This is a genomic window from Microbacterium sp. Y832 (assembly GCF_057669765.1).
This window is the reverse complement of the sequence record NZ_JBYHFM010000003.1, coordinates 113,839-343,335: the sequence shown is the minus strand read 5'-3', so window position 1 is coordinate 343,335 and position 229,497 is coordinate 113,839. Positions and strand designations below refer to the sequence as shown.

General features: G+C 68.9%; 206 protein-coding genes and 6 tRNA genes (2 of these 212 cut by a window edge). 126 read left to right on the top strand and 86 right to left on the bottom strand.

Translation table 11 applies throughout. From position 1 onward, the window contains the following. On the bottom strand, positions 1 to 958 hold the 5' portion of the coding sequence (locus tag AC25YV_RS07310; RefSeq protein ID WP_488123175.1) for a leucyl aminopeptidase. It extends 515 nt beyond the left edge of the window; 958 of the gene's 1,473 nt are visible here — the first part of the coding sequence; its start codon is at positions 956 to 958; its stop codon lies beyond the left edge, outside the window. 83 nt (positions 959 to 1,041) lie between these two features. Here AC25YV_RS07310 and AC25YV_RS07305 point away from each other — a divergent pair, with 83 nt between their 5' ends. The 4 genes from AC25YV_RS07305 to AC25YV_RS07290 all read left to right on the top strand — a co-directional run bounded on the left by AC25YV_RS07305 (position 1,042) and on the right by AC25YV_RS07290 (position 5,604). Then, the gene (locus tag AC25YV_RS07305; RefSeq protein WP_488123174.1) at positions 1,042 to 1,959 is read left to right on the top strand and encodes a proteasome assembly chaperone family protein; all 918 of its coding nucleotides are present in this window, start codon (positions 1,042 to 1,044) and stop codon (positions 1,957 to 1,959) included. Between the two features lie 230 nt (positions 1,960 to 2,189). Further along, positions 2,190 to 3,548, top strand: a complete 1,359-nt coding sequence (locus tag AC25YV_RS07300) for an RNA polymerase sigma factor (RefSeq protein WP_488123173.1) — start codon at positions 2,190 to 2,192, stop codon at positions 3,546 to 3,548. After that, complete coding sequence (locus AC25YV_RS07295; RefSeq protein ID WP_488123172.1) at positions 3,545 to 4,852, top strand: MurT ligase domain-containing protein; 1,308 nt, start codon at positions 3,545 to 3,547, stop codon at positions 4,850 to 4,852. The genes AC25YV_RS07300 and AC25YV_RS07295 overlap by 4 nt, the downstream gene beginning before the upstream one ends. After that, the gene (locus AC25YV_RS07290) at positions 4,849 to 5,604 is read left to right on the top strand and encodes a type 1 glutamine amidotransferase (RefSeq protein WP_488123171.1); all 756 of its coding nucleotides are present in this window, start codon (positions 4,849 to 4,851) and stop codon (positions 5,602 to 5,604) included. The genes AC25YV_RS07295 and AC25YV_RS07290 overlap by 4 nt, the downstream gene beginning before the upstream one ends. Positions 5,605 to 5,616: 12 nt before the next feature. On the opposite strand, the gene AC25YV_RS07285 is transcribed toward AC25YV_RS07290, so the two are convergent. Next, positions 5,617 to 5,841 carry a DUF7455 domain-containing protein gene (locus AC25YV_RS07285; protein ID WP_488123170.1) on the bottom strand — a complete coding sequence of 75 codons (225 nt, stop codon included), beginning with the start codon at positions 5,839 to 5,841 and terminating at the stop codon, positions 5,617 to 5,619. A 168-nt stretch (positions 5,842 to 6,009) separates the two neighbouring features. On the opposite strand from AC25YV_RS07285, the gene AC25YV_RS07280 reads away from it, so the two are divergent. Then, on the top strand, positions 6,010 to 8,103 hold the full coding sequence (locus tag AC25YV_RS07280) for a DNA gyrase/topoisomerase IV subunit B (protein ID WP_488123169.1): 2,094 nt from the start codon (positions 6,010 to 6,012) through the stop codon (positions 8,101 to 8,103). Positions 8,104 to 8,167: 64 nt separating this feature from the next. On the opposite strand, the gene AC25YV_RS07275 is transcribed toward AC25YV_RS07280, so the two are convergent. After that, complete coding sequence (locus tag AC25YV_RS07275) at positions 8,168 to 10,627, bottom strand: DNA gyrase/topoisomerase IV subunit A (RefSeq protein ID WP_488123168.1); 2,460 nt, start codon at positions 10,625 to 10,627, stop codon at positions 8,168 to 8,170. A gap of 69 nt (positions 10,628 to 10,696) precedes the next feature. Here AC25YV_RS07275 and AC25YV_RS07270 point away from each other — a divergent pair, with 69 nt between their 5' ends. Next, positions 10,697 to 11,815, top strand: a complete 1,119-nt coding sequence (locus AC25YV_RS07270; RefSeq protein WP_488123167.1) for an alkaline phosphatase family protein — start codon at positions 10,697 to 10,699, stop codon at positions 11,813 to 11,815. Between the two features lie 3 nt (positions 11,816 to 11,818). Here AC25YV_RS07270 and sepH read toward each other — a convergent pair whose 3' ends face one another. Further along, positions 11,819 to 12,865 (bottom strand): septation protein SepH, encoded by a 1,047-nt coding sequence (gene sepH / locus AC25YV_RS07265; RefSeq protein WP_488123166.1) that lies wholly within the window; start codon positions 12,863 to 12,865, stop codon positions 11,819 to 11,821. Between the two features lie 210 nt (positions 12,866 to 13,075). Between sepH and AC25YV_RS07260 the strand changes: the two genes are divergently transcribed. Beyond that, the gene (locus AC25YV_RS07260) at positions 13,076 to 13,369 is read left to right on the top strand and encodes a DUF4193 domain-containing protein (protein ID WP_488123165.1); all 294 of its coding nucleotides are present in this window, start codon (positions 13,076 to 13,078) and stop codon (positions 13,367 to 13,369) included. A 31-nt stretch (positions 13,370 to 13,400) separates the two neighbouring features. Here AC25YV_RS07260 and AC25YV_RS07255 read toward each other — a convergent pair whose 3' ends face one another. Then, positions 13,401 to 13,886 (bottom strand): DUF3093 domain-containing protein, encoded by a 486-nt coding sequence (locus AC25YV_RS07255; protein ID WP_488123164.1) that lies wholly within the window; start codon positions 13,884 to 13,886, stop codon positions 13,401 to 13,403. An 18-nt stretch (positions 13,887 to 13,904) separates the two neighbouring features. On the opposite strand from AC25YV_RS07255, the gene dut reads away from it, so the two are divergent. The 5 genes from dut (at position 13,905) to dxs (ending at position 20,763) form a co-directional block, all read left to right on the top strand. Further along, positions 13,905 to 14,354 carry a dUTP diphosphatase gene (gene dut / locus AC25YV_RS07250; protein ID WP_488123163.1) on the top strand — a complete coding sequence of 150 codons (450 nt, stop codon included), beginning with the start codon at positions 13,905 to 13,907 and terminating at the stop codon, positions 14,352 to 14,354. Then, positions 14,351 to 14,944: a DUF3710 domain-containing protein gene (locus AC25YV_RS07245; RefSeq protein ID WP_488123162.1), complete on the top strand. Its 594-nt coding sequence runs from the start codon at positions 14,351 to 14,353 to the stop codon at positions 14,942 to 14,944. Before dut ends, AC25YV_RS07245 begins: the two co-directional genes overlap by 4 nt. Beyond that, positions 14,941 to 15,720, top strand: coding sequence for a DUF3159 domain-containing protein (locus AC25YV_RS07240; RefSeq protein WP_488123161.1), 780 nt, complete (start codon positions 14,941 to 14,943; stop codon positions 15,718 to 15,720). The genes AC25YV_RS07245 and AC25YV_RS07240 overlap by 4 nt, the downstream gene beginning before the upstream one ends. A 135-nt stretch (positions 15,721 to 15,855) precedes the next feature. Continuing rightward, positions 15,856 to 18,690, top strand: coding sequence for an aconitate hydratase AcnA (acnA, locus tag AC25YV_RS07235; RefSeq protein WP_488123160.1), 2,835 nt, complete (start codon positions 15,856 to 15,858; stop codon positions 18,688 to 18,690). A 123-nt stretch (positions 18,691 to 18,813) separates the two neighbouring features. Then, positions 18,814 to 20,763, top strand: a complete 1,950-nt coding sequence (dxs, locus tag AC25YV_RS07230) for a 1-deoxy-D-xylulose-5-phosphate synthase (RefSeq protein ID WP_488123159.1) — start codon at positions 18,814 to 18,816, stop codon at positions 20,761 to 20,763. 54 nt (positions 20,764 to 20,817) lie between these two features. Here the strand turns inward: dxs and AC25YV_RS07225 are convergent, their stop codons facing one another. The 4 genes from AC25YV_RS07225 to AC25YV_RS07210 form a co-directional block, all read right to left on the bottom strand. Next, positions 20,818 to 22,962, bottom strand: a complete 2,145-nt coding sequence (locus AC25YV_RS07225; protein ID WP_488123158.1) for a 3-hydroxyacyl-CoA dehydrogenase NAD-binding domain-containing protein — start codon at positions 22,960 to 22,962, stop codon at positions 20,818 to 20,820. A gap of 12 nt (positions 22,963 to 22,974) precedes the next feature. Further along, a complete protein-coding gene (locus AC25YV_RS07220; RefSeq protein ID WP_488123157.1) occupies positions 22,975 to 24,180 on the bottom strand; it encodes a thiolase family protein in 1,206 nt (401 codons plus the stop codon). A 77-nt stretch (positions 24,181 to 24,257) separates the two neighbouring features. Further along, on the bottom strand, positions 24,258 to 25,457 hold the full coding sequence (locus AC25YV_RS07215) for a ribonuclease D (protein ID WP_488123156.1): 1,200 nt from the start codon (positions 25,455 to 25,457) through the stop codon (positions 24,258 to 24,260). Continuing rightward, entirely contained in the window at positions 25,450 to 26,040 is a 591-nt protein-coding gene (locus tag AC25YV_RS07210) for a DUF3000 domain-containing protein (protein ID WP_488123155.1), read from the bottom strand. Before AC25YV_RS07210 ends, AC25YV_RS07215 begins: the two co-directional genes overlap by 8 nt. A gap of 25 nt (positions 26,041 to 26,065) precedes the next feature. Between AC25YV_RS07210 and AC25YV_RS07205 the strand changes: the two genes are divergently transcribed. Then, positions 26,066 to 27,277 (top strand): alpha/beta hydrolase family protein, encoded by a 1,212-nt coding sequence (locus AC25YV_RS07205; RefSeq protein ID WP_488123154.1) that lies wholly within the window; start codon positions 26,066 to 26,068, stop codon positions 27,275 to 27,277. Between the two features lie 7 nt (positions 27,278 to 27,284). On the opposite strand, the gene AC25YV_RS07200 is transcribed toward AC25YV_RS07205, so the two are convergent. Further along, positions 27,285 to 27,728: a SufE family protein gene (locus AC25YV_RS07200; protein WP_488123153.1), complete on the bottom strand. Its 444-nt coding sequence runs from the start codon at positions 27,726 to 27,728 to the stop codon at positions 27,285 to 27,287. Further along, a complete protein-coding gene (locus AC25YV_RS07195; protein WP_488123152.1) occupies positions 27,725 to 28,630 on the bottom strand; it encodes a sulfurtransferase in 906 nt (301 codons plus the stop codon). The genes AC25YV_RS07200 and AC25YV_RS07195 overlap by 4 nt, the downstream gene beginning before the upstream one ends. 117 nt (positions 28,631 to 28,747) lie before the next feature. On the opposite strand from AC25YV_RS07195, the gene zapE reads away from it, so the two are divergent. From zapE to AC25YV_RS07180, 3 genes are all read left to right on the top strand, one after another. After that, complete coding sequence (gene zapE / locus AC25YV_RS07190) at positions 28,748 to 29,776, top strand: cell division protein ZapE (protein WP_488123151.1); 1,029 nt, start codon at positions 28,748 to 28,750, stop codon at positions 29,774 to 29,776. A 163-nt stretch (positions 29,777 to 29,939) separates the two neighbouring features. Further along, entirely contained in the window at positions 29,940 to 31,181 is a 1,242-nt protein-coding gene (locus AC25YV_RS07185; protein ID WP_488123431.1) for an ammonium transporter, read from the top strand. Positions 31,182 to 31,207: 26 nt separating this feature from the next. Next, complete coding sequence (locus AC25YV_RS07180; protein ID WP_488123150.1) at positions 31,208 to 31,753, top strand: type II toxin-antitoxin system PemK/MazF family toxin; 546 nt, start codon at positions 31,208 to 31,210, stop codon at positions 31,751 to 31,753. Positions 31,754 to 31,810: 57 nt separating this feature from the next. Here AC25YV_RS07180 and AC25YV_RS07175 read toward each other — a convergent pair whose 3' ends face one another. Both AC25YV_RS07175 and AC25YV_RS07170 read right to left on the bottom strand, forming a co-directional pair. Beyond that, on the bottom strand, positions 31,811 to 32,077 hold the full coding sequence (locus tag AC25YV_RS07175) for a PLDc N-terminal domain-containing protein (protein ID WP_488123149.1): 267 nt from the start codon (positions 32,075 to 32,077) through the stop codon (positions 31,811 to 31,813). A 318-nt stretch (positions 32,078 to 32,395) separates the two neighbouring features. Further along, a tRNA-Val gene (locus tag AC25YV_RS07170) sits at positions 32,396 to 32,471 on the bottom strand. 149 nt (positions 32,472 to 32,620) lie between these two features. On the opposite strand from AC25YV_RS07170, the gene AC25YV_RS07165 reads away from it, so the two are divergent. From AC25YV_RS07165 to AC25YV_RS07155, 3 genes are all read left to right on the top strand, one after another. Then, a tRNA-Gly gene (locus AC25YV_RS07165) sits at positions 32,621 to 32,693 on the top strand. 52 nt (positions 32,694 to 32,745) lie between these two features. After that, a tRNA-Cys gene (locus AC25YV_RS07160) sits at positions 32,746 to 32,816 on the top strand. A 28-nt stretch (positions 32,817 to 32,844) separates the two neighbouring features. Then, positions 32,845 to 32,916, top strand: a tRNA-Val gene (locus AC25YV_RS07155). A 299-nt stretch (positions 32,917 to 33,215) separates the two neighbouring features. Here the strand turns inward: AC25YV_RS07155 and AC25YV_RS07150 are convergent. Next, entirely contained in the window at positions 33,216 to 33,392 is a 177-nt protein-coding gene (locus AC25YV_RS07150) for a hypothetical protein (RefSeq protein ID WP_488123148.1), read from the bottom strand. A gap of 454 nt (positions 33,393 to 33,846) precedes the next feature. Here AC25YV_RS07150 and AC25YV_RS07145 point away from each other — a divergent pair, with 454 nt between their 5' ends. The 3 genes from AC25YV_RS07145 to AC25YV_RS07135 all read left to right on the top strand — a co-directional run bounded on the left by AC25YV_RS07145 (position 33,847) and on the right by AC25YV_RS07135 (position 36,965). Then, positions 33,847 to 34,299 carry a hypothetical protein gene (locus tag AC25YV_RS07145; RefSeq protein WP_488123147.1) on the top strand — a complete coding sequence of 151 codons (453 nt, stop codon included), beginning with the start codon at positions 33,847 to 33,849 and terminating at the stop codon, positions 34,297 to 34,299. An 84-nt stretch (positions 34,300 to 34,383) separates the two neighbouring features. Further along, entirely contained in the window at positions 34,384 to 36,399 is a 2,016-nt protein-coding gene (gene thrS / locus AC25YV_RS07140) for a threonine--tRNA ligase (protein ID WP_488123146.1), read from the top strand. Continuing rightward, complete coding sequence (locus AC25YV_RS07135; RefSeq protein ID WP_488123145.1) at positions 36,396 to 36,965, top strand: HIT family protein; 570 nt, start codon at positions 36,396 to 36,398, stop codon at positions 36,963 to 36,965. The genes thrS and AC25YV_RS07135 overlap by 4 nt, the downstream gene beginning before the upstream one ends. Before the next feature lie 79 nt (positions 36,966 to 37,044). Here the strand turns inward: AC25YV_RS07135 and pdxY are convergent, their stop codons facing one another. Next, positions 37,045 to 37,896, bottom strand: coding sequence for a pyridoxal kinase PdxY (pdxY, locus tag AC25YV_RS07130; protein WP_488123144.1), 852 nt, complete (start codon positions 37,894 to 37,896; stop codon positions 37,045 to 37,047). Between the two features lie 7 nt (positions 37,897 to 37,903). Then, positions 37,904 to 39,247: an aminotransferase class I/II-fold pyridoxal phosphate-dependent enzyme gene (locus tag AC25YV_RS07125; protein ID WP_488123143.1), complete on the bottom strand. Its 1,344-nt coding sequence runs from the start codon at positions 39,245 to 39,247 to the stop codon at positions 37,904 to 37,906. A gap of 97 nt (positions 39,248 to 39,344) precedes the next feature. Here AC25YV_RS07125 and pdxS point away from each other — a divergent pair, with 97 nt between their 5' ends. After that, the gene (pdxS, locus tag AC25YV_RS07120) at positions 39,345 to 40,235 is read left to right on the top strand and encodes a pyridoxal 5'-phosphate synthase lyase subunit PdxS (RefSeq protein ID WP_488123142.1); all 891 of its coding nucleotides are present in this window, start codon (positions 39,345 to 39,347) and stop codon (positions 40,233 to 40,235) included. Between the two features lie 10 nt (positions 40,236 to 40,245). Further along, a complete protein-coding gene (pdxT, locus tag AC25YV_RS07115; protein WP_488123141.1) occupies positions 40,246 to 40,827 on the top strand; it encodes a pyridoxal 5'-phosphate synthase glutaminase subunit PdxT in 582 nt (193 codons plus the stop codon). 3 nt (positions 40,828 to 40,830) lie between these two features. Here the strand turns inward: pdxT and AC25YV_RS07110 are convergent, their stop codons facing one another. Continuing rightward, the gene (locus AC25YV_RS07110) at positions 40,831 to 42,213 is read right to left on the bottom strand and encodes a pyridoxal phosphate-dependent decarboxylase family protein (RefSeq protein WP_488123140.1); all 1,383 of its coding nucleotides are present in this window, start codon (positions 42,211 to 42,213) and stop codon (positions 40,831 to 40,833) included. Between the two features lie 57 nt (positions 42,214 to 42,270). On the opposite strand from AC25YV_RS07110, the gene AC25YV_RS07105 reads away from it, so the two are divergent. From AC25YV_RS07105 to AC25YV_RS07070, 8 genes are all read left to right on the top strand, one after another. Next, positions 42,271 to 43,029 (top strand): YebC/PmpR family DNA-binding transcriptional regulator, encoded by a 759-nt coding sequence (locus AC25YV_RS07105; RefSeq protein WP_488123139.1) that lies wholly within the window; start codon positions 42,271 to 42,273, stop codon positions 43,027 to 43,029. A 67-nt stretch (positions 43,030 to 43,096) separates the two neighbouring features. Continuing rightward, a complete protein-coding gene (ruvC, locus tag AC25YV_RS07100) occupies positions 43,097 to 43,672 on the top strand; it encodes a crossover junction endodeoxyribonuclease RuvC (RefSeq protein WP_488123138.1) in 576 nt (191 codons plus the stop codon). 45 nt (positions 43,673 to 43,717) lie between these two features. Beyond that, positions 43,718 to 44,341, top strand: a complete 624-nt coding sequence (gene ruvA / locus AC25YV_RS07095) for a Holliday junction branch migration protein RuvA (RefSeq protein WP_488123137.1) — start codon at positions 43,718 to 43,720, stop codon at positions 44,339 to 44,341. Continuing rightward, entirely contained in the window at positions 44,334 to 45,362 is a 1,029-nt protein-coding gene (gene ruvB / locus AC25YV_RS07090) for a Holliday junction branch migration DNA helicase RuvB (RefSeq protein WP_488123136.1), read from the top strand. The genes ruvA and ruvB overlap by 8 nt, the downstream gene beginning before the upstream one ends. An 80-nt stretch (positions 45,363 to 45,442) precedes the next feature. Beyond that, complete coding sequence (locus AC25YV_RS07085; protein ID WP_488123135.1) at positions 45,443 to 45,898, top strand: preprotein translocase subunit YajC; 456 nt, start codon at positions 45,443 to 45,445, stop codon at positions 45,896 to 45,898. Positions 45,899 to 45,939: 41 nt separating this feature from the next. Continuing rightward, positions 45,940 to 47,691, top strand: a complete 1,752-nt coding sequence (gene secD, locus AC25YV_RS07080) for a protein translocase subunit SecD (protein WP_488123134.1) — start codon at positions 45,940 to 45,942, stop codon at positions 47,689 to 47,691. Next, a complete protein-coding gene (gene secF / locus AC25YV_RS07075; protein WP_488123133.1) occupies positions 47,691 to 48,680 on the top strand; it encodes a protein translocase subunit SecF in 990 nt (329 codons plus the stop codon). Before secD ends, secF begins: the two co-directional genes overlap by 1 nt. Positions 48,681 to 48,737: 57 nt before the next feature. Continuing rightward, positions 48,738 to 50,987, top strand: coding sequence for a RelA/SpoT family protein (locus AC25YV_RS07070; protein ID WP_488123132.1), 2,250 nt, complete (start codon positions 48,738 to 48,740; stop codon positions 50,985 to 50,987). Here AC25YV_RS07070 and AC25YV_RS07065 read toward each other — a convergent pair. The 3 genes from AC25YV_RS07065 to AC25YV_RS07055 all read right to left on the bottom strand — a co-directional run bounded on the left by AC25YV_RS07065 (position 50,966) and on the right by AC25YV_RS07055 (position 53,674). After that, a complete protein-coding gene (locus tag AC25YV_RS07065) occupies positions 50,966 to 51,517 on the bottom strand; it encodes a type IV toxin-antitoxin system AbiEi family antitoxin (RefSeq protein ID WP_488123131.1) in 552 nt (183 codons plus the stop codon). The genes AC25YV_RS07070 and AC25YV_RS07065 overlap by 22 nt on opposite strands. A gap of 91 nt (positions 51,518 to 51,608) precedes the next feature. After that, positions 51,609 to 52,790, bottom strand: a complete 1,182-nt coding sequence (locus AC25YV_RS07060) for a DUF349 domain-containing protein (RefSeq protein ID WP_488123430.1) — start codon at positions 52,788 to 52,790, stop codon at positions 51,609 to 51,611. Between the two features lie 545 nt (positions 52,791 to 53,335). Continuing rightward, a complete protein-coding gene (locus AC25YV_RS07055; RefSeq protein ID WP_488123130.1) occupies positions 53,336 to 53,674 on the bottom strand; it encodes a dioxygenase in 339 nt (112 codons plus the stop codon). Positions 53,675 to 53,800: 126 nt separating this feature from the next. Here AC25YV_RS07055 and AC25YV_RS07050 point away from each other — a divergent pair, with 126 nt between their 5' ends. The 11 genes from AC25YV_RS07050 (at position 53,801) to AC25YV_RS07000 (ending at position 65,746) form a co-directional block, all read left to right on the top strand. Then, on the top strand, positions 53,801 to 55,132 hold the full coding sequence (locus AC25YV_RS07050) for a replication-associated recombination protein A (RefSeq protein ID WP_488123429.1): 1,332 nt from the start codon (positions 53,801 to 53,803) through the stop codon (positions 55,130 to 55,132). A 191-nt stretch (positions 55,133 to 55,323) separates the two neighbouring features. After that, positions 55,324 to 55,953 carry a 30S ribosomal protein S4 gene (gene rpsD / locus AC25YV_RS07045; RefSeq protein ID WP_488123129.1) on the top strand — a complete coding sequence of 210 codons (630 nt, stop codon included), beginning with the start codon at positions 55,324 to 55,326 and terminating at the stop codon, positions 55,951 to 55,953. A gap of 112 nt (positions 55,954 to 56,065) precedes the next feature. Continuing rightward, on the top strand, positions 56,066 to 56,296 hold the full coding sequence (locus AC25YV_RS07040) for an ATPase (protein ID WP_488123128.1): 231 nt from the start codon (positions 56,066 to 56,068) through the stop codon (positions 56,294 to 56,296). Positions 56,297 to 56,357: 61 nt separating this feature from the next. Further along, complete coding sequence (alaS, locus tag AC25YV_RS07035; RefSeq protein ID WP_488123127.1) at positions 56,358 to 59,018, top strand: alanine--tRNA ligase; 2,661 nt, start codon at positions 56,358 to 56,360, stop codon at positions 59,016 to 59,018. Further along, positions 59,012 to 59,479 (top strand): Holliday junction resolvase RuvX, encoded by a 468-nt coding sequence (gene ruvX / locus AC25YV_RS07030; RefSeq protein WP_488123428.1) that lies wholly within the window; start codon positions 59,012 to 59,014, stop codon positions 59,477 to 59,479. The genes alaS and ruvX overlap by 7 nt, the downstream gene beginning before the upstream one ends. Then, positions 59,480 to 61,159, top strand: a complete 1,680-nt coding sequence (gene mltG / locus AC25YV_RS07025; protein WP_488123126.1) for an endolytic transglycosylase MltG — start codon at positions 59,480 to 59,482, stop codon at positions 61,157 to 61,159. Beyond that, positions 61,129 to 61,992, top strand: a complete 864-nt coding sequence (locus AC25YV_RS07020) for a shikimate dehydrogenase (protein WP_488123125.1) — start codon at positions 61,129 to 61,131, stop codon at positions 61,990 to 61,992. Before mltG ends, AC25YV_RS07020 begins: the two co-directional genes overlap by 31 nt. A 4-nt stretch (positions 61,993 to 61,996) precedes the next feature. Continuing rightward, the gene (gene aroC / locus AC25YV_RS07015) at positions 61,997 to 63,226 is read left to right on the top strand and encodes a chorismate synthase (protein WP_488123124.1); all 1,230 of its coding nucleotides are present in this window, start codon (positions 61,997 to 61,999) and stop codon (positions 63,224 to 63,226) included. Next, positions 63,210 to 63,734 (top strand): shikimate kinase, encoded by a 525-nt coding sequence (locus tag AC25YV_RS07010; RefSeq protein WP_488123123.1) that lies wholly within the window; start codon positions 63,210 to 63,212, stop codon positions 63,732 to 63,734. The genes aroC and AC25YV_RS07010 overlap by 17 nt, the downstream gene beginning before the upstream one ends. After that, positions 63,731 to 64,807, top strand: coding sequence for a 3-dehydroquinate synthase (gene aroB / locus AC25YV_RS07005; protein ID WP_488123122.1), 1,077 nt, complete (start codon positions 63,731 to 63,733; stop codon positions 64,805 to 64,807). The genes AC25YV_RS07010 and aroB overlap by 4 nt, the downstream gene beginning before the upstream one ends. A 39-nt stretch (positions 64,808 to 64,846) precedes the next feature. After that, entirely contained in the window at positions 64,847 to 65,746 is a 900-nt protein-coding gene (locus AC25YV_RS07000) for a VOC family protein (protein ID WP_488123121.1), read from the top strand. A 9-nt stretch (positions 65,747 to 65,755) separates the two neighbouring features. Here the strand turns inward: AC25YV_RS07000 and AC25YV_RS06995 are convergent, their stop codons facing one another. Next, positions 65,756 to 66,388 carry an AAA family ATPase gene (locus AC25YV_RS06995; RefSeq protein WP_488123120.1) on the bottom strand — a complete coding sequence of 211 codons (633 nt, stop codon included), beginning with the start codon at positions 66,386 to 66,388 and terminating at the stop codon, positions 65,756 to 65,758. A gap of 172 nt (positions 66,389 to 66,560) precedes the next feature. Here AC25YV_RS06995 and aroQ point away from each other — a divergent pair, with 172 nt between their 5' ends. The 38 genes from aroQ to pyk all read left to right on the top strand — a co-directional run bounded on the left by aroQ (position 66,561) and on the right by pyk (position 110,539). After that, entirely contained in the window at positions 66,561 to 67,001 is a 441-nt protein-coding gene (gene aroQ, locus AC25YV_RS06990) for a type II 3-dehydroquinate dehydratase (protein WP_488123119.1), read from the top strand. A gap of 126 nt (positions 67,002 to 67,127) precedes the next feature. Next, a complete protein-coding gene (efp, locus tag AC25YV_RS06985) occupies positions 67,128 to 67,688 on the top strand; it encodes an elongation factor P (protein ID WP_488123118.1) in 561 nt (186 codons plus the stop codon). A 3-nt stretch (positions 67,689 to 67,691) separates the two neighbouring features. After that, on the top strand, positions 67,692 to 68,102 hold the full coding sequence (gene nusB, locus AC25YV_RS06980) for a transcription antitermination factor NusB (RefSeq protein ID WP_488123117.1): 411 nt from the start codon (positions 67,692 to 67,694) through the stop codon (positions 68,100 to 68,102). A 10-nt stretch (positions 68,103 to 68,112) separates the two neighbouring features. After that, positions 68,113 to 71,352 (top strand): DEAD/DEAH box helicase, encoded by a 3,240-nt coding sequence (locus tag AC25YV_RS06975; protein ID WP_488123116.1) that lies wholly within the window; start codon positions 68,113 to 68,115, stop codon positions 71,350 to 71,352. Positions 71,353 to 71,400: 48 nt separating this feature from the next. Next, the gene (locus tag AC25YV_RS06970) at positions 71,401 to 72,960 is read left to right on the top strand and encodes a Rieske 2Fe-2S domain-containing protein (protein ID WP_488123115.1); all 1,560 of its coding nucleotides are present in this window, start codon (positions 71,401 to 71,403) and stop codon (positions 72,958 to 72,960) included. Between the two features lie 114 nt (positions 72,961 to 73,074). After that, positions 73,075 to 73,620, top strand: a complete 546-nt coding sequence (gene pyrR / locus AC25YV_RS06965; protein ID WP_488123114.1) for a bifunctional pyr operon transcriptional regulator/uracil phosphoribosyltransferase PyrR — start codon at positions 73,075 to 73,077, stop codon at positions 73,618 to 73,620. Beyond that, on the top strand, positions 73,617 to 74,582 hold the full coding sequence (locus AC25YV_RS06960) for an aspartate carbamoyltransferase catalytic subunit (RefSeq protein ID WP_488123113.1): 966 nt from the start codon (positions 73,617 to 73,619) through the stop codon (positions 74,580 to 74,582). The genes pyrR and AC25YV_RS06960 overlap by 4 nt, the downstream gene beginning before the upstream one ends. Further along, positions 74,579 to 75,889: a dihydroorotase gene (locus AC25YV_RS06955; protein ID WP_488123112.1), complete on the top strand. Its 1,311-nt coding sequence runs from the start codon at positions 74,579 to 74,581 to the stop codon at positions 75,887 to 75,889. The genes AC25YV_RS06960 and AC25YV_RS06955 overlap by 4 nt, the downstream gene beginning before the upstream one ends. After that, positions 75,886 to 76,395: a PH-like domain-containing protein gene (locus AC25YV_RS06950; RefSeq protein ID WP_488123111.1), complete on the top strand. Its 510-nt coding sequence runs from the start codon at positions 75,886 to 75,888 to the stop codon at positions 76,393 to 76,395. Before AC25YV_RS06955 ends, AC25YV_RS06950 begins: the two co-directional genes overlap by 4 nt. Then, positions 76,392 to 77,567 (top strand): glutamine-hydrolyzing carbamoyl-phosphate synthase small subunit, encoded by a 1,176-nt coding sequence (carA, locus tag AC25YV_RS06945; RefSeq protein WP_488123110.1) that lies wholly within the window; start codon positions 76,392 to 76,394, stop codon positions 77,565 to 77,567. The genes AC25YV_RS06950 and carA overlap by 4 nt, the downstream gene beginning before the upstream one ends. Further along, positions 77,560 to 80,847 (top strand): carbamoyl-phosphate synthase large subunit, encoded by a 3,288-nt coding sequence (gene carB, locus AC25YV_RS06940; RefSeq protein ID WP_488123109.1) that lies wholly within the window; start codon positions 77,560 to 77,562, stop codon positions 80,845 to 80,847. Before carA ends, carB begins: the two co-directional genes overlap by 8 nt. Further along, complete coding sequence (pyrF, locus tag AC25YV_RS06935) at positions 80,844 to 81,704, top strand: orotidine-5'-phosphate decarboxylase (RefSeq protein WP_488123108.1); 861 nt, start codon at positions 80,844 to 80,846, stop codon at positions 81,702 to 81,704. Before carB ends, pyrF begins: the two co-directional genes overlap by 4 nt. Then, positions 81,697 to 82,596 (top strand): guanylate kinase, encoded by a 900-nt coding sequence (gene gmk, locus AC25YV_RS06930; protein WP_488123107.1) that lies wholly within the window; start codon positions 81,697 to 81,699, stop codon positions 82,594 to 82,596. Before pyrF ends, gmk begins: the two co-directional genes overlap by 8 nt. Before the next feature lie 110 nt (positions 82,597 to 82,706). Then, positions 82,707 to 83,531 carry an ABC transporter ATP-binding protein gene (locus AC25YV_RS06925; protein WP_488123106.1) on the top strand — a complete coding sequence of 275 codons (825 nt, stop codon included), beginning with the start codon at positions 82,707 to 82,709 and terminating at the stop codon, positions 83,529 to 83,531. Next, positions 83,528 to 84,562, top strand: a complete 1,035-nt coding sequence (locus AC25YV_RS06920) for an aliphatic sulfonate ABC transporter substrate-binding protein (RefSeq protein WP_488123105.1) — start codon at positions 83,528 to 83,530, stop codon at positions 84,560 to 84,562. The genes AC25YV_RS06925 and AC25YV_RS06920 overlap by 4 nt, the downstream gene beginning before the upstream one ends. Beyond that, complete coding sequence (locus AC25YV_RS06915) at positions 84,559 to 85,377, top strand: ABC transporter permease (RefSeq protein ID WP_488123104.1); 819 nt, start codon at positions 84,559 to 84,561, stop codon at positions 85,375 to 85,377. The genes AC25YV_RS06920 and AC25YV_RS06915 overlap by 4 nt, the downstream gene beginning before the upstream one ends. A gap of 1 nt (position 85,378) precedes the next feature. Next, a complete protein-coding gene (gene acs / locus AC25YV_RS06910; protein ID WP_488123103.1) occupies positions 85,379 to 87,418 on the top strand; it encodes an acetate--CoA ligase in 2,040 nt (679 codons plus the stop codon). Beyond that, a complete protein-coding gene (locus AC25YV_RS06905; RefSeq protein WP_488123102.1) occupies positions 87,415 to 88,752 on the top strand; it encodes an O-acetylhomoserine aminocarboxypropyltransferase/cysteine synthase family protein in 1,338 nt (445 codons plus the stop codon). The genes acs and AC25YV_RS06905 overlap by 4 nt, the downstream gene beginning before the upstream one ends. Next, a complete protein-coding gene (locus AC25YV_RS06900) occupies positions 88,749 to 89,336 on the top strand; it encodes a CoA-binding protein (RefSeq protein ID WP_488123101.1) in 588 nt (195 codons plus the stop codon). The genes AC25YV_RS06905 and AC25YV_RS06900 overlap by 4 nt, the downstream gene beginning before the upstream one ends. 96 nt (positions 89,337 to 89,432) lie before the next feature. After that, positions 89,433 to 89,690 carry a DNA-directed RNA polymerase subunit omega gene (rpoZ, locus tag AC25YV_RS06895; protein ID WP_376125986.1) on the top strand — a complete coding sequence of 86 codons (258 nt, stop codon included), beginning with the start codon at positions 89,433 to 89,435 and terminating at the stop codon, positions 89,688 to 89,690. Between the two features lie 102 nt (positions 89,691 to 89,792). After that, positions 89,793 to 90,986: a methionine adenosyltransferase gene (gene metK, locus AC25YV_RS06890; protein WP_488123100.1), complete on the top strand. Its 1,194-nt coding sequence runs from the start codon at positions 89,793 to 89,795 to the stop codon at positions 90,984 to 90,986. Beyond that, positions 90,958 to 92,949, top strand: coding sequence for a primosomal protein N' family DNA-binding protein (locus tag AC25YV_RS06885; protein WP_488123099.1), 1,992 nt, complete (start codon positions 90,958 to 90,960; stop codon positions 92,947 to 92,949). Before metK ends, AC25YV_RS06885 begins: the two co-directional genes overlap by 29 nt. A gap of 7 nt (positions 92,950 to 92,956) precedes the next feature. Further along, entirely contained in the window at positions 92,957 to 93,880 is a 924-nt protein-coding gene (fmt, locus tag AC25YV_RS06880; protein WP_488123098.1) for a methionyl-tRNA formyltransferase, read from the top strand. Continuing rightward, a complete protein-coding gene (locus tag AC25YV_RS06875) occupies positions 93,877 to 95,247 on the top strand; it encodes an RsmB/NOP family class I SAM-dependent RNA methyltransferase (RefSeq protein ID WP_488123097.1) in 1,371 nt (456 codons plus the stop codon). The genes fmt and AC25YV_RS06875 overlap by 4 nt, the downstream gene beginning before the upstream one ends. 13 nt (positions 95,248 to 95,260) lie before the next feature. Then, a complete protein-coding gene (gene rpe, locus AC25YV_RS06870) occupies positions 95,261 to 95,932 on the top strand; it encodes a ribulose-phosphate 3-epimerase (RefSeq protein ID WP_488123096.1) in 672 nt (223 codons plus the stop codon). Positions 95,933 to 95,948: 16 nt separating this feature from the next. After that, positions 95,949 to 96,212, top strand: a complete 264-nt coding sequence (locus tag AC25YV_RS06865) for a phosphoribosyl-ATP diphosphatase (RefSeq protein WP_488123095.1) — start codon at positions 95,949 to 95,951, stop codon at positions 96,210 to 96,212. Between the two features lie 45 nt (positions 96,213 to 96,257). Beyond that, complete coding sequence (gene hisG, locus AC25YV_RS06860; protein WP_488123094.1) at positions 96,258 to 97,100, top strand: ATP phosphoribosyltransferase; 843 nt, start codon at positions 96,258 to 96,260, stop codon at positions 97,098 to 97,100. Then, positions 97,100 to 97,888, top strand: coding sequence for an imidazole glycerol phosphate synthase subunit HisF (gene hisF, locus AC25YV_RS06855; protein ID WP_488123093.1), 789 nt, complete (start codon positions 97,100 to 97,102; stop codon positions 97,886 to 97,888). Before hisG ends, hisF begins: the two co-directional genes overlap by 1 nt. Continuing rightward, on the top strand, positions 97,885 to 98,250 hold the full coding sequence (gene hisI, locus AC25YV_RS06850) for a phosphoribosyl-AMP cyclohydrolase (RefSeq protein ID WP_488123092.1): 366 nt from the start codon (positions 97,885 to 97,887) through the stop codon (positions 98,248 to 98,250). The genes hisF and hisI overlap by 4 nt, the downstream gene beginning before the upstream one ends. Then, on the top strand, positions 98,247 to 98,849 hold the full coding sequence (locus tag AC25YV_RS06845) for a Trp biosynthesis-associated membrane protein (protein ID WP_488123091.1): 603 nt from the start codon (positions 98,247 to 98,249) through the stop codon (positions 98,847 to 98,849). The genes hisI and AC25YV_RS06845 overlap by 4 nt, the downstream gene beginning before the upstream one ends. Positions 98,850 to 98,892: 43 nt before the next feature. Next, positions 98,893 to 99,123, top strand: a complete 231-nt coding sequence (locus AC25YV_RS06840) for a DUF6704 family protein (protein ID WP_488123090.1) — start codon at positions 98,893 to 98,895, stop codon at positions 99,121 to 99,123. Between the two features lies 1 nt (position 99,124). Next, positions 99,125 to 99,901: an indole-3-glycerol phosphate synthase TrpC gene (gene trpC, locus AC25YV_RS06835; protein WP_488123089.1), complete on the top strand. Its 777-nt coding sequence runs from the start codon at positions 99,125 to 99,127 to the stop codon at positions 99,899 to 99,901. After that, a complete protein-coding gene (trpB, locus tag AC25YV_RS06830; protein ID WP_488123088.1) occupies positions 99,898 to 101,154 on the top strand; it encodes a tryptophan synthase subunit beta in 1,257 nt (418 codons plus the stop codon). The genes trpC and trpB overlap by 4 nt, the downstream gene beginning before the upstream one ends. Then, positions 101,151 to 101,957, top strand: a complete 807-nt coding sequence (gene trpA, locus AC25YV_RS06825) for a tryptophan synthase subunit alpha (RefSeq protein ID WP_488123087.1) — start codon at positions 101,151 to 101,153, stop codon at positions 101,955 to 101,957. Before trpB ends, trpA begins: the two co-directional genes overlap by 4 nt. A gap of 10 nt (positions 101,958 to 101,967) precedes the next feature. Next, entirely contained in the window at positions 101,968 to 102,954 is a 987-nt protein-coding gene (gene lgt, locus AC25YV_RS06820) for a prolipoprotein diacylglyceryl transferase (RefSeq protein WP_488123086.1), read from the top strand. 66 nt (positions 102,955 to 103,020) lie between these two features. Beyond that, positions 103,021 to 107,592 (top strand): glutamate synthase large subunit, encoded by a 4,572-nt coding sequence (gltB, locus tag AC25YV_RS06815; protein WP_488123085.1) that lies wholly within the window; start codon positions 103,021 to 103,023, stop codon positions 107,590 to 107,592. Beyond that, positions 107,585 to 109,051, top strand: a complete 1,467-nt coding sequence (locus AC25YV_RS06810; protein ID WP_488123084.1) for a glutamate synthase subunit beta — start codon at positions 107,585 to 107,587, stop codon at positions 109,049 to 109,051. Before gltB ends, AC25YV_RS06810 begins: the two co-directional genes overlap by 8 nt. A gap of 45 nt (positions 109,052 to 109,096) precedes the next feature. After that, the gene (pyk, locus tag AC25YV_RS06805) at positions 109,097 to 110,539 is read left to right on the top strand and encodes a pyruvate kinase (protein WP_488123083.1); all 1,443 of its coding nucleotides are present in this window, start codon (positions 109,097 to 109,099) and stop codon (positions 110,537 to 110,539) included. A 71-nt stretch (positions 110,540 to 110,610) separates the two neighbouring features. On the opposite strand, the gene AC25YV_RS06800 is transcribed toward pyk, so the two are convergent. The 3 genes from AC25YV_RS06800 to AC25YV_RS06790 all read right to left on the bottom strand — a co-directional run bounded on the left by AC25YV_RS06800 (position 110,611) and on the right by AC25YV_RS06790 (position 115,309). Beyond that, positions 110,611 to 112,785, bottom strand: coding sequence for a YhgE/Pip domain-containing protein (locus AC25YV_RS06800; protein ID WP_488123082.1), 2,175 nt, complete (start codon positions 112,783 to 112,785; stop codon positions 110,611 to 110,613). Continuing rightward, positions 112,782 to 114,953, bottom strand: a complete 2,172-nt coding sequence (locus tag AC25YV_RS06795; RefSeq protein WP_488123081.1) for a YhgE/Pip domain-containing protein — start codon at positions 114,951 to 114,953, stop codon at positions 112,782 to 112,784. The genes AC25YV_RS06800 and AC25YV_RS06795 overlap by 4 nt, the downstream gene beginning before the upstream one ends. Before the next feature lie 273 nt (positions 114,954 to 115,226). Further along, positions 115,227 to 115,309: transfer RNA gene (locus AC25YV_RS06790), tRNA-Leu, on the bottom strand. Positions 115,310 to 115,364: 55 nt separating this feature from the next. Between AC25YV_RS06790 and AC25YV_RS06785 the strand changes: the two genes are divergently transcribed. Next, positions 115,365 to 115,985: an ANTAR domain-containing response regulator gene (locus AC25YV_RS06785; protein ID WP_488123080.1), complete on the top strand. Its 621-nt coding sequence runs from the start codon at positions 115,365 to 115,367 to the stop codon at positions 115,983 to 115,985. Between the two features lie 29 nt (positions 115,986 to 116,014). Here the strand turns inward: AC25YV_RS06785 and AC25YV_RS06780 are convergent, their stop codons facing one another. Then, entirely contained in the window at positions 116,015 to 116,452 is a 438-nt protein-coding gene (locus AC25YV_RS06780; protein WP_488123079.1) for a hotdog fold thioesterase, read from the bottom strand. A 47-nt stretch (positions 116,453 to 116,499) separates the two neighbouring features. Between AC25YV_RS06780 and polA the strand changes: the two genes are divergently transcribed. The 6 genes from polA to AC25YV_RS06750 all read left to right on the top strand — a co-directional run bounded on the left by polA (position 116,500) and on the right by AC25YV_RS06750 (position 124,514). Beyond that, entirely contained in the window at positions 116,500 to 119,133 is a 2,634-nt protein-coding gene (polA, locus tag AC25YV_RS06775) for a DNA polymerase I (RefSeq protein WP_488123078.1), read from the top strand. 60 nt (positions 119,134 to 119,193) lie between these two features. Beyond that, positions 119,194 to 120,864: a DUF885 domain-containing protein gene (locus tag AC25YV_RS06770; RefSeq protein ID WP_488123077.1), complete on the top strand. Its 1,671-nt coding sequence runs from the start codon at positions 119,194 to 119,196 to the stop codon at positions 120,862 to 120,864. A 91-nt stretch (positions 120,865 to 120,955) separates the two neighbouring features. Next, the gene (locus AC25YV_RS06765; protein ID WP_488123076.1) at positions 120,956 to 121,987 is read left to right on the top strand and encodes an LLM class flavin-dependent oxidoreductase; all 1,032 of its coding nucleotides are present in this window, start codon (positions 120,956 to 120,958) and stop codon (positions 121,985 to 121,987) included. A 29-nt stretch (positions 121,988 to 122,016) separates the two neighbouring features. After that, entirely contained in the window at positions 122,017 to 123,351 is a 1,335-nt protein-coding gene (locus AC25YV_RS06760) for an MFS transporter (RefSeq protein WP_488123075.1), read from the top strand. 19 nt (positions 123,352 to 123,370) lie between these two features. Then, complete coding sequence (locus AC25YV_RS06755) at positions 123,371 to 124,132, top strand: SGNH/GDSL hydrolase family protein (protein WP_488123074.1); 762 nt, start codon at positions 123,371 to 123,373, stop codon at positions 124,130 to 124,132. A gap of 124 nt (positions 124,133 to 124,256) precedes the next feature. Next, positions 124,257 to 124,514 (top strand): DUF6458 family protein, encoded by a 258-nt coding sequence (locus tag AC25YV_RS06750; RefSeq protein WP_488123073.1) that lies wholly within the window; start codon positions 124,257 to 124,259, stop codon positions 124,512 to 124,514. A 9-nt stretch (positions 124,515 to 124,523) separates the two neighbouring features. Here the strand turns inward: AC25YV_RS06750 and AC25YV_RS06745 are convergent, their stop codons facing one another. The 4 genes from AC25YV_RS06745 to AC25YV_RS06730 all read right to left on the bottom strand — a co-directional run bounded on the left by AC25YV_RS06745 (position 124,524) and on the right by AC25YV_RS06730 (position 130,487). Continuing rightward, on the bottom strand, positions 124,524 to 125,270 hold the full coding sequence (locus AC25YV_RS06745; protein WP_488123072.1) for a hypothetical protein: 747 nt from the start codon (positions 125,268 to 125,270) through the stop codon (positions 124,524 to 124,526). A 40-nt stretch (positions 125,271 to 125,310) separates the two neighbouring features. Beyond that, positions 125,311 to 126,510, bottom strand: a complete 1,200-nt coding sequence (locus AC25YV_RS06740) for an MFS transporter (RefSeq protein WP_488123071.1) — start codon at positions 126,508 to 126,510, stop codon at positions 125,311 to 125,313. Positions 126,511 to 126,615: 105 nt separating this feature from the next. After that, positions 126,616 to 127,053, bottom strand: coding sequence for an alternative ribosome rescue aminoacyl-tRNA hydrolase ArfB (gene arfB / locus AC25YV_RS06735; RefSeq protein WP_488123070.1), 438 nt, complete (start codon positions 127,051 to 127,053; stop codon positions 126,616 to 126,618). 110 nt (positions 127,054 to 127,163) lie between these two features. Beyond that, a complete protein-coding gene (locus tag AC25YV_RS06730) occupies positions 127,164 to 130,487 on the bottom strand; it encodes a glycosyl hydrolase (protein ID WP_488123069.1) in 3,324 nt (1,107 codons plus the stop codon). Positions 130,488 to 130,790: 303 nt separating this feature from the next. Between AC25YV_RS06730 and AC25YV_RS06725 the strand changes: the two genes are divergently transcribed. The 3 genes from AC25YV_RS06725 (at position 130,791) to AC25YV_RS06715 (ending at position 133,051) form a co-directional block, all read left to right on the top strand. Further along, on the top strand, positions 130,791 to 131,336 hold the full coding sequence (locus AC25YV_RS06725) for a dihydrofolate reductase family protein (protein ID WP_488123068.1): 546 nt from the start codon (positions 130,791 to 130,793) through the stop codon (positions 131,334 to 131,336). A gap of 124 nt (positions 131,337 to 131,460) precedes the next feature. Then, entirely contained in the window at positions 131,461 to 132,381 is a 921-nt protein-coding gene (locus AC25YV_RS06720) for an AEC family transporter (RefSeq protein WP_488123067.1), read from the top strand. A gap of 112 nt (positions 132,382 to 132,493) precedes the next feature. Further along, a complete protein-coding gene (locus AC25YV_RS06715; protein WP_488123066.1) occupies positions 132,494 to 133,051 on the top strand; it encodes an HdeD family acid-resistance protein in 558 nt (185 codons plus the stop codon). 52 nt (positions 133,052 to 133,103) lie between these two features. Here AC25YV_RS06715 and AC25YV_RS06710 read toward each other — a convergent pair whose 3' ends face one another. After that, entirely contained in the window at positions 133,104 to 135,083 is a 1,980-nt protein-coding gene (locus tag AC25YV_RS06710) for a S9 family peptidase (protein WP_488123065.1), read from the bottom strand. 2 nt (positions 135,084 to 135,085) lie between these two features. Then, positions 135,086 to 135,850 (bottom strand): SDR family oxidoreductase, encoded by a 765-nt coding sequence (locus AC25YV_RS06705; protein ID WP_488123064.1) that lies wholly within the window; start codon positions 135,848 to 135,850, stop codon positions 135,086 to 135,088. A gap of 119 nt (positions 135,851 to 135,969) precedes the next feature. Between AC25YV_RS06705 and AC25YV_RS06700 the strand changes: the two genes are divergently transcribed. From AC25YV_RS06700 to AC25YV_RS06685, 4 genes are all read left to right on the top strand, one after another. Next, positions 135,970 to 136,464: an NfeD family protein gene (locus AC25YV_RS06700; RefSeq protein ID WP_488123063.1), complete on the top strand. Its 495-nt coding sequence runs from the start codon at positions 135,970 to 135,972 to the stop codon at positions 136,462 to 136,464. After that, on the top strand, positions 136,457 to 137,527 hold the full coding sequence (locus AC25YV_RS06695) for an SPFH domain-containing protein (RefSeq protein WP_488123062.1): 1,071 nt from the start codon (positions 136,457 to 136,459) through the stop codon (positions 137,525 to 137,527). Before AC25YV_RS06700 ends, AC25YV_RS06695 begins: the two co-directional genes overlap by 8 nt. Before the next feature lies 1 nt (position 137,528). Continuing rightward, positions 137,529 to 138,311 (top strand): glycerophosphodiester phosphodiesterase family protein, encoded by a 783-nt coding sequence (locus AC25YV_RS06690; RefSeq protein WP_488123061.1) that lies wholly within the window; start codon positions 137,529 to 137,531, stop codon positions 138,309 to 138,311. 115 nt (positions 138,312 to 138,426) lie between these two features. After that, on the top strand, positions 138,427 to 138,798 hold the full coding sequence (locus tag AC25YV_RS06685) for an RNA polymerase-binding protein RbpA (RefSeq protein WP_488123060.1): 372 nt from the start codon (positions 138,427 to 138,429) through the stop codon (positions 138,796 to 138,798). Positions 138,799 to 138,803: 5 nt separating this feature from the next. On the opposite strand, the gene lnt is transcribed toward AC25YV_RS06685, so the two are convergent. From lnt to AC25YV_RS06640, 9 genes are all read right to left on the bottom strand, one after another. Further along, complete coding sequence (gene lnt, locus AC25YV_RS06680; RefSeq protein WP_488123059.1) at positions 138,804 to 140,384, bottom strand: apolipoprotein N-acyltransferase; 1,581 nt, start codon at positions 140,382 to 140,384, stop codon at positions 138,804 to 138,806. Then, complete coding sequence (locus tag AC25YV_RS06675) at positions 140,381 to 142,816, bottom strand: DEAD/DEAH box helicase (RefSeq protein WP_488123058.1); 2,436 nt, start codon at positions 142,814 to 142,816, stop codon at positions 140,381 to 140,383. The genes lnt and AC25YV_RS06675 overlap by 4 nt, the downstream gene beginning before the upstream one ends. After that, positions 142,813 to 143,574 carry a twin-arginine translocase subunit TatC gene (gene tatC, locus AC25YV_RS06670; RefSeq protein ID WP_488123427.1) on the bottom strand — a complete coding sequence of 254 codons (762 nt, stop codon included), beginning with the start codon at positions 143,572 to 143,574 and terminating at the stop codon, positions 142,813 to 142,815. The genes AC25YV_RS06675 and tatC overlap by 4 nt, the downstream gene beginning before the upstream one ends. A 66-nt stretch (positions 143,575 to 143,640) precedes the next feature. Further along, positions 143,641 to 143,904, bottom strand: a complete 264-nt coding sequence (gene tatA / locus AC25YV_RS06665; protein WP_488123057.1) for a Sec-independent protein translocase subunit TatA — start codon at positions 143,902 to 143,904, stop codon at positions 143,641 to 143,643. 86 nt (positions 143,905 to 143,990) lie between these two features. Continuing rightward, positions 143,991 to 144,953, bottom strand: coding sequence for a helix-turn-helix transcriptional regulator (locus AC25YV_RS06660; RefSeq protein ID WP_488123056.1), 963 nt, complete (start codon positions 144,951 to 144,953; stop codon positions 143,991 to 143,993). Further along, the gene (locus tag AC25YV_RS06655) at positions 144,950 to 145,945 is read right to left on the bottom strand and encodes a helix-turn-helix transcriptional regulator (RefSeq protein WP_488123055.1); all 996 of its coding nucleotides are present in this window, start codon (positions 145,943 to 145,945) and stop codon (positions 144,950 to 144,952) included. Before AC25YV_RS06655 ends, AC25YV_RS06660 begins: the two co-directional genes overlap by 4 nt. A gap of 42 nt (positions 145,946 to 145,987) precedes the next feature. Further along, positions 145,988 to 146,941, bottom strand: coding sequence for an FKBP-type peptidyl-prolyl cis-trans isomerase (locus tag AC25YV_RS06650; RefSeq protein ID WP_488123054.1), 954 nt, complete (start codon positions 146,939 to 146,941; stop codon positions 145,988 to 145,990). A 9-nt stretch (positions 146,942 to 146,950) separates the two neighbouring features. Beyond that, positions 146,951 to 147,961 carry a tRNA (adenine-N1)-methyltransferase gene (locus AC25YV_RS06645; RefSeq protein WP_488123053.1) on the bottom strand — a complete coding sequence of 337 codons (1,011 nt, stop codon included), beginning with the start codon at positions 147,959 to 147,961 and terminating at the stop codon, positions 146,951 to 146,953. Further along, positions 147,958 to 148,641 (bottom strand): HAD family hydrolase, encoded by a 684-nt coding sequence (locus AC25YV_RS06640; RefSeq protein ID WP_488123052.1) that lies wholly within the window; start codon positions 148,639 to 148,641, stop codon positions 147,958 to 147,960. Before AC25YV_RS06640 ends, AC25YV_RS06645 begins: the two co-directional genes overlap by 4 nt. A 93-nt stretch (positions 148,642 to 148,734) precedes the next feature. On the opposite strand from AC25YV_RS06640, the gene AC25YV_RS06635 reads away from it, so the two are divergent. Next, on the top strand, positions 148,735 to 149,598 hold the full coding sequence (locus AC25YV_RS06635) for a PAC2 family protein (protein ID WP_488123051.1): 864 nt from the start codon (positions 148,735 to 148,737) through the stop codon (positions 149,596 to 149,598). On the opposite strand, the gene AC25YV_RS06630 is transcribed toward AC25YV_RS06635, so the two are convergent. Then, positions 149,599 to 150,429, bottom strand: coding sequence for an undecaprenyl-diphosphate phosphatase (locus AC25YV_RS06630; protein ID WP_488123050.1), 831 nt, complete (start codon positions 150,427 to 150,429; stop codon positions 149,599 to 149,601). It lies immediately after the preceding gene. 9 nt (positions 150,430 to 150,438) lie between these two features. Next, the gene (locus AC25YV_RS06625) at positions 150,439 to 151,740 is read right to left on the bottom strand and encodes a M20/M25/M40 family metallo-hydrolase (protein ID WP_488123049.1); all 1,302 of its coding nucleotides are present in this window, start codon (positions 151,738 to 151,740) and stop codon (positions 150,439 to 150,441) included. 88 nt (positions 151,741 to 151,828) lie between these two features. Here AC25YV_RS06625 and AC25YV_RS06620 point away from each other — a divergent pair. Continuing rightward, a tRNA-Leu gene (locus AC25YV_RS06620) sits at positions 151,829 to 151,913 on the top strand. A gap of 66 nt (positions 151,914 to 151,979) precedes the next feature. Here the strand turns inward: AC25YV_RS06620 and AC25YV_RS06615 are convergent. Continuing rightward, on the bottom strand, positions 151,980 to 153,059 hold the full coding sequence (locus AC25YV_RS06615) for a VIT1/CCC1 transporter family protein (protein ID WP_488123048.1): 1,080 nt from the start codon (positions 153,057 to 153,059) through the stop codon (positions 151,980 to 151,982). A 107-nt stretch (positions 153,060 to 153,166) separates the two neighbouring features. Continuing rightward, positions 153,167 to 155,020, bottom strand: coding sequence for a DEAD/DEAH box helicase (locus AC25YV_RS06610; protein WP_488123047.1), 1,854 nt, complete (start codon positions 155,018 to 155,020; stop codon positions 153,167 to 153,169). Positions 155,021 to 155,144: 124 nt separating this feature from the next. Between AC25YV_RS06610 and AC25YV_RS06605 the strand changes: the two genes are divergently transcribed. Next, a complete protein-coding gene (locus AC25YV_RS06605; RefSeq protein WP_488123046.1) occupies positions 155,145 to 156,002 on the top strand; it encodes an SGNH/GDSL hydrolase family protein in 858 nt (285 codons plus the stop codon). Here AC25YV_RS06605 and AC25YV_RS06600 read toward each other — a convergent pair. Beyond that, entirely contained in the window at positions 155,999 to 156,799 is an 801-nt protein-coding gene (locus tag AC25YV_RS06600; RefSeq protein ID WP_488123045.1) for a TrmH family RNA methyltransferase, read from the bottom strand. The genes AC25YV_RS06605 and AC25YV_RS06600 overlap by 4 nt on opposite strands. 83 nt (positions 156,800 to 156,882) lie before the next feature. On the opposite strand from AC25YV_RS06600, the gene AC25YV_RS06595 reads away from it, so the two are divergent. Beyond that, positions 156,883 to 157,707 (top strand): Sir2 family NAD-dependent protein deacetylase, encoded by an 825-nt coding sequence (locus AC25YV_RS06595; protein WP_488123044.1) that lies wholly within the window; start codon positions 156,883 to 156,885, stop codon positions 157,705 to 157,707. A gap of 19 nt (positions 157,708 to 157,726) precedes the next feature. Further along, a complete protein-coding gene (locus AC25YV_RS06590; protein WP_488123043.1) occupies positions 157,727 to 158,332 on the top strand; it encodes a histidine phosphatase family protein in 606 nt (201 codons plus the stop codon). Positions 158,333 to 158,354: 22 nt separating this feature from the next. Here the strand turns inward: AC25YV_RS06590 and AC25YV_RS06585 are convergent, their stop codons facing one another. From AC25YV_RS06585 to AC25YV_RS06565, 5 genes are read right to left on the bottom strand one after another with little or no spacing between them, the layout of a single operon-like run. Continuing rightward, positions 158,355 to 159,164 (bottom strand): HpcH/HpaI aldolase/citrate lyase family protein, encoded by an 810-nt coding sequence (locus AC25YV_RS06585; RefSeq protein ID WP_488123042.1) that lies wholly within the window; start codon positions 159,162 to 159,164, stop codon positions 158,355 to 158,357. After that, a complete protein-coding gene (locus AC25YV_RS06580; protein ID WP_488123041.1) occupies positions 159,161 to 159,637 on the bottom strand; it encodes a MaoC family dehydratase in 477 nt (158 codons plus the stop codon). The genes AC25YV_RS06585 and AC25YV_RS06580 overlap by 4 nt, the downstream gene beginning before the upstream one ends. 4 nt (positions 159,638 to 159,641) lie before the next feature. Continuing rightward, the gene (locus tag AC25YV_RS06575) at positions 159,642 to 160,793 is read right to left on the bottom strand and encodes an acyl-CoA dehydrogenase family protein (RefSeq protein WP_488123040.1); all 1,152 of its coding nucleotides are present in this window, start codon (positions 160,791 to 160,793) and stop codon (positions 159,642 to 159,644) included. A gap of 2 nt (positions 160,794 to 160,795) precedes the next feature. Next, positions 160,796 to 162,856 carry an acetyl/propionyl/methylcrotonyl-CoA carboxylase subunit alpha gene (locus AC25YV_RS06570; protein WP_488123426.1) on the bottom strand — a complete coding sequence of 687 codons (2,061 nt, stop codon included), beginning with the start codon at positions 162,854 to 162,856 and terminating at the stop codon, positions 160,796 to 160,798. Positions 162,857 to 162,861: 5 nt separating this feature from the next. Further along, positions 162,862 to 164,466: a carboxyl transferase domain-containing protein gene (locus AC25YV_RS06565; protein WP_488123039.1), complete on the bottom strand. Its 1,605-nt coding sequence runs from the start codon at positions 164,464 to 164,466 to the stop codon at positions 162,862 to 162,864. 105 nt (positions 164,467 to 164,571) lie between these two features. On the opposite strand from AC25YV_RS06565, the gene AC25YV_RS06560 reads away from it, so the two are divergent. Further along, a complete protein-coding gene (locus AC25YV_RS06560) occupies positions 164,572 to 165,168 on the top strand; it encodes an SACE_7040 family transcriptional regulator (protein WP_488123038.1) in 597 nt (198 codons plus the stop codon). A 54-nt stretch (positions 165,169 to 165,222) separates the two neighbouring features. On the opposite strand, the gene AC25YV_RS06555 is transcribed toward AC25YV_RS06560, so the two are convergent. Genes AC25YV_RS06555 through pdhA form a run of 3 tightly spaced genes read right to left on the bottom strand, consistent with a single transcriptional unit; the run spans position 165,223 to position 168,727 of the window. Further along, positions 165,223 to 166,593: a dihydrolipoamide acetyltransferase family protein gene (locus AC25YV_RS06555; protein ID WP_488123037.1), complete on the bottom strand. Its 1,371-nt coding sequence runs from the start codon at positions 166,591 to 166,593 to the stop codon at positions 165,223 to 165,225. Further along, the gene (locus tag AC25YV_RS06550) at positions 166,590 to 167,600 is read right to left on the bottom strand and encodes an alpha-ketoacid dehydrogenase subunit beta (protein ID WP_488123036.1); all 1,011 of its coding nucleotides are present in this window, start codon (positions 167,598 to 167,600) and stop codon (positions 166,590 to 166,592) included. The genes AC25YV_RS06555 and AC25YV_RS06550 overlap by 4 nt, the downstream gene beginning before the upstream one ends. After that, positions 167,597 to 168,727 (bottom strand): pyruvate dehydrogenase (acetyl-transferring) E1 component subunit alpha, encoded by a 1,131-nt coding sequence (gene pdhA, locus AC25YV_RS06545; protein ID WP_488123035.1) that lies wholly within the window; start codon positions 168,725 to 168,727, stop codon positions 167,597 to 167,599. The genes AC25YV_RS06550 and pdhA overlap by 4 nt, the downstream gene beginning before the upstream one ends. Positions 168,728 to 168,889: 162 nt before the next feature. On the opposite strand from pdhA, the gene AC25YV_RS06540 reads away from it, so the two are divergent. Continuing rightward, positions 168,890 to 169,363 (top strand): Lrp/AsnC family transcriptional regulator, encoded by a 474-nt coding sequence (locus tag AC25YV_RS06540; RefSeq protein ID WP_488123034.1) that lies wholly within the window; start codon positions 168,890 to 168,892, stop codon positions 169,361 to 169,363. Here the strand turns inward: AC25YV_RS06540 and AC25YV_RS06535 are convergent. Next, a complete protein-coding gene (locus AC25YV_RS06535) occupies positions 169,318 to 170,340 on the bottom strand; it encodes an EamA family transporter (protein WP_488123033.1) in 1,023 nt (340 codons plus the stop codon). The genes AC25YV_RS06540 and AC25YV_RS06535 overlap by 46 nt on opposite strands. Positions 170,341 to 170,412: 72 nt before the next feature. Between AC25YV_RS06535 and AC25YV_RS06530 the strand changes: the two genes are divergently transcribed. Then, entirely contained in the window at positions 170,413 to 170,967 is a 555-nt protein-coding gene (locus AC25YV_RS06530; protein WP_488123425.1) for a CGNR zinc finger domain-containing protein, read from the top strand. On the opposite strand, the gene AC25YV_RS06525 is transcribed toward AC25YV_RS06530, so the two are convergent. Next, positions 170,927 to 171,826 carry an alpha/beta fold hydrolase gene (locus AC25YV_RS06525; protein ID WP_488123032.1) on the bottom strand — a complete coding sequence of 300 codons (900 nt, stop codon included), beginning with the start codon at positions 171,824 to 171,826 and terminating at the stop codon, positions 170,927 to 170,929. The genes AC25YV_RS06530 and AC25YV_RS06525 overlap by 41 nt on opposite strands. Positions 171,827 to 171,918: 92 nt before the next feature. Here AC25YV_RS06525 and AC25YV_RS06520 point away from each other — a divergent pair, with 92 nt between their 5' ends. After that, positions 171,919 to 172,647: an exonuclease domain-containing protein gene (locus AC25YV_RS06520; protein WP_488123031.1), complete on the top strand. Its 729-nt coding sequence runs from the start codon at positions 171,919 to 171,921 to the stop codon at positions 172,645 to 172,647. A 49-nt stretch (positions 172,648 to 172,696) separates the two neighbouring features. Here the strand turns inward: AC25YV_RS06520 and AC25YV_RS06515 are convergent, their stop codons facing one another. The 3 genes from AC25YV_RS06515 to glgA form a co-directional block, all read right to left on the bottom strand. Further along, positions 172,697 to 172,945, bottom strand: coding sequence for a type B 50S ribosomal protein L31 (locus tag AC25YV_RS06515; RefSeq protein WP_488123030.1), 249 nt, complete (start codon positions 172,943 to 172,945; stop codon positions 172,697 to 172,699). 82 nt (positions 172,946 to 173,027) lie between these two features. Next, the gene (locus AC25YV_RS06510; RefSeq protein ID WP_488123029.1) at positions 173,028 to 173,819 is read right to left on the bottom strand and encodes an ABC transporter ATP-binding protein; all 792 of its coding nucleotides are present in this window, start codon (positions 173,817 to 173,819) and stop codon (positions 173,028 to 173,030) included. Positions 173,820 to 173,829: 10 nt separating this feature from the next. Further along, positions 173,830 to 175,023: a glycogen synthase gene (glgA, locus tag AC25YV_RS06505; protein WP_488123028.1), complete on the bottom strand. Its 1,194-nt coding sequence runs from the start codon at positions 175,021 to 175,023 to the stop codon at positions 173,830 to 173,832. A 78-nt stretch (positions 175,024 to 175,101) separates the two neighbouring features. On the opposite strand from glgA, the gene AC25YV_RS06500 reads away from it, so the two are divergent. Together AC25YV_RS06500 and serB are read left to right on the top strand one after the other, a co-directional pair. After that, entirely contained in the window at positions 175,102 to 176,346 is a 1,245-nt protein-coding gene (locus AC25YV_RS06500; protein ID WP_488123027.1) for a glucose-1-phosphate adenylyltransferase, read from the top strand. Positions 176,347 to 176,386: 40 nt separating this feature from the next. After that, the gene (gene serB, locus AC25YV_RS06495; protein ID WP_488123026.1) at positions 176,387 to 177,028 is read left to right on the top strand and encodes a phosphoserine phosphatase SerB; all 642 of its coding nucleotides are present in this window, start codon (positions 176,387 to 176,389) and stop codon (positions 177,026 to 177,028) included. A 31-nt stretch (positions 177,029 to 177,059) separates the two neighbouring features. Here the strand turns inward: serB and AC25YV_RS06490 are convergent, their stop codons facing one another. Then, complete coding sequence (locus AC25YV_RS06490; RefSeq protein ID WP_488123025.1) at positions 177,060 to 177,770, bottom strand: beta-ketoacyl-ACP reductase; 711 nt, start codon at positions 177,768 to 177,770, stop codon at positions 177,060 to 177,062. 106 nt (positions 177,771 to 177,876) lie between these two features. Between AC25YV_RS06490 and AC25YV_RS06485 the strand changes: the two genes are divergently transcribed. Genes AC25YV_RS06485 through AC25YV_RS06470 form a run of 4 tightly spaced genes read left to right on the top strand, consistent with a single transcriptional unit; the run spans position 177,877 to position 179,887 of the window. Continuing rightward, positions 177,877 to 178,416 carry a DUF4190 domain-containing protein gene (locus AC25YV_RS06485; RefSeq protein WP_488123024.1) on the top strand — a complete coding sequence of 180 codons (540 nt, stop codon included), beginning with the start codon at positions 177,877 to 177,879 and terminating at the stop codon, positions 178,414 to 178,416. A gap of 33 nt (positions 178,417 to 178,449) precedes the next feature. Next, entirely contained in the window at positions 178,450 to 178,830 is a 381-nt protein-coding gene (locus AC25YV_RS06480; RefSeq protein ID WP_488123023.1) for a DUF3099 domain-containing protein, read from the top strand. Then, complete coding sequence (locus AC25YV_RS06475; protein ID WP_488123022.1) at positions 178,827 to 179,033, top strand: hypothetical protein; 207 nt, start codon at positions 178,827 to 178,829, stop codon at positions 179,031 to 179,033. Before AC25YV_RS06480 ends, AC25YV_RS06475 begins: the two co-directional genes overlap by 4 nt. Continuing rightward, positions 179,030 to 179,887 carry an SURF1 family cytochrome oxidase biogenesis protein gene (locus AC25YV_RS06470; protein WP_488123021.1) on the top strand — a complete coding sequence of 286 codons (858 nt, stop codon included), beginning with the start codon at positions 179,030 to 179,032 and terminating at the stop codon, positions 179,885 to 179,887. The genes AC25YV_RS06475 and AC25YV_RS06470 overlap by 4 nt, the downstream gene beginning before the upstream one ends. A 30-nt stretch (positions 179,888 to 179,917) precedes the next feature. Here AC25YV_RS06470 and AC25YV_RS06465 read toward each other — a convergent pair whose 3' ends face one another. Further along, positions 179,918 to 181,516 carry an ABC-F family ATP-binding cassette domain-containing protein gene (locus tag AC25YV_RS06465; RefSeq protein WP_488123020.1) on the bottom strand — a complete coding sequence of 533 codons (1,599 nt, stop codon included), beginning with the start codon at positions 181,514 to 181,516 and terminating at the stop codon, positions 179,918 to 179,920. A gap of 140 nt (positions 181,517 to 181,656) precedes the next feature. On the opposite strand from AC25YV_RS06465, the gene AC25YV_RS06460 reads away from it, so the two are divergent. Genes AC25YV_RS06460 through AC25YV_RS06440 form a run of 5 tightly spaced genes read left to right on the top strand, consistent with a single transcriptional unit; the run spans position 181,657 to position 186,494 of the window. After that, positions 181,657 to 182,685 (top strand): iron-siderophore ABC transporter substrate-binding protein, encoded by a 1,029-nt coding sequence (locus AC25YV_RS06460; RefSeq protein ID WP_488123019.1) that lies wholly within the window; start codon positions 181,657 to 181,659, stop codon positions 182,683 to 182,685. Positions 182,686 to 182,690: 5 nt separating this feature from the next. Then, positions 182,691 to 183,737 (top strand): FecCD family ABC transporter permease, encoded by a 1,047-nt coding sequence (locus tag AC25YV_RS06455; protein ID WP_488123018.1) that lies wholly within the window; start codon positions 182,691 to 182,693, stop codon positions 183,735 to 183,737. Continuing rightward, positions 183,734 to 184,759: a FecCD family ABC transporter permease gene (locus tag AC25YV_RS06450; protein WP_488123017.1), complete on the top strand. Its 1,026-nt coding sequence runs from the start codon at positions 183,734 to 183,736 to the stop codon at positions 184,757 to 184,759. The genes AC25YV_RS06455 and AC25YV_RS06450 overlap by 4 nt, the downstream gene beginning before the upstream one ends. After that, a complete protein-coding gene (locus AC25YV_RS06445) occupies positions 184,756 to 185,598 on the top strand; it encodes an ABC transporter ATP-binding protein (protein ID WP_488123016.1) in 843 nt (280 codons plus the stop codon). Before AC25YV_RS06450 ends, AC25YV_RS06445 begins: the two co-directional genes overlap by 4 nt. Then, on the top strand, positions 185,583 to 186,494 hold the full coding sequence (locus AC25YV_RS06440; RefSeq protein ID WP_488123015.1) for a siderophore-interacting protein: 912 nt from the start codon (positions 185,583 to 185,585) through the stop codon (positions 186,492 to 186,494). Before AC25YV_RS06445 ends, AC25YV_RS06440 begins: the two co-directional genes overlap by 16 nt. Here AC25YV_RS06440 and AC25YV_RS06435 read toward each other — a convergent pair. From AC25YV_RS06435 to sufB, 7 genes are read right to left on the bottom strand one after another with little or no spacing between them, the layout of a single operon-like run. After that, complete coding sequence (locus AC25YV_RS06435; RefSeq protein WP_488123014.1) at positions 186,464 to 187,825, bottom strand: MFS transporter; 1,362 nt, start codon at positions 187,823 to 187,825, stop codon at positions 186,464 to 186,466. The genes AC25YV_RS06440 and AC25YV_RS06435 overlap by 31 nt on opposite strands. Positions 187,826 to 187,851: 26 nt before the next feature. Next, positions 187,852 to 189,012 (bottom strand): MalY/PatB family protein, encoded by a 1,161-nt coding sequence (locus AC25YV_RS06430; protein WP_488123013.1) that lies wholly within the window; start codon positions 189,010 to 189,012, stop codon positions 187,852 to 187,854. Between the two features lie 19 nt (positions 189,013 to 189,031). Next, on the bottom strand, positions 189,032 to 189,361 hold the full coding sequence (locus AC25YV_RS06425) for a metal-sulfur cluster assembly factor (RefSeq protein WP_488123012.1): 330 nt from the start codon (positions 189,359 to 189,361) through the stop codon (positions 189,032 to 189,034). A gap of 9 nt (positions 189,362 to 189,370) precedes the next feature. Beyond that, positions 189,371 to 190,162: a Fe-S cluster assembly ATPase SufC gene (gene sufC / locus AC25YV_RS06420; RefSeq protein ID WP_488123011.1), complete on the bottom strand. Its 792-nt coding sequence runs from the start codon at positions 190,160 to 190,162 to the stop codon at positions 189,371 to 189,373. After that, entirely contained in the window at positions 190,163 to 190,489 is a 327-nt protein-coding gene (locus tag AC25YV_RS06415; protein ID WP_488123010.1) for a non-heme iron oxygenase ferredoxin subunit, read from the bottom strand. It lies immediately after the preceding gene. Continuing rightward, positions 190,486 to 191,676, bottom strand: a complete 1,191-nt coding sequence (sufD, locus tag AC25YV_RS06410; protein WP_488123009.1) for a Fe-S cluster assembly protein SufD — start codon at positions 191,674 to 191,676, stop codon at positions 190,486 to 190,488. Before sufD ends, AC25YV_RS06415 begins: the two co-directional genes overlap by 4 nt. Next, a complete protein-coding gene (gene sufB, locus AC25YV_RS06405) occupies positions 191,677 to 193,095 on the bottom strand; it encodes a Fe-S cluster assembly protein SufB (protein ID WP_488123008.1) in 1,419 nt (472 codons plus the stop codon). A gap of 247 nt (positions 193,096 to 193,342) precedes the next feature. Between sufB and AC25YV_RS06400 the strand changes: the two genes are divergently transcribed. Beyond that, entirely contained in the window at positions 193,343 to 194,314 is a 972-nt protein-coding gene (locus tag AC25YV_RS06400) for a COX15/CtaA family protein (protein ID WP_488123007.1), read from the top strand. Between the two features lie 289 nt (positions 194,315 to 194,603). Here the strand turns inward: AC25YV_RS06400 and AC25YV_RS06395 are convergent, their stop codons facing one another. Continuing rightward, positions 194,604 to 195,530: a heme o synthase gene (locus AC25YV_RS06395; RefSeq protein ID WP_488123006.1), complete on the bottom strand. Its 927-nt coding sequence runs from the start codon at positions 195,528 to 195,530 to the stop codon at positions 194,604 to 194,606. A 228-nt stretch (positions 195,531 to 195,758) separates the two neighbouring features. Between AC25YV_RS06395 and tkt the strand changes: the two genes are divergently transcribed. The 6 genes from tkt to pgl are packed head-to-tail and all read left to right on the top strand — an operon-like array spanning position 195,759 to position 203,860. After that, entirely contained in the window at positions 195,759 to 197,840 is a 2,082-nt protein-coding gene (tkt, locus tag AC25YV_RS06390) for a transketolase (protein WP_488123005.1), read from the top strand. Continuing rightward, positions 197,837 to 198,955: a transaldolase gene (gene tal / locus AC25YV_RS06385; RefSeq protein ID WP_488123004.1), complete on the top strand. Its 1,119-nt coding sequence runs from the start codon at positions 197,837 to 197,839 to the stop codon at positions 198,953 to 198,955. Before tkt ends, tal begins: the two co-directional genes overlap by 4 nt. Next, positions 198,952 to 200,574 carry a glucose-6-phosphate isomerase gene (locus AC25YV_RS06380; RefSeq protein ID WP_488123003.1) on the top strand — a complete coding sequence of 541 codons (1,623 nt, stop codon included), beginning with the start codon at positions 198,952 to 198,954 and terminating at the stop codon, positions 200,572 to 200,574. Before tal ends, AC25YV_RS06380 begins: the two co-directional genes overlap by 4 nt. 13 nt (positions 200,575 to 200,587) lie before the next feature. Beyond that, positions 200,588 to 202,138, top strand: coding sequence for a glucose-6-phosphate dehydrogenase (gene zwf, locus AC25YV_RS06375; RefSeq protein ID WP_488123002.1), 1,551 nt, complete (start codon positions 200,588 to 200,590; stop codon positions 202,136 to 202,138). Further along, positions 202,135 to 203,088 (top strand): glucose-6-phosphate dehydrogenase assembly protein OpcA, encoded by a 954-nt coding sequence (locus tag AC25YV_RS06370; protein WP_488123001.1) that lies wholly within the window; start codon positions 202,135 to 202,137, stop codon positions 203,086 to 203,088. Before zwf ends, AC25YV_RS06370 begins: the two co-directional genes overlap by 4 nt. Then, positions 203,081 to 203,860, top strand: a complete 780-nt coding sequence (pgl, locus tag AC25YV_RS06365) for a 6-phosphogluconolactonase (RefSeq protein ID WP_488123000.1) — start codon at positions 203,081 to 203,083, stop codon at positions 203,858 to 203,860. The genes AC25YV_RS06370 and pgl overlap by 8 nt, the downstream gene beginning before the upstream one ends. Here the strand turns inward: pgl and AC25YV_RS06360 are convergent. The 13 genes from AC25YV_RS06360 to coaE form a co-directional block, all read right to left on the bottom strand. Continuing rightward, positions 203,854 to 204,207, bottom strand: coding sequence for an RNA polymerase-binding protein RbpA (locus tag AC25YV_RS06360; protein WP_488122999.1), 354 nt, complete (start codon positions 204,205 to 204,207; stop codon positions 203,854 to 203,856). The genes pgl and AC25YV_RS06360 overlap by 7 nt on opposite strands. Then, positions 204,207 to 204,458, bottom strand: coding sequence for a preprotein translocase subunit SecG (secG, locus tag AC25YV_RS06355; RefSeq protein WP_488122998.1), 252 nt, complete (start codon positions 204,456 to 204,458; stop codon positions 204,207 to 204,209). Before secG ends, AC25YV_RS06360 begins: the two co-directional genes overlap by 1 nt. Positions 204,459 to 204,583: 125 nt before the next feature. Then, positions 204,584 to 205,375: a triose-phosphate isomerase gene (gene tpiA, locus AC25YV_RS06350; RefSeq protein WP_488122997.1), complete on the bottom strand. Its 792-nt coding sequence runs from the start codon at positions 205,373 to 205,375 to the stop codon at positions 204,584 to 204,586. Then, the gene (locus tag AC25YV_RS06345) at positions 205,366 to 206,580 is read right to left on the bottom strand and encodes a phosphoglycerate kinase (protein WP_488122996.1); all 1,215 of its coding nucleotides are present in this window, start codon (positions 206,578 to 206,580) and stop codon (positions 205,366 to 205,368) included. Before AC25YV_RS06345 ends, tpiA begins: the two co-directional genes overlap by 10 nt. Before the next feature lie 9 nt (positions 206,581 to 206,589). Continuing rightward, positions 206,590 to 207,594, bottom strand: coding sequence for a type I glyceraldehyde-3-phosphate dehydrogenase (gene gap / locus AC25YV_RS06340; RefSeq protein ID WP_488122995.1), 1,005 nt, complete (start codon positions 207,592 to 207,594; stop codon positions 206,590 to 206,592). A 211-nt stretch (positions 207,595 to 207,805) separates the two neighbouring features. Next, the gene (locus tag AC25YV_RS06335) at positions 207,806 to 208,426 is read right to left on the bottom strand and encodes a superoxide dismutase (protein WP_488122994.1); all 621 of its coding nucleotides are present in this window, start codon (positions 208,424 to 208,426) and stop codon (positions 207,806 to 207,808) included. 129 nt (positions 208,427 to 208,555) lie between these two features. Then, on the bottom strand, positions 208,556 to 209,533 hold the full coding sequence (whiA, locus tag AC25YV_RS06330) for a DNA-binding protein WhiA (RefSeq protein ID WP_488122993.1): 978 nt from the start codon (positions 209,531 to 209,533) through the stop codon (positions 208,556 to 208,558). A gap of 69 nt (positions 209,534 to 209,602) precedes the next feature. After that, the gene (gene rapZ, locus AC25YV_RS06325; protein WP_488122992.1) at positions 209,603 to 210,484 is read right to left on the bottom strand and encodes an RNase adapter RapZ; all 882 of its coding nucleotides are present in this window, start codon (positions 210,482 to 210,484) and stop codon (positions 209,603 to 209,605) included. A gap of 24 nt (positions 210,485 to 210,508) precedes the next feature. Then, positions 210,509 to 212,440: an excinuclease ABC subunit UvrC gene (uvrC, locus tag AC25YV_RS06320; protein ID WP_488122991.1), complete on the bottom strand. Its 1,932-nt coding sequence runs from the start codon at positions 212,438 to 212,440 to the stop codon at positions 210,509 to 210,511. A gap of 3 nt (positions 212,441 to 212,443) precedes the next feature. Further along, entirely contained in the window at positions 212,444 to 215,299 is a 2,856-nt protein-coding gene (uvrA, locus tag AC25YV_RS06315; RefSeq protein ID WP_488123424.1) for an excinuclease ABC subunit UvrA, read from the bottom strand. Positions 215,300 to 215,537: 238 nt separating this feature from the next. Further along, on the bottom strand, positions 215,538 to 217,796 hold the full coding sequence (locus tag AC25YV_RS06310; protein WP_488122990.1) for a 5'-nucleotidase C-terminal domain-containing protein: 2,259 nt from the start codon (positions 217,794 to 217,796) through the stop codon (positions 215,538 to 215,540). A gap of 188 nt (positions 217,797 to 217,984) precedes the next feature. Further along, a complete protein-coding gene (uvrB, locus tag AC25YV_RS06305) occupies positions 217,985 to 220,081 on the bottom strand; it encodes an excinuclease ABC subunit UvrB (protein ID WP_488122989.1) in 2,097 nt (698 codons plus the stop codon). Between the two features lie 53 nt (positions 220,082 to 220,134). Further along, positions 220,135 to 220,755 carry a dephospho-CoA kinase gene (gene coaE, locus AC25YV_RS06300; protein WP_488122988.1) on the bottom strand — a complete coding sequence of 207 codons (621 nt, stop codon included), beginning with the start codon at positions 220,753 to 220,755 and terminating at the stop codon, positions 220,135 to 220,137. Positions 220,756 to 221,150: 395 nt separating this feature from the next. On the opposite strand from coaE, the gene AC25YV_RS06295 reads away from it, so the two are divergent. The 3 genes from AC25YV_RS06295 (at position 221,151) to AC25YV_RS06285 (ending at position 222,531) form a co-directional block, all read left to right on the top strand. Beyond that, positions 221,151 to 221,468, top strand: a complete 318-nt coding sequence (locus AC25YV_RS06295) for a S24/S26 family peptidase (RefSeq protein WP_488122987.1) — start codon at positions 221,151 to 221,153, stop codon at positions 221,466 to 221,468. After that, positions 221,465 to 221,656, top strand: a complete 192-nt coding sequence (locus AC25YV_RS06290; protein WP_488122986.1) for a hypothetical protein — start codon at positions 221,465 to 221,467, stop codon at positions 221,654 to 221,656. Before AC25YV_RS06295 ends, AC25YV_RS06290 begins: the two co-directional genes overlap by 4 nt. Positions 221,657 to 221,766: 110 nt before the next feature. Beyond that, positions 221,767 to 222,531 carry a response regulator transcription factor gene (locus AC25YV_RS06285; RefSeq protein WP_488122985.1) on the top strand — a complete coding sequence of 255 codons (765 nt, stop codon included), beginning with the start codon at positions 221,767 to 221,769 and terminating at the stop codon, positions 222,529 to 222,531. On the opposite strand, the gene AC25YV_RS06280 is transcribed toward AC25YV_RS06285, so the two are convergent. The 5 genes from AC25YV_RS06280 to AC25YV_RS06260 form a co-directional block, all read right to left on the bottom strand. Beyond that, on the bottom strand, positions 222,521 to 223,684 hold the full coding sequence (locus AC25YV_RS06280) for a hypothetical protein (RefSeq protein WP_488122984.1): 1,164 nt from the start codon (positions 223,682 to 223,684) through the stop codon (positions 222,521 to 222,523). The genes AC25YV_RS06285 and AC25YV_RS06280 overlap by 11 nt on opposite strands. Then, positions 223,681 to 225,351, bottom strand: a complete 1,671-nt coding sequence (locus AC25YV_RS06275) for a sensor histidine kinase (RefSeq protein WP_488122983.1) — start codon at positions 225,349 to 225,351, stop codon at positions 223,681 to 223,683. Before AC25YV_RS06275 ends, AC25YV_RS06280 begins: the two co-directional genes overlap by 4 nt. Positions 225,352 to 225,509: 158 nt before the next feature. Beyond that, complete coding sequence (gene rpsA, locus AC25YV_RS06270; RefSeq protein WP_488122982.1) at positions 225,510 to 226,961, bottom strand: 30S ribosomal protein S1; 1,452 nt, start codon at positions 226,959 to 226,961, stop codon at positions 225,510 to 225,512. A 189-nt stretch (positions 226,962 to 227,150) separates the two neighbouring features. Next, positions 227,151 to 227,513, bottom strand: coding sequence for a TraR/DksA family transcriptional regulator (locus tag AC25YV_RS06265; RefSeq protein WP_488122981.1), 363 nt, complete (start codon positions 227,511 to 227,513; stop codon positions 227,151 to 227,153). Next, complete coding sequence (locus tag AC25YV_RS06260) at positions 227,510 to 228,559, bottom strand: zinc-dependent alcohol dehydrogenase family protein (RefSeq protein WP_488122980.1); 1,050 nt, start codon at positions 228,557 to 228,559, stop codon at positions 227,510 to 227,512. The genes AC25YV_RS06265 and AC25YV_RS06260 overlap by 4 nt, the downstream gene beginning before the upstream one ends. Positions 228,560 to 228,614: 55 nt before the next feature. On the opposite strand from AC25YV_RS06260, the gene AC25YV_RS06255 reads away from it, so the two are divergent. Beyond that, positions 228,615 to 229,497: the 5' portion of an FUSC family protein gene (locus AC25YV_RS06255; protein WP_488122979.1), read on the top strand. Its footprint extends 155 nt past the window's final position; 883 of the gene's 1,038 nt are visible here — the first part of the coding sequence; it begins with the start codon at positions 228,615 to 228,617; its stop codon lies beyond the right edge, outside the window.

Genomic DNA, 229,497 nt, shown 5'->3' with positions numbered 1-229,497 from the left:
TCCCGTCGAGCATGCGCAGCACGTCGCCCGGGCGCGTCGCGCGACCCGAGGGCATGTTCTCGGCGACGCACAGCCAGGCGCTGACGCGCACGGGAAGGCCCATCGTCGCCACGGCGCGCAGCACGGCGAGCACCGTCGCGGCGCCGCACATGTCGTACTTCATCCCCACCATCGAGGCCGCCGGCTTGAGCGAGAGCCCTCCGGTGTCGAAGGTGATTCCCTTGCCCACGAGCGCCACGTGACGCGAAGCGCCTTCGGGCGCGTAGTCGAGTCGCACGAGGCGGGGCGGGCGGTCAGATCCCTGGCCCACACCGAGGATGCCGCCGTAGCCGCCCTCGGCCAGGCGGGTCTCGTCGAAGACGTCGACCGAGACGCCGAGACCTTCGACCGACTCGAGCGCGCGATTGGCGAAGTCGGCGGGGCCCAGCCACTCAGCCGGGATCGACACGAGGTCTTTCACGAGTGCCGCAGCGTCGGCGACGGCCAGGATGTCGGCGATCGCGCCGGGTTCGGCGTCGACCTCACCGTGCACGACGACACGCGCCGCGCGGGCCTTGGGAGCTTCGGTCTTGTATGAGTCGAAGCGGTAGCCGCCCAGCACGGCTCCCTCTGCCACCGCCGTCCACAGCTGCCCATCGGCCAGCGGCGCACCGACGGCGACGGTCTCGAAGCCGACGAGTGTGCGGATGCCGGTGCCCACGGCGTCACGCAGCGCGGCGGCATCCGGATCAGCACCGGTGCCGACGACGGCCAGCGGCAGGCTCGTGCTCTCGGGAGCGGAGACCCGGGCATACGAGCCGGGCGCGCCGGTGAAGCCGATCGACGTCAGCGCCTGAGCCAGCCCCGGCCAGCCGGCGAGGACCTCATCGTCTTCGACGGGCGGGAGCGCTAGGAGGAGAGCGTCGGCGTCGGCCTCTCGGATCGGATCGGTGCGGTACTCGAGGTCGGGAAACGACATGTCCTCCATCCTAGGGAGGCGGCGTTCGCTGTGAGCGGGATCGACGCGGCCCGCGCGCGCGACACGGCTCGTAGCATGGACCCATGCCTTTGCACGGTCAGCTCTTCGAGCGCTCGGTATCGGCGCCGCCCGTTCCGGCGAGCTTGCCGCTCGTCATCGCGCTGACCGGCTTCACCGACGCAGGAGGCGCCGTCGGACAACTCGTCGAGCATTTCCGCACCGAGCTGCAGCCGATCCCCTTGGTCGTGTTCCGCAACGATGCGCTGCTCGATTACCGCGCGCGTCGCCCGATCATCTCGTTCGATCAGGACCACCTCACCGACTACCGGCCGGCTCGGCTCGAGCTCTCGCTCACGCACGATGCGCTGGGCCAGCCTTTCCTGCTGCTGTCGGGCTACGAGCCCGACTTCTCGTGGGAGGCCTTCGCGACGGCCGTCGTCACGCTCGCTCACGAGTACTCCGTGGCATCCGTCACCTGGGTGCACGCGATCCCCATGCCCGTGCCCCACACACGCCCGATCGGCACGACCGTGAGCGGAACCCGCACGGACCTCACCGAGGCGCATTCGGTGTGGAAGCCGGACACGCAGGTGCCTGCGACGGCCGGACACCTTCTCGAGTACCGCTTCGCCGAGGCCGGCGCTCGGGTTGCCGGCTTCGTGCTGCTCGTGCCGCACTACCTGGGGGACACCGAGTACCCCGCCGCGGCCTTGGCCGCCCTCGACAGCCTGACCGTCGCGACCGGGCTCGTCTTCGCCGGCGAGGATCTGCGCGATGAGAACCGCGACTACCTCGCCCGAGTGCAGGAGCAGGTGACCGCGAGCGACGAACTGTCCCGCATGCTCCAGGCGCTCGAGGAGCGCTATGACTCCTACATGGCCGGATCGACGCTCGCCGCCCCCATGGTGCACACGGGCGATCTGCCCAGCGCCGACGAGCTCGCCGCCGAACTGGAGCGATTCCTCGCGAACAGACCGAGCGACGACGACACACGCGGCTGACGCGGGAATGCTTCAGGGCCTTGCGAGGTTGACCCCAGAGCACCGTGTCGCACGCCCCTACCACGGCTGACGAATGTCGTGGAGCGAGTATGCGATACTGGATGCATTGACCCGTTGTCAACCGTTCCGCAGGTGCACCCTGTCGGCTCGCGGACTTGACAAGGGTCTTACTAGTGTCCGAAATCTACCGGCGCCGGCCCCCTCGGGGTCTCACCGGTGAAAGGCAGAACGTGACTCCAGGCACGAACACGAAGGCCCGCTCGACCGCCGCCAAGGCAGCCGAGCCGGTTGAGACAAGCGCTGCCGAGCAGGAGGCCGACGCCCCGAAGGCTGCTGCCAAGCGCCCCGCGGCGAAGAAGCCGGCAGCGACGACACCTGCCGCCAAGGCCGCGCCGAAGAAGGCTGCACCGAGGAAGGCTGCACCGAAGAAGGCCGCGCCGAAGAAGGCGACCAAGGCCGACGACGAGATGGACGAAGAGACCGAGGTCGACGTCGAGGCCGACGCCAAGCTCGCCGCCGGCAAGGGCAAGGCGTCCGACGAGAGCGATGACGTCGAAGACGACGAAGACGAGACGAAGGCTCCGGCCTTCGCCGATCCCCTCCCCACGGGAGCTATCGTCATCTCCTCGTCCGACGACGAGGACGTCCCGGTCTACTCGACGCAGATCACTGGCGCGACCGCCGACCCCGTCAAGGACTACCTGAAGCAGATCGGCAAGGTGCCGCTGCTGAACGCGGCCGAAGAGGTCGAGCTCGCGATGCGCATCGAGGCGGGTCTGTTTGCCGAAGAGAAGCTGTCGCACATGTCGGCTGCTGAGAAGTCGGCGCAGCTGGGCCTTGACCTCCAGTGGGTCGCACGCGACGGTCAGCGCGCCAAGAGCCACCTGCTCGGCGCCAACCTGCGTCTCGTCGTCTCGCTCGCCAAGCGCTACACCGGTCGGGGCATGCAGTTCCTCGATCTGATCCAGGAGGGCAACCTGGGCCTCATCCGTGCCGTCGAGAAGTTCGACTACACGAAGGGCTTCAAGTTCTCGACCTACGCAACGTGGTGGATCCGCCAGGCGATCACCCGCGCGATGGCCGACCAGGCTCGCACCATCCGCATCCCCGTGCACATGGTCGAGGTCATCAACAAGCTCGCCCGTGTGCAGAGGCAGATGTTGCAGGACCTGGGCCGAGAGCCCACGCCCGAAGAGCTCAGCCGTGAGCTCGACATGACGCCTGAGAAGGTCGTCGAGGTGCAGAAGTACGGCCGCGAGCCGATCTCGCTGCACACCCCCCTCGGCGAAGACGGCGACAGCGAGTTCGGCGACCTGATCGAGGACACCGAGGCGGTCGTCCCGGCCGACGCGGTCGGCTTCACGATGCTGCAGCGTCAGCTCGAGTCGCTCCTGGACTCGCTCTCCGAGCGCGAAGCGGGCGTCATCCGCATGCGCTTCGGACTCGGTGACGGCCAGCCCAAGACCCTCGACCAGATCGGTGACACGTTCGGCGTGACGCGCGAGCGCATCCGTCAGATCGAGTCGAAGACGATGGCGAAGCTGCGTCACCCGAGCCGTTCGCAGTCGCTGCGGGACTATCTCGAGTGAGCCCGCGCCAGGGCAGCGGCCTCCGGTACGTTCCGGCGATCGTCGCCGGCAAGCTCGCGCGGTTCGCGACGCGCTTGCGCGGCGGCGGTTCGGCGTTCCCCGGATACATCGCGAACCGGCTCGCGCCGACACTCCTGAACACGCTGGGCGGGCAGTTCCCGTACGGCGTGGTGTTCGTGCTCGGATCGAATGGCAAGACGACCACGACCCACATGATCAGCGAGATCCTGCGGGCGCACGGTCTGACGGTCTTCACCAACCCGACGGGCGCGAACCTGCCGCAGGGCGTGACGAGTGCGCTGCTGGCCGACGCGACGCTCACCGGCAAGGTGCGCGCCGACGTCGCCGTGCTCGAAGTCGACGAGGGCTTCGCGTCCGAGCTGGCCGACATCCTGGGTCCCCGGGTCATCCTGGCGCTGAACGTACAGGTCGATCAGCTGTATCGCTTCTACGAGACGGAGCGGGTCGCCGACATGATGCTCGATGCCGCGACGCGCGCATCCGTGCGCGTCGTCGTGAACGGGGACGACCCGTACCTGAGCAAGATCGATGAGTCGTCGCTGCGCGCACCCGCATCGTTCTTCGGGGCGTCCGCCGACATCGTCGCAGCGTCGGCCCACGGTCTGGCGAACGCCGTCGACACGCGCAGCGGCATCGCCGGCGTCCACAAGCGCGATAGCGAGTCCGAGGTCGTCTCGATCTCGGGCCGCGACGTCGAGATCGACCTGGCGGGCACGCGTCTGAGCATCACCCTTCCGGCGCGCGGACTGCACTACGCCGTCGACGCCGCCGCCGCCCTGAGCGTCGCCGTGCACGTGCTCGGTGACCGCTTCACCCCGAATGCCGCGTCAGCGGGCTTCGCCCGGATGGCACCGGCGTACGGGCGAGGCGAACTGGTTCCGCTGCGGCGCGACCCGAACGGCGAGCAGGTCGAGTTCGTCATGTTCAAGAACGGGCCCAGTCTGCAGCTCAACGTCGATGCGCTCGACGGCGCGCCCGAACGCGTCCTGATGGCCATCGACGAGGGAACGCCCGACATCTCGTGGCTGTACGACGTCGACCTGTCGGCCTTCGACCACGTCGATGTCGTCACGGGCGAGAAGGCGCACCAGATCGCGACGCGGCTGGCCTATGCCGGCATCCCGATCGGCGTCGTCGAGCCCGATATGGAGAAAGCCGTCGAGCTCATGCGCGCGTTCCCCGAGACAGCAGCCCGCCGCCAGGTGTGGTTCGTCAACTACGAGCTGATGATGAGCGGTCGCCGCGTGCTCGGCTACGGCGACCAGGAGGTGGCCCGCCGATGACGACGCTTCACATTGTGCAGCTCTATCCCGATCTGCTCGGAGTGACGGGAGACCGCGGCAACGTCGACGTGCTCGCGGCACGAGCGCGTTTCGCCGGCCTCACGCCCGTCGTCTCGCAGCTCGGAATCGGCGATCCCGAGCCCGAGCGCGCGGACATCATCGTGATCGGCAACGGCCCGCTCTCCGCGATGCGGACGGTGCACGCCGACCTGACGGCTCGTCGCGAGTGGCTCGCGCGTCAGCACTCCGATGGTGCCGCGCTGCTCGCCGTCGGCGGCGGCGCCGAACTGCTGAGCGCGGGCGTGGATATGCTCGACGGATCCGTCGTCGAGGGCCTGGGCCTGGTGCCTGCGCGTGTCGCCCGAACGCGCACGCGTCGCGTCGGCTACATCGTGGCCGACACCGCGGACGGCCGGCTCGTCGGCTTCGAAGACCACGCGTCCGAGTGGACGCCGCTTTCCTCCGCACCGGCTGACGTGCGCTACGGCACGGTGGTCTCCGGCCGCGGCAGCGTGGTCGACGGCGGAGAGACGCTTCGTGTCGAGGGGCTGTACGCGACGAACGTGCAGGGCCCCGTCCTGCCGCTGAACCCGCAGTTCGCTGACGCGCTCCTACGCCGCGGCGCGACGCACGCCGGCGCTGAGTACGTCGTCCGCGAAGAACACCAGACGGTGGATCGTCACGCGGAGCTCGCCCGCGCTGAGATCGAACGGCACGCGCGCAACGCGCACTTCACCGCGATCAAGCTCTGACCTGACGCCGCCTCAGCGGGCCTCGGCGAGACGAGCGGTCTCGTCGTGCCAGGACGACGCGACGGCGCGCAGCTTCTCTTCGTACTTGCGTCCGTGGTGCGCGCAGAAGAGCATCTCGGTGCCGTTCACATCGGCTGCGATGTAGGCCTGCGCACCGCAGGAGTCGCAACGGTCCGCCGCGGTGAGGCGGTGCTCGAGAACGGCCGCGTTCTCGGTAGGTGTCGTAAGCGTGGTCATCTCAGTTCCTCCTCGGGTGGTCAGAACGGCCAGCTGGTCTCAGAAATACAACCATGCGCGGCCCGTCAGCATGCCCGGAACCGGTCCCCGTTCGCTGTCCGCGTACGGGGAGCGGGCAGACGTGTGTCACGGACAGCGGTGTCAGGGGGCGCGGATACCCTTGAGGATGTGACCGCAGAGTACTCCGCCCACCACCTCCAGGTGCTCGAAGGCCTCGAAGCGGTCCGCAAACGCCCCGGCATGTATATCGGCTCGACCGACTCCCGCGGGCTCATGCACTGCCTTTGGGAGATCATCGACAACTCGGTCGACGAGGCGCTCGGCGGGCACGGCTCGCTCATCGAGATCGTGCTGCACAGCGACGGCAGCGTCGAGGTGCGCGACCGCGCACGCGGCATCCCGGTCGACATCGAACCACGCACGGGCCTCTCGGGTGTCGAGGTCGTCTTCACGAAGCTGCACGCCGGTGGAAAGTTCGGCGGCGGTTCGTATGCCGCCTCGGGTGGCCTGCACGGTGTCGGCGCGTCGGTCGTGAACGCCCTGTCCGAACGGCTCGACGTCGAAGTCGACCGTGGCGGCAAGACCTGGGCCATGTCGTTCCACCGCGGCGAGCCCGGTATCTTCGCGGGCCCCGAGCCGTCGTCGGTGTTCACGCCCTTCCAGAAGAGCTCCGAGCTGCGGATGGTGGGCCGCGCGCCCAAGGGCACGACCGGCACACGCATCCGCTACTGGGCGGACGGCCAGATCTTCACGAAGGATGCCGCCTTCAACCTCGTCGAGCTCGAGCAGCGCGCCCGACAGACCGCGTTCCTCGTGCCCGGGCTCGAGATCGTCATCCGCGATGAGCGCGCGTCGACGGTGTCCGCATCCGCAGACGGCGCACCCGTCGTCACGTCGTACCGCTATGACGGCGGCATCTCGGAGTTCGCGGAGTTCCTCGCGCCTGACGCGCCCATCACCGACATCTGGCGGCTGACCGGCGACGGCGAGTTCACCGAGACCGTGCCGGTGCTGCAGAAGACCGGGGCGATGGTGCCGACCGAGGTGCAGCGCACGTGTCACGTCGACATCGCGCTGCGGTGGGGCACAGGCTACGAAACGCTGCAGCGCTCGTTCGTCAACATCATCGCGACGCCCAAGGGCGGAACGCACCAGGCCGGCTTCGAAGCGGGCCTGGTCAAGGTGCTGCGATCCCAGATCGAGCAGAACGCCCGGCGCCTCAAGGTCGGCAACGACAAGATCGAGAAGGATGACATCCTCGCCGGCCTCACGGCCGTTCTGACGGTCCGCCTGGCCGAGCCGCAGTTCGAGGGGCAGACGAAGGAGATCCTCGGCACGCCAGCCGTGCGGCAGATCGTGGCGAACGTCGTCACCAAGCAGCTCTCCGCGATCTTCGCCTCGACCAAGCGCGACGACAAGGCCCAGAGCGGCCAGCTGCTCGAGAAGGTCGTCTCCGAGATGAAGGCTCGCCTCTCGGCGCGCGCCCACAAAGAGACACAGCGCCGCAAGAACGCCCTGGAGTCGTCGTCACTTCCGGTGAAGCTCGCCGATTGCCGCACGAATGATGTCACGGCATCCGAGCTGTTCATCGTCGAGGGCGACTCGGCGCTGGGCACCGCCAAGCTCGCCCGAAACAGCGAGTACCAGGCGCTGCTGCCGATTCGCGGCAAGATCCTCAACGTCCAGAAGGCCTCCGTCTCGGACATGTTGGGCAACGCCGAATGCGCCGCCATCATCCAGGTGATCGGGGCCGGGTCCGGCCGCTCGTTCGACATCGATGCGGCCCGGTACGGCAAGGTGATCCTCATGAGCGACGCCGACGTCGACGGCGCGCACATCCGCACGCTGCTGCTCACCCTCTTCTTCCGCTATATGCGTCCGCTCATCGACGACGGCCGCGTCTATGCCGCCGTTCCGCCGCTGCACCGCGTCGTCGTCATCAATCCGGGCTCCAAGCCGAACGAGACGATCTACACCTACTCCGAGCAAGAGCTGCATGCGCTCCTGACGAAGCTGACGAAGTCGGGCAAACGCTGGCAGGAGCCGGTGCAGCGATACAAGGGGCTCGGCGAGATGGATGCCGACCAGCTTGCGACGACCACGATGGACCGTGCAGGTCGCACGCTTCGTCGCGTGCGCATGCAAGACGCCGAGGCCGCGTCTCGGGTGTTCGAGCTGCTGATGGGCAACGACGTCGCCCCGCGCAAGGAGTTCATCATCGACTCGAGCGACAGCCTCGCCCGCGAGCGCATCGACGCCTGACGGCCCTCCTCGCGAGCGGGCCCCGCGGCTCCGTGCCTGCTTCGCGCAGCGACGAGGGCGGGTGTCAGCGGAGGGGGGAGCCGACCGCGCCGACGACGCCGTCCAGCGGGATGCCCGAGGCGTCGCGCTTCGCACCCGTGGGTGGCAGCGGACGCACGCCGCCGTCCGGGCCGACCGCGCGCGGTTCGGGACCTGCCCACGCGAGGGTGAGCGCATCTTCGCCCTTGAGGAATCGCTGTGCACGCACACCGCCGGTGCCGCGGCCCTTCGCGGGGTACTCGTCGAACGACGAGACCTTTCCCGTGCCCGACTCGGCTCCGAACAAGGCGTCGTTGCTGCCCGCGATCGTCACGACACACACATCGGATGCCCCCGGCTCGACGACGCCGAAGAACAGCACGCTCGCGCCGGACGAGACCCGGATGCCGGACATGCCGCCGGCACCGCGACCCTGTGGCCGCACGGACGAAGCGTCGAAACGCAGCAGCTGCGCGTCCGTCGTGACGAAGACGAGTTCGGCGTCGTCCGGCGCCGGTGCTGCACCGACGACGCGGTCGCCGGGCTTGAGCGCGATGATCTCGATGTCGGGCTTGTTGGCGATCTCGCTCGCCGCGACGCGCTTGACGACACCCTGGGCGGTGCCGAGCGCGACGGTGGGGGAGTCCACGAGCGGCACGATCGCCACGACGTGCTCGCCCGATGCAAGTCCGAGGTATTGGTCGGCCTTCGTGCCGGCGGCGAGCTGCACCGAGTTGCCCGGTACAGAGGGCAGGTCGACGGGCGAGAATCGCACGAGGCGTCCCGTGCTCGTGACGGCCCCGACGTCGCCGCGGGTCGTCGTGTCGACGGCGGAGCGGATGGCATCGTGCTTCGAACGGCGCCCCGGCGGCACGATCCCGCCCGCGGACGCATCGGCTGACAGCTCGGCGCGCACCATACGGCCCGTGGCCGAGAGGAACACACGGCACGGTGCATCCGCGATCTGCAGATCGGCGGCGGCCGCGGCCGATCGCGACCGGGGTGCGACGGGTCCGCCGTTGAGCAGCAGCGTGCGGCGCGGAGTCCCGAAGGTCTCCGCCGCAGCGTCGAGCTCAAGGGCCACCTGAGCGCGCAGCAGCATCTCGCTGCCGAGGAGCTCTTCGAGCGCGGCGATCTCGGTCTTGAGCGCGTCGCGCTCGCTCTCGAGCTCGACGCGCGAGAACTTCGTCAGGCGACGCAGACGCAGCTCGAGGATGTACTCGGCCTGCAGCTGCGACAGGTCGAAGACCTCTTGCAGCCGCGTGCGGGCCTGCTCGCTGTCGTCTGAGGCCCGGATGACCTGGATGACCTCGTCGATGTCGAGGATCGCGATGAGCAGCCCCTCGACAAGGTGGAGCCGTTCGTTGCGACGGGCGAGACGATACCGGCTGCGCCGCGTGACGACCTCGATGCGGTGATCGAGATAGACCCGCAGCATCTCCTTCAGCCCGAGCGTCTGCGGCTGACCCTTCACGAGCGCGACGTTGTTCATGCTGAACGAGTCCTCGAGCGGCGTCAGCCGATAGAGGTGCTGCAGCACGGCGTCAGGGTCGAAGCCCGTCTTGATACTGATGACCAGACGCAGGCCGTTGTGCCGGTCGGTCAGGTCGGTGACGTCGGCGATGCCCTGCAGCTTCTTGGCCTGCACGGCATCCTTGATCTTCTCGATCACGCGCTCCGGCCCGACGAGGTAGGGCAGCTCGGTCACGATGAGACCCGTGCGACGCGGACCGAGCGACTCGACCGAGACCTTGGCGCGCGTGCGGAAGCTGCCACGGCCCTTGGCGTAGGCGTCCTTGATGCCGTCGAGTCCGACGATGATCCCGCCGCCGGGCAGATCGGGGCCCGGGACGAACTCCATGAGCTCTTCGACCGTCGCGTCGGGGTGATCGAGCAGGTGGATCGCTGCGCTCACGACCTCGATGAGGTTGTGAGGGGCCATGTTCGTCGCCATGCCGACGGCGATGCCTGTCGTGCCGTTGACGAGCAGGTTCGGGAATGCGGCAGGCAGCACTTCAGGCTGCTGGAACTGGCCGTCGTAGTTGGGGATGAAGTCGACGACGTCTTCGTCGAGATTCTCGGTGAGGGCCAGCGCCGCAGGGGCGAGGCGCGCTTCGGTGTAGCGGGCTGCTGCAGGGCCGTCATCGAGCGAACCGAAGTTGCCGTGTCCGTCGACCAGCGGCACGCGCAACGAGAACGACTGGGCGAGGCGGACGAGGGCGTCGTAGATGGGCGCGTCACCGTGCGGGTGCAGCTTTCCCATGACCTCGCCGACGACCCGCGCACTCTTGACGTGGCCGCGGTCGGGGCGCAGGCCCATGTCGGCCATCTGGTAGAGGATGCGGCGCTGCACCGGCTTCAGACCGTCGCGCGCGTCGGGAAGAGCCCGCGAGTAGATCACCGAGTAGGCGTACTCGAGGAACGAGTTCTGCATCTCTGCCGAGACATCGACGTCTTCGATGCGTCCGTGATCGGCGGGAATGGCTGCGGGGCGGGATGCGGGCATGGTGCGGGTGCGACCTCGGGTTACGGCGGTCCGGAGAGGGCCTTCTGCGCGTGTGCGAGACTGACCCGGATGTCACTCAGCCTACCTGCGGACCCGCCGCGCGCCCGGAGCCTCACCGGTGTCGCGCCACAGCTTTTCGCCTCGCTCGAGGGCCGATCCGAATGGTTCGCCGCGGCCACGAGCGCGATCGTCTTCGTCATCGACGGTCTCGGCGCGTCATCGCTGGCCGCACGGGCCGGTCACGCGCGCTTCCTCGCTCAAGCCGGCACGAAGAAGGACGTCGTGCGCACCGTGTTCCCCTCGACGACGGCTGCGGCGCTCACGAGCCTCCTCACGGGCGCACCCGTCGGCGCCCACGGCATCGTCGGCTACCGTGCGCGAGTGCCGGGCACGGACGATGTCGTCAACCAGCTGCGCGGCTGGGACACCGACGGACTTCCGCAGAGCTGGCAGCGCGCCGAGCGGCTCGTCGCCCGTCACGCCGATCGGCCACGGTTCGTCGTGTCCAAGACCGAGTACGCCGGCACGGGATTCACCGAGGCCACGATGGGCGAGGCGGAGTTCGTCGGCGAGAACGATCTCACGGCGCGCGTCGAACGGGCCGCCGACCTCGCGGCGCGGCATCCCGGCTCATTCATCTACCTCTACGCGAACGATCTCGACGCCATCGGCCACCGGCGCGGCTGGCAGTCCGACGAATGGGTCAGCGCCCTGGAACGCGTCGATGCCGCTGCCCGCACGCTCACGGCCGCGGCGGACCCGCGCACGGGCATCGTCGTGACGGCCGATCACGGCATGGTCGACGTGCCGCGGCACCGCCAGATCCTGTTGGGCGACGGCGACGCCCATGTCGAGGGCGTCCGGCTCATCGGAGGGGAACCGCGGATGCTGCACCTTTACGCCGAGGACGGCGAAGCCGATCACGTGCTCGAGACGTGGCGACAGACCGAGGGTGGCCGATCGTGGGTGCTCTCGCGCGCCGAGGCGGCCGCGGCAGGACTGTTCGGCGACGTGGATCCCGCGGTGTCTGCGCGCATCGGCGATGTCCTCGTCGCTGCACGATCGGGCATCGCGTACTACGACGATCGTGTGGACGATAGGGCGTCGCAGAACATGGTCGGCCAGCACGGCTCGCTGACCAATGAAGAGCGCATCGTGCCCTTGCTCAAGCTCGGCGCGTACGCCTGACCCTCAGTCGTCGCCGCGGGCTCCGAAGACGATCTCGTCCCACGAGGGCATCGACGTGCGCCGCTTGCGACGGCTGCCGGCCTCGCCCGCGACGGCCTGTGCCGATTCGGAGCGGTCCTCGGAGCGGGGTTCGTCATCGGGCGTCTCGTCGTAGCCGGGCTCGAGAGCATCGAACAGCGCGACGGGGGCCTGCCCACGCGGCTCGTCGACCTCGGACTCGGACGGGGCTTCGGGAAGCGGCTCGCGCTGCCCGCGGCGGCGACGCAGCGCCTCGAGCAGATCGGCCGTCTCAGCGGATGTGACCGTCGTCTCGGTCGCACGCTTGATCGCGGCCTGCTGCACCGCCGGGGTCGCCGGCGCAGGCAGGTCGGGGGTCTCGATGTCGGCGTCGGGCAGGCGACGCGGACCGAAGGCGCCGCTGTCGAAGCGCGACTCGTCCTTCGGCGCGACGGAGTCGAGCGCCCGCAGCCGGGGGATGAGGCCCTCGGGCAGCGACCCCTGGCGGGACAGCTGGATGGCATCGGAGTTCAGGGGAGACAGCGTGCTGCGGCGAGGGTCGAATCCCCACCGCGCGTCGTGGTCGACCTCGCTCGCCGTGAACTCGAGTTTGACGATCCAGCCGGTCTGCTCTTTCCAGCTCGTCCAGCGCTCGGCAGTCGCGCCGATGGCGGCGAGCTTGGCGCGAACGGCAGCCCCGAACGTGGGGTTCGTGTCGCCGTCGAAGTCGCTGCCGAGCAGCACCGGCACAGCCAGAGCCTGGCCGACGACGTGCTCGCGCTCGGCGAGAACGGGTCCTTCGAAGCGCTGGACGTCTTCGACGCGCGCGCCGAGGAGCGTCGCGACCTCTTGCGCAGACAGTCCTGCCCGGATCTGAGCCTGGATGTCACGCGGACTCGGGCGGTCAGCACGCTGATCCGGCTCGCGATCACGCCGTGTCTTGCGCAGTTCGGCTCGCAGCGCCTCGTCCAGAGGCAGCGCGAACCGTTCGCCCGAGTGGGTCGCCAGCACCAGCGTGTCGTCTTCGGTTGCGATGACTTTGAGCTGTTCCATGCGAAACGCCCTCCGATCGAGATCTCTGCCGCCCATCGTGTCACGCGACATCGGATTGGCCGGGAATATCGCGCGCGCGCCGTGAGTTTCACGGTGACGCATGAGCGCAGGACATATGGCATTTGCGAAATGGCCACACGTCATGCAAACTATCGCCGCCCGATGAGGTCGAGGCGCCCCCCACATACCCGGAAGTCGAGAAGTTCACGCATGGCCACCGATTACGACGCCCCCCGCAAGACTGAGGACGACAGCGAATCGATCGAGGCTCTCAAGGAGCGCGTTCCCGACAAGCTCTCGGGCTCGGTCGACGTCGACGATGCCGACAACCCCACGGGTTTCGAACTGCCCGGCGCGGACCTGTCCGACCTCGAGCTCGACGTCGTCGTGCTGCCGCCGCAGGAAGACGAGTTCACGTGCATGAGCTGCTTCCTCGTGAAGCACCGCTCACAGGTCGACCACGAGTCGTCCGACGGGCTCATCTGCCTGGAGTGCGCAGCCTGAGCAGCACCCCCTGATATCGCGAAGGCGAGCGCTACGAAGCGCTCGCCTTCGCGATTTCACGGCGAAGCGCCGCCTGCAGGCGGTCGGGAGTGCGGGTAGAGATGACCCAGTTCGGCGTGGGGTCGTCGACGTCGAGGATCGGCACGATGACGACACCGTCGATGCCGCCTCGGATGACGTGCCAAGCGCGCGGGTCCAGCCCCGAACCGCGGGCGTGCCGTGCCACTTCGCCGGTGTGCGCGATCGGTTCCCCTGTGAAGCGGACCTCGATCCGCGCCCGGCCGGCGCGCAGCATCCCGTCTCGGACCTCGACGACGGGCGACGCCAGCACCAGGGATCCCACCAGCACCACCGCGACGGCGATGCCGATCGCCAGCGCGAGCGTCGTGTCGATCGGCGTGAAGATGAGCGCGGCCATCGGCCCGCACAGCGCCGCGGCGACGAGAACCCACAAGGAGGGACTGAGTCTTTCGCGGTAGACGACCTCGGTGATCGCTCCGCCTTTCGTGGATGCCATCTGCATTACCCTCGATGAGTGACCGAAACCGTGGACGTCCCCATTATCGCGCCCGAACTCCCGGTGTACGCGCACCCGGGGGACGCCGGCGCAGATCTCGTCTCGAGCGAGAGCGTGCGGCTCGAGCCCGGACAGCGGGCCCTCGTCGGCACGGGCGTGCGCATCGCACTGCCGGACGGCTATGCGGCATTCGTCGTGCCGCGGTCGGGGCTCGCGGCCAAGCACGGCATCACGGTCGTCAACGCACCCGGTACGGTCGATGCGGGATACCGCGGCGAGATCAAGGTTGCGCTGCTGAACACCGACACCGACAATGCCTACGACATCGCCGTCGGGGATCGCATCGCTCAACTGATCCTGATGCCGGTTCCGCGGGCACGGTTCCTCCCGGTCGATGTACTGCCTGACAGCCCGCGCGGCGATGGCGGGTTCGGATCGACCGGCTACCAGAACGGAGTCACATCATGACTGACGCCACCCCCTCGAACACGGGCAAAGTCGCCCCCCAGGATCGAGCCACCTCCGGCCCGTTCGACGAGTCCGAGGCGAACCCGGTCCGCCCGTACATCGATCTCGGCGGCATCAAGATCCTGCCCCGCGAAGGCCTCAATCTGCGCCTCGAGGTCGAAGAGCAGACCAAGCGCATCGTCGCGGTCGGGCTCGACTACGCCGATTCCACCCTGCAGGTGCAGCCGTTCGCCGCTCCGCGGTCGGCGGGACTGTGGGAGGAGACGCGTGAGCAGATCCGGGAGCAGGTGCGCCAGCAGGGTGGGCGCGTCGAGGAGCGCGAGGGCCCGCTCGGCCCCGAACTGCTCGCCGAGGTCCCTGTCGCGACGGCCGAGGGTCAGCAGGGCAAGCGCCTCGCGCGCTTTGTCGGCGTCGACGGGCCGCGCTGGTTCCTGCGCGGCGTCATCGGCGGTGCCGCGACCTCCGACGTCGAGGCCGCCGGCAAGGTCGAAGACCTCTTCCGCTCCATCGTCGTGGTGCGCGGCGGCACGCCCATGCCGCCCCGTGACCTGATCCCGCTGCGGATGCCGGCAACCCCGGGCACCACGTGAGCGACCGCCCCGACCTGACGCCGCCCGAGCGCGACGCTCCGGCGGAGGACGCCTCACCCTCGGCGTCCGAGATTTTCGGAGCGGCGCTGGGTAGCGCTGCGCGCCGGGCAGGGCTCGACCCTTCCGAGTCCAAGACCACGGGCCACGTCGTGTGGGGAGCCATCGGCGGCTGGCGAGGGGTCCTCGAATCCGTCCTTCCCGGACTCGTCTTCGTCGCCGTCTACACGATCACGATCGACCCCGCCACGGGCGAGGGCGACCTGTGGCTGTCGCTCGGCCTGTCGGTCGGGATCGCCGCGGTCTTCACGATCGCTCGCCTCATCGCGCGCCAACCCGTGACAGCCGCCGTGGGAGGTCTCGTCGCCGCGGGCGTGGCCGCCGCGTTCGCTGCGTTCACGGGCGAGGCCAGCAACAACTTCATCCCCGGGTTCATCACGAACATCGTGTACGGCTCGGCACTGCTCGCCTCGGCCCTCATCGGCTGGTCGCTCATCGGTCTCGCTGTCGGTTTCCTGATGGGGGAGGGCACCGCCTGGCGAAGCGACAAACGCAAGCGGCGCGTGTTCTTCTGGCTCACGATCGCGTGGGCGGGCCTGTTCGCCGCGCGCCTCATCGTGCAGGTTCCGCTCTACCTGGCCGACAACGTCACGGCGCTGGGAACCCTGAAACTCGTCATGGGCATTCCGCTGTTCGCACCCCTCGTGGCCGTCACCTGGCTCGTCGTGCGGGCCGTCTACCCCCGCGGCGCGTCAACCCCGGATGATCCCGCCGAGTGATACATTTATCTCGACATCGAGATAAATTCTTCCTCTCCGCGTTAGGTGAACCTCACTAGCCACAGGGCTGACGCGGGGGAAAGATGGGAGCAGCGCGCTCTGTGCCGCGCTCCGCCGCCGACGAAGGAGACCCACGTGTCCACGGTTGACAGCTTCGGTGCGAAAAGCACCCTGACAGTCGGCAGCACCGACTACGAGATCTTCCGCCTCGACACCGTCCCCGGTTACGAGAAGCTCCCGTTCAGCCTCAAGGTGCTGCTCGAGAACCTCCTGCGCACCGAAGACGGTGCGAACGTGACCAAGGCTCAGATCGAGGCGCTCGGCTCCTGGAACCCGAACGCCGAGCCCGACACCGAGATCCAGTTCACGCCGGCACGCGTCGTCATGCAGGACTTCACCGGAGTGCCCTGCATCGTCGACCTCGCCACGATGCGCGAAGCCGTGGCGGGTCTGGGCGGCGACGCCGACAAGATCAACCCGCTCTCGCCGGCCGAGCTCGTCATCGACCACTCCGTCATCGCCGACCTGTTCGGCTCGGAGAACGCCCTCGAGCGCAACGTCGAGATCGAGTACGAGCGCAACGGGGAGCGTTACCAGTTCCTGCGCTGGGGCCAGACGGCGTTCGACGACTTCAAGGTCGTCCCCCCGGGCACCGGCATCGTGCACCAGGTCAACATCGAACACCTTGCCAAGGTCATCTACGACCGTGAGGTCGGCGGCGTGCTGCGCGCCTACCCGGACACGTGCGTCGGCACGGACTCGCATACCACGATGGTCAACGGCCTCGGCGTGCTCGGCTGGGGCGTCGGCGGCATCGAGGCCGAGGCCGCGATGCTCGGACAGCCGGTGTCGATGCTCATCCCGCGCGTCGTCGGCTTCAAGCTGACCGGCGACATCCCCGCCGGCGTCACCGCGACCGATGTCGTGCTCACGATCACCGAGATGCTGCGCCAGCACGGCGTCGTCGGCAAGTTCGTGGAGTTCTACGGCGCCGGTGTGGCGTCCGTCCCGCTGGCGAACCGCGCCACGATCGGCAACATGAGCCCCGAGTTCGGTTCGACCGCGGCGATGTTCCCCATCGACGACGTGACGCTGGACTACTTGCGCCTCACGGGCCGCAGCGAAGAGTCCGTCGCGCTCGTCGAGGCGTACTCGAAGCTGCAGGGCCTGTGGCACGACCCCTCGGTCGAGCCGGTCTTCAGCGAGTACATCGAGCTCGACCTGTCGACGGTCGTGCCCTCGATCGCCGGACCGAAGCGCCCGCAGGACCGCATCCTGCTCTCCGAAGCCAAGACGCAGTTCGAGAAGGACATCGTCAACTACGCCGTACCGCACGTATCGGACGACATCGTCGACCTCGAGTCGAAGCACTCATTCCCCGCGTCCGACCCGGGTGCTGTGCCCGGCGAAGAAGAGGTCGACACGCGCGACGTGCACATCTCGAGCGGCGGGCCCGCCGCGGCATCCAAGCCCGTCAAGGTCACGACGCCTGACGGGCTGAACTACACGCTCGACCACGGCGCGGTCACCCTCGCCGCGATCACGTCGTGCACCAACACGTCGAACCCGTCCGTCATGCTCGCGGCCGGTCTTCTGGCGCGCAACGCGCTGCAGAAGGGTCTCAAGCAGAAGCCGTGGGTCAAGACGACGCTCGGCCCCGGCTCGAAGGTCGTCACCGACTACTACGAGAAGTCCGGTCTCGACAAGGCGCTCGAGGGTCTCGGCTTCTTCACGGTCGGCTACGGCTGCACGATCTGCATCGGCAACTCGGGCCCGCTCATCGACGAGGTCTCGCACGCCGTCAACGAGCACGACCTCGCCGTGACGGCCGTGCTGTCGGGTAACCGCAACTTCGAGGGCAGGATCAGCCCCGACGTGAAGATGAACTACCTCGCGTCGCCGCCGCTCGTCGTCGCCTACGCCCTCGCCGGTTCGATGCACTTCGACTTCGAGACCGACCCGCTCGGGCAGGACCACGACGGCAACGACGTGTTCCTGAAGGACATCTGGCCCTCGCCCGAAGAGGTGCAGGCCACGATCAACTCGTCGATCTCGCGCGAGCAGTTCATCAAGCAGTACGCCACGGTGTTCGAAGGCGATGAGCGCTGGAAGAGCCTGCCGACTCCGGATGACTCGGTCTTCCAGTGGGATGAGAACTCGACGTACGTGCGCAAGGCGCCGTACTTCGACGGCATGACGATGGAGCTCACGCCCGTCAAGGACATCACGGGCGCCCGCGTCATGGCGACGCTCGGCGACTCCGTCACGACCGACCACATCAGCCCCGCGGGCAACATCAAGATCGGCACGCCGGCCGCGAAGTACCTCGAAGAACACGGTGTCCGCCAGAAGGACTTCAACTCCTTCGGCTCGCGTCGCGGCAACCACGAGGTCATGATCCGCGGCACGTTCGCCAACATCCGCCTGAAGAACCTGCTCGTGAGTGCGGTCAACGACGGCGCTGTCGTCGAGGGCGGCTACACGCGCGACTTCACGCAGGAGGGCGGCCCGCAGTCGTTCATCTACGACGCGTGCATGAACTACCAGGAGCAGGGCACTCCGCTCGTCGTCTTCGGCGGCAAGGAGTACGGCTCCGGCTCGTCGCGTGACTGGGCGGCCAAGGGAACGAGCCTGCTCGGCGTCAAGGCCGTCATCACCGAGAGCTTCGAGCGCATCCACCGCTCGAACCTCATCGGCATGGGCGTCGTCCCGCTGCAGTTCCCCGCCGGCCAGAGCTGGGAGTCGCTGGGCCTTGACGGCACCGAGATCGTCTCGATCACGGGCCTCGAGCAGCTGAACGAGGGCATCACGCCCAAGACGGTCAAGGTCACGGCCACGCCGAGCGAGTTCTCACCCGAGGGCAAGCAGACCGTCGAGTTCGACGCCGTCGTGCGCATCGACACGCCGGGTGAGGCGGACTACTACCGCAACGGCGGCATCCTGCAGTACGTGCTTCGTTCGCTCGTCTGATTCGGAACAACAGAAGGTCCCGGGCGGGAAGGCTCCGGGACCTTCTGCTGTTCCGCATGAGGGACACGTAGAATCTAGGGATGCCGCGAGCGGCGGCATCCGCTCACGAAGGGCATACACGGCATGGGTCTTCTTCAGTCGATCCGCGGGCCACGCGATCTCGACGCCCTTTCGACGGAGCAGTTGGAAGAGCTCGCCGGCGAAGTCCGCGCATTCCTGATTGAGAACGTCGCCCGAACGGGCGGGCACCTCGGTCCCAACCTCGGTGTCGTCGAGCTCACGATCGCGCTGCACCGCGTCTTCGATTCCCCGAACGATCCCGTCATCTTCGACACGGGGCATCAGTCCTACGTGCACAAGCTGCTCACGGGCCGCCAGGACTTCTCTCAGCTGCGCACGCGTGGCGGACTCGCGGGCTACCCGCAGCGGTCCGAGAGCTCTCATGACGTCGTGGAGTCCTCGCACGCTTCCAGTTCGCTGAGCTGGGCCGACGGCCTCTCGCGCGCGCTCACACGCACGGGGCATGACGACCGGCATGTCGTCGCCGTCGTCGGCGACGGCGCCCTCACCGGCGGCATGACGTGGGAAGCCCTCAACAACATCTCGGATGACAACGACCGCAATCTCGTCATCATCGTCAACGACAACGGCCGCTCCTACGCGCCGACGATCGGCGGAATGGCGCGGTACCTCAACCGCGTGCGCACCGCCGAGACCTATCGGCAGCTGCACGAGGGCTCGGCGACGCTCTTCCGCAAGCTCGGACCCGCCGCGCGCGCGCTCTACCGCGGTGTGCGCGGCGGAACTCACGGGTTCCTCTCGCGCTTCACGAACAACACCGAGCTGTACTCGAACCTCGACATCAAGTACCTCGGTCCTGTCGACGGGCACGACCTCGAGACGCTCATCGAGACCCTCGAGCTGGCGAAGTCCTACGGCGCACCCGTCATCGTGCACGCGATCACCGAGAAGGGTCGCGGGTACCAGCCCGCGCGCGACGACGAAGCCGACCAGTTCCACGCCGTGGGCCGCATCGACCCCGTCTCGGGGCGACCGGTCGGGTCCGCGTCGAGTCTCGGCTGGACCGACGTGTTCGCCGACGAGCTCGTTGCGCTCGGCGAAGAGCACGACGAACTGATCGGGATCACGGCGGCGATGCTGCGCCCGACCGGCCTGCTGCCCTTCGCGCAGCGCTTTCCCGACCGCGTGTACGACGTCGGCATCGCCGAGCAGCATGCCGTCGCCTCGGCGGCAGGTCTCGCCTATGGCGGGCTGCACCCGGTCGTCGCGATCTACGCGACGTTCGTGAACCGCGCCTTCGACCAGGTGCTGATGGATGTCGCACTGCACAAGGCGGGGGTGACGTTCGTGCTCGACCGGGCCGGCGTGACGGGCCCCGACGGGCCGAGCCACCACGGCATCTGGGATCTGGCGATGCTGCAGATCGTGCCGAACGTCCGCATCGCCGCTCCGCGCGACGAAGCCCGCCTGCGCGAAGAGTTGCGCGAAGCCGTCGCCGTCGACGACGCCCCCACCGTCATCCGCTACCCCAAGGGCTCGGTGAGCCCTGAACTGCCCGCCCTCGAGCGACTGCCCGACGGTGTCGACGTTCTCGCCCGCGACGGCGCACAGGACGTGCTCATCGTCGGCATCGGCCCCATGGCTCACCTCGCTGTCGATGTCGCCGAGCGCCTTCGCGCGCAGGGGATCGGCGCGACCGTCGTCGACCCGCGGTGGGTCGTGCCGGTGCAGCCGTCGATCATCGAGCTGGCGGCATCCCACCGCCTCGTCATCACGATCGAAGACGGCATCCGCGTCGGCGGGATCGGCACGCGCGTGCGCCAGGTGCTGCGCGAAGCGGGCGTCGATACGGCGGTCGATGAGCTGGGGCTTCCCGCAGAGTTCATCGACCACGCCTCACGCGAGCAGATCTTCGAGGATGCCGGGCTGACGCCCGCCAAGATCGCGCACGACATCGTGGCTCAGGTGCTCGGCACCCGTATCCCCGTCGCTCGTCCGGCGACGTCCGAGATCCCGACGCTCACCGACTGGCAGCGTTCGCACCGCGCCTGATGCGCATACGGCAGCGGCCCCGAGCCGAAGCCCGGGGCCGCCGTTGACGTGCTGTCAGGCGCTCACGCCGCGGATGGGCGGGTGGTGGAACGTGTCACCGAAGACGCGCTCCGACGCCCCCTCGCGATCGAGGTACGGCGACGCGCCGCCGTCGATGAACGGCCAGCCGGCCCCGAGGATGAGGCACAGGTCGATGTCCTCGACCTCGGGCACCACACCCTCGTCGAGCATGATCTTCATCTCCTGTGCGAGGCCGTCCTGCACACGGCGCAGGATCGTGAGGGCCGACGCGGGCGACGACCCGACGTGGCCCTTGATCGTCTTCTCTGCGGCCTTGGTGAACCCTGTGACGCGACCGCCCTTGTCTTTTTCGACGACGGCGGGGAGCTCTGCCAGTGCGTGGAAGTTCTCGTTCGCGTAGAACCGGTCGGGGAACGCACGCACCATCGTGTCCTGCACGTGCGCGGCGACCTTCCATCCCACGAGATCGATCAGCTGGAAGGGGCCCATCGGCAGTCCGAGCGGGCCGAAGGCCTTCTCGACGTCGGCGACGGGCGTGCCTTCGTAGACGGCCCGCGCGGCTTCGCCCATGACCTTCGCCAAGAGCCGGTTGACGACGAACCCGGGCGCGTCGGCGGTGAGCACGGCGTTCTTGCCGAGCCCACGTGCCACGACGAACGCGGTCGAGAGAGCGGCATCCGAGGTCTGAGGCGTCTTGACGATCTCGATGAGCGGCATGACGGCGACCGGGTTGAAGAAGTGGAAGCCGACGAGACGCTCGGGGTGCGTGAGCTTGGCGCCGATCTCTTGGACCGACAGCGACGACGTGTTCGTTGCGAGGATGGCGTCTTCGGCGACGATGCCCTCGAGCTCGCCGAAGACGGCCTGCTTGACGCCGACCTCTTCGAAGACGGCCTCGATGACGAAGTCGCAGTCGGCGTACTGGCTCTTGTCGACGGTGCCCGTGACGAGGGCGCGCAGCCGGTTGGCGGCGTCGCCGTCGAGACGGCCCTTGGTCTCGAGCTTCGCAATCTCGTCGTGGATGTACGCGATTCCCTTGTCGACGCGCGCCTGGTCGAGGTCGGTGATGAGCACCGGCACCTGCAGCTTGCGCACGAACAGCAGCGCGAATTGCGATGCCATGAGCCCGGCGCCGACGATGCCGACCTTGGTCACGGGTTTGGCGAGCGCCTTGTCCGGAGCGCCGACGGGGCGCTTGGCGCGCTTCTGCACGAGGTCGAAGGCGTACATGGATGCCGCGAACTGATCGCCCGTCACGAGCTCTGCCAGTGCGTCGTCCTCACGCGCGAATCCCTCGGCCTTCGTGCCGCTCCTGGCCTTGTCGAGCAGGTCCAGCGCGACGTAGGGGGAGCGGGGGACGGTGCCGATCTTGGACTCGAGCATGCCGCGCGCCATCTTGATCGCGATCGGCCACTTCGTCAGTCGCTCGATCTTGCCCGGCTCGTTCTTGCGGTCGACCTTGATGGTGCCCGAGAGCACGCCGTCGGCCCACCGCAGCGAGTCCTCGAGGTAGTTGCCCGCGGGGAAGATCGCGTCCATGATGCCCAGGTCGAAGGCCTGCGTCGGCTTGAGCATGCGGTTCTGCTTGAGCGGGTTCGAGATGACGACCTCGAGGGCGTTCTCGATGCCGATGAGATTGGGCAGCAGGTACGCGCCGCCCCACCCCGGGATGATGCCGAGGAAGACCTCGGGCAGCGCGATCGCCGCCGCCGAGGAATCCACCGTGCGGTATGTCGCGTTCAGGGCGATCTCGAGGCCGCCGCCGAGGGCGAGCCCATTGACGAACGCGAACGAGGGGACGCCGAGCTCGGCGAGGGAGCCGAACACCTTGTGCCCGAGCTGCGCGATGAGCTTCGCGTTCTCTTTCGATCCGAGCTTCGAGATGTCGGACAGGTCGGCGCCGGCGGCGAGGATGTACTGCTTGCCCGTGATGCCCACGGCCTGGATCTCGCCCGCGGTCGCCCGCGCCTTCAGCGAGGCCAGCGTCTCACCGAGTTCGGTCAGCGTCGCCGGGCCCAGGGTGTTCGGCCGTGTGTGGTCGCGCCCGTTGTCGAGCGTGATGAGCGCGAGCGTCTTGCCCGAGGGCAGGAGCACGTCCCGCACGCGGGAGTGTGTGATCACTTCGTCGCCGGCGAGGGCCTGGATGGGAGAGAAGTCGATGTCGTCGTAGTTCGTCATTCGTCCGTACCCTTACTTTCGCTTCTTGCCGTCGTAGTGGGGGTTCTCCCAGATGACCGAACCGCCCTGTCCGAGGCCGACGCACATCGCGGTGAGGCCGTAGCGCACGTCAGGACGCTCGGCGAACTGCGCCGCGAGCTGGATCATGAGGCGCACACCGGATGCGGCAAGCGGGTGGCCGAACGCGATCGCGCCGCCCCACGGGTTGACGCGGGGATCGTCGTCGGCGATGCCGAAGTGGTCGAGCAGTGAGATGACCTGGACGGCGAACGCCTCGTTCAACTCGAACAGGCCGATGTCGCCGATCGTGAGGCCGGCCTTCTTGAGCGCCTTCTCGGTCGAGGGAATCGGCCCGATGCCCATGATCTCGGGCTGCACGCCGGCGAAGGCGAAGGACACGAGCCGCATCTTGGGGGAGAGACCGAGCTCCTTGACGGCCCGCCCTCCGGCCAGCAGCGACATCGTCGCGCCGTCGGTGAGCGGCGACGACGTTCCCGCCGTCACGCGCCCGTGGGGGCGGAACGGCGTCTTGAGGGCCGCGAGGTCGTCCATCGTGGTCTGCGGGCGACGGCCTTCGTCTTCGGTCGCGAGCGCCCAGGCGCCGTCTGCGTCTTTGACGGCCACCGAGACGAGATCCGGCTGGATCTTGCCGGCGTCGTAGGCGGCTTGCACCTTGTGCTGGCTGAGCATGCCGAAGCGGTCAGAGCGCTCCTTCGTCAGCTGCGGGAACCGGTCGAAGATGCGCTCGGCGGTGACGCCCATGTTGAGCGCGCCCGGGTCGACCATCTTCTCGGCCACGAACCGCGGGTTCGGGTCGGCGTTCGTGCCGATCGGGTGATGCCCCATGTGCTCGACACCGCCCGCGAGAGCGATGTCATACATGCCGACGCCGATCGAGCCCGCCATCGTCGTGACACTCGTCATAGCGCCCGCGCACATGCGATCGATCGCGAATCCGGGGACGGTCTGCGGCAGTCCCGCGAGGATCGCGACCGACCGGCCGAGCGTGAGCCCCTGGTCTCCGGTCTGCGATGTCGCGGCGATGGCGACGTCATCGACGCGGTCCGCGGGAACGCTCGGGTTGCGTTCCATGAGTCCGATCGTCGCCTTTACGGCGAGGTCATCGGAACGAGTGTTCCAGTACATGCCCTTCTCGCCGGCGCGCCCGAAGGGGGTGCGCATTCCGTCGACGAAGAAGACGTCTGAGATCTCGGCCACTGAAGCCTCCAAGAGAGTGTCGGATGAGTTCAGCCTACGAACCGGCCCGCTCCCGCGGGCAAACGGGTGGGGAGAATCTACGAAGCCGCGTCCGAGCCTGACGAGCCCGGTTGCACGGAACCCACAAAAGCATCCGCGATCCGCTGTGCAGTTTCCTCAATCTGCCAGCGGCGGGCGCCGAGCGCCTCGAGCGCTGTCGCGATGGATGCCGCATTCCACTCCTGCGGCGGGGACCACGCTATCCGGCGCAGCGTATCCGGCGTCAGCAGATTCTCCATCGGCATGTTCAGCTCTTCGGCGCGCGCTTCGAGAATCGGGCGCACCGCCTTGAGCCGTGCATCCGCTTCGGGGTTGCGATCGGACCACGCGCGCGGCGGCGGCAGCGAGTCGCCGCCACGAGCGCGCTCGAGCGGCAAGTCTGTCGTCGTGCGCCCCTCTTCGATCGCAGCCCACCAGCGATCGAGCTGCGAGCGGCTCGCGCGACCGGTGAACTCCTTGACGCGGGCGAGCGCCTGCTTGCTGTCGGGCTCGGCGAGGACAGCGGCCACGAGCGCTCGATCGGGCACGAGACGGCCCGGAGAGACATCCTCGTCGCGGGCGAACTCCTCACGTGCGGTCCACAGGGCGCGCGCGACGGCGAGGTTGCGGCGCCCGCGCACGGTGTGGAGGCCGCTCAGGCGACGCCACCGTTCTTCGCGCGGCGGCTTCGGCGTGCGCTCGAGCGTCGCCTGGAACTCCTCGGCGGCGATCTCGGTCTTGTTCTGTGCGACGAGCTCGTCGACGAGCACGTCGCGCACATCCACGAGGTGCTCGACATCGAGGGCGGCGTACTCGAGCCAGGATTGGGGGAGCGGCCGTGTCGACCAGTCGGCGGCGGAGTGCGCTTTCGCGAGCGTGATCCCGAGCGTGTCCTCGACGAGAGCGCCGAGCCCCACCCGTTCGTGACCGAGCAGGCGGGCAGCCAGCTCGGTGTCGAACAGTCGCGCGGGCTCGAGCCCGGCCTCACGCAGAGACGGCAGGTCCTGACTCGCGGCGTGCAGAATCCACTCCTCGCCGCCGATGACCTCCTGCAGGGGTGTGAGGTCGCCGATCGCCGGCGGGTCGAAGAGGAACACGCCCGCGTCACGGCGGAACACCTGTACGAGGTAGGCGCGTTGCGAGTAGCGGAACCCTGAGGCGCGTTCCACATCGACGGCGACCGGGCCTGTCCCTGCGGCGAGGGTGTCGAGGGCGCGGGACAGACCGGCGGCCTCCTCGATGACGACATACTCAGTCACGTGTTGACCGGCGATTTGCGAGCATCGCGATTCCTTCCGATCCGGGCGGCAGCCCGGCGAGCATGCAGGTGAGTTCGGCCCATGCCTCGATGTGCGGACCGAGGGGGCCTTCCGGCGACCACGAGGCGCGCAGCTCGATCTGTGCGCCCTCTCCCTCGGCCGCGAGCGAGCCGAAGCCCTTCGAGAGGGTCGTGGTGGCCGTGCCGGATTCCGAGTGGAAGCCGGCATGCCGCGACGCGAGCGCGTCGGTGAGCCATGCCCACGCGACGTCGGCGAGCATCGGATCGACCCCGATGTCGCGTTCGAGCGGGGCCTGCGCGAAGCAGACGATCCGCCACGGGCCGTTCCACGGCGCGGGCTCGTCGGGGTCGTGCAGCAGGATGAAGCGCCCCGTGCCGAAGGGCGAATCCTCGGCGCCGGGCTCGGGTCGCACATCGCCGGCGAGGGCGATGGCGTCGGGAGCGAGACCTGTCGGCGCGGGAATCTCGCGCACCGACAAGTCATCCCGGAATCGGGTGTCGCGCACCTCGTCGGCCGCGTGGGCGAACGACGAGGTGGACGCGGGAGGACGCTGGTCTGCCACGCGGACAGACTAGAGTGAGGCCTCGATGCGCGCTCACAGGCGCGCCGCTAACCGCGGCGCATCCCCTCGGTACCTCCCCGGCGTCCGCGTCGGACTGCTGTTCGTGTCGACGGCCGCAGCGGGAGCCATGGCCATGCTGGTGGCCGCGGCAGCCCGCGTCGCGCGCCTCGTCGTCACCCCCGCAGCCCGCGTGACCGACACGCGGATCCTGGCCCTCGACACGGCTGCTCAGACCGTCACGCTCGAGCGAACGGCCGACACGGTGCTGCCCGGTCGCTACGGACTCTTCCCGGCCGACCCGTCGGGGTACGTGAAGCTCGGCTCGGTGCTGTCCGAGGATGACACGAGCGTGACCCGAAAACTGCTCACCCACGTCGGCTCCGACACCACGGTGCCCGCCGACGCGGCTTTCAGCGGCTGGTACTACGAGCGCCCCGAAGAGCTGCACCTGCCGTTCACGCCGGAACTCATCGGCTCGACGGTCGGACCCTGCCCGGCATGGCTGTTCCCCAGCGGAGGCGGCGACGTGTGGGTCGTGCAGATCCACGGTCGCGGCACGACCCGGTCGGAGTGCCTACGCGCGGTCCCCGTCTTCCACGCTCTCGGCATCACGAGCCTCGTGGTGTCGTACCGCAACGACGGCGAAGCGCCCCGCAGCCGCAGCGGCACCTACACGCTCGGCGCGACCGAGTGGAGCGACATCGACGACGCGATCGGCTTCGCGCGGGGTCGCGGCGCGAAGCGCGTCATCCTGATGGGGTGGTCGATGGGCGGCGCGGTCGCGCTGCAGGCAGAGCTCAGTTCGGCCCATCGCGACATCATCGCGGGACTGATCCTCGAGTCGCCGGTCATCGACTGGCGCGTCGTCCTGAACTATCAGGCGGAGCTTCAGCGCATTCCGCCCGCCGTGGCGGGCCTCGCGCTGCAAGCTCTGCGACACGGGTGGGCGACGCCCGCCACGCGCAGGGGGTCGGCGATCCCGTTCGACCGGCTGGATGTCATCGCGCGCGCCGCCGAGCTGCGGCATCCGATCCTCATCCTGCATTCCGACGACGATGGCTTCGTGCCCTCGGATGCCTCGCACGATCTGCTCGTCGCGCGGCCCGACCTCGTCGAGCTCGAGGTTTTCGAGGTCGCGCGGCACACGAAGCTGTGGAACTACGACCAGGAGCGGTGGAGCACGCGCATCCGGACGTGGCTCGCAGCGCAGGGCCTCTCGGTCGAGAGCGACGGCTGACGGCGGCTCAGCCGGCCGCGCGCTTGGCGCGCACCTGGCGCTTCGAGCGCAGCAGCATGCCCGTCATGCCGGCGATGCGCAGCGGTGAGACGGCGCGGGTCAGGCCGATGCTCTGCGGGTAGTCCTCGGGGATCGCGAGCACCTCGTCGGCGCTCAGGCCCGTGATGCCCTGCGCCAGGATGCTGGCGAAGCCGCGCGTCGTGGGAGCTTCGGGCGGCGCGGTCGCATGCATCGCGACGATGTCGTCGTCATCGACGTCGACGACGATGTACACGGGGGACTGGCACTCCGCGACGCGCTCCTGGAGCTCGGGATGCCCTTCGTACTTCTCGGGCACGGGCGGCAGCTCGTACGAGAACTCCAGCAGCAGCTGCAGGCGGTCGGATTCGGGCAGCTCGAGGAACTCGTCGCGGATCTCGGCGAGGGTGGCAGGCAGCATCTGATCGCTCATCGCGGGGCGGGAGCCTCACCCGGCTCGGAGCCGGTCACGATCGGCACGCGGACGGCGCTGCCCCATTCGGTCCACGAGCCGTCGTAGTTGCGCACGTCGTCGAAGCCGAGCAGATGCTTGAGCACGAACCACGTGTGGCTCGAGCGCTCGCCGATGCGGCAGTACGCCACGATGGGCTCACCGTCGGTGAGGCCAGCCTCGTCACGGTAGATCGCGTCGAGTTCCGCGCGCGGGCGGAAGCCACCGTCCTCGGCGACGGCGCGACCCCACGGCACGCTCTGCGCGGACGGGATGTGACCGGCGCGCAGAGCACCCTCTTCGGGGTACGCGGGCGCCGTCGTGCGCGTGCCGTCGTACTCCTCGGGGGAGCGCACGTCGATCAGCGGGTGGCCGAAGTGGGCGAGGACGTCGTCCTTATACGCACGAAGCGCTGTGTCGTCGCGTTCGACGACGGGGTAGTCGGTGGTCGCGCGGGCCGGAGCCTCGGTCGTCAGCGGGCGCCCTTCGGCGATCCATCGATCGCGCCCGCCGTCGAGCAGCCGCACGTCCTCGTGACCGAAGAGCGAGAACACCCACAGCGCGTAGGCGGCCCACCAGTTGTTCTTGTCGCCGTAAATGACGACCGTGTCCTCGCGCGAGATGCCCTTGCGGCTGAGCAGATCGGCGAAGCCCGCTCCGTCGATGTAGTCGCGCACGACCGGATCATTGAGCTCGGTGTGCCAGTCGATCTTGACGGCGCCGGGGATGTGACCCGTCTCGTAGAGCAGCACGTCTTCGTCGGACTCGACGACGACGAGCCCCGGAAGACCCAGTCGCTCCTCGAGCCAGTCGCCGCTCACCAGCCGCCCGGGCGCGGCGTACTCGGCGAACTTGGGCGATGACGTGTCGAACTCGACGGCCACGGAGCTCCTCGGGGTCGGGAATCGCGGAAGGGACGGCGTAGGGTTGAACCGCCCTTCGACCCTATAGATTCCCGGGCGGGGGAGTGCATCCGCCCGTCACACCTCACGAGGATCCGCATGACCACGCCCGCCACCGGGATCGTCCGCCTCACCGAACGATCTCCGCAGCTGAGCGGCGCCGAGATGGTCGCAGCGCTCGTGCCGCCGCCGCAGTTCGCCGACGCGACGTTCGACACGTACCGCACGGACGCCGCCTATCCCTCGCAGCAAGAGGCCAAGGACCGCCTGATGTCGTTCTCGGGCATGGGCGCGCCCGGCGCGAAGGGCGGCTTGTTCCGCCGCGCGAAGCGCCCACCGGCGCTCAAGCCGGGCGTCTACCTCGATGGCGGCTTCGGTGTCGGAAAAACCCACCTGCTGGCATCCGTCTATCACGCCCTTCCGGCCCGCCGGAAGTACTTCGGCTCGTTCATCGAGTACACGGCGCTCGTCGGCGCGATCGGCTACCAGAACACCGTCGAGCTGTTCCGAGGCGCCGATCTGCTCTGCATCGACGAGTTCGAACTCGACGATCCGGGCGACACGATGGTGATGACGCGGCTGTTGGGCGAGCTCGTCTCGTCGGGCACGCGCCTCGCGGCGACGTCGAACACTCCGCCCAATGCGCTCGGTGAGGGCCGCTTCGCGGCGCAGGACTTCCTGCGCGAGATCCACGCGATGGCCGCGAGCTTCGACACGCTGCGCATCGACGGCGTCGACTTCCGCCAGCGTGCCCTCGACGGACACGCCGCCGTGATGAGCGATGCACAGTACGAGGCGGCGATCGCCGACGCCGCGACGCAGGGTGTCGCCGCGGACGACAGCTTCGAAGAGCTCGTCTCGCACCTGGCTCGGGTGCATCCGTCGCGGTACATCCGCCTCATCGACGGCGTCTCGACGATCGGGCTGCGCGATGTCGCGCCTTTCACCGATCAGTCTTCGGCGCTGCGCTTCGTCGCCTTCATCGACCGCGTCTACGACGCGCAGCTTCCGATCCGGGCGACGGGGGTCTCCCTCGACCTCGTCTTCCCCGACGAGATGCTCGCGGGCGGGTACCGCAAGAAGTACCTGCGCGCCATCTCGCGCCTCGTCGCCTCGACGCTCGCCTGACGCGAAACGTGATGTTCACACGCGCGCGGTCGCTGTAACCGACGCGAAACGCGCGACGCACGTCGCCGGAAACGCGCACTGGTCACACTGACGTCAGTGCGAGGCGATCCCGACGTCGCGATCGCCTCGCCTCTTCGTCACCCGACTGATGCGAGGTAACACCATGGATGCACCCGGCAACATCGCGTGGGCCGTCACTGCGACCGCCTTCGTCCTTCTCATGACGCCGGGAGTGGCGTTCTTCTATGGAGGACTCGTCAAAGCCAAGAGCGTCGTCAGCATGATGATGATGAGCTTCGGTGCCATCGGTCTCGTGGGCGTCCTGTGGATCCTGTTCGGGTTCAACATGAGTGCCGTCGACTCGCCCACGGCCTTCGCCGGCAACCCGTTCAGCGATTTCGCGCTGAACGGACTCGCGTCGGGGGAGGACGCCAACGTGGGCCTCCTGGGGGTCGCGTACAGCGGAACGTTCGCGATCATCACGGTCGCGCTCATCTCGGGCGCGATCGCCGACCGGGCCAAGTTCGGCTCGTGGATGATCTTCGCGGGCCTGTTCGCGACGCTCGTGTACTTTCCCGTCGCGGCGTGGGTGTGGGGCGGCGGCTGGGTGCACGAGCTCGGCACGACCCTCTTCGGCGCAGACAGCGGCGTCGCCGTCATCGACTACGCCGGTGGCACCGCCGTGCACATCAACGCGGGCGCCGCGGCTCTTGCCCTCGCCCTCGTGCTCGGCAAGCGCATCGGGTTCCAGAAGGGCATCCTCAAGCCCCACAACGTCCCACTCACGCTGCTGGGTGCCGCGCTGCTGTGGTTCGGCTGGTTCGGCTTCAACGCCGGTGCCGAATGGCTCTCAGAAGACATGGGCGGCGTCGGACTCATCGCGATCAACACCCTCGGTGCGACAGCCGCGTCGGTCATCGGCTGGATCGTCGTCGAGAAGCTCAAAGACGGCAAGCCCACCTCGGTCGGAGCCGCATCGGGCGCCGTGGCAGGACTCGTCGCGATCACCCCGGCCTGCGCGAACCTCACACCCGGTTGGGCCTTGCTGCTCGGTGCGATCACCGGCGTCGCCTGCGCCTTCGCTATCGAGCTGAAGTTCCGCGTCGGCTTCGACGACTCGCTCGACGTCGTGGGCATCCACCTTGCCGGCGGTCTGATCGGCACCGTGTTCCTGGGCTTCTTCGCCACCGAGACGGGTCTGCTCGTCGGCGGTGGGTTCGAGCAGCTGATCGTCCAGGTCATCGCCGTCATCGGCGTGCTGCTGTACTCGCTCGTCGTGGCCTTCATCCTGGGCTTCGCGATCGAGAAGACGATCGGTTTCCGCGTGAAGGACGAAGACGAACTCGCCGGTGTGGACACCGTCGTGCACGGCGAGGAGGGCTACCTGCTCGAAGCACGGGTGTGACGAACCCGCAGAAGTAGGGTGGGCGGATGGCTCCGCGCTCCGGCATCCTCGGCACCCTGTCTCGACTTCTGCGCACGATCACCTCGACGAAGACCCCGTCGCGCGTCGCTGCGTCGGGGTCTTCGGCGTCGGGGGGCGCGGAATCGCGTGGCCCCGCAGGTTCGACCGCGACGATCGAGGTCGTGCCCCCTCCGGCGTCGAAGCTGCGCATCACGTACGCCCCTGCGATGGACGGTGATCCCGACGCCGGCGAGATCGTCTGGACCTGGGTGCCGTACGCCGAGAACGACGGTCGCGGCAAGGACCGGCCCGTGCTCGTCATCGGTCGCCAGAACGCCGATCGGGTCTATGCCGTGCGCCTCACGAGCAAAGGGCGCGACGGCGACCGCGACTATCTTCCGATCGGCTCGGGCCCGTGGGATTCGCAGGGCCGCCCGTCGTGGATCGACATCGACCAGCTGTACAGCGTGCATGCGTCGGGCCTGCGCCGCGAGGCATCCGCACTCGATCTCAATCGTTTCGCCGTCGTCGCGCGAGCGCTGCAGCAGCGCTACGGCTGGAGTGTCGGCTGACTGACCATAGGCGGCGTTCAGAGGGCCACAGGGGCGACTGAAGGTGACTGCGCCAGGTCAGCTGGCTATCCGCTGACCGTCCCGGGACTCGTCGTCGGCCCGCGACAGCGCGCGACGGCCCACGGTGATCCAGCTGAGCGAGCCCAGCACGGGGACGAACAGGATCACGACTGTCCAGACGACCGCCTGCGTCGCCGTGAGGCGAGAGGCAGCGCGCGCCAAGAGCACCAACCCGACGATCGTGAAGACGGTCACCGCGATCGCGATGACCGACCACGCGACGTCATACGAAGCGGGTAACAGCGGGTTGTGCTCGGAGCCCATGTACCGAACCTATCGGCACGTGACCGTCAGCGACCAAGAGGATTCGCAGTTGTGGCGGCCCCGGTCACGCGGCGTCCGTCGAGACGTCCGTCACGCCGCGGCCGGCGATCGCCCACGGGATTCACGAGGGGTGACCAGCAGAGTGCTGCCGCACTGGACTGCCGAGTGCGGTCTTTCGTTCTGCTCACCGCTCCAGCCTCGCACGGTGACCGTGGACGGACCTCAGTCGGGCGCTCGATGCCGCGCCGGGCGGGTTGCCGACCGGTGCGGGACCGAAAACCGAAGACCCCCGGAAGATCGAAATCTCCGGGGGTCTGATGGTGGGCGATACCAGACTCGAACTGATGACCTCTTCCGTGTGAAGGAAGCGCGCTACCAACTGCGCCAATCGCCCATGGCCCATTCAGGGCCGAGACTCGATGCTACCGGATACCGGGGGGTGTGAGCGAACGGGCCGGGCGCGACACGCTCGGGGTGTCACCGGTTTGGCGAGTCAGAATTCATGGGCTAAAGTTGCTCAAGTGCCCGGGGCAAACCGGGAACGCGGATGTAGCGCAGTTGGTAGCGCACAACCTTGCCAAGGTTGGGGTCGCGAGTTCGAGTCTCGTCATCCGCTCGAGTGCAGAGGTTCCCTTCGGGGAACCACGGCACGTGGGGTCAAACCACACGGTGGCGTGGCCGAGCGGCTAGGCACCGGCCTGCAAAGCCGTTTACACGGGTTCGAATCCCGTCGCCACCTCGCCTGCATAACTTAATAGCCCTTACGGGCGCGATTGGCGCAGCGGTAGCGCGCTTCCCTGACACGGAAGAGGTCACTGGTTCGATCCCAGTATCGCGCACAGACAAGAACCCCCGGCTTACCGGGGGTTTTCTGGTTTCCAGGTCCGATCCAACTCTCTGCGTGGGATTCACGTGGGGCATCGGTTGAGATGAGCGCGCGCGAGACGGCGCAGCAACCGATCAAGGAGACCGCAGTCGGCGCCGACGAACCTCGTCTCCGCGGGAGGACGACCCCGCCGGTGAGCCTGTGCCTCAGATGCTCTCAGGGCCTCCGTGGTGGGCGCGAAGCGACAGCATCGTCACCCGAATGGCCAACACCGAATTGTGGGGGTCACTTCAAGAGCCTCACCCGGATGACTCAACCAATATGCCGTGGCGACCGCCCTCGTTCGTCGTCAATGCGACGCGAGTAGGAGAGCATCCCATGAGTGACCGCTAGGCGGATCACGAGGTAAAGCAGCAGCAAGCCGATGATCAGCCCGAGCAGTGACGCCGCGATGTTGGCGACTGTCAGTAGCGCGAAGGTATCCGTCATGCCTGCGACCGTACCAACTTCGCCCGGCGCGTCACGGATGGACGCCACGCGAACACGGTCCGCGGATGTCCCGGCTCCCACGCAACCATCACAACCCGTCGTTCCGTGGGGGCGACCGCATGTCAGCGAGACACAACGAGATCGACATCATGACCATCATCGTCGCCGGGCAAGAGGCGGCTTCGGCAAGCTCGTCGGCGACAGTGTCAAGCACCCAGCATTGGGCGATCACGCCCCAGGAAACAGCGGAGAACGTCGGTCTCTGTGATCGGCTAGTCGCGGAGCATGAACGTTGACGACATCGCCATCAGCCCCACCGGTGCCGTGCGCAGACACCGACCGCCGCCTGTCGCATCAAGGCTGAGCCGTTAGGCTCGCACAGCGGCTGCGCCAAAAGCCGCCGTCATGACACCGAGTCCGTCGACCCCAAGCGACGGCACAGGGGGTAGGGATTTTGCGGACCATCACCAAGCCGTCCGTCGTCGCGGTTGCGGCGGCATTCGGGCTCGTCGCACTCACGGGGTGCTCGGGTGTCGCGGGCGGCCCTGGGGGGCCAGACGACCAATCCGTCGCCGACGCGTGTTCGCAGGCAGCGACATCGGTCGAGTCCGCACAGTCCGGGCTGTCGGACATCACGACCGAGGTCACGGCGGGCAACTTCTCGGTCGTCGCCGAGCAACTCCTCGACCTGCACGTGAACCTCGGTGAGACCGCGGAATCTCTCGGCAACGCCGACGTGCGCCGCACCCTCAACGCGTTGGCGAACAAGGTGGGCGACTTCGCCCGCATCTTCGAGGACGCACCCGACGGAGACCCGACGGCGATCGCCGACCGGGTCACCGAACTGCAGAGTGTGTCGAAGGAGGTCGCCATCGCCGGCCAGGCGATGAGCGAGCTCTGCAACTGAGCTCCGGGGGCTGAGCTGCCGGCTGCGCGGAATCCACCCGCCCGGGCCGGTAGCCTTTACGCACGCCCTCTTCTGGAGTTACTAGTGACTGACGCTGCCGCACCGTCCGACGTGGTTTACCCCGCCGATGGTTTCGCCCTGTTCCCCGATCGTTCCGTCGTCGCTCTGCGCGTCAACGGCGAGCTGAAAGACCTCGCCACCGTGGTGGACGAGACCGACGAGGTCGAGCCCGTCACGATCGAGAGCCCCGACGGACTCGCGATCCTGCGCCACTCGACGGCACACGTGCTCGCGCAGGCCGTGCAGCGTCTGCACCCGCAGGCGAACCTCGGCATCGGACCGCCCATCACCGACGGGTTCTATTACGACTTCGGCGTCGATGAGCCGTTCACCCCCGAAGACGTCAAGGCCATCAGCAAAGAGATGCAGCGCATCGTGCGCGAGGGGCAGCGGTTCACCCGCCGTGTCGTCACCGACGACGAGGCTCGGGCCGAGCTCGCCGACGAGCCGTTCAAGCTCGAACTGATCGGCCTGAAGAGCAGCTCTTCGACAACCGGAGCCGTCGAGGGCGCCTCGGTCGAGGTCGGGGCGGGCGAGCTCACGATCTATGACAATGTCAACCGCGACGGCGAGGTCGTCTGGAAGGACCTCTGCCGCGGACCGCACCTGCCGAGCACCCGCATGATCGGCAACGGCTGGGACCTCACCCGCATCGCCGCGGCCTATTGGCGCGGCAGCGAGAAGAACCCGCAGCTGCAGCGCATCTACGGCACCGCCTGGCCCACCAAAGACGAACTGCGCGCCTACCAGCACCGTCTGGAAGAGGCCGCCAAGCGCGATCACCGTCGCCTCGGCCGGGAGCTCGACCTCTTCTCTTTCCCGGATGAGATCGGGTCGGGTCTGTCGGTATGGCACCCGCGCGGCGGCATCGTGCGCGGCGAGATGGAGCAGCACGCGCGTCGCCGCCACATCGAGGGCGGGTACACCTACGTGTACACCCCGCACATCTCGAAGCAGGACCTCTTCCTGCAGTCCAACCACCTCGTCACGTACAAGGAGGGCATGTTCCCGCCCATCCACCTCGACGAAGAGCGGGATGCCGCGGGCGAGATCACCAAAGCGGGCATCGACTACTACCTGAAGCCGATGAACTGCCCCATGCACATCCTGATCTTCAAGGAGCGTGCGCGCAGCTACCGTGACCTGCCGATGCGGCTCGCCGAGAACGGCACGGTCTACCGCAACGAGCTCTCCGGCGCCCTGCACGGGCTCACGCGGGTGCGCGGCTTCACGCAGGACGATTCGCACCTGTTCGTCACGCCCGAGCAACTCGAAGCCGAGACGACCCGCGTGCTCGAGTTCGTCATCACGATGCTGCGCGACTTCGGCCTCGAGGACTTCGAGCTCGAGCTGTCGATGCGCGACGACCAGAAAGAGAAGTGGATCGGGTCGGACGAGTTCTGGGAGTACTCCACCTCGGCGCTTCGCAACGTCGCGCACTCGAGCGGGCTCAAGGTCACCGAAGTGCCGGGCGAAGCGGCGTTCTACGGCCCCAAGATCGATCTGAAGACGAAGGATGCCATCGGCCGCACGTGGCAGCTGTCCACCGTGCAGGTCGATGTGAACCTGCCCGAGCGCTTCGAGCTCGAGTACACCGACCGTGACGGGCAGAAGAAGCGCCCGATCATGATCCACCGCGCTCTGTTCGGCTCGATCGAGCGGTTCTTCGCGATTCTGCTCGAGCACTACGCCGGCGCGTTCCCCGTGTGGCTCGCTCCTGTGCAGGTCGTCGGCATCCCGGTCGCCGAGGACTTCGCCGACTATCTCGAGGATGTCGTCTCGTCTCTCACGGCAGCCGGCGTGCGCGCCGAGATCGACCGCAGCGACGATCGCATGCAGAAGAAGATCCGCAACCACACCACGGCGAAGGTTCCGATCATGCTGATCGTGGGGGAGCAGGACCGTTCCGCGGGCACCGTGTCGTTCCGATTCCGCGACGGCACGCAGCAGAACGGCGTGCCCATTGATGAAGCGGTGCAGCGGATCCGCGCCGCCGTCGACTCGCACGCCCTGGTCAACACGGCGGACGACCTGGCGTGAACGACGCGTCGGCAGGCTCGGAGACCGAGGGCGAGGACCGACTCGTCGACGCGGCGACGCTGCCCGGCACGCCCGACGAGTTCCAGCGACTGTGGACGCCGCACCGCATGGCGTACATCAACGCCGGACCCGAGCCGCTGCGCGACGTGTGTCCCTTCTGCGCCGCACCCGACAAGAGCGACGAAGACGGCCTCATCGTCGCGCGCGGCCGCACGGCGTACGTGCTGCTGAACCTGTTCCCGTACAACTCCGGCCACCTGCTCGTGTGCCCCTATCGCCACGTCTCGACGTACGACGAGGCGACGCCCGAAGAGGTCGCCGAGATCGGCGCGCTCACCCAGCGCGGGATGCGGGTGCTGCGCTCGGTGTCGCGCTGCGACGGCTTCAACCTCGGCATGAACCAGGGTCAGGTCGCCGGGGCCGGCGTCGAAGGCCACCTGCATCAGCACATCGTGCCGCGCTGGCGCTCCGATGCGAACTTCTTCCCGATCATCGCCAGGACCAAGGCTCTTCCGCAGCTGCTCGGCGACGTGCGCCGTACGGTCGCCGACGCGTGGGACGCCTGAGTCACCGCGACACGCACGACGCCGCCATCCACTGAGAAGACGGGCGCCCAGCGCGGGCGGGACCGCGCAGAGCTTCTGCTCAGCGCACCTGACGCGCCGTGAACTGCATGCGCGGGTGAGCGTAGAACTCCTGGGCTTCGACGAGCCGCAGCTCGCGGTCCTGCGCCTGGAGCGTGAGCGAGAGCAGGTCGAAGACACTGGATGCCGTGCGCTCGAGGGCGACCGCGGCATTCTTCTCGCGCAGGTAGTGGGCGGTGAACAGCGCCGCCGTGACATCGCCCGACCCGTTCGCCTTCATGGGCAGCAACGGGGTCTGCACGACCCAGGCGCCGGAGTCGTCGGCCACGAGCATCTCGATCGTGCCGTCTTCGCGGTCGGGGCGTTCGACGCTCGTCACGAGAACCGTCGAAGGGCCCATGGCGCGCGCCGCGTCAACCGCGTCGAGGGTCGAATCGATCGTGTCGGGGTGGGAGTCGGTGAGGAACCCGAGCTCGAACTGGTTGGGCGTGATGATGTCGGCGACCGGCACGACCCGCTCGCGCAGCAGCACGGGGATGGCCGGTGCCACGAAGCATCCGGACTTCGCGTTGCCCATGACGGGGTCGCACGCGTACACGGCGTTCGGATTGGCCGCCTTCACGCGCGCGACGGCGTCGATGATCACATCGGCGATGCCCTCACTGCCCTGGTAGCCCGACAGCACGGCGTCGATGCTCGAGAACACGCCGCGCTCTTCGATGCCGGTGATGACATCGCGAACGTCGTCGGGAGAGATCAGCGGCCCGCGCCACGCGCCGTAGCCCGTGTGGTTCGAGAAGTTGACGGTGTACACCGGCAGGACATCGACGCCGATGCGCTGCAGCGGGAACACCGCGGCCGAATTGCCGACGTGACCGTGGGCGACGGCGGACTGGATCGAGAGCACCTTCACGGGACGATCATGCCACCTCTCGTGCGGCCGACCGCACGCGTGCCGCGTCGATCGATGCCACCACATCGCGCGCCAGCGCGTCGGCGGACTGCTCGTCGAGGTCGTGCACCGTCAGTCGCAGTCGCCGCGATGGGCCGGTCGCCGCGAGCGCGAACTCGTCGCCCGCCCGGGCGAGCCAGCCGCGTCGCATCAGCTGCTCGACGACGGCGCGGGCCGGAACAGGCAGCTCGACCCACAGATTGAGTCCGTCGCCCGGTTCCGTCACAACGCCGTGTCGGGCCAGTCTCCGCGCGAAGTCGATGTTGCGTTTGGCGTAGTGCGCGCCGGCGCGTTCGATCGCCTGAGCGACCTCACCGTCACTGAGGAGCGCGTGCGTCAGCCGCTGCAGCAAGTGGCTCACCCATGTCGTGCCCGGGGTGAGCCGCATCGCGAGGCGCTCGGCGGTCTCGGCGTCGGACGCCGTCACCGCCAGGCACATGTCGGGACCGAGAAACTTCGAGACCGATCGAATGAGCGCCCAACGCCGATGCTCCGGTGCGATGAGCGAGTGATACGGAGCGCGCGACAGCATCGAGAAGTGGTCGTCTTCGATCACGAGCACATACGGATGCTGCGCCAGAACGTCGCGCAGCTGGGCCGCACGCTGCGCCGACAGGCTCGCCCCGGTGGGGTTCTGGGCCCGCGGCGTGCACACGATCGCACGCACGCCCTCGTCGAGGGCTGCGCGGAGTCCGTCGACCGTCATGCCCTCGTCGTCGACGGGAATCGGCACGGGGCGATAGCCGCCCAGGCGCACGGTGTGGATGCTCGCCAGGAAGCACGGGTCTTCCAGGCCCACGGCATCGTCGCGCGTGAGCGCCTGCGCGAGCAGCCGTTCGACGGCGTCGGCCGCGCCGCTCGTGATCGTGACGTGGATCTCTTCGCGGCCCGCGAGGCCATCGCTCATCCACGCGCGCGCCCACGCCTCGAGGCCCGGATCGACGACGGGCTCTCCGTACAGCACAGGGCGGCCGGTGACCCGGGCGAGCGCGCGGGAGACATCGGGGATGAGGTCGGGATCGGGGTTCCCGGTGGCGACATCGCGCAGCACGCTGTCGACCGCGAAGCCCTCCTGCGCGACGACGGAGCGGTCAGCGACGCGGGTGCCGGCACGGCCGCGCGCCTCGAGGACTCCGGACTGCGTGAGCTGGCGGTAAGCCGAGACGGCCGTGTTGCGGTTGACGCCGAGACGTTCGGCGAGCGCGCGCACCGGCGGAAGCGGATCGCCCGCGCGAAGCTCGCCCCGCTCGACGAGACCGCGCACGCTGTCGGCGATCTCGGCTGCCGTGGCGCCGCTGATAGCGAGGTCCATCCCGCCCCTTCCGACCACTCGATCCTACGTGGGGGACATGCTAGCTTTTGGCCTAGGTCAATCAATCGATTGGCTGCACTTACCCCAGGGGGACCAGATGTCGACTGCCGCCACCGGAACCGACCGCGTCAAGCGCGGACTCGCCGACATGTTGAAGGGCGGCGTCATCATGGACGTCGTCAACGTCGAGCAGGCGCGGATCGCCGAAGACGCCGGCGCCGTCGCCGTCATGGCGCTCGAGCGCGTGCCCGCCGACATCCGTGCGCAGGGTGGCGTGTCGCGCATGAGCGATCCGGACATGATCGACGGCATCAAGGCCGCCGTCTCGATCCCGGTCATGGCCAAGGCGCGCATCGGGCACTTCGTCGAGGCGCAGGTGCTTCAGGAGCTCGGCGTCGACTACATCGACGAGTCCGAAGTGCTCTCGCCCGCCGACTACGTGAACCACATCGACAAGTGGCCCTTCGCCGTGCCGTTCGTGTGCGGCGCGACGAACCTCGGCGAGGCCCTCCGCCGCATCAACGAGGGTGCTGCCATGATCCGTTCGAAGGGCGAAGCCGGAACGGGCGACGTCTCCGAGGCGACGAAGCACATCCGCACCATCTCGGGCGAGATCAATGTGCTGCGCTCGATGACCAAGGACGAGCTGTACGTCGCGGCGAAGGAGCTGCAGGCGCCGTACGACCTCGTCGCCGAGATCGCCGAGACCGGCCGGCTGCCCGTCGTGCTGTTCGTCGCCGGTGGTGTCGCGACCCCCGCGGATGCCGCCATGATGATGCAGCTCGGCGCCGACGGTGTGTTCGTCGGCTCGGGCATCTTCAAGTCGGGCAACCCGGCCGAGCGCGCCGCCGCGATCGTGAGGGCGACGACGTTCTTCGACGACCCGAAGGTCATCGCCGACGTGTCGCGGGGCCTCGGCGAAGCCATGGTCGGCATCAACGTCAGCGACCTTCCGGCTCCGCATCGCCTCGCGGAGCGGGGCTGGTGACGGAGGACGCATGAAGGTCGGGGTGCTCGCGCTGCAGGGAGATGTGCGCGAGCACGTCGGCGTGCTGGAGGGGCTCGGCGCCGAGGTCGTCCGCGTGCGCCGGCGCGACGAACTCGCCGGGGTGCGCGGGCTCGTGATCCCCGGCGGCGAGTCCAGCGTCATGGACAAGCTCGCCCGCGCGTTCGGCCTGCGCGAACCCCTCCGCGAAGCGATCGCGGGCGGCATGCCCGTGTACGGCACGTGCGCGGGCCTGATCATGCTCGCCGACCGCATCACGGGTGCGATCGACGGTCAGCAGTCCCTCGGCGGGCTCGATATCACCGTGGCCCGCAACGCCTTCGGCAGTCAGATCGACTCGTTCGAGACCGCACTCGCCGTCGACGGGTTCACGGGCCCGCCCGTGCACGCGACGTTCATCCGGGCACCGCTCGTGATCGATGTCGGCGAGAACGTGCGCGCGCTCGCATCATTGCCCGACGGGGGAGTCGTCGCCGTCGAGCAGGGCGCGTTGCTCGGCACATCGTTCCACCCGGAGGTGAACGGCGACTCCCGCTTCCACGAGCGCTTCCTCGGACACGTGCGAGCGGCGTGACGCTCACGCCGCGGTCGGCACCGTCTCGATGAGGCGCTCGATCGCCGCGAGCGTCCTGTCGATGTCGTCGTCGGTCGTCGCCCACGACGACATCGAGCAGCGCAGCGTCGCGCGGTCGTCCCACTCGGCACCGGTGAGCGCCGCCGTCCCGTCGGCGAGGATCGCGGCACCCAACCGGCGCGTCGCCTCGTCGTGCTCGAGGTGGAACATCACTTGGGTGTACGCCACCTCGTTGACGACGGTGACCCGCGGCATCCGTCGCAGACCCGTCTCGAGGCGCACCGCGTTGCGGTGCAGCCGATCGACGAGGTCGGCGACGCCGCGGCGACCGAGACTGCGCAGCGCCGCCCACGCCGGCACGCCGCGCGCGCGGCGCGACAGCTCGGGATTCACGTCCCACGGGTCAAGGCTCGTGTACATCAGGTAGTCGCCGCCCGTGCGGAACAGCGCGATCGCATCGGCGGGGTCGCGGATGATCGCCATGCCGCAGTCGTACGGCACGTTGAGCGTCTTGTGTGCGTCGCTCGTCCACGAGTCGGCGCCTTCGACGCCATCGGTGAGTGAGCGCAGGGAGGGCGAGGCAGCCGCCCACAGGCCGAACGCGCCATCGATGTGCACCCACGCGTCATGCGCTCGGGCGAGCGGAACGAGCTGCGCGAAGGGGTCGAACGCCCCCGTGTGCACTTCACCCGCCTGCAGGCACACGATCGTCGGGATGCCGCGCGCATCCTGCAGCGCCGTGGACAGCCCGTCGGGCAGCATCCGCCCCTCACGGTCGGCGGGCACCACGACGAGCTCATCGGCTCCGATGCCGCAGAAGCGTGCAGCGCGGTCGACGGAGCCGTGCCGCTGTTCGCCCACGATGAGCCGGACCTCTGGCGCGCCGCGCAGCCCTTGACGCGTGAGATCCCACCCGGCCCGGCGCAAAACGGCGTGCTGAGCGGTGGCGAGGCAGACGAAGTTCGACACTTGCGCGCCTGTGACGAATCCGACGGCCGCATCGACGGGCAGCCTGAACAGCTCGCACATCCAACGCCCCGCGATGCGCTCGAGCGCGACGGTCGCGGTCGTCATCGTGCTCGAGCCGGCGTTCTGGTCCCACGCCGAGACGAGCCAGTCGGTCGCCAAGGCGGCGGGGAGGGTTCCGCCGATCACGAAGCCGAAGAATCGGCCCCCCGGAATCGCGACGAGTCCGGGGTCGGCCCGCTCGGCGAGGTCGGTCACGAGTTCGGCGGCATCCTGACCCTCATCCGTCAGCGCGCCGCCGAAGACGGCGAGCATGTCGTCGAGACTCGCGCGCGGCCACACGGGCCGCTCATCGAGCGAGTCGAGGAATCGGGATGCCGCTTCATGAGCCGCCTCGAGGGCGCGCGCCCGGTCGTCCATGCCTCGAGTGTCCTCCCGCTTCGAGTCGCGGGCAACGGGACCCGTAGAATCATCTGCATGTCCGGCCACTCCAAGTGGGCGACGACCAAACACAAGAAGGCCGTCATCGACGCCCGTCGTGCCAAGTCGTTCGCCAAGCTCATCAAGAACATCGAGGTCGCCGCCAAGCTCGGCGGCGCTGACCTCGCAGGCAACCCGACGCTGTACGACGCGGTACAGAAGGCGAAGAAGACCTCTGTCCCCAACGACAACATCGACCGCGCCATCAAGCGCGGTGCGGGTATCGGCGGCGAGTCCATCGAGTACCTGTCGATCATGTACGAGGGCTACGGGCCCAACGGCGTGGCGCTCATGATCGAGTGTCTGACCGACAACAAGAACCGCGCCGCCGCCGAGGTGCGCACGGCGCTGAGCCGCAACGGCGGCAACCTGGCCGATCCCGGCAGCGTCGCGTACAACTTCACGCGCAAGGGCGTCATCGTCGTGTCCGGTGAAGGCGTGTCCGAAGACGACGTCATGCTCGCCGTGCTCGACGCGGGGGCCGAAGAGGTCGAACCGCACCCGCAGGGGTTCCAGGTCGTCACCGAGCCGACCGACCTCGTGACGGTCCGCACGGCGCTTCAGGACGCCGGTATCGACTACGAGTCGGCCGACATCGAGTTCGTTCCCAACCTCAAGGTCGAGATCGACGCCGACACGGCACGCAAGGTGTTCCGAGTGATCGACGCACTCGAAGACAGCGACGACGTGCAGAACGTCTTCAGCAACTTCGACCTGAGCCCCGAGGTGCAGGCCGAGCTCGAATCCGACGACTGATCCGACGGATGCCACCACCCGGGCGCGCCTCGGTGGTGCGGGTCGCGCGCTCGCTTAGCGTGGAGCGGTGACCTCTTCCTCTGCGCGTGGCGTACTGCGAGTCCTCGGGATCGATCCCGGTCTCACGCGGTGCGGTATCGGCGTCGTCGACGTCGCGCGCGACCGCTCGGCCACGCTCGTGCACGTCGGAGTCGTGCGCTCAGCGCCCACAGACCCGATCGAGACGAGGCTCGCGGCGATCGCCGCCGGCATCCGCGCCGTCGTCGATCGGCATTCCCCGGCTGTCATCGCGGTGGAGCGCGTGTTCGCGCAGCAGAACCTGCACACCGTCATGGGAACGGCTCAGGCGAGCGGCATCGCCCTGCTGGTCGCGGGGGAGCGCGGACTGCCCGCCGCGACACACACTCCGAGCGAAGTGAAGGCCGCCATCACCGGCTACGGCAGCGCCGACAAGCGTCAGGTGCAGACGATGGTGGCCCGCATCCTCCGGCTCGACGAGCTGCCCAAGCCCGCCGACGCCGCCGACGCCCTCGCGCTCGCCCTCTGCCACGCGTGGCGCGGTGGACCTGTCTCGGGCACGTCGGCGCCGCTCACCCCCGCGCAGCGCGCGTGGGCAGACGCCGAGCGTGTCAGCCGCCGATAGCGTGTCGGTCGAACATAGATCCGAATCCGCACATAGGCTCGGCTCATGATCTCCTCGCTCCGCGGCACCGCTGTGCACGTCGACACCGATGCCGTCGTGGTCGAGGTCGGGGGAGTCGGCTTCGCAGTCGCCGTGACACCTCAGATCGCGCGCAGCACGGCGGTCGGTGCCGAGATCATGCTGCACACGACGCTCATCGTGCGCGAAGACGCCCTGTCGCTCTTCGGCTTCGAGACGCGCGAAGACCTCGCCGTCTTCGGACTGCTGCTGGGCGTGACGGGCGTCGGCCCGAAGTCCGCGCTCGGCGTGCTGTCGACGCTGACCGTCGGGCAGATCGCGGATGCGGTCGCCGTCGAGGACGACGCGCCGTTCCGACGGGTGTCGGGCATCGGCCCCAAGACCGCCAAGCTCATGGTCGTGCAACTGGCCGGCAAGATCGATGCCCTCGCGGCCACACGCCCGTCGACGGGCGCCGTCGCCGATGCGGGCATCCCCACGCAGGTCGTCCAGGCCCTCGTCGGCCTGGGATGGTCGGAGCGCGTCGCGACCGAGTCGGTCGCGACCGTCGCCGAATCAGCGAGTGACACCGACCGCGCGTCGGTGCCGATTCTGCTGAGGCTCACGCTCGCGGCCCTGGGCCCGGCACGGAAGGAGCCCGTCGGTGGATGATCTGAGAGACACCGATGAGCCCGTAGACGAGGGCGAGCTCGCGATCGAGGGCGCCCTTCGCCCGGCGTCCCTTGCGGAGTTCGTCGGCCAGCAGAAGGTGCGCGGTCAGCTTCAGCTGCTGCTCGACGCGGCGCGCATGCAGCAGCGACCCGCTGACCACATCCTGCTGTCGGGTCCGCCCGGGCTGGGCAAGACGACGCTCGCCATGATCGTCGCCCACGAGAGCGCACGGCCCCTGCGTCTGTCGAGCGGACCGGCGATCCAGCACGCGGGCGATCTCGCGGCGCTCCTGTCGAGCCTGACTCCCGGCGAAGTCCTCTTCATCGACGAGATCCACCGCATGGCGCGTTCGGCCGAAGAGATGCTGTACCTCGCGATGGAGGACTTCCGCATCGACATCATGGTGGGCAAGGGCGCCGGCGCCACCAGCATCCCTCTCGATCTCGCACCCTTCACGCTCGTCGGCGCGACGACGCGATCGGGTCTCCTTCCCAACCCCCTGCGCGACCGATTCGGCTTCACGGCGCACCTGGAGTTCTACGAACCCCACGAACTGGAGCGGGTACTCGAGCGCTCGGCGCCGATGCTCGGCATCCAGCTGCCCGCGACCCCGCGCGCCGAGATCGCCCGCCGCTCGCGCGGAACACCGCGTATCGCCAACCGTCTGCTGCGCCGTGTGCGGGACTACACGGTGGTCCACGGCGACGGCGCCGCCGCGGATGCCGCGACCGTCGACGCTGCGCTCGACCTCTACGACGTCGACGCTCTGGGGCTGGATCGCCTCGACCGCGCGGTCCTCGACGCGCTCGTAGGCCGGTTCGGAGGCGGGCCCGTGGGCCTCAGCACCCTGGCTGTCGCCGTCGGCGAAGAGCCGGACACCATCGAGTCCGTCGTCGAGCCGTATCTCGTCCGGATCGGCTTCATGGGACGCACTCCGCGCGGCCGCGTCGCGACGCCCGCCGCCTATAACCACCTCGGCACGCCACGCGACTCCGCGGTCCTCGGCTTCAATGACCTATAATCACTGAAGGCTTCTCGCCTACATCCCCTGCAAGGCATCGGCGCCGTGGCGCACGCCTGACCCGAAAGGCACCCCGCCCCATGGAATTCGGTCTCTTCTTCCAGCAGTACGGCCTCATCGTGCTGCTCATCCTGCTGCTCGTCTTCATGTTCTGGAGCTCGCGCCGCCGCATGCAGAAGCAGAAGTCGGAGCAGGAAGAAAAGGCCCGCCAGACCGTTCCCGGCGCCGAGGTGCTGCTGCAAGGCGGCCTGTACGGAACCGTCGTCGAATACGACGGCGAGAACCTCGACCAGCCGGCGATCGTGTCGATCGCTCCCGGCGTCGACATCAAGGTGCACAGCCAGGCGATCCTTCGCGTCGTGAACCCGACCGAGGGATTCGTCACGGAAGACGACTTCATCGAAGCTGAGGAGTCCGAGGCCGAGTACGAGGCGGCCGTCGCCGATGGAGACATCTCCTCGATCAGCGACGACCGCGCCCGCAGGGCCAGCGACGAGTCGCAGCCGGGCAACGAAGACAAAAAGCCCGAGGCCTGACCGGCCCTTCGCGGCCATCCCCCCGAGAGAAGCGAATAACCGTGGCGACATCCACCCCTGTCCGGCACGCCTGGCGCGCGCTCATCGCGCTCGTCGTGACGACAGCCGTCCTATTCGGCATCAATGCACTGGGCGTTTACGTCTTCACTGACGAAGACGGCAAGGGTCAGAGCTCCTGGAGCCCCGACCTGGCGCTCGACCTTCAGGGGGGAACGCAGATCGTCCTGCAGGCACAGACGCCTGACGGCTCCGCGCCCACCGAAGAGCAGATGAACCAGGCGGTCACGATCATCCGCCAGCGCGTCGACGCTTCCGGCGTCGGCGAGGCCGAGGTCGGCACACAAGCCGGCAACCAGATCGTCGTCCAGATCCCGGGCGAGGCCGATGACGAGACACGTGCACGCATCGAGGCGTCCGCGCAGCTCCAGCTGCGCGCCGTGCTCGTAGCGGGCGCCCCCGCGAACACGTTCGTCGGAGAAGACGGCGAATCGACGCCGTACCCGACCCCGGACCCGACGCTCGGAGCGACGCCCACGGTCGAGCCGACCAACGGCAGCGACACGAACTGGATCACGCCCAAGCTCGAGGCCGAGTTCATGGCCTACGACTGCGCGAACCCGACGAACGACCCGGCCAACGCCCCCAAGGACGAGCCGCTCATCACGTGCGACCCGTCCGGGTCTGCGAAGTACCTCCTCGGTCCGGTCGAGCTCGACGGCTCGTCGATCTCGGATGCGACGTTCGGCCTGCAGCAGACCGACGGCCGCTGGGCGGTCAACCTCGTCTTCAACCGCGAGGGCACCAAGACCTTCGGCGAGATCAGCCAGCGCCTCTACGGTGCGCAGCCGCCGCAGGACCAGTTCGCGTTCGTGCTCGACGGCTACATCCTGTCGGCGCCGTCGATGAACGGCGTCATCATGGACGGCAAGCCCAGCATCACGGGCAGCTTCACGCAGGAAACGGCCAAGACGCTCGCCGACCAGCTCAAGTACGGCGCGCTGCCGCTCAGCTTCGAGGTCGTCAGCTCGAACACGATCTCGGCGACGCTCGGTTCGCAGCAGCTCGAGATCGGGCTCATCACGGGTCTCATCGGCCTCATCCTGGTGGCGCTGTACTCGCTCATCGTCTACCGGGCGCTCGGCACCGTGATCATCGCCTCCCTGCTCGTCATGGGTGTCCTGACCTACGTGATGCTCTGCATCCTGGCGTGGCGCATGGGCTTCCGCCTGTCGCTGGCCGGCGTCGCGGGTGTGATCGTGTCGATCGGCTTCACGGCGGACTCGTTCATCATCTACTTCGAGCGAATACGAGATGAGCTGCGAGACGGGAAGTCGATCACGGGCGCAGTCGAGGACGGCTGGTCGCGCGCGAAGCGCACGATCTACATCTCGAAGTCGATCAACATCCTCGCCGCTGTCGTGCTGTACATCCTCGCCGACGCGACCGTGAAGGGCTTCGCGTTCACGCTGGGCCTCACGACCATCATCGACGTCTTCATCTTCATCCTCTTCACACACCCCGTCATGCAGCTGCTGGCGAGGACGAAGTTCTTCGGCGAAGGTCACCCGCTGTCGGGCATGGACCCCGCGGCTCTCGGTGCGGTCTACCGCGGACGCGCGCAATTCCGTGCCCCGGTCTCCGCGACGAGCAAGACACCTGCGGGCAGGCGGGCGGTCAAATCCCGGTCCGAAGCCGTGCGCCGCCAAACCATCGCAGAACGCCGACAAGCCGCCGAACTCGCTTCCCGCGACGCCTCGAAACCCGGCCCGAACGTCAAGGAAGCAGGCGACTGATGCGCAGCATGAGCGAGCTCGGCAACGACCTCTACACCGGCAAGACATCCTTCCCGTTCGTCGGGCGGCGCAAGCTGTGGTTCATCATCGCGGCTGTGCTCGTGATCGGATCGGTCCTCGTGCCGTTCATCCGGCCCGTGCAGTTCTCGATCGAGTTCACGGGTGGATCGCAGTTCACCGTGTCGGGGCTGTCCAGTCCTGAGCAGTCGCTGGCAACCGATGCCGTGCACACGGTGGTGCCCGGCGCAACGACCAAGGTCACGACGATCGGCGACACCGCCGTGCGCGTGCAGACCGACCAGATGACCGAGGCGGAGACCCGCGCCGTCACCGTTGCTCTGGCCGACGAGTTCGACGTTCCCGAGAGTGAAGTGACGGCGTCCTTCATCGGCCCCACCTGGGGTGCCGATGTGACCCGTCAGTCGCTGTGGGGACTCGCGATCTTCCTCGCCCTGACCTTCATCATCCTCGCGCTGTACTTCCGTACGTGGAAGATGTCGGTCGCCGCGATCATCGGCGTCCTCGATGTGCTCGTCGTCACGGTCGGCATCTACGCGGCCTTCGGCTTCGAGATCTCGCCCGCCGCCGTCATCGGCTTCCTGACGATCCTCTCCTATGCGCTGTACGACACCGCCGTGGTGTTCGACAAGATCAAGGAGAATACGAACGAAGACGGGGAAGTGTCCGGCCGAACATTCGGCGAATCGGTCAACCTCGCGGTGAACCAGACCTTGGTGCGCTCGATCAACACGACCGTCGTCGCGATTCTGCCGACCGGCGCGATCCTGTTCATCGGCTCGCTCTGGCTCGGCGCGCAGACCCTCACGGATATCTCGCTGTCGATCTTCGTCGGAACCATCGTCGCGGCTTACTCGACGATCTTCGTCGCCTCGCCTCTCTACTCGCTGATGCGCGAGAAAGAGCCGGCGATCGCGGCACGCGACGAGCGTGTTCTGGCGGCGCGTGAACTGGCGGGCGTCCCCGCCTGACCCTTTCGCCCGTTCCGCGGGCTTAAGATGGCAGGTCGGGGGAGGGAGGTCGATCGCATGGCGGAGACGCTCCCTCCTGCCCACCCGTCGTCGCTGCGCCGACTCGTCCCGCGCATCTTCTCGCGGGCCGCCCGACGCGACGACGTCGAGAAGCTTCTGCGCACGGTGCGGACGAACCACCCCAAGGGTGACCTCTCGATCATCGAGCGGGCCTACGGGGTCGCTGCCGACGCGCACCGCGACCAGAAGCGCCAGAGCGGTGAGCCGTACATCACCCACCCGCTCGCCGTCGCGCAGATCCTGGCCGACATGGGCCTCGGCCCGAAGGCGATCGCGGCCGCACTGCTGCACGACACCGTCGAGGACACCGGCTACGCGCTGGACACCCTCGCGGCCGAGTTCGGCGACGAGGTCGCGATGCTCGTGGACGGCGTCACGAAGCTCGACAAGGTCAAGTACGGCGACAGCGCGCAGGCCGAGACCGTACGCAAGATGATCGTCGCGATGTCCAAGGACATCCGCGTCCTGCTCATCAAGCTGGCCGACCGACTTCACAACGCCCGGACGTGGGGGTTCGTGCCGACCCATAAGGCTGCCAAGAAGGCGACGGAGACGCTCGAGATCTACGCGCCGCTCGCGCACCGCCTCGGCATCCAGACGATCAAATCCGAGCTCGAGGACCTGTCTTTCGCCGTCCTGCACCCGAAGATCTACGCCGAGATCGACTCTCTCGTGCGCCAGCGCACCCCGCAGCGCGAACAGTACGTGCAGAACGTGATCGACGCCGTCGACGCAGATCTGCGAGATCTGCGCATCCGCGGCCGCGTCATGGGCCGCCCCAAGCAGCTGTACTCGGTGTACCAGAAGATGATCGTCCGCGGTCGCGAGTTCGACGACATCTACGACCTCATCGGCATCCGGATCCTCGTCGGCAGTGTGCGCGACTGCTACGCCGTGCTCGGTTCCATCCACGCACGGTGGACGCCGCTGCCTGGCCGGTTCAAGGACTACATCGCCACGCCGAAGTTCAACCTCTACCAATCGCTGCACACGACGGTCATCGGCCCCGGCGGGCGCACGGTCGAGATCCAGATCCGCACGAACGAGATGCACCAGCAAGCCGAGTTCGGCGTCGCCGCGCACTGGAAGTACAAGGAGCGGATGAACGGCGGCAAGGCTGATGCCAAGTCGCTCGACACCGACATGGCTTGGCTCGCGCACATCTCGGACTGGCAGGCCGAGACCGCCGACCCCGGTGAGATCCTCGATTCGCTGCGGTTCGAGATCGGCGCGAAAGAGGTGTACGTCTTCACCCCCAAGGGTCGGGTGATCGGACTCCCCGCCGGCGCGACTCCCGTCGACTTTGCCTACGCCGTGCACACCGAGATCGGTCACCGCACGATGGGCGCCAAGGTGAACGGGCGGCTCGTTCCCCTCGAGACGACGCTGAAGAGCGGCGACGTCGTCGAGGCGTTCACGTCGAAGAACCCCGACGCGGGCCCCAGTCAGGACTGGCTCGGCTTCGTCACGAGCACGCGGGCGCGCAGCAAGATCCGCGGATGGTTCACGAAGGAGCGGCGCGAGGAAGCGATCGAGCAGGGCAAGGAATCCATTGCGCGCGCGATGCGCCGGCAGAACCTGCCGTTGCAGCGCCTGATGAGCCAGGATTCGTTCACCGAGGTTGCGCAGCAGCTGCGCTACGAAGACGTCTCGGCGCTGTACGCCGCCGTCGGCGAAGGCCACGTCTCGACGCAGTCGGTGATCGAGAAGGTCACGGCGCTCATCAACGTCAACGACACCGCGACTGGCCCCATCGATCTGCCGCAGCTCGGGCGCGCCCGCGCGCCGCGCGGCGGCGACTCCGGCATCCTCGTTCGCGGCGCACCCGACATCCTCGTCAAGCTCGCCAAGTGCTGCACGCCGGTGCCCGGCGACGAGATCATGGGATTCGTGACGCGGGGAAGCGGCGTCTCCGTGCACCGCGCCGACTGCACCAACGTCGCCTCGCTCACACAGGACGCCGAGCGCCTCATCGATGTCGAGTGGGCCCCGACGTCGAAGAGCGTCTTCCTCGTGCAGATCCAGGTCGAGGCCCTCGACCGCGCGGGCCTGCTCAGCGATGTCACCCGTGTTCTCAGCGAGCATCACGTCAACATCCTGTCGGCGACCGTCACCACCTCGAACAACCGCCTCGCGATCAGCAGGTTCGTCTTCGAGATGGGGGACATCGTCCACCTCGACCGGGTCCTCAATGCGGTGCGCCGCGTGGATGCGGTCTATGACGTCTACCGCGTCACGTCGTCCTGACCGAGCGCGCGCAGGCGCTCTCGCCCGACCTTCTTGTGCGGCACCCCCGCGTGCTGCGCGAGCCACGTGTCCGCCTCGTGGACGGCTTCAGGCCTGTCGCCGGCGAGTGCCCGGGCAGCCGCTGCGTGGGCGTCGTCATCGACGCGTACGAGGTCGGCGAGCGTGCGCCCCGGCGTCGTGACCCAGACGCCGCCGATCAGCTGCAGATCTTCTGCCGCTACGGCGGGGTCGCGATAGAGGAGTCGCACGTCGATGACGGCGTGCAGCCGTCGACGGGTCGCGCGCTGGACCGTGTGCCGGGCGGGTGGCGCGGTGATCACGCCGTGCACCCAGGCGGCCGTGAGGTGGGTCGCCGCGAGCGTCTCACCGAGGATGCCGCGCAGGGATCCCGCCCGCAGGGCCGCAGTCTCGACGGCATCCGCCGGGATGAACGCGTCACCGAGTTCGACGACGTGCCCATCGAGCCTCGCGGCAGACAGCTCGGCCTCGGACAGCCGGCCGCCGGGGAAGTACAGAAACGGCGAGCTCATGACGGAAGTGTGTCTGACCCAGACGCCGGTCCTGACGCAGATCGGCCCGGTTGTGGACAACCGGGCCGATCTGGAGGTGCGGGAGGTTCGCTCAGCCGCCGAGTGCCTTGAGCCAGCCGCGACGCGCTTCGAGCGCTTCGGTCGCCTTCGCGATCGCACGCTTGTCGCCCGACACGTTCGCGGCGTCGAGCTCCTGCTCGAGCTTCTCGATCGCGTCCGTGAGCTGACGCGTCATGTCGTTCGCGCGCGCCTTGGTCTCGGGGTTGTTGCGCTTCCAGTCGGCCTCTTCGCGCGTGCGCAGGGCCTGCTCGATCTTGCGCAGGTCGTCATCGAGGCCACGCTCAGTGTCGCGGGGGAACACGCGCCCGATGTCGTCCCACCGCCGCTGGATGCTCGTGAGCGCCGCGCGGGCCTTCGCGATGTCGGGCTCATCGGCGATCGTCTTGGCTTCGACGAGCAGTTCGCGCTTCGCCTCGATCTTCTCGCGCGATGCTTCGATGTCGGCGGCTTCGCGCTCGCCTCGCGCCGAGTAGAGCGCGTCTCCGGCGGCCTTGAAGCGTGCCCACAGGGCGTCGTCGGCCTTCTTGCCCGCACGGCCGGCAGTCTTCCACTGGTCGAGCAGCTCGCGATACGCCGCGATGCCGTCCTCACCCTTGGGCGCCAGGGCCTCGGCGCGCTCGATGAGCTTCGTCTTGCGCTCGCGCACCTCTTTGTGGGAGTCGTCGAGCTGCGCATAGAACTCGCGGCGGTGCTTGTCGACCGTCGAACGCGCGTCGCGGAAACGCTTCCACAGCTGCTGCGCGGTCGACTTCGGCAGACGCGGGGCGTTCTGCTGCTGCGACTGCCACTGCTCGAACAGATCGGCCATGTCAGCCGATGCCTGCTTCCACTGCACCGTCTTGGGGTCGCGGGCCGCGAGCGTCTCGGCCTGCTCGACCAGGGTCGTGCGGGCGCGTACGGCCTCATCGACAGCCTGACGTGCAGCGGCGGCTTCCGTCGCGGATGCCTCCGAGAGAGCCTCGGTGAGCGCGCCGAGGCGTGCTGCGAGACCGGCGAGGTCGCCGACGGCCGCGGCGTCTGTGGTGCGGGCGAGCAGAGCGCGGGCGGCCGAACGCAGGTCGGAGGCCGAAGCCCCGCCCCGGCGGTGGCGTGCTTCGAGCAGCGACACCTCGCCCGCGAGATCTGTGTACTTGCGCTCGAAGTATGCGAGAGCTTCGGCGGGGGTGCCGTCGGGGTACTGACCGACGATGCGCCATCCCGCGGCTTCTCGCACCGAGACCGTGCCGTCGTCGTCGACGCGCCCCCAGGGCTCGCCGCCCGCAGCGGACGCCTCTGCGTCTGCAAGGGGCTTGGCGGGCGCCGCAGCGGCCGGCGGCGCCGGCACAGCGCGCGGGCGCGGCGTGGGGATGGGCGACGGGGCGGGTGTCGCGGCCTCACCGGCGGGCTCCGCAGGTGCCTCGGCGTCAGCGGCGGGTGCCGCCTCGGCTTCCGGCTCCGCAGGTGCCTCGGTGTCAGCGGCGGGTGCCGCCTCGGCTTCCGACTCCGCAGCGGGCTCGGCGTCAGCGGCGGGTGCCGCCTCGGCTTCCGGCTCCGCAGCGGGCTCGGCGTCAGCGGGCGGTGCCGCCTCGACGTCGGAGGTCGGAGTCGCCTCGGCGCCGGGGACCGGCGTCGTGTCGTCTTCGGGGGACAGGGGAGTGGGCTCTGCGTCGGCAGTCACGGGTTGCACCTCATCGCGGCCTCGCCGCCTGTGGGGGATGGACGCGTCAAGCCTAGTACGCGAGCTTCATCGCACGACGTCTCGACAGCGGTGTTCTCGGGTCAGGGTGTGGAGGTCGGCTCGGGCTCGGGAAGCTCCGTGTCGACGGGCTCGGGAACGGGGGTCTCGGATCCGACCGGGTCGGGCAGCGTCGGCAGCGCCGGCGGCGTCGTGATCGACGTCGGCTCGGGCTCAGGCACCGGCACACCCGGCCCGACGGTGAAGTAGAGAGTCTGTACGACGACGATCGCGACGATGGCGAGTCCGCCGCCGATGCCGGCGATCAGATTGTCGCGTGTGCGGCGACGGGTCTGACTCTCATGAAACGCCTGACGCGCCTGGTACACCCGCGACCGTTCGCGCGTTTCACGCGCACCACGGTCCTTTCCCACGCTGGACACGGGACCTCCTTTTCCGGGTGAGCCCCGGGCCGGGACGATCCTATTCAGAACGCAGGCCCACGGCAAAAGACGTGTGCGACGAACAGGCCCCATGTCGGTCGACGCGATTAGCCTGGACAGGTGACTGTGCCCCCTCCGACCGCGCTCTTTCAGGGTCAGACGCCCCTCGCGGTGAGGATGCGACCGACCTCGCTCGATGAGGTCGCCGGTCAAGGACATCTCCTCGCGCCCGGCTCGCCCCTGGTCACCCTCGCCGATTCCGAGGCGTCGACGCGCGCTGCGACGTCGGTGATCCTGTGGGGCCCGCCCGGCACCGGAAAGACGACGCTCGCGCAGGCGATCGCCCGGTCGTCGGGGCGGCGCTTCGTCGAACTCTCCGCGGTCACCGCCGGCGTGAAAGACGTGCGTGAGGTCATGCAGGACGCACTGACGCAGCGCGATCTTTACGGCAACTCGACGATCCTGTTCCTCGACGAGATCCACCGCTTCACGAAGGCCCAGCAGGACGCACTGCTGCCGGGCGTCGAGAACGGCTGGGTCGTGCTGATCGCCGCGACGACCGAGAATCCCTCCTTCTCGGTGATCTCGCCGCTGCTGTCGCGCTCGCTCCTGCTGACGCTGCGCCCTCTCACCGACGATGATCTGCGGATGCTGCTGACCCGGGCAACGACCGACCCTCGGGGCCTCCACGGTGCGGTCACACTGCCCGATGAAGCCCGCGACGCGATCGTGCGCCTCGCGTCGGGCGACGCCCGCCGGGCTCTCACGACGCTCGAGGCCGCGGCATCCCTCGCGATCGAGACGAACAGCGACGCCGACGCTCCGACCATCACACCCGACCACATCTCGCAGGCCGTCGATCGCGCCCTGCTGCGCTACGACCGGCAGGGTGACGAGCACTACGACGTCATCAGCGCGTTCATCAAGTCGATCCGCGGCTCCGACGTCGACGCGTCGCTGCACTATCTCGCGCGCATGATCGAAGCGGGCGAAGACCCGCGCTTCATCGCACGCCGCCTCATCATCTCGGCGGCAGAAGACATCGGGCTGGCCGACCCGCACGCGCTGCCGCTCGCGGTCGCCGCCGCCGACGCCGTTCAGTTCATCGGCATGCCCGAGGGGCGCATCCCGCTGGCCGAGGCGACGGCGTATCTCGCGACGACGGCGAAATCCAACGCCGCGTACAGCGCCATCGACAAGGCGATCGCCGATGTCCGCGCGGGCGGATTCGGACGTGTACCGGCCCATCTGCGCGACGCGCACTATCCCGGCGCGAAGCGTCTCGGGCACGGCAAGGGGTATCGATACCCGCACGCCGCCGAGATCGGCATCGTGGCGCAGCAGTATCTGCCCGACGAGCTCCGCGGGCGCCGTTACTACGAGCCGAAGGCGCTCGGCGCCGAGCGCGATCTGCAGGCGCGTCTCGAGAAGATCCGCCGGATCCTCGACGGGGAGTGACTCCGGAATGAGCGGCGCAACCGCCGCGTCGCCGGGCTGGTAGACTTGACCGGCTTGAAACCGAGTTTTCGGGCATCCCCACCCTCTTGACCGACCTTCCGGTGTGCCCCGACGTGCACATCGCCAGGGCGAGGAGCGGGAGATACGTCCGTGAGCCGTGAAAGACACGGCCACGTCTTCGGAAGGCAATCATGGCTTCGAAAGCCCAGGACCGCCGCAAGGTCCGCCTCTCGCGCGCTCTCGGCATCGCGCTGACCCCCAAGGCCGCCAAGTACCTCGAGAAGCGTCCGTACGCTCCGGGAGAGCACGGCCGCACCAAGCGCAAGCAGGACAGCGACTACGCCGTTCGTCTTCGCGAGAAGCAGCGTCTGCGCGAGCAGTACAACATCCGCGAAGCGCAGCTGCGCATCCAGTTCGAAGAGGCCCGCCGCAAGGACGGCCTGACGGGTGAGAACCTCGTCGAGCAGCTCGAGATGCGTCTGGACGCGCTCGTCGTGCGTGCTGGCTTCGCCCGCACCATGGCACAGGCTCGCCAGCTCGTCGTGCACCGCCACATTCTCGTCGACGGCCAGCTCGTCGACCGCCCGTCGTTCCGCGTGAAGCCGGGTCAGCTCATCCACGTCAAGCCGAAGAGCGAGGCGCTCGAGCCGTTCCAGGTCGCCGCCGCCGGTGGACACGCCGAGGTCCTTCCTCCCGTGCCGCCGTACCTCCAGGTCGACCTCGACAAGCTGCAGGCCCGTCTCGAGCGTCGCCCCAAGCGCGCCGAGGTGCCCGTCGTCTGTGACGTCCAGCTCGTCGTCGAGTACTACGCCGCGCGCTGACGTCACGTCGTCAGTACCGCACGAAGGGCGCCGGGGAATCCCGGCGCCCTTCGTCGTTTCCGCCTACGATGGACCCAGCCGCGACTCGCGGCGTTCGCGAGAGAATGGTCACATGAAGAACCTGCTGTGGTTTCTGCTCGGCATCGTGAGCGGCTTCATCGCCGCGCACCTCGTCAACAAAGACCCGCGTGGCCAAGAACTGCTCGCCGAGGTCGATACGCGCATCACCGAATTCACCGATCGCATGGGCGATGCCTACCGCGATCAGGAATCGCGGATAGCGGAACTCGTCTCCGACACCGCATCGGCTGTCGCAGACTCCGCTCGTTCGACCTCCGACTGACCACCCACCACGAACCGTCGACGGTGACCCGGCCGCCGACGTTTCCGAGGAGCCATCACGCATGAAGACCGCCGAGATCGCCCAGCGCTTCCTCGACTACTTCGAGAAGCAGGACCACGTCATCGTGCCGTCCGCCTCTCTCGTCACCGACGACCCCGCTCTGCTGTTCACCGTCGCAGGCATGGTGCCGTTCATCCCGTACCTGTCCGGTGATGTTCCGGCCCCGTACAAGCGCGCCGCCGATGTGCAGAAGTGCCTGCGCACCCTCGACATCGAAGAAGTCGGACACACACCGCGCCACGGCACGTTCTTCCAGATGCTCGGCAACTGGTCGTTCGGTGACTACTTCAAAGAAGACGCGATCCGCTTCGCCTGGGGTCTGCTCACGACGCCTGAAGAAGACGGCGGGCTCGGCTTCGATCCGAAGGACCTCTGGGTCACGGTCTACGAAGACGACGACGAGGCACACGAGCTGTGGCGGCGCCTGAGCGACCTGCCCGACGAGCGCATCCAGCGCCTGGGCAAGGACACGAACTACTGGTCGACGGGTCTGCCAGGACCGGCGGGTCCGTGCTCGGAGATCTTCTTCGACCGTGGTCCCGAGTACGGCATCGACGGCGGTCCCGCGACCGACGACGACCGTTACGTCGAGATCTGGAACCTCGTGTTCATGCAGTACGAGATCGCCAACGTGCAGTCCAAGTACGACTTCGACATCGTCGGCGAGCTGCCGAACAAGAACATCGACACCGGCATGGGGCTCGAGCGCGTCGCCTTCATCAAGCAGGGCGTCGACAACATGTACGAGACCGACCAGGTGCGTCCCGTCCTCGACAAGGCCGTCGAGCTGTCGGGCCGCGAGTACGGCGCCGTCCACGAGGACGACGTGCGTTTCCGCGTCGTCGCCGACCACGTGCGCTCGTCGCTCATGCTGCTCTCGGACGGTGTGACGCCGTCCAACGACGGTCGCGGTTACATCCTCCGCCGCCTCATGCGCCGTGCCATCCGTTCGATGCGCCTGCTGGGGGTCGACGGGCCGACGTTCCGCGAACTGTTCGCGGCGTCGCGCGACGCCATGAAGACGACGTACCCCGTCGTCGAGACCGACTATGCGCGCATCGAACAGTACGCACTGGCCGAAGAGGCCACGTTCCTGCGCACGCTCGCAGCGGGCGAGGCGATCCTCGATGATTCCCTCGTCGCGACGAAGGATGCCGGGGGCACGACGATCGCCGGTGCCGAGGCGTTCCTGCTGCACGACACGTACGGCTTCCCGATCGACCTGACGCTCGAGGTCGCGCAAGAGGCCGGCCTCACGGTCGACCGCGACGCGTTCGACGCGCTCATGCTCGAACAGCGCACACGCGCCAAGGCCGACGCGCGTTCGCGCAAGCGCCAGCTCGCGGATACGAGCGTGTACCGCGATCTGCGCGCGCAGGGCGAGACCGTCTTCACGGGATTCACCGATCTCGAGACCGAATCGACCGTGCTCGGCATCCTCGTCGACGGCGTCTCGGTCAACAGCGCTCCGAGCGGGCAGATCGCCGAGGTCATCCTGGCCGAGACGGCGCTCTACGCCGAGTCGGGCGGTCAGGTCGCCGACAAGGGCATCATCGTCGGGCCCGGCTACGAACTCGAGGTGCTCGACGTGCAGCGCCCCGTCGCGGGTCTGATCAGCCACACCGTGCAGGTCACGACCGGTGAGGTCGGCGTCGGCCAGCCGGCGACGACCGTCGTCGACGCGGCGAACCGCCGCGCCGCGCAGCAGGCGCACTCGGCGACGCACCTCATCCATGCCGCGCTGCGCGACACGCTCGGCTCGTCGGCGACGCAGTCGGGCTCGCTCAACCGCGCCGGCTACATGCGGTTCGACTTCTCGTGGGGCCAGGCGCTGTCCGAGGCGACGAAGAGCGAGATCGAAGAGATCGCCAACAACGCCGTGCGCGACAACCTCGAGGTCACGACGCGGGTGCTCCCGCTCGACGAGGCGAAGGCGCTCGGCGCGCAGGCACTGTTCGGTGAGAAGTACGGCGATGTCGTGCGCATGGTCGACATCGGCGGCCCCTGGTCGCGCGAACTCTGCGGCGGCACGCACGTCGGGCGCAGCGCCGAGATCGGCCTCATCAACCTTGTGGGGGAGTCCTCGGTCGGCGCGTCCAACCGTCGGGTCGAAGCCCTCGTGGGCCTCGACGCGTTCCGGTCGCTGGCCGCCGAGCGCGCGCTCGTGTCGCAGCTGACGACATCGCTCAAGACTCCGCGTGAGCAGCTCCCTGCGCGTATCGCCGAGCTCACGGCGAGCCTCAAGGCCGCCGAGAAGAAGATTGCGGCGTACGAGGCCAAGGCCCTCGCCGAACGTGCTCCCGCGCTGGCGAACGACGCGGTCCGCGTCGGTCCGTACCGAGTCGTCGCGAGCGCAGTCGGAACGGCGGCATCCGGTGACGACCTGCGCACGCTCGCCCTGCAGGTGCGCGACCGGCTCGGCTCAGAACCCGCCGTCGTCGCCCTCGGCGCGACGGTGGGCGACCGCCCTGTCGTCATCGTCGCGACGAACGACGCCGCGCGCACGGCGGGCGGCAAGGCGGGCGTGCTCGCCAAGCTCGCCGCCGGTGTGCTCGGCGGCGGCGGTGGCGGGCGTGACGACGTCGCTCAGGGTGGCGGCGCGGATGCCGCGGCTCTGCCGGCCGCCCTGTCGGCGATCACGACGGCGCTCGAGGCCTGGTGAGCTTCCGTCGCGGCGTGCGACTGGGTGTCGACGTCGGCCGGGCACGGATCGGCGTCGCTCGATGCGATCCCGACGGGCTGCTCGCGACGCCCGTCGAAACCGTGCCGCGCGATGACGTCTCGGTGGCGCGCATCGCGGCGCTCGCGCAGGAGTACGACGTGCTCGAGGTGCTCGTGGGGCTGCCGCTCAACATGCGCGGCGAGGACACGCCCTCGACGACCGACGCGAGGGAGTTCGCGGCGGCCGTATCGGCGGCATCCGATCGGCCCGTGCGCCTCATCGACGAGCGTCTCTCGACCGTGTCAGCTCACGCCGCTCTGCGCGATTCCGGGCGTTCTCAGCGTTCTTCTCGTAGCATTGTGGATCAGGTCGCGGCGGTCGTCCTTCTGCAACAGGCTCTCGACGTTGAGAAGAGCACGGGTCGCCCGGCTGGTACCCCCGTCGCCCAGGAGCCCGCCTGAATGCCCGATCCCACACCCGCTGATCCCTTCGCGGACCTCTTCGGCCAGCTGCCGGACCCGAGTTCGCGCGAGATCCGCGACGACCCCGCCCCGCGCCCCGCGCCGACGGGGCCTGCCGTGTCCGGATCGGATGCACCGCCCCTGAGCCGCCGAGAGGCGCGCGAGGCAGCCCTCCGCGCCGCCGCGGCGAAGAACGCCGAGAACACGCGCGACGCCGTCCCTCCGGCACCTTCGCAGCCCACAGCCGAGCGCGCACCCGAACCCGCTCCCGAGGCGCCCCCGCGCTCAGCCACCCCGCCGGCACCCGAGCGCACGTCCGGGTCGACTGCCGAGTACGCGCCGCCGCGCTCGGCTGCACCGCCGACTGCCGCGCGCGACGCGAGCGAGCGGCCGAGCAGTCCCGCCCCGGCTCTGGCGGTCAGCGACGCCGTCGGCCCCGCTTACGCGCGATCCGGCGCCGGACTGACATCCGTCCTCGACGACACAGAAGCGCCCGCGCCCGCGCCACGACCGACATCGCCCGGACTCGAGGACCTCTTCTCGGGCAAGAGCACGACCGACGAGATCGGCACGCACCCCCACCCGCGCGAAAAGCGCCGGCGCCGCACCGCCGGCTGGATCGCGTTCGGCGTCATCGTCGCCATCCTCGGTGGCATCGCGGGGGGCGGCTGGTACGTCTGGTCGACCTATGAAGACCGCATCCGCGCGTTCATGGCGTGGGAGGAGCCGAAGGACTATGAAGCAGGGCTCGCGAACGGCGAGGCACTGCTGACGATCGTCTCCGGCGACACGGGCTACTCGATCTCGCCCAAGCTGCATGACGCCGGCATCACGAAGACGCCGAACGCCTTCTACGACTACCTGATCGCCGAGGGGATCGACCCGCCCTTCCAGCCGGGCGTCTTCAAGCTGCAGAAGCAGATGACCTCGGCCGCGGCGCTCGCGGCCATTCTCGAGCCCGGCAACAAGCTCGAGAACATGGCGCAGCTGCGCGAAGGTCTCACGGTCGACCAGTCGCTGCCGATCCTCGCCGATGTCATCGGGATCCCGCTCGAGGAATTCCAGGCCGCCGTGGCCAACCCCGCCGATTACGGCGTCAGCGCGTCGACCCTCGAAGGATGGCTCTTCCCCGCGACGTACCAGTTCAACCCCGGGGTGACGGCACCGGAAGTGATCGCGACGCTCGTGAACCGCACGGTCGAGTCCCTGGATGCGGCTGCTGTGCCCGTCGAGGACCGTCAGCGGATCCTCACCATCGCCTCGATCATCCAGCGCGAAGCCCGATACGAGGCCGATATGCAGAGGGTCTCGACGGTCATCACGAACCGGATGGACCCGAACAATCAGGAGACCTTCGGGCTCTTGCAGATGGACTCGACGGCGCAGTACGGCTACGGCGAGATGCACGCCGGCTCGGCGAGCACGTCTGAACAGGCCCAGTACGACGACAACCCCTGGAACACGTACGTCCACGCGGGTCTTCCCGTCGGACCGATCGCCAATCCGGGTGACGTCGCGATCAAGGCCGCGATGAATCCCGCCGAGGGTCCCTGGCTGTACTTCGTCACGGTCAACCTGAACACCGGCGAGACGGTCTTCACCGAGACGTACAACGAGCATCTGCGATACGTCGATCAGATGGTCGCGTGGTGCCGCGACAATCCGGACTCGGGGTGCTGACCACCTCGAACCGGCTCGCGGTGTGGGGGGATCCGATCGACCACAGCCGATCGCCGCGCCTGCACGCCGCCGCCTACGCCGCCCTCGGGCTCGACTGGCGCTATGAAAGGCGCCGCGTCACGGAGGCGGAGTTCGCGACGGCGCTCACCGAGCTCGACGAATCGTGGCGCGGGCTCTCGGTGACCTACCCCCTCAAGGGAGCTGCGTACGCGGCATCCGTCGTGCGTGACGCCCGGGCCGAGGCGACACGTGCCGTCAACACGCTGCTGCTGACCGACGACGGCCTGCACGGGTACAACACCGATATCGGCGGCCTCGTCGCCTCGCTGCGCGAAGAGGGCGTCACCTCCGCCGCCCACGGCCGCATCGTCGGCGCAGGTGCCACGGCGACGTCGGCCCTCGTCGCCCTCGCCGAACTCGGCGCCTCATCAGCCGAGATCGTCGCCCGGCGACCCGAAGCGATCGCTCCGCTCGCCGCCCTCGGTGAGACGCTCGGTGTCACGGTGGGCGCGGCGTCGTTCGACGCGCCGTCATTCGCCCCGGTCGATGTGACCATCGCCGCCCTGCCGGGCGACGCCCCCGTGCCGGATGCCGCGGCCCGACCCCTCGCCGCGAGCGGCGGCGTGCTGCTCGACGTCGTCTACGGGCAGTGGCCGACGATCCTCGGGGCAGCGTGGCAGCAGGCCGGCCACCGCGCGACATCGGGGCTCGGGATGCTGCTTCACCAGGCTCTCCTGCAGGTGCGGATCTTCGTCGCGGGCGACCCCGAGATCCCCCTCGCAGCCGAGTCCGACGTGCTGTCCGCGATGCGCCGGGCGGTCATGGGAGACTAGAGCAATGCTCCGCGTGCTCACGGCCGGCGAATCCCACGGTCCCGAACTCGTTGCCATCATGGAGGGACTTCCCTCCGGCATCCCCGTCTCCCGCGCCGCGATCCAGGCCGATCTGGCCCGCCGCAAGCTCGGCTATGGACGCGGCTCGCGCATGAAGTTCGAAGAAGACGAACTCTCGATCTCGTCGGGGGTCGTGCACGGGCTCACTCTGGGGAGCCCGATCGCCCTTCGCATCGGCAACACCGAGTGGCCCAAGTGGAGCGAGGTCATGAGTGCCGAGCCGGTCGAGCTGACCGACCGTTCACGCGGACGCGGCGCGACCCTGACCCGCCCCCGGCCCGGTCACGCCGACCTCGTCGGCATGCAGAAGTACGGATTCGACGAGGCCCGCCCCATCCTCGAGCGCGCGAGCGCACGTGAGACGGCGGCACGCGTCGCGCTCGGCGCCCTCGCCCGGGCGTTCCTGTCCGAGCTCGGCATCGCACTCGTGTCGCACACCCTGTCGATCGGTCCCGTGCAGTCGCCCGCGGATGCACCGCTTCCGACCCCCGCCGATGTCGAGGCACTCGATGCCGACCCGCTGCGGTGCTTCGACGCGGCGACGAGCGCCGCGATGGTCGCCGAGGTCGATGCCGCTCGCAAGGACGGCGACACCCTCGGGGGGATCGTCGAGGTGCTCGCGTACGGGCTTCCGCCCGGGCTCGGCTCGCACGTGCATTGGGACCGCCGCCTCGACGCGAAGCTCGCCGAAGCGCTCATGTCGATCCAGGCGATCAAGGGTGTCGAGGTCGGCGACGGCTTCGAGACGACTCGGCGCCGCGGCTCTGCCGCGCACGATGAGCTCTTCGTGACCGATGACGGCATCGCACGGTCGTCGGACAAGGCCGGTGGCACCGAGGGTGGCATGTCGACGGGCACGGTCCTGCGCGTGCGGGCCGGGATGAAGCCCATCGCGACCGTGCCGCGTGCGCTGCGCACCGTCGACATCGCCTCGGGCGAGGCGGCGTCCGCGCACCACCAGCGCTCGGATGTGTGCGCCGTGCCGGCCGCGGGAGTCGTCGCCGAAGCGATGACGGCGATCGTGCTCGCCGGTGCCGTGCTCGAGAAGTTCGGCGGGGACAGCGTCGCCGAGACCAAGCGCAATCTCGAGGGCTACCTGGCGGCGCTTCCCACCACGCTGCGCACGACCGACACGAGCGACCCCGGTCTCGCTCAGCATGACGTCGCGCTCTGACGCGATCGTCTTGATCGGCCCTATGGGCGCCGGCAAGACGAGCATCGGACGCAAGGTCGCCAAGGCTACGGGTCGCGCATTCTTCGACAGCGACATCGCGGTCGCGCGCGACCACGGTCCGATCGAGCAGATCTTCGCCGAGCACGGCGAGTCGCATTTCCGCGCTCTCGAGCGCGACGCCGTGCGCGCAGGGCTCGAAGCCGGCGGCATCGTCTCGCTCGGCGGGGGAGCGGTGCTCGATCCCGCGACGCGGGAGGCCCTCGCGGAGCACCGCGTCGTGCTGCTCACGGTCGAGCCGCACGTCGTGCCAGCCCGCGTGAAGGACTCGGTGCGTCCCCTCCTGCAGGACGGCGACGCACTGGAGCGGTGGAGCGCGATCTATCGCGAGCGTCGCCCCCTGTACGACCAACTCGCGGATGTCACCTTCGACACGTCGCACGGCCCGCTTCAGCAGGTCGTCGATGCCGTCGTCGAGTGGGTGCACCGCACCGACGAGGAGACGCCATGACCGACACGACCCGCATCACCGTCACGGGCCAGAGCGACTACGCGATCACTGTGGGCCGCGGCATCCTGCCGTCCCTCGCCGAACAGCTGCCCGACGCCGCACGCAAGGTGCTCATCGTGCACCCGCCGACGCTTGCGGTGCAGGCCGAGGCGCTGCGGGATTCGCTCCTCGGTGACCGCGAGGTGCTGCTCGCCGAGATCCCCGACGCCGAGGCCGGCAAGCGCATCGAGGTCGCAGCGTTCTGCTGGCAGGTCATGGGCAAGGCCGATTTCAGCCGCACCGACGTCGTCGTGGGCTTCGGAGGGGGCGCCGTCACGGATCTCGCCGGCTTCGTCGCCGCAACGTGGCTGCGCGGCATCGAGGTCGTGCAGGTGCCCACCACCGTGCTGGGCATGGTCGACGCCGCCGTGGGCGGCAAGACCGGCGTCAACACCGCCGAGGGCAAGAACCTCGTGGGAGCATTCTGGCCACCCGCATCCGTCGTCTGCGACCTCGACCTGCTCGATTCGCTGTCGCGCAATGAGACCGTCGCGGGATACGCCGAGGTCGTCAAGGCCGGCTTCATCTGGGCGCCCGAGATCCTCGATCTCATCGAGGCAGACCCCGAGAAGGCCGTCGACCCGCACAGCGACGCGTTCCGCCGCACGATCGAACTCGCGATCGACATGAAGGCGCGCGTCGTGAGCGAGGACTTCCGCGAAGAGGGACTGCGCGAGATCCTCAACTACGGCCACACCCTTGGCCACGCGATCGAGCACGCGGAGCGCTACCGGTGGCGCCACGGCGCCGCGATCTCGGTCGGCATGGTCTTCGCCGCCGAGTTGTCCCGTCTGGCGGGGCGGCTCTCCGACGACGCGGCGCAGCGGCACCGCAGCATCCTGGATCTTCTGGGCCTTCCGACGACATACCGCGCGGGGGCGTGGCCGCAGCTGAAGGCGTCGATGCAGCGCGACAAGAAGAGCCGGGGCGGCATGCTGCGCTTCATCGTGCTCGATGAGATCGCCCGCCCCACCGTCCTGCGGGCCCCGGACGAATCGCTGCTGTTCGCGGCGTACCAAGAGGTCGCAGGCTGACCTCTTGCGCGACGCTTCGCGCAGGCGAAGAGTGGCGGGATGCAGAAGATCGTCCCCAACATCTGGTGTGATCGAACCGCGACGGAGGCTGCTGCGTTCTACACGCGGATCTTCCCGAAGGCGACGAGCGAAGTGACGTTGCGCTACCCGACGGAGGGTCTCCCGAAGTTCCAGAAGGACTTCGCGGGCGACGTGCTCACGATCGATGTCGTCATCGACGGGTACCGGCTGGCGCTCATCAACGGCGACGCGACTTTCCGCCCGAATGCATCGGTGTCGTTCATGGTCAACGTCGATCCGCTGCTCTTCGACGGCGACGAAGCGGCCGCGCGCGGCGCGCTGGATGCCCTGTGGCTCGACCTCGGCACCGGCGGACGTGTGCTCATGGAGCTGGGGGAGTATTCGTTCAGCGCGCGCTACGGGTGGGTCGAAGACCGCTATGGCGTCTCGTGGCAGCTGCTGCTGACGGATCCCGCGGGCGAGCCGCGGCCGTTTCTCATCCCCTCGCTGCTGTTCGGCGGAGCGGCCCAGAACCGCGCCTCCGAAGCCGTCGAGACCTACATCTCGCTGTTCGACGGGCGGCTCGGCATGGTCGCGCCGTATCCGCACGAGACGGGCCCAGCTGCCGCGGGTGCTGTGATGTTCAGCGAGTTCCAGCTCGCCGGCCAGTGGTTCGCGGCCATGGATTCGGCCGTGCCGCAGGACTCGTCGTTCACGCCGGGTCTCTCGCTCGAGGTGCGCTGCCGCGACCAGGCCGAGATCGACCGGCTGTGGGACGCCCTGAGCGCCGTGCCCGAGGCCGAAGCGTGCGGGTGGCTCGTCGACCGGTTCGGTCTCAGCTGGCAGATCACGCCCGCTGACATGGGGGAGCGGGTGCAGGAACCCGGTGTCTATCAGCGACTGCTCGAAATGAAGAAGATCGTCATCGCCGACCTGTGACCGACGCGGCTACGCCAGCAGATGCCGGAGGTAGCGTTCGGGGGAGTCGAGATAAGACTTCCAGTGCCCCACGAGGGCGAGGTCCTCCCAGGCCGTGGGACGCATGCCCCAGGGGCCGATCTCGAGGATGCGGGCACCCGGAAGGGCGGCGAGCACGGGTGAGTGCGTCGCGCAGAGCACCTGACCGCCCTCGTCGGCGATGCGGCGCAGCGTTGCGATGAGCGTGAGCGTCGACGTGAAGGACAGCGCGGCCTCGGGCTCGTCGAGGCAGTAGAACGCCGGCGAATCGAAGCGGGTGTCGAGCAGGGCGAGGAACGACTCGCCGTGACTCATCTCGTGAAAGGCCGGGTCCGGCCCGCCCGGGTTGTCTTCGAGGTACGAGTAGAACGAGTGCATCGTTTCGGCGCGCAGGAAGAACCCCCAGCGGCTGGCACCGACCCCGCGCTGCAGGCGCAGCCAATCCGACAGCGGCGACTCGCTCGATCGGGTCGTGTGGCGGGCGTTCGTCGAGCCGCCCTCGGGAGACATGCCGTACGCCAGCGCGATGCCCTCGAGGATCGTCGACTTGCCCGAGCCGTTCTCGCCGACGAGGAAGGTGATTCCCGGATCGAGCCGCAAGCCGTCTTCGAGCAACTGTCTCACCGCAGGGATGCCACCGGGCCAGGTGGCAGGAGCCGAGACGTCTTCCCGGGCGCTGACCGCGACGACAGGGGGTTGCTTTCGGAGCACGGCACCAGTCTTCCAGGGTGCGCGCCGTGCCGAGTTCGCGGCACGATGGGCCAACCGTGCGGGCGCGGATCGGTAGGGTGATCGCGTGACCGAACGCCGACTGCTGCTCGTCAACGGGCCGAATCTCAACTTGCTCGGCACCCGCGAACCCGACGTGTACGGCGCGAGCACGCTCTCCGATGTCGAGGCGATCACGACCGAAGCCGCGGCCGCACGGGGCTTCGACGTGCGGGCTGTGCAGAGCAACCACGAAGGCGTCCTGATCGACGCGATCCACGACGCCCGCCACGACTGCGCCGGCATCGTCATCAACCCCGGCGGCCTGACGCACACTTCGATCGTGCTGCGCGACGCGCTGGCCGGCGTCGGTCTTCCCGTCGCAGAGGTCCACATCTCGAACGTGCTCGAACGCGAGCCCTTCCGACACCGCTCGTACGTCGCCGATGTCGCGGCCGTGCACGTGGTGGGTGAGGGTGTTCCCGGCTACGCGAAAGCCGTCGGCATGCTCGTCGATCTCATCACCTGACCGACCGCGCGGCGGCACGCCACCGCGCGCCCGACCCGACGACGCCGTCGAATCGGAGAACTGGTGCTTCGTGCCATCCCGTAGACTCGAGCGTCGGCTTCCCACACGATCGGACTGAATCACCTCATGGCATCGACCGCAGACATCAAGAACGGCGTCGTCCTGAACATCGACGGCCAGCTCTGGAGCGTCGTCGAGTTCCAGCACGTCAAGCCCGGCAAGGGCGGCGCGTTCGTGCGGACGAAGATGAAGAACGTCGTCACCGGCAAGACGATCGACAAGACGTACAACGCCGGCACCAAGATCGACATCGAGAACGTCGATCGTCGCGACTTCACCTACCTGTACAACGACGGTGAAGGCTTCGTCTTCATGGATGTCGCTGACTACGACCAGCTGACCGTTCCCGCTGCGACCGTCGGCGACGCCAAGAACTTCCTGCTCGAGAACCAGCAGGTCACGATCGCGCTCAACAACGGCAACCCGCTCTACGTCGATCTGCCGGCATCCGTTGTGCTCGAAGTCACCTACACCGAGCCGGGCCTGCAGGGCGACCGCTCGTCGGCGGGCACGAAGCCCGCGACCGTCGAGACCGGTTACGAAGTGCAGGTGCCGCTGTTCCTCGAAACGGGCACGAAGATCAAGGTCGACACGCGCACCGGCGAATACCTCGGTCGCGAGAAGTAAGGCGTGAGCGCTCGTTCCAAGGCGCGCAAGCGCGCGCTCGACATCCTTTTCCAGGCCGACGTCCGCGGTGACGAACTGCAGACCGTCCTCGCCGCAGAAGCGAAGCGCGCGGCAAGCGAACCGGCCCGCGAAACGTCATGGCTGTACGCCCGCGAGATCATCGACGGCGTCATCGACAACCGGGACGCCATCGACGAGCAGATCACGACGTTCGCGAAGGACTGGAGCCTCGCACGCATGCCCGCCGTCGACCGCGCCGTGCTGCGCATCGCCGTGTGGGAGATCCTCTACAACGACGAGGTCCCGCCCGCCGTCGCGATCGATGAGGCGGTCGAACTCGCGAAGGAGTTCTCGACCGACGAGGCGGGGTCGTTCGTGAACGGGGTTCTGGGCCGGATCGCCCGCGCCTCCTGAGCGTCATCGCGTGACCCCTCCGTCGATCGACGCGGTCCACATCCGGCGTCTCGCCGGGCCTGGCGCGTACGAACGAGGGGTCGCCTACTTCGCCGACGGGGCCGTGCAGCGGGTCACGTGGGACCCCGTCGCGTCCCTCATCGAATCCGTCGTCGCCGGGACCGGCTCGCAGGTCTATCGCTGCCGCATCCGGATCGACGTGCACCGCCCGCTCGCGCCGATCATCGCGACGACCTGCACGTGCCCCATGCAGATCGACTGCAAGCACACCGTCGCCACGATCCTCGCGAGCAACCGGTCGGCTGAGGCGGCGACCCGCGCAGAGTCGTCGTGGCGTGCGGTCCTCGCTCCGTCTGCAGAACCCACTCGCACCTCGACACGGCTCGCGCTCGGCATCGAACTGCGCCAGCGGATGCGGCGGGGATCATCGGCGTGGGCGCCTGCGCGCGTCGAGACGGCGACGCCGCGGAGCCTCCACCAGCAGGCCCCCGACGTTCTCGTCGGGCTGCGTCCGCTCGAGCAGAGCCCACGCACGAAGTCATGGATCAAGGGCGCCGTGTCGTGGGACGCCTTGCGTCGCCCCATCACGACCCACGAACCCGCGCAGGCCCGGTGGTTCGCCGAGCTGCACAGCATCGGCCGCGACGTGCGCTCGTTCGGCGCCTTCTCGGACGTCTCGGAGTGGCTCACCCTCGACGACATCGCGTCCAGCCTGCTGTGGGCCCATCTCGCCGCCGCAGCCGAGCACGACATCCCGCTCGTGGCGACCAAGCCCGGCCAGAGCGTCGACGTCGCTCGGGCGGCCTCCGTCGTCGTGCGTGCGGAGCGGGTGGCCGGCGCGCTCGATATCCGGCCGCGCGTCACGATCGACGACGTAGAAGCGGATGCCGCGGCGCTGCGTCCCGTGGGGCGCTCGGGCATCTACCGGTTCACGGTGCACCGCGACCGCATCGCGCTGACCCTCGCGGAGCTTCCCCTGCCTGATCCCGTGCCGGCGCTTCTGGCCGCGAGATCGGCCGTGTCGGTGCCGGCGGACGAGACCGACGAATTCGTCAGCGAGCACCTCGGGCGCATCGCACGGCGCGTCACCGTCGACGCCCCCGGCATCGCGATCCCGGCGGCGGCCCGGCCGACCCTCGTCGTGGCCGTGCGCTTCTCGCCGTCGGACCGCCTCGACTACACCCTGTCGTGGCAGTACGGCCGCGGTGCGGCTCTGGCATGGGACGCCGATGCGAGCCAGGAACGCGACCCGGCGGCCGAGAGCAGCATTCGCGTCCGTGTCGAGCAGGTCTGGGCCGATGCGTCACCGGTCGACTTCTCGCCCGCCGGTTCGCTGACGGGGATCGATGCGGCGGAGTTCTCCTCGAGGGTCCTGCCGCTCCTCGAGGCCACCGACGAGGTGGACGTCGTGCTCTCCGGCGAACGCCCGCGCTATCGGGAGCTTTCCGGGGATCCGCGCATCGAGATCACGACCGTCGAGACGACCGACACCGACTGGTTCGATCTCGGCATCGTCGTGAAGATCGACGGGCGTCACATCCCGTTCGGCACCCTGTTCAGCGCGATGTCGCGGGGGCGCAAGAAGCTTCTGCTGAGTGACGGCGCCTACTTCTCGCTGACGCATCCGGCGCTTCACCGCCTGCGCGACCTGATCGACGAAGCCGGAGAACTCGATGAATGGCAGACGGCGCCGCGCATCAGCCGGTACCAGACGGATCTCTGGGCCGATTTCGAAGACGTCGCCGACGAGGCGGTGCCCGCCACGGCCTGGCGCGCCGCCGCCGAGGGACTGCGCGATGCCGACGGCGTTGCGCCCACGCCCCTTCCTCGCGGGTTGACCGCCGATCTGCGGCCCTATCAGCGCACCGGCTTCGATTGGCTCGCCTTCCTGTGGCAGCACCGACTCGGCGGCATCCTCGCCGACGACATGGGTCTCGGCAAGACGCTGCAGATGCTCGCGCTCCTCGCGCACGTGCGGGAATCCGGCGAGACACGCCCGTTCCTCGTCGTGGCACCGACATCGGTGCTGTCGACGTGGCGCGATGAAGCCGCACGGTTCACCCCCGACCTGCGGGTACACGTCGTCGGCGCGCGGGGGAGCGAGGTGGCCGATGTCGCCTCCTCAGCCGACGTCATCGTGACGTCGTACACCCTGCTGCGACTGGACGCGGAGGCGTTCACCGCCATCGATTGGGCGGGTCTCGTGCTCGACGAGGCGCAGTTCGTCAAGAACAGCCAGACCAAGACGCACCGTGTCGCGAAGGAGCTGCGCGCCGACGTCACCTTCGCGATCACGGGCACGCCGCTCGAGAACAGCCTCACCGAACTGTGGGCGCTCCTCTCTCTCGCGGCGCCGGGGCTGTTCGCCTCGGCACGACGGTTCCGCGACGAGTACATCGCGCCCATCGAGAGGGGCAAGATCCCGAGCACGCAAGAGGGCGGCGAGTACCGTGCCCGCCGCCTCGCGCGCCTGCGCCGACGGATCCGCCCGCTCGTGCTGCGCCGCACGAAGGAGCTCGTGGCGCCCGAACTGCCGCCCAAGCAGGAGCAGGAGCTGCGGATCGAGCTCAACGCAGCGCATCGCGCGCTGTACGACACGGTGCTGCAGCGCGAACGTCAGAAGGTGCTCGGACTGCTCGACGACTTCGATCGCAACCGGTTCATCGTGTTCCGCTCGCTGACGCTGCTGCGCATGCTGAGCCTGGCCCCCGGGCTCGTCGATCCGGCGCACGCGCACATCGTGCCGAGCAAGCTCACCGCCCTGTTCGAACGGCTCGACGAGGCGGTGGCCGAGGGCCATCGCATCCTGGTGTTCAGCCAGTTCACGTCGTTCCTGCGTCTGGTCGCACAGCGGCTCGAAGAGCGCGGCGTCGCGTTCGCCTACCTCGACGGGTCGACGCGCGATCGCGACGCGGCCGTCGCGCACTTCCGGCAGGGCGGCGCGCCGGTGTTCCTGATCAGCCTCAAGGCGGGCGGATTCGGGCTGACCCTCACCGAGGCCGACGATGTGTTCCTGCTCGACCCGTGGTGGAACCCCGCCGCCGAGACGCAGGCCGTCGACCGTGCGCACCGCATCGGCCAGGACCGCAGCGTCATGGTCTACCGCCTCATCTCCAACGGCACGATCGAAGAGAAGGTCATGGCGCTGCAACAGCGCAAGGCGCGCCTGTTCCGCTCGGTCATGGACGATGACGGCCTGTTCGGCCAGACACTCGGCGCGGACGACATCCGCGCGCTCTTCGCGGAGTGAGGCGGCGGGCCTCGCCTAGACTCAGAGGCTCATACGGGAGGGATTTCCATGCGCATCACGGGGCTCGGACACGCCGGAATGTTCATCGAGACGGCGGGCGGAACCATCCTCTGCGACCCGGTCATCGGCCCCAGCTTCTTCGGATCGTGGTTCCCCTTTCCCGATAACCGGGGCCTCGACTGGGAGAAGTTCGGCAAAGCCGACTTCCTCTACATCTCGCACCGGCACCGCGACCATTTCGACCCGGCGCTGCTCGAGCGCTACGTGCCGAAGGACATCGCCGTCCTCCTGCCGGAGTACCCGACCGACGACCTCGAAGTCGACCTCATCAAGCTCGGCTACGAGAACATCGTCTACACGCAGGCCGGCGTGCCTCTGCACTACGGCGACCTGACGCTCATGGTGACCCCCCTGCGTGCCCCGAGCGACGGGCCCATCGGCGACTCCTCGCTCTCGGTCGACGACGGCACGGCGTCGATCCTGAACCAGAACGACTCGCACCCCCTCGACCTCGAGACGCTGCTGACCTTCTCGAAGCCCGACGCGTACTTCACGCAGGTGTCCGGCGCGATCTGGTGGCCCATGGTCTACGACCTGCCGCAGGACGCCAAGCAGAACTTCGCGAAGCTCAAGCGCGACGCACAGAACAAACGGGCCATGTACTACATCGAGAAGGTCGACGCGGCGCATGTCTTCCCTATGGCCGGACCGCCGATGTTCTTGCGCGAAGAGCTGTTCCGCTACAACGGCTACGGCACCGAGGACGACTCGATCTTCACGGATCAGCGTCAGTTCCTCGCGCACATGCGCGAGCTGCGACCCGAGCAGAAGGGCTACGAGTTCGTCCCGGGCACGCAGGTCGATCTGAACCACGGCGAGATCTCCGTGACGCAGACGCTGTACACCGACGCCGAGATCGACCGCATGTTCGACGACAAGTGGGCCTACCTCGCCGAGCAGCGCGACAGTCGGCAGGACGAGGTCGCAGCCGAAGAGGCGACCCGTGCCGCCGTGCTGCCCCCCGCCGAGATGCTCGCCGCGATCAAGGAGTGGTGGGAGCCGCTCCTGCGCCGCGCCCGTACGATCCGGAACGGCGTGGGCGGGGCCGTGCGCTTTCGGATCGGCGAGCTCGACATGGTCGTGGACTTCCCTAAGGCCAAGGTGCGCGAGTACGCCGGCGAGGACTGCGTCTACTGGTACACGATTCCCGCAGACCTCGTCTCGACGAACATCGCCGACCACGAGATCGACTGGTCGAACTCGATCTTCCTCTCGATGCAGTTCGAGGTCGGACGCAGCGGCAAGTTCAACGAGTTCCTGACGACCTTCCTCAAGTGCCTGTCGCGCGATCGCATCGAGTACGTCGAGAACTGGTACGCCGAGCAGAGCGACCAGACCGAGGATGCGCAGCTGGGCGACTGGGTCGTGCAGCGCCGCTGCCCGCACCTGCGTGCCGACCTCACCAAGACGGGCAAGATCGAGGACGGCGTGCTCACGTGCTCGCTGCACGATTGGAAGTGGGATCTCGCCAGCGGAAAGTGCCTGACGACGCAGGGTCACCCGATCCGCGCCCGCGAGGCAGAGGAGGCGCCCGCGCCCGGGCGTTGACTCACCGCGCGGGGGTGAAGCGGGCGAGCACGCGAGCCCCCACGACCCCCTAGACTGTCGGAAGAAACAAGCAACCTTTAACCCCGTCCTGTGAGGCGGAGAAGGGAGCGGCGGATGAGCACGCGCACCGAGCTGCCCCGCGTCGTCCTGCACAGCGCCGATATCGCCCGTGCACTGACTCGGATCTCCCACGAGATCCTCGAGTCCAACAAGGGCCCCCAGGATCTCGTGATCCTCGGAATCCCCACCCGTGGCGTCACCCTGGCCAGCCGCATCGGCGGTCTGCTGTCGGAGTTCAGCGGCACATCGATTCCGACCGGCGCGCTCGATGTCACGATGTACCGCGACGACCTGCACCGCAATCCCACCCGCACGCCCCAGCCGACGCAGATCCCGGCCGGAGGCATCGACGGCAAGGTCGTCGTGCTCGTGGACGACGTGCTCTTCTCGGGTCGCAGCATCCGCGCCGCCCTCGATGCACTGCAGCACATCGGTCGTCCCTCGGTCGTGCGCCTCGCCGCCCTCATCGACCGCGGTCACCGCGAACTGCCCATCCGGCCCGACTTCGTCGGCAAGAATCTGCCGAGCGCGCGCGACGAGCGCGTCAATGTGCGCCTGGCGGAGACCGACGGCACCGACGAGGTGACGATCGAATCATGAGGCACCTGCTCGACACCAAGAACCTGTCTCGCGAGGACGCGCTGCAGATCCTCGACGTCGCCGAGGACATGGCCGACACCCAGCGCCGCGAAGTGAAGAAGCTGCCGACGCTGCGCGGCAAGACCGTCGTCAACCTCTTCTTCGAGGACTCCACCCGCACCCGCATCTCGTTCGAGGCTGCAGCCAAGCGGCTGTCGGCCGACGTCATCAACTTCGCCGCCAAGGGGTCGAGCGTGTCGAAGGGGGAGTCGCTGCAGGACACGGCGCAGACCCTGCAGGCCCTGGGCGCCGACGCCGTCGTCATCCGCCACGGAGCCTCGGGCGCTCCGCGCACCCTCGCGACGAGCGGCTGGATCACGGCCGGTGTCGTCAACGCCGGCGACGGCACGCACGAGCACCCGACGCAGGCCCTCCTCGACGCCTTCACGATCCGCAAGCGCCGCTTCGGCGACGACAGCCGCGGTCACGACCTCGAGGGCCTGTCGGTCACGATCGTCGGCGACGTGCTGCACTCGCGCGTCGCGCGGTCCAACGTGTGGCTGCTGGACACCCTCGGCGCCGATGTGACGCTCGTCGCGCCCCCCACCCTCGTTCCGCAGGATGCGTCGCAGTGGCCTGCGAGGATCCTTTACGACATCGATGAAGCCATCGCTGCGGGTCCGGACGCGCTCATGATGCTGCGCATCCAGCTCGAGCGTATGAACGCCGCCTATTTTCCCACTGAACGGGAGTATTCACGCCGATGGGGCCTGGACGCACGGCGCCTGGCCGCGCTTCCGGCCGGTAGCATTGTCCTGCACCCCGGACCCATGAACCGAGGGCTGGAGATCTCCGCCGAAGCCGCCGATTCGCCGCGCTCGACGGTGCTCGAGCAGGTCACCAACGGCGTCTCAGTCCGAATGGCCGCGCTCTACCTGCTGCTGGCGGGCGAGCGACCCGAACGAGAGCAGAGCACGCGATGACTGAGACGTTCCTCATCCGAGGCGCCCGCCTCGAGGGCGGCCCCGCCGCAGACATCCTCGTCGAGGACGGCGTCCTCACGCAGGTCGGCTCGAGCCTGTCCCGTGCCGGAGCGACCGTCGTGGACGCCGACGGGCTCATCGCCCTGCCTGGCCTGGTCGACCTGCACACGCACCTGCGCGAGCCCGGCTACGAGGCATCCGAGACGATTCTCACGGGATCGCGCGCGGCCGCGGCCGGAGGCTTCACGGCGGTCTTCGCGATGCCCAACACCTCACCCGTCGCGGACACCGCCGGCGTCGTCGAGCAAGAACTTGCCCTCGGCGAAGCGGCCGGATTCGTCACGGTGCAGCCGATCGGCGCCGTCACGGTCGGGCAGAAGGGCGAGCGTCTCGCCGAACTCGGCGCGATGGCCGACTCCCGGGCGCGTGTGCGCGTCTTCAGCGACGACGGCTTCTGCGTGTGGGATCCGCTGATCATGCGGCGTGCCCTCGAGTACGTCAAGGCATTCGACGGCGTCATCGCACAGCACGCCCAGGACCCGCGCCTCACCGAGGGCGCCCAGATGAACGAGGGCGCCGTCTCGGCCGAGCTCGGTCTGGCCGGCTGGCCGGCCGTGGCCGAGGAGTCGATCATCGCGCGTGATGTGCTCCTGGCCGAACACGTCGGCTCCCGCCTGCACGTGTGCCACCTGTCCACGGCCGGATCGGTCGACATCATCCGCTGGGCCAAGAAGCGCGGCGTCGATGTGACAGCCGAAGTCACACCGCACCACCTGCTGCTCACCGATGAACTCGTGCGCGACTACGACGCCCGGTTCAAGGTGAACCCGCCGCTGCGCCGTGAAGAAGACGTCCGCGCCGTGCGCGAGGGCCTCGCCGACGGCACGATCGACATCGTCGCCACCGACCATGCACCGCACCCGGCCGAAGCGAAGGCGTGCGAGTGGCAGGCCGCCGCGAACGGCATGGTCGGGCTCGAGAGCGCGCTGCGCGTCGTGCAGCACACGATGATCGACACGGGGATGCTGGTCTGGAGCGACGTGGCCCGCATCATGTCGCGCGAACCGGCGCGGATCGGCCGGCTGGCGGGCCATGGCACACCGCTCGCGCCCGGCTACGCGGCATCGCTCACGCTGATCGATCCCGCGCCCGTCCGCACCTTCTCGAAGGACGACCTGCACGGACGCAGCGTCAACTCGCCCTACCTCGGGCGCGACCTCCCCGGCGAGGTGCGCTGGACGCTGTACCGCGGCACGCCGACGGTCGTCGACGGGGTCGTGCTGGACCGGCCGGGGGAGCGCGCATGACCCGCGAAGGAGCCGTCGCCGTCATGATCGGCGTCGCGGTCCTCATCCTCGCGCTCGCGGCCTTCGCGTGGTGGCGACGAACGCGCCGCGACTCGGGACTGTCCGCGCCTGTGAGCGAAGCCCCCGCCGGCGCCGAGACGATGAGCGAGTTCCCCTCGCTGTACGTCGCGACGACGAAACACGGCGAGCCGCTGGAGCGCCTGGCGATCCGCGGGCTCGCGTTCCGCTCGCGCGCCGATGTCACGGTGACCAGCGCCGGCATCGCGCTCGATCTGACCGGCAAGCCCCGCGTGTTCGTGGGCGCCGACCGCATCGATCGCGTCACGCAGGCCACGGTGACGATCGACCGCGTCGTCGAGCGCGACGGGCTCGTCCGCCTCACGTGGCGCCTCGACGACGGCACCGTCGTCGACTCCTACCTCCGACCTCAGGACGCATCGGCCAGAGCCCTCGCCGATGCGATCTCGAGCATCCTCACCCCGACCCAGACGGGAAGCGACGCATGACCTTCTTCTCCACCGACCCCGCGGTGCTCGTCCTCGAAGACGGCACCCGCTACACCGGGCGCGCCTACGGCGCGCGCGGCACGACCCTCGGCGAAGTCGTCTTCGCCACCGGCATGACCGGATACCAGGAAACCCTCACCGATCCGTCGTACGCGGGTCAGATCGTGATGCAGACCGCGCCCCACATCGGCAACACCGGCGTCAACGCCGAAGACGTCGAGTCGCACCGCATCTGGGTCTCCGGCTACATCGTGCGCGACCCCTCTCGCGTCGTGTCGAACTGGCGGGCCGACGGCTCGCTCGACGACGCGCTCGTGCGCGAGGGCGTCGTCGGAATCAGCGGCATCGACACACGTGCCGTGACCCGGCACATCCGCTCGGCGGGCAGCATGCGAGGAGGGATCTTCTCGGGCGAAGCCTCCGGCATCGACCCCGACGAGCAGCTGCGCCTCGTCAACGAAGCACCGCCGATGGCGGGCCAGAACCTCTCGGCCGCCGTGTCGGTCGACGCCGCGCGCGTGACCCCGGCGACAGGGGAGCGGATCGGCAATCTCGCCGTGCTCGACCTGGGCGTGAAGCAGGCGACGATCGACAACCTGGCCGCCCGCGGCTTCGACGTGCACGTCCTGCCGCAGAGCGTCACGATCGACGAGATCCGCGCGATCCGCCCCGTCGCGGTGTTCTACTCCAACGGGCCGGGCGACCCCGCGGCATCCGACCATCACGTGTCGCTCCTGCGCGCCGTGCTCGATGACCGCCTGCCGTTCTTCGGGATCTGCTTCGGCAATCAGCTACTCGGCCGCGCACTCGGGCTCGGCACCTACAAGCTGCCCTTCGGCCACCGCGGCATCAACCAGCCGGTGCTGGACAAGCAGACCGGGCGCGTCGAGATCACGGCGCACAACCACGGTTTCGCCGTCGAGGCACCCCTCGAGGGCGAGTTCGACAGCCCGAACGGCTACGGCCGGGTCGAGGTGAGCCACGTCGGCCTCAACGACCGGGTCGTCGAAGGACTGCGCGCGCTCGACATCCCCGCCTTCTCGGTGCAGTACCACCCCGAAGCGACCGCGGGTCCGCACGATGCCAACTACCTCTTCGATCGGTTCCGTGACCTCGTGGTCACGACCCTTCAGTCGGACGCAGGTCAGGGACTTAAGGAGAACAATGCCTAAGCGCGACGACATCAAGAGCGTCCTCGTCATCGGCTCCGGGCCGATCGTCATCGGCCAGGCGTGCGAATTCGACTACTCGGGCACCCAGGCGTGCCGCGTCCTGCGTGAGGAGGGCGTGCGCGTCATCCTCGTCAACTCGAACCCGGCCACGATCATGACCGATCCGGACTTCGCCGACGCGACGTACATCGAGCCCATCACGTGGCAGGTCATCGAGACGATCATCGCCAAGGAGCGCCCCGACGCGATTCTGCCGACCCTCGGCGGCCAGACGGCGCTCAACGCCGCGATCGAGCTGCACAACCACGGCATCCTCGAGAAGTACGACATCGAGCTCATCGGAGCGAACTTCGAGGCGATCAACAAGGGCGAGGACCGCCAGATCTTCAAGGAGCTCGTGCTCGAAGCCGGCGCCGACGTCGCGGCCTCGGTCATCTGCCACTCGATGGACGACCTGCTCGCCGGCGCCGAGAAGCTCGGGTACCCGCTCGTCGTGCGCCCGTCGTTCACGATGGGCGGCCTCGGTTCGGGCTTCGCGTATGACGAAGAGGACCTCCGCCGCATCGGCGGCGCGGGCCTGCACGACTCGCCCACCAACGAGGTGCTGCTCGAGGAATCGATCCTCGGGTGGAAGGAGTACGAGCTCGAGCTCATGCGCGACACGTCCGACAACACGGTCGTCGTCTGCTCGATCGAGAACGTCGACCCCGTCGGCGTGCACACGGGTGACTCGATCACCGTCGCCCCGGCGCTCACTCTGACCGACCGCGAGTACCAGAAGCTGCGCGACATCGGCATCGACATCATCCGCGCCGTGGGCGTGGACACCGGCGGCTGCAACATCCAGTTCGCGATCGACCCTGCGACGGGGCGCATCATCGTCATCGAGATGAACCCGCGCGTCTCGCGCTCGTCGGCGCTGGCTTCCAAGGCCACGGGCTTCCCGATCGCGAAGATCGCGGCGAAGCTAGCGATCGGCTACCGGCTCGATGAGATCCCCAACGACATCACCAAGGTGACGCCGTCGAGCTTCGAGCCGACCCTGGACTACGTCGTCGTGAAGGTGCCGCGGTTCAACTTCGAGAAGTTCCCCGCCGCCGACACGACCCTCACGACGACCATGAAGTCCGTCGGCGAGGCCATGGCGATCGGACGCAACTACGCGACGGCACTGCAGAAGGCGCTGCGCTCGCTCGAGAAGCGCGGCTCGAGCTTCCACTGGGGGCCCGAAGACCGCTCCGTCGACGAGCTGCTCGAGATCTCGAAGACGCCGACCGATGGCCGCATCGTCGTACTGCAGCAGGCGCTGCGCAAGGGTGCGACGGTCGAGCAGGCCTTCGAGGCGACGAAGATCGACCCGTGGTTCCTCGACCAGATGGTGCTCATCAACGAGGTCGCCGACTTCGTGCGGCACGCACCCGAACTGGATGCCGCGACCCTGCGTCTGGCGAAGGAGCACGGTTTCAGCGATGCACAGCTCGCGCAGCTGCGCGGTGTGTCCGAGGCCGAGATCCGCGGCATCCGTCACGCGCTGGGCGTGCGCCCCGTGTACAAGACGGTCGACACGTGCGCGGGGGAGTTCCCGGCACTCACGCCCTACCACTACTCCAGCTACGACGCCGAGACCGAGGTCACACCGTCGGAGCGGCAGAAGGTGGTCATCATCGGGTCGGGCCCGAACCGCATCGGTCAGGGCGTCGAGTTCGACTACTCGTGCGTGCACGCGTCGTTCGCCCTGTCGGACGCCGGCTATGAGACCGTCATGGTCAATTGCAACCCCGAGACCGTGTCCACGGACTACGACACGTCGGACCGGCTCTACTTCGAGCCGCTGACGCTCGAAGACGTGCTCGAGGTGCTGCACGCCGAGTCGCAGTCGGGTGAGATCCTCGGCGTCATCTGCCAGCTCGGCGGACAGACGCCGCTGGGACTGGCCCACGGCATCGAGGACGCCGGCTACACGATCCTCGGCACGAGCCCCGCCGCGATCGACCTCGCCGAAGAACGCGAGCTGTTCTCACGTCTGCTGGACGAGGCGGGCCTGGTCGCACCGCGCAGCGGCACGGCGATCGACCCCGAGGGTGCCGTGCGCATCGCCGAAGAGATCGGCTACCCCGTGCTCGTGCGCCCGAGCTTCGTGCTCGGCGGCCGCGGCATGGAGATCGTCTACGACACCCCCGCGCTGCGCGAGTACTTCGTGCGCACGGCGGGGGAAGTGATCGTCGAAGAGGGCAAGCCCCTGCTCGTGGACCGCTTCCTCGACGACGCGATCGAGATCGACGTCGACGCGCTCTTCGACGGCACCGAGCTGTACATCGGCGGCGTCATGGAGCACCTCGAAGAGGCCGGGATCCACTCGGGCGACTCGTCGTGCACGCTGCCGCCGATTTCGCTCGGCCGCACCGATGTCGACCGCGTGCGCACGGCGACCCTCGCCATCGCGCAGGGCGTGGGCGTGCGGGGACTGCTCAACGTGCAGTTCGCGATCTCGGCGGGCGTGCTCTACGTCATCGAGGCCAACCCGCGGGCGAGTCGCACCGTGCCCTTCGTCTCGAAGGCACTCGGCATTCCGATGGCCAAGGCCGCAGCTCGCATCATGGTGGGCTCATCGATCGCCGAGCTCAAGGCCGAGGGCCTGCTGCCCGAGGCCGACGGCTCGCGCATTCCGCTGGATGCGCCCGTGTCGGTCAAGGAAGCCGTGCTGCCGTTCAAGCGGTTCCGCACGAAGGACGGCAAGATGGTCGACTCGGTACTCGGCCCGGAGATGCGCTCGACGGGCGAGGTCATGGGCATCGACCGTGACTTCCCGACGGCGTTCGCGAAGTCGCAGGCGGCGGCCTACGGCGGCATGCCGCTGGAGGGGACCGTCTTCATCTCGGTTGCCGACAGCGACAAGCGCGCCGTCATCCTGCCGGCGCACCGTCTGCAGGAGCTCGGTTACACGCTCGTGGCCACCGAGGGCACCGCCGAGATCCTCGCCCGCAACGGCATCGCCGTGAAGGTCGTCGCGAAGTACAGCGAGACCCAGGAGGGCGGAGAGACGAACATCGTCGACCTCATCAACCAGGGCGAGATCGACATCGTCGTGAACACGCCCTCGGGCGGCACGGCGCGCGCCGACGGCTACGAGATCCGCGCCGCGGCTGTGGCGGGCGACAAGGCTCTCTTCACGACGATGGCCGTGCTCGGGGCCGCCGTGAGCGGCATGTCGACGCTGCGCAAGGGCTTCGACGTGAAGAGCCTGCAGGAGTACGCCGCCGAGCGGGCAGCGCACGCGTGACACCGTTCGGCGTGCGGCTTCGCGCCGCGATCGACGCGCACGGACCGCTGTGCGTCGGCATCGACCCTCACGAGCACCTGCTCGCGGAGTGGGGGATGGATGCCGGCGCGCGCGGCCTGCGCGACTTCGGCCTGCGTGTCGTCGAGGCCGCGGCCGGCCGTGTCGGCGTCGTGAAGCCCCAGGTCGCGTTCTTCGAGCGGTGGGGGTCGGCGGGGTTCGCGGCCCTCGAGGACGTCCTCGAGGCGGCACGCGCGGCGGGCCTGCTCGTCATCGCCGACGCCAAGCGCGGCGACATCGGCTCGACGATGGCCGGCTACGCCGCCGCCTGGCTCGCACCGGGTTCCCCGCTCGAAGCGGATGCCCTCACCGTGAGCCCGTACCTCGGCCCCGAGTCGCTGCGCGAGACACTCGCGACCGCGGTGCGCGGCGGCAAGGGCGTCTTCGTCCTCGCCGCGACGAGCAATCCCGAGGCGGCGGCCCTGCAGACCGCCCTGACGGTCGATGTCGCATCGGCCGACGACCAGACCGTCGCAGCCCGCGTCGCGCGCGACATCGCGTGGGTCAACGGCTCCGCAGCGTTCTCCGGAGACCTGGGACCGGCAGGTCTCGTCATCGGGGCGACCGTCGATCGGTTCGAGTTCGGACTCACCGACGACGTGCTCGCGGGATGCCCGATCCTCGCTCCGGGCTTCGGCGCCCAAGGCGCCGAGCCCGCGCAGTTGACGTCGCTCTTCGGGGCGGTCGCTGCGAACGTCGTCGCGTCCGAGAGCCGCAGCATCCTCTCGGCGGGTCCCGACGCCCTGGCGGTGCGCATCGCCGAGCGCGCGGCGTTGTACCGTAGTGGTTCCGATGGCTGACTCACGCACTCCTCCCGACGTCGATCGCATCGCGGCATCCCGCCGTGCGGTCGCGGCGCGCCGCGAACGCGCCGCCCTCAAACACGACGTCACGACGCGCGTCATCACGCCGCAGGAGCTGCTGCGCCGCGCGCTCGCGCAGCCTGATGCCCCAGCGGGCGCGATGCGCGTGACCGAGTTCCTCACCTGCATCCCCGCGATCGGCGAAGGAAAGCGCGACCGCATCCTCGCCGAGCTCGGCATCTCGCCTGTCAAGCGTCTCGGCGGACTCGGCGCGCGCCAGCGCGCGGCGCTGCGGAGCTTCCTCGACGAGCGACGCCCCGAGCCCGAGCCCCGCAGCGGCCGCAGCCGCCTGCTCGTGCTCGCAGGCCCCACGGCGGTCGGCAAGGGCACTGTCGCCGCGCACATCAAGGAGCGCCACCCCGAGATCATGCTGTCGGTGTCGGCGACGACACGCGCGCCGCGACCCGGTGAGGTCGACGGTGAGCACTACTACTTCGTCGACGACGCCGAGTTCGATCGCATGATCGCGGCCGGAGAGCTGCTCGAGTACGCGACGGTGCACAACCGGTACCGCTACGGCACGCCGCGCGCGCCGATCGACGAGGCGCTGGCTGCGGGGCGCACGGTGCTGCTCGAGATCGACCTGCAGGGCGCGCGCCAGGTGCGCGCCGCTGAACCCGCTGCGACGCTCGTCTTCCTGCTGCCGCCGAGCTGGAACGAGCTCGTCGACCGGCTCGTCGGGCGCGGCACGGAGGGCGCCGAAGAGCGCGCCCGCCGTCTCAAGACGGCGAAGGTCGAGCTGGCCTCGCAGGACGAGTTCGACTACCGCGTCGTGAACGACGACGTCGCTCGTGCGGCGGACGAAGTGGTCGCGCTCGCGCAGGCCTGACGCGTTCGCGAACGGACGGCGGCGCAGGATCGCATCGTCCGGATGCCGCTCTCGTTGCAGAACATTACGCGCGGCTTCGTTCTGGGGGGCACCTCCGAAACCATCAGTGCATGTCCAGCACCCTGCTCGCGCCTCGTCAGACGGCCACCGTCGCGGTGGACCGCGCTCCGGCTGTCCGCCTTGCGGGCGTCGGGCGCACCTTCGCCGGGCGTGGAACGCCGCGCACCGTCCTGCGCGACATCGACATCGACCTCAGAGACGGCGAGATCCTCGCGATCGTCGGTCCGTCCGGCTGCGGGAAGTCGACGCTGCTGCGCCTCATCGGCGGGCTCGACGCACCCACCGCGGGCGTCGTCGAGGTGGCCGGCACGACGGCCGTCGCCTTCCAGGAGCCGCGACTTCTACCCTGGCGCACGCTCGCCCAGAACGTCTCACTGGGACTCGACCGCCGCACCGACACGCGCGCCGGTCGTGACCGCGTCGCCGAACTGCTGACGCTCGTCGGCCTCGATCAGGCTGCGCACCTGCGCCCCCGTGAGGTGTCAGGCGGCATGGCGCAGCGTGCATCCCTCGCCCGCGCCCTCGCGCGCGGTCCCGAGGTGCTCCTGCTCGATGAGCCGTTCGGCGCGCTCGATGCCCTGACGCGGCTGCGCATGCAGGACCTGCTGAATGACGTGCACGCCGCGGTGCCGACCACGGTCGTGCTCGTGACGCACGACGTCGAAGAGGCGCTCTACCTCGCCGACCGGGTGCTGCTGCTGCGTGCCATCGAGCCGGGCCCCGACAGCGGCGAGGCGTCGATCGTTCGCACCATCACGGTTCCCGGGCTCCGCCCGCGCGACCGCTCCGACCGCACTCTCGCCGACCTGCGCGCCGAGCTGCTGGAGGGGCTCGGCGTCGACACGCACCACACCCTCACTCAGGAGACACCATGAACCGTCCGCTTCGCCGCATCCTTCCCGTCCTCGCCCTCGCCGGCGTGGTCATGCTCGGCGCGACGGGATGCGTCGCGGGCGAGAACGCCGCCGCGGCACCGGCCACCGCGGGGGAGGGCGGGTGGTCGACCGACACGCTGACGCTCGACTTCGCGACGTACAACCCGCTGAGCCTCGTCGTCAAGGAGCAGGGGCTCCTCGAAGAGACGCTCGGCGACTCCGTCACGGTCGAGTGGGTGCAGTCCGCCGGCTCGAACAAGGCCAACGAGCTGCTGCGCGCCGGGTCGATCGACGTCGGCTCGACAGCCGGCTCAGCCGCGCTGCTCGCCCGGGCGAACGGCTCACCGATCCAGGTCATCGACATCTTCTCGCAGCCGGAGTGGTCGGCGATCGTCGTTCCCGACGGCAGCGACATCACCTCGGTCGCCGATCTGAAGGGACGGTCCGTCGCGGCGACGATCGGCACCGATCCGTACTTCTTCCTGCTGCAGGCGCTCCAGGCCGCGGGCCTCGGCATCGCCGACGTCGAAGTGCAGAACCTGCAGCACGCCGACGGATGGGCCGCGCTCGAGGCGGGATCGGTCGCCGCGTGGTCGGGGCTCGACCCGATCATGGCCTCCGCAGAAGTCGATGCCGGCGCGCAGCTGATCTACCGCAACGTCGACTTCAACACGTACGGATTCCTCAACGCGACCGAGGAGTTCATCACCGATCACCCCGACGTCGCCCAGGTCGTCGTGGACGCGTACGAACAGGCCCGGGCGTGGGCGCTGGCCCACCCCGACGAGACGGCGGCGTTGCTGGCCGAGGTCGCTGGCATCGACCTCGCCGTCGCCGAGACCGTCGTCCAGGAGCGGTCGAACCTCGACGTGAGCGGCATCCCCGGTGATGCCCAGCTCGCGGTGCTCGAGAAGATCGCCCCCGTCCTGGTCGACTCCGACGCCGTGCAGGGCGGCGAGCAGGCCGTCACCGACGCGCTGGCGACGATCATCAACGCGACGTTCGCCGAAGAGGCGGTGAACCGGCGATGAGCGCCCTGGCTGAGGCGGTCACCGCCGCGCCCACGGCCGCACCTGCGGGCCGCTCGTTCTGGGACCGCCGCGTCGTGCGCGTCGCGGGCGGCTTCGTCGTGCCGCTCGCGCTGCTCGCGCTCTGGCAGGCGGTCACCGTGACGGGCGTGCTGCCACCGCACCGGCTGCCGGCACCCGCCACGGTCTTCCAGGCCGCCGTCGAGATGCTCGACAGCGGCGTGCTCTGGCTGCACATCGCCATCTCCGTGCAGCGCGTGCTGCTCGGCTTCGCGATCGGCGCTCTCGCCGGCCTCGTCGCGGCGGCGTTCGTCGGTCTCACCCGCGCGGGCGACGTGCTGCTGAGCCCGACCCTCGCTGCCCTCCGCGCCATCCCTTCCCTCGCCCTCGTGCCGCTGCTGCTGCTGTGGATGGGGATCGGCGAAGACTCCAAGGTCGCCCTCATCGCGATCGGCGCGTTCTTCCCCGTCTTCACGACCGTCGGCTCGGCGCTGCGCCACGTCGACCCCCACCTGATCGAGATGGGCCGCTCGTTCGGACTGCGCGGGTGGCACCTGCTGCGCGTCGTGCAGCTGCCCGCCGTCGTTCCTTCGATCGTCTCGGGACTGCGTCTTGCCATGGCGCAGGCGTGGCTCTTCCTCGTGGCTGCCGAACTGATCGCCGCCTCGATGGGGCTGGGGTTCCTGCTGACCGAATCTCAGAGCACGGGCCGCGTCGACCGCATCCTGCTCGCGATCGTGCTGCTCGCGCTGCTGGGCGCGGTGACGAACGGCATCCTCAGCATCGTGCAGAAGCACCTGCTCAAGAAGTGGGCCTGAGGTGACGACCGAGACGCGGCTCGTCGAACGACGAACCTATCCGCCCGGTGACGCGTTCCGCGCTCAGGCCAACCTCGGCGACGAGGCCTACGCGCGCGCCGCCGCCGATCCCACGGCCTTCTGGGAGGAGGCCGCGCACCGATTGACGTGGGATGCGCCCTGGCATACGCCCCTCGAGTGGGAGCCACCCGTCACGCGTGCCGACGGCACCCTCTCGGTCCCCGCTGCCCGATGGTTCACCGGCGGGCGGCTCAACGTCGCGTACAACTGCGTCGACCGTCATGTCGAGGCCGGTCGCGGCGAGCGCGTCGCGCTGCACTTCGAAGGCGAACCGGGCGACCGTATGAGCGTCACGTACGCAGATCTGAAGCGGCGAGTCGCGCGCGTAGCCCACGCGCTTCTGGGTCTGGGCATCGAGCCCGGAGACCGGGTCGTGGTGTATCTGCCGGTTTTGATCGAAACCGTCGTGGTCGCCCTCGCGTGCGCGCGCATCGGCGCCGTGCACTCGCTCGTCTTCGGCGGCTTCTCTGCCGAGGCCGTGCGATTCCGCCTGCAGGACACCCGGGCGGCGCTCCTGGTCACATCCGACGGCCAGTTCCGTCGGGGGTCAGCCGTCGAGGTGAAGTCGGCCGCCGATACGGCCGTCGATGGTCTGGACCACGTCCGGCACGTCCTCACGGTGCGGCGCACGGGGCAGGACGTCCCGTGGACCGCCGGCCGCGACGTGTGGTGGCACGACGTCGTCGACACCGCGAGCGACGTGCACGATGCAGTCTCGTTCGAGGCGGAGCATCCGCTCTTCATCATCTACACCTCCGGCACGACAGGGCGCCCCAAAGGCCTCGTCCACACGTCGGGCGGATACCTCGCGCATGCCAGCTGGGCCCACTGGGCGCACTTCGACGCGAAACCCGACGACGTGCACTGGTGCACCGCCGATCTCGCGTGGGTCACGGCGCACACGTACGAGCTGTACGGTCCGCTGTCGAACGGCCTGACGCAGGTGATCTACGAGGGCACACCGGATGCACCGCACCGCGAGAGGCATCTCGAGATCATCGAGCGCTACGGGGTCACGGTCTACTACACCGCGCCCACGCTCATCCGCACCTTCATGTCGTGGTTCGGCGATGACCTGCCGGCGGAATACGACCTGACGTCGCTGCGCCTGCTCGGCACGGTCGGCGAAGCGATCAACCCCGAAGCGTGGGTATGGTTCCGGCGCACCTTCGGCCGTGACGACGTGCCCGTCGTCGATACGTGGTGGCAGTCCGAGACGGGTGCCGCGATGATCGCGCCGCTGCCGGGGGCGACAATGCTCAAGCCGGGTTCGGCAACCGTTCCGCTGCCGGGAATCGACGCGGCCGTCGTCGACGACGCCGGCGACCCGGTGACGCCCGGCAGGTCGGGCACGCTCGTCGTGCGACGACCGTGGCCCGGCATGGCCCGCACCGTGTGGGGAGATCCCGAGCGCTACCGCGATGCGTACTGGGCGCGCTTCGCGGGGCACGGTGCGCACGGCGGCTACTACGTCGCCGGTGACGGTGCGACCGTCGACGGCGACGGGCACGTGTGGATCCTCGGTCGCCTCGACGACGTCGTGAACGTCTCGGGGCATCGCCTCTCGACGATCGAGATCGAGTCTGCTCTCGTCTCGCAGCAGGGCGTCGGCGAAGCCGGCGCGACAGCCGTCGACGACCCGGTGACCGGCCACGCGGTCGCGGCGTTCGTCGTCGCCTCGGACAGGGCCGACCTAGAGCCGGCGCGGCTGCGCGACGGCGTCGCGCGGCAGATCGGTCCGATCGCGAAGCCGCGGCACCTCTACGTCGTGCCCGAACTGCCCAAGACCCGCTCGGGAAAGATCCTTCGGCGCCTGCTCGCACAGCTGTGGCAGGCTGAGCGGGATCGTCGAGCGGGGCACATTCCCGCGCCCCTCGGCGACACCACCTCGCTGCAGAACCCCTGGAGCGTCGCCCAGATCGCCGACGTGCTCGCCTCTGCGTCACCATCGCCCCGCCCCGCACACCGAGAGAAGACATGACCGACGACCACCGCTTCGGATTCCGCACCCGTGCCCTGCATGCCGGCGGAACCCCCGACGCCTCGACGGGCGCCCGCGCCGTGCCGATCTACCAGACCACGTCGTTCGTGTTCGACGATGCGACGGATGCCGCGAACCTGTTCGCGCTGCAGAAGTACGGCAACATCTACTCCCGCATCGGAAACCCGACCGTCGCGGCGCTCGAAGAGCGTCTGGCATCGCTCGAAGGCGGGATCGGCGCCGTGGCGACGGCGTCGGGCATGAGCGCCGAGTTCATCACGTTCGCCGCGCTCGTGGGCGCGGGCGACCACGTCGTCGCCTCGGCACAGCTGTACGGCGGCACCGTGACGCAGCTCGACGTGACCCTTCGGCGCTTCGGTGTCGAGACGACCTTCGTCGCGTCGGACGACCCTGCGGATTTCGCCGCCGCCATCCGCCCCGAGACGAAGGTGCTCTACGTCGAGATGATCGGCAACCCGTCGGGCGAGATCGCCGACATCGCGGGCCTTGCCGAGGTCGCCCACGCGGCATCCATTCCGCTCGTCGTCGACGCGACGCTCGCGACGCCGTATCTGTCCCGCCCCCTCGAGCACGGCGCGGACATCGTCATCCACTCGGTGACGAAGTTCCTCGGCGGTCACGGCACGACCCTCGGCGGTGTCGTGATCGAGAAGGGCACGTTCGACTGGGGGAACGGCAAGTTCCCGCAGATGACCGAGCCCGTGCCGTCGTACGGCGGCATCCGCTGGTGGGACAACTTCGGCGAGTACGGCTTCCTCACGAAGCTGCGCACCGAACAGCTGCGCGACATCGGTCCCGCACTCAGCCCGCAGTCGGCCTTCCTGCTGCTGCAGGGCGTCGAGACGCTGCCGCAGCGCATGGACGCGCACCTCGCGAACGCCCGCGTCGTGGCGGAGTGGCTGGATTCCGATCCCCGCGTCTCGTACGTCACCTGGGCCGGACTTGCGGGTCACCCGCACCACGACCGCGCGCGCAGGTACCTGCCGTTGGGGCCTGGCGCGGTGTTCGCGTTCGGGGTGACACCGTCGGGCGAGTTCGCGTCGGGCGACGAGCGCCTCGACGCGGCACGGAGCACGGGGGAGGCCGTCATCGATGCGCTCCAGCTCGCGTCGCACCTGGCGAACATCGGCGACGCGCGCACGCTCGTCATCCATCCCGCATCGACGACGCATCAGCAGCTGACCCCCGATCAGCTCGCCGCAGCCGGCGTTCCCGTCGACCTCATCCGCATCTCGGTCGGTCTCGAAGACGCCGAGGACATCCTCTGGGATCTCGATCAGGCCCTCACCCGAGCGACAGGACTGCCGCGATGACCGCGCGACTCGATCAGCCCGATGCGTGCGCTCTGCCCGCGCCCGCCGCGGTGCCGGCTGCCTGTGCGCTGCCCGCCGCCGCCCCGGCCGCGCACGTCGCACGCACGTGGCACGAGCCGTCTGCGGCGCAGCGCCACGACCTGCTGCGCCACGCTCGCTCCATCGCGATCGTCGGAGCATCGGAGAACCGTGCGCGGGCGAGCTACTTCGTCGCTTCGTACCTGCTGGGCGGGTCCGACCTCGACGTGTACTTCGTCAATCCGCGCGCGACCGAGATCCTCGGCCGGCCCGTCTACGCCTCACTCGCCGATCTGCCGGTCGCCCCCGACATCGTCGATGTCTTCCGTAAGCACGACGATCTGCCCGAGGTCGCACGCGAAGCGGTCGCCGTCGGCGCGAAGACGCTGTGGCTGCAGCTGGGCTCATGGCACGAAGAGGCTGCCGCGATCGCCGAGGCGGGCGGGCTCCGCGTCGTGATGGACCGCTGCGTCAAGATCGAGCACGCCCGCTTCCACGGCGGACTGCGCCTGGCGGGCTTCGATACGGGCGTCATCTCATCAAAACGCCAGGTGACGGCGCGCTGACCCGCATGTCGGATAGAATGGTCGGATGCATGCGCGCTCGGCGCGCTGCCCCAGACATCCACCGCTGACATCCACCCGCTTCGAAAGGATTCCGCCATGGCCGGAACGAAGAACCAGGGGATCATCGATCCCCCCATCGATTCGCTGCTCGGGAAGGTCGACTCGAAGTACCAGCTCGTGATCTACGCATCCAAGCGCGCGCGCCAGATCAACGACTACTACTCCGACCTGCACGAGGGCAACCTCTTCGACAACGTCGGCCCGCTCGTCGACTCGAACGTCGAGGACAAGCCGCTCACGATCGCGCTGCACGAGATCCACGAAGACAAGCTGCGCCTGCGCCACGAGGAGTAAGACACACCTCCGCCGTCTGTGTGACGGCCCGATGCCCCCGATGATGCGATGTCCGCACCCGGGGGCATACTGGTGTCCGCCCCCGCCCCGATCTGGAGGATCATGACCGAGTTGCGCCTGTTCACGTCCGAGTCCGTGACCGAGGGCCACCCCGACAAGATCTGCGACCAGATCTCCGACAGCATCCTCGATGCGATCCTCACCGATGATCCGAACGGGCGCGTGGCCGTCGAGACGCTCGTCACAACGGGGCTCGTGCACGTCGCGGGCGAGGTGTCGACGTCGGCGTACGTCGAGATCCCGGCGATCGTGCGCGACGTGGTCAACCGCATCGGCTACACCTCGAGCGAGACGGGCTTCGACGGCGAATCGTGCGGCGTGAGCGTGTCGATCGGCGCGCAGTCCTCCGACATCGCGGCCGGCGTCGACAAGGCGTTCGAACGGCGCGAGGGCGGCTCCGACGACCCGCACGACCTGCAGGGCGCGGGTGACCAGGGCATCATGTTCGGCTACGCGACGAACGAAACCCCCCAGTACATGCCCATGGCGGCGTGGACGGCACACCGTATGGCCGAGCGCCTCGCCGAAGTGCGACGCTCGGGCGCGCTGCCGTTCCTGCGCCCCGACGGAAAGACGCAGGTGACCCTCGGCTACGAGGGGAGCACGCCGCGCACCGTTCAGTCGGTCGTGGTGTCGACGCAGCACAACCCCGACATCTCGCAGAAGGCGCTGCGCGCCGCCGTGCGGGCCGAGGTCATCGACCCCGTGCTCGAGGCGACGGGGCTCGACATCTCCGACGTGAAGTTCTACATCAATCCCGCGGGCCCGTTCGTGATCGGCGGACCCAAGGGCGATGCCGGGCTCACGGGCCGCAAGATCATCATCGACACGTACGGCGGGGCATCGCGCCACGGTGGCGGTGCGTTCAGCGGCAAAGACCCGTCGAAGGTCGATCGCTCGGCCGCCTACGCCATGCGCTGGGTCGCCAAGAACGCCGTCGCGGCAGGGCTCGCCGACCGCCTCGAGGTGCAGATCGCCTACGCGATCGGCAAAGCCAAGCCGGTCGGGCTCTACGTCGAGTCGTTCGGCACGGGTCGGGTCTCAGACGAAGCGATGACGCGGGCGATCCTCGAGGTCTTCGACCTGCGTCCGCGAGCGATCGTCGAGCAGCTCGACCTGCTGCGCCCGATCTACGCGCAGACGGCCGCGTACGGGCATTTCGGGCGCGAGCTGCCCGACTTCACCTGGGAGCGCACCGACCGCGTCGATGACCTCCGGCGCGCCGCCGGACTCTGACGTGACGCGCCGCGTCGCGCGGGTGCTGCTGGATTCGCCGCTGCCGCAGCTGGACCGGCTCTTCGACTACGAGATCCCGAGGGACCTCATCGACGACGCCGTCGCCGGTGCGCGCGTGCGGGTGCCCCTGCGCACGGCGGGCCGCGTCATCGACGGCTATCTCGTCGAGGTGGCCGAATCCGACGACCCCGAGCGCCCGCTGTCCGAACTCGACGCCGTCGTGTCGACCGTGCCGGTGCTGCCCCCGCGGCTCTACGCCCTCGCCCGACGTGCCGCCGATCGCGCGGCGGGCTCGGCCGGTGACATCCTGCGCCTGGCGATCCCCAAGCGCATGGTGCGGGCCGAGAAGGCCTGGCTCGCCGCCGCCCGCCCCGTCGCCGCCGAGGTCACCGCCGACGCACTCCCGGCGCTTGACGTGTACCCCGGGCTCGCTGACGCGCTCGACGCGGGCGAGCGCGTCGCCCTCACCGCCCCGCCCCACCCTGCCCGGCTCTCGGACGGCACGACCGTGGGGTCGTGGGCCGTGCTGCTGGCATCCGCTGCCGCGCACACGCTCGCGGCGGGTCGCAGCGCCGTGCTCGTCGTGCCTGATCACCGCGATCAGGATCAGCTCGCCGCCGCCCTCACCGACCTGGTCGCGCCCGACGCCATCGTCGCCGTCGACGCGCGGCAGTCCTCGCCCGCGCGATACGCCGCGTTCCTTCGCACCCTGACCGACGTGCCCTGCATCGTGCTGGGCAACCGGTCGGCGGTGTACGCGCCCGTGCACGAGATCGGCCTCATCGCCATCTGGGACGACGGCGATCCGCTGCTCGGCGAGCCGCTGAGCCCCGGCGTCCATGCCCGCGATGCCGCTCTGATCCGGCAGGAGCTCGACAGTCCCGCTCTCGTGTTCGCGGGACACACGCGCACGACCGACGTCGAACGCCTCGTCTCGCTCGACTGGGTGCGCGAGGTCGCTCCCGCCCGCAAGAGCAGCCCGCGCGTCGTGCTGAGCGCCACGCGCGAGGGCGAGTCGCAGGGCGCCCGCGTGCCCTCATCGGCGTTCGCCGCGGCGCGCGAAGCCCTCGTCGACGGCCCCGTGCTCGTCCAGGTGGCCCGCCCCGGCTACGCCCCCGTGCTCGTCTGTGCCGGATGCCGCCACGCCGCGCGATGCGCGCACTGCGGCGGACCCCTGCATGCCAAGTCGCACGGCGCCGTTCCCGTGTGCGGCTGGTGCGGGCGCCGGGCGCAGGCGTGGACATGCCCCGACTGCGCCGGAACGACCGTGCGTATGGCCTCGTCGGGCAGTGAGCGCACGGCCGACGAACTGGGCCGCGCTTTCCCCGGCGTGCGCATCATCGTCGCCGACGGCGACCACCCCGTTATGCGCGTCGACGCACGCCCCGCCCTCGTCGTCGCGACGCGCGGCGCCGAGCCGATCGCCGACGGCGGGTACCGCGCCGTCATCCTGCTCGACGGCGACCGCATGCTGCAGGCCGAAGCCCTGCGGATCGGCGAGTCGTGTCTGCGCTGGTGGTCCAACGCGGCAGCTCTCGCCCAGCCGAAGGCGCCCGTGCACCTCGTGGGCGTCGCCGGAGCCGTCGCCCGCGCCCTCGCGACATGGTCGCAGCCCGCCTACGCGCGCGGCGAGCTCGCCGACCGGGCCGCCCTGCGGATGCCGCCCACCGTGCGCGTCGCCGCGCTCGAGGGCCCGCGCACGGCCGTCGAGACGGCCATCACTTCGGTGCGCGCAGCCGTGCCGACACTCGACGATTCGTCGGTGCTCGGCCCCGTGCCGCGCGAGGAAGGCGTCCGCGCCCTCGTGCGCTTCGACTACGGCAGTGGCGCAGCGGTCACCGAAGCACTGCGCGCCGCCGTCGTCGCCAATGCGCTGAGCGCGCGCAAGGCCGCCAAAGGCCGCAATCCCGCCGCCCGCAATACACTCAGAGTTCGGGTCGACGTGCCCGATCTCGATCTGTGAGGAGACCATGCGCCTCGTCTTCGCGGGCACGCCCGCGCCCGCCGTACCGTCCCTGCGCGCACTCGCCGCCTCGCACCACGACATCGCGCTCGTGGTGAGCCGCACCGACGCACCGCTCGGGCGCAAGCGCACGCTGACGCCGTCGCCCGTGACCGCAGCCGCCCGCGACCTCAGCCTCGACGTGCTGCGCACCGACCGGCTCGACGACGCGGCCACCGCGCAGATCGCAGCGCTCGAGCCCGATCTCGGAGTCATCGTCGCCTACGGCGGACTCGTCCGCGAGCCTCTGCTGTCGACACCCCGCTACGGCTGGATCAACCTGCACTTCTCGCTCCTGCCGCGCTGGCGCGGGGCGGCACCCGTGCAGCGCGCACTCATCGCGGGCGATGACCGAACCGGAGCGAGCGTGTTCCAGCTCGTCGCGGCTCTCGATGCGGGCGACGTCTTCGCCGAGCGTTCGCACCCCATCCGCCCCGATGCGACGGCCGGATCGCTCCTCGACGAACTCGCGCACGACGGCGCCGACCTGCTGCGAGAGCTCGTCGACGCGATCGAGACCGGAACCGCCGTCGCGACGCCGCAGACCGGAAACCCCTCGTACGCTCCCAAGCTCACCGACGACGACGGCAGGATCCGCTGGGACGAGACGCGCGACGCCGTCATGAACCGCATCCGCGGCGTGACCCCTGAGCCCGGCGCGCACACGACGATCGGCGGAGCGCGCCTGAAGATCCTCGCCGCCGCCCCCGCGCCCGACGACGCGCCTGACCTCGCCCCCGGCGTCTTCGGCGCACACGGCAAGGACGTCGTCGTGGGTACGGGTTCACGGCCCGTCCTCCTCGAGACGATCCAGCCCGCCGGCAAGGGCGCGATGCGCGCGGCCGACTGGTGGCGGGGTCTGCGCGGCGTCCAGCCGGTGGTCGCCTCATGAGCCGCGTGCAGCCGGCCCGCCGCGTCGCCTTCGAGACGATCCGCGCCGTGCACGAGTCCGACGCGTACGCCAATCTGCTGCTGCCCGCCTCGATCGCCCGCGCGGGCCTGTCGACCGCCGACGCGGGGCTGGCCACCGAACTGACCTACGGCACGCTGCGCCGCGAGGGCACCTACGACGCGATCATCGCCCTCGCCGCCGACCGGCCCGTGCACGAGATCGACACCGCCGTGCTCGACGCGCTGCGGCTCGGCGTGCACCAGCTGCTGTCGACCCGCGTCGCATCGCACGCGGCCGTCAACGAGTCGGTCGAGCTTGCACGCGATGCGGCAGGACGCGGTGCCGCCGGATTCGCGAATGCCGTCCTGCGCCGCGTCTCGCGGGAGACCCCCGGTGACTGGATGATGCGCGTCGCCGACACGGCCCGCTCCGACGACGAGCGCCTGGGCCTGCTGTTCGCGCACCCCGTCTGGGTCGTGCGGGCTCTGCGCCGCGCCCTGGCTGCGGAAGGACGCGCCGGCGAGCTCGAGGCGCTCCTCACCGCCGACAACGTCTCGCCGCGGGTCACCATGGCGGCCCTACCGGGGCTCGCCGAGGTTCCCGATGACGCGCGCCGCACGCCGTACTCGCCGTACGGCTTCCGCCTGTCCGGCGGCGACCCCGAAGGCATCATCCGCGCCGCCGAGGGGCGCATCCGCGTGCAAGACGAAGGGTCGCAGCTCGCGGCCCTCGCGCTGACCCACGCGTCGCCGATCGAGCCGGGGGAGCGGTGGCTGGATCTGTGCGCCGGGCCCGGCGGCAAGACCGCGCTGCTGGCTGCCGAGGCTCTCACCCACGGAGCACGCCTCGAGGCGAACGAGATCGCCCCGGCGCGCGCGGGTCTGGTCCGCCAGGCCGTCGCGGGGATTCCCCTGGACGTGCCGGTCTCTGAGCAGGACGGACGGATCCGCGCGGCCGAAGCCCGCGACACGTACGACCGCATCCTCGTCGACGCGCCGTGCACAGGGTTGGGCGCGCTGCGCCGGCGCCCCGAGGCGCGCTGGCGCAAGGCGCCCTCCGATGTGCCCGATCTGTCGGAGCTGCAGCGCGAGCTCCTCTCCGCCTCGATCGGCGCCCTGAGGCCCGGCGGGATCGTCGCCTATGTGACGTGCTCGCCCCACCTCGCCGAAACGGCCGGCGTCGTCGCCGAAGTCCGCCGTGAATGGGGTGACGCGGTCGAGGAGCTCTCGGCCCGCGATGCCGTGACGGCGGCGTCCGTCGGCGATCCCGACCTGCTGCCGCAGGCCGACGGCAGTCTGCGCGCGCAGCTGTGGCCGCACCGGCACAACACCGACGCCATGTCGATCTCGCTGCTTCGCCGGCTCTGACCATAATGGAGCGGTGCCCGACATCCGCGTGAACCCCAGCATCCTCGCCGCCGACTTCGTCAACATGCAAGCCGAGCTCGCGCGCATCCACGCGGCCGACTTCGTGCACGTCGACGTCATGGACAACCACTTCGTGCCGAACCTCACGTTCGGCCCCCAGATGGTCGAGCGCATCCAGGCGACGAGTCCCGTCCCGCTGGACGTGCACCTCATGATCAGCGACCCCGATCGTTGGGCGCCGGAGTACGCCGAGCTGGGTGCGGCATCCGTCACGTTCCATCTCGAAGCGGCGGCAGAGCCGGTCGCGCTCGCCAGGCGCCTGCGCGACATCGGCGCACGGGCAGGCGTCGCCGTCAAGCCGGCGACACCCGTCGAGGGCCTCTTCGACCTGCTCGACGAGTTCGACCAGATCCTCGTCATGACCGTCGAGCCGGGCTTCGGCGGTCAGTCGTTCATGCCCGAGATGATGCCCAAGCTGCGCCGCCTCGCCGACGAAGCACGCCGCCGCGGATCCAGCGTGTGGCTGCAGGTCGACGGCGGAATCGGCGACGCGACCATCGCGCAGGCCGCCGAAGCGGGGGCGGACACCTTCGTCGCAGGATCCGCCGTGTTCGGCGCATCGGATCCGGATGCCGCCATTGCGAAGCTGCGCGCGGCCGCCGCGGCGGCGACCCACCGCCACTGACAGGTACCCTGGCATGGTGAAGACGTTCGACGCCCTGTTCGCTGAGCTCCAGGCGAAGGCCGCCGAGCGCCCCGAAGGATCGGGGACGGTCGCGCAGCTCGATGCCGGCGTACACGCGATCGGCAAGAAGATCGTCGAAGAGGCGGCCGAAGTGTGGATGGCTGCCGAGTACGAGTCGCACGACGCCGCGGCCGAAGAGATCTCACAGCTGATCTATCACCTGCAGGTGCTCATGCTCGCGAAGGGACTGACGCTCGAGGACGTCTACCGACATCTGTGAGCGTGCCTCCACCCGTCATCTGCGACATGAGAAAGCTCATCTGAAATGCTGCGAATCGCCGTGCCGAACAAGGGCTCGCTCGCCGAGACCGCGACCGAGATGCTCGCCGAGGCCGGTTACACCGGTCGCCGCGACCCGAAAGACCTGCACGTCATCGACCCGACCAATGAAGTCGAGTTCTTCTACCTGCGCCCCAAGGACATCGCGACCTACGTCGGCTCCGGAGCCCTCGACGTCGGCGTGACGGGCCGCGACCTGCTGCTCGATGCGCGCATGCCGGGTGCGGTCGAAGTCGAGGCTCTCGGCTTCGGCGGTTCGACGTTCCGCTTCGCGGGTCCGCCCGGACGCTTCGCGAGCGTGCACGACCTCGAGGGCGCACGCGTCGCGACGGCCTATCCCGGTCTCGTCGATGCCTTCCTCGATGACCACGGCATCGCCGTCGACCTCGTGCCGCTCGACGGCGCCGTCGAATCCGCCGTCGCGCTGGGCGTGGCCGACGCCATCGCCGATGTCGTCTCGACGGGCACGACGCTGCGTCAGGCGGGCCTGGAGATCTTCGGGCCCGTCATCCTCGAGTCCGAAGCCGTGCTCATCACCTCGCCCGCCGAGGCACCCGGCACCCAGACCCTCCTGCGGCGTCTGCGCGGCGTCATGGTCGCCCGCCGCTTCGTCATGGTCGACTACGACCTGCCGGCCCACCTCGTCGATGAGGCCGTCGCGGTCGCCGGTGGCGTCGAGTCACCGACGATCTCACCCCTGCGCGACCCCGGGTGGGTCGCCGTGCGCGTCATGGTCGCGCGTCAGGGCGTCAACCAGGTGATGGATGCCCTGTATGCGATCGGCGCCCGTGCGATCCTCGTGACGGCGATCCACAACGCGAGGCTGTGATGAGCGTCGTCTGCCGCGTCATCCCCTGTCTCGACGTGGCCGCGGGTCGCGTCGTGAAGGGCGTCAACTTCCAGAACCTGCGCGACATGGGCGACCCCGTCGAACTCGCACGCGAGTACTACCGCCAGGGTGCCGATGAGCTGACGTTCCTCGACGTCACCGCGACCATCGACGAGCGCGCGACGACCTACGACGTCGTGCGCCGCACGGCCGAAGAGGTCTTCATTCCGCTCACGGTCGGCGGGGGAGTGCGTCAGGTCGACGACGTCGCGCGGCTTCTGGCCGTGGGCGCCGACAAGATCGGCGTCAACTCCGCCGCGATCGCACGCCCGGGCCTCATCGACGAGATCGCGGATCGCTTCGGCGCGCAGGTGCTCGTGCTGTCGCTCGACGTCGCGCGCGCGACCGGCGAGCTGGCCGACCTCGTGCCCTCGGGCTTCGTCGTGACGACGCACGGTGGGCGCACGGCGACGACGCTCGACGCCCTCGAGTGGGCGCGCGAAGCGATCGAGCGCGGCGCGGGCGAGCTGCTGGTCAACTCGATCGACGCCGACGGCACACGTGAGGGGTTCGACCTCGAACTGGTCCGGCTCATGCGCGAGGTCTCGAGCGTGCCCGTCATCGCCTCGGGCGGTGCGGGCCGGGCGGCCGACTTCGCGCCAGCGATCGCCGCAGGCGCCGACGCCGTGCTGGCGGCATCCGTCTTCCACTCCGGCCAGCTCACCGTCGGCGACGTCAAGGCGGCGATGGTGGCCGAGGGCATCCCGGTGCGCGAGGTCGCCTCATGACGCACGAACGCGATCCCCGGCTCGACCGTGTCACCTTCACCGATGACGGCCTCGTCGCCGCCATCGTGCAGCAGTGGGACACGCGCGAAGTGCTCATGCTCGGCTGGATGGATGAGGAGGCGCTGCGGCGGACGCTCACCGAGGGGCGTGTCACGTTCTGGTCGCGCTCGCGGCGCGAGTACTGGCGCAAGGGCGACACGTCGGGCAACATCCAACTCGTGAAGGGCGCGCGCCTGGACTGCGACGGCGACGCGATCCTGCTCACCGTCGAACAGGTGGGCCCCGCCTGCCACACGGGCACGCGAACGTGCTTCGATGCCGACGACCTCGCCCCGCTCGTCGCGGACGGCCCCGCGGAATGATCAGCCGCGCGCGCCTCGTCGCCATCCTCTCGACGCTCCTGCCCGGAGCGATCGGAGTCATCGCCTCCACGCAGACCTGGCTCACCGTCGTGCTCGCCGACGGCGCGCATCACACGCTGCCCGTCCCGGGCGCCTCGGCGATCCCCGTTCTCGCCCCGCTCAGTCTCGCCGTTCTCGCGCTCGGCGCCGCCCTGTCGGTCGTCGGCCGGGTGCTGCGGTACATGTTCGGAGCACTGACGGTCGTGCTCGCCGGCATCCTCTTGGTGCTGACCACAGCCGTCGTGACGGGCCCGCAGACCTCCCACGTCGCCTCGACCGTGACCGAAGCGACCGGCATCACGGGCGAGAAGGCCGTGGCCGGCCTCGTCGAGACGGTCGAGGTCTCTGTGTGGCCCGCCGTGACGCTCGTCTGCTGGGTCGTGCTGCTCATCGCCGGGGTCTTCACGATCGCCACGGCGCACCGCTGGAAAGGCGCGGGGCGCCGCTACACGACGGGCGACACTCCCGGGCGTGCGACGGCGACGAGCGCGGGATCGCGCCCGCACGACGCGATCGACGACTGGGACGGCCTTTCTCGTGGCGAGGATCCGACGACCTGACCGATAGACTGACGTCGACCCGCGCCTATTTCGGAGGAGATCCATGAGCACCAACATCGGCGACCCCGGCCACGGACACTCGCCCGCCGCCTGGACGGCCGTCGTGATCATGCTCGTCGCGGTCACTCTCGGCGTCGTTTTCTTCGTCCTCGACATGCCCGCCCTCGTGTGGGCCTCCGCGGCGCTCCTGGTCGTCGGGCTCATCGTCGGATGGGTCATGGCCAAGGTCGGCTACGGCGTCAACGGCCCGAAGTACTCGCCGAAGGCCCACTGAGGTGCTGGCCGATCTCACGGCCGGCGCGGTTCAGGATGCAGAGGCTCGCGCTGCTGCGCGACCCCTCGCGGTCGTCGAGCGAGACGCCCTCATCCAGCCGCCCGCTCGTGACGCCCTCGCCGCGCTCGCGCCGGCCGACCGCGTCAAGATCATCGCCGAGGTCAAGCGCGCCAGCCCCTCGCGTGGTGACCTCGCGGCGATCCCCGACCCCGCCCTGCAGGCTCTGCGCTACCAGGAGGGCGGTGCATCCGCCATCTCGGTCCTGACCGAGGGACGTCGCTTCAAAGGCAGCCTCGCCGACCTCGAGGCCGTCAAGTCCGCCGTGCAGGTGCCCGTGCTGCGCAAGGACTTCATCGCGACCGAGTACCAGGTGCTCGAAGCGCGCGCGTCGGGTGCCGACCTCGTGCTGCTCATCGTCGCGGCTCTCGCCCAGCCCGTTCTGACGCGCCTGCATGCCCTCGTGCTCGAACTCGGCATGACCCCGCTCGTCGAAACGCACAGCGCGGGCGAGGTCGACACAGCGGCTGAGCTCGGCGCACGTCTCATCGGCGTCAATGCGCGAGACCTGTCGAACTTCGGACTCGACCGCGACCTGTTCGGCCGCCTCGTCGACCGGATCCCGGCCGACGCGATCAAGATCGCCGAGTCCGCCGTCCTCTCACCCGACGACGTCACCCACTACCGGTCCGCGGGCGCCGACGCCGTGCTCGTCGGCGAAGCGCTCGTGACGAATGACCCCGTCTCGACGCTTCAGGCGTTCCTCGAGGCGGGCTCATGAGTCTGCGGGCGGCAGCCGGCCCCTTCTTCGGCGATTTCGGCGGCCGTTACATGCCCGAGTCGCTCATCGCGGCGATCGACGAGCTGACAGCCGAGTACGACGCCGCGAAGGCCGATCCCGCGTTCCACGCCGAGTTCGTGCGCCTGCTCCACACGTACGCCGGCCGTCCTTCGATCATCACCGAGGTGCCTCGGTTCGCCGAGCACGCCGGGGGAGCGCGCATCTTCCTCAAGCGCGAGGACCTCAACCACACCGGCTCGCACAAGATCAACAACGTCCTCGGCCAGGCGCTTCTGACGAAGCGTCTCGGCAAGACCCGCGTCATCGCCGAGACCGGCGCGGGACAGCACGGCGTCGCCACGGCGACCGCCGCCGCGCTGTTCGGCTTCGACTGCACGATCTACATGGGCGAGGTCGACACCGAGCGCCAGGCGCTCAACGTCGCTCGCATGCGGCTGCTCGGCGCCGAGGTGATCCCCGTCACGACGGGTTCGCGCACGCTGAAAGACGCCATCAACGACGCCTACCGCGACTGGGTCGCCACGGTCGAGAACACGAACTACGTCTTCGGCACGGCCGCAGGCCCGCACCCGTTCCCCGCCATGGTGCGCGACTTCCAGAAGGTCATCTCCGAAGAGGCGCGCCAGCAGCTCCTCGATGAGACGGGCCGACTGCCCGACGCCGTCCTCGCGTGCGTCGGCGGGGGCTCCAACGCGATCGGCATGTTCGACGCGTTCCTCGATGACGAGGGTGTCCGCCTGTACGGCGTCGAGGCGGCCGGAGACGGTGTCGACACCGACCGGCACGCGGCATCCATCGAACGAGGCCGTCCCGGCGTGCTGCACGGCGCGAAGACGTACGTGCTGCAGGACGAAGACGGCCAGACCATCGAGTCCCACTCCATCTCCGCGGGACTGGACTACCCGGGCGTCGGCCCCGAGCACGCGTGGCTGGCCGACATCGGGCGGGCCACGTACATCCCCGCGACCGACGACGAGGCGATGCAGGCGCTGCGTCTCCTGTCGCGCACCGAGGGCATCATTCCGGCGATCGAATCCGCGCACGCCCTCGCGGGGGCCCTGCGCATCGGACGCGAGCTCGGTCCGGATGCGATCCTCGCCGTCAACCTGTCCGGCCGCGGCGACAAAGACATGGACACCGCCGCCCGCTACTTCGAGCTGTACGACGAGGAATCGCCCGTGGACGCACCCGCCGCCGCCGAATCGGCCAAGGGCGACGGGGTCGAGCTGTGACGGCGTCGCGGGTCGCCGCCGCGATCGACAAGGCTCACGCTGAAGGCCGCGGAGCGTTCATCGGCTACCTGCCGCTCGGGTTCCCCGATCTGCAGGCGAGCATAGAAGCCGCTGTCACCCTCGCCGAGAACGGTGCCGACATCATCGAGCTCGGCCCTCCGTACTCCGATCCCGTCATGGACGGCACCGTCATCCAGGAAGCCACCCAGACGGCCCTGGCGGCGGGATTCCGTCTGCGCGACACGTTCACGGCGATCCGCGAGATCACGGCACGTGTCGATGTCCCCGTCCTCGTCATGACGTACTGGAACCCGGTCGTGCAGTACGGCGTCGACCGCTACGCCGATGATCTCGTCGCCGCAGGCGGGGCAGGTCTCATCACGCCGGACATCACGCCCGAAGCCGCGACCGAGTGGATCGCTGCGAGCGAGCGCACGGGCCTCGACCGCGTCTTCCTCGCCGCACCCACATCCACCGACGAGCGTCTCGACCTCATCGTCAAGAACTCGACGGGCTTCATCTACACCGTCTCGACGATGGGCATCACGGGGGAGCGGGCTGAGCTGGACGCCGCTGCTCGCACGCTCGTCGAGCGCCTGCAGGCCAGGGGAGCCGGTCACGCGTGCGTCGGAATCGGCATCTCGACAGCCGATCAGGTAGCCGGTGTCGTCGAGTACGCGGCCGGCGCGATCGTCGGAACGGCCCTCGTACGCGCCCTGCGCGACAGTGGACTCGAAGGCCTCGCGACCGAGACACGCGCACTCACCGCCGGTACGGTCACGACCGTCGGTCGCGACAACTAAACTCGCAATCATGCTTTCCTCCGCCGCGGGCGTCGTCACCAGCATCCCGAGTCCCGACATCAGCTCGTTCTCGATCGGTCCGCTGACGATCCACATCTACGCGCTGTGCATCATCACGGGCATCATCGTCGCGATGTTCATGACGAACTACCGGCTCACCAAGCGGGGCGCCGAGCCGTGGGTCGTGATCGACATCAGCCTGCTGGCTGTGCCGCTCGCGATCATCGTGGCGCGGTTCTATCACGTCTTCACGCACGCGAACTTCTACTTCGCCGAGGGACGCGAGTGGTGGAACCCGTTCGTCAAGGACGCCATCTGGAACGTGTGGGACGGTGGCATCGCCATCTACGGCGCGCTCATCGGCGGTGCCATCGGAGCCTGGCTCGGCTGCCGCTGGACCGGCATCCGCTTCTGGACGTTCGCCGATGCGCTCGCGCCCGGCCTCCTGCTCGCGCAGGCGATCGGCCGGTTCGGCAACTGGTTCAACCAGGAGCTCTTCGGCACCCCGACCGACCTGCCCTGGGGTCTCGAGATCGATTATCCGAACGCCGCGTGGCCGATCGGACTGCCCGAAGGCACGCTGTTCCACCCCACCTTCCTCTACGAAGTGATCTGGAACCTGCTCGGCGTCGTCGTGCTGCTGTGGCTCGGCCGTCGCCTGCGTCTGCAGTGGGGCCGGCTGTTCGCGGTCTACCTCATCTGGTACAGCGCCGGCCGCATCGTGTGGGAGTCGATGCGCATCGACCCGAGCGATGTCATCTTCGGCCTGCGCACCAACGTGTGGGCGGCCATCGCGGGCGTCATCATCGGTGTCGTCATCCTCATCGTGCAGGCTCGACGCCACACCGCCGATGAGCCCTCGCCCTACCGGCCGGGGCGGGAGTGGAAGCCTGACGGGGCTGTAGAATCTCAGTCACCCGACTACGTCGACGTCAGCGAACCGCCGACCGACACCGTCGAAGAGGACACCGCCACAAGCACAGTCGCCACGAAGTAGCGTCACGCGCACTTCGTCCAACGGGCCGACGACGTCCCCCATCTCCACTCAGTGAGGACGGTTCCCATGGGCGTGAGCCCGCTTTCTGGCGACCTCAGCGGGTTTCCCCCCGCTCAGGGCATGTACAACCCCGCGTTCGAGAAAGATGCGTGCGGTCTCGCGATGGTTGCGACGCTGCGCGGCACTCCCGGTCACGACATCGTCGACCACGCTCTGACGGCGCTGCGCAACCTCGAGCACCGCGGCGCGATCGGCTCGGATGCCGGCACGGGTGACGGAGCGGGGATCCTGACGCAGATCCCCGACGCGTTCCTGCGCGCCGTCGTCGACTTCGAGCTGCCGTCTGTCGGCGAATACGCCGTCGGCATGTCCTTCCTGCCGCGCGATGACGCCCAGCGCACCGCCGTGAAAGAAGGCATCGCCCGCATCGCCGCCGACGAGGGCCTCGTCGTACTCGGCTGGCGCCTCGTGCCCACGCGCGAAGAGCACCTGGGCAAGCTCGCTCTGGCGGCGCGCCCCGACTTCGAGCAGCTGTTCCTGTCCCGCCCCGCCATCGGCGGCGCTCCGGCGATGTCCGGTGTTGCTCTGGACCGTGTGGTCTACCGTCTTCGCAAGCGCGCCCAACATGAGTTGGGCGCGTATTTTGTTTCCCTCTCGTGTCGCACACTCGGCTACAAGGGCATGGTCACGACGCTTCAGCTCGAGCCGTTCTTCCCTGATCTTTCCGACGAGCGATTCGCCAGTGAGCTGGCGGTCGTGCACTCGCGCTACTCGACCAACACCTTTCCGTCCTGGCCGCTCGCACAGCCCCTGCGCATGCTCGCGCACAACGGCGAGATCAACACGGTGCGTGGCAACCGCAACTGGATGCGCGCGCGCCAGTCGCAGCTGGAATCCGAGCTGCTGGGCGACATGGCACCGCTGCTTCCGATCTGCACGCCCGGCGCGAGCGACTCGGCCTCGTTCGACGAAGTGCTCGAGCTCCTCACGCTGTCCGGCCGGAGTCTGCCGCACGCGGTCATGATGATGATGCCCGAGGCCTACGAGAAGCAGGCCGATCTCGACCCCGAACTGCGCGCGTTCTACGACTACCACGCGCTGCAGATGGAACCGTGGGACGGCCCCGCCGCCCTCATCTTCACCGACGGCACCCTCGTCGGTGCGACCCTCGACCGAAACGGGCTGCGCCCCGGCCGCTGGACCGAGACGACCGACGGCCTCGTGGTCATCGGCAGCGAGACGGGCGTGCTCGAGTTCGAGCCCGAGCGCATCAAGCGCCGCGGGCGCCTGCGCCCCGGGCGCATGTTCATCGTGGACACGGCCGAGGGCCGCATCGTCGAAGACGACGAGATCAAGACGCGTCTTGCCCACCTCGAGCCGTGGGGGCTGTGGCTGCGTCAGCGTCTGCAACTCGAAGAGCTCCCCGACCGCGAGCACATCGTGCACCCGATCGCCTCGATCACGCGTCGACAGCGCACCTTCGGCTACACCGAAGAAGAAGTCCGGATGCTGCTGACCCCCATGGGGCAGACCGGTGCCGAGCCGCTCGGCGCGATGGGAAGCGATACGCCCGTCGCCGTGCTCAGCGAACGCCCGCGCCTGCTGTTCGACTACTTCACGCAGCAGTTCGCGCAGGTCACCAATCCGCCGCTGGACTCGATCCGCGAAGAGATCGTGACGAGTCTGCGCGCCGGCATCGGGCCCGAGCGCAACCTGCTCTCGTGGGGTCCGGATCACGCGCGGCAGATCACGCTGGATTTCCCGGTGCTCGACAACGACGAACTCGCGAAGATCCAGAACATCCACCGCACGATGCCGGGTCGCCGCGCCGTGACGCTGCGGGGTCTCTATCACTTCGATGCCGGCCAGGGCGTGCTCGAGGCGCGCCTGCGTGAGCTGTGCGCCGAAGCGGACACCGCGATCGCGGAGGGCGCCGAGTTCCTCATTCTGTCCGACCGCGACTCGAACAAGGACCTCGTGCCCATCCCGTCGCTGCTCCTGCTCTCGGCGGTGCACCACCATCTGATCCGCAACGAGACGCGCATGAAGGTCGGGATCGTCGTCGAGGCGGGTGACGTGCGCGAAGTGCACCACGTCGCGACGCTGCTGGGCTACGGCGCATCCGCGGTCAATCCGTACCTCGCGATGGAGACCGTCGAGCACCTCGTCCGCACGGGCTTCATCACGGGAATCTCGGCCGAGCAGGCTGTGCGAAACGTCATCCGGGCGCTGGGCAAGGGCGTGCTGAAGATCATGTCCAAGATGGGCATCTCGACCGTCGCATCGTATTCGGGGGCACAGGCCTTCGAGGCCGTGGGCCTGGGGCAAGAACTCATCGACGCGTACTTCACGGGCACCGAGAGCAAGCTCGGCGGCATCGGGATCGATGAGATCGCAGCTGAGAACCAGGCGCGCCACGACTTCGCCTACCCCGAAGACGCCGCGGCCCGCGCGCACGAGCGACTGTGGACCGGCGGTGAGTACCAGTGGCGCCGCGACGGTTCGCCGCACCTGTTCAACCCCGACACGATCTTCCGGCTGCAGCACTCGACGCGCACACGCCGGTACGACATCTTCCGCGAGTACACGAAGCTCGTCGACGACCAGGCGCACGAGCTGAAGACGCTGCGGGGACTGTTCCGTCTCAAGACGGGGGAACGCCCGCCCGTGCCGCTCGACGAGGTCGAGTCGGTGGCATCCATCGTCGCCCGGTTCTCGACGGGGGCGATGAGCTACGGCTCGATCTCGCAAGAGGCCCACGAAACGCTCGCGATCGCCATGAACAGCATCGGCGCGAAGTCGAACACGGGCGAAGGCGGCGAAGACGTGGACCGACTTCTGGACCCGACACGCCGCAGCGCCATCAAGCAGGTCGCTTCGGGTCGTTTCGGCGTCACGAGCCTCTACCTGAGCGAGGCCGACGACATCCAGATCAAGCTCGCTCAGGGCGCGAAGCCCGGCGAAGGCGGACAGCTTCCGCCGACCAAGGTCTACCCGTGGGTCGCGCGCACGCGCCACGCGACGGCAGGCGTGGGACTCATCTCGCCGCCCCCACACCACGACATCTACTCGATCGAAGACCTCAAGCAGCTCATCTTCGACCTCAAGCGAGCCAACCCCTCGGCGCGCGTGCACGTCAAGCTCGTGAGCCAGTCCGGAATCGGGGCGGTCGCTGCGGGCACCGCGAAGGCCCTCGCCGACGTCATCCTCGTCTCGGGGCACGACGGCGGCACGGGTGCGAGCCCCCTCAACTCCCTCAAGCACGCCGGCACGCCATGGGAGCTGGGTCTGGCTGAGACCCAGCAGACGCTCATGCTCAACGACATGCGCGACCGCGTCGTCGTGCAGGTCGACGGCCAGCTCAAGACGGGCCGCGATGTCATCATCGGCGCCCTGCTCGGGGCCGAGGAGTTCGGTTTCGCCACGGCGCCGCTGGTCGTCTCGGGATGCGTCATGATGCGCGTCTGCCATCTCGACACGTGCCCCGTGGGCATCGCGACGCAGAACCCGACGCTGCGCGCGCGTTTCACGGGCAAGCCGGAGTTCGTCGTGAACTTCATGGAGTTCATCGCCGAAGAGGTGCGCGAGCTGCTCGCCCAGCTCGGCTTCCGCTCGCTCGACGAGATCGTCGGCCGCACCGATCTGCTCGACGTCGACGACGCCGTGCGGCACTGGAAGACCGACGGCCTGGATCTCGCGCCGATCCTGGCCGGGCCGAGGTTCGCCGATGACCAGCCGCGCCGGCACGCACGCGATCAGGAGCACGGACTCGAGGAGCACTTCGACGTGCCGCTCATCGAACGCGCTCAAGAAGTCATCGCCGAGGGCGGACACATCGCGCTCGACCTGCCCATCCGCAACACCGAGCGCGCCGTCGGAACGCTGCTGGGTCACCACGTGACCCGCGCGCACGGCGAGCACGGGCTGCGCACGGGATCGATCGAGATCAACCTCACCGGGTCGGCCGGACAGTCCTTGGGCGCCTTCCTTCCGGCGGGCATCACGCTGCGCCTCGAGGGGGATTCCAACGACTACGTCGGCAAGGGCCTGTCCGGAGGTCAGATCATCGTGCGCCCGCCCCGGGCGGCGGCGTTCGACGCGGCGCACAACGTCATCGCCGGCAACGTCATCGGCTACGGGGCGACCCAGGGAACGATGTTCCTCGCCGGTGTCGTGGGGGAGCGGTTCTTCGTGCGCAACTCCGGCGCGACCGCCGTCGTCGAGGGCGTCGGCGACCACGCGCTCGAGTACATGACGGGCGGCCTCGCCGTCATCCTCGGCACGACAGGGCGAAACCTCGGGGCGGGCATGTCCGGAGGCACGGCGTACGTCCACCGGCTCGACCCGGCGCTGGTCAACCGCGAAGCGCTCGCCAACGGCGAGCTCGAGCTCGGGCAGCTCGGATCGGGCGACGCGGCCATGCTGCGCGATCTGCTCGAGCAGCATGTCGCCCACACCGGATCGGCGCGCGCGGCATCGCTGCTCGCGGACTTCGAGACCGAGGTGACGAACTTCGTACGGGTGCTGCCGCGCGACTACGCCGCCGTGATGCACACAAGACAAGCCGCCGTCGCCGAGGGACTCGATCCCGACGGAGACGTCGTGTGGAACCGCATCCTGGAGGTGACGGGTGGCTGACCCGAAGGGCTTTCTGAAGACCACCGAGCGTGAGCTGCCGGCGCGGCGCCCCGTTCCCGTGCGGATCATGGACTGGAAAGAGGTCTATGAACCCGGTGACAGCGCCGTGCTGCGCCGCCAGGCGGGCCGCTGCATGGACTGCGGCGTGCCGTTCTGCCACCGCGGTTGTCCGCTCGGCAACCTCATCCCGGAGTGGAACGACCTCACGTGGCGCGGCGAGGGTCGGGCGGCGAGCGAACGTCTGCACGCCACCAACAACTTCCCCGAGTTCACAGGACGGCTGTGCCCGGCCCCGTGCGAGAGCTCGTGCGTGCTGGGCATCACCCAGCCCGCCGTGACGATCAAGCAGATCGAGGTGTCCATCGCCGATGAGGCGTTCGGAAAGGGATGGATCGAGCCGGAGCCGCCCGGGCGCCTCACGGGTCGGACGGTCGCCGTCGTCGGATCGGGACCGGCCGGCCTCGCGGCCGCGCAGCAGCTGACCCGCGCGGGCCACACGGTGGCCGTCTTCGAGCGCGACGACCGGATCGGCGGACTGCTGCGCTACGGCATCCCCGACTTCAAGATGGAGAAGAAGCACCTCGAGACACGCCTGCGCCAGATGCAGGACGAAGGCACACGATTCCGTGCCGGCATCGAGATCGGTGCCGACCTGTCGTGGGACGACCTGCGCGCGCGGTACGACGCGATCGTCGTTGCGACAGGCGCGCCGGTTGCGCGCGAGCTGCCCCTGCCGGGGCGCGACCTCGACGGCGTGCACACCGCGATGGAGTACCTCGTGGAGTCCAACCGCGTCGGAGCCGGCGACATCGTGCCGAACCAGATCACGGCTGCGGGCAAGCACGTCGTCGTGATCGGCGGCGGTGACACGGGAGCGGACTGCATCGGGACGGCGCACCGCCAGGGGGCGCTCAGCGTCACGAACCTGGCGATCGGCCGGCGCCCGCCGGGGGAGCGGCCCGAGCATCAGCCGTGGCCCACCGCCCCCACCCTGTTCGAGGTGCAGTCGGCGCACGAGGAAGGCGGTGAGCGCTCGTATCTGGCGTCGACCGTCGAGTTCCTCGGGAACGGCGCGGGAGAGGTTCGCGCGCTGCGCGTGGCCGAGACGGAGTTCGTCGACGGACGGCGTGTCCCCAAGCCCGGTACCGAGCGCGAGATCCCCGCAGACCTCGTGCTCATCGCGATGGGCTTCACGGGCCCTGACCGCGAGCTGCTCGAGAACCAGCTCGGGGCGCGCTTCACCGAGCGCGGCATCCCCTCGCGTGATGCCGACTACCAGACGACGACGCCCGGTGTGTTCGTCGCAGGAGACGCCGGTCGCGGACAGTCACTCATCGTGTGGGCGATCGCAGAAGGGCGCTCGGTGGCGGCAGCCGTCGACGCATTCCTGATGGGCAGTACGCAGCTGCCCGCGCCCGTGCGACCCGACGATGTCGCCATCGGCCTGCCGTCCGCGTAGGCTGGCGAAGGCTTCCCCACTCGCACACCATCGGAAGAAGCACGGATGAGACGCGCAAAAATCGTCGCCACTCTGGGTCCCGCAACGTCGTCGTATGAGATGGTCCGAGCGATCATCGATGCCGGTGTCGACGTCGCTCGCCTGAACCTGAGCCACGGCGACTACTCGGTCCACGAGACCAACTTCGCCAATGTGCGCAAGGCCGCCGAAGACGCGCGGCGCGCCGTCGCGATCCTCGTCGACCTGCAAGGACCGAAGATCCGACTCGGCAAGTTCGCGGACGGCCCGCACGAGCTCGCCGTCGGTGACATCTTCAAGATCACGACCGAGGACATCGTCGGCACGAAGGAGATCGTCTCGACGACGTTCAAGGGTCTGCCCCACGATGTCAAGCCGGGCGATTTCCTGCTGATCGACGACGGCAAGGTGCGCGTCCAGGTGGTCGAGAGCGACGGCACGGTCGTCACCACCAAGGTCATCGTCGCCGGGCCCGTCTCGAACAACAAGGGCATCAACCTGCCCGGTGTCGCCGTCAACGTTCCGGCGCTCTCCGAGAAGGACGAAGCGGATCTGCGCTGGGGCCTGCAAGCCGGTGCCGACTTCATCGCGCTGTCGTTCGTCCGTTCGGCGAAGGACGTGCAGCGCGTGCACGTCATCATGGCCGAGGAAGGGCGACACGTCCCGGTCATCGCGAAGATCGAGAAGCCGCAGGCGGTCGAGAACCTCGAGGAGATCATCGACGCCTTCGACGGCATCATGGTGGCCCGCGGCGACCTCGGCGTCGAGCTTCCGCTCGAGGCCGTGCCGATCGTGCAGAAGCGCGCCGTCGAGCTCTGCCGCCGCATGGCCAAGCCCGTCATCGTCGCGACGCAGATGCTCGAGTCCATGATCGAGAACCCCGTCCCCACGCGCGCCGAGACGAGTGACGTCGCCAATGCCGTGCTGGATGGCGCCGACGCGGTCATGCTGTCGGGCGAGACGAGCGTGGGGCACTACCCCGTCGTCGTCGTCGAGACGATGGCCCGCATCATCGCATCCACGGAAGAGCACGGCCTGGAGCGCATCCAGCCCTTCACGACGAAGCCCCGCACGCAGGGCGGGGCGATCACGCTCGCCGCGCTCGAGGTCGCCGACTTCGTCGAGGCGAAGTACCTCTGCATCTTTACCGAGTCCGGCGACACGGCACGTCGCATGTCACGCTTGCGCCCGGCCATCCCGATGCTCGGGTTCACGCCGGAACCGGACATCCGCCGCCGCATGGCGATCACGTGGGGCGTGCAGTCCACCCTCGTGGAGCACGTGCCGCACACCGACCGGATGTTCATCCAGGTAGACGACTACCTGCTGTCCAACGATCTCGCCGCCGTCGGTGACAAGGTGGTCGTCATCTCGGGATCGCCTCCTGGGATCGTCGGCTCGACCAACGACATCCGCGTCCACAAGGTGGGTGATGCCGTGCACGGCAAGGCCCCCATCTATCGCGAGTAGCGCGCGAGCGAACGGCGAAGGCGGTCACCCCTCGGGGTGGCCGCCTTCGCCGTTCGGTGCGGGTGTGCGCGCTACATGAGTTTCGTGGACTGCAGCATGCCTTCCATCTTCTCGTTCATGCCGATGAGCGGCCTGCGCAGCACGAGACCCAGCAGGAGCATCGGGATCACGAACGCGAGCAGCCAGCCCAGAGAGATCCACAGGTCGGCCCGATAGATCCCCGCGAGCGCCGCACGGAAGGCATCGATGGCGTGCGTGGCGGGAAGGAACGGACTGATGTTCTGGAACCACTCGGGCAGCAGTGCCAGGGGATAGGCTCCGCCGGCGCCCGCCACCTGGATGACGAGCAGGAACACGGCCAAGGCCTTGCCGGCCTCGCTGAACGAGACGACGAGCGTGTACATGATGAACGTGAAGACGAGGGAGCTCGTCCATCCGACGAGCATGAACAGGAACGGATGCACCGGGTCAAGACCGACGAGGAGGATGTTGCCGAGGAACACCAGCGTGCTCTGTGCCAGGCCCATGAGCGCGAAGATCGCGTAGCGCCCGAGGAACTGCTGGTGGAGCTTGAGCGGGGGGCCGCCCGGCGACGCACGCGTGGGCGGGTCCACCCGCAGCGTCACAGAGAGAAGCAGAGCACCCACCCAGAGCGACAGAACGGTGTACAGGGGAGCCATCCCCGCACCGAAGCTCACGACGGGATAGACCGCGATCCGCTCCACTCCGATGGGCTGCGCGAGTGCCCTGGCGAGCACGGACGGGTTCGAACCGATGATCCTGCCGATCATGCTCAGATCGCCGGAGTCGATGGCACGGGACAGCGACGCCTGCAGCTTCTCGACCGAGTCGGCTGCCGTGGAGAGCGCCTCTGCGAGCGCACCGTTGTCTCGCGCGGCCGCGTCGAGCAGGGAAGCTGCACCCCCGGCCACGTTCGTCACGGCGGCCACATCACCCGCGATGGCGCCCAGTCCAGCACCCACGGCGGTGAGATCCGCCCCCAGTTGGTCCAGAGTGGGCTTCAGGTCGTTCGCGTACACGCTGTTGGCATTGGCGAGCGAAGCCTGCGCCGCCGCGATGCGGGTGTCGAGTTCGTCGCGGAACTGCTGAAGGTCGGCGTTGCCCGCGGCGAGCCCGACCGAGGCCTCTTGCATGCGGTCTTCGAGAGCCTGCTCCTGTGCGATCGCGGCGTCGAGGCTGTCGAGGATCACCTCGAAGGCGGGCACATCCTCTTCGGGCAGGTTCGGCAGGACGTCATTGACGAGCCTGTCGCGCAACTCCTGCTGTTTGCTGATGAGATCGGCGAGCTGATCGGACATCTCGCCGATCATCCCGATGATCACATCGGTGTCCGCGTCCACGCTCGAGAAGATCCGCTCGACCTGGGTTCCGAAACGGCCCAGTTGCTCGCTGCTCGCGGTCACCGCCGCCGCCAGCGCCTGCGTCGCCTGCGCGATCGCTCCGCCGGCATCCTGCGAGGCTCCGAGCCCTTCCTGCACCTTGCCGGTAGCGGCAGAGAACTCGGACTCGACCGTGCTCAGCAGGCTCGAGGCGCCGTCGACGAGCGGCACGCTCGACTCGAGCAGGGCGGTGAACATATCAGCCGTCCCCGCCGCTGCACGCAGTTGCACCGCGACCTGACCGACGTGGGCCTCGATGCGGGCGAACGCAGCCTGCGCCTCGGAATCACCCAATGATGTCGTGAGCGAGGAGACCAGGCTGAGGGCGATGTTGCTGAGCTCCTGAGTGAACTCGGCGTTGATCTTCGCGGACAGGTCATCGGCGCCCTCACTCGTGATGAGCGGCGCCAGCGGGTTGGATTTGTCGTTGGTGTAGTAGTCGATCTGCGTGCGCTGGGAACCCGCCGTGTAGAACGTCAGCATGCGTTTGCTGAAGTCCTTCGGCAGCACCATCGCGGCATAGTATTCGCCCGATGTGGTGCCCGCGATGGCATCCTCCTTCGTCGTGATGACCCAGTCGAGCTGGTCATTCGCTCGCAGCGCAGACTCGACGATGCTGCCGATGTTGAGGTGAATCGGGATGAGCGGGCTCGTGTATCCCTCGTCGACGCTGGCGACGGCGACCTTGAGGTTCTTGGTGTTGTCGAACGGCTCCCAGCTGCCGATGACGTTGAACCAGGTGAATGCCGAGGGGATCACGATGAGGCCGCACAGCACGATGATCGACATCACATTGCGGGTGGCGCGGCGCAGGTCGGCGCGGAAGAGCTCCCAGATTCCGCTCATTTCTGCGCCTCCACTTCAGCGAGTTCTCGTCGTATCTCCGCTTCGGGCATGTCGCCCACCTCCGTCGAGAGACGCAGGCTGTAGCGCATGTACTCGAGCGTGATGAGCAAGGCGAAGATGACCACGAGCCACAGAATCCACAGCCCCACGAACTCGGTCTTGTTGTCGGGGAAGGCCATCGCGAGCCCGGCGAGCACGAACACCCCGAACAGTCCGACCGCGACGATCGCGGTGCGCATCTTGCGGTAGGACCGAGCGAAGGGGAGCGCGCGCTTGGCGAGCCGCTCCTTGTAGCTTGCGCGGTCCGCGAGTGCCCGCAGCAGGTGGTTGAGGCGGTAGCCGGCGCCCGACGGGGCGCCGTCCTCAGAGACGAACAGCTCCGTCGCGCGGACCTGCTGCGTGAAGAGCCTCGTGAGGTTGGAGACGCGGGGCCGCAGGACGAGGCCGAGGAAGAACGCGAAGGCGACGAACAGGGCGAGTGTCCCCATGTAGCGCCAGTACGCGAAGCCCGCGAAGCCGCTGATCACTTCACGCATCGCGTCGATGCCGTAGGTGAACGGGAAGAACGGGTACAGCGACTGGAAGAACTGCGGCATGAGTTCGATCGGATAGATGCCGGATGCTCCGGGGATCTGCATGATCACGAGGATCACCACGAGGCCCTTGCCGACGTAGCCGAACGTCACCGAGAGCGCGTAGATGATGCTGAGATAGCTCAGCCCGATCAGGATCGGAGTGACCACGAACACGAACGGGTTGACGTGCTGCACGCCGATGATGAGGTTGCCGATGCTGAGGGTGATGGCCTGCGCCACGGCGATCGAAGCGAAGAGCATCCATCGGCCGAGGTAACCCTGCCGTTCCGTCAGGCTCGGCACTCCTTCGCGGTCGACCTCGAGCTTGAGGATGACCACGAGCACGAACGCGCCGATCCACAGTGAGAGGTTGATGAACAGGGCTGCCATCAGCGACCCGTAGGTCTTGGTCGGGAAGATGGTGTGCTGCGTCACGACCACCGGCGCCGACATGAACTCCGCGATCTGCTCGGGGTTCAGCGAGGTGAGGCTCTGCAGCTCCTGCAAGGCGGCCGCCCCGCCGATGGTGCGCAGGTCTGTGACGGCGATGCCCATGTCGCCTTCGAGCAGGGCGAGGTCGGCGTCGAGGCTCGCGAGAGCCGTCGAGGTCTGAGCGAGCTGACCGTCGAGCCCTGACAGCAGACCGGAAGCCTCTCCGAGGAGCGTGCGCTGCGCCGCGACACCGGCCGAGAGGGAGTTGCTCGCGGCCGTCACCTTGCCGATCGCCGCGATGGCCGCAGCCGCACCCTGGGCGACCTCGGCAGACCCGATGACGTGGCCGGTCGTGGCTTCGCCGGCGAAGCGGAGCAAGTCGGATTGCGCCTTGTCGGAGAGGGCGCGAACTTCGCTGAGGGACCCCTCGATACCGCCGAGCGCGCGATCGATGTCAGAGAGGGTGACGACTCCGCTCTGCAGTCCTTCGCGGGTGGACTGCAGGCCTGCCTGCAGCTCGCTCACGTGGTCACGGGTCTGCCCCACGATCCGTGCAGCCGCTTCGAGGTCGGCGATGATCTTGGCCTCGGCATCGAGCAGGTCCTGTTCGGCCGCACCGCTGTCGGTCTTGATCGCGGTCGCGACGGCGCTGGCCACCTGTTTCGTGAATGCGTCCGTCATCTGCGTCTGGACGGTCGTGGCACCGGTGTCGGTGATCTCGGGTGCGACCCCGTTCAACTTCTCGTTGACGTAGTAGAGCAGCTTGGGCTGGGTGAAGTCGCCCGTCGTGAGGCTGAGCAGATCTGCCGTGAACGTCGCCGGGACGACGAAGGCGGCATAGCTCTCACCGCTCTTGATCGAGTCCATGGCCTCGTCTTCAGAGAGGAAGTGCCAGCCGAGATCATCGTTGTCCTTGAGCTGCGCCACCAGCTGATCGCCGACATTCAGGTCGCCGGTGAGCGGGCTCGAGCCGCCCTCGTCGAGATTGACGACGGCGATACTGAGGTTCTTGGTGTTGTCGAACGGGTCCCAGAACGCAGAGATGTTGAACCACGCGTAGAGGCTCGGCGTGATGAGCGCTCCACCGATGATGACCCACGCCAGCGGGACGCGCCCGAAACGCTTGAGGTCGCGAGTAAAAACACGCCAGACGTTGCGCATACTTCAGTTGCCTCTCGCGAATACCGGTCTCTTCCACACTCGGTCGGAAGTCCTGAGCATGGATGAACGATGCCCGTTCGTCCCGCTCCGCGCTCACCATACCCACTGGGTCGATTCCGCCGGGCGCGTGTCAGCGGTCTGAATACCGGGCGCGATGCGTCTTCCGCGCCAGCACTGGGATCGCGGCCGGGCTAACCCGGGGTGAAGGGCAGGGTGAAATTGCTCAGAGGCCGTCGGAAGCCGGCTGTCGGAGACCTGAGTCGGAGGAGGAAGTACCGGTGGTGGGACTCGAACCCACATGTCCTTTCGGACAACCGATTTTGAGTCGGTCGCGTCTGCCATTCCGCCACACCGGCGCACGCGTGATCGCTCGGCGCGCTGCCGCGAACGACGATACCGTAGGATTCAAGGGTGACAGAGCTCGACCAGCCCGCTGAGGCGTCCGCATCCGCACCCCGTCGTGTCGTCGTGGCGGAGGATGAATCGCTCATTCGCCTCGACATCGTCGAGATCCTCCGCGACAACGGATTCGATGTGGTCGGAGAGGCCGGCGACGGTGAGACGGCTGTTCAGCTCGCCACTGAGCTGCGCCCCGATCTCGTCATCATGGATGTGAAGATGCCGGTTCTGGACGGCATCTCTGCCGCCGAGAAGCTCAGCAAGAACCACATCGCCCCCGTCGTTCTGCTCACGGCGTTCAGCCAGAAAGAGCTCGTCGAGCGCGCGAGCGAAGCGGGCGCACTCGCGTACGTCGTGAAGCCCTTCACGCCGCACGACCTCTTGCCGGCGATCGAGATCGCGCTGGCGCGCTACGAGCAGATCATCACGCTCGAGGCCGAGGTCGCCGACATGGTCGAGCGCTTCGAGACCCGCAAGCTCGTCGACCGGGCGAAGGGCCTGCTCAACGAGAAGATGGGCCTGTCCGAGCCCGAGGCGTTCCGCTGGATTCAGAAGGCCTCGATGGACCGTCGCCTCACGATGCAGGACGTCGCGAAGGCGATCATCGAGCAGCTGGCGCCCAAGAAGGACTGACGCGGCAGACCCGCGCGGCCCCGCGGCTCTCAGTCCTGCGGGAGCTTCTTGATCATGTTGGTGATGCGCACGGTCGAGCACCGCCGACCTTGATCATCGGTCACGACGATCTCGTGCACGGTCATCGACCGGCCGAGGTGGATCGGCGTGCACACGCCCGTGACGACCCCGCTCGTCGCCGAGCGGGTGTGGGTCGCGTTGACATCGATCCCCACGGCGAGTCGGCCGGGGCCAGCGTGAAGATTCGCCGCCATCGAGCCGAGCGATTCGCCGAGGACGACGTACGCGCCACCGTGCATGAGCCCGACGGGCTGCGTGTTGCCTTCGACCGGCATCGTCGCGACGCAGCGCTGCACCGAGAACTCGGTGAACTCGACGCCCATCTTCTCGGCGAGCGCGCCCATGCCGTATTCAGTGAGCCACTCGTGGGCGTCGACGGGCGCGGGGGAGGAGACGGGGTCGGGCATGGGTCTCGCTTTCGAACGCTGTCCCACCTCGCGTCTACGCTGGGAGGGTGACGGATTCCGCAAAGCCTACCCTTCTCATCGTCGACGGCCATTCCCTCGCGTACCGCGCGTTCTTCGCCCTCCCGGTCGACAACTTCACGACGAAGGACGGCCAGCACACCAACGGGATCTACGGGTTCCTGGCGATGCTGGTCAATCTCATCAAGGCAGAGAAGCCGACGCACCTCGCGGTCGCATTCGACACCTCGCGCCAGTCGTTCCGCACACGCGAGTATGCCGAGTACAAGGCGAACCGGTCCGAGAGTCCGGCCGAGTTCAAAGGCCAGATCCCCCTGCTGCAGGACTGCCTCGCGGCGATGCGCATCCCCGTGCTCTCCAAAGAGGACTTCGAGGCCGACGACATCCTCGCCACGCTCGCGACTCAGGGCGCCGAAGCGGGTTTCTCGGTGCTCGTGTGCTCGGGTGACCGCGACACGATCCAGCTCGTCACCGACGACGTCACGCTGCTCTATCCCAACGTGCAGGGAGTCTCGCAGCTCAAGCGCTACGACCGCGAGGCCGTCATCGAGCGCTACGGCGTGCCCCCCGAGCAGTACCCCGACGTCGCCGCCCTCGTGGGGGAGACGAGCGACAACCTGCCCGGCGTGCCCAAGGTGGGCGAGAAGACCGCCGTCAAGTGGCTCACGCAGTTCGGCTCGCTCGATGCGCTGCTCGATGGCGCCGACACGATCAAGGGCGTCGTCGGGGGCAACCTGCGCGACAACATCGACACCGTGCGCCGCAACCGCGCGCTCAACCGGCTGCTGCGCGACGTCGAGCTTCCCGTCGGCCCCGCCGACCTCGAGGTGCAGCCGATCGACGCCCAGGCCGTGCGCGACATCTTCGCGAGACTCGAGTTCCGCACGCTCCTGCCGCGCGTCTTCGAGGCAGCGGGTGAGCAGGCAACGGCATCCGCGACGACCCCGGCACCCGAGATGCCGTCCGTGCGCGAACTGCCCGCGGCAGAACTCGCGACATGGCTGGCCGACACCGAGGGCGCTGTCGGTGTGACCGTGACGACCGAGGGCGGGCTGCCGCAGCGCATCGGGCTCGCGCGGGCCGACGACGTCGTCGAGGCGTCATGGTCTCCCGACGTCGCCGCCGCGATCGCACGCTGGCTCGCCGATGACGACACCGCCGTCTACGCCGATGCGAAGCCGCAGATCAAGGCACTGCGCCGCGCGGGTCTTTCCGTTCGCAATCTCGCGTTCGATGTCATCCTCGCCGGGTGGCTCCTGCGCCCGAGCTTTCCGGACAAGAAGCTCGCCGACCTCGTCGACCGATACCTCGGCGAGAAGCTGCCCGAGGCCGACCCCACGCAGCTCGTGCCCGAGACCGAGGGGGCCACGCCCGGGCAACTGTCGTGGTTCATCCTGCGGGTCGCCGAGGCGCTGCGCGCCGAGCTTCCTGCGCCGGTCAGCCGCGTGCTCGACGAGATCGAGCTGCCGACTCTGCTGACCCTCGCCGACATGGAGCTCGCCGGCGTCGCGGTGTCGCATGACAAACTGTCGTCGTTCTCAGCCGAACTGGGCGCCCGCGCCGAGGCGATCGCGCAAGAGGCCTACACCACGATCGGCCGCGAAGTGAACCTCGGTTCCCCCAAGCAGCTGCAAGAGGTGCTCTTCGAAGACCTGCAGCTGCCCAAGACGCGCAAGACGAAGACGGGCTATTCGACGGATGCCGCAGTGCTCGCCGATCTGCAGGAGAGCAACCCCCACCCCTTCCTCGGTCAGCTCCTGCAGCACCGTGAGGCGACGAAGCTGCGTCAGATCATCGAATCGCTCGACGCCGCGATCGAAGACGACGGGCGGATCCGCACGACGTATCTGCAGACCGGCAGCCAGACAGGGCGTCTGTCGAGCACCGACCCGAATCTGCAGAACATCCCGATCCGCAACGAAGAGAGCCGCCGCATCCGCTCGGCCTTCGAGGTCGGCACCGGGTACGACACCCTGCTGACGGCGGACTACTCGCAGATCGAGATGCGCATCATGGCGCACCTGTCCGAAGACCCCGGGCTCATCGAGGCCTTCAACTCGGGCGAAGACCTGCACCGCTTCGTCGGCGCACGCGTCTTCTCGGTCGACCCCTCAGACGTGACGCCCCAGATGCGCACGAAGGTCAAGGCCATGTCGTACGGCCTCGTCTACGGCCTGTCGGCCTTCGGCCTGTCGAAGCAGCTGCGGATCGATCAGTCTGAAGCTAAGCAGCTCATGATGGAGTACTTCGCCCGCTTCGGCGCCGTGCGCGATTATCTGCGCTCATCGGTCGAGCAGGCGCGCATCGACGGCTACACCGAGACGATCTTCGGGCGACGCCGGCCGTTCCCCGATCTGGCGAGCCCCAACCGCGTGCTGCGCGAGAACGCCGAACGTGCCGCCCTCAACGCACCCATCCAGGGCAGCGCCGCCGACATCATGAAGGTCGCTCTGTTCCGGATCCACGACGAATTCCGCACCGAAGGGCTGAAGTCGCGCGTGCTGCTGCAGATCCACGACGAACTCGTCGTCGAGGTTGCACCGGGGGAGTGGGATGCGGCCGAACGCGTCGTGCGCGCGCGCATGGGCGACGCGGCACAGCTCTCCGTGCCCCTCGACGTGCAGATCGGGCGCGGCGCGGACTGGAACGAGGCCGGGCACTGAGGTGCACCGCCCACTCACCGGCACTGTCGAAGCACCAGGCGACTGCTTAGGCTCGAAGGCATGACCGATGCACGCACTCCCACCCCGATCGACGCGATCGCCGACGCGTGGGTCGACACCTACGCCGAGCTCGACCCTGCCGTCGCGACCTACATCGGCCGGTTCGAGCACAACGGTCGGCTCGCCGACTTCTCACCCGCCGGCCACGAAGCCCGCGCCGATGCGACGCGGGCGACCCTCGCCGAGCTGCGCCGGGCAGAGCCGGTCGACGAGATCGACGCCGTCACGAAAGAAGACCTCGCGCGCGAGCTCGAACTCGACCTCGCCCTGCACGAGGCGCGCCAGCATCTGCGCGACGTCAACGTCATCGCATCGCCCGTGCAGGACATCCGCTCGACGTTCGACCTCATGCCGACCGCGAAGACCGAGGACTGGGCGACCATCGCGACACGGCTCGGCGCCGTGCCCGCCGCGATCGACGGGTACATCGAGACGCTCCGCACGGGAATCGCCGAGGGGGTGGTGCCCGCGCGTCGTCAGGTCGTCGAGTGCGTGACCCAGATCGCCCGCTATACGGCCGACAACGGGTTCTTCGCCGAGTTCGCCAGTGAGGCGGCGCCGGCAGAGGGGCAGCTTCCCGCGTCGCTCGCCCGCGAGATCGCCGACGGGGCCGGCGCCGCGCGCGTCGCCTACGAAACCCTCGCGAACTTCTTCTCGACCGAGCTCGCACCGGTCGCGACCGAGAAGGACGCCGTCGGACGCGAGCTCTACGCCCTCAACTCACGCCGGTTTCTCGGCGCGACGATCGACCTCGATGAGACCTACGAGTGGGGCATCCAAGAGCTCGCCCGCATGGTGGCCGAGCAGACGGCGATCGCGAACGAGATCGCCCCCGGGGCATCCGTCGAAGAAGCCGTCGCCCTGCTCGAGCAGGACCCGTCGCGCAAGCTCTACGGCACCGAGGCGCTGCAGGCCTGGATGCAGGAGACGAGCGACCGTGCCGTCGACGAGCTCAGACGCACGCACTTCGACATCGCCGAGCCTATCCGCCGCCTGGAGTGCATGATCGCACCCACGAAGGAAGGCGGCATCTACTACACGGGCCCGACTGACGACTTCTCACGACCCGGCCGCATGTGGTGGTCGGTTCCCGAAGGCGTCACCGAGTTCGACACGTGGCGCGAACTGACGACGGTCTATCACGAGGGTGTGCCCGGCCATCATCTCCAGATCGCGCAGGCGGTCTACAACCGTGCGCAGCTCAACTCGTGGCGCCGTCTGCTCGCGGGCACGAGCGGCCACGCGGAGGGGTGGGCGCTGTACGCCGAACGCCTCATGCAGGAGCTCGGTTACCTCGACGACCCCGCCGACCGGCTGGGCATGCTGGACGGTCAGCGCATGCGCGCCGCCCGTGTGGTTCTCGACATCGGTGTGCACCTCGAGAAACCGCGGCTCGACGGACAGGGAACGTGGGACCACGACTATGCGCGGGAGTTCATGCGCAGCAACGTCAACATGCCCGACGAATTCGTGCAGTTCGAGGTCAACCGGTATCTGGGCTGGCCGGGGCAGGCCCCGTCGTACAAGGTCGGACAGCGGATCTGGGAGCAGCTGCGAGACGACGTGCGCGCGCGCGAGGGTGACGCCTTCGACATCAAGGCGTTCCACAAGCGCGCCCTCGACGTCGGCGGCGTAGGGCTCGACACGCTGCGCTCTGCCCTCCGTCGCTGACGGGCGGGCGGCTCACGTCGTCGCCCGAACACCGCGGGAATGCACCGGCACGCGGCACGGTTTGCATGCATGTGAATAGAGGAGTGCACGCATGACCCAGGAACTGCAGTTCGGGCTCGACACGTTCGGCGACATCACGATCGACGCGGCAGGTGAACGCGTGTCGGATGCGGAGACGATCCGGCAGGTCGTCGCCCAGGCGGTCCGCGCCGACGAGGTCGGGTTGTCCTTCTTCGGCGTGGGGGAGCACCACCGCCCCGAGTTCGCTGTCTCGAGCCCCGAGATCGTACTCGCCGCGGCGGCTTCGGTCACGTCATCGATCCACCTCGGAACGGCGGTGACGGTCCTCTCGAGCGATGACCCCGTGCGGGTGTACGAGCGGTTCGCGACTCTGGATGCCGTCTCGAAGGGCCGAGCCGAAGTGATTCTCGGCCGCGGGTCGTTCATCGAATCGTTCCCGCTCTTCGGCTACGACCTGCGCGACTACGAGGTGCTCTTCGAAGAGAAGCTCGACCTGTTCTCTCAGCTCATGGCTGAGAAGCCCGTCACCTGGCAGGGCACGACGCGCGCCGCGCTGCAGGATGCCGACGTGTACCCCAAGACCGAGGGCGGCCTCAAGGCATGGGTCGGCGTCGGCGGATCGCCGGAGTCGGTCGTTCGCACGGCGCGGTACGGCTACGGGCTGATGCTCGCCATCATCGGTGGTCCCGCACACCGCTTCCGTCCCTTCGTCGACCTGTACCACCGCTCACTGGCATCCTTCGGTCGCGAGACGCTGCCTGTCGGCGTGCACTCGCCCGGTCATATCGCCGAGACCGATCAGCAGGCGTGGGACGAGGCCTACCCCGGGTTCGAATCGCTCAACAACACCATCGGGCGCGAGCGCGGGTGGCCGGCTTACAACCGGCTGCGCTTCCAGCAGGATGTCGGGCCCGAAGGCGCCGTCTACGCCGGATCGCCCGAGACCGTGGCGCGGAAGATCGCCGACACGGTCCGCACGCTGGGGGTGCAGCGATTCGACATGAAGTTCTCGACGGGGACGCTGTCGCACGAGAAGATGATGCGCTCGATCGAGCTCTACGGCACGAAAGTCGTTCCGCTCGTGCGCGACATGCTGTCGTGAGGGGACTGCGGCATCCGTAGCATGACGATATGACCGACGCCGCCACGATTCCCGAGCGCCTCGACTCCCTGCCCTTCACGAAGCGTCACCTGCGGGTGCTCACGGGGTCGGGGCTCGGTTGGGCGCTGGATGCGATGGACGTCGGTCTCATCTCGTTCGTCATCGCGGCGCTGGCCGCGCAGTGGTCGCTGCACCCCGGCGAGACGGCGTGGATCGCGTCGGTGGGATTCATCGGCATGGCGATCGGGGCGAGCGTCGGCGGCCTGCTCGCCGACCGGTTCGGGCGGCGTCAGGTCTTTGCGGCGACGTTGCTCGTCTACGGACTCGCGACGGGGGCGAGCGCGCTCGTCGGGGGACTCGCCGCGCTGCTCGTGCTGCGATTCCTCGTCGGCCTGGGCCTCGGCGCCGAGCTTCCCGTCGCGTCGACGTACGTGAGCGAGTTCGCCCCGGCACGCATGCGCGGGCGGCTCATCGTCATCCTCGAGGCGTTCTGGGCGGTGGGATGGACGGCGGCGGCCCTCATCGGCTTCCTCGTGATCCCCGGCTCCGACGACGGCTGGCGCTGGGCGTTCGCGCTCGGCGCGATCCCTGCGGCCTACGCCATCATCGTGCGGTTGGGGCTCCCCGAATCGGCGCGATGGCTCAATCGGCGCGGCAAGCACGCGCGCGCCGACGAGATCGTGCGGTCGTTCGAGCAGTCCGCGGGCGTCTCCGCACCGTCGGTCACGCTCAGCGTCGTGGACGCCCCCGTCGCGACGTCGCTGTCATCGCGCGTCGGCGCGCTGTGGGCGCGGGAGTTCCGCGTCCGGACCCTGAGCCTGTGGGTCGTGTGGTTCTGCGTCAACTTCTCGTATTACGGGGCCTTCATCTGGATCCCGTCGATCCTCGTCTCGCAGGGCTATGACCTCGTGCGCTCGTTCGGATTCACGCTCATCATCACCCTCGCGCAGCTGCCCGGGTACGCCGTGGCCGCGTGGCTCATCGAAGTCTGGGGTCGCCGGGCGACGCTGTCGGTGTTCCTCGTGGGATCGGCCACCGCCGCCGTCCTCTTCGGCACGGCCACGACCGAGACGGCGGTGATCGCGGCGGGGATGGCGCTGTCGTTCTTCAACCTCGGCGCGTGGGGGGCGCTCTATGCCGTGACCCCCGAGATGTACCCGACGTCGCTGCGCGCGACGGGGTCGGGCTGGGCGGCCGGTGTCGGCCGGATCGCGTCGATCATCGCGCCGCTGAGCGTGCCGCCGCTGCTGCTCGCAGGAGGAGCGCCCCTGCTCTTCGTGCTGTTCGCGGTCTTCTTCGTCGTCGCGGCCGCCGCGGCGTGGGGGCTCGTCGATCGACGCGGAAGCGCGCTGGATGAACGATGAGCCGCCGTACGCTGGTGCAGTGACTCCCGTTCGCTACGTCGCCATCGGCGACTCGTTCACCGAAGGCGTGGGCGACGATCTTCCCGACGGCCGCGTGCGCGGCTGGGCAGATCTCGTCGCGCAGGGCTGGGCGGATGCCGCTGGGCAGCCGATCTCATATGCCAATCTCGCGATCCGGGGCAAGCTCGTGTGGCCGATCGTCGATGAGCAGCTCGAGCCCGCCCTCGCCCTGAAGCCGACGCATCTGTCGTTCAACGGCGGCGGCAACGACATGCTGCGCCCGCGCACGAGCATGGCGCACGTGCTGGAAGCCTTCGACCGGGTCATCCGCCGGTGCGATGAGGAGGGCGTGCAGCTCATTCTGCTGTCGGGTGCGAACCCCTCGGGACAGCTGCCCCTGCGACGCGTCATCCAGCGGCGTGGCGATGTGCTGTCGGCCGCCGTCGTCGCGCACATCGCGGAGCGGCCCGATATCGTGCGTGCACTCAACTGGCCAGACCGCGAGCTGTCCACGGCGCCGTACTGGTCGGAGGACCGCCTGCACATGAACTCGCGCGGCCATCACCGGGTCGCCGCGCGGGTGCTGACCGCGCTCGGCTTCGAGCCCCCGCAGGAGTGGTGGTCGCTGCCCACCGCCGCGCCGATCGGGGCGCGGGGTGCTGCGTACTACCGCGAGCACGTCGGTCCGTGGCTGCGGCGGCGCCTGTCGGGCACCTCGTCGGGCGACGGCCGCGAGCCGAAATTCGGCACGTGGGGCGAGGTCGTGCCCACCTCCCACTGAGCGCTATCGATCCGCGCGCCCTAACGGACCGTCGAAGGGCCTGTCAACCGGTTGGCCCGGTCGCGCGGCATCCCCGAGGATCGGTAGAGGACGGGACGCGTCGCGCGTGCCGGGAGGGAGAAACATGAGCATCGGTGCCGGAGTACTGCTGTTCGTCGTCGGCGCGATCCTCGCGTTCGCCGTCAATGTCGAGGTCGAGTGGGTCAACCTCGATCTGATCGGCTACATCCTGATGGGTGCGGGCGCGGTCGTATTCATCATCGGGCTCATCATGCTCGCGCGACGCCGGCAGACCGACTCGGTGACCCGCACGTCGGTCGACCCGACGGTGGGGGAGCAGGTCACGCGTCGCACGACCCGCTCGGACAGCGACGTCGTCTGACCCGCGGACTCACTCCGCGTCCGAGAAGACGACCACCCGGTCGCCCTCGAGCACGAACTGCAGCGCGCTGCCCTCAGGAAACCGCTCGCGCAATCGGTCGGGCATGCCCGCATCGATCGCGATCTGCACGGTCGCCGGGAACGCGCCGACTCCGCAGCCCAAATAGCTGGCGCCCTGGATGTACTCGGCGCTGGCCTCGATGTCGCTCGTGAAAACCACCATCATGCAGGTCTGGTCGGCGCCCCCCGCGACATCTTCTCCGGGCAGCAACGGGGTCAGGCCGAAGAACTCCTCGAAGCCGGAAGCTTCTCCGCTGCCGAATCCGAGGAACGCGGGCCCCTCCAGGCCGGCGTCGGCCTGCAACATCGCGACCTGACGGACATTCGCGTCGCGTCCGAGTGCCGAGATGCTCGACGCACCGACCGTCGCGGCGATGCCCACGAGGAGCGCTACGACGACCGAGCCGGCCCACAGCGCGAGGGTACTCCGGGGGAGTGAGCGCCCAGGCGCAGGATCGTCAGCGGGGCCTTCGTCTGCATCTGTGACCGCATCGACGGCGGCGTTCGTCGGCGGCAGCGGGGACGGTTCGGCGACCGGCGCCGCCTCGACGGCCTCGGCTGGCCGCGTCGCCCGCTGGGCGCGGTGTTCCAGCTCTTCGAGACGCTCCTGCGCTGCGGGATCGAGCCCGATGTCGGCGTCCGGACCGTAGGCGCGTGCGCGGAGCATCCGCAGTTCTTCTCGGGTCACGTCGTCCATCGCAAGCATCGTCGCACATCGCCGGAGGATGACCGCGTGATCAGTCGTGCCGCTTCGCCCGCAGCAGGGACGGGGCACACAGCGCGAGGACGACGACTCCGGCAGCAGCGGTGAGCGCGAGCGCGACACCGGGCCCGCTGGCATCCGTCAGCAGTCCGAAGACGAGCGCGCCACCGGCCGCGCCCAGATTGACGGCGGCGCTGATCCAGCTGCTCGCTTCGGTGCGCACACGCTCGTCGGTGCGCGCGTCGGCAGCGAGGTATCCGACGATGAGCAGGGGAGCGACGAACATCCCGCTCAGCGTGAAGCCAATGATCGCGGCGCCCGTGCCGCCGAGCAGCCCCGTGACAGCGGTGATCGTCAGCAGGACGAGCGCCAGAACGAGCAGTTGTCGTTCGAGACGCACGCGCGGGTGAATACGACCGTAGACCAGGCCGCCGACGGCGCTCGCCGCGGCGAACAGGGCGAGCAGGAAGCCCGAGAGCAGCGTGTCGGCTTCGGCGACAGCGACGGCGGGAGCGGCGATCTCGACGCAGCCCAGGACGATCCCCGGTGCCGCCATGGCCAGCACGACCGGAACGAACCCCTTCGATCGCAGCGGCGACACGGCGGGGTGCCGGTCGAGCTCGGTGCCGTGGGATCCGCGCTGGGCGCGCGACAGCGGACTCAGGATGAACAGCGCACCACCCGAAGCCACGGCGCCGGCGGCGACGGCGAGCGCCGTGAAGGGATCGATGACCACCGCGAGGAGCGCGGCGACGAGGGGACCGATGGCGAACGTGATTTCTTCGGCGACGGCGTCGAGGCTGAAGCCGGCCGTGCGCATGCGGCCGATCGGCAGCGCCGACGACCACAGCACGCGCATCGCTGCGCCGAAGGGGGGTGCGCTCGCCCCGGCGAGCGCACTGAGGTTGAGCAGCAGGGGGAGTGCTGCGTCCGGCGTGAGCCCCAGCGCGACGAGTGAGAGCGCGTGCGCGAAGCTGAGCGCTCCGAGCACGAGGCGCTGTCCGCGCCGGTCGATGAGCCGCGCACGCCACGGCGTCGCGACGACGTTCGCGATCCCGAGCACCGCCGTGACAGCTCCGGCGACGGCGAACGAGCCGGTCGACTGCTCGAGCAGCAGTACGAGAGCGAGGCCGGACGTCGCGAGCGAGAGGCGACCGAGGATGCTGGCGCCGAAGACCCGCGTGACGTGAGGGGTGCGCAGCACCGTCCGGTATGACGGACGGTCAGCGGACATGGCGGTCTCCCGTGCTCGGCGCCGGTGGCGCGCAACCGCAGAAGTCTACGGTCGGCGGAGGATCGGCGTTACTCTGGCCCCGCCGTCGCGGTGGTCGCGGACCTGTCAGTCCGCAGGCGGACGACGCAGCTTCTTGACGTCGGTGCGGCGCTTCTTCTGCGCGAGGCGCCGCTCCTTCGATCCTCGACTCGGCTTCGTCGCGCGTCTCGCACGCGCGGGCGGCCGGACGGCGTCGGCCACGAGCTCTGCCAGCCTCGTGCGCGCGGCATCCCGATTGCGCAGTTGTGCGCGATGCTCGGATGCCGCGATCGTGACGACGCCGTCGACGAGCCTGCCGCTCAGCCGGTCGAGGATCCGCTCGCGCTGCAGCGGTGTGAGAACCGCCGAGCCGGCGACATCCCACACGAGCTCGACCCGCGAGTCGGCGGTGTTCACACCCTGCCCGCCCGGACCCGACGATCGTGAGAACCGCCACGACAGCTCGGACTCGGGAATCGTGATCCTCGAGTCGACCCGAAGGCCGGGGCGATGAGCGGCGGGCATGGATCCATCATCCTCTGCTGTCGCTGTTGCGGCACGCGAGAGCCCGTGCCGGGAGAGCGGTGACCGAAGTCGCGCTCGCGTGTCCGGCACGGGCCCCACGGGAGGGAAGGTCAGCCGAAGGGCACCGAGGTCGTCTCGGTGACCGTCTGACCGGCGATGATCGCAGACACGTCGACCGTCACGGTGCCGGCAACGAGCTGGGCGAGACGCGTATTCACCGACACAGCCGCCGTGTGCCCCGCGGCAATCTGCGTGAACGTCTTGCCGCCGTACGGTGTCGTGACCTTCACGTTGACGGAGATGTCGGCGTGGTTGGTGACCTCGACCGACAGGTAGACCTTGCCGCCGAGCGTGCGAGGCGTCACCTCGACGGTCGCCGGCAGTTGCTCGACGGGTGCCCTGCCGAATGCCGAGACCGTGACCGGCCCCATCAGGCCGTAGTTCTGCACCCCGACGACTCCGTAGACGCTCGGGGTGACGACACGCAGGCGGTTGATGAGCGGCGAAGCGACCTCGACGCGCACCGTGTTGGAACCGGCCATGACGTACTCGGAGATGTCCACGTCGGTCGACGTGATGTCGACGCCGTCGACGAGCGTGTCGTTGACCCAGACGCGGAACGTGTCGAGCACCGATCCGAGTGACAGCATCACGCCGCCCTCGCCCGGCCGCCACGAGGCGTCGAGCGTGAAGGTCGACCGGTAGTCTCCGATGCCGGCGGCTTCGGGCAGCCCGAGCTGCGCCCACGACGCCAGCGACGACACCTGCAGCTCGTGCGACACGTGCTTCGTCTGGGTGCCGTTGACATCGACCGGCTGCCAGTCGTCGACCGTGAGCGCCCAATTCGTGAGCCGGATGGACGGGGGAAGCGCAGGCACGATGGCCTTCGCCACGTGCCCGTTCGACAACGTCGCCGTGTGAATCCCCGCCGTCGCGGCGTGAAGCATGACGGTGCCGTCGGCGGCGATCGACGCATCGTCGGCAGAGGTGCCGGCGATACTCAGCGACGGGGCGACGGCGTCGGCCCATCCGGCGGGAGCCAGCACGACGACGATCGACTGGGCGGGCTCCAGACGGACGCTGACGGTGATCTTCGCACCGTGGCGGGTGAAGACGGGGATGCGGCGGACCTCGCCCGTCCAGGTGTCAAGCTCGAAGGGCACCGAGTGGGCGTCAGCCGCCGTCAGAGTGACCTCCTGGGCGATTCGGACGAGCTTGTCCTTGGCCGGATTGTGCTTGCCGTTGACGAGGTAGTAGTAGTCGACCCCTGCGTCCACGCGGTGGACGTGCTTGAGGTTCGACGCCGAGTGGCTCACCGCGCGAGTGACCCCGAGCGCCGCGAGCGCGAGCGGGATATCGTCGTTGGCCGGCGCCTGAGCCACGGTTGGCACTCCCTTGAGCTCGGCGATGAGGGCGGCGGCCCGGGCGTTGGTCGCGGTATCGGTGAATCCCGTCGACGACGGGTTGCTCCAGTCGCCGAACAGCACGAGCGGGAACCCTGCCCGCGCCAGGTGAACGAGCTTCTCGGCGGCGCGCACGGAGATCGTCGCCTCGCTGCCGCGAAAGCGGTCGACGTCGATGATGAACGCCTTGTAGTTGCCGCCCTGCGGAGCGAAGCGACCGTTCTCGAGCTTCGACAGCGGCAGGAACAGGCTCGATTCGTTGAGGAACCCCTGCGACCAGCCGATCGGGATGCCGGCGGCCGTTCCCCACGGCGCGCCGATGCCGGTGTGCGCCCATCCCTTCTGGCGGTAAAAGGCGATGTCGTACTCGGCGCGACCCTGACGCAGCACCCACTGGGTGCGCGCGAGGGATGCCGCCACGGAGGGGATGTGCTGCCACACGGGCATGCGCGGGCCCCAGGCCTCGGAGTAGCCGACGCCGCCGTTGTAGGGGGAGAAGGCGGCGAAGCCAGGCCACGTCGCGCCCGGCGCCGTGGCGTAGGGGAACCCGTGGAACACGGCCTGGTTGATTCCGCCGCCGAACATCTCGGCGACCGTGACGAGCACGTCGTTGCGCCAGGTCGAGACGTACGCCTTGTTCAGGTAGGCGGCCGCTTCGCAGCTGAGGATGGTGTTGCCGCCGATGTCGCGCGCGCTCGCCAGCAGTCGGTAATCGTCGACATTCTTCGCCCCGAGCGATTCGGACTCGGGGATGTCGACGATCGACGCCTGCTGGATCGAGTCCTGCTCGAGACCGTAGATCTGCACGCGGTACTGGAGGCCGAGCGAGTGCGCCCAGTCCCGAAGCGGGATCAGGTGATGCTCGGCATACAGGTCGCTCATGACCTCGTTGAAGTCGTCGCGCGGGCGCGTCGTGACGATGTCGTCGAAGTCGTAGAGGTACTTCTCGTTGACCTCGACGATGACCGGCAGGTGGGGGAGAAGTTCGTAGCCCTTACGTGTGCGGAACTCTTCTCGGATGCGCGGAGTCCAGATCGTGGCTTTGGTCTCGATCTCGAGCGAGTCCTCGAAGAAGGTGCCGCCGGCTTCGCGCAGCAACTCTTTCATGCGAGGCGTGAGCAGGTTGGCGTTCCAGAAGTCGATCATCGCCTGCGAGCCGAGCGCGCTGAAGTGGTCGACGACGTACGACGCGGGATTGGTGTGCGGACCACCCTCGGGCTGCTGACCCGAGCCCCGCTCCCAATACGCGAAGAGAACCCATGAGCCACCCGTGGCGGGTGCGGTCCAGTCGATGCGGCCGCCGGTGACCTGTGAGGTGAGGTCGGTCACGCTCGACCGACGCAGCACCGTCGTGCGGGTGCCGACCGAGACGATCTCGGCGGCCTGCACCGCGATGAGGGTCTTCGCGGTCACACCAGCGTGCGCGGCGACGATGGGTTGAGGAAGCACGTCGTCGAAGCGCTGTCCGGCAGTCAGAACAGCCGACCCGTGGGCGAGTTCTTTGATGGCGGCTTCGGACTGGGGCGTGATGTCGGGCAGCGCCGCGGGCCAGGACGGTCCGAGGGTGATGTCGATCTCGACGTCGTGCTCTTTACCTGCGACCAGCGCGGCTTCCATCGCAGCGACCCACTTTTCGCCGCCCCACGGGGCGTGCTCGATGTCGAGTCCGCCCTTCACGCTGTGGTGCACATCCGAGATCTCCAGACCGCCGAAGCCGGCGTCGGCGACCGTCTTGACTTCGGCGGCGATCTCGCCCAGGTCGACCTCGGCGTTGGGCCACCACCACCGGAAGCGCGCGGCGGTCGCGGGGGAGGGAACACTGAATCCGTCGATGGTCGCGCCCTGAGCGGCTGCACCGACGCGAGCCCCTGCACCGAAGCTGCTGCCTGCCACGGCGGGCAAGGCCGACGCACGACCCGGCGTCGATACGGACGATGCGATCGCGAGACCGGCCGCGGCCAGAGCCGAATATTGGATGAGCTGGCGCCGGGTGATCCGAGAACCTGCGGCATCGGGCGTGTCGGGCGTCATGGGCGTTTCTCCTTTGAAATGCTCGCGCGGGGCACGCACGAGGCCGCAATTGAATCCTTACAATCGGCTGTGGGCGAATGTAAGGCGCGAATTTGAACGTGTCAATTCGACACGGCCAGCCTCGGCTCAGCGGAGCCCACGTTGCACTGCCGAAGCTTTCGACACATCAGGGGGAGTGGCGTGATCTGCGGACGGAGCCGTAGCCCTCGAGCAGCTCTGTCGCGTAGCCCCAGGCGCAGGTCGCGCGGCGATCACGACGCGCGCGCCCTTTCCCGCCCCGCATCCGCGTCGTAATCTCCTCACATGCGCAGCCTCACGTACTCCATCAACGTCACGCTCGACGGGTGCGTCGACCACCGGGAGGGGATGCCCGACCCCGAGAGCCACCGCCACGCGACGGACATCATCGCGCGTGCCGACGCTCTCATCCTCGGCCGCGTGACCTATCAGATGATGGAGGACGCCTGGCGTTCGCCGATCTCGGACGACATGCCCGAGTGGACGCACCCGTTCGCCGAGACGATCGATTCCGCAGAGAAGTTCGTCGTGTCGTCGTCTCTGACTTCTGTGGACTGGAACGCGCAGCTTCTTCACGGCGACCTGCGGAGCGAGGTCCAGCGGGTGAAGGAGATGCCCGGGGAGAGTCTCTATACCGGCGGAGTGACCCTTCCGACGGCACTGGCGGAGTGGGGGCTCATCGACGAGTACCAGTTCGTCGTGCTGCCACGGATCGCCGGGCACGGTCCGCGGCTGTTCGACGGGCTGTCCGCGCCACTGGATCTCACGCTCACCGGGCGCGTGGAGTTCGCCTCCGGCGCCGTCGCGCTCACCTACATCCCGAACCGGTGAACGAAAGCGGGCGAGGTTCGGGGAGGAGGCGCGCGACCACGAGCTGACATAATGTGCATTATCGGCGACACCACTGAGTGGGCGACGTCCTCGATCGCCGCACCGGCGGCCCTACGCTCGAAGCATGCTCGACTCGCTGACGGGATTCGTCGTGGTGGGCGTCGCGATCCTCGTCGGCTGGATCATCGGACGCATCGACCTGCTCGGCGAACACGCGCGTCCTGTCCTCGCGCGCCTGACGTTCTTCGTGCTGTCGCCGTTCCTGCTGTTCGTCGTACTCGCACAGGCCGACGTCGCGATGCTCTTCTCCGCCCTGCTGCCCGTCTCGGCCATCGCCGCCCTCGCGGTCATGGCGGTCTACGTCGTGATCGCGCGCCTGGCCTGGCGCCGCTCCGTCGGCGAAACCCTCATCGGGGCGCTGAGCGCAGGACAGGTCAACTCGAACAACATCGGCATCCCGCTCTCGCTCTATCTGCTCGGCAGCGCCGCGTTCCCGGCGCCGGTCATCCTGCTGCAGCTGCTCCTCTTCACGCCCATCTCGATCAGCATCCTCGACGCGGTCAGCTCCAGCCGCTCGTCGATCTGGCGCGTTCTCGGCCGCACGGCCGTCAACCCGATCGTGCTGGGATCCGTGCTCGGCACGCTCGTGTCCGTGAGCGGCCTCGAGCTGCCGCCGATCGTCATGGAGCCGGCGATCCTCCTCGCCAATGCCTGCGTTCCCGTCCTGCTCATCAGCTACGGCATCTCGCTCTACGGGCAGCGCGTGCTCGGCGCGTCCGGGCGCCGGCGGGACATCGTCTTGGCGACCGCGCTGAAGCTCGTCGTCATGCCGCTCGTCGGGTGGGCCGTCGCGAGATTCGTCTTCGGCTTGTCGGATTCCGACGTGCTCGTCGTCGTCGTGCTGGCGGCGCTGCCGACGGCGCAGAACGTCTTCAACTACTCCCAGCGCTACGGCGTCGGCGAGACCATCTCACGGGACACGATCTTCCTCACGACGGTCGGATGCGTCCCCGTGATTCTTCTCGCGACATTCCTACTGTCGTGACCCCCCGGATGCCGCGCCACACGCCGCATCGAAACAACGACATAACTCTGAACCTTAGGTCTAGACTTCAGGCGCCCCTGTTTTCAGGAATCTCTCAGGAAGGGACAATCCCATGTCCACAGACTCCCCCGTCGCGAAGTCGGCCGTCAACGGCATTCGCACCGCTCTCGGCATCGGCGGCGTGCTCGCCGTCATCGTCGGCATCCTCATTCTCGTCTGGCCCGGTCGCACCGCCATGGTGGTCACCGCCATCATCGCGATCTACGCCATCGCCGCCGGCCTCGTCTACGCCGGACTCGGCATCTTCTCCAAGACGAAGGGCGGATGGGCGCGGATCGGCCACATCCTGCTCGGCGTGCTGTTCATCATCGCGGGCATCATCGCGTTCATGAATCTCGGCGCGACGACGGCGTTCCTCGCCGTATTCATCGGGATCCTCGTCGGCATCATGTGGATCATCGAAGGAATCGTGTCTCTCACGACCCTCAACGACACCTCGTCGAAGGGCTGGACGATCTTCTTCGCGATCATCAGCATCATCGCCGGTCTCATCCTGCTTTTCTCGCCGGCCTACATCGCCGCACTGTGGTGGCTGCTCGGCATCTCGGCCATCGTGCTCGGCGTGGTCAACGTCATCCGCGCCTTCACCTTCAAGGGCAGCGACCTGTAACGGCACGCTTCCTGGTGGACGGTCCTCGGCAGATGCCGGGGACCGTTCTCTTTCACCCGGTGGGCAGGATCCGTTCCCACCAGCCGAGAACAGCGGCGAATCGCTCGACCCGGTGCCGCGGGCGACCCGACCTCGTGAGGTCGTGGTTCTCCCCCGGGAAGATGAGCATCTCGGTGGGTGTCCCCTGCCGCTTGAGCGCAGAGTAGTACCGCGTCGCCTGCTCGAGGGGGCACCGGAAGTCCAGCTCGGCGTGCATCACGAGTGTCGGGGTGCGCACTCCGCCGACGACGGCGAGCGGGCTCTGCCGCGCGATGTCTGCCGGATCGACGCCGACGTACTCGTCTCCGAAGAAAGATCCGATGTCACTCGTTCCCTGGAACGACGCCGGATCCAGGAAGCCCCGTTCGACGATCGCCCCTGCGAACCGGTGATCGTGCGCGATGATCCACGCGGTCAGATAGCCGCCGTATGACCCGCCCATGATGCCGACGCGCGACGCGTCCAACCGGGGATCCCCCGCGAGTGCTCCGTCGAGGAAGTCGATCACGTCGTGGTGATCGACCGTGCCCATGGCGCCCCGGATGCTGCGCCCATGCGCACGACCGTAGCCAGCAGACCCGCGCGGGTTGCAGTAGACAACCGCGTAGCCCGCGTCGACGAGCACCTGCGTCTCATCGAACAGGTGTATGCCGTAGGCGGCATACGGCCCCCCGTGGATCTGCAGGATGACAGGGAACGGCCCCTCCCCCTCGGGCGCGGCGACCCAGCCGTGGACGGGTGTGCCGTCGCGGCCGATCACCGTCCGTTCATCCGGCAGCACGACCCCGGATGCCGCGACGGCTGCTCCGAATGCCGTCACGGTGCGGTGCAGGCCGTGATCGAGCACGACGAGTTCGCCGAACGATTCAGGCGTCGCCACAGCCGCAACGATGCGCCCACCGCCGGCCGCGTGCCCCGCGACCTCCACATCGCCGCCGAGCACCTCGGCGACCACACCCGACCGCGTCACGCGCAGCAGTCGCACGCGGCCGCGCGTGCGGTCCTGCACGAGCACGTCATCTTCGTCGAAGCCGATGTGGCTTCCGACCTCGCCGAGATCGATCGTCTCGGGGTCGGTGAGGCAGCGCGGTGCGTCCTCGCCGAGCTCCCACAGCGCGACACCGGGTGCGACGAAATCCACGCCCGACTCCCCCGCCTCCGACGCGAGCACGAACACCCTTCCGTCCGGCGCCACGGCGATGTCGGTGACCGACAGCCCTGCGTCGGGCGTGAGCAGATCGCGCGCCCCCTCCTCGGGCGCGATCGCGATGATGCGCGAGCGCAGATCGCGGCGATCAGGCTCGATCTCGTCGACGAGCACGAGCACCTCGTCGCCGCGGAACACGACCCCGCTGTGCGAGGCTGTGCCCTCGGTCAGTCGTACCGGCTCCCCCGGGATCCGTCGGCGATGCTCGGGCTCCGCGCCCTCGGGGAGGACAGCGGGGGCCGGCTCGTAGAACGGCTCGCTGTCCACGAGCGGGGCCGCGATGACGAACAGGTGGGCCGGCTGATCGGCGAGGTAGCCGAGGCCGTTCGCGTGCCAGCGCACGCCCGTGATGCGGCGCGGGCTTTCAGCCGCAGCATCCAGCCCCTCGATCGTGCCGTAGCGACCATGCTCGGGCATCCGTGCGATGTAGGCCAGCCGCGCACCGTCGGGCGCCCACGCGAACTCCGAGACGCCCAGCGGCGCGGCCGTCGCCTGCACGGGCTCGCCGCCGTTCGCCGAGACGACGAAGACCTGCGGCCTCCCCTTTTCATCCCCGCGCAGAAACGCGAGTCTGCTGTCGTCGGGAGAGAGTGCCGGTGCCGTGTCGGCGGCGCCGCGCGTCAGGCGGCGCGGTGTTCCGTCGGGCAGGTCGACGCGCCAGATCTGGCCCACGTCTCGGTTGGCCTCGAGATCGGGGCGCGACGTCGCGAAGACGGCGAACGACCCGTCGCGGGCGATGTCGGGCCGACCCACCGCGACGAGTTTGCCGATGTCGGTGGCCCGCATGCTCACTCCTTCGCGAACGATCCGGTATCGCCGACGAGCCGCGTGTTGTCTTCGGGCAGCGGCTCGACCGCCGCCCGGGCGATCTCGCCCGCGAACTCCGAGACGTTGTAGAGGCGCCCGGCCGATTCGCGGCGCGACGAGATCGCACCGGGATTCGCACGCTCGAGCAGGGTCGCGGTGATCGTGCCCTCGATCATGTCGCCCGACACGACGACGAAGCCGATGCCCTTCGCCTCCAGCTCGGGAATCCGCTCGCGCAGGGCGTCCTCGCCCGCACGCTTGGACAGCGCGACCGGTTCGTACTCGGGCATCGTCGGCGTCGTGCGGATGAAGTGGGCCTGGTGGCTCGTGACGAACACGACACGCGAACCGTCGCCGAGCAGCGGCAGGGCGGCATCCAGCACCCGCACCTGCGCGTCACGGTTCAGCTGCAGCGCGTAGTCCTCGGCCATTCCGGCCTCCATGCCGCCCGAGGCGTTCAGCACGAGGATGTCGAGCTTTCCGAACGTGCGCTGGACGGCGGCGAACATTTCGTTCACCGAGTCGGCGTCGGTGAGATCCGCACCGACCACGAGGGCTTCGACCCCGAGCTCACGCACCTGCGCCGCGAGCTTCTCAGCGCGAGGAGCCTTGTTGCGGAAGTTGATGACGACGTTCGCGCCCGCCTCGGCGAGGTACTGCACCGTGTCAGCGCCGATCCCGCGGGATGATCCCGTCACGAGCGCCGTTTTGCCGCTCAGCGAGCCGGGTTCGAGGATCTGGGACATGGTGCTGCTCCTGGAAATGACAAGGCGGCGAGCGACGCTCGGGGACGAATCGACCCTATCAACGGACCGTTGCTCCGCCCGGGCTTGGTAGTGTTTCTGGAGCGACCGAGGGGGTGGCCATGCTTCCGGATCTGACGCAGTACCTGTGGATCGCTTGGATTGTCCTCGCGCTGCTGTTCGTGGTGATCGAGGTGCTCACGCTCGAGTTCACGTTCCTCATGCTCGCCGCCGGAACCCTGATCGGCGGCCTCGGCGTCGAACTTCTCGGCGGCCCCTGGTGGCTGCAGATCACACTGGCGGCTGCACTGTCGGCGCTCCTGCTTTTCGCGATCAGGCCGCTCCTGCTGAGAATCCTGCATCGCCGCGCCGACCCGGCGCGCACGAACGTCGACGCCCTGTACGGCATGGGCGCCCGTGTCGTCGCGCCCTTCGTCGACGGTCTCGGCTCCGTCCGGCTCGACAACGGCGAGACCTGGACGGCGAAGCTCCCGCACGACACCTCGACCCCTCTGGCCGTCGGCTCGCGGGCGATCGTGCTCACCGTCTTGGGTGCGACCGTCGAAGTGGGTCCCGCGGCATCCCCTTCCCCTATCGAAAGGAACCCCGATGGTTGACCCCGGAGCGTTCATCGGGCAGATCTTCGTGATCGCCCTGCTCGTCGTCCTGGTGATCTTCGTGATCGTCGTGGTCTTCCGCTCGATCCGCATCGTGCCGCAGGCCTACGCGGGCGTCGTCGAACGTCTCGGGCGGTATCAGCGCACCCTGCAACCCGGTCTCAACCTGCTCGTGCCGTTCGTGGATCGCCTGCGTCCGCTCGTCGACATGCGCGAGCAGGTCGTGTCGTTCCCGCCGCAGCCGGTCATCACCGAAGACAACCTCGTCGTTTCGATCGACACCGTCGTGTACTTCCAGGTCAACGATGCGCGCGCCGCGACCTACGAAATCGCCAACTACTTGAGCGCCGTCGAGCAGCTCACGACGACGACGCTGCGCAACGTCGTCGGCGGACTGAACCTCGAAGAGGCCCTCACGAGCCGCGACAACATCAACGGCCAGCTACGCGTCGTCCTCGACGAGGCGACCGGCAAGTGGGGCCTGCGCGTGAACCGCGTCGAGCTCAAGGCGATCGACCCGCCCCACTCGATCCAGGACTCCATGGAGAAGCAGATGCGCGCCGAGCGCGAGCGTCGCGCCACGATCCTGACGGCCGAAGGCTCGAAGCAGTCGCAGATCCTCGAGGCCGAGGGCCGGCGACAGGCCGAGATCCTCAGCGCCGAGGGCGACAAGCAGGCCGCTGTGCTGCGCGCGCAGGGTGAGGCTGAAGCCATCCAGATGGTCTTCGACGCGATCCACGCCGGAGCGCCCGACGAGCAGCTTCTGGCGTATCAGTACCTTCAGACTCTGCCCAAGATCGCCGAGAGCTCCTCGAGCAAGCTCTGGATCATTCCGAGCGAACTCACCGAGGCGCTCAAGGGCATCGGCGACGCGTTCGGCGGACGAGCCGCCGCAGCAGCATCGACACCCCGGCCGCGCGCGAGCCGGCCCGCGACGAGTGCGAGCCAGGAAGCCTCGGCCGCAGTCGCCGCAGCCCGCGAAGCCGCCTCCGCAGCCGACGACATCGCTTCAGAGGCACTGTCCACCGAGATGCCCGCACGCCGCTCGCCAGGCGACGTCTGACGTGACGGCGAGCCGGCACCCGTTCCTCGCCGGCGTACGACCCCGCGTGCTCGCGCACCGGGGACTCGTGACGCCAGAAAGCACGGCACTCGGCGTCGCCGAGAACTCCTTCGCGGCCATCGCGGCCGCCCACGCCGCGGGCGCGGACATCGTCGAATCGGACTGTCATGTCACGCGCGACGGCGTCGTCGTGCTGTTCCACGACGACGATCTGCAGCGCGTGACGGGCGACCCGCGCAAGATCGCCGACGTCACCTCGACCGAGCTCGAATCGATCATGTCCGAGCGCGGCGGACTCGCCACGCTCGCTCAGGCGCTCGATGCGTTCCCCACGGTCCGGTTCAATCTCGATGCCAAGTCGGACGCTGTCGCCGAGCCCATGGGCACGGCGATCGCGCCCCACGCCGAGCGCGTGCTCGTCGCGAGCTTCTCCGATGCACGGCGCCGGCGCACGTTGGAAGCGATCGCGGCCGCCGGGGCGGAGATGGTGCCCGCGACCTCGGCGGGCCGCGAGACGGTCACCCGTGTCATCGCGGGAGTGCGCATGCGCTCGCGAGTGCTCGTCTCGCGCAGTGTGCGCGGCATCGACGCGCTCCAGGTGCCCGAGCGGCACGGGCGCGTGCGCGTCGTCACACCGCGCCTGATCGAGGCCGCGCACCGCTTCGGTGTCGAGGTGCACGTATGGACCGTGAACGACCCCGCCGCGATGATCCGCCTCGTCGGCATGGGGGTCGATGGCATCGTCACCGACCGAGCCGACATTGCCATCGACGTGCTCGCCTGAGCATCACTGAGGCACCCGCTGAGCATCCTCTGTGAAAGGGTCTGGAACAGGCCCTTCTCGGATGATCCACCCAGGTCAAGACGTTAGACCTGATACCTGTTGAGAGGACCACACAATGGCAGATCGCAGCCTGCGCGGCATACGCCTTGGCGCCCAGAGCCTACAGAGCGAAGAAGGCGTTGTTTTCCACGAGCGCGCACAGCACACGTACGCGTGCACGTCGTGTGAGCGTGACACCGTCATGACCTTCGCAGTCGACGCTGAAGTACCGGATGCCTGGGAGTGCCGCCAGTGCGGTGCCGAGGCACTCCGTCGTATCGGCGACACGACCGCGACGGTCGACCACTCGAACGAGAAGGTGCCCCGTTCGCACTGGGACATGCTCCTCGAGCGACGCACGATTCCAGAGCTCGAGGAATTGCTCGAAGAGCGTCTCGCCTTCGTCCGCGCCCGCCGTGGTGCGAGCGAGACGAAGATCAGCGCCTGAGCTGACTACGACTCGACGACGCCGGCCCCTCCTCGGGCCGGCGTCGTCTTCGTTGTGCGGCCAGACGCCCGCACCCAGACGCCGAGGGCGATGAGGGCGACCAGTCCGCCCCACCCGATGACGAGCTGCAGCCAGCCGCCCACGATCACCGCCGGTGTGAGCCCCGTCCGCAGCGGCACGTCGGTGAGCATGTGCCCCGCTTCACCCGCCGGCAGACCGTCGATCGTCGACCCATCGGGCGCGATGGCCTGACTCGTGCCCACGGTCGAGAGGTTCATGACCGCGCGTCCGGTCTCGATCGCCCGCATCCGTGCGAAAGCGAGCTGCTGCAGGTTCTCGTCGGTGTCACGGAAGTCGGCGTTGTTCGTCTGGAACATGTAGACCTCGGCGCCCTCGCGCGCACCCTGCCAGATGACGTCGTCGTAGATGACGTCGAAGCAGATCGCCAGCCCCACGCCGATCCCGTCGAGATCGAAGAAGGGCGCGTTCGAGCCGGGCGTGTACTCGCGTTGGATCAGTCCGATGAGATCGGGCGCGATCGCCTCGAAGAACCACCGATCGGGCACGTACTCCCCCATGGGCACCGGATTGAGCTTGTCGTGCATCTGCACGGCACCTTCGCCCTGCACCCACAGGATCGACGTGTTGAACGTGTCGTCCCCGCGCTGCGTCGCGGCGTTCACGACGAGCGGCGCGTCGACCTGCCGGGCGAGCCGGTCGAGCACGGCCGCCGTCGTGGGGTTCGACAGCGGATCCGAGTCGATGCCACCCTCCGGCCACAGCAGCACGTCGATGTCCTCGCCGAAGAGCGGAGCGGAGGCCGTGAGCTGAGCGTTCAGCACCGCGTTGCGGGTGCGTTCGTCGAAATACCCCGAGGGGCCGTCGCCCTGTACGGCGCCGACCCGCAGGTTCCCCGCCGGCTCGGTCGGGAACGCGGGCACGGCGACCAGCAGCACGGCAAGTGCCGCCGACGGGATCGCCGTGCGCATGTCGCGGAAACGCCGCATCCGGACCCATTCGATGACGGCCGCGGTGAAGAAGACCATGAGGAATGTGAGCCCCGCCACACCGACCCACGACGCGATGTGCGCGAGCGGGCTCTCGGACTGACTCATGCCGATGCGCCCCCAGGGGAAGCCCGTGTAGGGCCAGGAGCCCATGAACAGCTCGCGCCCCGTCCAGAGGGCACCCACGAGGGCGGGAAGGCCCACAAGGCGCCACCAGCGCCCCGCGAGGACGCGCGGCATCCACCGGTAGGCCAGGGCGATGGGGATCGACCCCAGCCCCATGAACAGCGACTCGAGGCCCGAGAGGGCGAACCAGGGGACGACGCCGAGGTAGCGCGTGATCCACATGATGTGGATGAGGTAGAACGACGCACCGAACACGAGCCCGACCAGGAGCGCACTCCACGCGCCGCGGCCGATGAGCGCGACGAGCGACAGCCCGACGCCGACGAACGCGAGCGGCCACCAGCCGACCGCGGGGAAGGCGAGGTCGAGGACCGCCCCCGCCGCGGCGGACACGATGAGCGCAGCCCACAGCGGCAGCAGGGGGCGGATGCGGGGAGTCTGCGGCTCGCTCATACCGACGAGTACGCCACAATGCCGCGCCGTACGCCGTCGAGGGCCTTCCGCGCCGTACGGGCGAGCTTCTCGTCGGCGACGAGCGAGAGCTGATCGAGCAGGTCGATCGTCTGCTTGGCCCAGCGCACGAAGTCTCCGGCTGCCATGTCGGCCTGATCGAGCACCCTCTCGAGGGGCAGCCCGTTGGCCCACGACGCCATCGCGCGGGCGAGGCTGGCGGCGACCGGCTCGGATCCCGGCAGCTGGTGCGCGCGCTCGAGGTCGTCGAGCTGCTGCCACAGCGCCAGCGTGTCGGCGTAGGCGCGCCGGAACGGGCCGCGGGGCAGGTCGTGCTCGCCCGTCATTCCGTCATCGCGTCGCGGCTCGTAGACGATCGAGCACGCCAGGGCCGCAAGCGACGCGGGATCCAGCTCCTGCCAGATGCCCTGGCGCAGCGATTCCGCCACGAGCAGGTCGCGTTCGCCGTAAATCCGCCGCATCGTGCGACCGGCGCTGGTCAGCACCGTCGTGCCGTCGTCCTCGACCCGCACGTAGTCCAGTTCGCTCAGTACATCGACGACGCGGTCGAAGACGCGGGCGACCGCGCCCGTCCGGGTCTCGATCTGTCGGCGCAGCTTGCTGACGGTGCGTTTGAGCTTCCAGTACCGCTCCCCCCAGCGCGCGTGGTCCTCGCGCTCGGGGCACGAGTGGCACGGGTGGCGCTGCATGCGCGTGCGCAGGGTCGACATCTGCCGCTGGCGCTTGTCGCGCGTGGCCCGCGAGGCGTTGGCGTCCTTGCGGTTGAGCTTCTCGAGGTCGCTCAGCTCGCGGCGGATGCCGGAGTACTCCGCGAAGTCCCCGCGGTCGCACGTCATCGCCTGCGCGTATCCGGCGAGGGACTGCTCCTGCTCGCGCACCTGGCGCGCCAGCCCGACGACCGCACGGTCGGCCTGGAACTGCGCGAACGACGATTCCAGGATCTGCCGCGCTCGGGCGCGTCCGAACTGGTCGATCAGGTTGACCGCCATGTTGTACGTGGGCCGGAAGCTCGAATTCAGCGGGTAGGTCCGCCGTGACGCGAGCGATGCGACCCCCTGCGGATCGAGGCCCTCCGTCCACTGCACGACGGCATGGCCCTCGACGTCGATCCCCCGGCGCCCCGCGCGGCCCGTCAGCTGCGTGTACTCACCCGGAGTGATCGCGACGCGCGCTTCGCCGTTGAACTTCTCGAGCTTTTCGAGAACGACGGTGCGGGCGGGCATGTTGATGCCGAGCGCCAGGGTCTCGGTCGCGAAGACGACCTTCACGAGCTTGCGCTGGTAGAGCTCCTCGACGACCTCCTTGAACGCGGGCAGCAGACCCGCGTGGTGGGATGCCACTCCTCGCTCGAGATTGTCGAGCCACTGCCAGTAGCCGAGTACCTCGAGATCTTCGTCCAGCAGTGTGCGCGTGCGCTCCTCGACGATCTCGCGGATCTCGAGTCGCTCTTCGTGCGTCGTCAAGCGCACGCCGGCGCGACGGACCTGCTGCACGGCAGCGTCGCAGCCCGCCCTGCTGAAGATGAAGAAGATCGCCGGCAGCAGGTTCGCCCGGCCCAGCAGCTCGACCACGTCGGGCCGGTCGATCCGCTCGACCCGCTGCGCGTCCCAGCGACGCGGCTGGCGTCGGTTGCCGCGTCGGCGGTCGGCGACCGCGGGAGCCTTCGCCGAGCGGATGCGCAGCAGCTCCTGGTTGACCTGCGCCGTCGCGACGCCGGCGCGATCGTCGAAGAGCGGCAGCAGATCGCCGCGCACGAGGACGTGCTGCTCGAGCGGGACGGGACGCGTCTCGGACACGATCACCTCGGTGTCACCGCGCACGGTGTCGAGCCAATCGCCGAACTCCTCGGCATTGGACACCGTCGCCGACAGCGACACGAGCCGCACAGCCGGCGGCAGGTGGATGATGACTTCTTCCCACACGGCGCCGCGGAACCGGTCGGCGAGGTAGTGCACCTCGTCCATCACGACGAAGCGCAGGCCCCGCAGTGCAGGCGAATCCGCATAGAGCATGTTGCGCAGCACCTCGGTCGTCATGACGACGACGCGCGCATTGCCGTTGATGTTGGTGTCCCCCGTGAGGAGTCCGACCTCGTCGGCGCCGTACACCTCTTGCAGTTCACGGAACTTCTGGTTCGACAGGGCCTTCATGGGTGTCGTGTAGAACGCCTTGTCGCCGGGCTCCCGCATCGCCAGGTGCACCGCGAACTCGCCGACGATGGTCTTACCCGCTCCCGTGGGCGCCGCAACGAGAACGCTGCGACCCGCTTCGAGCGCCTCGCATCCCGCGATCTGGAACGGGTCCAGGTCGAAGCGCTGCGCCTCGGCGAACGCCGCCGTCACAGGGCTATGGCGTTCGCGCGAGGAGCGCTTACGTGCGAGCGCGTATCGGTCGGCGGGGCCGAGGTCGCTCATGAAGGTGCCTCCGGGCCGAGCAGAGTGGCGTCGCGCTTGGACTTGCGTCGGTCGAACAGCATGGACAGCCCCGCCGCCGCGAAGAAGAGCAGGGTCAGGATGCCGGCGAGCAGGAATGTCGTGACGACATCGGCGGGGGGCGTGGCGATCGCGGCGAACGTGACAGCGACGAGAACCGCGACACGCCAGCCCTTCAGGATCGCCCGGCCCGAGATGACGCCCGAGATGTTCAGCGCCACGAGGAAGATCGGCAGCACGAAGGCCACGCCGACGAAGACCAGCAGCTTGAAGACGAAGTCGTAGTAATACATCGCGTCGTAGAACGCGGCCGCACCGTCGGGCACGAACTCGGCCATCAGCTTCACGATGTTGGGCATGACGTAGAGCCCCGTCGCGCACCCCGCGAAGAACAGCGGCACAGCGGCGCACACGAACCCGATCGTGTAGAGGATCTCCCTGCGGCGCAGCCCCGGCATGATGAACGCCCAGATCTGCCAGAGCCAGATCGGCGCCGACAGCAGGATGCCGATCGCGAACGACATCCGCAGCTTCAGGTCGAAGCCCGACGTCACGGTGCTGAACATGAGCTCGACGCGCGACTCGTCACCGCGCGCATCCGCGACGATGCGGATGGGCTCGGTGATGATGTGCAGCACCGGGTCGGTGATCATGAACGCGACCACCATGGCGGCCACGAGCGCGATGGCGCAGATGATGAGCCTGTTCTTCAGCTCGACCAGATGCCCACCCAGCGACATCCGCCGGTCGCGGCGCGAAGGTCTGCGTCCGCGTGCGTGCGGTTGCTCAGCCGTCACCACGGACGACTACGGCTTGGGGTTGGATGCCCCACCCGAATTCGAGGGGTTCTCGGTCGGTGATGCAGGTACGGGGTGGGGCGGATCGGCGACGACAGAAGTCGCCGTCGTGGCCTCAGCGGCCTTGTCGTCCTCTTTCATGGCCTTCATCTCGCCCTTGAACACGCGCGCCGACTGGCCCATGCTCTTCGCGAGCGCCGGGAGCTTGGCCGCCCCGAACAGCAGAAGGATCACGGCCAGGATAAGGAGCCACTGCCAGCCTTGGATTCCCATGAGTGTCCTTCTTCCAGGATGTCGTCGCCCCAGTGTAACCCCGCTGACTTCGTGCGACGCAGGTGACAGGCGGGGTTCGAATACCGTCAGCGGTAGAGCGCGAGGCCCGCTGCCGCCCAGTCCGCCGCCGCGCGGCGGGCCGCCTCGGGCTCGACGATCTCGACGGCGCCGCCGCGGCGGGTGACGAGCCGACGCAGGCTCACTTCGTCGGCGACGCGCAACGTCGCCAGAGTCACGCCGTTCGTCGTCTTCATCGTCGCCCCGGCGAGGTACTCACCCAAGAGCGGTGCGACGTCGTCGGCGAAGCACAGCGTCACGACGTCTTGCCCCTCGCTCTCTTCGAACCAATCCGGCACGCGGTCCTCGGCGTGCGTCGTGGCGATGTCGGTGGCTACAGGGTCGCTGACCCGGTCGAGGTGGAACGTGCGCATGCCCTCGCGCAGATGGCACCACCCCTGCAGATACCACTGACCGTCGGCGATGACGACCTTCACGGGGTCCACCGTGCGGGTCGTGGCGGCGGCATCCGGAGCCTTGTACGTGAACGACACCGCGACGCCTCGCTGGAGTGCCGCCGCGACGACGTCTCGCACGGCATCGACGGGGCCCGGCGCGACGATGACGTCAGCGGGAGCAGCCGACGCTCCGCGCGCGAGTTTGGCGAGCAGTGCGGTGAACAGCTCGGTGTCGCCGACTCCGGGGATCGTGCGAGCCAGCTGCAGCCCCGCGAGCAGCGCGGCGGCCTCGCGAGCGGTGAGCCGGGGTGCCCGCTCGAGCCCGACGGCGTTCGTGATCGAGATGATCCCCTGCTGGTCGAGCAGGTCCCAGTCGATGTCGAACAGGTCGTTGGCCATCTGCCAGTACCCACCGTCACCGGGGAGTCCGATGACGGTGAGCTTCTCGACCATGCCGCGCATCTGCTCGGGATCGACGTCGAACTCTTCGGCCGCCTCGGCGATCGAGACCTCGCCCTTGCCGACGAGATAGGGCACGAGCTGCAGCAGCAGGGCTGCCCGATCGGTGGCGACGAGCGGCTTGCGGGGCGTCATCGTGCGGCTCCGTGCAGGGTCGCCGCGGCTTCGAGCCGCGCGATGACCAGATCCCGCAGATCCGCTGGCTCGACGACGCGCACCTCGGGACCGTACGAGGCGAGCTCATCGGCGAAGAAGTGAACGTCGACGTACGACACGAGGATCCCCTGGTCGGCCGGGGTCGCCCGCCGTCCCAGGCGCAGCGCTGCCTCGGTGCCCGGAGTGACTTCGAGCAGTGCGACGTTGCGCGCCGCGACCTCACGCAGGCCCGCGAGGGCGCGCTCACCGGCGCCCTCGCGCAGAGCCGCGTCGAATGTCTCCCGGGTGGGTTCGACATCGCCCACGATGCGCGAGAGCAGGAAGGTGCGCTCGGCGCCGGCATCCGTGTCGATGCCGTAAACGTGCCAGCGGGCTTCGTACTCGACGAGCGCGAGCGGCTGCATGCGACGGCGGCGTGCGGTCGTCTCGCCCGGCTTGAGGTACGAGAAGCGCACGACGCGCGCCTGCTCGATCGCGTGCTGCAACGCGGTGAAGCTCGGCTCGCGCACGCTGATGCGCGGTGAGAAGCCGATGATCGGCTCGTCGACCTCGATGCCGAGCGCGCGGATCTTGCGCAGGCCGCTACGCGCGTCGGCCGACAGCGAGCTCTCGCTCCACACACCGCCGGCGAGAGTCAGCAGCGCGACTTCCGCGGGGGTGAAGACGATGTCCTCGGGCAGCGCGTACTCGGCGGTGGGCACGCGGTAGCGGGCCTCGCGCAGGTCATCCGGATCCGCCCAGTCACCGATCGTCTCGATCGGGATGCCGAGACCGCGCAGGTTCTCTTTGTCGCGCTCGAACATCTTCTCGAGGGCGTCCTTCGAGGCACCGGCCTCGGTGTGCTCGCGATATCCGGCGACCGAGGCGAGGATGGTGTCCTTCGTGAGTCCCTGCTCGGTCGCCATCAGCGCCACGACGAGGTTGACAAGCCGCTCCTCGGGCGGGCTCTTGGCGGGGGCTTTGGCGGGCACCTCCTCATCTTAGGTCGGTGCCGCGCCTCGGGCCGGTGCGGACTACTGCGTCGGCGTGGGGTCGAGGCCGAGGATGTCGACGACGAACACGAGGGTCGAGTTCGGCGGGACGGTGCCCTGCGCCTCGTCGCCGAAGCCGTCCTCGGGCGGGACGACGACGAGCACCTGCGAGCCGACCGTCTGGTCCTTGAGCGCCTCGTCGAGTGCGGGCAGGAACGAGCCGAGGGTGATGGAGGGAGGTTCGGTCTCCCACGTCGACTGGAACTCCTCGCGCGTCTCCCAGACCGTGCCGGTCAGGTGGACGCGGACCGGCTGCTCGCCCGTCACGACGGGACCGTTGCCACGCTTGATCGTCTGCACGACGAGTTCGGTCGGCGGTGCGGCGTCGGGAATCGTGACGCCGGGGCGTCCGTCCGGCGCGCGGACGACGCTGGGAAGTCCGAAGCCGGACTGCGGGACATCGACCCCGTCGGCCTTGGACCGGAACACGGTGCGGACGTCGATGACGGCGACGGCCGAATCGTCGGCGTTGATGCCGATCGACGACGCGGAACCCTCTTCGATGTCGCCGGGGGCGAGCGCCACCACGGTGCGGGTGCCCTCGGTCGCGCAGTGCAGGATCTCGGGCAGCGCCGGGATCGCACCCTGCAGGACCGTGAGCGGAATCGGGTTGTAAGCCTGTTGGAGGGCGACTTCGCCCGTGCGGCCGTTCACGATCGTCAGATCGATTCCGACGAGCTGATTGTCGCCCACGATCGCGAGGCCGTCGCCCGTCACGACGTCACGCACGGCGAGGTCGTTGGCGCGGAACTGCGGATACACCGAGACATCGGCGGTCTGCGTGGTGTCGTCGGAGACCGTCACGGCATCGAGGACGGCACGGTCAAGGTCGGGCCGCTCGCAGCCCGCACTCGCGGGGGCTGAGCACCCGACGAGGCCGACGGCGACGAGTCCGAGGACCGAGACGGCCGCGGGGATCAGGGGGAATCTGCGCACCAGGACATCCTAAGTGGAAGACGTGGTCTCGACGGGCGCAGCTTCGGCTGCCATTCGGGCCCCGTCCGCCGCCTTCTGCGCCTCGCGCACCCGCTTGCGCAGGTTCTTGTCGGAGATCTGCCGATCCCCCACTGCTCCCGGCGTCCACAGCTCGACGTCCTCGTCGCCGTAGCTCGACTTCGACGCGCGGCGCTTGACTTCGGGCGGAACGGCCCCGGGCGCGAGGCGGCGCGCCCAGATCAGGAAGCCCGTGTGCGCGATCATGCGGTGATCGGGGCGCACGGCGAGACCCTCGACGTGCCAGCCGCGCACCATCGTCTCGCTGGCGTCGGGGTCGGTGAACAGCCCGGTGCCGCGAATGTACTCGGCGACCCGGCTCAGCTGGGTGGCCGTCGCGACGTAGCAGAGCACGACGCCGCCGGGGGTCAGCGCATCGGCGACGACGTCGATGCACTCCCAGGGCGCGAGCATGTCGAGCACGACACGGTCGACGGATGCCGGCTCGACGGCCGTGGGCAGAGAGGCCACGAGGTCGCCCACGATGACCTGCCAGTTCTCGGGGGTTGTTCCGAGGAACGTGCTCACGTTGGCCGTGGCCACCTCGGCGAACTCAGCACGCCGCTCGAACGACAGGACGCGCCCGGTCGACCCGGCCGCGCGCAGCAGCGACAGCGACAGCGCACCCGACCCGACACCGGCTTCGACGACGACGGACCCGGGGAAGATGTCAGCCTGCGCGACGATCTGCGCGGCATCCTTCGGGTAGACGATGGCCGCTCCGCGCGGCATCGACATGACGAAGTCGCGCAGCAGGGGACGCAGCGCCAGATACTCCTGGCCGGAGCTGTTGACGACGACAGAGCCGTCCGGCTGCCCGATGAGCTCGGCGTGGCGCAGCACACCGTGGTGCGTGTGCAGCTCGCCGTCCTCGCGGAGCGTGACGGTGTGCATGCGTCCCTTCGGGCCGGTCAGCTGGACGCGGTCGCCGAGGCGGAAGGGTCCGCGGGGCTGTTCGGTCATCGTGCGACTCCGATCGTGCGGTGCGAATCGTGGACCGTCGAGACATCGGCGGCCGTGCGTCCCTCCAGCGTCGGCCAGATCTCGTGCGCACCCGCCCCCGCGAGGGAGACCATCAGCGGAACGCCGATCACGGTGGCGCCCGAGGCGACGCCCGAGCGGATGCCGTTCGGGGAGTCCTCGATCGCGACGGACTCATCGGGGGCGACGCCGAGCGCCTCGCACGCCTGCAGGTACGGGTCGGGGAAGGGCTTGGGGCGCGTCGCGTCGTCGCCCGCGATCACGACGTCGAACATGTCCTCGCCGATGAGCTCGGCGATCGCCGTCGCCATGCGGCGCATCGACATCGTGACGAGCGCCGTCTTCATCCCGGCGGCACGCACGTCGCGCAGCAACTCGCGCGCGCCGGGCCGGAAGGGCACGCCCTCGGCGGCGATCGTGCTCATGACGGTGTCGGTCAGGTGGTCGACGATGTCATCGGTGCTCATGCGGACACCCGCGTCCTGCAGGATGCGGGCGGCATCCGAGAGACCCAGTCCCACGAGGCTGAGCGCCTGGTCCGGCGTCCACTCGCCGCCGAAACGAGCCACGAGGGCGCCTTCGGCCGCCATCCAGTGCGACTCGGTGTCGACGAGGGTGCCGTCCATGTCCCACAGGACAGCGGCGGGGGGTGAAGAGGTCATCGTTCCATCGTATCGAGCACGACCCGGACTGCCGGGCGGTCGGGGCGGGCACCTATCCTGGTAGAAGCCCGCGCCGTGGGCGAAGGAGGCCGTGTGTCCGGACTGGGTCGGAGAGTCGTCGTCGCCGCGTTCGACGGCTGGAACGACGCCGGCGAGGCTGCCTCGTCGGCTGTCGCACATCTGCGGGCGGCCGGTGAGTACGAACCGGTCTTCTCGGTCGACCCCGAACTGTACTTCGACTACCAGTACACGCGCCCGCACATCCAGTCCGACGGCGAAGGCCGGCGCACGCTGCGCTGGCCCGAGACGACGCTCCTGCGCCCGACGCACGTGACCGGCCCCACCGAACTGTGGCTGCTGACGGGCGTCGAGCCCGCACGGGCGTGGCAGGCCTACGCGGGAGAGATCATCGACGTCGCCCTGCGCGAAGACGTCACGGGGCTCGTGTGCCTCGGATCGATGATGTCCGACGTGCCGCACTCGCGGCCGATCTCGATCTTCGCGGGCAGCGAGAACGAGAGCCTGCGCGCAACGCTCAAGCTCGAGCGCAGCACGTACGAAGGTCCCGTCGGCATCATGAGCGTGCTCACCGACGCCGCCGATACGGCCGGCATCCCCTCTGCGGGGCTGTGGGCGAGCGTTCCCCACTACGTCGCGGGCCACACGCCGTCGCCCAAGGCGACGCTTGCATTGCTCGAGCGACTGGGCGAGCTCACGTCGGCCGAGATCTCGCCGGGTGAACTGCCCGTGCAGGCCGCCGCGTGGGAGGCGTCGATCGACGCCGCCGCTGCGGACGACGAAGAGATGACCGAGTACATCCGTCAGCTCGAGCACACCCGCGACACCTGGGACTCCCCCGAAGCCTCGGGCGACGCGATCGCGCAGGAGTTCGAGAAGTACCTGCGCCGCGGATCCGACGGCCCGGGCAAGCACGGGCGCGACGACCCGCGCCGCTGATCAGTACGGCTGCAGGACGCCGAGACTCAGCAGCACGATGAGCGTCGCGCCGAGCACGACGCGGTAGATGACGAACGGCAGGAAGCTGCGCGTCTTGATGTAGCTCATGAGGAACGCGATGACCGCGAGGCCCACGAAGAACGCGACGAGCGTGGCGGCGCCCGTCTCGAGCAGGCTGTACGGCCCGCCGACCTCTTCGAAGCTCTTGAGCAGCTCATAGAACCCGCTGCCGAAGACGGCCGGAACCGCCAGGAGGAAGGCATACTCGGCTGCCGCAGGCCGGGTGTACCCCAGGGCCAGACCCAGCGTCGTCGTGGCGCCTGAGCGCGAGACGCCCGGCACGAGCGCGAGCGCCTGCGCGAAGCCGAGTCCCAGCCCGTGGGGATAGGTCAGCTGCGACAGGTCGCGCTCGCGACGCCCCCAGCGGTCGGCGGCACCGAGCAGCAGGCCGAAGACGATGAGCACGATCGCCACGAGCCAGAGGTTGCGGAAGGTCGAGCGGATGACGTCCTGGAAGAGGAAGCCCAGTACTCCGATCGGCACGGTGCCGATGATGATGAGCCAGCCCATCCGCACGTCGGGATCGTTGCGCGGGATCTTTCCGCCCAGCGACTGCGCCCAGCGCGAGATGATCCGCACGATCGTGCCCCAGAAGTACACGAGCACGGCCAGCTCGGTGCCGATCTGCGTGATCGCCGTGAAGGTCGCGCCCGGGTCTTCGGCGGACGGCAGGAATTCCCCGACGATGCGCAGGTGCGCGCTCGACGAGATCGGCAGGAACTCGGTGAGTCCTTGGATCAATCCGAGGAAGAGGGCCTCGAGCAGTTGCATTCGTGTCCTTCAGTACGTGCGCAGCAGGTCGGTCAGCACGCGCTGCCCGAAGACGAGGGCATCCACGGGAACGCGCTCGTCGACGCCGTGGAACATGCCTGTGAAATCGAGGTCGGCCGGCAGTCGCAGCGGTGCGAAGCCGTAGCCGGCGATGTCGAGCCGGGCCAGAGCCTTGTTGTCGGTGCCCGCACCCAGCAGGTACGGGATGACCGGCACTCCCGGGTCGTGACGTCCGAGCGCGGCGACCATGGCGTCGACGAGGCCGCCCTCGAACGACGCCTCGAGCCCCACATCGCGCACGACGATCTCGACCTCGACGTCGGACCCCACGATGCGCTGGATCTCGGCGAGCACGGTCTCTTCCTGCCCCGGCAGCGTCCGGACGTCGATGAGCGCTTCAGCCGTGTCCGGGATGACGTTGTGCTTGTAGCCCGCAGCGAGCCCCGTCGGGTTCGCGGTCGTGCGGAACGTCGAGCGCAGAAAAGCGGATGCCGCGCCGAAGCGCTCGGCCACGTCATCAGGATCGGCGGGGTCGGCGCCCGCGAGCGCCGCGAGGTCGTCGACCATGCGACGCGTCGTGGGGGTCATCGCGAGGGGCCACGACGTGCGCCCGAGAGCAGCGACCGCCTCGGCGAGCCGCGTGACGGCGTTGTCGGGATGCACACGGCTGCCGTGCCCCGCGCGTCCGCGAGCCCGCAGGCGGATCCAGCACAGCGCCTTCTCGCCCGTCTGCAGCAGGTAGGCGCGCTTGTCGCCCGCCGCGATCGAATATCCGCCGACCTCGCTGATGGCCTCGGTGGCCCCGGCGAACCACTCGGGGCGGTCACGCACGACGAGCGCGGATCCTTCGACGCCGCCGTCCTCCTCGTCGGCGAAGAACGTCACGATGATGTCGCGTGCGGGCTGCTCCCCCGCGCGCAGGATGTCGCCGATCGAGGTCAGGATCATGGCATCCATGTCCTTCATGTCGACCGCGCCGCGACCCCACAGCATGCCGTCGCGGATCTCGCCCGCGAACGGATCGACGCTCCAGTCCTCGGCGATCGCCGGCACGACATCGAGGTGGCCGTGCAGCACGAGCGCCGGCAGGGAGCGGTCACGGCCCGGCACACGGGCGCACACGTTCGTGCGACGCGGAACGGGCTCGAAGTACTGCGTTGCGAGGCCGAGGGACTCGAGGTAGGAGCCGGCGTACTCGGCTGCTTCGCGCTCGCCCTTGGCGTTGCCTCCGCCGTAGTTGGTCGTGTCGATCCGGATGAGATCGCGGGCGACCTGGACCACCTCAGGCAGCGTGGTGTCGGAAGTGGGCATGCGGACTAACCTACCCGCACGCTCGATTCGATCCGTCTCTGAAACCGTGCTAGTGTCGACCCTCGGTTGCGAAACCGAAAACCACCTCGCGCGGGTGGCGGAATTGGTAGACGCGCTAGCTTGAGGTGCTAGTGCCCGTATAGGGCGTGGGGGTTCAATTCCCCCCTCGCGCACAAGAACAAAAAGGCCCCCGAAAGGGGGCCTTTTTGCTGTCCGGACCTCGCCCGCCCGGATCGGAATCAGCCGATCGTGACGCCGAAGACGAGACCAAGCGCGTACGTGACTGCAGCGGCACCGAACCCGATCGCGAGCTGACGCAGCGCGCGCCGCCACGGCGGCCCGCCGGACAGGAGACCGACCGTCGCCCCCGTGCCCAACAGTGCGATTCCGACGAGCACGAGTGCCGTGACGACGGCGGCGCCGCCTGTCAGCCCGAACAGCCACGGCAGCACGGGGATGATCGCCCCCGACGAGAAGAAGAGGAAGCTCGACAGCGCCGCTCCTCGGGCGCTGCCGACGACCTCGTCCGCCTGCACGCGCTCGGATCGGGCGGGGGCGACATCGCCTGCCTGCGCCGCTGCTACGGCGCGCCGCGCACGATCCAGCGCCTCACTCTCGGGCATCCCGCGGGTGCGGTACACCAGGGCGAGCTCATTGGCGTCGAGATCGAGATCGAGAAGCGCTGCGGCGGTGTACTCGCTCGGCGCGGTGGCCTCGAGGAGTTCGCGCTGCGAGCGCACCGAGACGAACTCTCCCGCCCCCATCGACAGCGCACCGGCGAGCAGCCCGGCGATGCCCGAGATGAGCACGAATCTCGCGTCGACCCCCGTCGCGCCGATGCCGAGGACGAGGGCGAGGTTCGAGACGAGGCCGTCGTTCACGCCGAACACGGCCGCGCGGAACGTGCCCGACAGCTGGCGTCGTCCCCGCGCCGCAAGCCCCCGCACGACCTCGTGGTGGATCCGCTCGTCCGCCGCCATGCGTGGGGTCGCGAACGGCTCATCGTCGTACGGCGAGCGCCCTTCCGCATTCTGCGCGAGGGCGAGCACGAAGATCCACCCGAACCGCTTCGCCATCCACCCCAGCACGACGGTGCGCAGCTCGGGCCGCGCGTTGCGCGGCGGCTCGCCCCCGAGCAGCACCAGCCAGTGCTCCTCGTGACGCCTCTCGGCTTCGGCGAGCGCCAGCAGGATCTCGCGCTCTTCGCCGTCGCGGCGGGCTGCGAGCTGCCGATAGACCTCGGCCTCGGCGCGCTCGTTCACGAGATACCGGGCCCACCGTCGTCGGTCGCGGGCGGTCGGTTCAGCTGGCGCGGTCAATCGTGGCCTCCGGAAGAGTGGCGGGATGCCCCCACGCTAGCCACGCCGAGGCGCTGACCTGCCCCGTGAGCCCGGTATTGCCAGCATTTCGGAGCTCCGAACGCGCGTCACGACCGCACGCGAGCGCGCAGCACATCGATCCGTGCCTGCAGCTGAGCGACGGTCGCCTGCGCGACACCGGGACCGCCGCACACGCGGCGCAGCTCGGCGTGCACGGCGCCGTGCGGCTCACCGGACTGCCGCGCGTAGAGCCCTACGAGGCTGTTCAGCAGCTGACGCTGCTCTTTCAGCGTGCGGTGCAGTGCCGCCGGCGGCGCATCGGGCGCGGGCGCGTCCGCTGCGGGCTGCTGTGCTTCGCGAACGCGGCGGTGGCGGCTCTGGCGCGCTTGACGCTGGATGAGCAGCTCGTGCACGTGCTCGGGCTCGAGCAGACCCGGAAGGCCGAGGAACTCTTCTTCTTCGGGGGTGCCGGGGACCGCGAGCTGACCGAACTCCTTGCCGTCGTACAGCACCCGGTCGAAGTGGGCGAGCGACCCGAGCGCCTGGTAGGTGAACTCGTACGTGAGGGCGTCCGACGCCGTGTCGCCCTGCTCGGCCGCTTGGAGCAGATCGTCATCGAGCGCCCACTCATCTCCGTCGCTCTCTCGATCCAGCGCATGGTCGCGTTCGACCTCCATCGCGTTCGCGAGGGCCAGCAACTGAGGCACGTTCGGAAGAAAGACGCTCGCCGTCTCTCCGCGACGCCGCGCGCGGACGAAGCGTCCGATCGCCTGCGCGAAGAACAGCGGCGTCGACGCACTCGTGGCGTACACCCCGACGGCCAGGCGCGGCACGTCGACGCCCTCGGACACCATGCGCACAGCGACCATCCAGCGCCGGGTGTTGTTCGCGAACTGCTCGATGCGCGCCGAGGCGCCCTCTTCGTCCGACAGCACGACGGTCGTCTTCTCGCCCGTGATCCGGTCGAGGATGTCGGCGTAGGCGCGGGCAGCGGTCTGGTCGGTCGCGATCACGAGGCCCCCCGCATCGGGGATCTGCTCGCGCACCTCGCTCAGGCGGCGGTCCGCCGAGCGCAGGACGGCGGGGATCCACTCCCCCTCGGGGTCGAGCGCCGTGCGCCACGCCTGGGACGTGACGTCCTTCGTGTTGTCCTGGCCGAGCTGGGCTTCCATCTCGTCGCCCGTCTTCGTGCGCCAGCGCATCTGCCCCGCGTAGACGAGGAAGAGCACGGGCCGCACGACGCCGTCTTCGAGGGCGCGCCGGTAGCCGTAGTTGTAGTCGGTGCGCGAGACGCGGATGCCCTTGTCGTCGGGGTGGTACTCGACGAACGGGATGGGGGCGGTGTCGCTGCGGAACGGGGTGCCGCTCAGCAGCAGTCGCCGCGTCGCACGGCCGTATGCCTCGCGCAGCGCATCGCCCCAGCTGAGCGCGTCGCCGCCGTGGTGCACCTCGTCGAGGATCACCAGCGTGCGCCGGTCGTGGATCAGCCGCTCGTGCACGGACGCCTTCACCGCGACCTGGGCATAGGTCACGGCAACGCCGTGGAACTGGCGCGACGGCAGACCGTGACGGTTGCTGAAGTACGGATCGAGACGGATCGAGACGCGAGCCGCGGCATCCGCCCACTGGGTCTTCAGGTGCTCGGTGGGCGCGACGACGACGATGCGATCGACGATGTCGCGGCGCAGCAGCTCGGAAGCCAGGCGCAGGGCGAACGTCGTCTTGCCGGCACCGGGTGTCGCGGCGGCGAGGAAGTCGCGCGGGCCGCCGCCGGGACCGTCCGGGCCGTCGAGGCCGAAGTACAGGTCGAGTGCCTCGGCCTGCCATGCACGCAGGCGCTGCGCCGTACCCCACGGGGCACGCTGCGGATACGCCGGAGACAGGTGCTCGGCGGCGAAGCTGCCGAAGTGCTCCGGGGCGCCGCTCGCCGCGGGATCGGCGGTCGTGGTCGCTTCGTCCACCGGTCCCCCTTCCGCGAAAACTGCCCTCAGCCGCGGACAGCACGATTGACCACCCTAAACCGTTCGCCCGACATCATCGGTCCACGGGGTACCCTCGAAAGCCTCTACTCCCCAGGAGGAGCGCATGCCGCGCACCGATGCAGACCGAGGCCCGGACGCCCCCCACGTCGAGGCCCACCCCTGGCGGCGCTACGTCGCCGTCGGCGACTCCTTCACCGAGGGAATCGGCGACCCGATCCCCGGAACGGATCAGCACCGCGGCTGGGCCGACCGCGTCGCCGAAGTGCTGGGCTCGCAGGTCGACGATTTCGCGTACGCGAACCTCGCGGTGCGGGGAAAGCTCATCCGGCAGATCGTCGACGACCAGATCGAGCCGGCGATCGCCCTCAAGCCCGACCTCGTGACCTTCTCGGCCGGCGGCAACGACGTCATCCGTCCGGGCTCTGATCCCGACGCCGTCGCAGAGTCGTTCGAAGACGCCGTCGTGCGGCTGTCCGCCAGCGGCGCGAACATCGTCCTCTTCACGGGTATCGACACCAACTTCACGCCCGTCTTCCGCGGCATCCGGGGCAAGGTCGCGATCTACAACGAGAACATCCGCGCGATCGCCGAGCGACACGACTGCATCGTCGCCGACCAGTGGGCGCTGAAAGAAGTGCAGGACATGCGCTTCTTCGACGACGATCGACTGCACTACAACCCGCTCGGGCACCATGAGGTCGCCCGCATGGTGCTGCGCACGCTCAACGTGCCGAACGACCTGCAGCCGATGCAGCCCGATCCCCTGCCCGCCCGCACGTGGCGCGCGGCGCGTGCACACGACCTGGTGTGGGCGCGCGAGTACCTCGTGCCGTGGGTGCTGCGCCGCGTGCGCCACCGGTCATCGGGCGACCATGTGAACGCCAAGCGCCCCGAACCGCTGCCGGTGGTCACCCTCGCGCCCGAAGCGGATGCCGCAGAACCGCGCGACGATCAGGTCTAGCGCCGCAGCTCCCACAACGCCACGGCGCTCGCCGCCGCGACGTTGAGCGAGTCGACCCCGCCCGACATCGGGATCGTCACGAGGGAGTCGGATGCCGCGAGCGCGCGGCGGGACAGCCCGTCGCCCTCCGACCCGAGCAGCAAAGCGACGCGGTCGTGGCCGGCCGCGACGAACGCGTCGAGCGGCACGGCATCGTCGGCGAGCGCGAGCGCGGCGAGGTGGAATCCGGCGTCGTGCAGTTCGCGCTCGGCATCCGCCCACTCGGGCAGCCGTGTCCACGGCACCTGGAACACCGTTCCCATGCTCACCCGCACACTGCGGCGGTAAAGCGGGTCGGCGCACCGCGGGCTGACGAGCACAGCGTCGGCGCCCAGGCCCGCCGCGGCGCGGAAGATCGCGCCGACGTTGGTGTGGTCGACGATGTCCTCGAGCACGACGACGAGCCGCGCGTCGGCGAGGACCTCGCTCATCGGCGGAAGGGGCGGACGGTGCATGGCCGCGAGGGCGCCTCGATGCACGACGTACCCGGTGAGGCTCTCGGCGACCTCGGGTGTGACGATGTAGAGAGGCACGTCCGGATGATCGGCGAGCAGCTCCCGGGCGGCATCCGCCCATTTCTGCTGCACCAGCACCGACCGCGGGCGGTGGCCGGCGGCGAGGGCGCGCGCGATGACCTTCGCGGACTCGGCGATGTAGAGCCCGCCCTCGGGCTCGAGCACGCGCCGCAGGGCGACGTCGGTCAGGTCCCGATAGTCGGCCAGCCGCGGGTCGTCCGCCGTCTCGATCACTGTCGCCACCTTTCCACTATCCCAGCCCGGACACGTGCGGGACGGCCGCACGGTCGATGTGGCGACCTAGACTGCGAGGGCGGGAGGGACGGATGACCGAAACGGATGACGTCGCGCGGGCGGTCGATGTGCTCGCGGGGCACCGCATCGCGGTGCTGACGGGCGCGGGCGTCTCGACGGACTCCGGCATCCCCGACTACCGGGGATCGGGTGCTCCCGTGCGCATCCCCATGACCGTCGACCGATTCCTCGGCGACGAGGCCGACCGCCGCCGATACTGGGTCGGCAGCCACCTCGGGTGGCGCGCGTTCGCCACGGCGCGTCCCAACGCGGGGCACCACGCGATCCGCCGCCTAGAGCAGCGAGGTCTGGCCACCGGCGTCGTGACGCAGAACGTCGACGGCCTGCACGTGCGCGCCGGCAGCCGCCGCGTCGTCGAGCTGCACGGCATGATGCGCCGCGTCGGTTGCACGCACTGCGGCCAGATCTTCGATCGCCGCGACATCGCCGCCCGCGTCGAAGCGGACAACCCCTGGATCACGGTGCCCGACGGCGTCGCCCTCGGCCCCGACGGCGATGTGCTCCCCGAGAGCACGGAGGGCTTCCGCGTGCCCGCGTGCAGCGTGTGCGATGGCATGCTCAAGCCCGACGTCGTCTTCTTCGGCGAGTTCGTGCCGCGCGAGAAGTTCCGCCAAGCCGAGCAGCTCGTGCACACGGGTGACGCCCTGCTCGTGGCCGGATCCTCGCTCGCCGTGAACAGCGGCATCCGCCTCATCGAACGCGCCCGCCGCCAGGACCTGCCCATCGTCATCATCAACCGCGGCTCCACGCGCGCCGACGATCGGGCGACTCTCAAGATCGACGGCAGCGCGAGCCGGATTCTCGAGGCGCTCGCCGCCTCGCTCCCGGACCGCTGAGCGCGGTTAGGCTCGAAGGGTGACGACCCTCATCCTGATGCGCCATGGCGAGACCGACTGGAATCGCGCGCGACGCATCCAGGGGAGCACCGACATCCCGCTCAACGACACCGGCCGTCAGCAGGCTCGCGAGGCCGTCCTGTCGTTGCGCGACCAGCTGAACGGCTCCCCCGTCGTCGTCGTGTCCAGCGACCTCTCGCGCGCGCGGGAGACCGCCGCGATCGTGGCCGACGGGCTCGGCGTCGACCTGTCGCACGCATACCCCGAGCTGCGCGAACGCGCGTATGGCGAGGCCGAGGGCATCGTCACGACGGAGTTCTTCGCACGGTGGGGCGACTGGTACACCGCCGAGGTCCCCGGCGCCGAGTCGCGCGAGGACCTGCGCCTTCGCGCCGTGCTCGGATTGCGTCGGGCGGTGCGTCGGGCACGCCGCGAGACGGCGCCCGCGTCGCCCGCACTCGTGGTCGTCTCGCACGGCGCGCTGATCCGCGAGGTCATCATGCACGCGACGGCGGGCGAGATGCCGCCGTCCGGCGAACGCCTCGCGAACGGCGCGACGTTCTCGTTCCTGCTCGAGCGCGAGCGACTGAGCCTGCGCTCGTACGCCGGCTCACCTCTCGTCTGATCTCTCATCGAGTCGGTCGGCCTCAGTCGGCGCGTCGTAACAGGGCGCGCGCGTGCCGCAGGACGGGCTCGTCGACCATGCGTCCCTCGAACGCGAAGACGCCGCGCTCGGATTCGGCAGCCGCGAGGACCACCCGCGCCCACGTCACCGATTCGGGGTCGGGGCGGTAGGCGTCGCGGATGACGGTGACCTGGCTCGGGTGGATGCACGCCGTGGCGGTGAACCCGGATGCCGCAGCGTCAGCCGCCTCGTCGGCAAGACCTGCCACGTCGGCGATGTCGAGGTGCACCGCGTCGATCGCTCCCTTGCCGCGAGAACCCGCTGCGAGCAGCGTCCGAGCCCTCGCGTGACGGGCGATGTCGCGGTACCGCCCGTCGGCGCGGCGGCTCGAGGTGCCCCCGAGCGAGGCCACGAGGTCTTCGGCGCCCCACATGAGCGCGACGACGTTGTCCAGCGCCGCGATCCGGTCGGCCTGCGCGATGCCCTTCGCCGTCTCGCACAGCGCGATGATCTCGAAGCGCTCGTCCAGGCGCTTGAGCCGCTTGGGCGACTCGGCCTTGGCGATCATGATGCGGCGGTAGTCGGTCTGCGACAGGGTCGCGAGATCAGCGGCGAACTCGTCCGTCTCGGGCGGGTTGACGCGCACGATGACGCGGGCAGGATCCAGATCGGACTCGATCAGCGCACCGCGGGCGGCGGGTTTGGCCGACGGCGAGACGGCGTCCTCGAGATCGAGGATGACGGCATCGGCCCGGTCGAAGGCCTTCGCGTACCGCTCCGGGCGATCGGCAGGGCAGAACAGCAGCGCGGGACCCAGGTCGAATGCGCTCACGCCTGCGACTCCGCGTTCATCCACATGAGCGCGGTGCGCGTGGCCGTCGCGACGATGACCCCGTCCTGATTGCGTCCCGTGTGCCTCATCGTCACGATGCCCTGACCCGGACGCGAGCTCGACGGACGCTTCTCGACGATCTCGGTCTCGCTGTACAGCGTGTCGCCGTGGAACACCGGGGCGGGGAAGGTGATGTCTCCGAGCCCGAGCTGAGCGACGAGCGTGCCCTGCGTGATCTGCCCGACAGAGGCGCCGACCATGGTCGACAACGTCCACATCGAGTTCATGAGACGCTGCCCGAACGGCTGCGACGCGGCGAACGCAGCATCCAGGTGCAGCGCTTGACCGTTCATCGTGAGCGTCGTGAAGAGGACGTTGTCGGCCTCGGACGCCGTGCGGCCCGGGCGGTGGGAGTAGCGGGCGCCCACCTCGAGCTCGTCGACGTAGAGTCCGCGCTGGACGATCTCGTTCACAGGCTCAGGCCATCCCGAGCGAGCGGGCGATGACGAGCAGCTGCACCTCGCTCGTACCCTCGCCGATCTCGAGGATCTTCGAGTCACGGAAGTGCCGTGCGACGGGGTATTCGTTCATGAACCCGTTGCCGCCGAAGATCTGCGTCGCGTCGCGCGCGTTGTCCATCGCCGCATCGCTGGAGGTGAGCTTCGCGATCGCCGCCTCGGTCTTGAAGGGCTTGCCGGCATCGCGCAGGCGTGCCGCGTGGTGCCACGCGAGACGCGCGTTGTGCACGCGCAGCTGCATGCGGGCGATCATGAACTGGATGCTCTGGCGCGTCGCGAGCGGTTCGCCGAAGACCGTGCGCTTGCCCGCGTAGTCGATCGCCGCTTCGAGGCATCCTTCGGCCGCACCGGTCGCGAGCGCGGCGATCGCGATGCGACCTTCGTCGAGGATGTGCAGGAAGTTCGCGAAGCCGCGGCCGCGCTCGCCGATGAGGTTCTCCTCGGGAACGCGGGCGTCCTGGAAGGTCAGCGGGTGCGTGTCGGAGGCGTGCCACCCGACCTTGTCGTAGGCCGGCTCGACCGTGAATCCTTCGGTGCCGTGGGGCACCATGATCGTCGAGATCTCCTTGCGGCCGTTCTGCTCCCCCGTGACCGCCGTGACGGTGACGAAGCGCGTGATGGGCGTGCCGGAGTTCGTGATGAACTGCTTCGCGCCGTTGATGACCCAGTGGCCGTCCTCGAGCCGTGCCGTCGTGCGCGTCGCACCGGCATCCGATCCCGCCTCGGGCTCGGTCAGGCCGAAGCCCGCGAGCGCCTTTCCGGCGAGCAGGTCGGGCAGGAGGGCGTGCTTCTGCTGGTCGGTGCCGAAGCGGTAGATGGGCATGGCACCGAGGCTGACCCCGGCTTCGAGGGTGATCGCGATCGACTGGTCGACGCGCGCGAGTGCCTCGATCGCGAGACCGAGCGCGAAGTAGTCGCCGCCCTGCCCGCCGACCTCTTCGGAGAAGGGCAGACCGAACAGACCCATCTCGCCCATCTGCCGCACGACGTCCATCGAGAGCGTCTTCGTGCGGTCGGCCTCGTAGGCCTGCGGCGCGACGACCTCGTCGGCGAACTCGCGCACGAGGCCGGCGAGTTCGCGCTCGTCATCGGTGAGGTTGTGGTGGTCCATGGTCACTCCTTAGTCTCTGTCTCTGAGCCGGGCTCGGTCTCTGAGACCGTCGAGGGGTCAGCCGTCACGTGTGCGATCACCTGATCGCGGCGCACCTGGTCGCCGGCGGCCACATCCAGGCGCACGATGCCACTGTGCGGCGCCGTGACAGGGTGCTCCATCTTCATCGCCTCGATCGTGACGATGCGATCGCCCGTCTCGACGCGGTCGCCGTCTGCCGCGTGCACCGCGGCGACTGCTCCGGGCATGGGGGCGCGCAGTTCGGGCGCGGTGGCCGCGGCCCCGCGCGCCGTCGCGGCGAGGCGCCGCTCGAGCGCCTCACGGCGCGTCAACGGCAGGAGGCGGTGTGCGACGCCGTCGGCGTGCACCCACGACCATCCGTCGCGGCCGGTCCTCAGCTGCACGCCGTCCGGCAGCGCGCGGCCCAGCGACACGGCGCGCCAGCCGCCGGCTCCGACCGGGATGACGGGATCGGGGTCGGGAACGGGCGCCGAGCGCACGTCGCCGTCCTCGGCCAGCACGGTGACTGTGCGTGCCGGGGCGTTGTCGCCGATCCGCCAGCCCGAGCCCGTGCGCCACAGCGGTGCCGCGGCTCCCTGCTGCCGTCCCGCGAGATGCCGGCCTTCGTCGGCGGTCGCGACGGCGCTCAGCGCGGTGGCCGAGGGCTCGGGTGCCGTGAACGGCGGCATCCGATCGATGAGCCCCGTGTCGAGGTCGCCCGCCTGCACGGCGGGTTCGGCGAGCAGAGCACGCAGGAACGCGATGTTGGTGTCGACCCCGAGCAGGACGGTGTCCGCGAGAGCCGCGTCGAGGCGCGCGAGTGCGTCGGCGCGGTCGACCCCGCACACGATGACCTTCGCGATCATGGGGTCGTAGTCCGAGCCCACGACCGAGCCGCTCTCGACGGCGGAGTCCGTGCGCACGCCGGCCGGGTCTGCGGTCTCCCACAGCAGCACGTCGCCCGTTGCGGGCAGGAACCCGCGCTCAGGGCTCTCGGCGTACACGCGCGCTTCGATCGCGTGGCCGTCGAGGACGACGTCGTCCTGCGCGATCTCCAGGGCGAACCCCGCGGCGATGCGCAGCTGCTGCTCGACGAGGTCGATGCCCGTCACGAGCTCGGTCACGGGGTGCTCGACCTGCAGCCGGGTGTTCATCTCGATGAAGAAGAACTCGTCGGGGCGGTCCCCCGCGACGAGGAACTCGACCGTTCCCGCGCCGCGGTAGTCCACCGACGCTGCGGCAGCACAGGCGGCCGCTCCCAGACGCGCGCGGGTCTCGGCATCGACGATGGGCGACGGCGCTTCTTCGATGACCTTCTGGTGGCGGCGCTGCAACGTGCACTCGCGCTCGCCGAGGTGGATGACCCGCCCCTGGGCGTCGGCCAGCACCTGCACCTCGATGTGCCGCGGTCGCTCGATGAGACGCTCCAGCAGCAGCGTGTCGTCACCGAAAGCCGCCGCGGCGACGCGCCGGGCGGTCGCGAGGGCATCGGGCAGCTCATCGGCGGCTCGGACGATCTGCATCCCCTTGCCACCGCCGCCCGCCGAGGGCTTGATGAGCAGCGGGAAACCGGTCTCTGCCGCAGCCGCCGCGATGGCGTCATCGGTCATGCCGGCTGCGCTGAAGCCGGGCACCGTCGGCACACCGTGCTCGGTGACGTGCTCCTTCGAGCGGATCTTGTCGCCCATGACATCGAGGGCGCGCTCGCCGGGGCCGACGAAGACGATCCCCGCCTCGGCGCACGCGCGGGCGAAGGCGACGTTCTCCGAGAGGAACCCATATCCCGGATGCACGGCCTGCGCGCCCGTCTCGACGGCGGCGCGCACGACGGCGTCGATGTTCAGATACGACGCGGATGCCGCGGCGGAGCCGATGCGCACGGCCTCATCGGCTTCACGCACGTGCGGGGCGTCGGCGTCGGCGTCGCTGTAGACGGCGACGGAGCGGATGCCGAGGCGCCGGAGCGTGCGGATGACGCGGCGGGCGATCTCGCCGCGGTTGGCGACGAGGACGGTGTCGAACCCGTCGGCGAACTCTGGGACCGCGTCGGAATCGGTGTTCATCATGGTCACATCCGGAAGACGCCGAAGCGCGGTTCGGGGAGCGGCGTGCGCGACACGACGTCGAGCGCGAGCCCCAGCAGGTCACGGGTATCGGCGGGATCGACGATGCCGTCGTCCCACAGTCGTGCGGTCGCGTAGTACGGGCTGCCTTGGCGCTCGTACTGCTCGCGGATGGGCGCCTCGAAGTCGCTCTGCGCATCGGCGGACCACTCTTCGCCGCGCCCCTCGATCTGGTCCCGCTTGACGGTCGAGAGGACGGATGCCGCCTGCGGCCCACCCATGACCGAGATGCGGCTCGCGGGCCACGTCCACAGGAAGCGCGGGGAGTAGGCGCGTCCGCACATCGAGTAGTTGCCGGCGCCGAACGAGCCGCCGATGACGACCGTGAGCTTGGGCACGCGCGTCGTCGCGACGGCGGTCACCATCTTGGCGCCGTCCTTCGCGATGCCACCGGCCTCGGCGTCTCGCCCGACCATGAAGCCCGAGATGTTCTGCAGGAACAGCAGCGGAATGCCGCGCTGGTCGCACAGCTCGATGAAGTGGGCGCCCTTCTGCGCGGACTCGCCGAACAGCACGCCGTTGTTGGCGACGATGCCGATCGGGTGCCCGTGCAGCCGCGCGAATCCCGTCACGAGGGTCTCGCCGTACGCGCGCTTGAACTCGTGGAACTCGCTGCGGTCGACGAGGCGCGCGATGACCTCGCGCACGTCGTAGGGCTGGTTGACGTCGACGGGCACGACACCGTAGAGGTCGGACGGGTCGACGGCGGGGTCGGCCGCGGGCTGTACGTCCCAGGCCGGCTCCGCCGGCGGCGGCAGCGTCGCGACGATGTCGCGGACGATCTGCAGCGCGTGCTCGTCGTCTTCGGCGAGGTGGTCGACGACGCCCGACCGCATGGCGTGCAGTTCGCCGCCGCCGAGCTCTTCGGCCGTGACGATCTCGCCGATCGCGGCCTTCACGAGGGGTGGCCCGCCGAGGAAGATCGTGCCCTGGTTGCGCACGATGACCGTCTCATCGCTCATCGCCGGCACGTAGGCGCCACCGGCGGTGCACGAGCCCATGACCGCGGCGATCTGCGGAACACCCGCGGCGGACATGCGCGCCTGGTTGAAGAAGATGCGCCCGAAGTGGTCGCGATCGGGGAATACCTCGTCCTGCATGGGCAGGAAGGCGCCGCCCGAGTCGACGAGGTAGATGCACGGCAGGTGGTTCTCCAGGGCGATCTCCTGCGCGCGCAGGTGCTTCTTGACCGTCATCGGGTAGTAGGTGCCGCCCTTGACCGTCGCGTCGTTGCACACGACCATGACGTGTCGCCCGTGCACGAGGCCGATGCCCGCGATGACGCCCGCTGCGGGGGCATCCCCGCCGTAGAGCCCCTCGGCGGCCAGCGCGCTCACCTCGAGGAACGGACTGCCTTCGTCGAGCAGTCGCGCGACGCGCTCGCGAGGAAGCAGCTTGCCCCGTGCGACGTGGCGCTCCCGCGAGGCTTCCGGTCCCCCGAGCGCGGTAGCGGCCAGCCGGGCGCGCAGCTCTTGTGCGAGGTCTTCCTGTGCTTCGCGCGTTCGAGTGAACGTCTCGTCCGCGACGACCTCGGTTTCGAGTGTGGTCATGTCATCTCCGTCGACGTCACGATCGGATCACGCTTCGAACGGCATAGGATCCGAACTGGTTAGTGTTCACTAACCGGGCTCTTAGGTTAGCGAGGGTTAACTGAAATGACAAGTGGTGTCACGGATCGCGAACGCGCGAAAGCCGACCGTCACGCCGCCCTGCTGCACGAAGCCGCGCGGCTCTTCGCGGAAAGCGGCTACACCGGTGTCAGTCTCGAGGACATCGGCGCCGCGGTCGGGGTGAGCGGACCCGCCGTCTACCGGCACTTCCTCAACAAGCAGGCCCTTCTCGCCGCGATCCTCGTGCGCGTGAGCGAGCGGCTGCTCTCGGGCGGTCGCGCCGTGCTGGCCGAGAAAGAGCTCCCGGCCGAGCGGCTCGCGGGCCTCGTCCGCTTCCACGTGGACTTCGCACTCGCCGACGCCGACGTCATCCGTGTGCAGGACCGTGATCTCGCGAGTCTCGCCGACGACGATCGACACACCGTCCGCCGGTTGCAGCGCGAGTACGTCGAGCTGTGGATCGGCGTGCTGTCGGATCTGCATCCCGACCGCGAACCGAGCGACCTGCGCGTACGCGCGCACGCGTGCTTCGGCCTCATCAACTCGACCCCGCACAGCGTGCGAGGCCTCCGCCAGGCACCCGATGCACCGCACATCCGGGGCATCCTGGAGTCCATGGCGATCGCGGCGCTCAGCGCCTGACCCGGCGAACGACGAAGCCCGCCCGATCATCTCGGGCGGGCTTCATCATCACCGTCAACGCAGAAGCATCGCGCGTCCGGGTTCGCGCAGTACGGCGGCCACGTCGGCGAGGAACTTCGAGCCCTGTTCCCCATCGACGAGACGGTGATCGAACGACAGCGCGAGCGTCATGACATCGCGCAGGGCGATCTCGCCGCGGTACTCCCACGGCTGACGGCGTACCGCGCCGATTGCCAGGATGCCGGCTTCACCGGGGTTGAGGATCGGAGTGCCGGCATCCACACCGAACACACCGACGTTCGTGATCGAGAACGTCCCGCCCATCATCTCGGCGGGCGAGGTCTTGCCCGCCCGGGCCGTTTCAGCGAGCGCACGGATGGCGTCGGCCATCTCGGTGAGCGACAGGTCCTGCGCGTCGCGGATGTTCGGCACGACCAGACCACGGCCCGTCGCTGCAGCGATCCCGAGGTTGACGTAGTGGTGCTGGACGATCTCGCCCGCTGCGTCGTCCCACTTCGAGTTCAGCTCGGGGTGCGCGCCGAGCGCGAGGCACACGGCCTTGGCCGCGACCGTGAGAACACCGATGCGGTGGTCCTGCAGACGGCGGTCGGCCTTGAGCGAGGCGATCAGCTCGCTCGTCGCCGTCACGTCGACCGTGAGGAACGTCGTGACGTGCGGTGCCGTGAAAGCGCTCTGCACCATGGCAGCCGCCGTGTGCTTGCGGACTCCGCGGATCGGGATGCGCGTCGTGCGCTCCCCCGGCTCACGGGCGGGCGCAGCCTGCGTGGGCGCCGTGGTCGCGGACGCGGCCGGCGCGGCGCCGACGCGGGCGGCGTAGGCCTCGACGTCTTCACGCGTGATGATGCCGGTTGCGCCGCTGGCCTCGACGAGGGCGAGGTCGACGGCGAGCTTCTTCGCGAGCATGCGCACGGGCGGGGTCGACCGCGGCCGCTCGAGCGGACGCTCGATGACCTCGTGCGAGTGGACGGCGTCGTGCGGTGCGGCCTCGAGCACTGCCGTGTCGGCGGGCTCCTTCCGTCCGCCGGTGGCCGCGCGTGAGCGCCGCTGCGGGCGACTCGACGAGCGGGGGGCCGCACCGTAGCCGACGAGGTTCGGCGGGGCTTTCTCGCCGGCATCCTCCGCCTCGGCGGGGGCGGATGCCGCCGCCTCGGGCGTAGCGGCCTGCCCCTCGAGCTGGAACGAGATGAGCACCGCGCCGACCTCGACGACATCGCCTGCCGCGGCGTGGAGGTTCTGCACGATGCCGGCGTGGGGGCTCGGCAATTCGACGACGGCCTTCGCGGTCTCGACCTCGGCGATCGTCTGGTTGAGGGCGACGGTGTCCCCCTCGGCGACCAGCCACTGGACGAGCTCGGCCTCGGGCAGTCCTTCGCCGAGGTCGGGAAGACGGAAGTCCTGGATCACAGCTCGACTCCCGTCAGGCTGTTCGGGCGGTCAAGGACGCGGTCGACGGCGTCGAGGATGCGATCGAGGTCAGGCACGTGGTTCTTCTCGAGCTTGGCGGGCGGGTAGGGGATGTCATGGCCCGTGACACGGGCCGGTGCTGCCTCGAGGTGGTTGAAGCAGCGCTCGGTGACGCTCGCGATGAGCTCGGCACCCACGCCGGCTTCGCGCGCGGCCTCGTGCGTCACGACGACGCGGCCCGTCTTACGGACGGATGCCGTCACGGTGCGGTAGTCGACAGGCGAAAGCGAGCGCAGATCGATGACCTCGATCGACAGTCCGTCGTCTTCAGCGGCCATCGCCGCATCGAGTGCGACCGGCACCTGGGCGCCGTAGGTCAGGATCGTCACATCGCTGCCTTCGCGCGCGACCCGGGCAAGGCCCATCGGCGGGGCGTCGGCCAGGTCGGTGTCGAAGTCGACCTCGCCCTTCGTGTGGTAGAGCCGCTTCGGCTCGAAGTAGACGACCGGGTCATCGCTCGCGATGGCCTGGCGCAGCATGACGTGCGCGTCCTGCGGGTTCGAGACCGCGACGACGCGCAGCCCCGAGGTGTGCACGAAGTACGCCTCGGGCGACTCCGAGTGGTGCTCGGCAGCACCGACGCCACCGGCCCAGGGGATGCGGATCGTGATCGGCATCTTGACGTTGCCGCGCGTGCGGTAGTGCAGCTTGGCGACCTGGCAGACGATCTGGTCGAAGGCCGGGTAGACGAACCCGTCGAACTGGATCTCGACGACGGGACGGTAGCCGCGGAACGCCAGTCCCACGGCGGCGCCCATGATGCCGGACTCGGCGAGCGGCGTGTCGATGACGCGCTGCGCGCCGAACTCATCGATCAGGCCGTCGGTGATGCGGAACACCCCGCCGAGCTTGCCGATGTCCTCGCCCATGAGCAGGACCTTCGGGTCGTCGGCCATGGCGCGCCGCAGACCTTCGTTGATCGCTTTGACCATCGTGAGCTGAGTCATCGTGCCGTCTCCTCGGTGTCGAAACCGGCCAGGTACGAACCGAACCATTCGCGCTGCTCTGCGAGCCCCGTGTGCGGCTCGGCGTAGACGTCGTCGAGCGCCTCGATCGCGGGGCGCGTCACGGCGCCGAGCGTCGCGGCGCGCACCTCGGCGCCGAGCGCGTCGGCGTCGGCGGCGACCTGGGCGGCGAACGCGTCGTCGAAGGCGCCCTCGGCACGCAGGAGCGCCTCGATGCGCGCGATCGGGTCGCGGTGGCGCCAGCGCTCGACCTCTTGCTTGTCGCGGTAGCGCGTCGGGTCATCCGAGGTGGTGTGCGGGCCGATCCGGTACGTGACGGCCTCGATGAACGCGGGCCCGTTGCCCTGGCGGGCGTTGTCGATCGCCCAGCGCATCGCGGCGAGGCACGCGAGCACATCGTTGCCGTCGACCCGCATGCTGGGGATGCCGAAGCCCGGCGCGCGTCCGGCAATCGGGAACTTCGCCTGCACCGTGACGGGCTCAGAGATCGCCCACTGGTTGTTCGTGCAGACGAAGACGACGGGAGAGCGGAACGACGAGGCGAAGACCATCGCCTCGTTGACATCGCCCTGGCTGGTGGCTCCGTCGCCGAAGTACGCCGCCGAGACCTGGTCGGTGCCGTCGCGCTGGATGCCCATCGCGTAGCCCACGGCGTGCAGTGCCTGCGCGCCGATGATGATCTGCGGCGTGGCCGTGTTGATGTCGTAGGGGTTGTACGTCGAGTGCGACTCGCCGCGCCACGCGAGCACGAAGTCTGCGGGCTTGGCGCCGCGCACGAAGTTCACGCCGATCTCGCGGTAGCTCGGGAAGACGAAATCGTCGGCCCGGAACGCGCGGGCCGTGCCGACTTGCGTGGCCTCCTGGCCCTGGCAGGGTGCCCACAGGCCCAACTGCCCCTGGCGCTGCAGGGCGACGCCCTCGGTGTCCACGCGACGCACGAGCACCATGTCGCGGTAGAGCCCGCGCAGTGCGTCGGCGTCGATGTCGGCCACCCAGCGCTCCAGCTCGGGGTCGGAGATCCGCTCGCCCTCGGGTGTCACGAGCCGCGCGACGTCGTCGACGTCGGTGGCCAGCTCGGCGGTCGGTGTCAGGGTGTGCGTCATCGTCATCCCTCCTCGGGAGCCGACCTCGTGGGCAGCTCGTCGCGGTCATCGGCGACTGCGCCGACATGCGAGACACTACGTCGACATTGCACCTAGCTCAAGCCAGCGGAAGGTCCTTGAGCATGTTGCCAACCCATTCCAAAATACGGCGTGCTAACGTTTCGCACTATGAGCACTCTGGACCAGATCGACCTCGACCTGCTCGCAGCCCTGTCCGCCGACCCCCGCGCGACCGTCGTCGCCCTCGCCGAGCGCCTGGGCCTTTCGCGCAATACGGTGCAGGCGCGCATGTCGAGGCTGGACCGCGCCGAGGTGTTCCTCTCGTACGAGCGCGCCCTGTCCTCGGCCGCTCTCGGCTTCCCGATCGAGGCGTTCATCAGCGTCATCGTGCGGCAGGCCGACCTGCCGCGCATCACCGATGATCTGGCCGCGATCCCCGAGATCGTGCAGGCGCACGGCTTGAGCGGTCAGATCGACCTGCTCGTGCGGGTAGCCTGCCGCGACACGCAGCACCTCTTCGACACGGATGCGCGCATCCTCTCGATCGAGGGCGTCGAGCGCACCGAGACCTCGCTCGTCATGGACGAGGTGATCCCCTATCGGCTCACGCCGCTCATGGAGCTGGCACGGCGCGAGAAGTAGCCCTTCTTCGCACGGCTGCGCGGAAGCCCACCCGACGACGCGTCGAGACGCACGAGCACGACGCCGATCAGGATGAGCGCGCCACCGACGAACTGGATCGGTGCCGGCACCTCGGCCAGCAGCAGCCAGGCGAAGCCCAGAGCGAAGAGCACTTCGGAGAGCCCGACGAACGACGCGACGCGCGAACCGATGCGCGGCACCGCGATCACGCCGAGGCCGTACCCGAGCGTCGTCGCGACGCACGCGACCCACAGCAGCGGAACGAACCACGGCACCACGATGCCCGCGAGTTCGACCGACACGGGCGGAGCGTGGAACGGCAGGACGCCGACGAGAACCAGGATCCCCATGAAGACGGCGCCGGTGAGCAGGCCACCGGCGGCGAGGGCGAGCGGCGGCAGATCCTCGCGGGACTTCTCGGCGATCAGGTAGTAGGCCATGACGCAGACGGCGGCGCCGAGGGCGAAGAGCGTGCCGACGATGTCGAAGCTCACCCCCGAGATGTCGACCACCAGCACGAGGCCGGCCACGGCGACGACGGAGCCGATGATCACGAGCCGCGACGGCGCGCGCTTGGTGCGCGCCCACGCGAGGAGGACGAGCAGGACGGGGGCGAGGAACTGGATGAGCAGCGCCACGGCCACCGGCATCCGCTGCATCGCAAGGAAGTAGAACAGCTGGCACCCGACGACGGCCGTCAGACCGAACCCGGCCATGAGCACCCCGTGACGACGCAGGAACGACCGCTGGCGCCGCATCGCGACGATCAGGGCAGGCGACAGGAGCAGTCCCGCGAGGCCGATACGCACGATGAGCGCTGCACCGACCGACCAGCCCGCCTCGAGCAGCGGCTTGATGAAGGGGCCGCTCGAGGAGAAGGCCAGAGCGGAGCCGACAGCGAAGAGCACTCCGGTCGTATTGAGTCGCGCCGAGGTGGCGACGTCTCGGATGATGGGCAGGGGGGCGGTCGAGGTCATGGGCGTCCGGCTGTCAGGAGTGAAGGGTGATTACACTGGTGACAGTATCCGAGTCGAATGTCAGGAGTCAACATGGTCTTCATCCGTGACACGAGACAGAGTCTCGAAGCCGCCGCCGCGCTCGTGAACACCCTGCCGCTGGGCGACGGCGACGACACCATGACGACCGTCGCCGACCTCGATGCCTACCTCGCCGAACACCCGTATTCCGGCACCGTCCGGCGCGATCGCGCGACGGTCGATGAGATTCGCCACGTGCGCGCCCGGGTGCGGGAACTGTGGGATGTCGACCGCGAAGGAGCCGTGCCGCTCGTCAACGACATGCTGCGCGACGGAGAGGCCGTGCCACGCCTGGTCATCCACGGCGACCACGACTGGCACATCCACGCGACCCCCGACGACGCCCCCATCGCGACGCGCATCATGGTCGAAGCGGCGATGGCCTTCGTCGAAGTGATCCGCAGCGACTCGTACGACCGCGTGCGCGTCTGCGAGGCCGATGACTGCGATGCGGTCTACATCGACTACTCGCGCAACGGGTCGAAGCGCTACTGCGACACCGGCAACTGCGGCAACCGCATGAACGTCATCGCGTACCGGGAGCGGAAGGCGCGAGAAAGCGTCTGACCGCCGCGGCCGCGGGCGCGGGGGTCTCGTAGTGGATGAGATGCCCGACATCGGGGATCTCGACCAGCTCGACGTCGGCGAACAGCGTCGCGAGGTGCCGCTGCGCCTGGATCGGCGTGATGTCATCGCGCACGGCGGCGATGAGCAGTGTCGGGACATCGATCCGCGACGCCGCGGCGCGCACGTCGTGAGACACCGACGTCACGAAGGCGTCATGCAGAACATCGCGATCGGCGAAGCGTGAGAAATAGGTGTCGTGCTGGTCGTGCACGAAGCGCCGCAGCGTCGCATCCTTCGTCTTGGCCATCGAGATGCTCATGACCCGCACGATGATGCCGTTTCGCAGCAGCGCGTCGCCGATCGCCGCGGGCAGCTTCGCTCCCGCCCAGTAGTAGAAGACGGCGAGCCGCGTGAGCACGCCCCGCGGCCCCTCGAGCGCGGGAGCGCCGATCGGATTGATCAGGATGAGGCGTGGCGTCGCCAAGCCGCCGGCGACCGCCGCCGAGGCGACGATCGAGCCGAAGGAGTGCCCGAGGATCACGGCGCCTGGGGCGACCGACTGCGCGAAGCGCGTGAGCCACTCGACGTAGGCCTCGAGGTCGTGCGTGCGGCCGGGCAGCGGGGGCGTCTGACCGAAGCCGGGGAGGTCGGGCGAGATGACGCGGATGCCGCGCAGCTGGGCGATGACCGGCTCGAGGCCGTGGTGGTCGCCGCGGAAGCCGTGCACCGCGATGATCGTCGTCTCGGCGTCGTGCGGGCCGTACTGCCAGTACGCCGTCGTGCCGCCGAGCACCTCGGCCTCGCGCCGCTCGATGGGGATCTGCTCGAGCAGGGCGGCATACGGGTTGAAGGCGGGCACCGGACGAGTCTACGAGGCGGTCCGCCCGGTGCCGGCCTCGTCCGCGGAGCGCCTCGCACGCGATGTCGGCGGCGTCCCATACCGTGAGCGGCATGCAGCTCTTGCCCGCCGTGCCCGCTCCCTCGGTGCATCCGGATTGGTCCACGGCCGTGGGCGTGTTCGATCTCGAGACGACGGGCGTCGACGTCCGCACCGACCGCATCGTGACGGCGTACGTGGGACTGCTGGACCGCACCGGAACAGTCGTGCGTGCGCGCGACTGGCTCGCCGACCCCGGTGTGGAGATTCCTGACGGCGCCGCCGCGATCCACGGCGTCACGACCGCTCGCGCCCGCGCTGAGGGCCGACCCGCGCGCGATGTCGTCGGCGAGGTCGTCGAGGCGCTCCGCGCGATGCTCGATGCCGGCATCCCGGTCGTCGCCTACAACGCGGCGTACGACTTCTCGCTGCTCAAGTACGAAGCGGAGCGCCACGGCATCGCCGGGATCGCATCTCCGTCGCCCGTCATCGACCCGCTCGTGATCGACAAGCACTGCGACCGCTACCGCCGCGGCAAGCGGACGCTCGAGGCCGTCGCCGCGCACTACGCCGTCTCGCTCGACAACGCACACGAAGCGGCTTCCGACGCCGTCGCCGCAGGCCGCGTCGCGCAGGCGCTTGTCACGCGGTACTCCACGCACCTGCCTGCCACGCCGCACGAGCTGCACACGAGCCAGATCTCGTGGGCCCGCGCGCAGGCGGCGAGCCTCACCGAGTACTTCATCCAGATCGGGCGACTCGGCCCTGACGACGCCGTCGACGGCGTGTGGCCCGTGCGCTGAGCGCACAGACGACGAAAGCCCCGCCGGAGCGGGGCTTTCGGGGCGGCGATTACTTGCCGAAGTTCTTGAAGCGCTGGTTGAACTTCTCGACGCGACCGGCCGAGTCCATGATGCGCTGCTTGCCCGTGTAGAACGGGTGCGATGCCGACGAGATCTCGACGTCGATGACGGGGTACTCGACACCGTCGAGCTCGATCGTCTTGTCGCTGGTCACCGTCGAACGGGTGAGGAAGGTGTCTCCCGAGCCGAGGTCGCGGAACACGATGGCCTTGTAGTCGGGGTGGATGTCAGTCTTCATGAAAAATCCTTAAGGGGATGGCGTCCCTGCCGAGAACCAGGAACCAGGGTCCGTGATGCGAGTGCACCAAGGAGCGATCCTATCAGGAAACCAGCTCCGCGCGCGCCGCGTACCGGCCATCGGCCTCGGTGAGCACGATGGGGACGCCGAACGTCTCTGTGAGGGCTTCGGCGGTGAGCGCTTCGGCGATCGGTCCGCGCGCGACGGCGCGACCGTCGCGCAGCAGCAGCACATGCGTGAATCCGACCGGGATCTCTTCGACGTGGTGGGTCACCATGACCATCGCCGGCGTCGTCGGGGCCAGCGCGTATCCACTCAGGAGCGCAAGCAGCTCTTCGCGCGCGCCGAGGTCCAGGCTCGCGGTCGGCTCGTCCAGCAGCAGCATCTCGGGGTCGGTCATGACGGCGCGCGCGATCTGCACGCGCTTCTGCTCGCCGTCGCTGAGCGTGCCGAACGTGCGGTCGGCGAGGTTCTCGAGATTCCACTGCGACAAGACGCGCAGCGCGCGCCGCTCGTCGATGTCCTCGTAGTCCTCGCGCCAGCGGCCGAGCACCGAGAAGGCCGCCGTCAGCACGACGTCGAGCACCGTCTCCTCCGGCGGGATGCGACGCGCCATCGCCGACGATGCGAAGCCGATCCGCGGGCGCAGTTCGAACACATCGGTGCGACCGAGGCGTTCGCCCAAGATCGTCACGACACCCGACGTCGGGTGCAGGAGCGTGTCGGCGAGCTGCAGCAGCGTCGTCTTTCCGGCGCCGTTCGGCCCGAGGATGACCCACCGCTGGTCGTCGTCGACCGTCCAGTCGAGATGATCGATGATGTTGCGGGAGTTGCGGCGGACGATGACGTCGGAGAAATCGAGCACCTGGGACATGACGCCCAGCCTAACGGCCCGAAGCCACGACCTCGGCGTAGAGCGCGGCCGTCTGCTCTGCGATCCGCGCCCAGCTGAAGTCCTCCGCCGCACGCCGGCGTCCGGCCGCACCATAGGCCTTCGCCCGGATCGGATCTGACACGACCTCGGTCAGCACGCGCGCAAGATCGGCGACGAACCGGTCGGGATCGGTCGGGGTTCCCGTGCCGTCCTTCGCCTGGTCGATCGGCACGAGGCGCCCGGTCACGCCGTCCACGACCACTTCGGGGATGCCGCCGGTCGCGGTGCCGACGACAGCGGCGCCGCATGCCATGGCCTCGAGGTTGACGATGCCGAGCGGCTCGTATACCGACGGGCAGACGAACGTCGTCGCCGCGGTGAGGATCGTGCACAGCTCATGCCGGGACAGCATGCGGTCGATCCAGACGACGCCGTCACGCGTCTGCTGCAGCCCGCGCACGAGCCCTTCGACCTCGGCCATGATCTGCGGGGTGTCCGGCGCCCCCGCGCACAGGATGACCTGCACATCGGGCGGCAGCAGCTCGACGGCCCGCAGGAAGTACGGCAGACCCTTCTGACGCGTGATGCGCCCGACGAACACGACCGAGGGGCGGGAGGAATCGACTCCGAGCTCAGCGAGCAGCGCGGGATCATCGACCGGGCGCCAGGCCTCGACGTCGATCCCGTTGTAGATGACGTGCACCTTGCCGGGGTCAAGCGCCGGGTAGCTGCGCAGGATGTCCTCGCGCATGCCCCCGCTCACGGCGATGACGGCGGCTGCCCCCTCGTACGCCGTCTTCTCGATGTAGCTCGACACGGCGTATCCGCCGCCGAGCTGCTCCGCCTTCCACGGGCGCAGAGGCTCGAGCGAGTGCGCCGTGACGATGTGCGGGATCCCGTGCAGGAGCGAAGCGAGATGGCCCGCGAAGTTCGCGTACCAGGTGTGACTGTGGACGACATCGGCGCCTGCGACATCTCCCACGATCTCGAGGTCGGTGCCGAGCGTGCGGATCGCGGCATTGGCATCCGCCAGCTCGACCGGCACGTCGTACGACGTCGTGTCCTCCTCGTCGCGGCCCGCACCGAACGCGCGCACGCGCACCGTCATGCTGCGGCGAAGCGCCGCCACGAGTTCGGTGACGTGCACACCCGCGCCTCCGTAGATCTGTGGGGGGTATTCCTTCGTGACGATGTCGACGCGCATGGCACGAAACCTAGTACACGAGAGGTTCCCGTCACAGTTGCTATGCCTCCTCCGCGCGCCGCACTTAGGGTGGGTCCCATGCCTGCAGCACCGAAGGTCTTCGGAATCATCCTCGCGGGGGGCGAGGGCAAACGACTCATGCCCCTCACGGCAGATCGTGCCAAGCCGGCGGTGCCGTTCGCCGGCCAGTACCGGCTCATCGACTTCGCCATCTCGAACCTGATCAACTCGGGTGTCAGACAGACCGTCGTGCTGACCCAGTACAAGTCGCACAGCCTCGACCGCCACATCTCGATGACGTGGCGCATGTCGCCTCTGCTCGACTCGTACGTCGCGTCGGTTCCCGCGCAGCAGCGTCTCGGAAAGCGGTGGTTCTCGGGCTCGGCCGACGCGATCCTGCAGAGCCTCAACCTCATCAACGACGAGAAGCCCGACATCGTGATCGTGATCGGTGCGGATCACGTATACCGCATGGACTTCCGGCAGATGCTCACGGCGCACATCGAGTCCGGCGCGCGGGCGACGGTCGCCGGCATCCGCCAGCCCATCGGTCTGGCGAACCAGTTCGGCATCATCGACGTCGACCCGACCCACCCCGGACGCATCCGCGATTTTCTCGAGAAGCCTCAGGACCCGACGGGGCTCGCCGACTCCCCCGGCGAAGTGCTCGCATCGATGGGCAACTACATCTTCGACACCGACGCGCTCATCGAGGCCGTCGAGTCCGACGGTGAGCTGCCGACCTCGAACCACGACATGGGCGGCGATATCGTGCCGTATTTCGTGAACCGCGCCGAGGCCGGCGTCTACGACATGAAGCTCAACGACGTGCCGGGTTCGACCGACCGCGACCGGTACTACTGGCGCGACGTCGGAACGATCGACTCCTTCTTCGACGCGCACCGCGACCTGATCTCGACGCTGCCGATCTTCAACCTCTACAACATGCAGTGGCCCATTCACTCGCAGGCGGTCAACTCCCCACCTGCCAAGTTCGTGCGCGACGCCGTCGGACGCATCGGCAACGCGATCGACTCGGTCGTCTCGCTCGGCTCGGTGCTCTCGGGCACGCACCTCGAACGCAGTGTCGTAGGCCCCTGGACGCTCGCCGGCGGCGGGTCGACGATCACCGACTCGGTGCTGTTCGACCATGTGCACGTCGGTGCGGGTGCGCGGGTGCACCGCGCGATCCTCGACAAGAACGTGTTCGTCGACGACGGGGCGACCGTCGGCGTCGACCTCGAACACGATATCGCGCGCGGCTACACCGTGACCGACAGCGGCATCACGGTCGTCGGCAAGGGCATCCGCGTCGAGCGCTGACCTGTCCGCGCCCGTGCCTGCACGGCGCTAGCGTGGAGGGATGCCGCTTCAGGACGCCCGCTTCCTCGTCGTTCTCGACGCCGATTCCACCCTCATCCGCAACGAGGTCATCGAGCTCATCGCCGACGAGGCGGGCCGCGGCCGTGAGGTCGCCGAGGCGACCGAGGCCGCGATGCGTGGCGAGGTGGACTTCGCGACGAGCCTGCGCTCGCGCGTCGCGACGCTCGAAGGCGTACCGGTCGCGGCGTTCTCCCGCGTGCTGGCGCGCGTCGAGCCGACGCCCGGTGTGCACGAGCTGATCGCAGCCGTCCATGAGCGGGGCGGCCGCTTCGGTGTCGTCTCCGGCGGCTTCCACGAGATCCTCGACACGATCGCTCCCCGGCTCGGCGTCGACGTGTGGCGTGCGAACCGCCTCCAGACCGCCGACGGTATCCTCACCGGTCACGTCGAGGGCGAGATCGTGGATGCCGCGGCCAAAGCCACCGCCCTCGGCGAATGGGCAGCCGAAGCCGGCGTCGAGCTGTCGCGCACGATCGCCGTCGGCGACGGCGCGAACGACCTGCTCATGATGGCGGCGGCGGGGTTGGGGCTGGCGTTCAACGCCAAGCCCGCGGTGCGCCAGCAGGCCGATCTCGTGATCGGGCCGATCGACCTGCGCGAAGTCATCCCCCTGCTGCCCTGACCACGGTCGGGGGCCGTCTGAGAGTGCGGCGTCAGTGCCCCATGCCCAGGCCGCCGTCGACGGGGATGACGGCGCCCGAGATGTAGGCGGCGTCGTCCGACGCGAGCCACGTCACGACACCGGCGATCTCGGCGGGGGACGCGAAGCGCCCGGCGGGGATGTTCTTCTTGTACTCCGCCTGCGTCTCGGCAGCGAGCTCGGCCGTCATGTCGGTCTCGACGAAGCCGGGAGCGACGACGTTGGCGGTGATGCCCCGTGAGCCGAGCTCACGCGTGAGCGACCGGGCGAACCCGACGAGCCCGCTTTTGGATGCGGAGTAGTTGATCTGGCCGGGCGAGCCGTAGAGGCCGACGACCGACGAGATGAGGATGACGCGGCCCCAGCGAGCACGCAGCATCCCTTTGGAGGCGCGCTTGACGACGCGGAACGCGCCGCCGAGGTTCGTCGCCACGACGGAGTCGAAGTCGTCGTCGGTCATGCGCAGCAACAGAGTGTCCTTCGTGATGCCCGCGTTGGCGACGACGATCTCGACGGGACCGAGCTTCTGCTCGACCTCGGTGAACGCCGCGTCGACGGATGCAGCATCCGTCACGTCCGCGCGCACCGTCAGCGTGCCCTCGGGGCCTTCGCCGGAGCGCGCGGTCACGGCGACCTTGTAGCCGGCGGTGACGAAACGCTCCGCAATGGCGCGACCGATGCCGCGGTTTCCGCCGGTGACGAGCACGACGCGATCGGTGGACATGACACTCCCTCGGGATGACGACGAACCGCCCCAGCCTAGCGGCGCGCCGTTTGACCTACGCGGCCCGCGCTGGAACGCTGGAGACCTCAGCGACGAAAGGCGTGCCGTGACCCCTCCGGAGAACCCCTCGAACGACGAACACGGCGACGCTCGCCCCCCGTACGCTCCGCCGACCTACACGCCGCCCCCCGCGTACAGCGCGCCCCCCGCGTACCCCGCATCCCCCGGCACCCCACCGCCGCCCGCAGCCGATGTCCCTCCGCAGGCGCCCGGGGCGTACCCCGCCTACGGCGGCTATGCGCAGCCGCAGTACCCCAGCGCCCCCTCGTACGGCGCCCCGGCGGGCCCGTATGGCGCTCCTCCGGCCTACGGTTACGCCGCGACCAAGACGAACGTCCTGGCGATCATCTCGATGATCGCCAGCATCGCCGGCTTCATCTGGGTGCTGCCCTTCATCGGCTCGCTCGCCGGCGCGATCATGGGCCACATCTCGCTCAAGCAGATCGCGCGGACGGGCGAGAATGGCCGGGGCATGGCGCTGGCCGGTGTCATCGTCGGCTGGGTGGGATTGGCGTTCCTCGTGCTGGGCGTGATCTTCTTCCTCTCGGTCATCCCGCTCGCCGCAGTGCAATCGTCCTTCAGCTGATCCGCCGGAGTCGAAGCGGCGTACCCTGGATGGGTGGGGAACTCGTCCGAGCGGCAATCAGCGACATCGCTGCCGACGTCTCCGCAAGAGGAATCGAGCGCGCGCACGAAGCACTACCTGATCATGATGGGTGTGCGCGTCGCGTGCTTCGTACTCATGGTCGCCATCACGCCATACGGCTGGTACACGTGGCTCCTCGGTGCAGCGGCGGTGTTCCTGCCCTACTTCGCCGTCGTGGCGGCGAACGTCAGCAAGCCCCCGACCCGCACGGCGGCCGTATCCCCCGAGCGGAGCTTGCCCGCGCAGGCGTCACCCGCGGGGGGCGGTGGTGCCCCGGTCATCCGGCTGGACGAGACCCGCGCCGTCGAGGGCCCGCGCGATGTACCGCCCCGTGCACAAGAGGATTCCGCATGAGCGCCGACGTCGACACGACGTGCTCGCGCGCCGGTTGCCGCGCGACGGCGCGCTGGCGCATCGACTGGCGCAATCCGCGCATCCACACCGAGGACCGCCGCAAGACGTGGGTCGCGTGCGATGAGCACGTGTCGTACCTGCGCGAATTCCTCGCTGCCCGCTCCTTCCCGCTCGATGTGGGCCGACTCGAGGTTTCGACGTGAAGAATGCCCCCGCCGCCGTCCGCTGGTCGGCGTACCTGCTCGTGGCCGCCCTCTTCGCCGTGGTGTGCGCGTTCCTGTCGGACTGGCAGTTCACCCGCAACGGCGACCGCTCCGCGCAGCTCGCGCTCGTCGAGCAGAACTATGACGCGCCGCCTGTCGCCCTGGCCGAGCTGATCCCCCCCGGCGAAACGCTCGACGCCGGCGACGAGTGGCATCCGGTCGTGCTGACGGGTGAATACCTCCCCGACGAGCAGCTGCTCGTGCGCAACCGCCCGCACGGCGGCACCGCCGCGTACGAAGTGCTCGTGCCGTTCCGCCTCGACGACGGGCGCGTGCTCATCGTCGACCGCGGCTGGGTTCCGCCCGGCGCTGACCAGCCCGAGCCCGATGCCGTTCCGGCGCCGCCGTCGGGCCAGGCGACGGTCACCGTGCGACTGCGGCCCGGTGAGGCGCTCCCCGCATCGGGGCGCACGGCCGATGCCGGCCAGGTGCCGACGATCAACCTGCCCTTCGTCGCTGAGCGCGTCGCGCCCGAGGTGGGCGATGCACTCGTGCTGAGCGCGTACGGCATCGTCGTGTCCGAAGATCCCGCCGTCGAGGTCATGCCCGGTGCCCTGCCCTCGCCGTCCGAGGACCCGGGCCCGTATCTGTCGTACGCGATCCAGTGGATCCTGTTCGCCGTGATGGGCTTCATCTTCATCGGCTACATGATCCGCACCGAGATCATCGCGCGGCGCGAAGACGCCGAAGACGACGACCCGGGCTCCACCGGGCAACCGCGTCCCGCGGCACCTGCTCGCCGTCGCGACCGTGACGCCGACGCCGAGGATGCCCTCCTCGACGCCGTCCGCTGACCGCTCTCGGCCGCGGGGCTCGAGGGTGTGTCAGGCGAGCGCGACGAGGTCGGCGTAGTCGCGACCCCAGATGTCCTCGACGCCGTCGGGGAGGATGAGAACGCGTTCGGGGTTGAGCGCTTCGACGGCGCCCTCGTCGTGCGAGACGAGCACGACGGCACCCTCGTAGTGGGCGAGCGCGCCGAGGATCTCTTCGCGTGAGGCGGGGTCGAGGTTGTTCGTGGGTTCGTCCAGCAGCAGCATGTTCGCCGACGACACGACGAGCGTCGCGAGCGACAGGCGCGTCTTCTCGCCGCCCGAGAGCACACCCGCGGGCTTGAGCACGTCATCGCCCGTGAAAAGGAACGACCCGAGCACCTTTCGCGCGTCGGTCGCTGTGATGTCGGGCGCCGCCGACATCATGTTCTCGAGCACAGACCGCGAGACATCGAGGTTTTCGTGCTCCTGCGCGTAGTAGCCGATCTTGAGACCGTGGCCGGGTTCGAGCTGACCCGTGTCGGGCTGATCGACACCGGCGAGGATCCGCAGCAGCGTCGTCTTGCCGGCACCGTTGAGGCCGAGGATCACGACGCGCGAACCGCGGTCGATCGCGAGGTCGACGTCGGTGAAGATCTCCAGCGAGCCGTACGACTTCGACAGCCCCGACGCCATGAGCGGCGTCTTGCCGCACGGTGCGGGCTTGGGGAAGCGCAGCTTCGCGACGCGCTCCTCCTGCCGAACGTCGTCGAGTCCCGCCAGCATCTTCTCGGCACGCGCGACCATCTGGTGCGCGGCAGCCGCTTTGGAGGCCTTCGCCCCGAACCGAGCGGCCTGCTGCTGAAGCACCGTCGCCTTCTTCTCGACGTTGGTGCGCTCCTTCTTGCGGCGCTCCTCATCGGCGACCCGCTGACGCAGGTAGTTCTTCCAGTTCATGTTGTACACGTCGATGACCTGGCGGTTCGCATCCAGGTAGAACACCCGGTTGACGGTCTCGCCCACGAGCTCGACATCGTGCGAGATCACGATGAGTCCGCCCTTGTACCCCTTGAGGAACTCCCGCAGCCACACGACGCTGTCCGCGTCGAGGTGGTTCGTGGGTTCGTCGAGGATCATCGTCTGCGCGTCCGAGAACAGGATGCGGGCCAGTTCGATGCGGCGGCGCTGTCCACCGGACAGCGTCTTGAGGGGCTGATCGAGGATGCGATCCGGCAGCGACAGGTTGTGCGCGATGGATGCCGCTTCGGCTTCGGCTGCATACCCTCCGAGCGCTTCGAACCTCTCGGTCAGCGAGCCGTACTTGCGCATCGCGCGCGCCGAGACCTCCGGGTCGCTGTCGGCCATCGCGAGCGACGCCTCCTGCATGCCGATCGCGAGCGAACCGAGGCCGCGGGCGTCCAGCACCCGAGTGCGCGCCAGCATCTCCGGGTCGCCCGTGCGGGGATCCTGCGGCAGATAACCCAGTTCGCCCCACCGTTCGACCTTGCCGTCGGCGGGGACGACATCGCCGGCGAGCACCTTCGTGAGGGTCGTCTTACCGGCTCCATTGCGGCCGACGAGGCCGATCTTGTCTCCGTCGGAGACGCGGAAGGACACGTCCGACATGAGCACGCGTGCGCCCACGCGGATCTCGAGGTCGTGCACGGCGAGCACAGCGGACGTCCGTTCTTCAGGGTGGGTGGATGAGCGGCCGAGCGGCCCAACGTCCCAGTTTACCCGGGACGGGTTCGCGCTGGCGACGCCACAGGAGTAAAGTAAGGCTTCCCTAACCACCCACGCCGAAGGACTCCCGCATGCGCCGACTCCGTGCCGCTGCCACGTTCACCGCTCTCACCGCCCTCGCTGCCCTCACCCTCGCCGGATGCGCAGGCGCGGACAGCGCCGGCGAACCCGCCGGCACCGCCGCGGATGCGGTCTTCCCCGTCACGATCGACCACGTCTACGGCCAGACGACGATCCCCGCCCAGCCGGAGCGCATCGCCACCGTCGCGTGGGCCAACCACGAGGTCCCCCTCGCGCTGGGCGTCGTGCCGGTCGGCATGAGCAAGGCGACGTGGGGCGACGACGACGGTGACGGCGTGCTGCCCTGGGTCGAAGACGCCCTCGAAGACCTCGGCGCCGAGACTCCGGTTCTCTTCGACGAGACCGACGGCATCGACTTCGAGGCCGTGGCCGATACGCAGCCCGACGTCATCCTCGCCGCGTATTCGGGTCTCACGCAGGAGGAGTACGACACGCTCTCCAAGATCGCTCCGGTCGTGGCCTTCCCTGAAGTGGCCTGGGGCACACCGTACGAAGAGATGATCCAGGTGAACGCCGCGGCGATCGGCCTCGCCGACGAGGGCGATCAGCTGATCGCCGACCTCCGGTCCGAGGTCGACACCGCGCTGGCGGAGCACTCCGAGCTCAGCGATGCGAACATCCTCTTCTCTTACCTCGACCCTGCCGACTTCAGCCAGATCGGCTTCTACACGGCGCACGACACGCGCCCCGGCTTCCTCACAGGCCTGGGCCTGCCCCAGCCGAGCATCGTCGCGGAGGTGTCCGAGGGCACGGAGGAGTTCTTCACGACCGTGAGCGCCGAAGAAGCCGACCGCTTCACCGATGTCGACGTCTTCGTCACGTACGGCGATCCGGGCGGCGACATCGTCGCGGCGCTCCAGGCAGACCCCCTCATGTCGCAGATCCCCGCGATCGCCGAGGGCCGCATCGCGGTCCTCGAGAACGGCACCCCGCTCGCGGCATCCGCGAACCCCTCGCCGCTGTCGATCCCGTGGGGCATCGATGAGTACTTCACCCTGCTCGCTGGGGCGCTCGGCTAGACCGCATGAGCGGCGCGCGTCTTCAGGCACCGCTGCCGGATGCCCCCGCACTGCGGCGTCCGGCAGCCGTGCGCGCGACCTGGCTGGCGGTCGGGGTCGTCGTGCTGCTCGGCCTGTGCGTCGCGTCCGTCTCGTTCGGAGTGCGCAACGTATCGCTCGAAGAGATCCTCGCCGGCCTCGGCGGCGCCACCGACAGCATCGATCAGGCCGCCGTGGTCAACCGCCTGCCCCGCACGGTTCTCGCGATCGTGGTGGGAGCTGCACTGGCGCTGTCCGGAACCACCATGCAGGCGGTCACCCGCAATCCGCTCGCCGACCCGGGCATCCTCGGCGTCACGGGCGGGTCGGCGCTCGCGGTCGTGATCGGGATCGCGTTCTTCGGCCTCACCGACCCGTATGCCACGATGGCCGCCGCGATCGTCGGCGCGGCCGTCGCGGCCGTCTTCGTCTACACCGTCGGCTCCCTGGGTCGAGGCGGCGCCACTCCCCTCAAGCTCGCTCTGGCCGGTGCGGCGACCTCGGCGGCGTTCCTCTCGATCGTGAGCGCCGTTCTGCTGCCGCGCGTGGACATCATCGAGACCTTCCAGTTCTGGCAGATCGGCGGCGTGGGCGGAGCCACGTGGGACCGGATCGCGACCGTGGTCCCCGTCCTCGGCATCGGCGCGGTGCTGGTTCTGGCGACGGCGCGCGGAATGAACTCCCTCGCCCTGGGCGACGACCTCGCGACGGGCCTCGGCGAGAACGTCGCCCGAACGCGTATCGTCGCTTCGATCGGCGCGGTCGTCCTGTGCGGCGCGGCCGCGGCCGTGGCCGGACCGATCGCGTTCGTGGGCCTCGTCGTCCCGCATCTGTGCCGGATGCTGGTGGGCACCGATCATCGGTGGCTGCTGCCGGCGGCCGCCCTGGTGGGCGGATGTCTGCTGGTGGCCGCCGACACGGTAGGCCGTGTCGTGGCTCGCCCGAGCGAGATCGAGGTCGGTGTCATCACCGCCCTGATCGGTGCGCCGTTCTTCATCTGGATCGTGCGACGCCAGAAGGTGCGGGAACTGTGAGCGTCGCCGTCATCGTCGCGGGGCGCCGTGCCCGTGCGCGCCGTCGTCATGTCCGCACCGCCGCGTTGGCCATCGCCATCGCCATCGTGTTCGCCGTGTCCCTCATGATCGGCAACACCTTCTACGGCCCCGTCGATGTGCTCCGCGTCCTGTTCGGCGAGACGGTGCCGGGTGCGAGCTTCACGGTCGGCGAGCTCCGGCTTCCGCGAGCCGTGCTCGCTCTGCTCGCGGGACTCGCGTTCGGCATCGCCGGCGTGACCTTCCAGACGATGCTGCGCAACCCGCTCGCCTCGCCGGACATCATCGGCATCGATGCCGGCGCGAGCGCCGCCGCAGTGTTCGGGGTCGTGGTTCTGTCGGTGAGTGGACCCACCGTCTCGCTCCTGGCGCTCACCGGCGGCATCCTGACCGCGTTCGCGATCTACCTACTGTCCCATCGCGGCGGTTTCGCCGGGACGCGCCTCATCCTCATCGGCATCGGTGTCGCCGCGATGCTGGACGCCGCGATCACCTACCTGCTCTCGCGGGCATCGTCCTGGGATGTGCAGACGGCGCTGACGTGGCTCACCGGCAGCCTTTCGGGCGCCTCGTGGGCCGCCGTCCTCCCTCTCGCCATCGCGTGCGCCGTCGTGGCTCCGATGCTGATCGCCGGCGGACGGAATCTGAACGTGCTTCGGCTCGGTGACGACGCCGCCATGTCCCTCGGTGTCCCCGCGCGCCGCACCCGCATCCTCCTCATCCTGGGCGCGGTCGCCCTGCTCGCCTTCGCGACCGCAGCGACCGGCCCGATCGCGTTCGTCGCGTTCATGTCCGGACCGATCGCCGCGCGAATCGTGGGTCCCGGCTCCGCGCTCCTGCTTCCGTCGGCGCTCGTGGGCGCCGTCCTCGTGCTCACCGCCGACCTCGTCGGTCAGTATGCGCTCGGCACGCGCTACCCCGTCGGCGTCATCACGGGCGTCCTCGGCGCGCCGTACCTGATCTACCTCCTCATCCGCACGAACCGCTCCGGAGGATCGCTATGAGTGCGACGCACACCCTCGCCGCCGAGGACCTCACTCTCGCCTACGGCGACCGCACGGTCGTGCAGGGTCTGGACCTGCAGGTCCCCCCCGCCCGGGTGACCGCCATCGTCGGGGCGAACGGGTGCGGCAAGTCGACCATCCTGCGCGCCCTCGCCCGGCTGCTGACGCCGCGACGGGGGCAGATCGTGCTGGACGGCAAAGCGCTCACCACACTCGCCTCTAAAGAGATCGCGCGGATCATCGCGATGCTGCCGCAGGGTCCGACCGCTCCGGACGGTATCGCGGTGGCCGATCTGGTGGGTCGCGGCCGTCACCCGCATCAGAAGCTCCTGGCCCGCTGGAGCCCGCACGACTATGAAGTGGTGGCGCAGGCGCTCGCCGCGACGGGCACCGCAGACCTCGCGGACCGGGCCGTCGATGAGCTGTCCGGAGGGCAGCGACAGCGGGTGTGGATCGCCATGGCGCTCGCGCAGGAAACCGATGTCCTGCTGCTGGACGAGCCGACGACGTTCCTCGACGTCGCCCACCAGGTGGAGGTGCTCGATCTGCTGACCGACCTCAATCGCGACCGGGGCACGACCATCGTCATGGTGCTGCACGACATCAATCTCGCCGCTCGGTACGCCGACCACGTCATCGCCGTGCGGGCGGGTCGCATCGTGGCAGCGGGACCACCGGCCGCCGTCATCACGAGCGCCCTGATGCGCGAGGTCTTTCAGCTGGAGAGCCTCGTGGTGAAGGATCCGCTCTCGGGCAGCCCCATCGTGATCCCCCGCGGGCGCCACCACATCCTCGACCATCCCCTATCGACGGGAGACGACCCATGGCCGCCTCGATGAGCACGTCGCGGTTCTTCCGCGCCACGGTGCGGAGCATCACCGACCTGACCCCGAGCTTTAGGCGTTTCACCTTCACCGGTGAGGACCTCGCCGACTACGGCGACCCGGGGCTCGACCAGCGGATCAAGATCGTCTTCCCGACCCCCGGAGCGGGACTTGAGGCCATGCCCCGCAGCGAGGACTGGTACACGCGGTGGCGTGAGCTCGACGAGACCGCCCGGCCGCCGTTTCGCACCTACACGACCCGCGCCGTGCGTCGCGAGCGCTGCGAGGTCGACGTCGACATGGTCGCCCACAGTGTGCTCGGGCCCGCCTCGGCGTGGATCGCCGACGCCCGGATCGGTGACGAGGTGCTCATCTACGCCCCCACGACCGCGCACACCGGGGTCAGCTACGGCATCGACTTCGTTCCCCCCGCGGTCACCGGTGCGCATCTGCTCGCCGGCGATGAGACGGCGGCTCCCGCGCTCGCCGTCATCCTCGAGCAGCTCCCCCACGATGCCCGCGGTGTCGTCGTGCTCGAAGTGCCCGACGAGCGTGACATCGACTATCTGCCCCGCCACCCGGGGTTCGAGTACCTCGTCGCCGCGCGACGCGACGAGCACAGCCGCCATGAGCATCTGGTCACATCCGTGCAGGATGCGGCATCCCGCCTCACTCCCGCGGGACACGGCGCCGACGTCGAGGAGATCGACATCGACCGTGACATCCTCTGGGAGGTCCCGCGCACGGCGAAAGGCGGCGCCGCCCTAAAGAAAGCGCCGGTGTACGCGTGGCTCGCGGGCGAGGCCGGGGCCATCAAGAGCCTGCGGCGGCACCTCGTGACCGATCGGGGCGTCGACCGGCGTGCGGTCGCCTTCATGGGCTACTGGCGCGTGGGCAGAGCCGAGGCCTGACGACTCCGCTCGTTCGCATGACCGAGCCGCAGCCCGGGAACGAGCGCGAGCACGGCGAGCACGCCCGCCAAGGCGAAGACGGCGGTGAACCCCGCGCCCGAGCCGCTGAGGGCCGTGAACACGAGACCCATGACCGCGATCGTCGTCGCCGAGCCCACGGCATCCGAGATCGACAGCGCCGATGAGTTGAAGCCCTGGTTGCCCGGCGTCGAGTACGCCAGCGTGAGTACCGTGAGCCGCGGGTACATGAGCCCCATGCCGCCGCCCGCGAGGGCCCAGCCCGCGATGAGCAGCCCGGGCGGCAGGTGAGCGAGCGCCGTGAGCCCCGCCAGCACGATCGCGGCGACCAGCTGTGCGCTGCCCAGGAGTGTGATGAGGGCATTGCCGATGCGGTCGCCGAACCGGCCCTGCACGTCAGCGGCGATCGCCCACGTGACAGCTGCGGCCGTGAGCCCGAGCCCGGCCCAGGTCGGCGAGAAGCCGTATTCGTCGATCAGCAGGTACGGAAGGTAGATCTCGGCGCCGAACAGCGCCCCCGCGATGAGCCCGCGCATGAGCACGACGCTCGGCAGTCCGCGCCCCGAGACGAGCGTGCGCGGCGGCAGCAGCGGCCTCGCCGCGAGGGCGATCACGACAGCGGATGCCGCCACGACGACCCACGCTCCCGCGCCGAGTTCGCCCGCGAGGCTCAGAGCCAGGGCGCCCACGGCGACGGCGACGGCGCACAGGATGCGCGGGGCGACCCGCCCCGTCGCGGGTTCATCGGTGTGAAGCGGAAGCCCCCGCAGGCGGGTCACCACCATCGTGAAGGCCACGACGGTGAGGCCCGCGACGCCGAGGAACACCCAGCGCCAGTGCAGGAACTCCGTGACCGCTCCCGCGAGGAACGGACCGATGAGCGACGGCACGACCCACGCGGCGGAGAATGCCGCGAAGACCCGACCGTGCAGCTCGGGCGGATAGACGCGGGCGACGACGACATACAGGGCGACCGTCTGCCCTCCCGTGCCGAGGCCCTGCACGAGCCGTCCGGCGACGAGCAGTTCCATCGTGGGAGCGGCGCCGGCGATGACGAGACCGATGACGAACAGCACGACCGCCGTCGCGAGAGGAGCGAGCACTCCCCCGCGATCGCACCACGCGCCGACGGCGACCATGCCGATGACGCTCGTGGCGAGGGTGCCGGCGAAGGCGACGGCGTACAGTGCCTCGCCGGACAGATCGGCGCTGACGACCGGCATGACGGTCGTGACGGCGAGTGACTGCATCGCCGCGAGGAAGATCAGCGCGACGGCGCCGATCGTGACCCAGACGTAGCGAGCGCTCCACACGCTCTCACCTCGGTGGGTCGGCGCCGTCACTTCTCCACCAACGCGGCGACGCGCCGGATGGCTTCGCGCAGCATGTCGGGCGCGCAGCCGAAGTTGATCCGCACATGCCCCACGCCCTGCTCTCCGAACTGCGGACCGAAGTGGAAGGCCACCTTCGCGTCGCGCAGGATGCGACGCCCCGGGTCGTCACCCCATCCGTACGCCGACAGGTCGACCCACGCGAGGAAGCCGGCGTCGGGAATCCGGTAGCGCGCGCCGGGCAGGTGTTCGGCGAGCAGATCGGCCAGCAGCCGGCGGTTGATGTCGAGAGCGACCAGCTGCGCATCGAGCCAGTCGTCGCTGTCGCCTGAGAAGGCCGCGATCGCCGCGAGGGCGCCGAAGTGCGCCGTGCGCCACTCGACCTCGTCGGGAAGCGAGCGCACAACGGCGGAGCTCTCGTCGGAGTCGGTGACCATGAGGGCGCATTTCAGACCGGCGAGGTTGAACGCCTTGCTCGCCGAGACGAACGCGAAGCCGACCCGCGCGGCGGCGGGCGAGGCGGACAGGAACGGCGTGAATACGACATCGGGCTGCGTGAGCGGAGCGTGGATCTCGTCGCTGAGCACGACGGCTCCGTGCCGCTCGGCGATGTCGGCGAGCTGGGCGAGGTCGGCCCTCGAATGCACCGTGCCCGTCGGGTTGTGCGGGTTGCACAGCAGCACGGCCCGCGCGCCGGCCGCGAGGGCGGACTCGATCCCCGCGAGATCCAGCTGCCATCCGGCATCCGATTCGCGCAGCGGCACGGTCTCGACGACGGCACCCGCTTCGGGGATGCAGTCGAAGAACGGCGGATACACGGGGGTCGTCACGACGACCCGATCGCCGGTGGCCGTGACGCGTCGCAGCACTTCGACGATCCCCATCATGACGTCGCACGTCGTGCGAGCGCGCCCGGGGTCGACTTTCCACCCGAACCGGCGCTGCGCGAAGCCCGCGTACGCCGTCGCCACGCCCGTGCCGGGCGCGGAGTATCCGGTGTCGCCGAGCTCGACGGCACGAGACAGCGCGGCGGTGATGGCCGGCGCGGGTGCGAAGTCCGTCTCGGCGACGAACAGCGGCAGGACGTCGTCGGGATACGCGCGCCACTTGACGCTCGTGCGCTGCCGAAGACGTTCGACGGGAAGGGCCTCAAGGGGGGTCACGCTCACCGCGCAAGCCTACCCAAGGTCAGATCGCGAAGCCGAGCGCCCGCATCATGTCACGGCCGTCGTCGGTGATGCGCTCGGGGCCCCACGGCGGCATCCACACCCAGTTGATGCGGAAGCGGTCGACGACCTCGTCGAGGGACTGCGCCGTCTGCTCCTCGAGCACGTCGGTCAGCGGGCAGCCCGCCGACGTCAGCGTCATGTGGATCACGAGAGCGTCGTTCTCCTCGTCCCACGCGAGGTCGTAGATGAGACCGAGGTCGACGACGTTGATCCCCAGTTCGGGATCCATGACGTCCTTGAGCGCTTCGATGACCTCTTCGTACTTCTCGGGTGCGAGCGTTGCGGACATACGGCGATCCTAAGCGTCGGCTGCGGCGAGGTCGGTGCCCGAGCCCGCCGACGGGTCGAGGAACCGGTCGTAGCCCTCGTTCTCGAGACGATCGGCCAGTTCGGGGCCGCCCTCTTCGACGATGCGCCCGCCGACCATGACGTGGACGTGGTCGGGGTGGATGTAGCGCAGGATGCGCGTGTAGTGCGTGATGAGCAGCACACCGAGGCCGGTTTCGGCCTTGGCGCGATTGACGCCCTCGGAGACGATCTTGAGCGCGTCGACGTCGAGGCCCGAGTCGGTCTCGTCGAGAACGGCGATCTGAGGCTTCAGCAGTTCGAGCTGCAGGATCTCGTGGCGCTTCTTCTCGCCGCCCGAGAAGCCCTCGTTGACGTTGCGCTGGGCGAATTTGCCGTCCATGCGCAGGTTCTTCATGGCCTGCTTGACGTCCTTCGTCCACGTGCGGATCGCGGGCGCTTCGCCTTCGATCGCCGTCTTGGCGGTGCGCAGGAAGTTCGTCACCGTCACACCCGGGATCTCGACGGGGTACTGCATCGCCAGGAACAGTCCCGCACGAGCACGCTCGTCGACGGACATCTCGAGGACATCTTCGCCGTCGAGCGTGATGGTGCCGCTGACGACCTCGTACTTGGGGTGACCGGCGATCGTGTAGGCCAGGGTCGACTTGCCCGAGCCGTTGGGTCCCATGATGGCGTGGGTCTCACCCTTGCGGATCGTGAGGGTCACACCGTTGAGGATGGGCGTGGTGCCGGCATCCGTCTGGACCGTCACGTACAGGTCGCGGATCTCGAGGACAGACATTCAGACTTCCTTCTTCAAAGCGGGGTCGATGAGCACGTCGTCGCCGTCGATCTCGACGGCATAGACCGGGACGGGCTCATACGCAGGGAGGTTGAGGGGCTTGCCGGTGCGCAGCGAGAAGGCCGAGCCGTGGGCCCAGCACTCGAGCGTCTCACCGTCGACGAAGCCCTCGGACAGCGAGATGTCACCGTGCGTGCACACGTCGCCGATCGCGTGCACTTCGCCGCTGGAGTCGAGCACGAGTGCCATCGCCACGCCGTCCACCTCGACACGACGGGCTTCGTCCTGGACGAGGTCGCTCAGCGCGCATACGCGGGTCGCGCTCACGGGGCCGTCTCACCCTCGAGTTCGCGCTCGATGGCGGCGGACAGCTCTGCCTCGAGATCGGCGATGCCGATCTTCTGGACGATCTCGGTCAGGAACCCGATCACGACGAGGCGTCGCGCCTCGGCTTCGGGGATCCCACGAGCCTGCAGATAGAACAGCTGCTCATCGTCGAAGCGACCCGTCGCACTCGCGTGCCCGGCGCCCTGGATGTCACCCGTCTCGATCTCGAGGTTCGGCACCGAGTCGGCGCGGGCGCCGTCGGTGAGGATCAGGTTGCGGTTGGCCTCGTACGAGTCGGTGCCGACGGCATCCCGCCCGATGAGCACATCGCCCACCCATGCGCTGCGCGCGGACTGACCCTGCAGCGCGCCCTTGTAGAGCACGTCGCCACGCGTCTGCGGCCCCTTGTGGTGCAGGTACACCTGGCTCTCGAGGTGCTGGCCGGCGTCGGCGTACGACAGACCGTACAGTTCACCCTGAGCGCCGGGGCCTGCGAGCTCGACCGAGGGGTTGACGCGCACGACGCCCCCGCCGAAGCTCACGACGAAGTGGCGCAGAAAGGCGTCCTTGTCGACGCGGGCCTGATGGGATGCCGCGTGCACGGCGTCGTCGTTCCACTGCTGCACCGAGATGACGTCGAGGCGAGCACCGTCGCGCACGATGATCTCGATGTTCTGCGCGTGGTGGGCCGACCCGACGTGGCGGAACAGCACGGTCGCGCGCGAGTTCGGCATCGCCTCGATGACGACGTGGGCGTGTGCGATTCCGCCGGTGCCGCGCAGGTCGACGACGATCGGCTGATCGAGCTCGACGCCGGCGGGGATCCGCAGCAGGGGAGCGTCGGCCTCCTGCTTCCACGCGATCGCCGACGGCCGGTCCTCGGGGGTGAAGACGTCGCCGCGCGGGGACTGGCCGACCTCGAGAGTCAGCTGCTCGACCTCGTCGGGTGCGTCGACGGAGACCTCGATGACCTCGCGCGGGCCCGCCTCATCGGCGAACAGGGGCGCGAGCCGGTCAAGCGGTGCGTATTTGAAGCCGACGTCGCGGGCCGTGGGCACCGCGAAGTCCGCGGGGTCGAACGACCAGGGCCGTTCGGACCGCGTCTGCACGGGGACGAATGCCCCGGCACCGTCGGAGTGCGCTCGAGAACCCGGCACCGTCGTGGGTGCCTGTGTCATGGCCGTCATCTAGCCGACCGATCCTTCCATGCCCATCTCGATGAGCTTGTTGAGTTCCATCGCGTACTCCATGGGAAGCTCGCGCGCGATCGGCTCGATGAAGCCGCGCACGATCATCGCCATCGCCTCTGCCTCGGGCAGGCCGCGCGACTGGAGGTAGAACAGCTGTTCCTCGCTGACTTTGGACACCGTCGCCTCGTGGCCGAGCTGCACGTCGTCGACGCGGATGTCGATCGCGGGGTAGGTGTCCGAACGCGAGATGGTGTCGACCAGCAGCGCGTCGCAGACGACCGAGTTCGCCGAGTGATGCGCTCCGGGCTCGACACGGACCTCGCCGCGGTAGCCCGTGCGACCGCCACCGCGGGCGATCGACTTCGACACGATCGACGACTGCGTGTACGGCGCCATGTGCACCATCTTCGCGCCGGCATCCTGGTGCTGACCGGGGCCCGCGAACGCAACCGACAGGGTCTCGCCCTTCGCGTGCTCACCCATGAGGAAGATCGACGGGTACTTCATCGTCACCTTGGAGCCGATGTTGCCGTCGACCCACTCCATCGTCGCGCCCTCGTGCGCGACGGCACGCTTCGTGACGAGGTTGTAGACGTTGTTCGACCAGTTCTGGATCGTCGTGTAGCGCACGCGGGCGTTCTTCTTCACAATGATCTCGACGACGGCCGAGTGCAGCGAGTCGCTCTTGTAGATGGGTGCCGTGCAGCCCTCGATGTAGTGCACGTACGAGCCCTCGTCGGCGATGATGAGGGTCCGTTCGAACTGGCCCATGTTCTCGGTGTTGATCCGGAAGTACGCCTGCAGCGGGATCTCGACATGCACGCCGGGCGGCACGTAGACGAACGATCCGCCCGACCACACGGCCGTGTTGAGCGCCGCGAACTTGTTGTCGCCGGCGGGGATGACCGTTCCGAAGTACTCCTGGAAGAACTCGGGGTGCTCGCGCAACGCCGTGTCGGTGTCCATGAAGATGACGCCCTGCTGCTCCAGGTCTTCGCGGATCTGGTGATAGACGACCTCGGACTCGTACTGCGCGGCGACGCCGGCGACGAGGCGCTGGCGCTCAGCCTCGGGGATGCCGAGCTTCTCGTACGTCTCGCGGATCTCGGCGGGGAGGTCTTCCCAGGACTGTGCCTGCTTCTCGGTCGAGCGCACGAAGTACTTGATGTTGTCGAAGTCGATCGCGCTGAGGTCTGCGCCCCACGTCGGCATCGGCTTGCGGCCGAAGAGCTGATAGCCCTTGAGCCGGGTCTTCAGCATCCACTCGGGTTCGTCCTTGAGGGCCGAGATGCCGCGTACGACGCTCTCATCGATCCCTCGCTTGGCGATGGCACCCGCGGGATCCGCGTCGTGCCATCCGAACTCGTAGACACCCAGCCCATCGAGCTCCGGGCGGTCGATCAGCACATCTGACATCGTCACACTCTCCTCTGGGCCTCAACGGTTTCATCCGCCCCGGCATTCCACTCACATGATGTATTCGAAGGAATGGATGCCGCTGGTGGGCCCCTCAAGTGGCGCTGTGCTTCGCGCCTAGACTGTCTATGGATCCCGGCGCTTCGAGCGACCGCATCCGACTTCACGATTCTACAGGGTTTGCCCGCGCTCGCGGGCGAGGCGCCCTGCTCCGCCGCCGCACCGGAGTCGACCCGCAGGAGAAACAATGTCCGTGCAGACGCTCATCGCTCCGACACCGCGCTGGTTGCCCGACCGCGTCGATCGGCGCATCCGCGTCTTCGCGTGGCTCTCGTTCCTCGCAGAGGTGCTCATCATCGGCACGGGCGGTGCCGTGCGACTCACCGGGTCGGGCCTCGGCTGCCCCACGTGGCCCAACTGCACGGCAGATTCGCTCGTGCCGACGCCAGAAATGGGCATCCACGGGGTGATCGAGTTCGGCAACCGAACCCTGACGGGGCTCGTCGGCATTCTCGCCCTCATCGTCGTCGTGCTCCTCTGGCGCCTGCGCCGTTCGCGCCGCGACCTCTTCGTGCTCGCCCTGATCGTGGTGGGCGGCGTCGTCGCGCAGGCGGTCGTCGGCGGGATCACGGTCTTGACGGGGCTGAACCCCTTCATCGTCGGCTTCCACTACGTCGCGTCCGTCGTGCTCGTATGCGTCACGGCGGCCTTCCTCGTCCGGATGCGGCAGGAACCCGGTCCGCGCGTCCTCGCCGTGCCGCGGTGGTACGCCCTGGTCGCTCGTGTCACGACCTTCGCCGTCGCCCTGACGATCTTCTTCGGCGTGCTCACGACGGGCGCCGGCCCGCACTCGGGTGACGCGGACGCGGGGCGCAGCGGCTTCAACGCCGAAGTGCTCGAGCATGTCCACGCGTGGCCCGGGTACATCCTGTTCGCGCTCACGGTCATCCTGCTCGTCGGCTCGTGGGCGCGGCGCTCGGCCGTTCCGAGCCTCGCTCTGTGGACGGCGCTGCTGCTCGTCGCCGAACTCGTGCAGATCGGCGTCGGCCTCTACCAGGCCCGCAACGGACTGCCCGTCCTCGCCGTCGGCGTGCACATGGTGCTCGCCGCCCTCACGGCCGCCGTGATGACCGTCGTCATCCTGCACCTCAAGATGCCGCAGGCCGCGATCGACGCCGAGCTCGCGACTCGCGCGCCCGAGGCATCCCGCCCCCTCTGACGCACCGCGCGCGGGTCTCCGAGCGCACGGTCCCCGACGGGCCACGATCCCCGACCGGGTACCGCGGGGACTGACCGTGCCGTGGCGACCTGACCGTGCCGGAAGATCCGACAGGCGCAGAGACCACCGGTCATCGACCGGGCATCCCTTCCCGAAGTCACCATCCGCTCTGCAGACGGACACACCAGCGCGTGGGTCGGCGACGGACCGATGCACCGGATGGTTCGGTGCGCGCACCAGCCGACGTCACGGATGCCCCGCATAGCGCGGCGAGCGTCTGATCCGCGGGCTAGAAGGGCAGTAGCGGGTCGACGGCGATCGCGACGAAGAGCAGCGTCAGGTAGGTGATCGACGCGTGGAAGACGCGCATGGGGCGGGGCTCGGTGCCCCGCACAGCGCGGCTGTACAGGCGGTGCGACTCGTAGATGAACCAGCCACCGAAGACGACGGCCGAAACCGAGTACACGAGTCCCATGTGCGCGACGGGGATGAGCAGCAGCGAGCACGCGACGGTCGCCCACGCGTACAGGATGACCTGCAGGCCGACCTGCGAGCCGTTGCGCGTCGCGCCCAGCATGGGCACAGCGACGTCTTCGTAGTCGACCTTGTACTTCATCGACAGCGGCCAGTAGTGCGGCGGCGTCCACAGAAATACGACGGCGAACAGGATGATGGGAGGCCACGCGAGCGACCCCGTGACGGCCGTCCAGCCGATCAGCACGGGGAAGCATCCGGCGATGCCGCCCCACACGATGTTCTGCTCGGTGCGGCGCTTGAGGATCATCGTGTAGATGACGACGTAGAAGAAGATCGCGCCGGCCGACAGCGTCGCGGCGAGCCAGTTCGTCGTGGCCAGCAGCCACAGCGTCGACACCACGGCGAGCACCCACGAGAAGATGAGGGCGCCACGCGGTGACACCTCGCCCGTCACGAGGGGGCGGTTGACCGTTCGCGCCATGTGCGCGTCGATGTCGCGATCGAGGTACATGTTGAACGCGGCGGCCGACCCGGCGCTCATCGAACCGCCGATGACGGTGGCGAGCACGAGCCAGAGGTTCGGCAGGCCGTTCTGGGCGAGGACCATGACCGGCACCGTCGTCACGAGCAGCAGCTCGAGCACGCGCGGCTTGGTCAGCTGCACATAGGCACGGATCGTCTGTCCGAGGGGGCGACGGGTGGCGGAAGTCGCAGTCGTCCGCAGTGTCGTCGTGTCCATCGCTCCCGCTTTTTCGCCCGCCAGAGAATCCCTCCAAGTCTAGGCCATGGGGCGTCCGCCCTCCCCCGCCGTGAGCGGGACGCCCTGCGTCGCGGTCGTATCGTCGCCGGTGCATGCGCCTTCGCTATGCTGAAACCACACGCGCGCCCCGCACCGGCTGTGTCTTCGCGGACGCGGTCTGCTTACCGGCTTCGGCGGGCGCAACCCCTCTTTCTGGAAGGCGGCCGGGTGTCGGATCTGCAGTGGGATGAAATCGATCGGCGCGCGGTGGACACCGCGCGAATCCTCGCGGCGGATGCCGTCGAGAAGGTGGGCAACGGCCACCCGGGAACGGCGATGAGCCTGGCCCCGGCGGCGTACCTGCTGTATCAGCGGGTGATGCGCCACGATCCGACCGACACAGATTGGCTCGGACGCGACCGCTTCATCCTCTCGGTCGGGCACTCCTCGCTCACCCAGTACGTGCAGCTGTACCTCGGCGGCTTCGGACTCGAGCTCGACGACCTCAAGAGCCTGCGCACGTGGGGCTCGAAGACCCCGGGTCACCCCGAGCACGGTCACACCGACGGCGTCGAGATCACCACCGGACCGCTGGGGCAGGGCCTGGCTTCGGCCGTCGGCTTCGCGTATGCGGCGCGCTACGAGCGGGGTCTCTTCGACCCGGATGCCGCGGCGGGAACGAGCCCCTTCGACCACTTCGTCTACGTCATCGCCGGCGACGGCGACCTGCAGGAGGGCGTCACGAGCGAGGCATCCTCTCTCGCCGGCCACCAGCAGCTGGGCAACCTGATCGCGATCTACGACTCCAACCAGATCTCGATCGAGGACGACACCAACGTCGCCTATTCCGAAGACGTCGCCGCCCGCTATGAGGCGTACGGCTGGGACGTGCGCACGGTGGACTGGAAGAAGTCCGGCGAGTACGTCGAAGACATCGCCGAACTGCACGCCGCAATCGAGGCCGCGAAGGCCGAGACCGGCAAGCCGTCCCTCATCATTCTGCGCACGATCATCGGCTGGCCGTCCCCCGGCAAGCAGAACACGGGCAAGATCCACGGTTCGGCGCTGGGCGCAGACGAGCTCGCCGCGACGAAGTCCGTCCTCGGCTTCGACCCCGAACAGTCCTTCGTCGTCGCCGACGATGTCATCGCGCACACCCGCCGGCTCGCCGAGCGCGCACGGGAAGACCGCGCCGCCTGGCAGGAGTCGTTCGACGCGTGGGCCGCGGCGAACCCCGAGCGCAAGGCGCTGCTGGACCGGCTTGAGGCGGCAGCTCTGCCCGAGGATCTGGCCGACGCGCTGCCGAGCTTCGAAGCAGGCAAAGAGGTCTCGACGCGCGCTGCGTCAGGCCTCGTCCTCAATACCCTCGCCGAGCACCTCCCCGAGCTGTGGGGCGGTTCGGCCGACCTCGCCGAATCCAACCTCACGACGATCAAGTCCGCCAAGTCGTTCATCCCGTCCGAGTGGTCCACGACCGAGTGGTCCGGCGACCCTTACGGTCGGGTGCTCCACTTCGGCATCCGCGAGCACGCGATGGCCGCGATCGTGAACGGCATCGTGCTGCACGGGCCCACCCGGGCGTACGGCGGCACGTTCCTCATCTTCAGTGATTACATGCGGCCGGCCGTGCGTCTGGCGGCCCTCATGAACGTGCCGTCGGTGTTCGTGTGGACGCATGACTCGGTCGCCCTCGGCGAGGACGGCCCCACGCACCAGCCGATCGAGCAGCTCGCGACGCTGCGCGCGATCCCGAACCTCGCGATCGTGCGCCCCGCCGACGCTAACGAGACCGCCGCCGCGTGGCTTGAGATCCTGCGGCGTCACGGGGGCCCCGCCGGCATCGCACTCACCCGTCAGAACATCCCGGTGTTCCCCCGCGGCGAGGACGGCTTCGCCACGACCGACGGCGTCGCCAAGGGTGCCTACGTGCTCGTGGACGCCCCCGACGGCAACCCGGACGTCCTCCTCATCGCGACGGGTTCCGAAGTGCAGCTCGCCGTCGAGGCGCGCGACACGCTCGCTGCCGAAGGCGTGCAGGCGCGCGTCATCTCTGCGCCGTCACTCGAGTGGTTCGCCGAGCAGGACGCGGCCTACCGCGAATCGGTCCTCCCCGCCGCCGTCAAGGCGCGCGTCTCCGTCGAGGCCGGCCTCGCACTCACGTGGCGCGACATCGTCGGCGACACCGGCCGCTCGGTCTCGATCGAGCACTTCGGTGCCTCGGCCGACTACAAGACGCTCTTCCAGAAGTTCGGCATCACCGCCGAAGCGGTCGTCGAGGCGGCCCGCGAAACCCTCAAGGAGAACGCATGAGCACTCCCACCCAGAAGCTGTCCGAAGCAGGCGTGAGCATCTGGCTCGACGACCTCTCGCGCTCACGGATCACGTCCGGCAACCTCGCCGAGCTGATCGAGACCCGCAACGTCACGGGCGTCACGACCAACCCCAGCATCTTCCAGGCGGCCATCGGCGGCGGCGCCGAGGCCTACAGTGCCCAGATCGCCGAACTCGCGGCATCCGGGGCCGACGTCGACGAGGCGATCTTCGCCGCGACGACCGATGACGTGCGCGACGCGGCCGAAATCTTCCGGCCCGTCTACGACGCCACGAGCGGTGTGGACGGCCGCGTGTCGATCGAAGTCTCTCCCGATCTCGCGCACGACACGGCAGGCACGATCGCGCAGGCCAAGCAGCTGTACTCACGCGTCGGGCGTGACAACGTCCTGATCAAGATCCCCGCGACGAAGGCCGGTCTGCCCGCCATCACGGAGGTCATCGCGGCAGGCATCAGCGTCAACGTCACGCTGATCTTCAGCCTGGAGCGCTACGCAGAGGTCATCGATGCGTACCTCGAAGGTCTCGAGCGCGCTTTCTCGGCCGATTTCCCCCTCGCATCGATCCACTCCGTCGCGTCGTTCTTCGTCTCGCGCGTGGACACCGAAGTCGACAAGCGGCTGGTCGAGATCGGCAGCGAGGAGGCGCTCGCGCTCAAGTCCCTCGCGGGCGTCGCGAACGCGCGCCTCGCGTACGAGCTCTACGAGCAGAAGTTCGCCGAGCCCCGCGCTCGCAAGCTCATCGAGCTCGGCGCCAACGCCCAGCGCCCCCTGTGGGCCTCGACCGGCGTCAAGGAGCCCTCACTCCCCGACACGCTCTACGTGACCGAGCTCGTCACCCCCGGCACCGTCAACACGATGCCCGAGAAGACGCTCGAGGCGACGTTCGACCACGGCGAGATCGCCGGCGATACGGTGACCGGAACCTACGAGGCCGCGCACAAAGTGTTCGCCGATCTCGCGACCGTCGGCGTCGACTTCGCCGATGTCACGCAGGTGCTAGAAGACGAGGGCGTCGACAAGTTCATCGCGTCGTGGCACGACCTGCAGCAGACCGTGTCCGATGCCCTGACGAACGCGAAGGAAACCCGATGAGCTTCGATATCCACCTCAGCGGCCAAGTCAAGTCCGTCGTCGAGGCCACACTGCCGGCCCTCGTCGAGAGCCTCGTCGCCTCGGGCATCACCGCGGGCGACCCCACCCTGTGGGGGCCCGCAGCCGAAGCCGAGGCGTCTCAGCGTCTCGGCTGGGTTCAGGCGGTCAGCGTATCGCGTCCGCTCGTGCCCGAGATCGAGGCCCTGCGCGCAGAACTCGTGGCGAAGGGCGTGACCCGGGTCGTGCTCGCCGGCATGGGCGGCTCCTCGCTCGCCCCCGAGGTCATCGCCCAGACGGCGGGCGTGCCGCTCGTCATCCTCGACTCCACGGCCCCCGGCCAGGTGCTCGCCGCGATCGACGGCGACGCCGAGGCCGGCGGTCTCGACCAGACCGTGCTCGTCGTGTCGTCCAAGTCCGGATCGACCGTCGAGACCGACTCGGCCAAGCGCGCCTTCGAGGCCGCGTTCCGCGACATCGGCATCGATCCGCTCGAGCGCATCGTCGTCGTGACCGACCCCGGCTCCCCGCTGGACATGGCCGCTCGCGCGGACGGCTACCGCGTCTTCAACGCCGACCCGACCGTCGGCGGCCGCTACTCAGCCCTCACGGCGTTCGGTCTCGTGCCGTCCGGCCTCGCCGGCGTCGACATCTCGGAGATCCTCGACGAAGCCGAGGCGACGCTCCTCGAAGTCTCGATCGACAGCCCGGACAACCCCGCGCTCGTTCTGGCCGCCGCGATCACCGGCTCCCAACCGCGCCGCGACAAGCTCGGTCTCATCACCGACGGCACGCACGTCGTGGGCCTGCCCGACTGGATCGAACAGCTCGTCGCCGAGTCGACGGGCAAGAACGGCACCGGCATCCTTCCCGTCGTGCTGCTGCCCGTCTCGCCCGAGGTCGAGAGAACGCCCGAAGACATGCAGATCGTGCGACTCGTCGACGAGGCAAAGCAGTTCCACCTGTTCGAGCACCACGAGGGCGAAGTGCTCGTGAGCGGCTCGCTCGGGGCTCAGTTCGTCGTGTGGGAGTACGCCACCGTGATCGCCGGGCGGATGCTCGGGATCAATCCCTTCGACCAGCCCGATGTCGAATCGGCCAAGATCGCCACGCGGGGGCTGCTGGACGCACGCCCCGAGCCGACGGCTCCTGCCTTCGCCGTCAACGGCGTCGAGGTGCGCGTCTCGGACCCCGAGCTCGCAGCATCCGGAACCCTCGCGGGCGTGCTCGACGCCCTGTGGTCCCGGATCCCTGCCGACGGCTACGTCGCGGTGCAGGCCTATGTCGACCGTCTGCGCCTGCCGCAGCTGCAGGGACTTCGCGAACTCGTCGCGGCCGATTCAGGCCGTCCGACGACCTTCGGCTGGGGTCCGCGCTTCCTGCACTCGACCGGTCAGTACCACAAGGGCGGCCCCGCGACGGGTGTGTTCCTGCAGATCATCGAGCAGACCGACGTCGACCTCGAGATCCCCGGACGGCCGTTCACCTTCGGTCAGCTGATCCAGGCACAGGCGGCCGGTGATGCGAGCGTGCTCGCCGACGGGCACGGACGCCCCGTCGTGACGCTCACGCTGACCGATCCGCAGGCCGAAGTGCTCACGCTCTTCGAAGCTGCCCAGTAGGAGCCTCCCCCCTATGACCGTGGAAGTCTCTCGCGGACGCAATCCGCTCCGCGACCCCGATGACCGCCGCTTGAACCGGATCGCAGGGCCCAGCGCCCTGGTGATCTTCGGGGTGACCGGCGATCTGTCGCGCAAGAAGCTCATGCCGGCGGTGTATGACCTCGCCAACCGCGGGCTCCTTCCTCCGGGCTTCGCCCTCGTGGGGTTCGCTCGCCGCGACTGGGCCGACCAGGACTTCGCCGAGGTCGTGTACGAGGCCGTGCGCCAGCATGCACGCACCGAGTTCCGTGAAGAGACCTGGCAGCAGCTCATGCAGGGCATCCGCTTCGTGCAGGGCGAGTTCGATGATCCGAAGGCCTTCGAGCGCCTGCGTGAGACCGTCGACCGCCTCGACGTCGAACGCGGCACGATGGGCAACCACGCGTTCTACCTGTCCATCCCGCCGAAGGACTTCCCCGTCGTCGCCGAGCAGCTGAAGTCCTCCGGGCTCGTCGATGACACCGCCGACCAGCCGGAGCGCTGGCGACGCGTCGTGATCGAGAAGCCGTTCGGGCACGACCTCGACTCGGCGCGGGCACTGAACGACGCGCTGCGCGCGGCGTTCCCGACCGATTCGATCTTCCGGATCGACCACTATCTCGGCAAAGAGACGGTGCAGAACATCCTCGCGCTGCGGTTCGCGAACGAGCTCTACGAGCCCATCTGGAACCGCAACTACGTCGATCACGTGCAGATCACGATGGCCGAGGACATCGGTGTGGGCGGCCGGGCGGGCTACTACGACGGCATCGGCGCGGCACGCGACGTCATCCAGAACCACCTGTTGCAGCTGCTCGCCCTGACAGCGATGGAGGAACCCAACTCGTTCGACGCGCGGGATCTGCGGGCTGAGAAAGAGAAGGTGCTCGCCGCCGTCACGCTGCCCGAAGACCTCTCGCGCTCGACGGCGCGAGGACAGTACGCGGGTGGCTGGCAGGGCGGTGAGAAGGTGCTCGGCTTCCTCGAGGAAGACGGCATGAACCCGCAGTCCACGACCGAGACGTATGCCGCCATCACGCTCGAGATCAACACGCGCCGCTGGGCGGGCGTGCCGTTCTACCTGCGCACGGGCAAGCGCCTCGGACGACGCGTCACCGAGATCGCCGTCGTGTTCAAGCGCGCTCCCGAACTGCTCTTCCCGTCGAGCCAGACCTCTGGTCAAGGGCAGAACGCGCTCGTCATCCGCGTGCAGCCAGACGAGGGCGTCACGATCCGCTTCGGCTCGAAGGTGCCCGGCGCCGGCGTGCAGGTGCGCGACGTCACGATGGACTTCGGCTATGGCCACGCCTTCACCGAGGCGAGTCCCGAAGCCTACGAGCGGCTCATCCTCGATGTGCTCCTAGGCGACCCGCCGCTTTTCCCGCGTCACGAAGAGGTTGAGCTCTCGTGGAAGATCCTCGACCCGATCGAGGAGTTCTGGGCGCAGCAGAGCGGCCCCGTGGAGCAGTACTCCCCCGGGTCGTGGGGCCCGCCATCCGCGGACGCCATGCTCAGCCGCGACGGACGAGCCTGGAGGCGCCCGTGATCGTCGATCTGCCCGACACGACTGTCAGCAAGATCTCCCGCTCGCTCGTCAACGTGCGAGAAGAGGGCGGTGCCGTGGCCCTCGGGCGCGTGCTCACCCTCATCATCCTCACGAACGAGCATGAGATGGAAGAAGCCATCGAAGCCGCCAACGATGCGTCGCGCGAGCATCCGATGCGCGTCATCGTGCTGATGTTCGATGAGGATGCCTCCGAGGCTCGGCTCGACGCGCAGATCCGTGTCGGCGGCGACGCCGGAGCGAGCGAGGTCATCACGCTCCGCGTGTTCGGCGAAGCCGGCTCGTCGAACCGCGAGAGCCTCGTGACGGGGCTGCTGCTGCCGGATGCGCCCGTCGTCGCGTGGTGGCCGAACGCGACGCCCGAGTCCCCCTCGCAGACCTCGATCGGCCGCATCGCGCAGCGACGCATCACCGATGCAGCGACCAAGACCGACCCGTCGAGCTTCGTCGCCCATCTGGGGCAGACGCACGCGCCCGGCGACACCGACCTCGCATGGACGCGTCTCACGCACTGGCGCGAACAGCTCGCCGCCGTCCTCGACCAGCCTCCGTACCAGCCCGTCACCGCGGTCGAGGTGCGCGGCGCGGCCACATCCCCATCGACCGCACTGCTCGCGGCCTGGCTGCGCCTTGCGCTCGATGTCCCCGTGAACTGGCAGTACCTGCCCGAGGACGAATGGGCCGAGGGCATCAAATCCGTGCGTCTCGCACGGGCTGACGGCGACATCCTGCTCGAGCGTTCGAGCCCGGCGGTCGCCTGCCTGACGCAGCCCGGCCAGCCGCAGCACGACCTCGTGCTGCCCCGGCGAACGCTGCGCGAATGCCTCGCGGAAGAGCTCCGCAGGCTCGGTCCGGACGTCCTGTATGGTCGAGTGATCACTGAGGGCTGGGCGCTCTTGGACACCGGTGCGACGCAGGAGATCCATGGCTGAGTTCGAGGGTGAGAAGCGGGTCGTCATCGCGGCCGACCCCGAGGAACTCGCGACCGCCGTCGCAACGCGACTGGTCACCCTGATCCTCAAGCGGACCGCGCGCGGCAAGACCGTGCACGTCTCGCTGACCGGTGGCTCGATGGGCGGCCGGGTGCTGAGCACAGCGGGTCAGGATGACCGCATGGCCGACATCGACTGGTCGCTCGTGCACTTCTGGTGGAGCGACGAGCGTTTCGTGCCGAACGGGCATGACGAACGCAACGACGTGCAGTCACGGCGCGCGCTTCTGACCGCGCTCGACATCCCCGCCGAGAACATCCACGCTGCCGCCGGCAGCGACGAGGGTATCGACCTCGACGCGGCGGCCGAGCGCTACGCTGCAGAGCTTGCGCGCTTCGGCACCCCCGAGCAGCCGTGGCCGTCGTTCGACGTGTGCTTGCTCGGCGTCGGACCCGACGCTCACATCGCGTCCCTGTTCCCCGACCGCGCCGAGATCCAGGTGACCGACCGCGCAGTACTCGGCGTGCGCGACTCGCCCAAGCCTCCGCCCGAGCGCATCACGATGACGCGACCCGTCATCAACGCCTCGCAGCGCGTGTGGCTGGTCCTCGCCGGCGCCGACAAGGCAGCAGCACTCGGACTCGCTCTCGCGGGGGCGAGCTACGAAAGTGTGCCCGCGGGGGGCGCCAAAGGCCGCAAGCGCACGGTCTTCTTCGTCGATGACGCAGCGGCGGGACAGGTTCCCCCCGAGCTCATCGACCGCGACTACTGACCGCGGCGCTCGCGAAGCTGCGAAAGCGCGTCACCGAGAAGGGCATCGGCCTCTTCTTCGGTACGGCGTTCCTTCACGTAGGCCAGGTGAGTCTTGTAGGGCTCGGTCTTGGCCAGCGCCGGCGGATTCGCCTTGTCGCGGCCGGCCGGAAGGCCCGAGTGCGGAGAGTCGATCGTCTCGGGAATCTCTTCGTCGGCGATGCCCGCCGCGAAGTAGCGGACGGTCTCATTGCCGAGGGCATCCCAATACGACACGGCGACGCGGTCGGCGTGGAAGCCGTGGTCCTGCTCGCCCATGGGGCCGGCACCTACGCGGGTGCCGCGGATCGCGTTTCCTCCGGAGGCCATCAGACGAGGCCCTGGAACTTGTTCAGGAGGCCCAGCGCCACGATCGACAGGAACCACGCGAAGGCGAGGATCACCGTGAACCGGTTGAGGTTGCGTTCGGCGAGGCCCGACGAGCCCATCGACGACGTCATACCACCGCCGAACATGTCGGAGAGACCGCCGCCGCGCCCCTTGTGGAGCAGGATGAGGAGGGTCAACAGGAGGCTCGTGATGCCGAGAAGCACCTGGAGGACGAACTCGAGGATCTGCACAGTCGTTGAAGCCTTTCGCCGCGATCTCCCAGCGATCGCACAAGGGTCAAGTATAGGGGGCGGGCGCCCAGGTATCGACAGGCGCGTCGGCAAAGTCGGATCGCCGACGGCGCCTGTCACATCATTCAGACACCGACGTGCTTCTGGAATCGGATGATTGCGGCGAACTCGTCGACGACGAGACTCGCTCCACCGACGAGAGCCCCGTCGACATCGGGTTCGCGCATGAAGCTCGCGATGTTGGCGGCTTTGACCGACCCGCCGTAGAGGATGCGTGTGCGGGCGGCGGCCTCGGCGCCCAGCTTCGCGGCCACGACCTGACGGAGCTGGGCGCAGACCTCCTGAGCCTGCTCGGGCGTCGCAGCCTGTCCCGAGCCGATCGCCCAGACCGGCTCGTACGCCACGACGATGTCAGCCTCGGGTGCGACGCCCTCGAGGGCCACCTCGAGCTGGCCGACGGGCACGGCGCTCGCGCCGAACTTTTCGAGGTCTTCGGACGTCTCGCCGACGCAGATGACCGGGGCGATGCCGTGACGCAGGGCCGCCTTCACCTTGGCAGCCACGATCTCGTCGGTCTCGTCGTGGTACTGACGCCGCTCGGAGTGGCCGATGATGACGTACGCGTTGTCGAGCTTGGCAAGGAACGCCCCCGAGATCTCGCCCGTGTACGCGCCCGAATCGTGCGCGGACAGATCCTGGGCACCGAGGGCGAACGGGATCTTGTCGGCGTCGATGAGGGTCTGCACCGTGCGGATGTCGGTGAACGGCGGGAACACCGCCACCTCGACCGACCCGTCTTCGTGCTTGGCGTCCTTGAGCGCCCAGTGCAGCTTCTGAACGAACGCGACCGCCTGCAGATGGTCGAGGTTCATCTTCCAGTTGCCCGCAATGAGCGGAGTGCGTGTCGTCACTGCCATCCGAGGACCTCCAGTCCGGGAAGTTTCTTGCCTTCGAGGAACTCGAGGCTCGCCCCGCCCCCGGTCGAGATGTGGCCGAACTCCTCGTCGGTGAAGCCCAGCTGCCGCACGGCCGCTGCGGAGTCCCCGCCTCCGACGACGGACAGACCGTCGACCTCGGTGAGCGCCTTCGCGACGGCCTTGGTTCCGGCAGCGAACGCCGGCATCTCGAAGACCCCCATGGGGCCGTTCCAGAACACCGTCGCGGATTCGCGGATGACGTCGGCGAACGTGACCGCGGTACGCGGACCGATGTCGAGCCCCATGCCCGAAGAGCCGTAGGGGGTGTCCTCGAGGTGCGCCACGTCGGCGACGACGTGCGCCGCATCCGCGGCGAACGACTCGGCCATGACGACGTCGACGGGCAGCACGAGCTGAACACCGTGCTGCTTCGCTGCGGCGATGTAGTTCTTCACTGTCTCGAGCTGGTCCGCTTCGAGCAGGCTGGCCCCGACGGAGTAGCCCTCGGCGGCAAGGAACGTGTACATCATGCCGCCGCCGACGAGCAGCCGGTCCACGCGCGGCAGCAGGTGCTCGATGACGCCGAGCTTGTCGCTCACCTTGGATCCGCCGAGCACGACCGTGTACGGCCGCTGCGGGTTCTCAGTGAGGCGATCGAGCACATCCACCTCGTTCTCGATCAGCAGCCCCGCAGCGCTGGGCAGCAGCTCGGCGAGCTCGTAGACCGAAGCCTGCTTGCGGTGCACGACGCCGAACCCGTCCGAGACGAGCGCGTCGCCCAGGCTCGCCAGCTGTTCCGCGAAGGCGCGGCGCTCGGCGGCATCCTTCGATGTCTCACCCGGCTCGAACCGCAGATTCTCGATCACGGCGACGTCGCCCTCTTCGAGGGCCGCGACGGCCTCGTGGGCGGAATCGCCCACGGTGTCGCGCGCGAACGCGACGGGCTTGCCGAGCAGTTCGGACAGCCGCTGTGCGACCGGCTCGAGGCTGTACGCGGGGTCGGGCTTGCCGCCGGGCCGGCCGAGGTGCGAGCAGACCACCACCCGGGCACCCTGGTTGATGAGGGCGTTGAGCGTGGGCAGCGAGGCTCGCACGCGGCCGTCGTCGCCGATCACGCCGCCCTTGAGGGGCACGTTCAGGTCGCAGCGAACGATGACGCGCTTGCCAGCGAGCGTCCCGAGCGAATCAATGGTGCGCAGGGTCATAGGACGATCCTAGAGACGATCGGCGACGTACTCGGTGAGGTCGACGAGACGGTTCGCGTATCCCCACTCGTTGTCGTACCAGCCGACGATCTTCACCTGGTTGCCCATGATGCGGATGAGGCCCGCGTCGAAGATGCACGAGTGCGGATCGGTCACGATGTCGCTCGAGACGATCTCGTCTTCGGTGTACTTCAGGATGCCCTTGAGCGGTCCCTCTGCGGCTGCCTTGTACGCCGCCTTGATCTGTTCGACCGTGACGCCGTCACGCGTCTCGATCGTCAAATCGGTGGCCGAGCCCGTCGGCACCGGCACGCGCAGCGCGAAGCCGTCGAGCTTGCCCTTGAGCTCGGGCAGCACGAGGCCGATCGCCTTGGCTGCGCCGGTGGAGGTGGGGACGATGTTGAGGGCCGCAGCACGCGCGCGGCGCAGGTCCCGGTGCGGGCCGTCCTGCAGGTTCTGGTCGGCCGTGTACGCGTGCACCGTCGTCATGAGGCCGCGCTTGATGCCGAACTCGTCGTTGAACACCTTCGCCATCGGCGCGAGGCAGTTCGTGGTGCACGACGCGTTCGAGATGATGTTCATGGTCGCGGGGTCGTAGTCCTGCTCGTTCACGCCCATGACGAACGTGCCGTCCTCGCCCTTCGCGGGTGCCGAGATGAGCACCTTCTTGGCGCCGCCCTCGATGTGCTTTCGCGCGTCGTCCGCGTTCGTGAAGCGACCCGTCGACTCGATCACGATGTCGACCCCGAGGTCGCCCCACGGCAGGTTCGCCGGGTCGCGCTCTTCGAAGACCTTGATCGTCTTGTCGCCGACCGTGATCGAGTCTGCGCTGTGCGACACGTCCGCGTCGAGTCGACCGAGGATCGAGTCGTATTTGAGCAGGTGGGCAAGCGTCTTGTTGTCAGTGAGGTCGTTCACCGCGACGATGTCCACGTCCGCGCCCTGAGCGAGCGCTGCGCGGAGGTAGTTGCGTCCGATGCGGCCGAAGCCGTTGATGCCGATCTTGACGGTCACGGTATCTCCCGTTTTCTCGTCGCGCCGGGGCCCGGATCGGCGTCCCTGTCACGCGATCTCCCTTGAACGGAAGGATGTTCCCACCAGCCCGCATGACGGGGCCACCGGGGCATCCTCGCCGCCTCCGACCCTAGCGCAGGGTGCACCCCGCGAGTAGGGCCGGACAGAAAAAACCGCCCGGCGCGGTGGCGCCGGGCGGTTACAGAAAAGCTCAGACGAGCAGACCTGCGGTCTTCTCGCGCGCCGTCGCGAAGCGACGCTGCACGTCGTCCCAGTTGGCGATGTTCCAGAACGCCTTGACGTAGTCGGCACGCACGTTCTTGTAGTCGAGGTAGTACGCGTGCTCCCACACATCCAGGAGCAGGAGCGGCACGGTGCCCGCCGCGAACTGCGACTGCTGGTCGAAGAACTGCTGGATGATGAGGTTCTCGCCGATCGAGTCCCAGAACAGGCCTGCCCAGCCCGATCCCTGCACGCCGAGCGCGGCTGCGCCGAAGTGAGCCTGGAACTTGTCGAACGACCCGAAGTGATCGTCGATCGCGGACTCGAGGTCACCCGTGGGCTTGTCTCCGCCGTTCGGCGAGAGGTTCTTCCAGAAGATCGAGTGGTTCGTGTGGCCGCCGAGGTTGAACGCGAGGTCCTTCTCGAGCTTGTTCACGTTCGAGAAGTCGCCCTTGTCACGCGCCTCGGCGAGCTGCTCGAGAGCAGTGTTCGCGCCGGTCACGTAGGCCTGGTGGTGCTTGTCGTGGTGCAGCTGCATGATCGTCGCACTGATGTGCGGCTCAAGCGCTGCGTAGTCGTACGGGAGGTCGGGAAGCGTGTAGGTCGCCATGTTCTCTTCTTCCTGTCGGCACCGTGAACGCGAAGGCGTCCTGCGGCGGGGGTGACCGTTTCATCCTACTGAGCCACAGCAGACCCGGCGGGGGCTTGCGGCGCATGCGCTCTGGTGAACCGGAGCGCGTCAGTCCTCGCCGCCGAGCGGAACGGCCGATTCGGTGCCGGGGATCTCGTCCTGTTCGGCCTTCTTGTCGGCCATCGCGAGGAGTCTGCGGATGCGGCCGGCGACGGCGTCTTTCGTGAGCGGCGGATCGGCGTGGTGCCCGAGTTCGTCGAGGCTGGCATCGCGGTGTGCGAGACGCAGCTCCCCTGCCTCACGCAGGTGATCAGGCACCTCGTCGCCCAGGATCTCGAGCGCTCGCTCGACTCGCGCGCACGCAGCGACGGCTGCCTGGGCGGACCGCCGCAGGTTCGCGTCGTCGAAGTTGACGAGACGGTTGACCCCGGCGCGCACCTCGCGACGCTGACGCATCTGATCCCAGTCCGCGGCCGCCCGGACAGCGCCCATCTCGGCCAGCGCGAGCCGGATGGCTTCGCCCTCGCGGACGACGACGCGCGGCACGCCGCGCACTTCGCGCGCCTTGGCGGGGATGCCGAGACGGTGCGCGGCACCGACGAGCGCCATGGCCGCTTCGGGCGCGGGACACGTGATCTCGAGCGCGGCCGAGCGGCCGGGGTCGCTCAGCGAGCCTGCTGCGAGGAAGGCGCCCCGCCAGATGGCGGCCAGGTCGGGTCGCGCGCCGGTCGTGAGCTTGTTCGGCAGGCCGCGCACGGGTCGGCGGCGCTGATCGAGCAGACCCGTCTGGCGCGCGAGCGTCTCACCGCCGTCGATGACCCGCACGGCGAAGTTGTTGCCGGAGCGTCCGCCGGAGCCCTGCACGTGCACGAGTTCGGGCCGCACGCCGTAGATCTCCATCAACTCACGGGCGACGCGACGTGCGAGACGGTCGGAGTCGAGTTCAGCCTCGACAGCCACGCGGTTGGCGATCGAGTGGAGCCCGCCCGAGAACCGCAGGAGCGCGGTCAGCTCGGCGACACGGGCCGACGGGCGCGGATCCCTCACGGTGATCAGTTCGGCCTTCACGTCGGCGGTCAGCGACACGTCTCTCCTCACAGATGGGAACGGGGACGATCGTCCAGCTTACTCTCGCGCGGAGTCGTCGACCGCCGCTCACTCCCTCCCGAGGTCGCGGTGCTTGATGCGCACGGCGACGCCGGAAACCTTCGACAGCCGGCTCGCGAGCTCACGCGACATCACGACCGAGCGGTGCTTGCCTCCCGTGCATCCGATCGCGACGACGGAGTGCCGCTTGTTCTCGCGCTGATACCCCTCGAGCACGGGCACGAGCGACTCGGCGTAGGAGTCGATGAACTGCTCGGCGCCCTGCTGGCTCAGCACGTAGTCGCGCACCCGTGGGTCTTCGCCCGTGAGGGCGCGCAGGTCCTCTTGCCAGAACGGGTTCGGGAGGAATCGCATGTCGGCGACGATGTCGGCGTCAGGAGGCAGACCGTACTTGAAACCGAAGCTCATGATCGTGAGCGTGTGCCGCGCCGCGCCTTCTTCGGAGAAGAGATCGACGACGCGCGTCGACAGCTGATGCACGTTGAGCAGCGACGTGTCGACGATGATGTCCGCCCGCTCGCGCACGGGCGCGAGTCGTTCGCGCTCCTGCCGGATGCCGTCGAGGATGGTGCCGTCGCCCTGCAGCGGGTGCGGGCGGCGCACCGCCTCGAAGCGTCGCACGAGCACGTCGTCGGATGCATCGAGGAAGATCGACCGGACGGGGCGGCGCTCGCGCAGCGTCCGCATCACCTCGGGAAGCTCGGAGAAGATGTCGCGGCCGCGCGCGTCGACGACGACGGCGACCTTGGGCAGCGCCTCACCCGCGATCTCGGTCAGATCGAGCAGGGGCTTGAACATCTGCGGCGGGAGGTTGTCGACGACGTACCAGTCGAGGTCTTCGAGCGCGTTCGCAGCCGTGGACCGACCGGCACCGGACAGCCCCGTCACGATCAGCACTTCACCGGCGTCACGCCGGGAATCGTCGCTCATAAGCCCCCCGTCCAGGAACTCAGCCTATCGAGTCGCGAGGTGGGCGTGGATCGTCCCGGCGAGCTTGGGGCCGATGCCCGGCAGCTCCGAGATCTCTTCGGGGCTCGCCGCCTTCAACGCCGTGACCGAGCCGAAGTGGCGCAGAAGCGCTTTGATCCTCGTCTCGCCGAGGCCCGGGACCTCGGCCAGTACGCTCTGGATGTCGCGTCGACGTCGCTTGCGCTGGTGCGAGATCGCGAAACGGTGGGCTTCGTCGCGAAGCCGCTGCAGGAGGTAGAGCGCCTCGCTCGTGCGCGGCAGGATCACCGGGAAATCCTCACCCGGAAGCCACACCTCTTCGAGCCGCTTGGCGATACCGCACAGCGCGATCTCGGCACGCCCGGCATCGTGCAGCGCACGGGCAGCCGCCTCGACCTGGGGCTTGCCGCCGTCGACGACGAGCAGCTGCGGACGGTACGCGAACCGAGGCCGCTTCCGCTCCCCTGCCGCTGCGTCTGCGCCCTCGGCCGCTGATCCCGCGTCGTCGTTGCCGGAGCCCGGTGAAGGGTCGCGCGCCTCGGGCCGATCGAGATACGCCAGACGTCGCGTCAGCACCTGGTAGAGCGAGTCGGTGTCATCCGTCGTCTCGGGAATGCCGAACGACCGGTACTGGTCCTTGCGGGGCAGGCCGTCTTCGAACACGACCATCGAGGCGACGACGTTCGTCCCGCTCAGGTGCGACACATCGAAGCACTCGATCCGAAGGGGGGCCTCGGCGATTCCGAGCGCCTCCTGCAGATCGGTGAGCGCCTGCGTGCGGGCGACGTAGTCGCTCGTGCGCCGGGTCTTGTGCAGCATGAGGGCCTGCTGGGCGTTGAGCGTCGCGGTCTTCATCAGCTCGGCTTTGCGTCCGCGCTGCGCGATCTGGATCGACACGTTCCGACCGCGTCGCTCACGCAGCCAGGTCTCGAGCTCGGTCGCGTCCTCGGGCATCGAAGGCACGAGCACCTGCCGCGGGATGTCAGCACCGGCGGCGTCGCCGTAGGCGCGCTGCAGGACCTGGTCGACGAGGTCCCCGCCCGAGATGTCGAGCTCTTTCTCGAGGGTCGTCGCTCGCACGCCGCGCACGCGCCCGCCCCGGATGACGAAATGCTGCACGGCGGCGGCGAGTTCGTCTTCGGCGATGCCGAACAGGTCGGCGTCGGTGTCTTCGGCCAGCACGAGGGCGCTCTTGTTCAAGACGGCGTCGATCGCCTGCAGCCGGTCGCGGTAGACGGCGGCCGCTTCGTAGTCCATCGCTGCGGCGGCCTCGCGCATGCGGGCGGTCAAGTCGCGCGTGAACCGCTGGTCGCCGCCAGCCATGAACGCGACGAAGTCATCGACGACCGCGCGGTGCTCCTCGATCGTGACGCGCATCGAGCACGGGCCGCCGCAGCGGCCGATCTGACCGGGGAAGCACGGCCGCCCCGTCGACATCGCCTTCTTGTACGACGCATCGCTGCAGGTACGGATCGGGAAGACCTTGATGAGTTGGTCGATCGTGTCATGGACGGCCCACACCTTCGGGTACGGCCCGAAGTACTTCGCCCCCGCGATCCGGCGATTGCGCGTCACGAGGACGCGCGGCGCCTCGTCGGCGAGGGTGACGGCCATGAACGGGTACGACTTGTCGTCGCGGTAGCGAACGTTGAACGGCGGATCGAACTCCTTGATCCACTGGTATTCGAGCTGCAGCGAATCGACGTCGGTCGCGACGACGGTCCATTCGACGGAGGCCGCGGTCGTGACCATCCGCCGCGTGCGCTCGTGGAGCGTGTGCAACGGAGCGAAGTAGTTCGACAGCCGTGCGCGCAGGTTCTTCGCCTTGCCGACGTAGAGCACCCGTCCGTCGCGGTCACGGAATCGGTAGACGCCGGGGTTCGTCGGGATCTCCCCCGGCTTCGGCTTGTACGCGACCGTGGGAACGGATCGGGTCATGCGTCAGCCCGCCTTGCGCTGGATACCCGGTCCTTGACCCTCGAGCACTTCGGCGAGGAAGACGCCGGTGTGGCTGCCCTCGGCACGGGCGACGCGCTCAGGCGTGCCCGTCGCGATGACCTCGCCGCCGCCGGCGCCACCCTCGGGACCGAGGTCGATGACCCAGTCGGCCGACTTGATGACGTCGAGGTTGTGCTCGATCACGATGACGGTGTTGCCCTTGTCGACCAAGCTGTTGAGCACTTCGAGCAGGCGGGCGACGTCTTCGAAGTGCAGACCCGTCGTCGGCTCGTCGAGCACATAGATCGAGCGGCCGTTCGACCGGCGCTGCAGCTCTGTCGCGAGCTTGACGCGCTGCGCCTCACCGCCGGACAGCGTCGTGGCGGACTGGCCGAGTCGAACGTAGCCGAGACCCACATCGACGAGGGTCTTGAGGTAGCGGTGGATCGCCTGGATCGGCTCGAAGAACTCGGCGGCCTCGGCGATCGGCATCTCGAGCACTTCGGCGATGTTCTTGCCCTTGTAGTGCACCGACAGCGTGTCGCGGTTGTACCGCTTGCCATGGCACACCTCGCAATCGACGTACACATCGGGCAGGAAGTTCATCTCGATCTTGATCGTGCCGTCGCCCGAGCACGCCTCGCACCGGCCGCCTTTCACGTTGAAGCTGAACCGGCCGGGCTGGTAGCCCCGAGCCTTTGCTTCGGGCGTGTCGCTGAACAGCGAGCGGACGCGGTCGAACACGCCCGTGTAGGTCGCGGGGTTGGATCGGGGTGTGCGTCCGATCGGCGCCTGGTCGACGTGCACGACCTTGTCGAGGTTGTCGAGCCCCGTCACGCGCGTGTGCTTGCCCGCGACGCGGCGTGCGCCGTTGAGACGGCTCGCGAGGACTTCGTAGAGGATGCCGTTGACCAGCGTCGACTTGCCCGAGCCGCTGACACCCGTCACGGCCGTCAGCACGCCGAGCGGGAAGTCGACCGTGATGTTCTTGAGGTTGTTCTCTCGCGCCCCGACGACCGTGATCTGACGCTTCTTGTCGATCTTGCGCCGCTTCGCCGGGATCGGGATCTCGCGGCGCCCGGCGAGGTAGTCGCCCGTGATCGAGGCGGAGTCCTCGAGGAGCGAAGCGAGCGGACCCGAGTGCACCACCTCGCCGCCGTCGACACCGGCACGCGGCCCGATGTCGACGACCCAGTCGGCCGCGTGGATCGTCTCTTCGTCGTGCTCGACGACGATGAGGGTGTTGCCGAGGTCGCGCAGAGTGACCAGGGTCTCGATGAGCCGTCGGTTATCACGCTGGTGCAGGCCGATCGAGGGCTCATCGAGCACGTACAGCACGCCCGTCAGCCCCGAGCCGATCTGCGTCGCGAGGCGGATGCGCTGCGCTTCGCCGCCTGACAGCGAGCCGGCCGACCGGCCGAGACTCAGATAGTTGAGCCCCACTTGGAGGAGGAAGTCGAGGCGTGCGCGGATCTCGCGCAGCACGGCAGCAGCGATCTGCGCTTCGCGCTCGGTCAGTTCGAGCGTCGCGAAGAACTCCCGCGACTCGGCGAGGCTCAACCGCGACGCATCGGCGATGGAGTGGCCGTGCACGAGCACCGCGAGGACTTCGGGCTTGAGTCGATCACCGTTGCAGACCGGACACGGCACTTCGCGCAGGTACTCGGACCACCGCTGCCGCTGCGTGTCGGACTCGGCCTGCAGGTACTGCCGTTCGATGTATGGGACGACGCCCTCGAACCCCGACGTGTAACGCATCTCACGGCCGTAGCGGTTGCGCCATTTGACGGAGACTTTGTAGTCCTCGCCTCGCAGCACGGCTTCGCGCACCGATTCGGGCAGGTCTTTCCACGGCGTATCGAGCGAGAAATCGAGGTCGCGTGCGAGGCCTTCGAGCAGCCGCTCGTAGTACTGGTAGAGCCCCTTGCCCTGCGTCGTCCACGGCACCAGGACACCCTCGCTGATCGAGAGCTCCTCATCACCGAGCATGAGCTCGACGTCGACCGACATGCGGGTACCCAGCCCGGAGCAGGCGGGACAGGCGCCGAACGGCGCGTTGAACGAGAAGGTGCGCGGCTCGATCTCGGTCAGCTGCAGCGCGTGGCCGTTCGGGCACGCGAGCTTCTCGGAGAACGACTGCCACGCGTCGTCGCCCTCTTCGTCGACGAAATTGACCTGCACGATGCCGCCGGCCAGACCCAGTGCCGTCTCGACGGAATCGGTGACCCGGCTGAGGATGTCCGGGCCCGCGACGAGCCGGTCGACGACGACGGCGATGTCGTGCTTGTAGCTCTTCTTGAGCTTCGGCGGCTCGGCGAGCTGGATGAGCTCGCCGTCGACGATCGCCCGGGCGTACCCCTTCGCGCCGAGCTCTGCGAAGAGGTCGACGAATTCGCCCTTCTTCTGGGATACGACGGGGGCGACGACCTGGTAGCGCGTGCGCTCGGGGAGCTCCATCAGCTGGTCGGCGATCTGCTGCACCGTCTGCCGCTGGATGCGCTCGCCGCACTCGGGGCAGTGGGGCACGCCGATGCGCGCCCACAGCAGACGCATGTAGTCGTGGATCTCGGTGATCGTGCCGACCGTGGAGCGCGGGTTGCGGTTGGTCGATTTCTGGTCGATCGACACGGCAGGGCTGAGCCCTTCAATGAAGTCGACGTCGGGGCGGTCGACCTGTCCGAGGAACTGCCGCGCGTAGGCGCTCAGTGATTCGACGTAGCGACGCTGCCCCTCGGCGAAGATCGTGTCGAACGCGAGGCTCGACTTGCCCGAGCCGGACAGACCCGTGAAGACGACGAGCGAATCGCGCGGGATGTCGAGGTCGACGTTCTTGAGGTTGTGCACGCGAGCACCGCGCACGCTGAGCGTGCCGCTCCCGTGTCCGGACGCGGGGAAGGGACGCGCGACGACGTGGCTCGAACCGGAGCCTCCGGGCGTGTGATCGGGCGTGACGACGGGGACGATGGGCACCCGACAAGTTTAGGCGGGGCCTCGGACATGGGATCGAAAGCGTGTTCGCCTCGCGCGAATCCGCACGGACGACGAATGGATGCCGCCGGCCTGGGCCTGCGGCATCCATTCGGTCACCGACCGTTCGTCACCACACGATGACGGGCAGACGGAAGCTCTGCGACGTGTCGTGCGCGTCGCTTCCGGCGTACGTCGCCGAGAGCAGGTGCACCCCGCGACTCAGGGTGGGCAGCTTCACCGAGACGACTCCGCGGTCCTTCGCCGTCAGGGTCGCCGTCGCAATGCGGCGGTTGCCGTCGAAGATCACGACCTCGCCCGCGGGAACGCCTTTCCCGGCGATGACGGCGACGTTGTACTGAATCGCCGCGCCGTATTTGGCGAGGATCCGACTCGGCACTCCGAGCGTGATCGTCGCGCTCTTGGCGACCGGTTCGGCGACCGTGATCGGCACCTCGATCGCCGTTCCCGCCAGCGTCGTGATCGTCAGCGGCACCGTGCCGCTCACACCGGTCGGCACGATGACCGACAGGTTCGCGGTTCCTGTGACGTCGAGCACCGCGTCACTCACCGTGGAATCCACGGGCGCTGTGCCGACGACGGTGCCGCCGATCGCCACCGACACCGTGTCGGCTTTCGGCTCGGTCGTCGAGAAGTCCAGTGACGAGAGCGAGACGTCGATCGTCGAGCCGGCGGTGTAGCCGCCCGCGGGCGGTGCCGACAGCGCGAGCCCGATCGAACGCTGCGCGTAGTCGGGCGAGGCCGTGCCGACGAACGCCATGTAGTCGACCATCGCCGCGAGGTCAGCCTGGCCGGTGTCTGCTCGCGCGGTTCCCTCCGGGAACACGGCGAAGTTGTCCCCACCCGAGGCCAGGAACGAGTTCGCCACCACGCGGTATCCGGCCGTGGGATCGATCGGAGCGCCCTCGAACTGCACGTTCGCGACGCGGCTGCCCTCGGGCGCCGCGGGGTCGAAGGTGTACGTCAACCCTGACGAGATGCCGAGCTTGAGGAAGGGTCGCGCGGCTCCGGCCGGCTGCCACTGCTGCTCGAGCAGCGCGGTGATCTGCCTCCCCGTCAGGGTCAATGCGACGAGGGTGTTGGCGAACGGCTGGACGTTCGCGGCCTCACGGTACGTGAGCACACCGTCGGGAGCGTACGTCATGTCGGTGCGCAGACCCCCCGGGTTCATGAACGCGATCTGCGCCGTCGGATCGGTGCGCTGCACGGCCCACAGCTGCGCGTCGGCGACGAAGTTGCCGAGCGTCGATTCGGCGCCGCGGTTCTCGGTCGTGCCGTTGCGAAGCTTGGCGCGGTTGATGTCTGCCGAGAGAGTGCCGAGCGGGGCGGCTCCGAGCTGAGCCGCGTCGGCGACCGCCTGATCGACGATGGCCGTCACGGTCGGGTCGGGCACGTAGGCGGCCGCGCCCCCCGCGTCGTACATGCTGTAGACGGTGTTGTCCATCGACTGCACGGTCTTCGTCTCGGGGTCGATCGTGATGACCATGTTGCTGAACTTCTCGCCGTACTGCCCCGACGAGATGACGGGCCGCAGTCCCGTGTCCCCCGCGTAGGGCACTTCGTGCGAATACGCCAGGTGGGTGTGCCCGGAGACGATCGCGTTGACCTCGGGACCCACGCCGTTCACGATCGCGCCGAAGCCCGTCGCCGGGTCGGTCGCCGTCGCGTAGGAGGTGTCCTCCGCACCCTCGTGCACGAGCAGCACGACGACATCGGCCTCCCCGTTCGAGGCGTCGCCATCGCTGAGATCGGCGGCGACGGCGTTGACGCTCGAGACGATCGGGCGCACATCGAGCGTCGCGATGCCTGCGGGGTTGACCAGTGACGGCAGGTCTTCCGTCACCGCTCCGATGAAGCCGACCGACACACCGTCGACGGTGCGCACCCAGTACGGCGCCAGCGCATGGTCATCGGTCTCGGTGTCCCAGACGTTCGCGCTGATGTACTCCCAGTCCGCGGCGTTCTGCACGCGATCACGCAGGTCGGCCCACCCGCCGTCGAACTCGTGGTTTCCGGCCGCGCTGACGTCAAGTCCCGCGGCGTTGAGCGCCTCGATCGTCGGCAGATCCTGCTGGATGAAGGACTCGAACGTCGACGCACCGATCAAGTCGCCCGCCGCAGCGAAGATCGTGTTGTCGTTGGCGTCGCGGAACGACTTCACGGCCGTCGCCAGCGCGGCAGCGCCGCCGGCGGGTGCGGCGGCCCCGATACGGCCGTGGAAGTCGTTCATCGTCACGAGGTTGACCGTGACGGGATCGGCGGCTTGAGCCGGGGCGGCGACGAGGGTGCCGGCGGCGAGCGCTGCGGTGGCGAATGCCGCTCCGACCGCAAGGCGTCGGCGTGCCGCAGCGCGCCGGGGTTGTGACATGTGTGGCATGTGACTGCTTCCTCTGGGGGTGGAATCGGGCAGACACGTTCGCGCGTGATCACCACGACGTGACGCTCCGGATGCCGAGCCTAAATCTGCGCACCGCGACGCGATAGCAATATGAGAGGGTGCTCACACACCGCCTCCGCCGACACCGGCCGGTTCTGTGCGATGCATGCAGGCGACGGCTACGCGTGCCCCGCGCGCTCCATGGCGCGCAGGTCGCGCTTGAGGTCCTGCACTTCGTCGCGGAGTCGCGCCGCAAGCTCGAACTTGAGCTCTTCGGCCGCGACGAGCATCTGCGCGCTGAGGTCGGCGATCGTCGCCTCGAGCTGCTCGGCACCCTCGGCCGCGATCCCCTCGCGCCGGCCCTTCGAACTGAGTGACCGTGGGGTCGGTGCCTTGCCCTTGCCCGACGCGACGCGCGACGAGTCTCGGCGCGACAGCATCCGGTCGGTGTCGGATGCCTCGCGCGCCAGGGCGTCGGTGATGTCTGCGATGCGCTTGCGCAGGGGCTGCGGATCGATACCGTGCTCTTTGTTGTACGCGAGCTGCTTGTCACGACGTCGGTCGGTCTCTTCGATTGCGTTGCGCATCGAATCGGTCATCCGATCGGCGTACATGTGCACTTCACCCGAGACGTTGCGCGCCGCGCGGCCGATCGTCTGGATGAGCGAGGTGCCGCTGCGCAGGAACCCCTCTTTGTCGGCGTCGAGGATCGCCACGAGCGAGACCTCGGGCAGGTCGAGCCCTTCGCGCAGCAGGTTGATCCCCACGAGCACGTCGTAGACCCCGGCGCGCAGTTCGCTGAGCAGCTCGACACGCCGCAGCGTGTCGACGTCGGAGTGCAGATAGCGCACCCGCACGCCGTGCTCGCCGAGGAAGTCGGTGAGCTCTTCGGCCATCTTCTTCGTCAGCGTCGTCACGAGCACACGCTCATTGCGCTCGACGCGCAGGCGGATCTCTTCGAGCAGGTCGTCGATCTGCCCCTTGGACGGCTTGACGACGATCTGAGGGTCGACCAGTCCGGTCGGGCGGATGATCTGCTCGACGACGCCGTCGGCGATGCCCATCTCGTAACGGCCCGGCGTCGCCGAGAGGTAGACGGTCTGCCCGACACGGTTCTTGAACTCGTCCCAGCGCAGCGGCCGGTTGTCGAGGGCGCTGGGAAGGCGGAAGCCGTGCTCGACGAGAGTGCGCTTGCGTGACGCGTCGCCTTCGTACATGGCACCGATCTGGGGCACCGCGACGTGCGATTCGTCGATGACCATGAGGAAGTCATCGGGGAAGAAGTCCAGCAGCGTGTGCGGCGGCTCGCCCGGGGAGCGGCCGTCGAGGTGGCGCGAGTAGTTCTCGATGCCCGAGCAGAAGCCCAGCTGCTGCAGCATCTCGAGATCGAACGTCGTGCGCATGCGCAGCCGCTGCGCCTCGAGCAGCTTGTTCTGCGACTCGAGCTCACGCAGCCGCTCGCTCAGCTCGTGCTCGATCGTGCCGATCGCGCGCTGAACGGTGTCGGTCCCGGCCGCGTAGTGCGTCGCGGGGAAGATCGGCACGGAGTCGAGCTTCTGCACCACCTCACCCGTGAGGGGGTGCAGCATGTACAGCCCCTCGATCTCGTCACCGAACATCTCGATGCGCACGGCGTACTCCTCGTACACCGGGATGATCTCGATCGTGTCGCCGCGAACGCGGAAGTTGCCGCGCGAGAAGTCGACGTCGTTGCGGTTGTACTGCATCGCGATGAACTTGCGGATGAGAGCGTCGCGGTCGTACCGCTCGCCCCGCTGCAGTGCGACCATCGCCCGCAGATACTCTTCGGGCGAACCGAGACCGTAGATGCACGACACCGTGGACACCACGACGACGTCGCGGCGGCTCAGCAGCGAATTCGTCGTCGAGTGACGCAACCGCTCGACCTCGGAGTTGATCGACGAGTCCTTCTCGATGAAGGTATCGGTCTGCGGCACGTACGCCTCGGGCTGGTAGTAGTCGTAGTACGACACGAAGTACTCGACGGCGTTGTTGGGCAAGAGCTCACGGAACTCGTTGGCGAGCTGCGCCGCGAGGGTCTTGTTGTGCGCGAGCACGAGAGTGGGGCGCTGGACTGCTTCGATGAGCCAGGCTGTCGTCGCCGACTTTCCGGTTCCGGTGGCGCCCAGCAGGACGACATCGGTCTCACCCGCATTGATGCGCGCCGCGAGCTCGGCGATCGCCTGAGGCTGATCGCCGGACGGGGAAAAGTCGCTGATGACTTCGAAGGGCCGCACGGATCGCGTCGTCTGCACCCTTCCAGCGTAGGCGCGGGCTCAGACATCCGGGCGGGATCGGCCTCGAAACGTCAGCCGGCGGCGCGCGCCGCGATGTGCTGTGGGAGCGCGTCCCACAGCGCATCGACCTGCCGCAGGGTCTCCCCCACCGTCCCTGCTGTGTCGATGACGACATCCGCGATCGCCAGGCGTGCGGCATCCGAGACCTGAGACGCGAGCCGGGCGTCGGCATCCGTCTCGGTCATTCCCCGCAGGTCGACCATCCGTGCTCGGCGCACGTGGACCGGCGCGTGGGCGACGACGATCAGGTCCCAGGGGTCGCCGACGCGAGCCTCGACGAGCAGCGGCACGTCGTACACGACGACGGCGTCGGCACGGTCGGCGAAGGCCGCAGCGAAGCGGCGCTGCGACGCCGTCGCCACGGCAGGATGCACGATGGCGTTGAGGCGGGCGACGTCGGCAGGGTTCCCGAAAGCCCGCGCCGCGAGAGCGGGGCGATCGAGGGACCCGTCGGGAAGAACCACGTCATCGCCGAACTGCTCGGCGATCTCCGCGAGGACCGGAGAGCCCGGGCGCTGTACGTCGCGGACGATCTGGTCCGCATCGACGATCACGGCACCGAGTTCGGCAAGACGCGCGGCGATCGTGGACTTGCCCGACGCGATCCCGCCGGTGAGAGCGATGAGCGGCATGGCACGAGCATGCCACGCGCGCCGGCATCACCGGACGCATGCGTATTCATCTGCATGAACCTCAGGTTTTGCTCAAGGAGTGGATCTTTGGGCGGTGCTGAGGCTTACTCAAGGCGCCCTTGCGGTAGCCGCCATACGTTCGATTCATCGCCGAAACACCTCGCCGGTCCCGCACCACGGGGGAAGGGCAAGACCGGCAGGATCATCGTCACCGCCGCGGGCGAAGCCCCGGCGTGACGTACCTCTGCTTCCGAACGACACGAGACCGACAGGAGACCGACATGCTGGCACCACGCAGCCTCGCACCGGTCTCCCCCGTGGGCGCTCGCCGTCCTGGGAGGCGCAAGCGGTGTCGCCTGGGGTCCACCGCCGCCGGCGTGATCAGGGCGTCCGTCGTGATCTCGGGTTCCCTGGAGCCGGAGACCACGACGGACGACCCGGTCCTCACTACGAAGAAGCCCGTTGCGGATCTGGGGTTCCGCGACATCGTGAGCTTGCCCAGCGAGCTCACGAGCACACTCGTGGCGCACCGCGTCGTGACGATCACCGCCGCGGGGGACGGCGGGGTTACCACGACGAAGGGCGACACGATGCCCATGCTGATCAGTCTCGTCGCTCTCCTCGGGCCGACCAGACTGATCCCCGCTCCCGAGTCCCGCGGAACCCGAAAAGCCGGGGACTCGGGAGCACTTCTGCCGGAGGTTGCGCGATGAGCCGTGCGACCACCGTGGACCACGTTGCGGTGGGGGCCGCGACTCCGGCCGACGCGGGGGCGTCGGCCGGTGGGTCCGCTGGCGCGCAGGGCCGTGCGCGCTCCGGCATCGCGGCGCTGTCCGCGGCGCTCGCTCTGATCCTGGGGGTCGGGGCGGGCGCCGCGCCGTCCACGAATCCGGTCACCTGACGGTGAACTCGCCCACTCCAGCCAACGCGTTCCGGCACCGCTTCTGGGATATCATCACCGTTGTCGATTCGCCGACCGAGAGCGACCCGTCTGATACCGGAGGTGTGCAGGTGCCGGACAGCCGTGTCGCCGTCGTGATCGAGGACGAAGCCGACATCCGGCAGCTCCTGACTGACGTGCTCGAATCCGCGGGCTTCACGGTGCACGCGGCCGGGTCCGGACTCGATGGGATCGAGCTCGTGCGGACCACGCAACCCGTCGTGACGACATTGGATGTCAGCATGCCCGGCATCGACGGGTTCGAGACCGCAAAGCGGATCCGCGCCATCAGCAACACCTACATCGTGATGCTCACGGCGCGCAGCGAAGAGATCGATGCCCTGCAGGGGCTCGAATCCGGCGCGGACGATTACATCACCAAGCCGTTCCGGCCCCGTGAGCTTCGCGCGCGCATCGAAGCGATGCTGCGCCGCCCCCGCGTGCACACCGCCTCGGGTGACGCGGCGATCGACACCCCGCTGCCCTCCCCTGCCCTTGCGGAGGATCCGGACGACGGATGGCTCGGGCATCGGGGACTGCGCGTGCACCCCGGCATGCGGATCGCGGTGCGCGACGGGCAGAACCTCGACCTGACGCGCAGCGAGTTCGACATCGTCGCCGGCCTGCTCACCGCGCGTGGCCGCGTCGTCAGCAAGAGCGAGCTGGCTCTCATGCTGCGCGGTGACCACCACGGGGCGAGTGAGTTCGTGAGCGACGCGGACGCCCGCGCGATCGAGGTGCACATGGCCAACGTGCGCCGAAAGCTCGGCGAACGGCCGACGCAGCCCCGGTGGATCGAGACCGTCCGCGGCGTGGGCTACCGCCTCACACGCTGACCACGACGACCGAAGCATCCGAGCCGCGCGCGGCGTCCATCGCCGCGCGGCGTGCCGCGCTCATGAGCGTGGCGGGCTCGTAGCCGGTCGTGTCACTGAGCGCGACGCTGACGCCTACGACCGGGATCACAGCGCCGACGACGCCGCTCAGCTCGTCGAAGAGCCCCCGACGTATGCGCTCCGCCGTGCGCCGCGCGTCGGCTGCCGACCCTGGCTGGATGCCGACGAAGAGGCCCGTCGCCCCGTCGTGGCCGACGAACGCGCTCGTGGGAGCGAAGCGCCGCACGACCGTGCGGAAGGCGTCGGCGACGCTCGAGGCCGCCTCGGTCCCGAACGCCGTCGAGATCGCCGGCAGGTCGTCGATGCGCACCGAGATGACGCCGACGAGTTCGCCCCGGCGTCGCGCGCGACCGCTCATCCCGAGCAGCACGTAGGCGAAGGACATCTCGGGCAGCACGTCGTCATCGGTGAGGGTGAGACCGCGCGAGGCAACCACCCCGACGGATCCGGCGCGGTCCGACAGCAGCACCGAGGCGACGACGACCGCGACGATCGTGGTCAGGATCGTGACGAAGCTCGTGGCGATCGTGTCCAGCCACGTGCGGAAGATCTCGCTGTCCGGGCCGGCGACGAGGAACACGACGGTGCGCACGAGGTAGTACGCGGACTGGAACCCCAGCACCGCGACGAGGCTCCACGCGTTGCGGTTGCTCCCCATCTCATCGCGAAGGCTCTCGGCGGCGCCGAGGGCTGCGAAGACGAGGATGCCGACGAACAGGACAGGCGCGCCGGCCCACGCTCCGCCCCCTGGCCCCGCGATGAGAACAGCGATGACGGCCGCAACCGCGGCGGCGGCAACGATGAGACCCGCCACGAGCAGCCGTCGCGCGTTGTAGGCGCGGCATCCGAGCCAGATGCAGCCCGGGATCACCACGAAGGCCCCATTGCCGATCGCGATCGCCCACCAGGCATCCGGAGCCGTCGTCCAGATCAGATAGCTGACCGAGGTCAGCACGGCGGCGAGGAACGCCAGGCCCCACATGCGACCCGCGCCGTCGTCGCGCCGCAGAATCGATCCCGTGATGAACACGACGCTACTGGCGACGACGACGACAGCTGTCATCACCGCGACGGAGAAAAGGTCGAGGGTCATTCGGTTCCTTCCGATGGTTCGACGCGGTGCGCGCCCAGGGGCAGCCGCACCACGAATGTCGTTCCCGACCCCAGTTCGCTCTGCACCGTGATCTCGCCTCCGTGAGAGCGGACGATGTCCCGGCTGATCGCGAGCCCCAGTCCGCTCCCGTGCGTCGAAGTCATGCGCACGGCATCGGAGCGGAAGAACCTGTGGAACAGCCGCGGCATCTCGGAGTCGGAGATCCCGCGGCCCGAATCCCGCACGACGATCCACGCGTGCACGTCGTCGCTCGTCGTGCCCACTTCGATCGTCCCGCCGTCCTTGTTGTACTTGACAGCGTTCGAGAGCAGATTGTCGAGCACCTGACGGATGCGCGACGCGTCGACGAACGCGACGGCGCTCTCGACGCCCGTGGAATCGATTCGGATGCCGCGCTCCGCGGCGCGAGGATCCTGCAGCTCGATCGCGGCCGTCGCGATCGAGGCGATGTCGGTCTGCTGCGGGCGGATGCTGAGCTCGACCGTCGTGCGGTCGGAGCTGGATGCCGCGAGGATGTCGGACACGATCGAGAGCAGCCGGTGCGCGTTGCGCTCGGCGACTTCGAGCCCACGGCGCGCCGACGGCGACAGGTCTTCATCGAGCACGAGGTCGAGGTAGCCGACGATCGCGGTGAGTGGCGTGCGCAGTTCGTGCGATACCGACGCCACGAGGTCTTCGCGGGCGCGCACCGCGATGAGCTCCGTCGTGATGTCGCGCGAGACGATGACTGTTCCCGTCGCCTGCCCGTCATCGTCGCTCAGGCGTCGCGCGGTCACGTTGAGCGCACGGCGCTGTTCACCGGGCTCGCCGAACCAGATGACCTCGTCGTCGAACGTCTCACCGCGCATCGCCCGGGCGAGGGGCTGCTCTTCGGAGGGCAGAAGCGTGATCCCGTCGCGGGCATACGCGGGCACGAGGGTCGTCGCCTCCTGTTCGGCTCGCGTGTCCTTGGCGCGCTGCAGGCGCCCGTGCGCGTCGTTGCGCACCGCGACGCGGCCGTCCTCCGCCACGCGGATGATGCCGAAGTCGACGGCATCCAAAACGCTCGTCACGGTCTGCTCCTGCTCGCGGGCGTTTTCCAGAGCCTGGCCCAGGATCCGCGTCTGGCTGTCGAGCAGGATCCGCTGCACGCGCGAGCGCCTCGCCGTGAGGTAACTCGTCGTGGACAGGGCGACGACGGCGACCGGCAGCAGCAGCGCCGAGAACGTCAGCGGCCGACCCGGCAGGAATGTCTGGAATCCGTAGACCGCGCAGATCGTGAGGATCGACACGAACAGGCCCACCAAGCCGAAGCCCGATGCGAGCCACATCGCGGGAAAGATCCAGAGGATTCCGAAACCCGCCGTCGGGCTGGATTCGCGCATGACCGCGATCGCTGCGACATCGACGAGCGGCAGGACGACGCTCACCCCCTGCGGGAGGCTGTTCCACGGCACCGCGATCGCCACGCCGGCTCCGATGAACACGACGAGCACCGCGGCGAAGAACATGGGCGTGTTACCGGGGAAGTCGCCGATGATGGCGATGAGCGTGATGATGAGCACGACAGCGCCCAGCAGCAGCTGGTTGAGCACCGTCGTCCGGGCGCGCGTGCGGTCCTCGAACTGCGCGCGACCGACGCGGCGAAGGGCGGGCGGCCAAGACATGATGCGACGCTACCGCGCGGGCGGGCGCGGCGTTGCCCGGCACTCCGGATGCCGCGGGGTGCGCACCCGGAGTGCCGGATACGCCGAAGAGGCCAAGACCCGAAGGTCCTGGCCTCTTGGCGGTGTCGAGGAGCTAGTCCTCGATCAGCAGTGTCGGATCAGCGACCCGAGAGCTTCTCGCGGAGCGCAGCGAGCGCCTCGTCGTCGGCGAGCGTTCCGCCGCCGGCCTCGGAGGTGAAGCTCGACGACGAAGCGCCCGTGTCGGCGGGGGCGTTGGCCTCGGCCTCGGCTGCCTTCGTGACGGCAGCCTTGTGCGCCTCCCAGCGCGAGTGGGCAGCGGCGTACTCCTGCTCCCACTTCTCGCGCTGCTCGTCGAAGCCTTCCTTCCACTGGTTGGTCTCCGAGTCGAAGCCCTCGGGGTACTTGTACTCCCCGTTGTCGTCGTACTCGGTGGCCATGCCGTAGAGGGCGGGGTCGAACTCGGTACCGAAGGGGTCGACCGACTCGTTCGCCTGCTTGAGCGAGAGCGAGATGCGGCGACGCTCGAGGTCGATGTCGATGATCTTGACGAAGACCTCTTCGCCGACCGACACGACCTGCTCGGCGAGCTCGACGTGCTTGCCGGAGAGCTCCGAGATGTGCACGAGGCCCTCGATGCCGTCGGCGACCCGAACGAACGCACCGAACGGCACGAGCTTGGTGACCTTGCCCGGAGCGACCTGACCGATCGCGTGTGTGCGGGCGAACACCTGCCACGGGTCTTCCTGCGTCGCCTTGAGGGAGAGCGAGACGCGCTCGCGGTCCAGGTCGACCTCGAGGATCTCGACGGTGACTTCCTGACCGACCTCGACGACCTCAGACGCGTGCTCGATGTGCTTCCACGACAGCTCGGAGACGTGGACGAGACCGTCGACGCCACCCAGGTCGACGAACGCACCGAAGTTGACGATCGACGAGACCGTGCCCTTGCGGACCTGGCCCTTGTGCAGGTTGTTGAGGAAGTTCGAGCGCGACTCGGACTGCGTCTGCTCGAGCAGAGCGCGGCGCGAGAGCACGACGTTGTTGCGGTTCTTGTCGAGTTCGAGGATCTTGGCCTCGATCTCCTGGCCGAGGTACGGCGTCAGATCGCGGACACGGCGCAGCTCGATGAGCGATGCGGGGAGGAACCCACGCAGGCCGATGTCGACGATGAGACCGCCCTTGACGACCTCGATGACAGAACCGGTGACGACGCCGTCGTCTTCCTTGATCTTCTCGACGTCGCCCCACGCGCGCTCGTACTGTGCGCGCTTCTTGGACAGGATGAGGCGGCCTTCCTTGTCCTCCTTCTGGAGAACGAGGGCCTCGACCTCATCGCCGACCTTGACGACCTCGTTGGGGTCGACGTCGTGCTTGATCGAGAGCTCGCGAGAAGGGATGACACCCTCGGTCTTGAAGCCGACATCGAGGAGGACCTCGTCGCGGTCGACCTTCACGACGGTGCCTTCGATGAGGTCGCCGTCGTTGAAGGACTTGATGGTCAGTTCGACCGCGGCCAGGAAGTCCTCAGCAGAGCCGATGTCGTTGATTGCGATCTGCTTGGTGGCCGGGGCGGTCGTTGCGCTAGTCATGTAGTGGGTTGTCCTTGTGGGTTGGGGGTCTCGGGCTCGGCTTCTTCGTACACGCGGACGCGAACGAATTGTCAGCCGAAGCGAAGCGGATTGTTTTCGTGCGATGTCACGCACCCGATACCGGGACGTGACGGGAGAGCCACAGAAGTGACATTCCAGGGTATCAGAACGGCGCCGAGGGCCGCGAGGTCATGAACCGGCCTTCGTCGCGCACGGAACGCAGCGTGTCGCGGTCGGTCGCGCGACGAGACGGGCGAGCGGAATCGCGGTGCCGCAATCCGTGCAGATCCCGAAGCCGTCGGTGGCGCTCCGCGCGAGTGCGGCCTCGGTCTCGTCGCGTTCTCGGGCGGCGTCGGCGCGCAGCCCCGCAAGCCGCGACCACTCCGCCGAAAGGGGCGCGCCCTCGGGGTCGTGCTCGTCGTCGGCGGTCTCGGCCCCGCGGTCGGCGCGCAACTGAGCGAGCGTCTCGTCGAGACGACTGATGCGTTCGTCGAGTTCGGCGCGCAGCGTCTCGAGCGCTCCGCGCACGTGCGTCGCGGCATCCGTCGTCACGGCTGCAGCAGCACCTTCACGGCGCGGCGCTCGTCCATCGCGGCATACGCCTCGGGGGCCTCGGCCAGCGGCAGGGTGAGGTCGAAGACGCGGCCCGGCTGGATGCGACCGGAGCGCACGTCGGGCAGCAGCTCTTCGATGTAGCCGCGCACGGGCGCGACTCCCCCGTTGACGCCGACATTGCGCTCGAACATGCGCCCGATCGGCAGCTCGGGCCCGCCGTTGGGCACTCCCACGTACCCGACCATGCCGCCCGGACGCGTGGAGCGAAGCGCCTGGTCCATCGACTCCTTCGTGCCGACGCACTCGAGCACACGGTCGGCGCCGATGCCGTCGGTCAGCTCGCGAACGGCCGCAACGCCTTCGTCACCGCGCTCCTCGACGATGTGGGTGGCCCCGAATTCACGCGCGAGCTCCTGACGACGCGGATGCCGCGACATCGCGATGATCGTGGCGGCGCCGAGTCGCTTGGCCGCGATGACGGCGCACAGGCCGACGGCGCCGTCGCCCACGACGACGACGGTGTCGCCGGCGGTGACGCCTGCCGACACCGCGGCGTGGTGGCCCGTGCCCATGACGTCGCTGAGGGCGAGGAGGCCCGGGATCTCTTCGTCGGCGATCGGGCCGGGCACGACCGCGAGCGTGCCGTCGGCGAGGGGAACGCGCACGCGCTCACCCTGGCCGCCGTCGGCGAATCCGCCGAAGCGGTCGTCGCGACCCCACCAGCCGCCCGCGAGGCACGACGTGCTCACGCCGTTGCGGCAGTTCACGCACGTGCCGTCGCACACATAGAACGGTGCGATGACGAAATCGCCGGGGCGCACGTTCTCGACCTCGGGACCGACCGCCTCGACGACGCCGACGAACTCATGGCCGATCCGCCGCGGTTCATCGGTCGCCGTGACGCCGCGATACGGCCACAGGTCGGAGCCGCAGACGCACGCAGCGAGGACGCGCACGATCGCATCGCGTCCCGTCGAGAGTTCGGGGTCGGGCACCTCCTCGACGCGGATGTCGCGGGCAGCGTGGATGACAGTGGCGCGCATGGGGACGATGCTACGCCGGGTTTCGCGGCGGGGTGCCGCGGCCTACGCTCGGGCCATGCGCATGACCGCCGCCTTCCGCGCTCCCCGGCGCACGCCGGCCCTGCAGGTGGCCAAGTCTGCTCTGGCGACCATCGCCGCGTGGCTCATCGCGGGCTGGCTCGTTCCCGGCCCGCCGCCGGTCTTCGCCGCGATCGCCGCGCTCCTGGTCGTGCAGCCGAGCGTCAACCAGTCGCTCGCCAAGGCGGTCGAGCGGTCTATCGGCGTGATCGCCGGCGTCGCCGTCGCGTTGGCGCTCGGGATCCTGCTCGGCGGTTCGACGTGGGTGATCCTGCTCGCGACCGTCATCGCCTTGCTGTTGGCGTGGGGGCTCCGGATGACGGCGGGCACGGCCAACCAGGTGGCCATCAGCGCTCTGCTCGTGCTCGCGCTCGGCGGCAGCAGCCCAGGATACGCCGTCGACCGGATCGTCGAGACGCTGCTGGGCGCCGTCGTCGGGATCATCATCAGCCTCGCCCTCGTGCCGCCCGTCGCCGTCGTGCCCGCCCGTCACGCCGTCGAGGCGCTCGCCGCCGAGCTCGCCGCGTCGCTCGACCGCCTCGCGGTCGCACTCGAGCAGCCGCAGACGCCGGAACAGGTGCAGGAACTGCTCCTCACCGCGCGACTGATGCGCCCCATGCGCGACAAGGCCAGCTCCGCGCTCGCCGAGGCCGGCGACTCCCTTACGCTCAACCCGCGCGGCACGCGGCACCGCGCTGACCTCGCCGAGGCGCAGGCGCAGCTGGACCGCTTCGCGCCCATCGTGACGCAGACGATCGGCATGACGCGCGCCTTCGCGGACCACTACGACCCATCGGTGCACGACGAGCCCGTCGTGCACGACATCGCGCAGCAACTGCGGCGCGCAGCGCACGACGTGCAGCTCGTGGCCGTCGATCCGG

What these genes read in the sequence shown, in the direction of transcription:
- AC25YV_RS07305 (WP_488123174.1), top strand. Translation starts at nt 1,042, where the DNA reads ATGCCTTTGCACGGTCAGCTCTTCGAGCGCTCGGTATCGGCGCCGCCC.
- AC25YV_RS07290 (WP_488123171.1), top strand. Translation starts at nt 4,849, where the DNA reads ATGACGACGCTTCACATTGTGCAGCTCTATCCCGATCTGCTCGGAGTG.
- AC25YV_RS07285 (WP_488123170.1), bottom strand. Translation starts at nt 5,841, where the DNA reads ATGACCACGCTTACGACACCTACCGAGAACGCGGCCGTTCTCGAGCAC.
- AC25YV_RS07275 (WP_488123168.1), bottom strand. Translation starts at nt 10,627, where the DNA reads ATGCCCGCATCCCGCCCCGCAGCCATTCCCGCCGATCACGGACGCATC.
- AC25YV_RS07270 (WP_488123167.1), top strand. Translation starts at nt 10,697, where the DNA reads ATGTCACTCAGCCTACCTGCGGACCCGCCGCGCGCCCGGAGCCTCACC.
- sepH (WP_488123166.1), bottom strand. Translation starts at nt 12,865, where the DNA reads ATGGAACAGCTCAAAGTCATCGCAACCGAAGACGACACGCTGGTGCTG.
- AC25YV_RS07260 (WP_488123165.1), top strand. Translation starts at nt 13,076, where the DNA reads ATGGCCACCGATTACGACGCCCCCCGCAAGACTGAGGACGACAGCGAA.
- AC25YV_RS07255 (WP_488123164.1), bottom strand. Translation starts at nt 13,886, where the DNA reads ATGGCATCCACGAAAGGCGGAGCGATCACCGAGGTCGTCTACCGCGAA.
- AC25YV_RS07245 (WP_488123162.1), top strand. Translation starts at nt 14,351, where the DNA reads ATGACTGACGCCACCCCCTCGAACACGGGCAAAGTCGCCCCCCAGGAT.
- dxs (WP_488123159.1), top strand. Translation starts at nt 18,814, where the DNA reads ATGGGTCTTCTTCAGTCGATCCGCGGGCCACGCGATCTCGACGCCCTT.
- AC25YV_RS07225 (WP_488123158.1), bottom strand. Translation starts at nt 22,962, where the DNA reads ATGACGAACTACGACGACATCGACTTCTCTCCCATCCAGGCCCTCGCC.
- AC25YV_RS07205 (WP_488123154.1), top strand. Translation starts at nt 26,066, where the DNA reads ATGCGCGCTCACAGGCGCGCCGCTAACCGCGGCGCATCCCCTCGGTAC.
- AC25YV_RS07200 (WP_488123153.1), bottom strand. Translation starts at nt 27,728, where the DNA reads ATGAGCGATCAGATGCTGCCTGCCACCCTCGCCGAGATCCGCGACGAG.
- zapE (WP_488123151.1), top strand. Translation starts at nt 28,748, where the DNA reads ATGACCACGCCCGCCACCGGGATCGTCCGCCTCACCGAACGATCTCCG.
- AC25YV_RS07185 (WP_488123431.1), top strand. Translation starts at nt 29,940, where the DNA reads ATGGATGCACCCGGCAACATCGCGTGGGCCGTCACTGCGACCGCCTTC.
- AC25YV_RS07180 (WP_488123150.1), top strand. Translation starts at nt 31,208, where the DNA reads ATGGCTCCGCGCTCCGGCATCCTCGGCACCCTGTCTCGACTTCTGCGC.
- AC25YV_RS07175 (WP_488123149.1), bottom strand. Translation starts at nt 32,077, where the DNA reads ATGGGCTCCGAGCACAACCCGCTGTTACCCGCTTCGTATGACGTCGCG.
- AC25YV_RS07150 (WP_488123148.1), bottom strand. Translation starts at nt 33,392, where the DNA reads ATGACGGATACCTTCGCGCTACTGACAGTCGCCAACATCGCGGCGTCA.
- AC25YV_RS07125 (WP_488123143.1), bottom strand. Translation starts at nt 39,247, where the DNA reads ATGGACCTCGCTATCAGCGGCGCCACGGCAGCCGAGATCGCCGACAGC.
- pdxS (WP_488123142.1), top strand. Translation starts at nt 39,345, where the DNA reads ATGTCGACTGCCGCCACCGGAACCGACCGCGTCAAGCGCGGACTCGCC.
- pdxT (WP_488123141.1), top strand. Translation starts at nt 40,246, where the DNA reads ATGAAGGTCGGGGTGCTCGCGCTGCAGGGAGATGTGCGCGAGCACGTC.
- AC25YV_RS07110 (WP_488123140.1), bottom strand. Translation starts at nt 42,213, where the DNA reads ATGGACGACCGGGCGCGCGCCCTCGAGGCGGCTCATGAAGCGGCATCC.
- AC25YV_RS07105 (WP_488123139.1), top strand. Translation starts at nt 42,271, where the DNA reads ATGTCCGGCCACTCCAAGTGGGCGACGACCAAACACAAGAAGGCCGTC.
- ruvA (WP_488123137.1), top strand. Translation starts at nt 43,718, where the DNA reads ATGATCTCCTCGCTCCGCGGCACCGCTGTGCACGTCGACACCGATGCC.
- AC25YV_RS07085 (WP_488123135.1), top strand. Translation starts at nt 45,443, where the DNA reads ATGGAATTCGGTCTCTTCTTCCAGCAGTACGGCCTCATCGTGCTGCTC.
- secF (WP_488123133.1), top strand. Translation starts at nt 47,691, where the DNA reads ATGCGCAGCATGAGCGAGCTCGGCAACGACCTCTACACCGGCAAGACA.
- AC25YV_RS07070 (WP_488123132.1), top strand. Translation starts at nt 48,738, where the DNA reads ATGGCGGAGACGCTCCCTCCTGCCCACCCGTCGTCGCTGCGCCGACTC.
- AC25YV_RS07065 (WP_488123131.1), bottom strand. Translation starts at nt 51,517, where the DNA reads ATGAGCTCGCCGTTTCTGTACTTCCCCGGCGGCCGGCTGTCCGAGGCC.
- rpsD (WP_488123129.1), top strand. Translation starts at nt 55,324, where the DNA reads ATGGCTTCGAAAGCCCAGGACCGCCGCAAGGTCCGCCTCTCGCGCGCT.
- AC25YV_RS07040 (WP_488123128.1), top strand. Translation starts at nt 56,066, where the DNA reads ATGAAGAACCTGCTGTGGTTTCTGCTCGGCATCGTGAGCGGCTTCATC.
- alaS (WP_488123127.1), top strand. Translation starts at nt 56,358, where the DNA reads ATGAAGACCGCCGAGATCGCCCAGCGCTTCCTCGACTACTTCGAGAAG.
- mltG (WP_488123126.1), top strand. Translation starts at nt 59,480, where the DNA reads ATGCCCGATCCCACACCCGCTGATCCCTTCGCGGACCTCTTCGGCCAG.
- aroC (WP_488123124.1), top strand. Translation starts at nt 61,997, where the DNA reads ATGCTCCGCGTGCTCACGGCCGGCGAATCCCACGGTCCCGAACTCGTT.
- AC25YV_RS07010 (WP_488123123.1), top strand. Translation starts at nt 63,210, where the DNA reads ATGACGTCGCGCTCTGACGCGATCGTCTTGATCGGCCCTATGGGCGCC.
- aroB (WP_488123122.1), top strand. Translation starts at nt 63,731, where the DNA reads ATGACCGACACGACCCGCATCACCGTCACGGGCCAGAGCGACTACGCG.
- AC25YV_RS07000 (WP_488123121.1), top strand. Translation starts at nt 64,847, where the DNA reads ATGCAGAAGATCGTCCCCAACATCTGGTGTGATCGAACCGCGACGGAG.
- efp (WP_488123118.1), top strand. Translation starts at nt 67,128, where the DNA reads ATGGCATCGACCGCAGACATCAAGAACGGCGTCGTCCTGAACATCGAC.
- AC25YV_RS06970 (WP_488123115.1), top strand. Translation starts at nt 71,401, where the DNA reads ATGCGCATCACGGGGCTCGGACACGCCGGAATGTTCATCGAGACGGCG.
- pyrR (WP_488123114.1), top strand. Translation starts at nt 73,075, where the DNA reads ATGAGCACGCGCACCGAGCTGCCCCGCGTCGTCCTGCACAGCGCCGAT.
- AC25YV_RS06960 (WP_488123113.1), top strand. Translation starts at nt 73,617, where the DNA reads ATGAGGCACCTGCTCGACACCAAGAACCTGTCTCGCGAGGACGCGCTG.
- AC25YV_RS06955 (WP_488123112.1), top strand. Translation starts at nt 74,579, where the DNA reads ATGACTGAGACGTTCCTCATCCGAGGCGCCCGCCTCGAGGGCGGCCCC.
- AC25YV_RS06950 (WP_488123111.1), top strand. Translation starts at nt 75,886, where the DNA reads ATGACCCGCGAAGGAGCCGTCGCCGTCATGATCGGCGTCGCGGTCCTC.
- carA (WP_488123110.1), top strand. Translation starts at nt 76,392, where the DNA reads ATGACCTTCTTCTCCACCGACCCCGCGGTGCTCGTCCTCGAAGACGGC.
- carB (WP_488123109.1), top strand. Translation starts at nt 77,560, where the DNA reads ATGCCTAAGCGCGACGACATCAAGAGCGTCCTCGTCATCGGCTCCGGG.
- gmk (WP_488123107.1), top strand. Translation starts at nt 81,697, where the DNA reads ATGGCTGACTCACGCACTCCTCCCGACGTCGATCGCATCGCGGCATCC.
- AC25YV_RS06925 (WP_488123106.1), top strand. Translation starts at nt 82,707, where the DNA reads ATGTCCAGCACCCTGCTCGCGCCTCGTCAGACGGCCACCGTCGCGGTG.
- AC25YV_RS06920 (WP_488123105.1), top strand. Translation starts at nt 83,528, where the DNA reads ATGAACCGTCCGCTTCGCCGCATCCTTCCCGTCCTCGCCCTCGCCGGC.
- AC25YV_RS06915 (WP_488123104.1), top strand. Translation starts at nt 84,559, where the DNA reads ATGAGCGCCCTGGCTGAGGCGGTCACCGCCGCGCCCACGGCCGCACCT.
- AC25YV_RS06905 (WP_488123102.1), top strand. Translation starts at nt 87,415, where the DNA reads ATGACCGACGACCACCGCTTCGGATTCCGCACCCGTGCCCTGCATGCC.
- AC25YV_RS06900 (WP_488123101.1), top strand. Translation starts at nt 88,749, where the DNA reads ATGACCGCGCGACTCGATCAGCCCGATGCGTGCGCTCTGCCCGCGCCC.
- rpoZ (WP_376125986.1), top strand. Translation starts at nt 89,433, where the DNA reads ATGGCCGGAACGAAGAACCAGGGGATCATCGATCCCCCCATCGATTCG.
- metK (WP_488123100.1), top strand. Translation starts at nt 89,793, where the DNA reads ATGACCGAGTTGCGCCTGTTCACGTCCGAGTCCGTGACCGAGGGCCAC.
- AC25YV_RS06885 (WP_488123099.1), top strand. Translation starts at nt 90,958, where the DNA reads ATGACCTCCGGCGCGCCGCCGGACTCTGACGTGACGCGCCGCGTCGCG.
- fmt (WP_488123098.1), top strand. Translation starts at nt 92,957, where the DNA reads ATGCGCCTCGTCTTCGCGGGCACGCCCGCGCCCGCCGTACCGTCCCTG.
- AC25YV_RS06875 (WP_488123097.1), top strand. Translation starts at nt 93,877, where the DNA reads ATGAGCCGCGTGCAGCCGGCCCGCCGCGTCGCCTTCGAGACGATCCGC.
- hisG (WP_488123094.1), top strand. Translation starts at nt 96,258, where the DNA reads ATGCTGCGAATCGCCGTGCCGAACAAGGGCTCGCTCGCCGAGACCGCG.
- hisF (WP_488123093.1), top strand. Translation starts at nt 97,100, where the DNA reads ATGAGCGTCGTCTGCCGCGTCATCCCCTGTCTCGACGTGGCCGCGGGT.
- hisI (WP_488123092.1), top strand. Translation starts at nt 97,885, where the DNA reads ATGACGCACGAACGCGATCCCCGGCTCGACCGTGTCACCTTCACCGAT.
- AC25YV_RS06845 (WP_488123091.1), top strand. Translation starts at nt 98,247, where the DNA reads ATGATCAGCCGCGCGCGCCTCGTCGCCATCCTCTCGACGCTCCTGCCC.
- AC25YV_RS06840 (WP_488123090.1), top strand. Translation starts at nt 98,893, where the DNA reads ATGAGCACCAACATCGGCGACCCCGGCCACGGACACTCGCCCGCCGCC.
- trpB (WP_488123088.1), top strand. Translation starts at nt 99,898, where the DNA reads ATGAGTCTGCGGGCGGCAGCCGGCCCCTTCTTCGGCGATTTCGGCGGC.
- lgt (WP_488123086.1), top strand. Translation starts at nt 101,968, where the DNA reads ATGCTTTCCTCCGCCGCGGGCGTCGTCACCAGCATCCCGAGTCCCGAC.
- gltB (WP_488123085.1), top strand. Translation starts at nt 103,021, where the DNA reads ATGGGCGTGAGCCCGCTTTCTGGCGACCTCAGCGGGTTTCCCCCCGCT.
- pyk (WP_488123083.1), top strand. Translation starts at nt 109,097, where the DNA reads ATGAGACGCGCAAAAATCGTCGCCACTCTGGGTCCCGCAACGTCGTCG.
- AC25YV_RS06800 (WP_488123082.1), bottom strand. Translation starts at nt 112,785, where the DNA reads ATGAGCGGAATCTGGGAGCTCTTCCGCGCCGACCTGCGCCGCGCCACC.
- AC25YV_RS06795 (WP_488123081.1), bottom strand. Translation starts at nt 114,953, where the DNA reads ATGCGCAACGTCTGGCGTGTTTTTACTCGCGACCTCAAGCGTTTCGGG.
- AC25YV_RS06780 (WP_488123079.1), bottom strand. Translation starts at nt 116,452, where the DNA reads ATGCCCGACCCCGTCTCCTCCCCCGCGCCCGTCGACGCCCACGAGTGG.
- AC25YV_RS06770 (WP_488123077.1), top strand. Translation starts at nt 119,194, where the DNA reads ATGACCGATGCACGCACTCCCACCCCGATCGACGCGATCGCCGACGCG.
- AC25YV_RS06765 (WP_488123076.1), top strand. Translation starts at nt 120,956, where the DNA reads ATGACCCAGGAACTGCAGTTCGGGCTCGACACGTTCGGCGACATCACG.
- AC25YV_RS06760 (WP_488123075.1), top strand. Translation starts at nt 122,017, where the DNA reads ATGACCGACGCCGCCACGATTCCCGAGCGCCTCGACTCCCTGCCCTTC.
- AC25YV_RS06750 (WP_488123073.1), top strand. Translation starts at nt 124,257, where the DNA reads ATGAGCATCGGTGCCGGAGTACTGCTGTTCGTCGTCGGCGCGATCCTC.
- AC25YV_RS06745 (WP_488123072.1), bottom strand. Translation starts at nt 125,270, where the DNA reads ATGGACGACGTGACCCGAGAAGAACTGCGGATGCTCCGCGCACGCGCC.
- AC25YV_RS06740 (WP_488123071.1), bottom strand. Translation starts at nt 126,510, where the DNA reads ATGTCCGCTGACCGTCCGTCATACCGGACGGTGCTGCGCACCCCTCAC.
- arfB (WP_488123070.1), bottom strand. Translation starts at nt 127,053, where the DNA reads ATGCCCGCCGCTCATCGCCCCGGCCTTCGGGTCGACTCGAGGATCACG.
- AC25YV_RS06730 (WP_488123069.1), bottom strand. Translation starts at nt 130,487, where the DNA reads ATGACGCCCGACACGCCCGATGCCGCAGGTTCTCGGATCACCCGGCGC.
- AC25YV_RS06725 (WP_488123068.1), top strand. Translation starts at nt 130,791, where the DNA reads ATGCGCAGCCTCACGTACTCCATCAACGTCACGCTCGACGGGTGCGTC.
- AC25YV_RS06720 (WP_488123067.1), top strand. Translation starts at nt 131,461, where the DNA reads ATGCTCGACTCGCTGACGGGATTCGTCGTGGTGGGCGTCGCGATCCTC.
- AC25YV_RS06715 (WP_488123066.1), top strand. Translation starts at nt 132,494, where the DNA reads ATGTCCACAGACTCCCCCGTCGCGAAGTCGGCCGTCAACGGCATTCGC.
- AC25YV_RS06710 (WP_488123065.1), bottom strand. Translation starts at nt 135,083, where the DNA reads ATGCGGGCCACCGACATCGGCAAACTCGTCGCGGTGGGTCGGCCCGAC.
- AC25YV_RS06705 (WP_488123064.1), bottom strand. Translation starts at nt 135,850, where the DNA reads ATGTCCCAGATCCTCGAACCCGGCTCGCTGAGCGGCAAAACGGCGCTC.
- AC25YV_RS06700 (WP_488123063.1), top strand. Translation starts at nt 135,970, where the DNA reads ATGCTTCCGGATCTGACGCAGTACCTGTGGATCGCTTGGATTGTCCTC.
- AC25YV_RS06695 (WP_488123062.1), top strand. Translation starts at nt 136,457, where the DNA reads ATGGTTGACCCCGGAGCGTTCATCGGGCAGATCTTCGTGATCGCCCTG.
- AC25YV_RS06685 (WP_488123060.1), top strand. Translation starts at nt 138,427, where the DNA reads ATGGCAGATCGCAGCCTGCGCGGCATACGCCTTGGCGCCCAGAGCCTA.
- lnt (WP_488123059.1), bottom strand. Translation starts at nt 140,384, where the DNA reads ATGAGCGAGCCGCAGACTCCCCGCATCCGCCCCCTGCTGCCGCTGTGG.
- AC25YV_RS06675 (WP_488123058.1), bottom strand. Translation starts at nt 142,816, where the DNA reads ATGAGCGACCTCGGCCCCGCCGACCGATACGCGCTCGCACGTAAGCGC.
- tatC (WP_488123427.1), bottom strand. Translation starts at nt 143,574, where the DNA reads ATGTCGCTGGGTGGGCATCTGGTCGAGCTGAAGAACAGGCTCATCATC.
- tatA (WP_488123057.1), bottom strand. Translation starts at nt 143,904, where the DNA reads ATGGGAATCCAAGGCTGGCAGTGGCTCCTTATCCTGGCCGTGATCCTT.
- AC25YV_RS06660 (WP_488123056.1), bottom strand. Translation starts at nt 144,953, where the DNA reads ATGACGCCCCGCAAGCCGCTCGTCGCCACCGATCGGGCAGCCCTGCTG.
- AC25YV_RS06645 (WP_488123053.1), bottom strand. Translation starts at nt 147,961, where the DNA reads ATGACCGAACAGCCCCGCGGACCCTTCCGCCTCGGCGACCGCGTCCAG.
- AC25YV_RS06640 (WP_488123052.1), bottom strand. Translation starts at nt 148,641, where the DNA reads ATGACCTCTTCACCCCCCGCCGCTGTCCTGTGGGACATGGACGGCACC.
- AC25YV_RS06630 (WP_488123050.1), bottom strand. Translation starts at nt 150,429, where the DNA reads ATGCAACTGCTCGAGGCCCTCTTCCTCGGATTGATCCAAGGACTCACC.
- AC25YV_RS06625 (WP_488123049.1), bottom strand. Translation starts at nt 151,740, where the DNA reads ATGCCCACTTCCGACACCACGCTGCCTGAGGTGGTCCAGGTCGCCCGC.
- AC25YV_RS06605 (WP_488123046.1), top strand. Translation starts at nt 155,145, where the DNA reads ATGCCGCGCACCGATGCAGACCGAGGCCCGGACGCCCCCCACGTCGAG.
- AC25YV_RS06595 (WP_488123044.1), top strand. Translation starts at nt 156,883, where the DNA reads ATGACCGAAACGGATGACGTCGCGCGGGCGGTCGATGTGCTCGCGGGG.
- AC25YV_RS06575 (WP_488123040.1), bottom strand. Translation starts at nt 160,793, where the DNA reads ATGGACCACCACAACCTCACCGATGACGAGCGCGAACTCGCCGGCCTC.
- AC25YV_RS06570 (WP_488123426.1), bottom strand. Translation starts at nt 162,856, where the DNA reads ATGAACACCGATTCCGACGCGGTCCCAGAGTTCGCCGACGGGTTCGAC.
- AC25YV_RS06565 (WP_488123039.1), bottom strand. Translation starts at nt 164,466, where the DNA reads ATGACCACACTCGAAACCGAGGTCGTCGCGGACGAGACGTTCACTCGA.
- AC25YV_RS06560 (WP_488123038.1), top strand. Translation starts at nt 164,572, where the DNA reads ATGACAAGTGGTGTCACGGATCGCGAACGCGCGAAAGCCGACCGTCAC.
- AC25YV_RS06550 (WP_488123036.1), bottom strand. Translation starts at nt 167,600, where the DNA reads ATGACTCAGCTCACGATGGTCAAAGCGATCAACGAAGGTCTGCGGCGC.
- pdhA (WP_488123035.1), bottom strand. Translation starts at nt 168,727, where the DNA reads ATGACGATGACGCACACCCTGACACCGACCGCCGAGCTGGCCACCGAC.
- AC25YV_RS06540 (WP_488123034.1), top strand. Translation starts at nt 168,890, where the DNA reads ATGAGCACTCTGGACCAGATCGACCTCGACCTGCTCGCAGCCCTGTCC.
- AC25YV_RS06535 (WP_488123033.1), bottom strand. Translation starts at nt 170,340, where the DNA reads ATGACCTCGACCGCCCCCCTGCCCATCATCCGAGACGTCGCCACCTCG.
- AC25YV_RS06530 (WP_488123425.1), top strand. Translation starts at nt 170,413, where the DNA reads ATGGTCTTCATCCGTGACACGAGACAGAGTCTCGAAGCCGCCGCCGCG.
- AC25YV_RS06520 (WP_488123031.1), top strand. Translation starts at nt 171,919, where the DNA reads ATGCAGCTCTTGCCCGCCGTGCCCGCTCCCTCGGTGCATCCGGATTGG.
- AC25YV_RS06515 (WP_488123030.1), bottom strand. Translation starts at nt 172,945, where the DNA reads ATGAAGACTGACATCCACCCCGACTACAAGGCCATCGTGTTCCGCGAC.
- AC25YV_RS06510 (WP_488123029.1), bottom strand. Translation starts at nt 173,819, where the DNA reads ATGTCCCAGGTGCTCGATTTCTCCGACGTCATCGTCCGCCGCAACTCC.
- glgA (WP_488123028.1), bottom strand. Translation starts at nt 175,023, where the DNA reads ATGCGCGTCGACATCGTCACGAAGGAATACCCCCCACAGATCTACGGA.
- AC25YV_RS06500 (WP_488123027.1), top strand. Translation starts at nt 175,102, where the DNA reads ATGCCTGCAGCACCGAAGGTCTTCGGAATCATCCTCGCGGGGGGCGAG.
- serB (WP_488123026.1), top strand. Translation starts at nt 176,387, where the DNA reads ATGCCGCTTCAGGACGCCCGCTTCCTCGTCGTTCTCGACGCCGATTCC.
- AC25YV_RS06490 (WP_488123025.1), bottom strand. Translation starts at nt 177,770, where the DNA reads ATGTCCACCGATCGCGTCGTGCTCGTCACCGGCGGAAACCGCGGCATC.
- AC25YV_RS06475 (WP_488123022.1), top strand. Translation starts at nt 178,827, where the DNA reads ATGAGCGCCGACGTCGACACGACGTGCTCGCGCGCCGGTTGCCGCGCG.
- AC25YV_RS06460 (WP_488123019.1), top strand. Translation starts at nt 181,657, where the DNA reads ATGCGCCGACTCCGTGCCGCTGCCACGTTCACCGCTCTCACCGCCCTC.
- AC25YV_RS06455 (WP_488123018.1), top strand. Translation starts at nt 182,691, where the DNA reads ATGAGCGGCGCGCGTCTTCAGGCACCGCTGCCGGATGCCCCCGCACTG.
- AC25YV_RS06445 (WP_488123016.1), top strand. Translation starts at nt 184,756, where the DNA reads ATGAGTGCGACGCACACCCTCGCCGCCGAGGACCTCACTCTCGCCTAC.
- AC25YV_RS06440 (WP_488123015.1), top strand. Translation starts at nt 185,583, where the DNA reads ATGGCCGCCTCGATGAGCACGTCGCGGTTCTTCCGCGCCACGGTGCGG.
- AC25YV_RS06425 (WP_488123012.1), bottom strand. Translation starts at nt 189,361, where the DNA reads ATGTCCGCAACGCTCGCACCCGAGAAGTACGAAGAGGTCATCGAAGCG.
- sufC (WP_488123011.1), bottom strand. Translation starts at nt 190,162, where the DNA reads ATGTCTGTCCTCGAGATCCGCGACCTGTACGTGACGGTCCAGACGGAT.
- sufD (WP_488123009.1), bottom strand. Translation starts at nt 191,676, where the DNA reads ATGACGGCCATGACACAGGCACCCACGACGGTGCCGGGTTCTCGAGCG.
- sufB (WP_488123008.1), bottom strand. Translation starts at nt 193,095, where the DNA reads ATGTCAGATGTGCTGATCGACCGCCCGGAGCTCGATGGGCTGGGTGTC.
- AC25YV_RS06400 (WP_488123007.1), top strand. Translation starts at nt 193,343, where the DNA reads ATGTCCGTGCAGACGCTCATCGCTCCGACACCGCGCTGGTTGCCCGAC.
- AC25YV_RS06395 (WP_488123006.1), bottom strand. Translation starts at nt 195,530, where the DNA reads ATGGACACGACGACACTGCGGACGACTGCGACTTCCGCCACCCGTCGC.
- tal (WP_488123004.1), top strand. Translation starts at nt 197,837, where the DNA reads ATGAGCACTCCCACCCAGAAGCTGTCCGAAGCAGGCGTGAGCATCTGG.
- AC25YV_RS06380 (WP_488123003.1), top strand. Translation starts at nt 198,952, where the DNA reads ATGAGCTTCGATATCCACCTCAGCGGCCAAGTCAAGTCCGTCGTCGAG.
- zwf (WP_488123002.1), top strand. Translation starts at nt 200,588, where the DNA reads ATGACCGTGGAAGTCTCTCGCGGACGCAATCCGCTCCGCGACCCCGAT.
- pgl (WP_488123000.1), top strand. Translation starts at nt 203,081, where the DNA reads ATGGCTGAGTTCGAGGGTGAGAAGCGGGTCGTCATCGCGGCCGACCCC.
- AC25YV_RS06360 (WP_488122999.1), bottom strand. Translation starts at nt 204,207, where the DNA reads ATGGCCTCCGGAGGAAACGCGATCCGCGGCACCCGCGTAGGTGCCGGC.
- tpiA (WP_488122997.1), bottom strand. Translation starts at nt 205,375, where the DNA reads ATGGCAGTGACGACACGCACTCCGCTCATTGCGGGCAACTGGAAGATG.
- AC25YV_RS06345 (WP_488122996.1), bottom strand. Translation starts at nt 206,580, where the DNA reads ATGACCCTGCGCACCATTGATTCGCTCGGGACGCTCGCTGGCAAGCGC.
- AC25YV_RS06335 (WP_488122994.1), bottom strand. Translation starts at nt 208,426, where the DNA reads ATGGCGACCTACACGCTTCCCGACCTCCCGTACGACTACGCAGCGCTT.
- rapZ (WP_488122992.1), bottom strand. Translation starts at nt 210,484, where the DNA reads ATGAGCGACGATTCCCGGCGTGACGCCGGTGAAGTGCTGATCGTGACG.
- uvrC (WP_488122991.1), bottom strand. Translation starts at nt 212,440, where the DNA reads ATGACCCGATCCGTTCCCACGGTCGCGTACAAGCCGAAGCCGGGGGAG.
- AC25YV_RS06310 (WP_488122990.1), bottom strand. Translation starts at nt 217,796, where the DNA reads ATGTCACAACCCCGGCGCGCTGCGGCACGCCGACGCCTTGCGGTCGGA.
- coaE (WP_488122988.1), bottom strand. Translation starts at nt 220,755, where the DNA reads ATGCCGCTCATCGCTCTCACCGGCGGGATCGCGTCGGGCAAGTCCACG.
- AC25YV_RS06290 (WP_488122986.1), top strand. Translation starts at nt 221,465, where the DNA reads ATGAGCCGTGCGACCACCGTGGACCACGTTGCGGTGGGGGCCGCGACT.
- AC25YV_RS06280 (WP_488122984.1), bottom strand. Translation starts at nt 223,684, where the DNA reads ATGACCCTCGACCTTTTCTCCGTCGCGGTGATGACAGCTGTCGTCGTC.
- AC25YV_RS06275 (WP_488122983.1), bottom strand. Translation starts at nt 225,351, where the DNA reads ATGTCTTGGCCGCCCGCCCTTCGCCGCGTCGGTCGCGCGCAGTTCGAG.
- rpsA (WP_488122982.1), bottom strand. Translation starts at nt 226,961, where the DNA reads ATGACTAGCGCAACGACCGCCCCGGCCACCAAGCAGATCGCAATCAAC.
- AC25YV_RS06260 (WP_488122980.1), bottom strand. Translation starts at nt 228,559, where the DNA reads ATGCGCGCCACTGTCATCCACGCTGCCCGCGACATCCGCGTCGAGGAG.